The organism is Streptomyces sp. NPDC030222, assembly GCF_055573115.1.
Genome location: NZ_JBVICA010000007.1, coordinates 159,117 through 356,610, shown reverse-complemented (window position 1 = coordinate 356,610; position 197,494 = coordinate 159,117). Strand labels below are relative to the sequence as shown.

172 protein-coding genes, 4 pseudogenes and 1 riboswitch (1 of these 177 running past the window's edge) are annotated in these 197,494 nt (G+C 72.0%); of the genes and pseudogenes, 92 read left to right on the top strand and 84 right to left on the bottom strand.

The genetic code is table 11. The annotated features are described in order from the left end of the window. Positions 1-458: 458 nt before the first annotated feature. Together ACZ4Z5_RS14095 and ACZ4Z5_RS14090 are read right to left on the bottom strand one after the other, a co-directional pair. Positions 459-3,185 (bottom strand): AAA family ATPase, encoded by a 2,727-nt coding sequence (locus tag ACZ4Z5_RS14095; RefSeq protein ID WP_468261471.1) that lies wholly within the window; start codon positions 3,183-3,185, stop codon positions 459-461. A gap of 145 nt (positions 3,186-3,330) precedes the next feature. Further along, a complete protein-coding gene (locus ACZ4Z5_RS14090) occupies positions 3,331-6,318 on the bottom strand; it encodes an AfsR/SARP family transcriptional regulator (protein WP_468261469.1) in 2,988 nt (995 codons plus the stop codon). Positions 6,319-6,638: 320 nt separating this feature from the next. On the opposite strand from ACZ4Z5_RS14090, the gene ACZ4Z5_RS14085 reads away from it, so the two are divergent. From ACZ4Z5_RS14085 to glnII, 3 genes are all read left to right on the top strand, one after another. Then, positions 6,639-9,650: an ATP-binding protein gene (locus tag ACZ4Z5_RS14085; protein ID WP_468261466.1), complete on the top strand. Its 3,012-nt coding sequence runs from the start codon at positions 6,639-6,641 to the stop codon at positions 9,648-9,650. A gap of 862 nt (positions 9,651-10,512) precedes the next feature. After that, positions 10,513-12,108, top strand: a complete 1,596-nt coding sequence (gene glsA / locus ACZ4Z5_RS14080) for a glutaminase A (protein WP_468261463.1) — start codon at positions 10,513-10,515, stop codon at positions 12,106-12,108. A gap of 213 nt (positions 12,109-12,321) precedes the next feature. Continuing rightward, positions 12,322-13,341 carry a glutamine synthetase gene (gene glnII, locus ACZ4Z5_RS14075; protein ID WP_468261461.1) on the top strand — a complete coding sequence of 340 codons (1,020 nt, stop codon included), beginning with the start codon at positions 12,322-12,324 and terminating at the stop codon, positions 13,339-13,341. A 560-nt stretch (positions 13,342-13,901) separates the two neighbouring features. On the opposite strand, the gene ACZ4Z5_RS14070 is transcribed toward glnII, so the two are convergent. Further along, positions 13,902-15,191: an ammonium transporter gene (locus tag ACZ4Z5_RS14070; protein WP_468261458.1), complete on the bottom strand. Its 1,290-nt coding sequence runs from the start codon at positions 15,189-15,191 to the stop codon at positions 13,902-13,904. A gap of 675 nt (positions 15,192-15,866) precedes the next feature. Between ACZ4Z5_RS14070 and ACZ4Z5_RS14065 the strand changes: the two genes are divergently transcribed. The 6 genes from ACZ4Z5_RS14065 to ACZ4Z5_RS14040 are packed head-to-tail and all read left to right on the top strand — an operon-like array spanning position 15,867 to position 24,747. Then, on the top strand, positions 15,867-16,925 hold the full coding sequence (locus tag ACZ4Z5_RS14065) for a 3-oxoacyl-ACP synthase III family protein (protein WP_468261455.1): 1,059 nt from the start codon (positions 15,867-15,869) through the stop codon (positions 16,923-16,925). Positions 16,926-16,927: 2 nt separating this feature from the next. Then, on the top strand, positions 16,928-17,875 hold the full coding sequence (locus ACZ4Z5_RS14060) for a hypothetical protein (protein WP_468261452.1): 948 nt from the start codon (positions 16,928-16,930) through the stop codon (positions 17,873-17,875). Then, positions 17,875-19,857 carry a fatty acid CoA ligase family protein gene (locus tag ACZ4Z5_RS14055; RefSeq protein ID WP_468261449.1) on the top strand — a complete coding sequence of 661 codons (1,983 nt, stop codon included), beginning with the start codon at positions 17,875-17,877 and terminating at the stop codon, positions 19,855-19,857. Before ACZ4Z5_RS14060 ends, ACZ4Z5_RS14055 begins: the two co-directional genes overlap by 1 nt. Then, the gene (locus ACZ4Z5_RS14050) at positions 19,854-20,891 is read left to right on the top strand and encodes an NAD-dependent epimerase/dehydratase family protein (protein ID WP_468261446.1); all 1,038 of its coding nucleotides are present in this window, start codon (positions 19,854-19,856) and stop codon (positions 20,889-20,891) included. The genes ACZ4Z5_RS14055 and ACZ4Z5_RS14050 overlap by 4 nt, the downstream gene beginning before the upstream one ends. Continuing rightward, complete coding sequence (locus ACZ4Z5_RS14045; protein WP_468261443.1) at positions 20,888-24,058, top strand: non-ribosomal peptide synthetase; 3,171 nt, start codon at positions 20,888-20,890, stop codon at positions 24,056-24,058. Before ACZ4Z5_RS14050 ends, ACZ4Z5_RS14045 begins: the two co-directional genes overlap by 4 nt. Continuing rightward, entirely contained in the window at positions 24,055-24,747 is a 693-nt protein-coding gene (locus tag ACZ4Z5_RS14040) for a formyltransferase family protein (protein ID WP_468261440.1), read from the top strand. Before ACZ4Z5_RS14045 ends, ACZ4Z5_RS14040 begins: the two co-directional genes overlap by 4 nt. A gap of 83 nt (positions 24,748-24,830) precedes the next feature. Here the strand turns inward: ACZ4Z5_RS14040 and ACZ4Z5_RS14035 are convergent, their stop codons facing one another. The 3 genes from ACZ4Z5_RS14035 to ACZ4Z5_RS14025 form a co-directional block, all read right to left on the bottom strand. After that, the gene (locus tag ACZ4Z5_RS14035; protein ID WP_468261437.1) at positions 24,831-25,364 is read right to left on the bottom strand and encodes a hypothetical protein; all 534 of its coding nucleotides are present in this window, start codon (positions 25,362-25,364) and stop codon (positions 24,831-24,833) included. A 75-nt stretch (positions 25,365-25,439) separates the two neighbouring features. Next, positions 25,440-25,841 carry a WhiB family transcriptional regulator gene (locus ACZ4Z5_RS14030; RefSeq protein ID WP_468261434.1) on the bottom strand — a complete coding sequence of 134 codons (402 nt, stop codon included), beginning with the start codon at positions 25,839-25,841 and terminating at the stop codon, positions 25,440-25,442. Between the two features lie 235 nt (positions 25,842-26,076). Next, positions 26,077-27,459: an FAD-binding oxidoreductase gene (locus tag ACZ4Z5_RS14025; RefSeq protein ID WP_468261431.1), complete on the bottom strand. Its 1,383-nt coding sequence runs from the start codon at positions 27,457-27,459 to the stop codon at positions 26,077-26,079. A gap of 680 nt (positions 27,460-28,139) precedes the next feature. Between ACZ4Z5_RS14025 and ACZ4Z5_RS14020 the strand changes: the two genes are divergently transcribed. The 4 genes and pseudogenes from ACZ4Z5_RS14020 to ACZ4Z5_RS14005 all read left to right on the top strand — a co-directional run bounded on the left by ACZ4Z5_RS14020 (position 28,140) and on the right by ACZ4Z5_RS14005 (position 31,029). Further along, a complete protein-coding gene (locus ACZ4Z5_RS14020) occupies positions 28,140-28,580 on the top strand; it encodes a hypothetical protein (protein ID WP_468261429.1) in 441 nt (146 codons plus the stop codon). Between the two features lie 160 nt (positions 28,581-28,740). Continuing rightward, a pseudogene (locus ACZ4Z5_RS14015) lies at positions 28,741-29,082 on the top strand (MFS transporter); the annotation flags it as partial. Between the two features lie 550 nt (positions 29,083-29,632). Then, the gene (locus ACZ4Z5_RS14010; RefSeq protein WP_468261426.1) at positions 29,633-30,511 is read left to right on the top strand and encodes a S1 family peptidase; all 879 of its coding nucleotides are present in this window, start codon (positions 29,633-29,635) and stop codon (positions 30,509-30,511) included. A 113-nt stretch (positions 30,512-30,624) separates the two neighbouring features. Beyond that, entirely contained in the window at positions 30,625-31,029 is a 405-nt protein-coding gene (locus ACZ4Z5_RS14005; RefSeq protein WP_468261423.1) for a PPOX class F420-dependent oxidoreductase, read from the top strand. Between the two features lie 111 nt (positions 31,030-31,140). On the opposite strand, the gene ACZ4Z5_RS14000 is transcribed toward ACZ4Z5_RS14005, so the two are convergent. From ACZ4Z5_RS14000 to ACZ4Z5_RS13990, 3 genes are all read right to left on the bottom strand, one after another. Continuing rightward, positions 31,141-31,677: a hypothetical protein gene (locus ACZ4Z5_RS14000; protein WP_468261421.1), complete on the bottom strand. Its 537-nt coding sequence runs from the start codon at positions 31,675-31,677 to the stop codon at positions 31,141-31,143. Positions 31,678-31,824: 147 nt separating this feature from the next. Continuing rightward, positions 31,825-33,081, bottom strand: coding sequence for an MFS transporter (locus tag ACZ4Z5_RS13995; RefSeq protein ID WP_468261418.1), 1,257 nt, complete (start codon positions 33,079-33,081; stop codon positions 31,825-31,827). A 194-nt stretch (positions 33,082-33,275) separates the two neighbouring features. Further along, entirely contained in the window at positions 33,276-33,674 is a 399-nt protein-coding gene (locus tag ACZ4Z5_RS13990; protein ID WP_468261415.1) for a hypothetical protein, read from the bottom strand. 656 nt (positions 33,675-34,330) lie between these two features. Here ACZ4Z5_RS13990 and ACZ4Z5_RS13985 point away from each other — a divergent pair. From ACZ4Z5_RS13985 to ACZ4Z5_RS13955, 7 genes are all read left to right on the top strand, one after another. Beyond that, positions 34,331-36,445 (top strand): DUF4139 domain-containing protein, encoded by a 2,115-nt coding sequence (locus tag ACZ4Z5_RS13985; protein WP_468261413.1) that lies wholly within the window; start codon positions 34,331-34,333, stop codon positions 36,443-36,445. 8 nt (positions 36,446-36,453) lie between these two features. Then, positions 36,454-38,016, top strand: a complete 1,563-nt coding sequence (locus tag ACZ4Z5_RS13980; RefSeq protein WP_468261410.1) for a mucoidy inhibitor MuiA family protein — start codon at positions 36,454-36,456, stop codon at positions 38,014-38,016. 149 nt (positions 38,017-38,165) lie between these two features. Continuing rightward, positions 38,166-39,923 (top strand): protein kinase domain-containing protein, encoded by a 1,758-nt coding sequence (locus ACZ4Z5_RS13975; protein ID WP_468261407.1) that lies wholly within the window; start codon positions 38,166-38,168, stop codon positions 39,921-39,923. Between the two features lie 246 nt (positions 39,924-40,169). After that, on the top strand, positions 40,170-40,583 hold the full coding sequence (locus ACZ4Z5_RS13970; RefSeq protein ID WP_468261404.1) for a cupredoxin domain-containing protein: 414 nt from the start codon (positions 40,170-40,172) through the stop codon (positions 40,581-40,583). 211 nt (positions 40,584-40,794) lie between these two features. After that, a complete protein-coding gene (locus ACZ4Z5_RS13965) occupies positions 40,795-41,505 on the top strand; it encodes a hypothetical protein (protein ID WP_468261401.1) in 711 nt (236 codons plus the stop codon). A 106-nt stretch (positions 41,506-41,611) separates the two neighbouring features. Continuing rightward, on the top strand, positions 41,612-42,133 hold the full coding sequence (locus ACZ4Z5_RS13960) for a toxin-antitoxin system, toxin component (protein WP_468261399.1): 522 nt from the start codon (positions 41,612-41,614) through the stop codon (positions 42,131-42,133). A gap of 5 nt (positions 42,134-42,138) precedes the next feature. Then, entirely contained in the window at positions 42,139-43,347 is a 1,209-nt protein-coding gene (locus tag ACZ4Z5_RS13955; protein ID WP_468261396.1) for a DUF6545 domain-containing protein, read from the top strand. A 40-nt stretch (positions 43,348-43,387) separates the two neighbouring features. Here ACZ4Z5_RS13955 and ACZ4Z5_RS13950 read toward each other — a convergent pair whose 3' ends face one another. Together ACZ4Z5_RS13950 and ACZ4Z5_RS13945 are read right to left on the bottom strand one after the other, a co-directional pair. Further along, entirely contained in the window at positions 43,388-45,217 is a 1,830-nt protein-coding gene (locus ACZ4Z5_RS13950; RefSeq protein ID WP_468261393.1) for a trypsin-like serine protease, read from the bottom strand. Positions 45,218-45,493: 276 nt separating this feature from the next. After that, complete coding sequence (locus ACZ4Z5_RS13945; protein ID WP_468261390.1) at positions 45,494-46,006, bottom strand: hypothetical protein; 513 nt, start codon at positions 46,004-46,006, stop codon at positions 45,494-45,496. A gap of 609 nt (positions 46,007-46,615) precedes the next feature. Between ACZ4Z5_RS13945 and ACZ4Z5_RS13940 the strand changes: the two genes are divergently transcribed. Then, positions 46,616-49,981 carry an ALF repeat-containing protein gene (locus tag ACZ4Z5_RS13940; RefSeq protein WP_468261388.1) on the top strand — a complete coding sequence of 1,122 codons (3,366 nt, stop codon included), beginning with the start codon at positions 46,616-46,618 and terminating at the stop codon, positions 49,979-49,981. Positions 49,982-50,139: 158 nt separating this feature from the next. On the opposite strand, the gene ACZ4Z5_RS13935 is transcribed toward ACZ4Z5_RS13940, so the two are convergent. The 5 genes from ACZ4Z5_RS13935 to ACZ4Z5_RS13915 form a co-directional block, all read right to left on the bottom strand. Then, the gene (locus ACZ4Z5_RS13935) at positions 50,140-50,283 is read right to left on the bottom strand and encodes a hypothetical protein (protein WP_468261385.1); all 144 of its coding nucleotides are present in this window, start codon (positions 50,281-50,283) and stop codon (positions 50,140-50,142) included. A gap of 430 nt (positions 50,284-50,713) precedes the next feature. Further along, positions 50,714-51,193 (bottom strand): NUDIX hydrolase, encoded by a 480-nt coding sequence (locus tag ACZ4Z5_RS13930; protein ID WP_468261382.1) that lies wholly within the window; start codon positions 51,191-51,193, stop codon positions 50,714-50,716. Positions 51,194-51,202: 9 nt separating this feature from the next. Beyond that, positions 51,203-52,822, bottom strand: a complete 1,620-nt coding sequence (lnt, locus tag ACZ4Z5_RS13925) for an apolipoprotein N-acyltransferase (protein WP_468261379.1) — start codon at positions 52,820-52,822, stop codon at positions 51,203-51,205. Between the two features lie 349 nt (positions 52,823-53,171). Next, positions 53,172-53,735: a hypothetical protein gene (locus ACZ4Z5_RS13920; RefSeq protein WP_468261376.1), complete on the bottom strand. Its 564-nt coding sequence runs from the start codon at positions 53,733-53,735 to the stop codon at positions 53,172-53,174. Positions 53,736-53,806: 71 nt separating this feature from the next. Continuing rightward, positions 53,807-54,592, bottom strand: a complete 786-nt coding sequence (locus tag ACZ4Z5_RS13915; protein WP_468261373.1) for a glutamate racemase — start codon at positions 54,590-54,592, stop codon at positions 53,807-53,809. Between the two features lie 66 nt (positions 54,593-54,658). On the opposite strand from ACZ4Z5_RS13915, the gene ACZ4Z5_RS13910 reads away from it, so the two are divergent. Then, on the top strand, positions 54,659-55,846 hold the full coding sequence (locus tag ACZ4Z5_RS13910) for a glycosyltransferase (protein ID WP_468261371.1): 1,188 nt from the start codon (positions 54,659-54,661) through the stop codon (positions 55,844-55,846). Positions 55,847-55,923: 77 nt separating this feature from the next. Here the strand turns inward: ACZ4Z5_RS13910 and ACZ4Z5_RS13905 are convergent, their stop codons facing one another. Further along, positions 55,924-57,210 (bottom strand): TerD family protein, encoded by a 1,287-nt coding sequence (locus tag ACZ4Z5_RS13905; RefSeq protein ID WP_468261517.1) that lies wholly within the window; start codon positions 57,208-57,210, stop codon positions 55,924-55,926. A gap of 242 nt (positions 57,211-57,452) precedes the next feature. On the opposite strand from ACZ4Z5_RS13905, the gene ACZ4Z5_RS13900 reads away from it, so the two are divergent. From ACZ4Z5_RS13900 to ACZ4Z5_RS13890, 3 genes are all read left to right on the top strand, one after another. Further along, positions 57,453-57,902, top strand: coding sequence for a DUF6643 family protein (locus ACZ4Z5_RS13900; RefSeq protein WP_468261368.1), 450 nt, complete (start codon positions 57,453-57,455; stop codon positions 57,900-57,902). Between the two features lie 110 nt (positions 57,903-58,012). Beyond that, entirely contained in the window at positions 58,013-58,846 is an 834-nt protein-coding gene (locus ACZ4Z5_RS13895) for an MOSC domain-containing protein (RefSeq protein WP_468261366.1), read from the top strand. A gap of 382 nt (positions 58,847-59,228) precedes the next feature. After that, complete coding sequence (locus ACZ4Z5_RS13890; protein WP_468261515.1) at positions 59,229-61,697, top strand: right-handed parallel beta-helix repeat-containing protein; 2,469 nt, start codon at positions 59,229-59,231, stop codon at positions 61,695-61,697. Here ACZ4Z5_RS13890 and ACZ4Z5_RS13885 read toward each other — a convergent pair. After that, positions 61,643-64,081, bottom strand: a complete 2,439-nt coding sequence (locus ACZ4Z5_RS13885) for a hypothetical protein (protein WP_468261363.1) — start codon at positions 64,079-64,081, stop codon at positions 61,643-61,645. The two genes, ACZ4Z5_RS13890 and ACZ4Z5_RS13885, sit on opposite strands and share 55 nt — an antisense overlap. Before the next feature lie 254 nt (positions 64,082-64,335). Between ACZ4Z5_RS13885 and ACZ4Z5_RS13880 the strand changes: the two genes are divergently transcribed. Next, on the top strand, positions 64,336-64,854 hold the full coding sequence (locus tag ACZ4Z5_RS13880) for an SRPBCC family protein (protein ID WP_468261360.1): 519 nt from the start codon (positions 64,336-64,338) through the stop codon (positions 64,852-64,854). 404 nt (positions 64,855-65,258) lie between these two features. Here ACZ4Z5_RS13880 and cds1 read toward each other — a convergent pair whose 3' ends face one another. Next, the gene (cds1, locus tag ACZ4Z5_RS13875; protein ID WP_468261358.1) at positions 65,259-66,383 is read right to left on the bottom strand and encodes an L-cysteine desulfhydrase Cds1; all 1,125 of its coding nucleotides are present in this window, start codon (positions 66,381-66,383) and stop codon (positions 65,259-65,261) included. Between the two features lie 261 nt (positions 66,384-66,644). Here cds1 and ACZ4Z5_RS13870 point away from each other — a divergent pair, with 261 nt between their 5' ends. Further along, the gene (locus ACZ4Z5_RS13870) at positions 66,645-66,962 is read left to right on the top strand and encodes a hypothetical protein (RefSeq protein WP_468261356.1); all 318 of its coding nucleotides are present in this window, start codon (positions 66,645-66,647) and stop codon (positions 66,960-66,962) included. 170 nt (positions 66,963-67,132) lie between these two features. Then, the gene (locus ACZ4Z5_RS13865) at positions 67,133-67,654 is read left to right on the top strand and encodes an ATP-binding protein (protein WP_468261354.1); all 522 of its coding nucleotides are present in this window, start codon (positions 67,133-67,135) and stop codon (positions 67,652-67,654) included. Between the two features lie 389 nt (positions 67,655-68,043). Here the strand turns inward: ACZ4Z5_RS13865 and ACZ4Z5_RS13860 are convergent, their stop codons facing one another. Then, a complete protein-coding gene (locus ACZ4Z5_RS13860) occupies positions 68,044-68,274 on the bottom strand; it encodes a DUF6480 family protein (RefSeq protein ID WP_468261351.1) in 231 nt (76 codons plus the stop codon). Between the two features lie 335 nt (positions 68,275-68,609). On the opposite strand from ACZ4Z5_RS13860, the gene ACZ4Z5_RS13855 reads away from it, so the two are divergent. Together ACZ4Z5_RS13855 and ACZ4Z5_RS13850 are read left to right on the top strand one after the other, a co-directional pair. Continuing rightward, positions 68,610-69,050: a hypothetical protein gene (locus tag ACZ4Z5_RS13855; RefSeq protein WP_468261348.1), complete on the top strand. Its 441-nt coding sequence runs from the start codon at positions 68,610-68,612 to the stop codon at positions 69,048-69,050. An 81-nt stretch (positions 69,051-69,131) separates the two neighbouring features. Continuing rightward, on the top strand, positions 69,132-69,833 hold the full coding sequence (locus tag ACZ4Z5_RS13850; protein ID WP_468261346.1) for a DUF6766 family protein: 702 nt from the start codon (positions 69,132-69,134) through the stop codon (positions 69,831-69,833). Between the two features lie 35 nt (positions 69,834-69,868). On the opposite strand, the gene ACZ4Z5_RS13845 is transcribed toward ACZ4Z5_RS13850, so the two are convergent. From ACZ4Z5_RS13845 to ACZ4Z5_RS13835, 3 genes are all read right to left on the bottom strand, one after another. Then, the gene (locus ACZ4Z5_RS13845) at positions 69,869-70,600 is read right to left on the bottom strand and encodes a VOC family protein (RefSeq protein ID WP_468261343.1); all 732 of its coding nucleotides are present in this window, start codon (positions 70,598-70,600) and stop codon (positions 69,869-69,871) included. Between the two features lie 265 nt (positions 70,601-70,865). Then, positions 70,866-71,192 carry a plasmid stabilization protein gene (locus tag ACZ4Z5_RS13840; protein ID WP_468261340.1) on the bottom strand — a complete coding sequence of 109 codons (327 nt, stop codon included), beginning with the start codon at positions 71,190-71,192 and terminating at the stop codon, positions 70,866-70,868. A gap of 282 nt (positions 71,193-71,474) precedes the next feature. Continuing rightward, positions 71,475-71,672, bottom strand: a complete 198-nt coding sequence (locus ACZ4Z5_RS13835) for a hypothetical protein (RefSeq protein ID WP_468261339.1) — start codon at positions 71,670-71,672, stop codon at positions 71,475-71,477. 367 nt (positions 71,673-72,039) lie between these two features. Here ACZ4Z5_RS13835 and nadE point away from each other — a divergent pair, with 367 nt between their 5' ends. Then, positions 72,040-72,870, top strand: coding sequence for an ammonia-dependent NAD(+) synthetase (gene nadE, locus ACZ4Z5_RS13830; RefSeq protein WP_468261337.1), 831 nt, complete (start codon positions 72,040-72,042; stop codon positions 72,868-72,870). A 198-nt stretch (positions 72,871-73,068) separates the two neighbouring features. Next, positions 73,069-75,231 (top strand): SpoIIE family protein phosphatase, encoded by a 2,163-nt coding sequence (locus ACZ4Z5_RS13825; RefSeq protein WP_468261334.1) that lies wholly within the window; start codon positions 73,069-73,071, stop codon positions 75,229-75,231. A 175-nt stretch (positions 75,232-75,406) separates the two neighbouring features. On the opposite strand, the gene ACZ4Z5_RS13820 is transcribed toward ACZ4Z5_RS13825, so the two are convergent. The 7 genes from ACZ4Z5_RS13820 to ACZ4Z5_RS13790 all read right to left on the bottom strand — a co-directional run bounded on the left by ACZ4Z5_RS13820 (position 75,407) and on the right by ACZ4Z5_RS13790 (position 82,230). Beyond that, positions 75,407-76,198, bottom strand: a complete 792-nt coding sequence (locus ACZ4Z5_RS13820) for an ABC transporter permease (RefSeq protein WP_468261332.1) — start codon at positions 76,196-76,198, stop codon at positions 75,407-75,409. Beyond that, complete coding sequence (locus ACZ4Z5_RS13815) at positions 76,195-77,205, bottom strand: ATP-binding cassette domain-containing protein (RefSeq protein ID WP_468261330.1); 1,011 nt, start codon at positions 77,203-77,205, stop codon at positions 76,195-76,197. Before ACZ4Z5_RS13815 ends, ACZ4Z5_RS13820 begins: the two co-directional genes overlap by 4 nt. A gap of 62 nt (positions 77,206-77,267) precedes the next feature. Continuing rightward, positions 77,268-78,110 (bottom strand): DUF4097 family beta strand repeat-containing protein, encoded by an 843-nt coding sequence (locus tag ACZ4Z5_RS13810; RefSeq protein WP_468261327.1) that lies wholly within the window; start codon positions 78,108-78,110, stop codon positions 77,268-77,270. Positions 78,111-78,207: 97 nt separating this feature from the next. Then, entirely contained in the window at positions 78,208-78,726 is a 519-nt protein-coding gene (locus ACZ4Z5_RS13805; protein WP_468261325.1) for a toxin-antitoxin system HicB family antitoxin, read from the bottom strand. A gap of 563 nt (positions 78,727-79,289) precedes the next feature. After that, positions 79,290-80,510, bottom strand: a complete 1,221-nt coding sequence (locus ACZ4Z5_RS13800; RefSeq protein ID WP_468261322.1) for an ROK family protein — start codon at positions 80,508-80,510, stop codon at positions 79,290-79,292. 262 nt (positions 80,511-80,772) lie between these two features. Next, positions 80,773-81,420: a hypothetical protein gene (locus ACZ4Z5_RS13795; protein ID WP_468261320.1), complete on the bottom strand. Its 648-nt coding sequence runs from the start codon at positions 81,418-81,420 to the stop codon at positions 80,773-80,775. 369 nt (positions 81,421-81,789) lie between these two features. After that, positions 81,790-82,230, bottom strand: a complete 441-nt coding sequence (locus tag ACZ4Z5_RS13790) for a hypothetical protein (protein ID WP_468261317.1) — start codon at positions 82,228-82,230, stop codon at positions 81,790-81,792. Positions 82,231-82,739: 509 nt separating this feature from the next. Here ACZ4Z5_RS13790 and ACZ4Z5_RS13785 point away from each other — a divergent pair. The 3 genes from ACZ4Z5_RS13785 (at position 82,740) to ACZ4Z5_RS13775 (ending at position 85,276) form a co-directional block, all read left to right on the top strand. Then, the gene (locus ACZ4Z5_RS13785; RefSeq protein ID WP_468261512.1) at positions 82,740-83,120 is read left to right on the top strand and encodes a GNAT family N-acetyltransferase; all 381 of its coding nucleotides are present in this window, start codon (positions 82,740-82,742) and stop codon (positions 83,118-83,120) included. 69 nt (positions 83,121-83,189) lie between these two features. Continuing rightward, positions 83,190-84,413 (top strand): MFS transporter, encoded by a 1,224-nt coding sequence (locus tag ACZ4Z5_RS13780; protein ID WP_468261315.1) that lies wholly within the window; start codon positions 83,190-83,192, stop codon positions 84,411-84,413. A gap of 122 nt (positions 84,414-84,535) precedes the next feature. Beyond that, positions 84,536-85,276, top strand: coding sequence for a maleylpyruvate isomerase family mycothiol-dependent enzyme (locus ACZ4Z5_RS13775; protein ID WP_468261312.1), 741 nt, complete (start codon positions 84,536-84,538; stop codon positions 85,274-85,276). Positions 85,277-85,319: 43 nt separating this feature from the next. Here ACZ4Z5_RS13775 and ACZ4Z5_RS13770 read toward each other — a convergent pair whose 3' ends face one another. Continuing rightward, entirely contained in the window at positions 85,320-85,724 is a 405-nt protein-coding gene (locus tag ACZ4Z5_RS13770) for a MarR family winged helix-turn-helix transcriptional regulator (RefSeq protein WP_468261309.1), read from the bottom strand. A gap of 351 nt (positions 85,725-86,075) precedes the next feature. Between ACZ4Z5_RS13770 and ACZ4Z5_RS13765 the strand changes: the two genes are divergently transcribed. Continuing rightward, on the top strand, positions 86,076-86,351 hold the full coding sequence (locus ACZ4Z5_RS13765) for a DUF6332 family protein (protein WP_468261307.1): 276 nt from the start codon (positions 86,076-86,078) through the stop codon (positions 86,349-86,351). Here the strand turns inward: ACZ4Z5_RS13765 and ACZ4Z5_RS13760 are convergent. After that, positions 86,312-86,629: pseudogene (locus ACZ4Z5_RS13760) on the bottom strand (response regulator transcription factor); the annotation flags it as partial. The gene ACZ4Z5_RS13765 and the pseudogene ACZ4Z5_RS13760 overlap by 40 nt on opposite strands. A 154-nt stretch (positions 86,630-86,783) precedes the next feature. Between ACZ4Z5_RS13760 and ACZ4Z5_RS13755 the strand changes: the two are divergent. Then, positions 86,784-87,437 (top strand): TOPRIM nucleotidyl transferase/hydrolase domain-containing protein, encoded by a 654-nt coding sequence (locus tag ACZ4Z5_RS13755; protein ID WP_468261304.1) that lies wholly within the window; start codon positions 86,784-86,786, stop codon positions 87,435-87,437. A gap of 397 nt (positions 87,438-87,834) precedes the next feature. On the opposite strand, the gene ACZ4Z5_RS13750 is transcribed toward ACZ4Z5_RS13755, so the two are convergent. Further along, entirely contained in the window at positions 87,835-88,920 is a 1,086-nt protein-coding gene (locus tag ACZ4Z5_RS13750; protein ID WP_468261301.1) for a DUF5937 family protein, read from the bottom strand. Positions 88,921-89,019: 99 nt separating this feature from the next. Between ACZ4Z5_RS13750 and ACZ4Z5_RS13745 the strand changes: the two genes are divergently transcribed. Both ACZ4Z5_RS13745 and ACZ4Z5_RS13740 read left to right on the top strand, forming a co-directional pair. After that, positions 89,020-90,282 carry an MFS transporter gene (locus tag ACZ4Z5_RS13745; protein WP_468261299.1) on the top strand — a complete coding sequence of 421 codons (1,263 nt, stop codon included), beginning with the start codon at positions 89,020-89,022 and terminating at the stop codon, positions 90,280-90,282. Continuing rightward, positions 90,231-90,365: pseudogene (locus ACZ4Z5_RS13740) on the top strand (IS5/IS1182 family transposase); the annotation flags it as partial. The gene ACZ4Z5_RS13745 and the pseudogene ACZ4Z5_RS13740, both read left to right, overlap by 52 nt. A gap of 492 nt (positions 90,366-90,857) precedes the next feature. Here ACZ4Z5_RS13740 and ACZ4Z5_RS13735 read toward each other — a convergent pair. After that, on the bottom strand, positions 90,858-92,087 hold the full coding sequence (locus tag ACZ4Z5_RS13735) for a geranylgeranyl reductase family protein (protein WP_468261296.1): 1,230 nt from the start codon (positions 92,085-92,087) through the stop codon (positions 90,858-90,860). A gap of 164 nt (positions 92,088-92,251) precedes the next feature. Here ACZ4Z5_RS13735 and ACZ4Z5_RS13730 point away from each other — a divergent pair, with 164 nt between their 5' ends. Then, positions 92,252-93,616, top strand: a complete 1,365-nt coding sequence (locus ACZ4Z5_RS13730) for a M20/M25/M40 family metallo-hydrolase (protein ID WP_468261294.1) — start codon at positions 92,252-92,254, stop codon at positions 93,614-93,616. Positions 93,617-93,691: 75 nt separating this feature from the next. Further along, positions 93,692-94,402, top strand: coding sequence for an MBL fold metallo-hydrolase (locus ACZ4Z5_RS13725; protein WP_468261291.1), 711 nt, complete (start codon positions 93,692-93,694; stop codon positions 94,400-94,402). Here the strand turns inward: ACZ4Z5_RS13725 and ACZ4Z5_RS13720 are convergent. Further along, positions 94,361-95,395 (bottom strand): NUDIX hydrolase, encoded by a 1,035-nt coding sequence (locus tag ACZ4Z5_RS13720; RefSeq protein ID WP_468261289.1) that lies wholly within the window; start codon positions 95,393-95,395, stop codon positions 94,361-94,363. The two genes, ACZ4Z5_RS13725 and ACZ4Z5_RS13720, sit on opposite strands and share 42 nt — an antisense overlap. Positions 95,396-96,138: 743 nt before the next feature. Then, a complete protein-coding gene (locus ACZ4Z5_RS13715) occupies positions 96,139-97,134 on the bottom strand; it encodes an ROK family protein (RefSeq protein WP_468261286.1) in 996 nt (331 codons plus the stop codon). Positions 97,135-97,326: 192 nt separating this feature from the next. On the opposite strand from ACZ4Z5_RS13715, the gene ACZ4Z5_RS13710 reads away from it, so the two are divergent. Beyond that, a complete protein-coding gene (locus ACZ4Z5_RS13710; RefSeq protein ID WP_468261509.1) occupies positions 97,327-98,319 on the top strand; it encodes a LacI family DNA-binding transcriptional regulator in 993 nt (330 codons plus the stop codon). A 203-nt stretch (positions 98,320-98,522) separates the two neighbouring features. Here the strand turns inward: ACZ4Z5_RS13710 and ACZ4Z5_RS13705 are convergent, their stop codons facing one another. The 6 genes from ACZ4Z5_RS13705 to ACZ4Z5_RS13680 all read right to left on the bottom strand — a co-directional run bounded on the left by ACZ4Z5_RS13705 (position 98,523) and on the right by ACZ4Z5_RS13680 (position 103,229). Beyond that, a complete protein-coding gene (locus ACZ4Z5_RS13705; RefSeq protein WP_468261283.1) occupies positions 98,523-99,824 on the bottom strand; it encodes a DUF6986 family protein in 1,302 nt (433 codons plus the stop codon). Between the two features lie 151 nt (positions 99,825-99,975). Further along, positions 99,976-100,938 carry an electron transfer flavoprotein subunit alpha/FixB family protein gene (locus ACZ4Z5_RS13700; RefSeq protein ID WP_468261281.1) on the bottom strand — a complete coding sequence of 321 codons (963 nt, stop codon included), beginning with the start codon at positions 100,936-100,938 and terminating at the stop codon, positions 99,976-99,978. Between the two features lie 58 nt (positions 100,939-100,996). Continuing rightward, entirely contained in the window at positions 100,997-101,782 is a 786-nt protein-coding gene (locus tag ACZ4Z5_RS13695; RefSeq protein ID WP_468261278.1) for an electron transfer flavoprotein subunit beta/FixA family protein, read from the bottom strand. 190 nt (positions 101,783-101,972) lie between these two features. Then, a complete protein-coding gene (locus tag ACZ4Z5_RS13690) occupies positions 101,973-102,572 on the bottom strand; it encodes a flavin reductase family protein (RefSeq protein ID WP_468261275.1) in 600 nt (199 codons plus the stop codon). Positions 102,573-102,618: 46 nt separating this feature from the next. Next, positions 102,619-102,765 carry a putative leader peptide gene (locus ACZ4Z5_RS13685; protein ID WP_468261272.1) on the bottom strand — a complete coding sequence of 49 codons (147 nt, stop codon included), beginning with the start codon at positions 102,763-102,765 and terminating at the stop codon, positions 102,619-102,621. After that, a complete protein-coding gene (locus ACZ4Z5_RS13680; protein WP_468261269.1) occupies positions 102,762-103,229 on the bottom strand; it encodes a TlpA family protein disulfide reductase in 468 nt (155 codons plus the stop codon). Before ACZ4Z5_RS13680 ends, ACZ4Z5_RS13685 begins: the two co-directional genes overlap by 4 nt. Positions 103,230-103,429: 200 nt before the next feature. On the opposite strand from ACZ4Z5_RS13680, the gene ACZ4Z5_RS13675 reads away from it, so the two are divergent. Beyond that, positions 103,430-104,152: a lysophospholipid acyltransferase family protein gene (locus ACZ4Z5_RS13675; protein ID WP_468261267.1), complete on the top strand. Its 723-nt coding sequence runs from the start codon at positions 103,430-103,432 to the stop codon at positions 104,150-104,152. 172 nt (positions 104,153-104,324) lie between these two features. Here ACZ4Z5_RS13675 and ACZ4Z5_RS13670 read toward each other — a convergent pair whose 3' ends face one another. The 8 genes from ACZ4Z5_RS13670 to ACZ4Z5_RS13635 all read right to left on the bottom strand — a co-directional run bounded on the left by ACZ4Z5_RS13670 (position 104,325) and on the right by ACZ4Z5_RS13635 (position 112,831). Continuing rightward, complete coding sequence (locus tag ACZ4Z5_RS13670) at positions 104,325-105,395, bottom strand: threonine aldolase family protein (RefSeq protein WP_468261507.1); 1,071 nt, start codon at positions 105,393-105,395, stop codon at positions 104,325-104,327. Then, the gene (locus tag ACZ4Z5_RS13665) at positions 105,392-106,183 is read right to left on the bottom strand and encodes an SDR family NAD(P)-dependent oxidoreductase (RefSeq protein ID WP_468261264.1); all 792 of its coding nucleotides are present in this window, start codon (positions 106,181-106,183) and stop codon (positions 105,392-105,394) included. The genes ACZ4Z5_RS13670 and ACZ4Z5_RS13665 overlap by 4 nt, the downstream gene beginning before the upstream one ends. Then, entirely contained in the window at positions 106,180-108,144 is a 1,965-nt protein-coding gene (locus tag ACZ4Z5_RS13660; protein ID WP_468261261.1) for a recombinase family protein, read from the bottom strand. Before ACZ4Z5_RS13660 ends, ACZ4Z5_RS13665 begins: the two co-directional genes overlap by 4 nt. A gap of 81 nt (positions 108,145-108,225) precedes the next feature. Continuing rightward, positions 108,226-108,876 carry a class I SAM-dependent DNA methyltransferase gene (locus ACZ4Z5_RS13655; RefSeq protein ID WP_468261259.1) on the bottom strand — a complete coding sequence of 217 codons (651 nt, stop codon included), beginning with the start codon at positions 108,874-108,876 and terminating at the stop codon, positions 108,226-108,228. Between the two features lie 73 nt (positions 108,877-108,949). Next, positions 108,950-109,450, bottom strand: a complete 501-nt coding sequence (locus ACZ4Z5_RS13650) for a hypothetical protein (protein ID WP_468261256.1) — start codon at positions 109,448-109,450, stop codon at positions 108,950-108,952. A gap of 139 nt (positions 109,451-109,589) precedes the next feature. Next, positions 109,590-109,832, bottom strand: a complete 243-nt coding sequence (locus ACZ4Z5_RS13645; RefSeq protein WP_468261253.1) for a DUF7848 domain-containing protein — start codon at positions 109,830-109,832, stop codon at positions 109,590-109,592. A 319-nt stretch (positions 109,833-110,151) separates the two neighbouring features. Continuing rightward, positions 110,152-111,330, bottom strand: a complete 1,179-nt coding sequence (locus ACZ4Z5_RS13640; protein ID WP_468261250.1) for a helix-turn-helix transcriptional regulator — start codon at positions 111,328-111,330, stop codon at positions 110,152-110,154. 82 nt (positions 111,331-111,412) lie between these two features. Further along, positions 111,413-112,831, bottom strand: a complete 1,419-nt coding sequence (locus ACZ4Z5_RS13635) for a DUF6421 family protein (protein WP_468261248.1) — start codon at positions 112,829-112,831, stop codon at positions 111,413-111,415. Between the two features lie 404 nt (positions 112,832-113,235). On the opposite strand from ACZ4Z5_RS13635, the gene ACZ4Z5_RS13630 reads away from it, so the two are divergent. Continuing rightward, the gene (locus ACZ4Z5_RS13630; protein WP_468261246.1) at positions 113,236-113,919 is read left to right on the top strand and encodes a glycerophosphodiester phosphodiesterase; all 684 of its coding nucleotides are present in this window, start codon (positions 113,236-113,238) and stop codon (positions 113,917-113,919) included. 191 nt (positions 113,920-114,110) lie between these two features. Here the strand turns inward: ACZ4Z5_RS13630 and ACZ4Z5_RS13625 are convergent, their stop codons facing one another. Further along, a complete protein-coding gene (locus ACZ4Z5_RS13625; protein WP_468261243.1) occupies positions 114,111-114,662 on the bottom strand; it encodes a GNAT family N-acetyltransferase in 552 nt (183 codons plus the stop codon). A gap of 137 nt (positions 114,663-114,799) precedes the next feature. On the opposite strand from ACZ4Z5_RS13625, the gene ACZ4Z5_RS13620 reads away from it, so the two are divergent. Then, complete coding sequence (locus tag ACZ4Z5_RS13620; protein ID WP_468261239.1) at positions 114,800-115,192, top strand: VOC family protein; 393 nt, start codon at positions 114,800-114,802, stop codon at positions 115,190-115,192. Positions 115,193-115,232: 40 nt separating this feature from the next. Here the strand turns inward: ACZ4Z5_RS13620 and ACZ4Z5_RS13615 are convergent, their stop codons facing one another. After that, complete coding sequence (locus tag ACZ4Z5_RS13615; RefSeq protein WP_468261236.1) at positions 115,233-115,841, bottom strand: GNAT family N-acetyltransferase; 609 nt, start codon at positions 115,839-115,841, stop codon at positions 115,233-115,235. After that, a complete protein-coding gene (locus ACZ4Z5_RS13610) occupies positions 115,838-117,883 on the bottom strand; it encodes a penicillin acylase family protein (RefSeq protein WP_468261233.1) in 2,046 nt (681 codons plus the stop codon). Before ACZ4Z5_RS13610 ends, ACZ4Z5_RS13615 begins: the two co-directional genes overlap by 4 nt. Positions 117,884-118,017: 134 nt before the next feature. On the opposite strand from ACZ4Z5_RS13610, the gene ACZ4Z5_RS13605 reads away from it, so the two are divergent. From ACZ4Z5_RS13605 to ACZ4Z5_RS13585, 5 genes are all read left to right on the top strand, one after another. Continuing rightward, positions 118,018-118,743, top strand: coding sequence for a siderophore-interacting protein (locus ACZ4Z5_RS13605; protein ID WP_468261230.1), 726 nt, complete (start codon positions 118,018-118,020; stop codon positions 118,741-118,743). Positions 118,744-118,989: 246 nt separating this feature from the next. Continuing rightward, positions 118,990-119,634: a DUF5134 domain-containing protein gene (locus ACZ4Z5_RS13600; protein ID WP_468261227.1), complete on the top strand. Its 645-nt coding sequence runs from the start codon at positions 118,990-118,992 to the stop codon at positions 119,632-119,634. 234 nt (positions 119,635-119,868) lie between these two features. Next, a complete protein-coding gene (locus ACZ4Z5_RS13595; RefSeq protein ID WP_468261225.1) occupies positions 119,869-120,807 on the top strand; it encodes a M56 family metallopeptidase in 939 nt (312 codons plus the stop codon). Positions 120,808-121,286: 479 nt separating this feature from the next. Next, positions 121,287-122,093 (top strand): phosphatase PAP2 family protein, encoded by an 807-nt coding sequence (locus tag ACZ4Z5_RS13590; RefSeq protein ID WP_468261221.1) that lies wholly within the window; start codon positions 121,287-121,289, stop codon positions 122,091-122,093. A 53-nt stretch (positions 122,094-122,146) separates the two neighbouring features. Further along, complete coding sequence (locus ACZ4Z5_RS13585) at positions 122,147-122,818, top strand: TetR/AcrR family transcriptional regulator (protein ID WP_468261217.1); 672 nt, start codon at positions 122,147-122,149, stop codon at positions 122,816-122,818. Positions 122,819-122,931: 113 nt separating this feature from the next. Here the strand turns inward: ACZ4Z5_RS13585 and ACZ4Z5_RS13580 are convergent, their stop codons facing one another. Then, positions 122,932-124,443, bottom strand: coding sequence for an LVIVD repeat-containing protein (locus tag ACZ4Z5_RS13580; RefSeq protein ID WP_468261215.1), 1,512 nt, complete (start codon positions 124,441-124,443; stop codon positions 122,932-122,934). Between the two features lie 140 nt (positions 124,444-124,583). Here ACZ4Z5_RS13580 and ACZ4Z5_RS13575 point away from each other — a divergent pair, with 140 nt between their 5' ends. Next, a complete protein-coding gene (locus tag ACZ4Z5_RS13575; RefSeq protein WP_468261213.1) occupies positions 124,584-125,309 on the top strand; it encodes a DUF305 domain-containing protein in 726 nt (241 codons plus the stop codon). A gap of 62 nt (positions 125,310-125,371) precedes the next feature. Continuing rightward, positions 125,372-126,724 carry an FAD-dependent oxidoreductase gene (locus tag ACZ4Z5_RS13570; protein WP_468261211.1) on the top strand — a complete coding sequence of 451 codons (1,353 nt, stop codon included), beginning with the start codon at positions 125,372-125,374 and terminating at the stop codon, positions 126,722-126,724. Positions 126,725-127,003: 279 nt separating this feature from the next. Here ACZ4Z5_RS13570 and ACZ4Z5_RS13565 read toward each other — a convergent pair whose 3' ends face one another. After that, complete coding sequence (locus ACZ4Z5_RS13565; protein ID WP_468261208.1) at positions 127,004-127,369, bottom strand: ArsR/SmtB family transcription factor; 366 nt, start codon at positions 127,367-127,369, stop codon at positions 127,004-127,006. A gap of 101 nt (positions 127,370-127,470) precedes the next feature. Further along, positions 127,471-128,550, bottom strand: coding sequence for an NADH:flavin oxidoreductase/NADH oxidase (locus ACZ4Z5_RS13560; RefSeq protein WP_468261205.1), 1,080 nt, complete (start codon positions 128,548-128,550; stop codon positions 127,471-127,473). 154 nt (positions 128,551-128,704) lie between these two features. On the opposite strand from ACZ4Z5_RS13560, the gene ACZ4Z5_RS13555 reads away from it, so the two are divergent. The 5 genes from ACZ4Z5_RS13555 to ACZ4Z5_RS13535 all read left to right on the top strand — a co-directional run bounded on the left by ACZ4Z5_RS13555 (position 128,705) and on the right by ACZ4Z5_RS13535 (position 133,337). Further along, a complete protein-coding gene (locus ACZ4Z5_RS13555) occupies positions 128,705-129,070 on the top strand; it encodes a hypothetical protein (protein ID WP_468261203.1) in 366 nt (121 codons plus the stop codon). A 186-nt stretch (positions 129,071-129,256) separates the two neighbouring features. Continuing rightward, complete coding sequence (locus ACZ4Z5_RS13550; RefSeq protein WP_468261200.1) at positions 129,257-130,342, top strand: WD40/YVTN/BNR-like repeat-containing protein; 1,086 nt, start codon at positions 129,257-129,259, stop codon at positions 130,340-130,342. A 250-nt stretch (positions 130,343-130,592) separates the two neighbouring features. Then, on the top strand, positions 130,593-131,270 hold the full coding sequence (locus ACZ4Z5_RS13545) for a uracil-DNA glycosylase (protein WP_468261197.1): 678 nt from the start codon (positions 130,593-130,595) through the stop codon (positions 131,268-131,270). Then, complete coding sequence (locus ACZ4Z5_RS13540; protein WP_468261195.1) at positions 131,267-132,322, top strand: N-acetylglucosamine kinase; 1,056 nt, start codon at positions 131,267-131,269, stop codon at positions 132,320-132,322. The genes ACZ4Z5_RS13545 and ACZ4Z5_RS13540 overlap by 4 nt, the downstream gene beginning before the upstream one ends. A 94-nt stretch (positions 132,323-132,416) precedes the next feature. After that, the gene (locus ACZ4Z5_RS13535) at positions 132,417-133,337 is read left to right on the top strand and encodes a sirohydrochlorin chelatase (protein WP_468261192.1); all 921 of its coding nucleotides are present in this window, start codon (positions 132,417-132,419) and stop codon (positions 133,335-133,337) included. A gap of 141 nt (positions 133,338-133,478) precedes the next feature. On the opposite strand, the gene ACZ4Z5_RS13530 is transcribed toward ACZ4Z5_RS13535, so the two are convergent. The 3 genes from ACZ4Z5_RS13530 to ACZ4Z5_RS13520 form a co-directional block, all read right to left on the bottom strand. After that, the gene (locus ACZ4Z5_RS13530) at positions 133,479-134,531 is read right to left on the bottom strand and encodes a lactonase family protein (protein WP_468261190.1); all 1,053 of its coding nucleotides are present in this window, start codon (positions 134,529-134,531) and stop codon (positions 133,479-133,481) included. A gap of 148 nt (positions 134,532-134,679) precedes the next feature. Beyond that, complete coding sequence (locus ACZ4Z5_RS13525) at positions 134,680-135,801, bottom strand: nitric oxide synthase oxygenase (RefSeq protein WP_468261504.1); 1,122 nt, start codon at positions 135,799-135,801, stop codon at positions 134,680-134,682. A gap of 332 nt (positions 135,802-136,133) precedes the next feature. Next, on the bottom strand, positions 136,134-137,642 hold the full coding sequence (locus ACZ4Z5_RS13520; RefSeq protein ID WP_468261501.1) for an FUSC family protein: 1,509 nt from the start codon (positions 137,640-137,642) through the stop codon (positions 136,134-136,136). 229 nt (positions 137,643-137,871) lie between these two features. Between ACZ4Z5_RS13520 and ACZ4Z5_RS13515 the strand changes: the two genes are divergently transcribed. Beyond that, complete coding sequence (locus tag ACZ4Z5_RS13515) at positions 137,872-138,381, top strand: Lrp/AsnC family transcriptional regulator (RefSeq protein ID WP_468261187.1); 510 nt, start codon at positions 137,872-137,874, stop codon at positions 138,379-138,381. 233 nt (positions 138,382-138,614) lie between these two features. Here ACZ4Z5_RS13515 and ACZ4Z5_RS13510 read toward each other — a convergent pair whose 3' ends face one another. Continuing rightward, entirely contained in the window at positions 138,615-143,486 is a 4,872-nt protein-coding gene (locus ACZ4Z5_RS13510; RefSeq protein WP_468261184.1) for an RHS repeat-associated core domain-containing protein, read from the bottom strand. A gap of 292 nt (positions 143,487-143,778) precedes the next feature. Further along, positions 143,779-144,297 carry a hypothetical protein gene (locus ACZ4Z5_RS13505; protein ID WP_468261181.1) on the bottom strand — a complete coding sequence of 173 codons (519 nt, stop codon included), beginning with the start codon at positions 144,295-144,297 and terminating at the stop codon, positions 143,779-143,781. A gap of 110 nt (positions 144,298-144,407) precedes the next feature. Here ACZ4Z5_RS13505 and ACZ4Z5_RS13500 point away from each other — a divergent pair, with 110 nt between their 5' ends. Beyond that, positions 144,408-147,200, top strand: a complete 2,793-nt coding sequence (locus tag ACZ4Z5_RS13500) for an ATP-binding protein (protein ID WP_468261178.1) — start codon at positions 144,408-144,410, stop codon at positions 147,198-147,200. 149 nt (positions 147,201-147,349) lie between these two features. On the opposite strand, the gene ACZ4Z5_RS13495 is transcribed toward ACZ4Z5_RS13500, so the two are convergent. Next, a complete protein-coding gene (locus ACZ4Z5_RS13495; RefSeq protein WP_468261176.1) occupies positions 147,350-147,772 on the bottom strand; it encodes a secondary thiamine-phosphate synthase enzyme YjbQ in 423 nt (140 codons plus the stop codon). A 76-nt stretch (positions 147,773-147,848) separates the two neighbouring features. On the opposite strand from ACZ4Z5_RS13495, the gene ACZ4Z5_RS13490 reads away from it, so the two are divergent. Further along, positions 147,849-148,976 (top strand): NAD(P)-binding domain-containing protein, encoded by a 1,128-nt coding sequence (locus ACZ4Z5_RS13490; protein WP_468261173.1) that lies wholly within the window; start codon positions 147,849-147,851, stop codon positions 148,974-148,976. A 211-nt stretch (positions 148,977-149,187) separates the two neighbouring features. Here ACZ4Z5_RS13490 and ACZ4Z5_RS13485 read toward each other — a convergent pair whose 3' ends face one another. Further along, on the bottom strand, positions 149,188-149,781 hold the full coding sequence (locus ACZ4Z5_RS13485; protein WP_468261170.1) for a hypothetical protein: 594 nt from the start codon (positions 149,779-149,781) through the stop codon (positions 149,188-149,190). A gap of 61 nt (positions 149,782-149,842) precedes the next feature. Continuing rightward, a complete protein-coding gene (locus tag ACZ4Z5_RS13480) occupies positions 149,843-151,660 on the bottom strand; it encodes an ABC transporter ATP-binding protein (protein ID WP_468261499.1) in 1,818 nt (605 codons plus the stop codon). Positions 151,661-151,768: 108 nt separating this feature from the next. Here ACZ4Z5_RS13480 and ACZ4Z5_RS13475 point away from each other — a divergent pair, with 108 nt between their 5' ends. The 3 genes and pseudogenes from ACZ4Z5_RS13475 to ACZ4Z5_RS13465 all read left to right on the top strand — a co-directional run bounded on the left by ACZ4Z5_RS13475 (position 151,769) and on the right by ACZ4Z5_RS13465 (position 153,562). Beyond that, entirely contained in the window at positions 151,769-152,209 is a 441-nt protein-coding gene (locus ACZ4Z5_RS13475) for a MarR family winged helix-turn-helix transcriptional regulator (RefSeq protein WP_468261167.1), read from the top strand. 79 nt (positions 152,210-152,288) lie between these two features. After that, a pseudogene (locus ACZ4Z5_RS13470) lies at positions 152,289-152,469 on the top strand (hypothetical protein); the annotation flags it as partial. A gap of 13 nt (positions 152,470-152,482) precedes the next feature. Then, entirely contained in the window at positions 152,483-153,562 is a 1,080-nt protein-coding gene (locus ACZ4Z5_RS13465; RefSeq protein WP_468261165.1) for a hypothetical protein, read from the top strand. 26 nt (positions 153,563-153,588) lie between these two features. On the opposite strand, the gene ACZ4Z5_RS13460 is transcribed toward ACZ4Z5_RS13465, so the two are convergent. Continuing rightward, positions 153,589-154,380, bottom strand: coding sequence for a metal-dependent hydrolase (locus ACZ4Z5_RS13460; protein ID WP_468261162.1), 792 nt, complete (start codon positions 154,378-154,380; stop codon positions 153,589-153,591). Positions 154,381-154,520: 140 nt separating this feature from the next. On the opposite strand from ACZ4Z5_RS13460, the gene ACZ4Z5_RS13455 reads away from it, so the two are divergent. The 4 genes from ACZ4Z5_RS13455 (at position 154,521) to ACZ4Z5_RS13440 (ending at position 158,688) form a co-directional block, all read left to right on the top strand. Next, positions 154,521-157,034, top strand: a complete 2,514-nt coding sequence (locus ACZ4Z5_RS13455) for a DEAD/DEAH box helicase (RefSeq protein WP_468261159.1) — start codon at positions 154,521-154,523, stop codon at positions 157,032-157,034. Between the two features lie 43 nt (positions 157,035-157,077). Continuing rightward, positions 157,078-157,953 (top strand): acyl-CoA thioesterase, encoded by an 876-nt coding sequence (locus ACZ4Z5_RS13450; RefSeq protein WP_468261156.1) that lies wholly within the window; start codon positions 157,078-157,080, stop codon positions 157,951-157,953. Between the two features lie 92 nt (positions 157,954-158,045). Continuing rightward, entirely contained in the window at positions 158,046-158,540 is a 495-nt protein-coding gene (locus ACZ4Z5_RS13445; RefSeq protein ID WP_468261153.1) for a glutathione peroxidase, read from the top strand. 22 nt (positions 158,541-158,562) lie between these two features. Then, on the top strand, positions 158,563-158,688 hold the full coding sequence (locus ACZ4Z5_RS13440) for a hypothetical protein (protein WP_468261150.1): 126 nt from the start codon (positions 158,563-158,565) through the stop codon (positions 158,686-158,688). A gap of 54 nt (positions 158,689-158,742) precedes the next feature. Here the strand turns inward: ACZ4Z5_RS13440 and ACZ4Z5_RS13435 are convergent, their stop codons facing one another. After that, a complete protein-coding gene (locus ACZ4Z5_RS13435) occupies positions 158,743-159,966 on the bottom strand; it encodes an acyl-CoA dehydrogenase family protein (RefSeq protein ID WP_468261148.1) in 1,224 nt (407 codons plus the stop codon). A gap of 188 nt (positions 159,967-160,154) precedes the next feature. Between ACZ4Z5_RS13435 and ACZ4Z5_RS13430 the strand changes: the two genes are divergently transcribed. Further along, entirely contained in the window at positions 160,155-160,802 is a 648-nt protein-coding gene (locus ACZ4Z5_RS13430) for a TetR/AcrR family transcriptional regulator (protein ID WP_468261146.1), read from the top strand. A gap of 88 nt (positions 160,803-160,890) precedes the next feature. Here ACZ4Z5_RS13430 and def read toward each other — a convergent pair whose 3' ends face one another. Further along, positions 160,891-161,439 (bottom strand): peptide deformylase, encoded by a 549-nt coding sequence (def, locus tag ACZ4Z5_RS13425; RefSeq protein ID WP_468261144.1) that lies wholly within the window; start codon positions 161,437-161,439, stop codon positions 160,891-160,893. Positions 161,440-161,553: 114 nt separating this feature from the next. Here def and ACZ4Z5_RS13420 point away from each other — a divergent pair, with 114 nt between their 5' ends. The 5 genes from ACZ4Z5_RS13420 to ACZ4Z5_RS13400 all read left to right on the top strand — a co-directional run bounded on the left by ACZ4Z5_RS13420 (position 161,554) and on the right by ACZ4Z5_RS13400 (position 166,140). After that, on the top strand, positions 161,554-162,792 hold the full coding sequence (locus ACZ4Z5_RS13420) for a MurT ligase domain-containing protein (RefSeq protein WP_468261141.1): 1,239 nt from the start codon (positions 161,554-161,556) through the stop codon (positions 162,790-162,792). A 24-nt stretch (positions 162,793-162,816) separates the two neighbouring features. Further along, positions 162,817-163,545, top strand: coding sequence for a type 1 glutamine amidotransferase (locus tag ACZ4Z5_RS13415; protein ID WP_468261138.1), 729 nt, complete (start codon positions 162,817-162,819; stop codon positions 163,543-163,545). Between the two features lie 299 nt (positions 163,546-163,844). Then, positions 163,845-164,870, top strand: coding sequence for a 6-phosphofructokinase (locus ACZ4Z5_RS13410; RefSeq protein WP_468261136.1), 1,026 nt, complete (start codon positions 163,845-163,847; stop codon positions 164,868-164,870). A 98-nt stretch (positions 164,871-164,968) separates the two neighbouring features. Then, complete coding sequence (locus ACZ4Z5_RS13405) at positions 164,969-165,919, top strand: cytochrome c oxidase assembly protein (RefSeq protein ID WP_468261133.1); 951 nt, start codon at positions 164,969-164,971, stop codon at positions 165,917-165,919. A gap of 62 nt (positions 165,920-165,981) precedes the next feature. Further along, complete coding sequence (locus tag ACZ4Z5_RS13400) at positions 165,982-166,140, top strand: hypothetical protein (protein ID WP_468261130.1); 159 nt, start codon at positions 165,982-165,984, stop codon at positions 166,138-166,140. A 45-nt stretch (positions 166,141-166,185) separates the two neighbouring features. On the opposite strand, the gene ACZ4Z5_RS13395 is transcribed toward ACZ4Z5_RS13400, so the two are convergent. After that, positions 166,186-166,605, bottom strand: a complete 420-nt coding sequence (locus ACZ4Z5_RS13395) for an SSI family serine proteinase inhibitor (protein ID WP_468261127.1) — start codon at positions 166,603-166,605, stop codon at positions 166,186-166,188. A gap of 363 nt (positions 166,606-166,968) precedes the next feature. On the opposite strand from ACZ4Z5_RS13395, the gene ACZ4Z5_RS13390 reads away from it, so the two are divergent. Beyond that, a complete protein-coding gene (locus tag ACZ4Z5_RS13390; protein ID WP_468261124.1) occupies positions 166,969-167,661 on the top strand; it encodes a lysophospholipid acyltransferase family protein in 693 nt (230 codons plus the stop codon). 40 nt (positions 167,662-167,701) lie between these two features. On the opposite strand, the gene ACZ4Z5_RS13385 is transcribed toward ACZ4Z5_RS13390, so the two are convergent. The 8 genes from ACZ4Z5_RS13385 to ACZ4Z5_RS13350 form a co-directional block, all read right to left on the bottom strand. After that, positions 167,702-169,336, bottom strand: a complete 1,635-nt coding sequence (locus tag ACZ4Z5_RS13385; protein ID WP_468261122.1) for an alpha/beta hydrolase — start codon at positions 169,334-169,336, stop codon at positions 167,702-167,704. Between the two features lie 246 nt (positions 169,337-169,582). Further along, positions 169,583-170,347 carry an urease accessory protein UreD gene (locus ACZ4Z5_RS13380; RefSeq protein WP_468261119.1) on the bottom strand — a complete coding sequence of 255 codons (765 nt, stop codon included), beginning with the start codon at positions 170,345-170,347 and terminating at the stop codon, positions 169,583-169,585. Beyond that, positions 170,344-171,033, bottom strand: coding sequence for an urease accessory protein UreG (gene ureG / locus ACZ4Z5_RS13375; protein WP_468261116.1), 690 nt, complete (start codon positions 171,031-171,033; stop codon positions 170,344-170,346). The genes ACZ4Z5_RS13380 and ureG overlap by 4 nt, the downstream gene beginning before the upstream one ends. A gap of 35 nt (positions 171,034-171,068) precedes the next feature. Then, positions 171,069-171,743 (bottom strand): urease accessory protein UreF, encoded by a 675-nt coding sequence (locus tag ACZ4Z5_RS13370; RefSeq protein ID WP_468261113.1) that lies wholly within the window; start codon positions 171,741-171,743, stop codon positions 171,069-171,071. Positions 171,744-171,762: 19 nt separating this feature from the next. Then, entirely contained in the window at positions 171,763-173,484 is a 1,722-nt protein-coding gene (locus tag ACZ4Z5_RS13365; protein WP_468261112.1) for an urease subunit alpha, read from the bottom strand. Beyond that, entirely contained in the window at positions 173,477-173,788 is a 312-nt protein-coding gene (locus ACZ4Z5_RS13360; RefSeq protein ID WP_468261109.1) for an urease subunit beta, read from the bottom strand. The genes ACZ4Z5_RS13365 and ACZ4Z5_RS13360 overlap by 8 nt, the downstream gene beginning before the upstream one ends. Before the next feature lie 13 nt (positions 173,789-173,801). Continuing rightward, positions 173,802-174,104 (bottom strand): urease subunit gamma, encoded by a 303-nt coding sequence (locus tag ACZ4Z5_RS13355; RefSeq protein ID WP_468261106.1) that lies wholly within the window; start codon positions 174,102-174,104, stop codon positions 173,802-173,804. A 256-nt stretch (positions 174,105-174,360) separates the two neighbouring features. Continuing rightward, complete coding sequence (locus ACZ4Z5_RS13350) at positions 174,361-174,654, bottom strand: type II toxin-antitoxin system Phd/YefM family antitoxin (RefSeq protein ID WP_468261104.1); 294 nt, start codon at positions 174,652-174,654, stop codon at positions 174,361-174,363. Between the two features lie 88 nt (positions 174,655-174,742). Here ACZ4Z5_RS13350 and ACZ4Z5_RS13345 point away from each other — a divergent pair, with 88 nt between their 5' ends. From ACZ4Z5_RS13345 to ACZ4Z5_RS13325, 5 genes are all read left to right on the top strand, one after another. Next, positions 174,743-175,378, top strand: a complete 636-nt coding sequence (locus ACZ4Z5_RS13345) for an ATP-dependent Clp protease proteolytic subunit (RefSeq protein ID WP_468261101.1) — start codon at positions 174,743-174,745, stop codon at positions 175,376-175,378. A 5-nt stretch (positions 175,379-175,383) separates the two neighbouring features. Further along, positions 175,384-175,689, top strand: a complete 306-nt coding sequence (locus ACZ4Z5_RS13340) for a hypothetical protein (protein WP_468261098.1) — start codon at positions 175,384-175,386, stop codon at positions 175,687-175,689. Positions 175,690-176,022: 333 nt separating this feature from the next. After that, a riboswitch (cyclic di-AMP (ydaO/yuaA leader) is annotated at positions 176,023-176,185 on the top strand. Between the two features lie 3 nt (positions 176,186-176,188). Beyond that, entirely contained in the window at positions 176,189-176,665 is a 477-nt protein-coding gene (locus ACZ4Z5_RS13335) for a C40 family peptidase (RefSeq protein ID WP_468261096.1), read from the top strand. A 133-nt stretch (positions 176,666-176,798) separates the two neighbouring features. Further along, positions 176,799-177,188, top strand: coding sequence for a VOC family protein (locus ACZ4Z5_RS13330; RefSeq protein WP_468261093.1), 390 nt, complete (start codon positions 176,799-176,801; stop codon positions 177,186-177,188). A gap of 219 nt (positions 177,189-177,407) precedes the next feature. Then, entirely contained in the window at positions 177,408-177,929 is a 522-nt protein-coding gene (locus ACZ4Z5_RS13325; protein ID WP_468261090.1) for a DUF6328 family protein, read from the top strand. Positions 177,930-178,106: 177 nt separating this feature from the next. On the opposite strand, the gene ACZ4Z5_RS13320 is transcribed toward ACZ4Z5_RS13325, so the two are convergent. Together ACZ4Z5_RS13320 and ACZ4Z5_RS13315 are read right to left on the bottom strand one after the other, a co-directional pair. Next, on the bottom strand, positions 178,107-178,538 hold the full coding sequence (locus tag ACZ4Z5_RS13320; RefSeq protein ID WP_468261088.1) for an ATP-binding protein: 432 nt from the start codon (positions 178,536-178,538) through the stop codon (positions 178,107-178,109). Between the two features lie 201 nt (positions 178,539-178,739). After that, complete coding sequence (locus tag ACZ4Z5_RS13315; RefSeq protein ID WP_468261086.1) at positions 178,740-179,882, bottom strand: 8-amino-7-oxononanoate synthase; 1,143 nt, start codon at positions 179,880-179,882, stop codon at positions 178,740-178,742. Between the two features lie 142 nt (positions 179,883-180,024). On the opposite strand from ACZ4Z5_RS13315, the gene bioB reads away from it, so the two are divergent. The 5 genes from bioB to ACZ4Z5_RS13290 all read left to right on the top strand — a co-directional run bounded on the left by bioB (position 180,025) and on the right by ACZ4Z5_RS13290 (position 184,505). After that, positions 180,025-181,296: a biotin synthase BioB gene (gene bioB / locus ACZ4Z5_RS13310; RefSeq protein WP_468261083.1), complete on the top strand. Its 1,272-nt coding sequence runs from the start codon at positions 180,025-180,027 to the stop codon at positions 181,294-181,296. Then, on the top strand, positions 181,289-182,596 hold the full coding sequence (locus ACZ4Z5_RS13305; protein ID WP_468261081.1) for an adenosylmethionine--8-amino-7-oxononanoate transaminase: 1,308 nt from the start codon (positions 181,289-181,291) through the stop codon (positions 182,594-182,596). Before bioB ends, ACZ4Z5_RS13305 begins: the two co-directional genes overlap by 8 nt. Before the next feature lie 20 nt (positions 182,597-182,616). Then, entirely contained in the window at positions 182,617-183,333 is a 717-nt protein-coding gene (bioD, locus tag ACZ4Z5_RS13300; protein WP_468261078.1) for a dethiobiotin synthase, read from the top strand. Between the two features lie 67 nt (positions 183,334-183,400). After that, complete coding sequence (locus tag ACZ4Z5_RS13295; RefSeq protein ID WP_468261076.1) at positions 183,401-183,775, top strand: VOC family protein; 375 nt, start codon at positions 183,401-183,403, stop codon at positions 183,773-183,775. A 64-nt stretch (positions 183,776-183,839) separates the two neighbouring features. Then, positions 183,840-184,505, top strand: coding sequence for a class I SAM-dependent methyltransferase (locus ACZ4Z5_RS13290; RefSeq protein WP_468261074.1), 666 nt, complete (start codon positions 183,840-183,842; stop codon positions 184,503-184,505). A 241-nt stretch (positions 184,506-184,746) separates the two neighbouring features. Here the strand turns inward: ACZ4Z5_RS13290 and ACZ4Z5_RS13285 are convergent, their stop codons facing one another. Beyond that, entirely contained in the window at positions 184,747-185,118 is a 372-nt protein-coding gene (locus tag ACZ4Z5_RS13285; RefSeq protein WP_468261071.1) for a fic family toxin-antitoxin system, toxin component, read from the bottom strand. Beyond that, positions 185,115-185,369, bottom strand: coding sequence for an antitoxin (locus tag ACZ4Z5_RS13280; protein ID WP_468261069.1), 255 nt, complete (start codon positions 185,367-185,369; stop codon positions 185,115-185,117). Before ACZ4Z5_RS13280 ends, ACZ4Z5_RS13285 begins: the two co-directional genes overlap by 4 nt. Before the next feature lie 433 nt (positions 185,370-185,802). Here ACZ4Z5_RS13280 and ACZ4Z5_RS13275 point away from each other — a divergent pair, with 433 nt between their 5' ends. Together ACZ4Z5_RS13275 and ACZ4Z5_RS13270 are read left to right on the top strand one after the other, a co-directional pair. Further along, on the top strand, positions 185,803-187,236 hold the full coding sequence (locus ACZ4Z5_RS13275) for a hemolysin family protein (protein ID WP_468261066.1): 1,434 nt from the start codon (positions 185,803-185,805) through the stop codon (positions 187,234-187,236). After that, on the top strand, positions 187,233-188,252 hold the full coding sequence (locus ACZ4Z5_RS13270) for a hemolysin family protein (RefSeq protein ID WP_468261063.1): 1,020 nt from the start codon (positions 187,233-187,235) through the stop codon (positions 188,250-188,252). The genes ACZ4Z5_RS13275 and ACZ4Z5_RS13270 overlap by 4 nt, the downstream gene beginning before the upstream one ends. Before the next feature lie 58 nt (positions 188,253-188,310). On the opposite strand, the gene ACZ4Z5_RS13265 is transcribed toward ACZ4Z5_RS13270, so the two are convergent. Both ACZ4Z5_RS13265 and ACZ4Z5_RS13260 read right to left on the bottom strand, forming a co-directional pair. After that, positions 188,311-189,054, bottom strand: a complete 744-nt coding sequence (locus tag ACZ4Z5_RS13265) for a serine/threonine-protein kinase (RefSeq protein ID WP_468261060.1) — start codon at positions 189,052-189,054, stop codon at positions 188,311-188,313. 186 nt (positions 189,055-189,240) lie between these two features. Next, the gene (locus ACZ4Z5_RS13260; RefSeq protein WP_468261057.1) at positions 189,241-189,531 is read right to left on the bottom strand and encodes a holin; all 291 of its coding nucleotides are present in this window, start codon (positions 189,529-189,531) and stop codon (positions 189,241-189,243) included. Between the two features lie 300 nt (positions 189,532-189,831). On the opposite strand from ACZ4Z5_RS13260, the gene ACZ4Z5_RS13255 reads away from it, so the two are divergent. From ACZ4Z5_RS13255 to ACZ4Z5_RS13235, 5 genes are all read left to right on the top strand, one after another. Further along, positions 189,832-190,611, top strand: coding sequence for an SGNH/GDSL hydrolase family protein (locus ACZ4Z5_RS13255; RefSeq protein ID WP_468261054.1), 780 nt, complete (start codon positions 189,832-189,834; stop codon positions 190,609-190,611). A gap of 70 nt (positions 190,612-190,681) precedes the next feature. After that, entirely contained in the window at positions 190,682-192,115 is a 1,434-nt protein-coding gene (gene purB, locus ACZ4Z5_RS13250; RefSeq protein WP_468261051.1) for an adenylosuccinate lyase, read from the top strand. After that, a complete protein-coding gene (gene mug, locus ACZ4Z5_RS13245) occupies positions 192,112-192,654 on the top strand; it encodes a G/U mismatch-specific DNA glycosylase (protein ID WP_468261496.1) in 543 nt (180 codons plus the stop codon). The genes purB and mug overlap by 4 nt, the downstream gene beginning before the upstream one ends. Before the next feature lie 293 nt (positions 192,655-192,947). Beyond that, complete coding sequence (locus ACZ4Z5_RS13240; RefSeq protein ID WP_468261048.1) at positions 192,948-193,595, top strand: response regulator transcription factor; 648 nt, start codon at positions 192,948-192,950, stop codon at positions 193,593-193,595. A 151-nt stretch (positions 193,596-193,746) separates the two neighbouring features. Then, a complete protein-coding gene (locus tag ACZ4Z5_RS13235) occupies positions 193,747-194,904 on the top strand; it encodes an ROK family transcriptional regulator (protein WP_468261045.1) in 1,158 nt (385 codons plus the stop codon). Between the two features lie 173 nt (positions 194,905-195,077). On the opposite strand, the gene ACZ4Z5_RS13230 is transcribed toward ACZ4Z5_RS13235, so the two are convergent. Both ACZ4Z5_RS13230 and ACZ4Z5_RS13225 read right to left on the bottom strand, forming a co-directional pair. Next, a complete protein-coding gene (locus tag ACZ4Z5_RS13230; protein ID WP_468261042.1) occupies positions 195,078-195,842 on the bottom strand; it encodes a GntR family transcriptional regulator in 765 nt (254 codons plus the stop codon). 265 nt (positions 195,843-196,107) lie between these two features. Next, positions 196,108-196,992 (bottom strand): RNA polymerase sigma-70 factor, encoded by an 885-nt coding sequence (locus ACZ4Z5_RS13225; protein WP_468261039.1) that lies wholly within the window; start codon positions 196,990-196,992, stop codon positions 196,108-196,110. A gap of 228 nt (positions 196,993-197,220) precedes the next feature. Between ACZ4Z5_RS13225 and ACZ4Z5_RS13220 the strand changes: the two genes are divergently transcribed. Further along, on the top strand, positions 197,221-197,494 hold the beginning of the coding sequence (locus tag ACZ4Z5_RS13220) for an NADPH-dependent F420 reductase (protein WP_468261494.1). Its footprint extends 380 nt past the window's final position; the window shows 274 of its 654 coding nt (coding positions 1-274); the start codon lies at positions 197,221-197,223; its stop codon lies beyond the right edge, outside the window.

The window sequence follows — 197,494 nt, the reverse complement described above, 5'->3', positions numbered from 1 at the left end:
CTCCTGCGCGACGTCGCCGAGAACCGCCAGCTCGGCGACACCACCACCCTCACCGACTCCACCGTCATGGACCTCATCCAGACCAAACTCCCCACGACGACGGACGAGGACTGAGCGGACGCGCAGGACGCACATCCGCACAGCGGCAGCCCGAAGGCAACGGGCTGAACCATGAGCCGGATGCCGGGCAGTGACTCCCCCCACTGCCCGGCATCCCACAGCCCGAACACAACGGGCCCAACCAAGAACCGGATGCCGGGCAGTGACTCCCCCCACTGCCCGGCATCCTCTTTTGTGCGTTCACGGAAGGGCGCCTGACGTACCGAAGGCACCTGTCGTGCGTGGTGTCGTCCGCGGGACCTCGCAACGGCGGTGAACGGTGGCGGCCTGCGCCGGACCTGTCGTCGAGCGCCCGCCGGTCGAGGCAGCCCTCGCCGGTACGGGCGCTCGCGGGCGCGCTACGCGCCCAGCGCCTCGGCCAGGCCGGCGCGGCCGCTGATTCCGAGCTTGTTGTACGCCTTGCTGAGGTGGATCTCCACGGTCCGCAGCCCGACGAACAGCCGTGCCGCGATCTCCTTGTTGGTGAGGCCCTCGGCGGCGAGGTCGGCGACCCGGCGCTCCGATGGGGTCAGCGCCGCCACTCCGTGCGCGACCTTCGCATCCGGCCGGTAGCCGCCTGCCCGCAGCTCCTCCCTGGCGTATTCGGCCACTGCGGCCGCCCCGCACTGTTCTGCGAGGCCCACGGCCTGCCGCAGAGGTTCCTGCGCCGCCGAGGGCCGCCCGGTGCGCCGGATCAGGGCACCGAGGTCGGCGAGCGCCTGCGCGCAGGAGAGCCTGGCGTTCGACGGTTCCAGCAGCCGGACGGCCTCACGGAGATGGGAGACCCCCGCCGGCCCGCCGGTGACCACGCCGAGCGCGCGCAGCGCCACCCCGGTGAACTCCGGTACACCCCATGCCCGGGCCTGGGCGACCTCCTCCTCGGCGAGTGCCCTGGCCTGTTCCTGCTCGCCGAGGGCGGCATGGGCCAGCGCGGCCTCGGACCGCCACGGCAGCACGGCCGGCCCCGCCATCCGGCGGGACGCGGCGCGCTCCCCGGACTGGAGGAAGTCCGCGAGACCTTCTCGGTGGCGGCCCTGGGCGGTGTGCAGCCGGCCCCTGACGAGCGCGGTGATGTCGTTGGCCCAGTGCCGTCCGAGCCGGCCTGTCATCCCGTAGCGGATGAGGAGTTGTTCGGCCTCCTCGGTACGGCCCTGCTTGACCAGTGCGTCGGTCCACAGCGCCACGCAGTGGCTGGTGGCCGGGCCGGCACCGATACCGCTCAGCAACTCGACCGCGGCTTGGGCGTCCGCCTCGCAGCCGGTGACGTTGCCCAGGCGGTAGTTGACGCCGGCGCGGAGGGTGCGGACGTATGCGTGGCTGAACGCGGATCCCCGCGCGCGGACGACCTCCAGATCGGCGTCGACACGGGCGAGGGCGAGATCCGCGCGGCCCGCCGCGGCCAGCGCCAGGACCGGGGCGGTGTAGACGAAGGATTCGTCGTTCTCCGGGCAGACGCCGTCCGTCAGCGCCTGCTCGGCGTACGCGGCGGCCTGTGCGGCGTCGCCCCCGTCCAAGAGCGAACGGAGCGACAGCAGCGCGGCGAGGGGGCGTCCGACGGCCGTGCCGTCGGCCTCGGACAGGTCCATCGCTGTCAGCCGGGGCATCGCCGCGGCCGCCGTGCCGTTGCGGCTGAACTGGGCGTAGACCAGGTCGATCTCCAGGCGCAGGGCGTCCAGCGGGCCGGCCGGGCGGATCCGCTCGGCGACGTGCCGGAGCACGTCGATGCCCTCGGGGTAGCGGTCCAGGGTGAACAGTGCCCCGGCCAGCGAGCGTGCCGCGGCGGCCTGTTCGCCGGGCGCGGTGGCGAGGTCCAGGCTCCGTCGGAGGCTGTGCAGTGCGGTGGGCAGGCTGTGGGTGAGTTCGGCTTCGCCTAGGGCGGCCAGGGTCTGGGCCCGGATCCGCTCGGGGAGGGGTTCGCGCAGTGCGCGCTGCAGGCAGGCGATGGCGGAGGCGCGGTCACCGCGGTCTTCGGCGTCGCCGGCGGCGCGGAGCAGGGCGTCGACCGTCCAGTCCTGGCCGAGCGGTGCGTTCAGCAGGTGGGGGGTGACGGTGTCCCAGTCGACGGCGCGTTCGATGAGGAACCGCGCCGCGCGGGCGTGGAGTTCCTGGCGGCGGCTGGGCAGCACGTCGTGGGCGACGGCTGTGCCGAGGAGCGGGGAGGTGAAGCCGGGACCGCGCTGCTCGTGGGTCATGAGTCCGGTGGCTGCGAGCGCGTGCAGGGCGTCCTCGACGGCGGGCTCGGGCATTCCGGCGACGTGGGCCAGAAGGTCGGGGGACGGGGTATCGGGGCCGGCCAGTACGGCGACCGCCTCGGCGATGGCCGCCGCCGGCCGACCGACGGCGCGCAGCGTGGTGTGGAGGGCGCGGCCCAGTTCGGCGGGCGCGTACCGGTCGAGACCGGCGGCGGTGTCGGCGTCCGGGGCCGCACCATGGGTGCGCAGGGACCGGAGCAGGGCGTGGAGCAGGGCGGGGTTGCCCCCGGTGACGTTGCGGCACGCGGTCACGAAGTCGGGCTCGGGGGTCTTCCCGAGTACCGCTTCGGCCAGTGCGCCGACTTCGGCGTCGCCGAGGGGCGAGAGCCAGACGCGGTGCCGGAAGAGCGGCAGCAGTGCGCCGATCTCGTGGTCGTCGCAGTCCGGGTGGCCGGGCCCCATGGTGGCGAGCACGGTGATACGGAGGCCGTCCAGTCGGCGCAGCAGTCTGCCGAGCCACCGTACGGAGGCCGGGTCGGCCCATTGGAGGTCGTCGACGCCCACGACGATCCGGCGGTCGTCGCCGGCGAGGGCCGCCATGGCGTGGTGCGGGACGCCATAGCCGGTGAGGCATGCGGTCGCGGGCTCGTCGGTCCCGTCGGCGGCGTGCTCGAACAGCTGCTGGACGACCCCGGGTTCGGCAGGTGGGTCGAGGGGGTCGGCGGTGGCGCAGAGCACGAGGTGCCCGGCCGCCGCGGCCCGGTGCAGCACCCTCCGGAGGAGCGCGCTCTTGCCCGCACCGCCGGCCCCCCGGACGAGGACTGCCGTTCCGGGTGCGCGGTGTTCGCTGAGCTCGCCCAGTATCGCGAGTTCTCGTTGTCGTCCATAGAGCACGGCTGTCGCCCTGTCGTCCCCCGCACACTGCACGGCCTTACGGCTTGGTCAGATGTGCTGTTCACTTCACTCTTCGTATATCTGTTCGCGTCAATATGATGCTCCGCGGTCACCCTTGGTTCCCTCGCCGAGGAAGGTGAGACCGTCACCTAGTACCGGAGGGCCGGCTCTCACCGTCCTCGATGCCGCCCTCGGAGACGTGCTCGGTGCCGCCCTCGGAGACGTGCTCGGTGCCGCCCTCGGAGACGTGCTCGGTGCCGTCCTCGGTGACGAGCCCGATGCCTTGCTCGATGCGGTCGAGGAGATCCGTGGCCAGTCGCTGGCCCGTGATGTCGCCGAGCAGGGCGAGCGTCGGGAGCGCTTCGACGGCCGCGGCACGGGCCTCGGCCGGGCGGCCGTCCCCGGACTGGGCGAGGGCGAGTCCCAGCAGCGTGTGGGCCCGCTGGGTGGGCAGGTCATGGGCCGCGCAGAGCGCCAGGGCCCTGGTGTAGTGCTCGACCGCGTCGGCGTGCCGGCCGAGGTCGTGCAGGGCCTGGCCGAGGCTGCGCAGGGCGAGCACGCTGCCGAGGGCGCACTCGGCCGCCTGGCTGAGGGTGAAGGACTCGCGGCAGTACCGCACGGCCCGGCCGGGCTCCTTGCGGGCGAGATGGGTCATGGCCAGCCCCAGCATGCACTGTGCCTCGAAGCCGACCTCCTCCGCTGCCCGGGCGATCGCGGCGGCCTCGGTGAAGTGGGTGACCGCTTCGTCGAGGGATTCCCGGTCCATGGCCGCCGCCGTGCCCCGGACGTAGGCGAGGCGGTGCCGGAAGACCCGGTCGCCGGGCGAGGTCGTCAGGAATCCCTGCCGGGCGAATTCCTGGGCCCGGTCCTGCTGTCCGGCCGCGGCGTAGGCCAGGGCGAGCACCGCGCACGCGTTGACGATCGCGGGGCGGTCGTCGTCCTCCTCCGCCTCGTCGAGCAGCACGTGTCCGAGCGACACCATGGAAGCCCACGCCACGCAGAGGTCGGCGAAGGGCATGAGGAGCACCAGGATGCGCCCGATGGTGCGTGCGTCGTCGGCGCAGACCGGACGCGTCGGGTGGTGGACGATCTGGGCGGCGACGCCCAGGATGCCGGGGAGTTCGGCGATCACCCACTGCTGTGCCTCGGAGCGGTCCGCGAAGCGCGGCCCGCCCGGGAGGCGCGGGTCCAGTGCCTTGGCCAGCCGGCTGTAGGGCCGGTCGGCGCCCAGCGCGGCGCTCATCCCGGCGAGGTGGAAGAGGGCCAGCCGGCTGAGGGCGGCTTTGCGTTCCGACGACGAGTCGGTCTTCAGTGTGCGGTGGCGGGCGTACAGCCGCAGCAGGTCGTGGTAGCGGTAGCGTCCCGGGTCGAAGGACTCCAGGAGGCCTGCGTTGGCCAGCGACTCCATGACGTCCTCCGCGGCGTCCTCCGTGGTGCCCAGGAGGGCCGCCGCGGCTCGCGGCGTGACCTCCGCCGCCTCCGGGATGGCCAGCAGCCGGAAGGCCCTTGCCTCGGTGCTGCTCAGGGAGGTGTAGCCGAGTTCGAAGGCGGCTTCCACCGCGAGGCCGCCCGCCTGGAGTTCCGTGAGTCTGCGCGAGCGGTCGGTGAGCCGGGTGGTCAGCGAGGAGATCGTCCAGCGGGGCCGTGCGGCCAGTCGCGACGCGGCGATGCGCACGGCGAGCGGGAGGAGGCCGCAGGCGTGCACGAGGCTGCGGGCCGCCTCGGGTTCCGTGGGGAGCCGTTCGGCGCCCGCTATCCGCTCCAGCAGGGCGAGTGCCTCCGGCTCGCTGAAGGGCTCGAGTGCGGTGCGACTGGTGACGGGGAGGCAGGCGAGCGGGGTGCGACTGGTGATCAGGGCGGCGCACTCGGCCGTCCCGGGCAGCAGTGGCCGCACCTGCTCGCTGTTGACGGCGTTATCAAGGAGCAGCAGGAGACGCCGGCCGGCCAGCCGGGACCGGTAGAGAGCCGTGCGTTCGACGTGGCCGGCCGGGATGTTCCTCGCAGAGACGCCGAGGGCCAGCAGGAACGACTGCTGGACGGCGTACGGGTCCGCGGGGTCCCTGCTTGCGCCGCGGAGGTCGACGTACAGCTGGCCGTCGGGGAAGTGCTCGCGTGCCGCGTGGGCGGCGTGGACGGCCACGGTGGTCTTGCCGACGCCGCCCATGCCGTGGACGACGCATACGGTCGTGGCCGTCGCGGGCTGTCCCCCGGCCCCGGAGAGGGTGTCGCTCAGGTGGGCGACCGTTTCCTGACGGCCGGTGAAGTCCGGCACGTCCGGGGGGAGCTGGGCCGGGGGTATCCAGACCGGTGCGGGAGCACGGTCCGGCCCGGGGGCCGGGTCCTGGGCGGGCGTCGGCGCGGAGTCGCCGGGCAGCGCCAGGCCCGGATCGGACTGCAGGATGCGCTGGTGCAGACGGGCCAGGTCGGGGCCCGGCTCGATGCCGAGTTCCTCGGACAGGTAGTGGCGTGTCCTGCCGTATCCGGCGAGCGCGTCGGCCTGCCGTCCGCAGCGGTACAGGGCGAGCATCTGCAGTCCGCGCAGCCCCTCGCGCATCGGATGCTCGTCGGCCAGGGCGGACAGTTCGGCAGCCGCCTCGGAGTGCCGCCCCCGTTCCAGCTCCAGGCCCAGCCGCCTCTCGTGCAGGACCAGCCTGGTCTCGGTGAGCCGGTCGCGCTGCCGCTCGGCGTACTCCCCCGGTACGCCGGTGAGCGGTGTGCCGTCCCACAGCGCGAGCGCCTCGCCGAGCAGCCGGACGGCGCGCTCCGGGTCGCCCGCCGTCACGGCATGCTCCGCGTCGGACGCCAGCTGCTCGCAGCGGGTGGCGTCCAGGGCTCCGTCGGCCAGCCGCAGCGCATAGCCGCCGGCCGTCGACACCAGGGCCTCCGGGGCACGCGGATCGGTCTCCAGTACGGTGCGCAGCCGGGAGACGTGGTTGCGCAGCGCCACTGCGGCGCTGGCGGGCGGGTCCCAGCCCCAGATGCCGTCGAGGAGTTCCTGCACCGAGGCCACCTGGCCCCCGCGCAGCGCCAGGGCCGCCAGCACGGCTCGCTGCTGGGCCGGTCCGGTGTCCAGCTCGCGATCGGCGCGCCATGCACGCAGCGGACCCAGCACCGCGATCCTCAGACCATCCACGTTCCCTTACTCCTGTCACTGGTGCTACGGGCCCCTGGCGTCACGCCGTGATGAAACATGCACAAATCGTCACTTACCAGGAAGTTACGGGGTACTGACATCCGACTCGGAGAATTCGATCCACGTGAGTGCGGCTGCCGGTCCGACGTCCGTCGGAAGCCGGCGCTGCACGCACCGTCCGGTACCCCGACGACTGTGGTGCCACCGCCGAGGCGGGTTGTGATCCGCTCATGACACCGCTCCGTTCGGACGCTATCCGAGTGCGGCGGTTCGGCAGGCGGCGGCGCACCGGAGCCAACCGACCGCTCTCACACCGTTGAGTGACCTTGTCCCATATCGCCCCGAAACCCGTCTCCCCCGTCGTACCGGCGCCATTCGACCCCGGTCTTCGCGCCGGCGGGCGCGATGCCGGGCAGGCTACCGCACGCCCCCCACGCCCCCTCCGGGCCGTTCGGAATGCGGACACTATCTATGCTGACCAGCAAAAACACCAGCCTGCCATACCCCTGTTCACCGGCCGGGAACGCGAACTCGGCGCCATCAGGGAGCTGTTCTCCGCGCGCACCTCGCTGAGCACAGCGGTCCTCGTCCAGGGAGAGGCCGGCAGCGGCAAGAGCGCCCTGCTGCGGGCCGCCGTAGAGGAGGTCCGCGAGGAGGGCGACATCGTCGTGTCGGCCTCCGGGGACGTGATGGAGAGCGGCTTCGCCTTCGGTGTGGTGCGCCAGATGTTCGAACACCTCGTCCGAGCCGCGGGCGACGGACCGGACTCACCGCTGTCCGGTCACGCCGCCGGTGCCGCGTCGCTGTTGCTGGAACCGCCCGGGACCCGGCGCGGCGGTGGCGTCGCGGCCCGCGGGGAGGCCGAGGAACTCCTGAACAGCCTCTACTGGCTCGCGGTGAACCTCACCACGAACGGCAGACTGCTCGTCGTCATCGACGACCTGCAGTGGGCCGACGCGGACTCGCTGCGCTGGCTGCACTTCCTGCTGCGGCGCGCGGGCAACCTGCCCCTGGTCGTCCTCGCGTCGCTGGGGCCGGAGCCGGCCACCGAGAGTGCGGAGACGACGGGGGCCGTCCTGCGGCTGTTCCGCCATCAGCTCGTCCTGCAGCCCCTCGAGGACGACGCCGTCGCCGCCGTCGTCGAGGACGCCCTGGGCACGGCCGTGGAGGCGTCCTTCACCACCGCCTGCCGCACGGCGACAGGCGGCAATCTGTTTCTGCTGCACGCCCTGGTGCGGACGCTCCGCGCGTCGGGAGCCGCTCCCGACGCGCGCACCGCGGGCGAACTCACCCGCTACACCCCCACGGGAGTCGGGCGGGCCCTGCACGGCCTGATCAAGAACTCCGGCCCCCACGCGCTCGCCACGGCCCAGGCCCTGGCGGTGCTCGACGGATCCGCCGACATCGTCCTCCTGGCCGGTGTGGCCGGGCTGGCCGAGGGGACCACCCGGGACGCCGTGCACGGACTCGTCCGGGCCGGGCTGATGACCAGCACCGACGACACGGTCGCCTTCTCCTGCCCGCTCGTCGCCGCCGCCTTCACCGAGGAGGTGGTGCCGAGCCGGCGCCACCAACTGCACGCCAGGGCGGCACGCCTGCTGCTCGCGCAGGACGCCCCGCTGGAGGAGGTGGCGGCACACTTCCGGCAGGCCCCCCTGGGAGTGCCCGGTGCGGCCGACGTACTGCACGCGGCCGCGGCGCAGGCCACGCGGCGCTGCCGTCCCGCGGACGCCATCGCGCTGATCCGGCGCGCCCTGCGTGAAGTCCTCAGCGAGGAGTCCCGGGCGACCCTCCTGATCGGCCTCGGCAGGGCGGAGCTCGCGACCAGTGTCCCGGACGCCGTCCGCCATCTGCAGCGGGGACTGGAGCTGTCCCGCGAAACAACGGAGCGGACCTCGGCGGCGCGCGCCCTCTCACGGGCGCTGTTCGCGCTCGACCGGTACCCCGAGGGACTGGCGGTGCTCCGCAGCACCAGCGCGGCCCTCCGGCCGGTCGACGCCGCGAACGCCCTCCGCCTGGAAGTCGACTTCCTGTACGGCAGTGTGAACCTGCCCGCCGCGGCCGCACTCGCGATACCCCGGCTCCAGGAACTCCGGCTCTCCGACGCCGGGGGAGGCCCCGCGGAACGGCCGCTGGCCGCGCTGCTCAGCCTGCGCGCGCTGATGACCGGCGAGGATCCCCACGAGGTGATCTCCCTGGCCCGGCAGGCGCTGAGCCACGGCCTGAACCCGGCCGACGACGAATCCCTGGTGTATCTCGGCGCCATCCTCGCCCTCGGGGCGGCCGGGCAGGCCGAGCTCGCCCTCGCCTACGTCGACGAAGCCGTGAACGAGGCCCGCACACGGGAATCGGCGCTCGCCTACGCGTACGCCGTCGGCACCCGTGCCAGTGTGCGGTGCAGGCTGGGCCAGGTGACGGAGTGCCGGGCCGACGCACAGGCCGCACTGGACGCACTGGGCGAGATCGGCGTCGACAAGTGCAACATGCACAGCGTCGCCGCCCTCGCCACCCTCATGGACGCGCTCACGAAACAAGGTGAGCTCGACGAGGCGGCCGCGCTGCTCGAACAAGGCGGGCTCACCGGCGACTTGAACGGTCACTGGGTCAACGACTACGTCCTCCTGGTACGCGGACGGCTCCGGATGGCCCAGGGCCGGACACGGGAAGCCCTGGCCGACCTCCTGCTGAGCGGCCACCGGACCTGCGCCCGCAGACTCCCCGGAGCGGGTGTGCTGCCCTGGCGCTCGGAGGCGGCCCTGGCACACGCAGCGCTGGGCGAGCGCGATGCCGCCCTGGCGCTCGCCCGGGACGAGCTGGCGCGCGCCCGCGCGTGGGGCGTCCCGGACTTCCAGGGGCTCGCCCTGCGGGCCCTGGGACTGGTGACCGGCGGCGCCGAAGGGTTCACCATGCTGCGCGAGGCCGTGACGGTCCTGGAGAGCACTGCGGCGAAGTACTACCACGCGCAGGCAGCCGCCGACTGCGGTGCCCAGGCACGCGGAGCGGGGGACCTCACGGAGGCACGGATCCACCTCCAGCAGGCCGTCAGTGTCGCGCACCAGATCGGTGCGACGGTGGTGGCGGAGGCGGCCCTGTCCGAACTCCGGGCGCTCGGCGACCGTCCGCGCACCCGTGCCTTCCACGGCGTGGACTCCCTGACGCCCACCGAACGGCGCGTGGCGGACCTGGCCGCGCAGGGCATGACCAACCGGGCCATCGCCCGCCATCTGTTCGTCGGTCTGCGCACGGTGGAGGTGCACCTCACCAACGCGTACCGCAAGCTCGACATCGACGGCCGTCCCGGCCTGGCGGAGGCGCTGGCGCGGACGGACTGACCTCTTCGGCCCCGGACCTTCCGGTGAAGGTCCGCGACGGCCCGGACCGGCGCTGCACCTTGCGCCGGTCCGGGCCGTTCTGCTTGCCGTCGAACGCGGCAGGCGAGTGAATGCCCCCGTCGGGAACCGCTTCCCGTTCGTCTCCCCTGCGCCGGTCGGCGGACGACGAGGCCAGGTCTCCCGGGATTCCACCGGAACCTTGGGGAAGTCGTCGTGAAATCCCCGTGACGTCCCTTTGGAATCCCGTCGGCGCGCCCCGCGAATTCGACCTGCTGTGTCGCCGCGATCACTCTTCGGGACCGGACATCCGACGCCGGGTTCCCCTGGAAGTGCACCTGCCTGGCGAACGGAACAGCACTACCGCCGATTTCCTCCTCCGCCCTGGCACCGCGGCGCAGTACGCGGCCCGGAAACGAGCCGTTCTCGACGCCCGCGGGCCCGGCCGTCCATGCCGCGCCCTTCCTCACAAGGACGAGGCACCCGGCGTCACGAGGGCGAGGCAGGGGGCACCCCGGAGCACCGAAGCGCGAACCGAGGGATGACGACCGGGACACCCAAGGATTTACCGAGATCGGGGTTTCACGGCTTGCATCCGGCCTCCCGGAATTGATGAAGTCGGAACCAGGACAGCGATTTCCCTCGCTTGCCGCGACCTCGACAGGCCGGACAACCACGGCCGGAAGGTCGTCCGGGGAATACGGAACGACCCGTGTCCGTCCTCCCACCGCCGCCGGGACCGACCGCCCGCGGCCACCGCCCGAGGGGGATCAACCAGCGAATGCACACGAAAGCAGGCACCTTCATGACGAAAACGGGGAGCGGGGGCACGGCGAGAAAGGCCGGCCGCCCCTCTGCCGGAATCGTGGGGCGCACCGGAACGGATGCGGCCGACGACCTCGGTGGGGTCCGAGACCTGTTCGACTCGTTCAAGAAGGACGCGGAAGGCCACATTTCCGTCGAGGAGATCGTGTCACGGCTCCGGCAGGCCGGCATCACTCCCGACGACCCGCGCGTCCGCGACGCCTGGGCCGCGATGGGGTGTTCCGCGGCCGACGGCGGGCGACTCGACATCGCACAGTTCGCGAGGTTGTGCGAGCGGAACGGGCGCCTGCTGGCCCGCGCGGTCACCGGGGATCTCGTCATTCCGGACTTCCCCTCCTTCGTCGCCGACATCACCGAGATCTACGGGAAGCTGCTCTCCGAGAAGGGCGGCGCCGTCGCCGACTACATCCCGCAGCTGAAGCGGGTACCGCCGGACCAGTTCGCCATCTCCGTCTGCACGGTGGACGGCCAGCGCTTCTCGATCGGTGACGCCCGGGTGGACTTCTGCGTGCAGTCGGTCTGCAAGCCCGTCAACTACTGCCTCACGCTGAAGGAGCACGGCGCCGACGTCGTCCATCGGCACGTGGGGCGGGAGCCGAGCGGACTCGGGTTCAACGAACTGTCGGTCAACGCGAACTGGCTTCCGCACAACCCGATGATCAACTCGGGTGCCATCATGAGTTGTTCGCTCATCCGGCCGTCCCTGGACATCGCCGACCGCTTCGACTACGTCGCGGAAACGTGGCGGCGGCTTTCCGGCGGCAGCCCCGTCGGGTTCAACAACGCCGTGTACCTGTCGGAGCGGCAGACTGCCGACCGCAACTTCGCGCTCGGCTACTACATGCGCGAGCACGGTGCCTTCCCCGGCGGCACCGATCTCATCGAGACCCTGGAGTTCTACTTCCAGTGCTGCTCGATCGAGCTCGATTCGGCCGCCCTCGCATCGGTGGCCTCCACACTCGCCAACGGCGGCGTCGTGCCGCTCACGGGCGACCGGGTCTTCTCCACCGGATCCGTGCAGAAGTGCCTCTCCCTCATGTCCTCCTGCGGGATGTACGACTATTCCGGAGAGTTCGCCTTCTCCATCGGGCTGCCGGCCAAGAGCGGGGTGTCCGGAGGGCTGATGCTGGTCGTCCCGCAGGTCATGGGGATCGCCATCTGGTCACCGCGCCTGGACGCCCTGGGGAACTCCGTGCGCGGCATCGAGTTCTGCAAGCAACTGGTCGAGAAGTACAACTTCCATGTGTACGACTCCCTCGTCGGAAGCGACTGCGAGAGCAAGCGCGACCCGAGGCTGAAGAAGAACCAGACGGCGATCGAAGGAACGATCCGTCTACTGTGGTCGGCGAGCAAGGGCGACCTCGACGGAGTACGCACCTGTCTGGCGTCCGGAGTCGCCCCGTCGTCCGCCGACTACGACGGGCGCACCGCGCTCCATCTGGCCGCATCCGAGGGACATCTCCCGGTCGTCTCCCATCTGCTGGAGCAGGGCGCCGACGTCGCGGCCGTCGACCGCTGGGGCGGAACGCCACTCTCCGACGCGGAGCACGGCGGCCACAGCACCGTCACCGAGGCGTTGAAGCGGGCGGCCGCCTCCGTCACGACGCCGCCGGGGACCACGAAGCGGACCGCCTGACCTCCGGGCGGGCCCGCCGCACGACCAGCCCTACGACCACGCCATAGGCGCCGCCACCCACCGGGTCACCGACCCGGCCCGCGCCACCGACCAGCCGCGCTCCGGGGAGTCGCCGCACCGAAGAGAACGGGTGCCGACAGCCCCGGGCAGGCCGACAACCACCCCACACCGGGACGGGATCACCCCGCTCCGGCCACGAGAGAAGGAAATGCCATGAGTTACCGCGCCGAGTACATCTGGATCGACGGCACCTCCCCGACCGCCAAGCTCCGCTCCAAGACGAAGATCCTGGCCGACGGCACCGAGCCGAACACCTGGGGCTTCGACGGTTCCAGCACCAACCAGGCCGAGGGCCACGCGTCGGACCGGGTGCTCGAGCCGATGTTCACCTGCCCGGACCCGATCCGCGGTGGCGACAACCTGCTGGTGCTCTGCGAGGTGCTGAACACCGACGGCACGCCCCACGTGTCGAACACCCGGGCCGAACTGGTCCCGGTCGCCGAGCGCTTCGCGGAGCACGCCCCCCTCTTCGGCATCGAGCAGGAGTACACGTTCTTCGACGGCGCCCGCCCGCTGGGCTTCCCCGAGAGCGGCTTCCCCGCCCCTCAGGGCGGCTACTACTGCGGTGTGGGCGCCGACGAGATCTTCGGCCGCGAGATAGTCGAGATGCACCTCGACCGCTGTCTGGCCGCGGGTCTGGCCGTCTCCGGCATCAACGCCGAGGTCATGCCCGGCCAGTGGGAGTTCCAGGTCGGTCCGCTCTCCCCGCTGGACGTGGCCGACCAGCTGTGGGTGGCCCGCTGGCTGCTCTACCGCACCGCCGAGGAGTTCGGTGTCTCCGTCACCCTCGACCCCAAGCCGGTGAAGGGCGACTGGAACGGCGCCGGAGCGCACACCAACTTCTCCACGAAGGCGATGCGCGAGACCTATGTCGCGATCATCACCGCGTGCGAGGCGCTCGGCGAGGGCTCCAAGCCGCTGGACCACGTGAAGAACTACGGCGCCGGCATCGACGACCGCCTGACCGGTCTGCACGAGACCGCCCCCTGGGACGAGTACAGCTACGGCGTCTCCGACCGCGGTGCCTCGGTCCGCATCCCGTGGCAGGTCGAGAAGGACGGCAAGGGCTACATCGAGGACCGCCGCCCGAACGCGAACGTCGACCCGTACGTGGTGACCCGGCTGATCGTCGACACCTGCTGCACCGTGCTGGACAAGGCCGGCCTGATCTGATCCCCCCTTCGCAAGGCCGCCCCGGCAGTGATTGCCGGGGCGGCCTTCCGCGTTCCCGCAGCCGGGCGCCCGGGGCCCTACGAGCCAGGTCCTCGCACGAGAGGGAACGCGGCGGCGCGGAGTCCGCCGCGCGCGTGACCGTCCGGCCCACGACGATGTGCGAGCGCCGGCCGTGAGGGCGGCACACGGTGTCCCGGGGCGGGCGCGCCCGGCCGGGTGATTCCCGGAGCGACGACCACGCTCCGTTGCCCGGTACGCCGCGCGCGGCCCCGACTTCGGGCGGTGAGACGACGGCACCGTGACAGTCGGCCTCATCGGCCGACCGGGCCGGCCCCAGCACCTGCTCATCGATCGAATCCCCTATGCCGGCGTCGGAACGGTCCGGTCCGGTCATCCCGCCGGGCTCTCCATGTCGTCATGGCGACACCGCACCCGCCGCCGTCCGCCTCCCGAAGGGCTGCCGGCGGCACAACGCCGAGGCCCGGTACGGAACATCCGTACCGGGCATCGGGCCGGGCTGCCGCCGGCAGGGGCGCGGCGTCAGGGGCGTCGTAGCGGGCTCAGACGACCAGGTTGCGGTGGCGCTCGGCGGCGGCGTTCCCGTCCATCCCGGCGGCGAGGGCCGCGCCGAGGCCGGCCGCGGAACCGTCCAGCACGGTGAAGTCGTAGGCGGTCTCGGCGTGGAAGGCCTGGTCGACACCGGAGGTCTCGTCGCGCTCGACGGCCCGGAACCCGATGGTCACGTCGACGAGCTTGGCCAGGAGCCACGACACGACGAACGAGAACGCGGTCACGGAGAACGCTCCGATCGCCTGCTTGCCGAGCTGCCCCGGACCGCCGACGCCGTTGACGGCCAGCACGCCCACGAGCAGGGTGCCGACGAGACCGCCGACCAGGTGGACGCCGACGACGTCCAGGGAGTCGTCGTAACCCAGCTTGTACTTCAGGCCGACCGCCCACGAGCAGACCACGCCGGCGACGACACCGATGAGGAGCGCCCCGAACACGCTGACGTGCGCGCCGGAAGGGGTGATGGCCACCAGACCCGCCACCGCGCCCGAGGCGGCACCCGTCGTGGTGAACGCGCCGCGCCGGATCCGCTCGTAGGCCAGCCAGCCGAGCATCGCGGCGCCGGTCGCGATCTGGGTGTTCAGCGCCATGCCGGCGGCCGTGCCGTTGGCCGCGAGCGCGGAGCCGGCGTTGAAACCGAACCAGCCGAACCACAGCAAGCCGGCGCCCAGCATGACCAGCGGCAGGCTGTGGGGGCGCATGGTCTCCTGGCGGAAGCCGATCCGCTTGCCGACCACCAGTACCGCGGCGAGGGCGCCCACACCGGCGTTGATGTGGACCGCCGTTCCGCCGGCGAAGTCGATGACCTGGAGCTTGAACAGCCAGCCGTCCGCCTGCCACACCCAGTGGGCGACGGGGAAGTAGACCAGCGAGACCCAGAGGGCGATGAACAGCGCCCACGCGCTGAACTTGACGCGGTCGGCGAGGGCGCCGCTCATCAGCGCCGGCGTGATGATCGCGAAGGCCAGCTGGAACAGGGCGAAGGCGAAGACGGGGATGCCCTCCTTGCCGCCGGTCAGCGTGTCGGCCGTGATGCCCTGGAGGCCGATGTGGTCGAGATCGCCCAGCAGTCCGCCACCGAGGTCGTCGCCGAAGGCGAGCGAGTACCCGTAGAGCACCCACAGCACGCTGACGATGCCGAGTGAGACGAAGGACATCATGAGCATGTTGAGGGCACTCTTCGCCCGCACCATGCCGCCGTAGAACAAGGCCAGGCCGGGCGTCATCAGCATGACGAGCGCGGCACTGATCAGTACGAACGCGGTATCTGCGCCGTTCACAGCGGGTTCTCCTCGTGGATCCGGCCGCCCCGGGGTGTCCGGGACGGTGATGTGCGCTTTCGGGTGGTGGGTGCGACCCGGGTGGGCACAGGGACTCGCCTCGTGCGCGACCAGCGGGAAGCAGGGGGTCACGGCATGCGGTGGTCACGGCATACGGCGACCGGCCCGGGCCCCTGTGGGGCGCCTGTGCGCCGGCCGACGAAGGGGCCCGATGCACCCATATGACCAATCGCGGACAGGTGCCGACAACCCATGACCCGCGGCCGGGACAAAGCCTTCGGTGGAGCACCCCATAAGCCTTCGGCCGAGTCCGCGGGGGCCGCCCGATGCCGGGCCGGGGCCGTCCGGTGCAGCGACGTGCGTCCGGCGACGGAATACGGGATACGACCGCGGGGCACTCGGGACATCCGGCTCTCGCGGAACTGCGGAATACCGCTCGAATGACGGGGTGGTGATCGTCACATCCCTATGGCACGAGGCCGCTTGAGTAATGCGATAGTCTCTTTCCGTGACGTGCTCGCGTCAGTCGGCACTCCCCTGACCAGGGAGAAGTCGACGACGAAACCATGGGCACACCCACGGTCTGATGCACGGGAATGGTGACGTCGATTCACCTCGCAACGATTTAACAGAACCTTGATTCGCCGGACCCACGCGCGAAAAGTTCTTTCGGAAGTGAGTGTTGTGAACAAAACCCGGTTAGAAGCCATCGGGGCCTATCTCCCCGCGACGGTGATGAGCACCCGGGAACTCCTCGACCGCCTGGAGAAGGCCCCGGAGTTCGACCTCGTGAAGATCACCGGGATGACCGAGCGGCGGGTCGCCGACGACACCGCGCAGCACCCCGAGAACAGCCTGACGATGGCGGTGTCGGCGGCCCGCGACTGCCTGCACCGCTCCCGCTACGCCCCGGACGAGATCGACGTCGTGATCTCCTGCTCCATCAGTCGCACCACGGACGGCCGACGCCTGCAGTTCGAGCCGTCGTTCGCGCACCGCATCGCCGAGGAGCTCGGCGCGCGGCACGCGATCCGCTTCGACGTGTCCAACGCCTGCGCGGGCATGATGACCGGCGTCCACCTGCTGGACCGGATGATCCGCGCCGGGACGGTGCGCAACGGCCTGGTGCTGAGCGGCGAGCACATCACCCCCATCGCCTTCACCGCCGCACGCGAGATGGAGGACAGCCGCGACCCCCAGTTCGCGTCGATGTCCGTGGGCGACTCCGCCGTCGCGGTGGTCGTGGACCGCGCCACCGACGAACGGGACATGATCCATGACATCGAGCTGATGACCTGCTCGGAGTACTCGCACCTCTGTCTCGGCATGCCCAGTGACGACACCGGTGACATGGCCATGTACACCAACAACAAGGAGATGCACGCCGAGGACCGGCTCTCGCTGTGGCCGGCCTTCCACGGCGACCGGCTGGCCGGGCAGGACCGCCGGTTCGCCGACGAGGGCTACGACTTCATCATCCACCACCAGGTGGGCAGCAGGTTCGTGGACTACATGAACGCGGTGGGCGAGAGCAGCTTCGGCACCCCGATGCCGCAGTCGCTCGCGGTCGTCGACCGCCTCGCCAACACCGCTACCACCTCGCACTACCTGGTGCTGCATCAGGCACTCGCGGAAGGCCGGATACCCGAGGGGTCGAAGGTGCTGATGGTGCCGGCGGCCTCGGGTGTGGTGACCGGCTTCCTGTCCGCGACCGTCTCCTCCCTGGAGGTGTGACCATGGCCACCGTCATCACTTCGGCCGCGCTGAGCCCCGCCGACGGTTCCGGCAGCTCCATCGGCCACGCGGCGGCGGCCGGCCGCGCCTGTCTGGAGCAGGCCGGGCTCACCGCCGGGGACGTCGACGTCCTCGTCAACGTCGGGGTCTACCGCGATTCCAACATCGTCGAGCCGTCCGTCGCGGCGCTGATCCAGAAGCGCATCGGCATCAATCTCGACTACCTCCACTCGCCCGACCGGCGGGCCGCCTTCTCCCTCGACCTGATGAACGGGGCCTGCGGGGTGCTCAACGCCGTGCAGGCCGCCGACGCGCTGCTGTCGACCGGCAGTGCCCGCCGGGTGATGGTCGTCTCCGCCGACACCCATCCGTCGATGGACCCGTCCCGTGCCGGCACGGACGCGTTCCCCTACGCGAGCACCGGAGCTGCCCTGCTGCTGGAACACACCGGCGGTACCGGCGGCTTCGGCCGGGTGCACCACCGTTCCCTGCCTGGCGGACACGGTGTCAACGGCTACCTGCCGCTGCACGACGTCGGCTCCGACGGACGGATGAGCATCGTCGTGGACCGTGACGACGACGTCCTGGACCGGATGCTCGACCTCGCCGCCGAATCCGTCCGCGCCGCTCTGACGGCAGAGGACGCCACGGGCGCGGACGGAGGCCCCGTCGCCCTCGACCGCACCCTGCTGATCACCTCGCAGCCCTCCCCCGTGTTCGCCGCGCGCCTCGCCAAGCGCCTGGACCTGGCGTCCGACGCCGCCGTCACCGTCGAAGGCGTCCACGGCGACCCGCACACCTCGGCGCTGGTCCATGGATACCGGCAGGCACTGGACACGGACCGGATCGCCGGACACGACCAGGTGCTCTTCGTCGCGGTGGGCGCCGGACTGACGTCGGCGTCCACGCTCTACCGGCTGACCGGCACCGGCGACGGGACCGGTCGCTGATGTCCGCCCCGTCGCTCCCGACCCGAGACCGGCACGCCTCCCTGGCGGAGCTGCTCGCCGGTCACGCCGCACGCACCCCCGGCAAGACGGCCGTCGTCCATCCCGACGGGCGGCGCACCGAACCGGGGGGCCAGGCGGCCTACACCTCGGTCGGCTACGCCGAACTCGCCTCCAGGGTCGCGGCCTGCGCCGCCGGCCTGGAGGCGCAGGGCATCCGCACCGGCACCCGCACCGCCGTCCTGGTGCCGCCCGGCGGCGACCTGCTGACGCTGGTCTTCGCCATGATGCACGTCGGGGCCGTGCCGGTCGTGGTGGATCCCGGCATGGGCCTGAGCCGCATGCTCGACTGCTTCCGGCGGGTGCGCGTGGAGGCGTTCATCGGCGTCCCGAAGGCCCATGTGCTGCGCCGGCTCCGCCCGCGTGCCTTCGCCGGGGTTCGCAGCTCGGTCACGGTGGGCAGTGAGGACGGCACCGCGCTGCGGGAGCTGATCGCCGTCGGCGAGGGCCGGCCGCCGTCGCCTCCGGCGCGGACCGGCCCTGACAGCCTCGCACTGATCGGCTACACCACCGGGAGCACCGGACCGGCGAAACCGGTGGAGGTCACCGTCGGCATGCTCCGCGGCATGGCGGACGGGGCGGAGGAGGGCCACTTCACGGACGACCTGGAGACCACCCTGGTCACCATGCCCCTCATGGGCGTGTTCGACCTGGCGGCCGGCCGCACCGTGGTCGTGCCGAAGATGGACATGGCCCGGGTCGGCGCCGCCGACCCGGCAGCGCTGACCGACGCCATCCTGCGCTTCCGGGTGAACGCGATGTTCGCGTCCCCGGCGCTGCTGGCCCCGCTCGCGGCCCATCTGGCCGGGACCGGCACCCCGTTGCCCTCGCTGCGCCTGCTCATCTCCGGCGGCGCCCCGGTGAGCCCCGGGCTGATGGGCGAGCTGCGGGCCGTACTGCCCGACGAGGCACGGGTGTACAGCACCTACGGGGCGACCGAGGCCCTGCCGATGGCGTTGCTGGAGAGCCGTGAGGCACTGACCGGGCTCGCCGACGGGCCCGCCGCCGGACTCGGTGTCTGTCTGGGGCACCCCGCGCCCGGTACGGCGGTCCGCACCGTCGCGATCAGCGACGGGCCGGTGCCCCGCTGGACGCCCGGGCTGGCGGTGCCGCCCGGTGAGCCGGGCGAGATCGTGGTGAGCGGCCGGGCGGTCAGCCCCCGCTACTTCCGGACCCCGCAGGCCGACGCCGACCACAAGATCCAGGACGGTGCCACCCGCTGGCACCGCACCGGTGACGTCGGATGGATCGACGAGGCGGGCCGGATCTGGTTCTGCGGACGCAAGAGCCACCGGGTGCGCACGGCCGACGGCGATCTGCACACGGTGCGCTGCGAAGGCGTCTTCAACGCCCATCCGCAGGTGAGGCGCACCGCCCTGGTGGGGGTCGGCCCGTACGGCGAGCAGCGGCCGGTGCTGTGCGTGGAGCTGGCTCCGGGCACCGACCGCAGTCAGTGGCCGCGCATCGAGGGCGAGTTGCGCGACCTCGGCGCCGACCACCCCATGACCAAGCCGATCGTGGACTTCCTGCCGCACCCCGCGTTCCCGGTGGACGTCCGCCACAACGCCAAGATCCGCCGGGAGCTGCTGGCCGGCTGGGCCGAGGACCGGCTCACCGGGAGCCGCCGCCCCACGGCGGCGGCGCTGGCGCTGCGCGCGGTCCCGCTGGCCGGCTGGGCCTATGTGGCGGCGTGGCCGCTGCTCCCCTGGGACCATCCGGCGCTCACCGCCCTGTGGGGGCTCGACGTCTTCCTGAGCGTCGTCGTCCACGCGGCGCAGATCCCCGCCGCGCTGCGCGCGGAGCAGGAACTCGCCACCGGCCGCAGGCCCTGGGCCACCGCCGCTCTCACAATGGTCTTCGGGGCGACGTGGTGGCGGACGGCCCGCAGCGGGAGGAGCGCTGCGAGGAAGGCCGCTACGACATGAAGGTACTGGTGACGGGCGCGTCCGGATTCCTGGGCAGCCATATCGTCGACGCCTGCCTCCGCTCGGGAGACGAGGTCCGGGTGCTGGTGCGCGAAGGCAGCGACCTGAGCCGTCTGCGCACCCTGCCGGGCGTCGAGTTCGCCTACGGCGACCTTCGGGACCCTGGCTCGCTGCGGAAGGCGGCGGACGGGATCGACGCCGTGCACCACAGCGCCGCCCGGGTGACCGACCTCGGCACCCGGGACCAGTTCCGCGAGGAGAACGTCGAAGGCACCCGCCGCCTGATGACCGCGGCCAGGGAGGCCGGGGCCCGGCGGTTCGTCTTCATCAGCAGCCCCAGCGCGCTGATGGGCATCCGCGACGGCGACCGGCTCGGCATCGACGAGAGCGAGCCCTACCCGCGGCGCTTCCTCAATCTGTACTCGGAGACCAAGGCCGCGGCGGAGCGCCTGGTGCTGGCCGCGGACCGGCCGGACTTCACCACGGTGGCGCTGCGTCCGCGCGCCGTGTGGGGTCCGCGCGACCATTCCGGTTTCATGCCGCGCCTGCTCGCGAAGATGATGACCGGCAGCCTGCCGGACCTCTCCGGAGGCAGGCCCGTGTACGCCTCGCTGTGCCATTGCGAGAACGCCGCCGCAGCCAGTGTCCGGGCCTCCCGGGCCGACGGCGTGGGCGGCCGGGCGTACTTCATCGCGGACCCGGAGCCGGTGGAGGTGTGGAGCACCCTGGCCGGCCTGGCCGAGCGGTTCGGCGGAACGCCCCCGACCCGGCGGGTCCGCCTCGGTCCGCTGCGCGCCGCCGCCTTCGTCGCGGACATGGTGTGGACGTTCCCCCCGCTGGCCAGGCGTGCGTCCCCGCCCCTGTCCCGCTACTCGCTGGCGCTGCTGACCCGTTCCACGACGTACGACACCTCGGCGGCGCGACGGGACCTGATCGCGCCGGCGGTGGACCACGAAAGCGGGATGGCCGGGCTGACGGCCTGGATCGAGGAGATCGGCGGAGTCGACGAGTTCATCCGGAAGGTGAAGCCATGACCGTGCAGTACGCAGCCCCCGGTTCCACGGGCGGCGCCTCCGCGTTCCGGCGGCCCGTCTCCCCCACCGAATGGTCTTACCTCGCCGCCGCCCGGCTCGGCGACCTGATGGTGATCCAGCTCGTCGTCGAGGGCTCCGGGGAGATCGACGCCCGTGCGCTGAGCCGTGCCGTGGCGCGGGCCTCGCGGTCCTGCCCCGGCTCCCGGCTCGTGCGCCGCGGCAGGACGTGGCTCGACAGCGGTATGCCCGCCAGGGTCGTGGTGGCGGACTCCGCCTCGTTCGACCGGACCACGCTCACCGGACTGCCGGAGCTCGCCGGTCACCTGGCGGAGTCGGAGGACCGTCCGGGGTGCGAGGTGCTGCTGCTCACCGGTGAACCGGGCACCGTCGTCTTCCGCGCCGCGCACGCCGTCATGGACCTCAAGGGCCTGCAGACGTGGGCCGCCGAGGTGTTCCGCGCCCTGCGGGGCGAGCACCTGCCCGGCGCCGGGGAGGCGCTGACGGACTACCGGCTCCTGGACACGCTCGGCAGAACGGGGCAGCGGCCCCGCCTCGGGCTCGACCAGCGTTCCCCGCTGGGCGGCCGGGCGGGCACGGCCGCCGTGTGGCGCCGGCGGACCGTGCCGGGCCGGCCCGCCGCGGCAACCGCGAGGGTCGCCGCCGCCGTTGCCGGGGCCGTCGGTTCCCCGGCCCGGATCATGGTGCCGGTCGATCTCCGGCGGCATGTCCGCGATGCGGCCGCCACGGCGAACCTCACCCTGCCCGTGTTCCTCGACGTACCATCCGGCCAGGATCCGGACGCCGTCCACCGGCGGCTGCTGAACGCCCTCGCGGACCGGCGGGAACTGGCCGCCGGCACCGAGGCGTCGCTGGCCAGGCTCCCGCTGTCCGCGGCCGCTGCACTCCTGCGCGCCTCGCGGGCCGCGACGCTCGCACGGCACCGCCACCTCGCCTCGGCGATCGTCTCGCACGCCGGCCGGCTCGAGCTCGCGGAGTACAGCACGACCGGATTCACCGCGACGACGGTCTACGCCCTGCCCGTCCACGCCCCCTTGGTCCCCTTCAGCGTCGTGATGCTCGAACTGCCCGGGCACACCGAGCTGGTGGTCTCCGCCCAAGGGTCCGCGGACGTGGGCGAGCGCTGCGACGCACTGCTCGACCGGCTCGCCGGAGCGCTCACGGCGGCACAACCGCACGGCGGCCGACCGGAGATGAAGCCGACCCGTGAGCCGGCCGCCGCCGAGCGACTCCTCGCTCCGGGACCCGAGGGGCTGCCCCCGCTGGACACCACGGTCGTGCAGCTGTTCCGGGCACAGGCCGCCCGGTCCCCGCAGGCTCCGGCCGTGACCGGCGACGCCGCGCACTGGTCGTACGACGAACTGGACCGGCGTTCCGACGCCGTGGCCGCCGGGCTGCTCGCCCGGGGGGTGCGGCGCGGCGAGATCGTCGGGGTGGTCGCCGACCGTTCGGCGTACGGCGTCGCCGCGGTCTGGGGCGTGCTCAAGGCGGGCGCGGCGTTCCTCCCCGTCGACGTCCGCAATCCCGCGCAGCGCGTCGTGGAGCTGCTGCGCGACGCGCAGACCCGGTTCTGCCTGGCGGAGACCGCCCGGGCCGGTCTCGTCCGGGACTCCGACTGCACGACGATCCTCCTGGAGGATGTCGCCACCGCCGACGGCACGCTCGACGCACCGGCGCGGGAAACACTCGTCACCGCGGCTCCCTGTCCGGACGACCTGGCGTACGTCATCTACACCTCGGGGTCCACCGGCCGGCCCAAGGGGGTGCAGGTGGAGCACCGGAGCCTGGTCAACGCGGTCGGCTGGCTGGCACCGGTCATGCGGTGCGACGCCGGGAGCCGTGTGGCGTACTCCTTCTCGCCGGGCTTCGACCTGTCGCTGATGCAGATCTTCCCGCCGCTGCTGCACGGCGGATCGGTCGTGCCGGTCCCCGGCGAGCTCGACCACCTCAAGCTCCGCGACATGTTCTCGGGCCGGCACGCCAACACCCTGTCGCTCACCCCGACCCATCTCGACCTCGCGGCACGGCTCGGGATCCGCCCGGCGGGCATCCGCGCACTGCAACTGGGCGGTGAGAACCTCACGGCGTCCACGGCCCGCCGGGCACGCGAGGCCTTCGGGCCGGACTGTCTGATCGTCAACGCCTACGGTCCCACCGAGGCGACGCTGGCCTGCACGGCCGCCGTCGTCGAGAACGGCATCACGCGCGGCTCGGCGCCGATCGGCGTGCCGGTGCACCGCACCGCGGTGGCCGTGCTGGACGAGCAGCGGCGCGAGGTCCCGGACGGCCGGCTCGGCGAACTGTACGTCACCGGCGTCCAGTTGGCCCGCGGTTACCTGGGCCGCCCCGACCTGACCGCCGAGCGGTTCGTCTTCCTGTCGGACGGCCGCCGCGCCTACCGCACGGGAGACCTGGTGCTCCGGCTGCCCGACGGACAGCTGGAGTACGCGGGGCGCATCGACGACCAGGTGAAGATCCGCGGTCACCGGGTGGAGCCCGCCGAGGTCGAGGCGGCACTGACCGAGCTGCCGGACATCGCCCAGGCGGCCGTGGTCGCCCGCAGCAGGGGCGACGACGTGCTGGCGCTGTGCGCGTTCGTGGTCCTCGCCCAGGGCGTCACCGCCTTCGACGAGGCCGCCGTGCGCGCCGATGCGGCCCGGTCGCTCCCGCCGCACCTGGTGCCCTCGGTGGTCCGTGCCCTGCCGGCCCTGCCGGAGACGTCCAGCGGGAAGACCGACCGGAAGGCCCTGCCCGATCCCTTCCGGGCCACCGTCACGGGGGCGGACGGTCCGGCGGACACGGCGGACCCGCCGGAGGCGCCCGCAGCGGCCGCAGGGGCGGCACCGGACGACGAAGGCGGCGTGGCCGCACCGGTCGACGAGGGCGGCGACGACGCAGTGGCGGCCGTGACCGCCGGGATCTGGTCCCGTGTCCTGCGCTGCGACACCGCGGACCTCGACGCCTCGTCCGACTTCCATGCACTCGGCGGGGACTCGCTCGCGGTTCTGGAGATGCTGTCGGCCCTCGGTGACGAGCTGCTCGGCAGGTCCGCCGAGCAGCAACTGCTCGCCTATCTCGGCCCGTTGAGCAGCGGGCTGACCCTGGGCCGGGTCGTCGAGGCCGTCAGCGCGGTGCGGAGCGAGTCATGATCTTCGTCGGTGAGGGCGCGCTGCTGTGGCGCGCCGTGCAGCACACTCTGGACAGCGGACTGCCGGTGGACCTCGTCTGCGGCCCGGCCTCCACGGGTGCCGGTCCGGCGGCGACGTCCGGGGTCCGCTTCCTCGCCACCACGGACGTCAACGCGGTCGCGGCCGAGCTGACGGCGGCCTGCACGGACGGGCTGGTCTGGTCGGTCAACAACCGGATGATCTTCCGGGCTCCGGTGCTGTCCGCCGGGCTGCGCGTCCTGAACGTCCACCACGGTCCGCTCCCCGCCTATCGCGGGATGCCGGAGGTGGCGCTGGTGTACGCCATGTTGCGGGGCGAACGGGAGTTCGCCGCGACGCTCCACCGCGTCGACGCGGGCATCGACACCGGTCTGCCCCTGGCCGCCGAACCCTATCCGATCGGCGCGGACGAGCCGTACCACATGGTGATGCGCCGGGGACTGCAGGTCTGCCACCGGCTCTTCGAGCGGTGCCTGCCGCACGTGGCGGCCGACCCCGACTGGGCGGGCGATGGCGTCCCGCCGGTCGAACAGGCGGGCACGGGTGGCTACTTCGGCCGTACGGCACTGGGCCGGCTGACCGGGTACCGCGACCACCCGGACTTCGCCCGCGCCACGGACCTCGGGTTCCTGGCCGGCTATCTCCCGGAGCTCGCCGCCGCCCTGGCGTGATTGGCGGCCACACGGTGCTCCCGTCCCCCGCCGTCGGGACCGGCTGCGGGGGGCGGGAGCACCGTCGTGAGCTCGTCGGCGCGTCAGCCGAAGGTGTCCTCGATGGTGAGCAGGTACCGGGAGGACCCCCGCTCGGCGTACCGCATCTCGACCCAGTAGGCGGTGTTGTACTTCGCGTGCTCCAGCTGGCTCACATGGAACACCACGGCGGTACCGTCGATCGTCTTCCGGCCCACGAGCTCACCGGCCGCGGGCTTGGTCACCTGCCAGCCGTTCGCGGCCGCCAGTTTCCGGTAGTGGTCCTCGATCCCCTTCAGCGGCGTCCCGGCGGGGGGCAGGTCGAACCCGCGGAGCGCGCCGCCGTAGTACCTGTTGTCGTCGTTGCCCTCGCAGGGCTGGAAGACCTGCGTCGGCTGGTCGATCGGTGCGGTGCCCGGCGGCGGCCGGGTCAGTACGGGGTCGTCGGCCAGCGACCGGGAGAGCCGGGCCTCGGCATCACTGCACCGATGACCGGAGACGAGGTATTCCGGCACCCGCGCCAGAACCGCCGCCGCCCCCGCGGCCACGACCAGCACCACGAGCGCCACGGTGAGGAGGATCCAGGTCTTCTGCTTCACAACGCCCAGCGTAGGCGGGCTGCTTCACACCGCCGACGGCGGGGGCGGCGGCCCGGGCGGGCCGCCGCCAAGCGCTCACGCGGCGACCGCGTCCCTCCGCTGCGCCACGGGACGGAGACGGCGTTCCGCCGGCCCGCGCTCCCGGCGGACCCCCTCGGCGAGCGTGTCGACCCAGTCCGCGCCCAGCCGGCCGCTGAGCCTCGCGCGCAGCGCGTTGCGCTGACGGGCGGTCGTGGCGGCCCAGATGCCGTTCGGCGTGAGCGCGGGATTGGCCAGCGCCCAGCGCAGGCAGTCCTGCACGACCGGGCAGGTCGAGCACAGCGCACGGGCAGCCTCCAACTGCTCCTGCACCTTCGGGCCGTTCTCGCCGTGGCCGTGGACGAACCGCTCCGGGTCGGTGCTGCACGCGGGCGGGTTCTCCGCGTGAGGGAACGGGATGCGAGGGTCGGCGAGGCGAACGGTGACGGCGAGACCCATGAGTGAACCCCCAGGACAAACGATGAGCAGGATGCCAGGGCCCCGGAGAGCGAGGTGCGTTCCGGTTCCACCTATCCATACGCACGGGAGCGCGTCGCGTTCAATGCGGGTGTGACATCCGACGGAAAGCGGTGCCATCGGTACGTGGAGTGATCACAGGGATCTGCTGCGCAGCGGTGGGGGTTCCGCCGGGCCCGCACACCGGTGGCCGGCCGGATCGCCTCGCCGCCGCGGGTCACTGCGGCGCCGGCGCGATGTTCTGGTTGGCGTGGAAGAGATTGTGCGGGTCGTACGTCCGCTTGATGCCGGCCAGCCGGTCGTAGTGGTCGCGGTACGTCGCCCGGACCCGGTCCTGGCCCTCGCCCGTACCCATGAAGTTCACGTACGAGCCGCCCATGGAGTGCGGGAGCATCTCCTCCCAGTAGTCCACGCACCAGCGCCTGATGGTCTCGGCGTTGGCCGGGTCGGGGTCGACGCCCGCGAAGACACCGGACCAGACGGCGTCCCGGTAGCTCCACGCCGTGTCGTCCGGGCCCACCCTGTGGGCGGCGCAGTCGACCGGGTACAGGTGCATCAGCGACAGTTGGGTGGGGAGGCTCTCGCCGTACTTGAGGTGCACGTCCAGGGCGGCGTCCGGGATCCGGTCGAAGAAGGCCCCGCGCCAGTACCACTGGTACCCGGGCGGGATCAGCTCGTCGAACGAGCCCTGCAACACGGGGTACGGCATCGGCGCCGTGAAGTGGAAGGCCGGCGGCCCCGGTTCCCGTACCGCCGCGAAGACCTCTTCGAAACGGCCGGGGTCGCCGGTGTGGCACCCCACGAGACCGCACATCTTCCGCCCGTGGAGTTCTTCGGGGAACGGCGGGGCGGGCGGGATGACGAAGAGCGTGAAGAAGGCGTAGAAGTCCTCGGGCGCCCTCGGGAGGAACTCGCGGTACCAGGCCAGCACCTCACGGGTGTGTTCGACCGGCCACACGGTGATCGCCACTCCGACGGTGTCCACGGGGTGGAGCCGGTACGTGAAGGAGGTGACGATGCCGAAGTTGCCGCCGCCGCCGCGCAGCGCCCAGAAGAGGTCGGGATGCTCGGTCTCGCTCGCGGTGACGAATCCGCCGTCTGCCAGCACGACGTCGGCAGCGAGCAGATTGTCCATGGTGAGCCCGTACTTGCGGGTGAGGTAGCCGTGTCCGCCGCCGAGGGTCAGGCCGCCGACACCGGTCATGGAGATGATGCCGGCGGGTGTGGCGAGCCCGAAGGCGTGGGCCGCGTGGTCGAGGTCGCCGATCTGGCTGCCGCCTCCGACCTGTGCCGTCCGCGCGGCGGGATCCACCCGCACCCAGCGCATCGGCGACAGGTCGATCGTGACACCGTCGTCCACGAGGCAGAGCCCGGGGCCGCTGTGTCCGCCGCCCCGGACGGCGAGCTCCAGTCCGTTGTCGCGGACGAAGGCGAGCGCGGCCATGACGTCGCCGGCGTCCGCGCAGCGCACGAGGGCGGCGGGCCGCTTGTCGATCATCGCGTTGTAGACCTGTCGGGCCTGGTCGTACTCGGCGTCCTGAGGGCCGATGACGGGCCCTCGCAGCGCGGTCCGCATCGCTTCCAGCGTCGCACCGTCCATGGCGGTCTCCTCCGAGGCAGGCGAGGGGCCCTTGGTCCTCGCCGGCCCTCGGCCCTCTCCCTGGACAGCCCCGATGACCGGCTGGGAGCCCTCCGCCGGGTCTTCACCAGTCGACTCGAAGCCCCGGAAGGTCCCGGCGTCCGCGGCAGCCGCGCGGTCACCACGCGAGGGTCCGGGCCGTGTCCGCACGACGTCCGGGCGGTGTACGGACGTCCGGGGCCGGCGTCGTGGTGCGCGCCGACCGCACAGAGATCCGCGTCGGAGGGGAGCAGGCGCGACCGCCTGCACCACCCGCGATCCGGCCGGGAGCGGACGTCCCGGGGCTGACCCGTCCAGCGTCCCGCCGAACGGGAGGGGACGCAATTCCTGCGGCGGCAGCCGGCGGGCGGGCACGAGGCCGCTCATCCGGACCGTTTGCCCGGGCCATTTGTCCGAGGGACTCGTCCCGGATCCGTCTGCGTGGTCCATCCGGGCGGATCCGGCCCGGCTCCGGCGGTCACCACCCGTACGGGTGGTGCTTCCCGGGGCACGGTCGTAGCGTCGATTCAGGGACAAGCGCTGAACGAAGGGTGCCACCACCACCGATGCGGCTGTCCCCGACGTACGCACCGCGACGCGCGGGCGGGTCGGGGCGGACGGGTGGCAGCCCGGGCCCACCGAGAGGCAGCTGGGGAGCCGATATGCACAGACACACGGTGAGGACGGCTGTCATGCTGTGTGCCGCCACGGCACTGGCGGCAGCAGGAGCACCGGCGACCGTTTCCGCAGCGCCGCCCCCCGACGCACACGTGGTGCTCGTCGACTGCTTCTCGGAATCACAGGTCCGCCCCCGGGACTTCCTCCTGGCGTGCGGCGACGGCAACAACCGCCTCACCACACTCACCTGGTCGTCGTGGGCGGCCGCGTCCGCCGAGGGCAGGGGCGTCGACATGGTGAACGACTGTCAGCCCTACTGCGCCGCGGGCACGTTCCGCTCGTACCCGGTCATGGTGAAGCTCGACCGCCCCGAGCCCTGGGACAGGAACCCCGAGCTCCAGCGGTACACCCGTATGCATCTCGTCTATCCGAACGACCGACCGGCGCATCTGCCGCGTGAAGTGACCTACGAACTCTGGGACTGACACCACGTCCCCCGTCGCCCGACGCGCCGAACGGCAGGATCCGTGCTCCGCCGGCACCCCGGGAAGGCCGAGGGCGCGGTGAGCACGCACCGCGTCCGGCGGCCGGGCTATGCGGCCGCGGCGCTGGTGTTCGCCATCGGCATGGCCGGCACCACCCTGCGTCGTGGGTCTGCTGCTGGTGGCGTCGTCACTGATCGCGGAATCCCCGCCGCTGCTCGTCGTCGGCGCTCTGTGCGGCGGCGCCGGCCAGGGGCTCGCCTTCCGCGGGGCACTCACCCTGGTCAGCGGGGCGGCTCCGCCGCAGCACCGGGGCGGCACCATTTCAGCGTTCTTCGTCGTGGCCTACGCCGGGATCTCGCTGCCGGTGGTCGGTGTCGGCGCCCTGGCCGTCTGGCTGGGGCTGCGCCCGGCCGGACTGATCTTCACGGGCTGCGTGATGCTGGTGGCGGCGGGCGCGGGAGCGTTCGCCGCGCGCAGGCCCCCCGTGGAGGCGGTGACGTGAGCCACGGCCTGCGAACAGCCGGTGGCGGAGGCACCACGGGGGCTTATGCGCAGGTCCGGCGCACGCATACGGCGACCACGTCCCGCAGGTTCCCGGTGCGTTCCATGATCGTGCGCTGGACCGCCGCACCGCTGCCCGACCCCATCAGTGCGGCCAGGGCCTCCTGCGCGAGCCCAGCGACGGCTCCGGCTTCTGGATGATGCGGGATGACGGGGGCGGGTTCCCGCAGGCGCCCCGGGGACACCTGGGGCGCGCGAGCCACACGCACGGGAGGCTTACGTAGTACGCGGCCGAGCGGTGCCGGTTCGGGCCACGGGCCGCACTCGGCCACCGGCAGAGGCGTCCCGGCGGCGTCCGGACGTGGTGTTCCCTCGCGGGTCATGACGGGGTGTCGGCCGTCTCGACGGCTAGTGTGTGCCCGTCTCCGCTCGCCCCGGCGGCCGGCCCGCGGCAGGTGACCGCATCGACGGATCCACTGCTCGCCCGCGCCCCGCCGGGTCTCCCTCCCCCACGTCACGAGGGGCCCTCGAGTCTCTCGGAAGGAGCACAAGTGAGGATCAAGCGCACGACCGGTGCCTGGCTCCTCGCCGCGGCCGCCGGGCTTCTGGCCGCCGTCGGACTCGCCCCCCAGGCGAACGCCCAGCCCTCCCCCACCCCGAACGACGCCTCCGTGCTCACCCGCCTGGACCGTGCCGTCCTGGCCGCCGACGTGGCCGGAACGGCCTGGCACGTCGACCAGAAGACCAAGCGTCTCGTTCTCGTCGCGGACAGCACCGTCCCGGCCGCGAAGCTCGTCCGGATCGTGCTGGCCGCCGGACCCGACGCGGGCGCGCTGAAGATCGAGCGCACCCCCGGCAGGATCCGGGAGCTCATCTCCGGCGGCGACGCCATCTACACCAACAGCTGGCGCTGTTCGCTCGGCTTCAACGTGCGCTACGGAACGGCCTTCTTCTTCCTGACCGCCGGACACTGCACCAACGGCGCCGGCACCTGGTACGCCGACCCGTCGCGGTCCATCGTCCTCGGCCCGACGGCCGGATCCAGCTTCCCGAACAACGACTACGGGATCGTCCGGTACACCAACCCGCTGATCCCCAAGCCGGGAACCGCGGGCAGCCAGGACATCACCACCGCCGCGAACCCGACCCTGGGCCAGTCCGCCTGCCGCCGCGGCTCCACCACGGGCGTCCATTGCGGCACCGTCACCGGCCTCAACGTCACGGTGAACTACGGCGGGGGCAACGTAGTCTTTGGCATGATCCGTACGAACATCTGCGGCGAGCCCGGCGACTCCGGCGGTCCCCTCTACTCGGGCACCACCGCCCTCGGCCTCCTGTCCGGCGGCAGCGGCAACTGCACCACCGGCGGCACGACGTTCCACCAACCCGTCGTGGAGGCGCTCAACGCCTACCGGGTCAGCGTGTACTGAGCCCCTGCGGTCCGGGACAGCAGGCCGGCCCGTACGCCCGGGCGGTGGGCACTCGGCCGGGGCGGGACCGGGTGCCTCTGGATTCGAGCTGACGCACAGAGAAGGGAAGAAACGTGTCCGTCCACCTGCCCGACCGGCTCAAGGAACTCCTCGACTCCCCCACCTTCGTGATCCTGGCGACCATCCAGCCCGACGGCAGCCCTCAGGCCTCACCGGTCTGGGCGAAGCGTGACGGGGACGAGGTGCTCATCTCCACGACCGTCGGACGCCGCAAGGAGCAGAACCTCAGGCGCGACCCCCGGACCACGGTGGTCGTCCAGCCCTCCGACCAGCCCTACGTCTACGCGGAGATCCGGGGCACGGCCACCCTCACCACGGAAGGCGGCCAGGAGCTGATCGACGAGTTGTCGCTGAAGTACACCGGCAAGCAGTACGCCGAGTTCAACCCGGCGGCGGCGGACGACGCCCCTCGTGTGGTGGTGCGCATCGCGCCGCGCAAGGTCGTCGGCTTCATCTGAGCATCACGTCGCCCGGGTGTCCGGTGGCACCCCTCCGCGCGGCCCCACTCGATCGGACGCTGTTGGTCCGATCGGGTGGGGCCGCAAGGGCGTCCGACGGACCGTGCGGCCTCAGGAACGGGCCTGGGCCGCCAGTACGCTAGCTGTCACGGTGAGCTGATCGCGCGTGAGATGCGCGGATGTGGAGTGCGTGACGGTCAGGCCCACATCGCCCGCGCCGTCCACCGGGAGGCGGACGACGGCCGTCGCACCATCGGGGCTGAGGCGGGGCTCGCCGCGCTTCGTCGGAGCCGGGATACCGGGGACGAGGAAGAGGGCGGAACCGTGCGATGCGGCAGTGGTGCGCACATGGATCCGGACGGCGTTGATGCGGTAGGCGCAGTCGAGGACGGGCCCCGCGGCGTGCGGCTCGGCACGTGCGACGGGGGTGTCCACGAACGTGCCCGCCCGGCCGGTCATCCCCGCCTCGCGAGCGGCGACCACGATGTCGTACGGGATGGGGCATCGGTCGGCCGCCGGTCCGGTCTCCGCCGCCATCCGGGTGAGACCGTCAACGCTCAAGGGCTTGGTGTCGCCGCCGTCGGCGCACCCCGCGAGCAGCAGCGCGGCAAGGCCGGCGACGAACGCCGTGGATCTCCTCATGGTCACGCCACCGCATCCTAGGCTCGTGCCCCTCCTGGCGGCCTCCCGATGGATCGTGCACCGCGCCCCTGCCTGCCGGGCCGCGGTCCGCTCACCGTGGCCTTCCGAGGTTCCGCGCTGCGCAACGCCGTTCGGTGCGCCCTTCGGTGTCGCTCATGCCCTGGCCTTGCCGGCCTGCACGGTGCCGGCCCGGAGCACGAACGGCCGGGAGGCGACGGTGACGACCACTGATACCGCGGCCAGCGCAGTCACCGTGATGCCAGGTGTGAAGTGCTGGGCGACGCCGCCGGCGATCGCGGCGCCGATGCCCTGCCAGGTCATCCGGCCGGCGGACTCGACGCCCTGGACCTGCCCGCGGACCGCATCTGGCGTCAGCTCGAGCAGCTGTTCCTGAAGCGGCAGGGACGCGGCGAACCCGGCACCGGCGACGAACACCGAGACCAGCACCACCGGCATGGGCGGGTGGACGGCGAACAGCAGATAGGGCACCGCCAGCAGCAGTCGCAGGGCGAACGCACAGCGGCGACGCCGGTCGGCGGTGAGCAGGCGCCCGACCGTCAGGTCCCCGAGGAGCATGCCCGCGGATCCGGCGGCCAGGAGGGCGCCCGCGTGGTTCGGTGCGTACGGGATGAACAGGGCCTCGCAGCCGACGACCAGGCCGTTGGGGACCCACAGGTTCAGCAGCAGCGCCCGCCGGCCGGGGTGGGAGAACAGCGCGGCGTTCGCCGCCCAGGTCCGACGCAGTCCGGGGCGGCGGGTCGGACGGATCGAGCGTTCCCGGACGGTCGTCGCGACCACGGCCAGTCCGAGTCCGGTCAGGGCCGTCGCGACGATGAAGACCCCTTGAGGGCTCAGGTACCGGAGCAGTGCAGCGCCGGCGGCGTAGCCGAGGACGGCCGTGCCACCCGAGGTGATGTTCATCAGCGACCGTGCCTGGACGTACGCGGAGTCCGGTACGACTTCGGCGAGCAGTCCCATCCGCGTGCCGGTCCCCAGGGACTGGAAGAACCCCAGCACCAGCAGGAGACCGAACCGGACGGGGAGCGGCAGCCCCGGGACCGCCTGTGCCGCGACCCCCGTCAGCGCCATGCACTGGAGCACGACGAGGGTCCTGCGAGGGCGCTTGCCGTCCGCGACCGACATCAGCGTCAACGCGCCGAGCACCGTCGCGAACGTGGCGCCGTACATGCTCACGGCCGTCAGGAACGGCGATCCAGTCTCCTGGTCGACCAGGGTGCCGAGCGCGAAACCGGACAAGGTACTGGCCGCCACCGTGAGGGTGAAGCCTGCGTACAGGCCGACGAACTCACGGTTGCGGAGCAGGGCGAGGTAGCCGTAACCGGTGTTCGACGGTGTTGTGGATGTGGTGGATGTGGCGGGCGTGGCGGGTGAAGGTGCGTCAGAAGGCATGAAAAAGCCTCCGAACGCACACGCTGGTGGCGCCGAAGGCAACGCGGTCATTGTAGCAGGGGTTCGATCCGGGAGTTGCTCTGCTGCGGACGGGTGCGGACACCCTGGTTCGCACCCGCCGGACCGGACCGGATCACCGTCGCTGCCGCCGGCTACGGGCCGCGCTCCGCGGCCTGCGGAACGACCCGCTCCGCTCAGGTGTGCCGCTCGCTGAACCAGTACCGGGATTCCGGCTGGTTCGACCGGACGACGGCCAGCGTCGCGGGCACGAGCCAGATCACGCCGAGCACGGGCACGAACGCGAAGAGAAGCAGGGCGAAGGGCAGTGCCGTCCAGCCGTAGGCGTGGGCCGAGACACGCACGGCGGCCTGACGCGTGGGGAACTTGAGGACCGTGGCAATGCCCCAGGCGGCGACCGCCAGGACGAGCACTCCCGCGAAGACCACGATCCCCGAGTGCGCCTCACCCGGCGTGGTGCAGCACTGGTCCCCGGCCTCGGCATCACCCCACACTGCCGTGGCGACGGCGACGCTGTTGGTCAGCAGGGCGATCCCCAGGACGGCTTGCACGGTGGCCAGGGGCGTCATCAGCACGCGGAGGCTCCTGACCGGCTGGGGCATCCCCGATCCAGGTCGAATCGGCCCGCTGCCGTGCCCACCCCACCCGGACCGGCCGTCCGGGCCGGCCACCCTCGGGTTGCCGGCAGCCCGGGCGCGCTGCCCGTGTCGATCGCCCTCGTCGGTCATGCTCACCGGCCTCCCGCCCCTCCCGCCTAGGCGCATGCTCCGGTGGCCCCTCGGCCGCTGTCCAGACGTATTCCGGCCGACGGTCTTCGGCCGCACCCTGCTGCCCGCCATCCGGTCCTCCTGCCGTCCGCGTCCTGCCGACGCATGGTGACTCGTCGTCCGATTGCGCACGGATCGACGGGCCAGGTGAGGGGGGAGAGTGGTCGTCATGAGGCTGACCGACGTCGGCGGTGGCGAGCTCCGCCACGAGCGGCGTGGGCATGGTCCGACTGCTTGCCGACGAAGCGGAAACCACCGTCCGGCCCCGGGCGACCGGTGTCCCGGGGCTCGGCAGACACGGGGTCGACGCACTCCGCCGTCCGGCAACGGCCGGTCGCCGGCGCCTCGTCGCGGTCACCCGGCCCCACGACGGCCCCGTCAGCGGGACTCCTCACTCGACGCGGACGCGCGGACCACTCGGGCGTAGGCTTCGCTCAGCATGGACACGGCGGGGGGCGGAGCACATGAGGGCTGACACGGTACACAGGTGGGACTCGGCCCTGGATTCGGTCGTGGTGTACGCGCAGGGCGCGGTCTGCCGCCGCCTGGCCCGGGGCAGCGTGCCGCCGGACGGCCGGGTGCGGGTGACGGGGCTGCCCCGCTCCCTGAACCCGGGCTCGCTGCGGGCCCGTGTCCTGGGCGCCCCCGGGGTGCGCGTCACCGAGGCGCGGGTGGAGGTCGAGGCCGAGCCGCTCGGCTCCGGCATCCCCGACGCGTTGCAGCGCGAGGTCGAGCGCCTGCGCGACGAGCACGCCGCGGCACAGGGACGCCGGGACCGGCAGCTGGGCCTGATCGAGGAGGTCAGGGCGCTGCACCCGGTCCCGCCGCCCCGCAGGCGCGACGACCCGCACCGCCGTACGCCGGTCGACGCGTGGCTGGAGCTCGCCGACTTCGTCGAGGAGCGGCTGACGAGACTGCACGCCCGCCTCGTGGAGCTGGAGGAGGCGCTGCTCCGCGTCGAGCACGAGCTCACCGTCGCGACGGACCGGCTCGCCCGCGCCTCCACCGACGCGCCGTCAGCACATGTGGAGACCACGGTCTCCGCGGTCCTGACCCTCGACGGCGCCGGTGACGCGGACGTGGAACTGGAGCTCGAGTACGGGGTGCCGGGCGCCGTCTGGGTGCCGGCCTACCGTCTCACCTACCGTCAGGGCGACGGCGACGGCCGTCTGGTGCTGCGTGCCTCGGTCGCCCAGCGCACCGGCGAGGACTGGACCGGCGTGCGCATCGCCCTGGCCACCGCCGACCTGCGGCGCCGCACCGACCTCCCGAAGCTCCGCTCCATCCGGATCGGACGCCGTCAGCCCGCCCCCGCGCCTTCCGGCTGGCGTGAGCCCCCGGCGGGGCTCTCCGATCTGTTCGCCAGATACGACGCGGCAGGCCCCCGACCTGCAACGGCGGCCGCACCGGTGGCTGTCGCGGCCGGCTCCGTCCCCCCGGTTGCCGGGACCCCCGCCGCTCCCGTCGTGGCCGCGGCCTTCTCCGCACCCCGCCCCGTTCCCCCTCCGCCGCCGGCACCGCAGGGCTTTGGGGGCCCGCCCGCAGCGCTCCCGACGCCCGGCGGCGTCGCAGAAGGCGCCTCCGCGGAGGCCTTGGAGAGAGGGGCACCCGACCGCGCGCCGAGGGCGCGCTCCCGACCGGCCGGCAGGCCCGCTGCCGTCGGCCGGGCCTCCGGGGCCCCGGCTCCCATGGCACCGGCGGCTCCCGGTGGGGCCACGCCGCCTCCGGCACCGGTGGCCGGGCCGCCGCAGCCCAGCGGCGCAGAGCTCGACTACGCCGCGCTCGTCCTGTGCGGAGCCGACGGGAAGGGCGATCGCAGGGGCCGGCTGTTCCCCGACGCCCCCGGCGACCAGGTGGCGGCCAAGTGCCGTCGCCGCGCCGAAGCGGTGGCCGCGCTGCCGCTGCCCGGACACGCCGTTCGGCCCCGCGAGTCGGCGGGTTCCTTCGACCACCGCTTCGATGCCGCCGCCCGCGCCGACATTCCGTCGGACGGCACCTGGCACACCGTCACCGTCGCCGAGATCCCGGTCGGTCTGCGCACCGAGTACCTCTGCGTACCGTCCGTGGAGCAGACCGTGTACACCACCTTGGTGCTCTCCAACGCCAACGACCAGGCTCTGCTGGCCGGGCCGGTCGAGGTCACCGTGGACGACGACTTCCTGCTGACCGCCGCGCTGCCCACGCTGGCCCCGGGCGGGGTCCGCCGGGTGGGGCTCGGGCCGGCCGAGGGCATCCGGGTCACCCGCCGTACGAACCTGCAGGAGTCGACCTCGGGCCTGCGCAACAACATCACCGTGCTCGACCACCGTGTCCACGTGGAGCTGGCCAACCTCCTCGCGAGGCCGGTGACCGTCGAGGTCCGCGAGCGGGTGCCGGTCACCTCCGAACCGGACGTCCGGATCGGGGAACGGGCCGACTGGACGGCACCCGAGGAGGGCGCGGGGCCGGAGCACCATGCCCCGGGCACCCGTGTCTGGCGGGTGGACCTGCCCGCCGGGGGCACCGCCGCCCTGGACGGCGGCTACGAGATCCGTATCCCGGCCGGCAAGGCTCTGGTCGGCGGCAACCGCAGGAGCTGACACAGACCATGACCACGGATCCGAAGCCGATCGCCCTCCCCGTCACCGCCGTCACCTGCCTGGAGGATCGCGCCCACGTCGAGCGCACCGCCGTGCTCGACCTGGAGGCCGGGGTCCAGCGGCTGCGCCTCGGTCCGGTCAGCGCGCTGGCCGTGGACCGCACCCTCCACGCCGAACTGACCGCCGATCACCCGGCGTCCGTGCTCGACCTGAGGATCGTCCGCAGGTGGACGCCTCGCGGGCCACTGCCGTCCGCCGACGACGACTCCGCCCTGCGCCTTCGCGTACACGCCCTCGAGGAGGAGCAGTTCGCCCTGAGGCAGCGACGCGATCGGCTGCGTGTCCGCCTCGACCTGGTCGGCCGCCTCGCCGCCGATCTGCTGCGGGAGATCGGTGAGGGGGCCGGCTCCGGGGAGACGGACGGTCCCCGCTGGGCCCGCGAACTGGACCGGGTGGACGAGGAGCGCGACGCGTACGGCGAACAGCTCCGCACCGTGGAGGCCCGGCTGGCCTCCCTCGCCGTCGAACTCGGGGAGGCCCAGCGGGCCATGGACCTCGCCGAGGCGGAACCGGCCGAGCTGGTCGGCCACATCGAGCTGACCTTGGAGACCGCGGCCGCCGGGCCGGTCGGGCTGCGCCTGACCCACCTCACCCCGTGTGCGCTGTGGCGGCCCGCCTACCGGGCCGTGCTCGAGGGGGACTCGGTGACGCTGGAGACCGACGCGATGGTCTGGCAGCGCACCGGCGAGGACTGGTCGGACGTCAGGCTGACACTGTCGACGGCGCGCTCGACGCTGGCCGGCGAACCCCCGCGGCTGAGCGAGGACCGGCTGACGCTCAAGGACCGGTCCGCCGCGGAGCGTCGCACGGTCGACGTCGAGCTGCGCGAGGAGGAGATCGGGACCCTCGGGCCTGCTCCGGTGCTCGGCCTGCCGGGGGTGGACGACGGCGGCGAGGCACGGGTGCTCCACTCCCCCGCGCCGGTGTCCGTGCCCGGAGACGGCCGCGCCCACCGGGTGCCGCTCTCCGCCTTCACCACGGCCGTGAGGAGCGAGTACGCCTGCTCCCCCGAGCTGTCCCCGCTGGTCACCCAGGTGGTGCGGTTCGACAACCTGTCCGGCCACGCACTGCTCGCCGGTCCCGTGGACCTGGTCCGCGGCAGCGGGTTCAGCGGCCGCGGCACCCTGGACTTCACCGCCCCCGGCGCCCCCGCTGAGCTGGCGTTCGGCAGCTGCGACGACTACCGGGTGGTGCGGCAGGCCGAGGAGTCCCGTGACTCCACCGGTATCACCCACCGGACCGTGGTCACCCGCACGGTCCGGCTGCACCTGTCCCGGTTCTCCGCTCCCGGGGAACACGACGAACGGGTGGTCGTCCTCCGGGAGCGGATCCCGGTCTCCGAGGTCTCGGCCGTGGCGGTACGCGTGCACCAGGACGCCTGTTCCCCGGCTCCCGACGTGGTCGATGCGGAAGGCATCGCCTGCTGGAACGTCACCCTCCCACCGGGCGGCCGCCGCACGGTCACCCTGGTCTACGAGCTGTCGGCGAGCGCCAAGGTCGCCGGGCTCTGAAGTCCGAATCCCCGCATCGGCCGACGGCAACCGACGGGCTCGGCATCCGGTGCCGCCGGGTTGGGCCGCCGCACTCACCCTGCGCGCCTGCCTCTACCCTTGAGGCCGGCGGTTGATGGATCACGAACAGCGGTGGAACGGAGCGTGCGGTGACGGCGGGGGCAGCGAATGGCGGAGAGCTGGCAGGCAAGGTGCTCGGGGGACGCTACCGGGTGACCTCCGTCATCGGGCGCGGCGGCATGGGAGTGGTCGCCCGGGCCGTGGACGAACTGCTGAACCGAGAGGTCGCCGTCAAGGTCCTGCGGGCCTTCTCCGACGCCTCCGCAGCCGAACTGGCCGATCTGCGGACCCGGATGCAGCGGGAGGCGCAGGCCGCCGCCCGTATCCGGCACGGCGGCGTGGTCACCATCCACGACGTGACCGAGGAACAGGGTCTGCCGGTCATCGTCATGGAACTCGTCGACGGGCCCTCGCTCGACGACGTGCTGATGGAGCGCGGCACTCTGGAGCCGCACGAGGCCGCGGCGATCGGCGCCAAGCTGATGGACGCGCTCGACGCCGCGCACCGGGCCGGCGTACTGCATCGGGACGTCAAGCCCGCGAACGTGCTGATGGAGCACAGCGGCAGGGTCGTTCTGACCGATTTCGGCATCGCCACCATGGAAGCCTCCGGCGACGACGCCATGGCCAAGCTGACCCGCTCCGGTGACATCATCGGCTCCGTCGACTACCTGCCACCGGAGCGCGCGCAGGGCAGGGAGCCCGGTCCCGCGTCGGACATCTGGTCGCTGGGCATGACGCTGTACGCAGCCGTGGAGGGCACCTCGCCGTTCCGCCGCAATTCCGCATGGTCCACGTTGTCGGCCATCGTCACCGAACCCCTGCCGGAGCCCCGCCGGGCCGGACCACTCGCACCGGTGCTCCAGGCACTGATGGCGAAGGAACCGGAGAACCGGCCCACCGCAGACGAGGCGCGCGGCATGCTGGAGCGCGTCGCCTCGGGCGGGACGGTGCGCCTCGCGTCCGCCGTCCCGGCGCCCGCTGCGACGCCCGCTCCTGCTCCCATCCCCAATCCCACGGTGGTTCCGGGGGCCGCGGCCGCAGCCGGACCGGCCCCCGGATTCGGCCCCGCGCTGTTCCCCCAGGCCGCCCCGCAGCCTCAGCCTCCGCACGCCGACCACCCGCAGCCCGGCGCGCCGGTCGCGGGCCACTCCGGATTCCCCGCCGGAGTCCCCGCCGCCGAGACGAGCCCCACGACAGCCCGTCGCGCACGGGGAAGCAGCAACCGCACCGCCATCGCTGCGGCGGCCGCTGTCGCACTCATCGCCGTAGGCGGAGGCATCACCTACGCCCTGACCTCCCAGCAGCGCGGCACGACCACGGACGGCGCGCTGGCGACACCGCCCGGCGTCAGCTCCTCGGTGGACAGCGGGCCGCCGACCGGGGCCGGGACCCCGACGTCCACCGGTTCTCCCGGTGCGTCGTCGAAGCCGTCGGCCTCGGAGGAGCCGGACGGTCGCGAGGACGAGGAGCCGGGCCCCACGAAGAAGCCCGTCGTCGAAGGCGACAAGCCGGCCGAGAGCCCGTCGGCCTCTGCGGAGACCAAGTCCAGCCCGACGGTGAAGGAGCCCACCCCGGTGTCGACGGCCTGCACCGGTTGGGCCCACGAGAACCGCAGCGACGGCTACGGCTACCTGGCTGCGAACTCCCACCTCTACACCGGGCCGTACGCGGAATGCCAGTACGTGACCGTGGTCAAGACGGGTGTGAAGCTCTACTACCACTGCTACATCACCAACGCCTACGGCAACAAGTGGATCTACGCCCGTATCGAGGGGACGAAAACCGAAGGCTGGGCCTCCGGCACCAAACTCACCAAGGAGAGCGGCACCCTGCCCCGCTGCTAGCACCTGTGTGGTCCCGTCCTTCCTTACTGGTGTCCGTGGGCGGGTCGTGCGGGCAACGGGGGCCGGACGGCACGAGCGACGTGCCGGGCCTCGGGGTCGAGTGATGTTCCGCCGCACCGCCGGCCCGGAGCCGATACGGCGGATGGCGGTACTGCCGTGGCGGGCGCCACCCTGGTCGGCAACCCTGAGTGCGCGGCCGGTCACCAGCCGCGCCCGGCAAGCAGTCCAGTCGAAAGGCCGCCCCACATGTCCTTCACATCTCCGCGGCGGGGGCTGACCGCCCTGGTGGGCGCAGCCTGCTGGCTGCTCGCCCTGACCAGCTGTTCGAACGGCGGCGACGGAAACGCCTACGGCACAGCGCCCGCCACCACCAGCGCAGCGCCCACCGCGGCCAGTGCCGTAGCCGGTGCGGCGCGCATCGTGATCGAGAACTTCACCTTCAGCCCGGCCGATCTCGAGGTGCGCCCCGGGGCGAAGGTCACCGTCGTCAACCGGGACTCGGCCCCGCACACCGTGACCGCCACCGGGGACAAGGCGTTCGACACCGGCACCATCGGGGCCGACGCGACGGCCACCTTCACCGCGCCGTCCACACCCGGCAGTTACTCCTACCTGTGCACCATCCACCCGAACATGAAAGGCACCCTCACCGTGACCTGACACCATCACCAGGGCCCCGCACCCACGCGCGAAGTCCCCTGACCGCATCGGCTTCGTGGCCTCGGCCGGCGTGACGACCGGCGGCCCCAAGCCCGGAGCCCGCCGCGATCGGGGGATCGGTGATGACGCATCAACGGTGGTTGCTAGCCTTGCAAGGCCTCGTCCGAAGACCGCGGGAGTTCTTGTGAGTGATGGGCCTGCTCAGGATCTGATGGGCACGGTGCGTCGGATCGACTCGCTGTTGGACCGCATGGGATTGAACCGCGACGACGTGCTGCGGGTGGAGGGGGAAGGCGGGCTCTCGTACGCCTCCGGGGTGCCCGTGGAAGAGGTGCGGGAATTCCTGCGCGGTGAGCGGTCCGCCGAACCCGGGCGGGAGGGGGACGTGATCGAGGCTCGCCACCGGCGCGTGGTCGAGCGGATCCTGTTCCTGCGCGCGACGAGGCTGCGCGCGGCCGCGGACGGCAGCAGGCGGCCCTACTCCCTGGCGGAGATCGCGGCCGGTGCGGGAACGAGCGCGCAGTGGCTCGACAAGATGATCAAGACCGGTCGCGCTCCGAACCTCGACCACGCCGCCGGGATCGCGGCATTCTTCGGGGAGAAGATCGAGTTCCTGGTCGCCGAACCGGCAGAGGCACTGGACCACGTCCTCCAGCAGATCCACAAGGACCTGCTGGAGCGGACCGTGGAGCGCCAGGACCAGGACCTGCGGCGCCTGCGGAGCGCAGGTCCGGTGAGCGAGGTGGACCCCTCACTCGGCGTCGTCGCGTACGCCGCCCGGGCCCTGGCCGACGTACCGGACGACACCGCCAAGCCGCTGATCGCCCTTATCGAGTCCGTCGCGCGGCGTTCCCGTGAGGAGCGGGCCCGAGAGGCCCGGGCCGCTCTCGAGGGAGCGGTGGTGCACAATGACCTCGATTGATCCTGGTGGCCCGGAGACCACGGCTCACCAGCGGTAACGCGCAAGGAACTGATGCATGGGGGGCTGTGCATCCGGCACGAGGGACGGGTGGCACGGGGTGGGGGTCGTGCGCGAGATGAAGCGGTATCGCGACGAGTTGTTCATGGGGCTGCAGCAGCCGGTTCCCGAGCAGGCTGTGGAACTGTTGAAGGCGATCTGCGCGTGTGCGGCCCGGAGCAACGGTCGTGAAGTGCGCTTGATGCTGGAGGAGTTCCCGCCGGGCTCGGTGACGGGCCTGTGGCTGGACATGGGCGACTACGACCTGATCGTCCTCGAGGCGAACACCTCTCCGCTGCACCAGGTCGTGATCCTCGGGCATGAGCTGTGGCACCTCAGGGAAGGCCATTGCGGTCATGGCGGCGCGGCCGGTGCGATGGCCGCGGCCCGCATGCCGGGAGACCGATGGAGACCTGGCGACGCGGTCGCCTACGTCGCCGCCCGTACGGAGCCGGACCTCGAAGAGGAGCGGCGTGCGGAGAGGTTCGGCCGGATGCTCGCCGATCGCGTCCGGCCCTGCATGGACCACAGGCGTAGCACGACACCTTTCGTCGGAGTGGCCGGCCGCATCTGGGCGTCGCTCAGAGGATGACAGAGGTGAACCTTTACATCCCTGCCGCCGCGCTCGGCCTCGTGCTGGTCGTCAAGTTTCCCTCGTTCATGAGGCGCTGGCGCAGTCCGGTGGTCCGCAGCGTCAACGCTGTGATCTTCCTGCAGGCCGCGGCGTTCTTCTTCTCGGCGCCTCCCACGATCACGGTCGTCAACGAGATGACCGGCGTCACCAACTTCTCGATGGTGCTGGTCTACTGCATCCTCTCCGTCTACGCGTGTGCCTGCCGGGTCCTCCTGGAGAACTGGCGTGAGGACGTGGAGGTCCGCTCCCACACCCGCCGCCGGGTCCGGCGTTGGATCCGGGGCCACGCTGTCGTGACCATCCTGCTCATCGGCTGTTTCCTATGGGGTGAGGCGCCGGTCGAGCGGCAGCGGGACTTCGAGACCTACTACGCCAACACCCCTTTCATACGCGAGATGGTGCTGCTCTGCCTGTCCGCCGTCACCGCCGCCTCCGCCGCGGCGGCCGCCGCTTGCTGGAGATGGGCGTGCGACATCCGCAGGGAGTGCCCCGAGCGGAGGACACCGGCCGGAGGTCTGCTGCGCACCGGGCTCACCGTTCTGGCCTTCGGCTTCCTGATCAACGTCACCTACGGTACGGCCAAGCTTGCCGCGGTCGTGGCCGTCTGGACCGGCCGGGACTGGGGTTGGCTCCACCGGATGGCCACGACCTTCGCCTGCCTCGGCACCCTCCTCGTCGCCGCCGGCTTCCTCATCCCCGTCGTCGGCTCCTGGCTCGCCGCACAGGTCTTCGGGCCCCTGCGGACTCTGCGTGCCCTGGGCCCCCTGCAGCGGACCCTGTGTCGCGCCGGCGGTCCTCGCCGTGACCCGATACGGCTCCCCACTCCCTGGAACGCCGGTCCCGGCAGGCGCGTCATGGACCGGATGATCGACATCCATGACCGGATGCTGGAACTCGGGGCGTACTGTTCGGACGAAGTGCGCGCACAGGCCTACGCCGAGGCCCGCCGGGGCGGCAGGACGGAGGCCGAGAGCGTCGCCATCGGGCTGGCCGCCATGTTCACGGCCGCGGCGGACGCCCGCGCCGACGGCATGCCGACGGACAACGAGCAAGGAATGGTGGCGATTCGGGCGCTGCGAGCGGCCGAGGCGGACCAGTACCGGGACCTGCTCGTCGGCATCTCCCGGGCCCTTGGCCCGGTCGCCGTCCTGTCGCCTTCGGCCAAGGAGTGAGGGGGCGGCCTGTCGGTCAGGCCGCCCCCTCATCGTGAGGTCAGGGGCGGGCCCACTTGGTGTTGGCACCGCCGTTGCATCCCCACAGGCCCAGCGTGGAACCGTTGGCCGTGGCCTGGCCCCACACGTTCATGCACTGGCCGGGATTGAGCGCGGCGGTGATGGTGGCGTCGTCGTTGACGTTCCACTTCTGCTCGGCACTGCCGTCACACGGCTGGACCGACACGGCCGCACCCTGGTTCGCACCCTTGGCGGCTGTCAGGCACTTGTCGCCGCCCACGCGCAGCTCCTTGGCCGCGGTGGCCTCCCACTGCTGGTTGGGGCCGCCCCAGCAGTCCCAGATCATCGCGGTCGTGTCGCCGTTCCAGTCCAGGCAGCGCTTGGACTGCTCGCCCTGGAAGGTGGAGCTGGCCCAGCGGATGCCGCCGTCGCTCGCGTGGACGACGAGGGCCTTGCCGTTGAGAACGGCGTATGCGCCCGCGCCGTTCCAGCTCGTGGTCGCCCAGAGGTTTCCGCCCTTGCCCTGGCCTCCGTCCTTGGAGTAGAGGACGAGGTTGCCGTCGTCCTGCATGTGCAGGTACGACCGCCAGTTCCAGGTGTACTTGCCCCACAGCTCACGGCCGGAGGCGGCCTCGCGGACCAGGACGTTGCCCTGGATGTCCATCATCAGCACGGTCTGGCCGTTGGTGAGCCACTGACCGGGCATGAGCTTGGCTCCGGAGGCGAGCTTGTCCTCGCGGGAGGCGGTGTCGCTCTCCCACAGGCTCCTGAACGTCCCGTGGCTGCCGTTCGAGACGGAGGAGGCCACGACCAGGTTGCCGTCGTTCTTCAGCGCAAGGTGGGCACCGGGGTTGCCGAACGTCTTGGACGCCCACAGCGCGCTGGACGGGTCGGACTCCCCGCCGCCCTTCTTGTAGACGACGAAGTTGCCGTCCTTCTGCATGACGGCGAACGCCCCGGGATTGCCGCCGGTGCCGGAGACCCACAGAGCGCCGCCCTGGTTCTCGGCGCCGGTGCGGTGGTACATGACCAGGTCACCGTTCGACTGCATGATCAGCTTCACGTTCGCCGACGAGATCGTCTCACCGGACCGCAGCGTGTCCCCGGCCTTGAGGACGACCGGGCGCTCCTTGACGGAATCGACCCACGAGGCGAGGTCGTCGGTGCGCGCGGCGATGGCACCGGTACGGGTCTCGGTGGTCGGAGTGCCGAGGCAACCACCCTGCCAGGAACGGCTGTTGACACCGACCAGCTTGCCGGCTTCGTCGAGCACCGGGCCGCCGGTGTCGCCCTTGCACAGGACGTCGGTACCGTTGGCGGAGTCGAGGGCCAGGTCGCCGCCGGAGGCGCTCTTGACGGTGAAGGCGGCGCTGTGGAGCTTGTCCGGGACCCACACGGTCTTGGTGCGGCCGAAGCCGGCGGCCGACACACGGTTGCCGGCGGCGGGGGCCGTCGTGGCGAGCTTCACCGGCGCGATGTCCTTCGCCGGGAGGTTCAGGCGGGCAAGGACCAGGTCCCGGTCCGTGCGCGGCGCCAGCTCGACGATGTTGCGGACCGTGCCGCCGGTCAGGGTGGCGGTGGTCTTGCGCGCGGGCTTGCCCGCGGCCACCGCTTCACCGGGCCGCTCGGCGAAACAGCTGGCGGCGGTGGCCAGCCAGAATTCGTCCACGAGCGTCGCGGTGCAGGCCCGGTTTTCGGGCCACTCGCCTATCGACAGCTGAACGGTGTGCGTGAGCTTGTCGGCCGCGACGGGAGTGCCGACGGCGGCCTGGGCGGTGCCGTTGAGTCCCGCGAGGGCGAGGGGGGCTGAGAGGAGAGCCGCACCGAGGGCGGCCCGCACGGGTGACTGTGCGAAGTGCAAACGCTTCATTTCACTTCCTGGAAGCAGGGCTTGGGCTGAACGGCACTGCTCGGTGTCCTTGCCGACGCAGCGGTCGTGTGCTGCGGTCGGCGCGGCCGTTCCCGGCCGCAAGAGCGTCTCTTGACGTGGGGGACACGGAGGCTGGCCTGCGTGGTGGTGTTCGAGGCGGGCGGGGGGACGCCGGGAGGGGCGCCCGCGGGCACGGCCGGCTCGGCGGCGGACGCCCTGACCGGTGTGTGGCCGGTCGGCGGGCTGCGGTTGGGGCCGGCTGATGGGCGTCCGCGCCTACTTGGTGGTGCGGATCTCCATGAGCATGTAGTCACGACCCTGCTCGTCGGCGCTCTCGCCGACCGGGGTCCACGTGTTCTTGTTGATGTCGAACGACTTCTCCTCGGTGCCGACGGTCATGTCGACCTGGGCCGAGTAGTTGTTGCCCTTGACGACGAAGACGCTCGGGATCTCCAGAGCCAGGTAGCCCCGGGTTCCGGTGACCTTGAAGCAGATCTTCTCCTTCTCGCGCGACCAGACCTCGAGCAGGTCGGTGGCGCCGGCGCAATCGGCGAGGACGATGTGGCCGTCGCCGCGCTTGAGGACGATGTTCTGCGCGGCGAGGATCTTCTCGGCGTCGGGATAGCCGAAGTCCTCGACGGCGAAGCCCGGGCCCTCCTCGGCGACGGCCTTCATCGCGACGGTGTCCGTAGCGGTCGGTCCCGCGGTGCCGGCGATCGCCAGCCACGCCATGGCGCCCGCTGCCGTGGCCGTGGCCACCGCGCGGACGAGCCTCTTGAGTGCCTTCATCTCTGTCCCAGTCGTCGGTTCCGGTCACAGCCCGGAAGAGGTGTCGCGTACGGATGCGAAGGCTGATGTCCAGTCGACAAGAGATGCGTCAAAGACGGACCGCTCTTGGTGGAAGCCCCCAACTCCTTTCGGGATCCTAGCCGAACAACCGGCGCGGAAATCAAGTCCAGAGAAATGAACATGACGGCTCATCAGTTCATTTTCCTCCACCGAAGGAAGCTCAAGGGCCATGCGCTCCCCAGGTGCCTCTCGGGCTGTCTCGGCGTTCGTGGAGGTGTCGGCATCCACCCGCGGATGGTGACGTGCCCCACATGGACTCAGAGATACAAGGCGATCAAATGAGGCGATTTGCTCAGATACATCCGCTCCATGCTGCGCGTTTGAGCCAACGGATGACCTGTTCCCGCCTCTTGGAATCAACGGGAATTGATCGACAATCAACTAGCGTCTGGTCAAGGTCGCGTGGGTCGCATAAGGTCATGCTGCGCGCCTCTCGGACCCCGCCGGCTCTGCCATGGTCCGACGAAATGAACGCGACTCACACCTTGCTGCCCTGGGCCCGCCACACTCTTTTTGCGGCGTGCCATGCGCCGATAGCGAAGGACCGTTTTGGACACCATTTACTGGAGTAGGCGGCGCGTACTCGGCGCCATAGCGGCCACCACCGCCGTCGTCACCACTTCCAGCCTCGTTCTCAACCCCACGGCGGCCTGGGCCGAGGCATCGCCTCCGGACGCCGACCCGCTCCGACTGCCGGACACCGACCGTGCCAAGGTCGTCAAGGCATGGGTGCTGGGCGGGAAGGCCGTTCGTGCCGCCGCCGCTGCCGCGCTGACCGGTTCCGACGCCGACGTGCAGAACTTCCTGGCCGTCAAACTCGCGTCGGAAACCGCGGTGGACAACCGTGACGCCCTCATGACCAGCCTCGCGACGGCCGGCAAGGGGACCCGCCGCGAGGCCGCCGCCGCGCTCAGCGGCGGCGACTCGGCCATCTCCGCGTTCCTCGCGGGCGGCTTCAGGACCGCCCTTGTGGAGGACCTGCGGGTGGCCACCTCCACGGTGATGGCCACCAGTGGCAAGGCCGTGAACAAGGCGGGCAACGCCGCCCTCAACGACGGCTCCCAGGCCGCGCTGGAGAAGTTCCTCACCATGGTCCAGTTCACGGCCCGGCTGGAGGACATGCGCGTCGAGGCGTCCAAGCTGCTGATGCTGGCGGGCCCGGAGGTGCAGAAGTACGCCAACAGGGCCCTGTCAGGCGGGGAAGCCGAGGTCGAGTGGTTCCTCGAGACCGGCCAGCACATCGCCCGGGCCCGCGATCAGGAGCGGGCCAGGATCGAGGAACTCGTCTCCGTCGCCAACCGCGAGGGCAAGACGGCCGCAGCGAAGACGAAAGAGGCCGAAGAGGCCTCCGCCCGGGCCGTGGAAGCAGCGGCCAGGGCCAAGCAGGCCGCGGAAGTCGCGGAGGCCGAGGCCCGCAAGGCGGAGAACGACGTCGTGAAGGCCGGCCAGGCGGCCCGCAAGGCAGCCGAGGCCGCGAAGGGCGCGTCCGACGCGTCACGGATGGCCACCAACGCAGCGAATGCCGCCATTCAGGCTTCCCGTCGCGCCGCGAACGCCGCCATGGCCGCGAGCCAGGCGGCAGCGTGTGCAGGCACCGCCGCCACCAGGGCGTTCAATGCGGCCATCCAGGCCTCCAAGGACTCCGCCTCCGCCGGCGAGGCCAAGACGGCTGCCGTTGAAGCCCGGAACGCCGCCGCCATGGCGCGGGCCACGGCGGACCAGGCCGAGCGCGCCGCCAACGCTGCGGAACAGGCCGCCGCCTCAGGTTTCCGTGCCGCCGCATCGGCGCGGGAGTCCGCCGCCACGGCGGAAGCGGCCTGGAGGACCGCGGATGCGGCAGCCGGCCGGGCTGGGGCAGAGGCCGCAAAGGCCAAGCGCGAGGCTCAGATCGCCACCGCGAACGCCCGGATCGCCACCAACGCCGCCGGCACGGCGCAGGCTCTCGCCAGTGCGGCCGCGACCGCGGCGCGTACCGCCCGGAACGCCGCCTACAGTGCGGCCGCCCACGCGGAGAAGGCCGCGGAGGCCGCGGAATGGGCCGTCACGTACGCCGGTCAGGCCGTGGACCACGCGAACAAGTCCACCGAGTTCGCCAACGAGGCCACCAAGGCCGCCGACAAGGCCACGGAAGCGGTCGTCCAGGCGATCGCGGTGGAGAAGAGCGCGCGCGAGGCCGAGCAGCAGCGGCTGGACTACGAAACGCAGCGGGCGGTCGCGGAAATGCGACTGTTCTCCCAGGCCGAAGCCCGTGAGAGGGCCGAGACCGAGGCGAAGCGCACCCAGGCGGAGCAGACCTCCCAGGCGACGAAGGACCTCATCGCGAAGGCCGAATCGGCCCTGCGGGCCGGGAACTTGGGAGAGGCCGCCGACGCGGGCCGCAAGGCGGCCCTCGCCGTCATGGACTCCCACGGCATCTGGTCCCGCGAGGCGGCTCAGTTCGCCCTGGCCGGTGCCGACGCCGACGTCCACGCCTGGGTGGACAGCGACCGGCAGATCGCACTCCGCCAGGACGACCGGGAGAGCACCGTCCATCTCGCCAGGATCTCCCCATCGAAGATCGCCTTCGCCGCAGCCACGGCGCTGGAGAGTGCCGATCCCGACGCTGCTGCAACGTTCCTGCGCACCGGTGCCATCAAGGCGGCGGCCATGGACAACCGCGTCGTGGTCGCCCGCCTGCTGGCCGAGAAGCCCGGCCGCGCGGTGGCCAAGGCAGCCAATGCGGCGCTGGACGCCGGAACGGCGGAGGCGCTGCACGAGTTCCTCTTCGTCACGTTCGAGAAGGCGCAGCGGGAGGACGACGCGGTGGCCACCGCGGCTCTCCTCCAGACCGCGGGTCCCTACACCAAGGCCCATGCCCAGGCGGCGCTCGAGGGCCCGTCATGGGTGCGCCGGAAGTTCATCGCCTCCGCCCAGTACGAGACCGCGCAGCTCGATCACGACGCCGCCAGCCACATCGCGGCCATGCAGGGTGCCATCGCCGCAGCCGCGAAGATCGCCGACAAGGCGCAGGAGGATGCCGCCCGCGCCCAGGAGGCCGCGGCCAAGGCCCGCAACGCCGCCGCGGAAGCGGTGGAGTGGGCAGGGAAGGCGCAGCAGGCGGCCTCTCGCGCCGCCGCCTCTGCCAAGCAGGCGGACACCTACGCGGACCAGGCCGAAGAGTCCGCCCGCAACGCCCAGGCCTCGGCCGCCAGGGCCAAGCAGGCGGCGGCCACCGCACGCCTCGCCGCGCGCTCGGCCAACTACTCCGCCAACCAGGCGGTGAAGTCCGCCCGCAGTGCGGTCGCCTCCGCCGGCCGCGCGAAGGAGTCGGCGGTCGCCGCCCGCGCCTCCGCGATCCAGGCGGGCAGGAGCGCGGCGGATGCGGCCGGCGCGGCCGGCGCGGCTCGCCTGGAGGCGGCGCAGAAGAGGGAGTGGGAGCACAGGGAGGCGGCCAGGCTGGCCGCAGAGCAGATGGCGGCGGCCGAGGCGGCCAAGACGAACCCGGCCGAGGCCCCCGAGCACGACTCCGTCAAGTGGGGTGTACCCATGTCGGACTGGCGGCAGTGGGCCCACGACACGCATGAACTGGCCTTCTACACCGGCGTGGGCAGCGTCGCGGCCGGTGTCGCCGGTGTGGCCGCGGGCCTCACCGTCGCCGGTATCCCCCTCGCCCTGGAACTTGCGGGAGTGGCGCTCTTCCTGAGCGGCGCCACCGTCGCCCTCGACATCGTGAGCGCGTTCTGCAACGGGATGGGCTACGGATGGACGAGCAAGGAGTTCAGGAGTTCCGCCGGGGTCGCGGCGCTCAGCATCATCACCTTCGGGAAGGCGAGTTTGATCGCCAAGGCCCCGGGCGTCCCCCACATCGCCAAAGAGCTCACGAGTGCCGCATATGACGGCTTCGGAGCGATCGTCAACCGGCTGACCGCACACTGACGCGGTGGCGCACTGGAACACAACGAGGGCCGGTGTCCGGGAGGACACCGGCCCTCACAGCGTGAGTGACGGATCGCGTTCCCGGCGGCGGGGGCTCCGGCACCGCTGATCGCGACGGCGCTGCTCGCGGACCATGGCACGTCGACGCCGATCGCGCTCTACGTGATCGCCGCGGCGCTGCTGACAGTGGTGGCGGTCGCCTGCGCACGGGAGACCCGGAGCGGGGATCCGGCGGACGTGTGCGCTTCGGACACGGGATCGGCTGCGACGGCGGCGCCGTCCCGGGCGGGTGACGCGCGCATCGCGTGACACCTCGTGGCAGGTAGGGAGCCTCCGGATGGTCGTGGCCGGCCGTGCCCGTGCTAGCGGCGCCTGACCGCTCGTGCTGGTTGTACATGGTCACAGGGATACCTGCCGCCCGGGTGGCCGCGCCAGGCCTGTGGACAACCCGTGACCGGGTTCGCGGCGAGCCCGGCGTCGGTTGTCCACAGGGGACCCGGATGCCGGGTCGAGGCTGAGGACGGGGCTGTACTTCAGTGGGCCGTCCAGCCGCCGTCCATCGTGAGCGAGGTGCCTGCCGCTCCGGTGACCGGGGCGGTGCGGCCCTCCGGACCCGCCCTCCGTGGAGGGGCGCGCGGCTGGGAGGAGTGCGGGACCAGATGTGACGGGGACGGCCATGCTCGGCCCCTTGGCGGGGCCCTTTGATCAACCGATGTGCTCAGGACCCATAGTTCATCGCTGGGGCACAGATGCGAACCATGTGGGTTCGTCGAGGAGCGCCTGCTTGATACGGAAGGCGGAGAACTCGTGCAGCCGCGGAAGGGCGTCCACGGGGAACCAGTCGACGTCGAGCGACTCGTCGTCGTTGACCCGTGCCTCGCCGCCGACGGCACGGCAGCGCAGTGTGATGTCCATGTACTGGCAGAGGTCCCCGTTGGGATAGGCGACCGGGTCCATCGCCTGGACGAGGACGACGCGCTCGGCGACGCACAGTACGGCGGTCTCCTCGTACACCTCGCGGACGGCGGCCTCCGCGGGCTGCTCGCCAGGTTCCGGGATGCCGCCGATCGCCGACCATCTGCCGTTGTCCGCGCGACGGCCGAGCAGGACCCGGCCGTCGTCGTCGAAGACGATGGCCGTGACCCCGGGCAGCCAGAGCAGTTGCCGTCCGGCGGTCGACCGGAGATCACGGATGAAGTCGGGAATGGCCATGTGCCGACCCTAGGCTCCGGAGGGACCGCTCCGCCGGGAACGGACCGCGCGGGCCGATGCCCAGCCGAGTCCGGCCATCGCCACGACGGCAAGCAACGCCTCGGGCAGGGTGCCGAGGCGGGTCGCCGGGGTCAGCGAAGACCGCAGCGGCACCTCGGCAACCAGGGCGTCGGGCGTGAACATCTTCGTCTGCCGGGTCACCGTGCCGTCCGGCCGGATGACGGCGCTGACACCGCTGGTGACGGGCACCAGGACGGCACGGCTGTGCTCGACGGCGCGTACCCGGGACATGGCCAGCTGCTGGTAGGTCATCTCGGTGCGGCCGAACGTGGCGTTGTTGCTCGGCACGGCGATGACCTGGCCGCCTGCCGTCACGGTGTCCCGGACCGCGGGGTCGAAGGCCGCCTCGTAGCAGGTGACGAGGCCGACCTTGGTACCGGCGAGGTCGAAGACGCCGACCTTCGTACCGGGTCCGAAATCGCGGCGCACGCGGTCGACGTCGGAGCTGAAGATCCGGGCGACGGACCGCATCGGGATGTACTCGCCGAACGGCTGGACGCGCCGCTTGTCGTACGTCTCGGAGGGGCCGCTCTCGGGGAGCCACTCTATGAGGGTGTTGCGCAGGGGCCCCGTCTCCGGCTCCAGGACGGAGCCGACCACGGTGGGCGCCCCGATCGCCGAGACAGCCCGGTCGATCACCTGGCGGGCGTCGTCGTTGCGGAAGGGGTCGAGGTCGGAGGAGTTCTCCGGCCACACGACGAAGTCAGGCCGGGGTGCCTTGCCTGCTTTGACGTCGTCCGCGAGTTGAGTGGTGCGCCGCGCGTGGTTGTCGAGGACCGCGCGCCGCTGGGCGTTGAAGTCGAAACCGGCCCGCGGCACGTTCCCCTGGATCACGGCGGCGGTGGCGGTGCCGTCCTCGGCCGCGGCGGAGACGAGCGGCCGGGCCGCCACGGCAGCGCCGACGGGGACCAGGACGGTCAGCACGGCCGCGGCGGCCGCGCCGCGCGCCCAGGCCTGGGTGCGCCGGCGGGCACGCACCTGACGCACGGCTTCGAAGAGGCCGAAGCCGCACAGGACCACGGCGAAGCCCAGGACGGGTGTGCCGCCGACGGCCGTGAGCGGCAGGAACGCACCGTCCGCCTGCCCGAACGCGATCTTGCCCCAGGGGAAGCCACCGAAGGGCATCCGGGCGCGCACACCTTCGGCCACGATCCATGTGGCCGCGCCCCATACGGGCCAGGCGGGCAGCCGGGACACCGCGGCGATGCCGAGGCCCGCGCCCGCGACGAACAGCGCCTCGATCCCGGCGAGCGCCAGCCATGGAACCGGACCGACCTCCTCGCCGGTCCACACGAGCAGCGGGAGCAGGAAGCCGAGTCCGGCCAGGAAACCGAGTCCGAAGCCGGCACGGAGCCGGCGCTCGTGGAGCGTCCAGCCGAGCAGTGCGAAACCGAGCAGCGCCAGCCACCACAGGGGGCGCGGCGGGAAGCTGAGGTACAGGAGAACGCCCGACAGAACCGCCGCGGCGGGCCGCACGAGCCGCTGCGGCAGCCGGCCCCGCGGGGAGAGTGGGGTCGTGGTCGGCGCGGCGACTCGGCTCGCCCGATCGGTCTGCGTGGTGGCGCTCACGTGCGGAGTCTACGGCGACACGCTGTGGGGCGGGCACTCCGTCCGTCGTCGGGCGGGCAGACCATCCATGGCGGAACAAGCGCTCTGCCCGCCGTCGCGCAGGCACACCGCCCGTGGCGGAACAAGCGCTCCGCCCCTCGTCGCGCGGGCACTCCGTCCGTGACGGAACAAGCGCCCTGCCCGCCGTCGCGCGGGCACTCCATCTGCCCGAAAGCGAGTTCTCCGTCCGCCGTCGCGCGGGCACTCCATCTGCCCGGGGGCGAGTTCCCCGTCCGCCGTGGGACGAGTGCTTCGTCCATCGTGGGCCAGCCGCTCGCGCACCCGGGCCCGTCCCCCGACGGCCACCGGGTCAGACCTTCGCGGCGTCGTTCCCCGGCGTCAGCCCTCGGATGCGATCGCGGACGATGCGGACCGCCGATTCCGCGTCGTCCACCGTGACCGTGAAGACCCGGCCGTCACCGAGTCTGAGCACCATGCCCTCGCCGCGACGGACGACCACGGCCGTGCCCTTCTCCGGGCGCCAGCGGTAGCCCCAGCCGCCCCACTGGCGCGGGGTGACCTTGGGTGCGAATTCGGCGCCGACCACGTGGGAGAGCGGGATGCGCCGGCGCGGCAGGCCGATGTGGCCGCAGCGCACTTCCACGGCGTCGCCGTCGACCCGCACGGCGACGTGGACGAAGGCGAGCGTGCCGAAGAGCACCAGGAGTCCCGCGGCCATGCAGCCGATCACGGCCATGAGGAGCGGAACGATGCCGGACGTCCAGGACGAGTCCACCGCCAGCACGACACCGAGCGCCAGGCACGCGACGCCGATGGCGGCGAGCAGCCACTGGGCACGGTTCGTGGCACGACCCGTCCAGACCTCCGGAATGTGGTCCGCCGGGCGATTCGGGTCCTCGGTGTGGTCCCTCATGCCGTGCAGGTTACCCGCGTCCCGCGAGGTCAGCCGTGGCCCGGGACTGCGCTTTCAGCAGATGCGGGGCCTCACCGCGCAGGGCTGGCAACGGGAAGGAGGCGTCCTTCCGCGTAGCGGAGGGCTGCGGCCGGAAGAGTGGACGTGCGCCCGCTGAGCAGCACGGTGAGCCGGTCGGCAGGCGTGGCGTCGGGGGCGGGTACGGCGCCGATGCGGCGGAGGGCCTGGGCGGCGACGGCGTCGGCGGAGCCGTGCAGGACCAGCCGCGGGCGGCCGGGCTGCTGGACGGCGGCGCGGATCCGTTCGGCGACGAGTTCGTAATGGGTGCAGCCGAGGACGACGGAGGCGACGTCGGGTGGGGTGAGTGCGGCCGCGGCGGCGACGGTCCGCTCGATGGCGTCCTCGTCGGCGTTCTGAACGGCGTCGGCGAGGCCCGGGCAGGGCACCTCGGTGACGGTGACTCCGTCGGCGAAGTCGCGGATGAGTCCGCGCTGGTACGGGCTGCCGGTGGTGGCGGGGGTGGCCCAGATGGCGACCGGTCCGCCGCCCGCGGCGGCCGGTTTGATGGCCGGGACGGTGCCGATCACGGGTATGCCGGGTTCCAGTTCCGCGCGCAGGGCGGGGAGCGCGTGCACGGACGCGGTGTTGCAGGCCACGATGACGGCGTCCGGCCGATGGGCGGCAGCGGCCCGTGCCACGGCCAGGGCCTTCGCGGTGATGCCCTCGGGAGTGTGGGGGCCCCAGGGCATGCCGTCCGGGTCGGACGAGAGGACGAGATCCGCGTCGGGCCGCAGCCGGCGTACCGCGGCGGCCGCCGCCAGCAGTCCGATTCCCGAGTCCATGAGCGCGATCTTCACCCGGTCACCCTAGCCGACGGTGTCACCGCCCTTGCGCTCCGCCCGTCATGGGGCACACTGCGGCGAATGAGCGCCATTGCGTGGATCGCGACGGGATCGGCGGCAGTGTGGCTGTGGTTGCTGCTGGGGCAGGGGTTCTTCTGGCGCACGGACCAGCGGCTTCCTCCGCGTACCGAGCCGAAGTGCCCGGAGGACTGGCCGTCCGTCGCGGTGATCGTTCCGGCGCGGGACGAGGCGGACGTACTGCCCGTCGGGCTGTCGTCGCTGCTGGCCCAGGACTATCCGGGCCCGGCGGAGATCATTCTGGTGGACGACGGGAGCCGGGACGGCACGGACCGGCTGGCCAGGGCGCTCGCCGCGGAGTGGCCGGGGCTGCCGCTGACGGTGACGGCGCCCGGTGATCCGCCGCCGGGGTGGACGGGGAAGCTGTGGGCGCTGCGCCGCGGGATCACCCTGGCGCGGGAGCGTGACCCGGAACCGGAGTACCTGCTGCTGACGGACGCCGACATCGCGCACGAGCCGGACAGCCTCCGGGAGCTGGTGGCGGCCGCCCGTTCCAACGGTCTGGACCTGGTCTCGCAGATGGCGCGCCTGCGGGTGGTGACGGTGTGGGAGCGGCTGGTGGTGCCCGCGTTCGTGTATTTCTTCGCGCAGCTGTACCCGTTCCGCCGGGTGAACCGGGCCGGGGCGCGCACGGCCGCCGCGGCGGGCGGCTGCGTACTGCTGCGTACCGAGACGGCGGTGCGGGCGGGGGTGCCGGACTCGGTCCGGGGGGCGGTGATCGACGACGTGTCGATGGCGCGGGCGGTGCGCGAGGCCGGCGGCCGGCTGTGGCTGGGGCTGGCCGAGCGGGTGGACAGCGTCCGGCCGTATCCGCGGCTCGGGGATCTGTGGCGCATGGTGTCGCGATCCGCGTACGCGCAGTTGCGGCACAGTCCGCTGCTGCTGACGGCCACGGTCACGGGGCTCGCGCTGGTGTATCTGGCGCCGCCGGTTGCCGCGGTGGTGGGCCTGCTGGGGGACGATCCGGTGGCGGGGTGGCTGGGGGCGGGGGCCTGGCTGGTGATGGCCGGGACGTTCCTCCCGATGCTCCGCTACTACCGGCAGCCGCCGTGGCCGGCGGTGGCGCTGCCGTTCACGGCGCTGCTCTATCTGCTGATGACGGTCGACTCCGCGGTACAGCACTACCGGGGCCGGGGAGCGGCGTGGAAGGGGCGGACGTACACGGCGCCGGGAGCCGCGCCCGAGCGGTGAGCCCGGGCGCGGCTCGCGAAGGACGAGGCCAGCGGCGGTCGGCGTCCGGTCCGGTGGGTGAGCCCGCCGACCGGTGATCACTTACGGCCGGGCGTCCAGTTCATCCCCCATCCGTAGGCGCGGTCGACGGTGCGCTGAGGGCTGACCCCGCGGTCGGGTACGAGGTACTGCGCCTCGCGCTGGACGACGAGGTCGCCGTCCTGCCGGGTGATGAGGGCGAGTGCGCACACCGTGGAGGGGACGGTGCATTCGTCGAGGAAGAACTCGACGGGGGCGCCGTACTGCGGGGTGAGGGTGACGGTGGCGTGGAGGTCGGCGAAGCTCCGCGCGCCCTCGTAGATGGTGACAAAGACGAGGACGCGGCGGAAGGCGCCCTTGTGGTCGAGGTTGATGGTGAGGTTCTCGCCGGTGGCGACGGCGCCGGTACGGTCGTCCCCGTCGAGGTGGATGTAGGGGGGATGGTGCAGCGCCCCGAAGGCGTTGCCGAGCGCCTGTACGACTCCCTTGCTGCCGTCGGTCAGTTCGTAGAGGGCGCACAGGTCGAGGTCGAGGTCGGCGTGTTCGGCGACGGCGCGGCCCCGTTTGCTGCCCCACCCGGTGAACTGCTTGCGGACCTGCCAGTTCAGGTTGACGCGCATGACACCGGAGGTGCCGCCCTGCTTGGCGAGGGAGACGCGGGGGGCCTCCTTGGTGAGCGTGACCTTGCTGAGCCGTACGGGGGCGGCGGCGGGGGTGGCGGCCGGGGCGGGTGCCGAGGGCGTCCGGGCGGGCCGGGCCGGAGCCGGGAGCACGGGTGGAGCCGCCGGAGGCGTGACGGGAGCGACCGGAGCGGGCGCCGTCCGCTGCGGTTCGTCCACGGTGATACCGAAGTCCGTTGCGAGCCCTTCGAGTCCGCTGCTGTAGCCCTGACCGACCGCCCGGAACTTCCACGCACCCTGACGGCGGTAGAGCTCGCCGAGGATGAATGCGGTCTCGACTGTCGCGTCGCTACTGTCGAAACGGGCGATTTCTGCACTGTTCATGGCATTCGTCACACGTACGTACAAGCCCGGCACCCGGCCGAAGTTGCCGCCGTCCGCGGACGCGGCCAGCACCAGCCGCTCGATGCCCGGCTCCACGCGCGCGAGGTCGACGGACAGGCTGTCCGTCGTGACCCCCGCGACGACCCGTTTCCCCTCGTGGCGCACCGCGCCGGAGGCGTGCACCGGCTGGTTGTAGAAGACGAAGTCGGCGTCGGAACGGACCTTTCCCGACGCCAGGAGGAGTGCGGACGCGTCGACGTCGGGAACTCCCGGACCGGAGCTCCATCCCATTTCGACGCGTACGGCTTCCGCCGGTACCGGAACATTGGCTCCTTTAGACATGGACATGCTCGCCCCCATCGCACTCGACCACCGGTCTTTTCCCTGGACCGATGCCATTGTTCGGGCCGGGGGCACCGGCCGGTAACCCCCCGCACGCTCGGCCTTTACACGATTCACACGCGCCCGGGCGACCGTTTTTCCCACGTTCGCTCGCATTGGGGAACCACGGTCACTCACAGCACGCGAAACAACCCTCTTATCGGTCTCCCCAACCAGCACATCGTGGGCTTAACTTATGTGCCATGACCTCCCCCCGCTCCACCTACGGCGGCGGTTACTACTCCGCGCCGTCCTTCCCGGACACCCCTATCTACGACTCCCTCGTCGCAGAGCGGGGCACGCCTCAGATCGCCCCGATCCGAGTGCCGTCGGTCTACGAGACCCCCAGCAGCCACCTGCCCGCCCTGCCGGCCGCGCTGCCCGCCCTCCCCTCCGCTCCCTCCCCCGCCCCGGCGTACGGCTATCCCCAGCCGATGCCCATGCCGCAGCCCGTTCCGCTGCAGCAGGCTCCCGCGCCGTACATACCGCAGCAGCCCCCCGGCCCGCGCGGCTACCCGGGTGCGTACCCGCAGCAGCGTCCGATGGCCGCCACCGGGTACGAGGCCATGCGCCCCGCGGCCCCGCGCCCCGTGCCGGCGCAGGCCATGTACAACGATCCGTACAACCGGCCCTACCAGGGCACGGGGTACTGACCCGGACGACGGGACACCGGCCGGAGCACGGGCACGACCCGGTGGCAAAGGGCTGCCCCGGAGGGCGGAGTGCGGGCGAGGACGCTTCGGGCGTCCGGCAGGATGGGCACATGCCGAATCCAGCTGATGCGATCGTCCACGCCCTGCACGTCCATCCGGTCAAGTCGATGGCGGGAACTGCTCCCGACGAGGCGGTCGTCGAGCCCTGGGGGCTCGCCGGGGACCGTCGCTGGATGCTCGTCGACGAGCAGGACAAGGCCGTCACCCAACGCGGCCACGCACGACTGGCGTTGGTGTCGGCACTTCCCCTGCCCGGCGGCGGCGTCCTGCTGTCCGCGCCCGGACGGGAGCCGCTGACCGTCACCGTTCCCGAACCGGTGGGCACCATTGGGGTGGAGATCTTCCGCGACAAGGTGGACGTGGTGCCCGCCGGCCCGGAGGCTCATGCGTGGCTGAGCGCATACCTCGGCGCTGACGTGAGACTCGTCCACCTCGACGAACCGGCCGTGCGCCGCCCCGTGGACCCCGCGTACGCCGAGCCCGGGGAAACCGTCAGCCTCGCCGACGGCTATCCGCTGCTCATGACCTCCCTCGCCTCGCTCGACGCCCTCAACTCCCTCATCGCGCAGGGCGACCATCCGCACGAGGGCCCGCTCCCGATGAACCGTTTCCGGCCGAACGTCGTCCTGGACGGGACCACGCCCTGGGCGGAGGACGGGTGGAGCCGTGTCGCCATCGGCGAGGTCGGCTTCAGGGTCGCCAAGAAGTGCGGCCGATGCGTCATCACCACCACCGACCAGCACACCGCCGAGCGCGGCAGGGAACCGCTGCGCGCCCTCGCCCGGCACCGCCGGTTCGGCGACGTGTTGGCCTTCGGCGTGCTCCTGGTGCCCGAGACGACCGGTGTCGTACGGGTCGGGGATCCCGTGCGCGTGCTGTCCTGATCCGCTCGTCAACCGCCCCTTTCCCACCAGGCGTACGGGACGGCCGGTCGTACGGCGGCTGGTGCAGGGGCGGTACGTCCCGCTGGACCGGGCGTGGTCATGCACCGGCTCCGGCCGGTCACCGCGGGTGCCGGTGGCCGACCGGTCAACCCGGATGCCTCGCGCGCGCTACGGTGGGGCGCACACGGCACCGGATCCGCCTCGCCGCGACCGCCGGGTCCGCCCGGTCCTGCATGCGGTCCTGCCGGAGCGTGCGAACCGGGCCCGGAGAGCGGTTCGGACGGAGGTCAGGCCGGCGCGGAGCACCGGCAGGACTCCCGCCCGGACGGTGGACGGAGCCGTGACGCACAGCAGCGGCACAGGTGGGGGGCAGATCAGCGTCATGGCTCAGGGCACGGTCCAGGTGACGTACACCGGAACTTCGAGGTGGCGGCGCCGCACGGGTGAGTACGGCTCGCTCACCGCTGCTCTGGCGGTCGCGGGGGACGGCGACGTCCTCACCGTGGCACCCGGCACGTACCGGGAGAACGTGGTGCTGCGGCACGCCGTGACGCTGCGCGGCTCGGACACCGGGTCGGGAGCGGTGCGCATCGCGCCCGCCGACGGGGTGCCGCTCACCGTGTGCGCGGCGGCCGTGGTGCAGGACCTGCACGTGGAGGGTCAGGACACGACGGCACCGGCACTGCTGGTCGAGGACGGCACCGCCGAACTGACGGACCTGCGGGTGGTCACCCGCTCCGCCGTCGGCATCGAGGTGCGCGGGAAGGCCCGGCCCACCGTGCGCCGTTGCACGGTCGACAATCCCGCGGGCATCGGCATCGCCGTGCTCGACGGCGGCGGCGGGGTCTTCGAGGAGTGCGAGGTGATCTCCGCCGGACAGTCGGGCATCTCGGTGCGCGGCGGAGCCCGTCCGCGGCTGGAACGGTCGAAGGTCCACCACGCCTCCGGGGCCGGACTGACCGTCACCGGCGAGGGCAGCGGCCTGGAGGCCTTCGGCTGCGAGGTGTACGAGGTGAAGGGCACCGGCGTGCAGATCGCCTCGCGGGCCGCCGCGCACCTCACGGACTGCGCGGTGCACCGCACGACCTCGGACGGCGTCACCCTCGACACGGACGCGGTGCTCACCCTCGCCGACTGCGACATCCACGACGTCCCCGAGAACGCGATCGACCTCCGTTCGCGTGCGGTGCTCACCCTCACGCGCTCCACGGTGCGCCGCTTCGGCCGCAACGGACTGTCCGTGTGGGACCCCGGCACAAGGGTCGACGCCAACCAGTGCGAGATCCACGACAGTACGGGCGACTATCCGGCGGTGTGGGTCAGTGACGGGGCCGCGGCGGTGCTGGACGCCTGCCGGGTGCACGACGTACCGGACGCGCTGTTCGTACTGGACCGCGGTTCCCGTGCCGATGTCGTCGACAGCGATCTGACGCAGGTGCGGAACACCGCGGTGTCGGTCAGCGACGGTGCGACGGCACAGCTCGACGACTGCCGCATCCGGGAGGCCTCGACGGGCGCCTGGTTCCGTGACCACGGCAGCGGCGGCGTCCTCGCCGGGTGCACCGTGGACGCGGTCCAGACGGGCGTCATCGTGACCAAGGGCGCCGATCCGCGGGTGGAGCGGTGCACCGTGACCGGGCCGGGCGAGGCCGGGTTCTACGTGTCGGCCGGCGGGCGGGGCACCTTCCACGACTGCCGGGTCAGCGGCAGCGACGGCTACGGCTTCCACGTCATCGACGGCTGCCGGACCACGCTCACCCGCTGCCGGACGGAGCGTTGCGCGCGCGGCGGCTACGAGTTCGCCGACGGCGGCGCCTCCGGACTCGGCGAGGGCAGCGGGTCGGGCCCGGTCGTCGAGGACTGCACCAGCGACGAGTCCGGGACGCGTGCCGGCACCGTGCGGGAGCCGGTGCCGACGGCGGTAGTGACCGCAACGCAGTCGCCGGTCCCCCGGACCGCCGTCCCGGCACAGCCCGGACCGTCCACGCCCGCAGCGTCCACGCCCGGCCCGGCCGTGCGGACGTCGAAGGCCGTTCTGGGCGAACTCGACGCGCTCGTGGGCCTGGACAGCGTCAAGCGGGAGGTGCGGGCGCTCACCGACATGATCGAGGTGGGCCGGCGCCGCCAGGAGGCCGGGCTGAAGGCGGCCTCGGTACGCCGGCACCTGGTCTTCACCGGATCGCCCGGCACGGGCAAGACGACCGTGGCCCGCCTCTACGGGGAGATCCTCGCCTCGCTCGGGGTGCTGGAGCGCGGTCACCTCGTGGAGGTGTCCCGGGTGGACCTGGTCGGGGAGCACATCGGCTCCACGGCGATCCGTACGCAGGAGGCCTTCGACCGGGCGCGCGGCGGGGTGCTGTTCATCGACGAGGCGTACGCCCTGTCACCCGAGGACTCCGGCCGGGACTTCGGCCGGGAGGCGATCGACACCCTGGTGAAGCTGATGGAGGACCACCGGGAGGCCGTGGTGGTGATCGTCGCCGGGTACACCGCGGAGATGGAGCGCTTCCTCACCGTCAACCCCGGTGTGGCCTCGCGCTTCTCACGCACCATCACCTTCGGTGACTACAGTCCGGTCGAACTGCTGCGGATCGTCGGTCAGCAGGCGGACGAGCACGAGTACCGGCTGGCCGACGGAACCGCGGAGGCGCTGCTCAAATACTTCACCGAGCTGCCGAAGGGGCCGGCGTTCGGCAACGGCCGGACGGCCCGGCAGACCTTCGAGTCGATGGTGGAGCGGCACGCCGGACGGGTGGCCCAGCTCGACGAGGTCAGCACGGACGATCTGACGCTGCTCTACCCGGAGGACCTGCCCGAGCTGCCGGAGTCGCCGGTACCCGCGATGCCCTGAGCCGCGTCCTGCCCGTCGACGCCCGGGCCCGCGCCGTCCCGGTCGGCTACCGGGCCTGCGGCGTACCGCGACGTCGTGCCTTCCCGCTGTCCCGGGAGCGTCGGAGCCAGCCGGTCGAGGAGCGCCGCCCGCTCCTCCTCGAAGACGGGGTCGGCCTGGTAGTCGGAGTGCCCGAGAAGCGCCGCGGGCAGCGGATGGTCCTCCGTACGGCCGTAGGCCAGCGGATCCTTGAGCGGGCCGCGGTCCACCGCAGGCCCCGTCCCGCAGTCACCGACCCGTACGGGTCCGCCGATGGGGTCGGTGGACCGCCACAGATTGCGCCAGCAGTCCATCTGGCGGTGCAGCGCAGCGAGCGGCACCGGTCCGAAGAAGGCGGGGAACCAGCGCCCGTAGAGGCGTTCCAGTGGTGAACCGTACGTCAGGAGCGCGATCCTGCCGCGGGTGTCCGGGGGGAGCTGCCAGACGGACGCGGCGGCCAGCACACTGCCCTGGGAATGTCCCGAGATGACGAGCCGTCCGCCGGTCCGGTCGGTCCAGGTGTGCATCCGCCATGTGAGGTCGGGCACGGCGCGCTCGGCGTAGCAGGGCGGGGCGAACGGGTGGGCGGCACGCGGCCAGAACGTGCCGACGTCCCACAGGATGCCGATGGTGCGGCGCGCCGAGGCGTCGTGGTATGCCCGGCGCCCCCAGGTCACGAAGAGGACGAAGCCGAGGCCGGTGAACCAGGACCCGAGGGCCTGCACCACATCGGCGGCGAAGGCCACGAATGCCGGTGCGTGTTCCGTCGCCCGTCCCGGCACCTCGCCCGTGGCCCAGGCACCTGCGAGCGCTGCCGCGCCGAACAGCAGGGTAGTGCCGGAGACGACGCCCAGCACGAAGGGGGCGCGGTCGGTGAGCGCGGCGAGGGCCCGGGTGACGGCGATACGGCGGGTCCGGGCGCTGTCGGGCTGCTCGCCCGGGTAGTCGGCGAGGACGCCGGAGGCCAGCGTCCGGGCGGTTCGCCAGGTGCTCAGCACGAGGTGGGCGACGACCGGCAGCAGCACCACCAGCATCGCGGGGATCACGGAGGCCTGCCAGCTGAGCAGGACGGGAGGTCCGGGGATGGGTCCGCCCATGCCCGGTGTGGCGGGACCGTCGAGCCAGTCGGCGACGCGCTGCGCGAGTCCGCCGGTCATCACCCCGCCCAGCGCGCAGGCGAGCATGGCGACGGCGGGCCCGCCGAGTCCGCACAGCGCGGTCCGGCCGGCCGGTGCGCGCCGTTGCAGGGCCAGCGCGACGGCGGCGAGGCCGACGACGAGGAGGCCCTGGCCCAGGGTGATGATCCCGAACGTCCGGTCGCCCGGCAGGGTGCCGGACGAGGTCCAGCCCGGCCGTTCCCAGGAGGCGTAGACGGCGGCGACCAGAAGCAGGGCGAGCGCCGAGCCGGGCAGCACTGAGGCGACCGCGCCGTCGAGCCGCACGTCGAGCCGTGACTCGCTGCGCCCCCTGCGGCAGACGACGAACACGACGACGAGGGCCAGCGCCGTGATCGCGCCTTCCAGGAGACGACCGGACAGGTCCAGCGGGAGGTTGCCGGCATGCCGGTCGTGGCGCGCGGCGGCTCCGGCGAGGGCCGCGGCGACGGTCAGCAGGGAAGCGGCGGTGTGCGCGGCACGCAGCCGGGCCACGAGTCGCCGCCCGTACCAGAACCCCGGCCGGCCCAGTGCGGGCCGCTCGTCGGTCTCCGCGGCGTTCGCGATATGACGGGCCGTCGGCGGCTCCTGGGACTCGTAGGCGCTCCAGGTGCGGTTCGACAGGTACCAGAGAAGGGCGGTGAGGGTGGCGGGGACCACGGCGGCGAGGGCCAGGCGCCGTCCGGGGCTGCTCCACCAGCCGTGGCCGCCCGGGGACATGAAGGAGAGCCAGGACGTATGCCGGGTGCATTCGGGCGAGCCCGCGCACTGCCAGGCGGCCAGGTCCAGGGCGACCTCGCAGGCGGCCGCGGTGAGCAGCACGGTGAGGCTGAGCGCGACTAGCCGGACCAGCACGCCGTAGAGGCGGACCGCACGGCGGGCGCCGGTCGCGGGCGGGCGCATCCAGTGGGCGAGGTTGACGACCATGAAGGGCAGGAGCAGCAGCCACAGTGCGCGGGCGCCGTTGCCGGAGGTGAGGTTGGACCAGCAGTACGCCTCCTGGACCGGCCCCCGGGCGAGGCGTTCGGGCCGGTGCTCGGCGTCGACGTCGTCGGTGCGACGGTACAGGGCAGCGGTGTCGTCGCCGCTGACCCGTAAGGTGCGCGGGTCGCCGAGCATGCCCTGCGGGCTTGCTCCGCCGACACCGTGGACGAGGAGTTCGAGTGCCGCCCGCCCGTCGTCCGGGGCTGCGGCCGATGCGGCAGCGGACACGTGTGCGCTCGCTCTCTGCCGGTGGAATGGGGGCGATCGCGGTGTTCACCTGGAATCTCCCCGGTCCGAGGAGGCGCCAATCGACACGACACGCCCCGCTGTGTGGCGAATCGGGGCATCTCGGGGGCGCAGGGCGGTGCTTGGCGTCCGGCAGGCTCGCGCCTCCGTCCCGCAGACATCCCGTATCCCTGCGGTTATGGTGTGCGGGCCCTGTCCGCCGCGGCCGTTGCGCCCGTCACCGGAGGTGTGTCCCCATGGCCCGCCGACTCCGCCCTGTCGGTCTCGACTTCGTCCGGTCCGCTCCCCTGCGCCTGGTGTTCGAGGGCGAGGTGTCCGCCGCGCCGGACGTGGTATACCGGGCGCTTGCCGACGAAGTCCCTTCGTGGCCCCGGTGGTTCACCGCGGTGGCGCTGGCTCGCCCGTACGACGACGGCACGGGCCGCGAGGTACGCCTCAGGGGCGGTGTGCGCTTCCTCGAGACGATCATGGCGAGGGAGCCGTCGGAGCGGTACGCCTACCGCGCCGACGAGACGAACGTGCCCGGTGCGCACGCACTGCTGGAGGAGTGGCGGCTCACACCGTCCGGCTCCGGTACGCACGTCCGCTGGACGTTCGCCGCGTCCGGTGCCGCCCCGTTCGAGTTCGCGATGCGGCTCGGCCGCCCGAGCATGGGGCTCGCCTTCCGTGACGCGCTGCGGAGGCTGGACCGGCGGCTCACGGGGCACGCGCACCCGTCCGGCGCGGGTGACGAGCGGAACGGGAGGCACGGCTGAGGCCCGCGCCTAGTTCGGCCCGCGCGGTGTCCGCTCCAACGTGGTCTCCCCGGAGCCGACGCGTACCGAGCTGTTCGACGCGCCGGGCGGCTTCGCCGAACAACTCGGCGAACGCTTCGGGCTGCCCGCCGAAGAGGCCGTGCAGCACTTCATCCGTGAGGTGAGGCGACTGCCCAGCGGCCGTATCGCACCCCGAAGACGTGGCACGGGGTCGTCGCCCACCTCCTCCCCCGCTCGCGGGGCAGGTCACCGGAGCCGAGTGGAGCGTCGACGCCGGCGCCCTGCGGCAGATCCGACGCGGAAGGCGTGGCGTATGCGCGGGCGGACATCAGTGGCGAGCGGGGCCGACTACGGGCAGCGGCGAGCAGGGCCTGCGACGAGCGGCGCGGCGTCGCGCGGCGCGGTCAGCCCGGCCAGACACCTGTCGCGAGGAACTGTTCGATCGCGTCGGCGTAAGGGGCGATGTCGAGGCCCTGCTCCGCGAGCCAGTCGTCGGAGTAGTACTTGTCGAGGTACCGGTCCCCGGGGTCGCAGATCAGGGTGACGACGCTGCCCTTGCGTCCCTGCGCGACCATTTCGGCGACGATCTTCAGCGCGCTCCACAGGCCGGTGCCGGTGGAGCCGCCCGCCTTGCGGCCGATGGCCTCCTCGAGGGCGCGGACGGCGGCGACGCTGGCCGCGTCGGGTACCTTCATCATGCGGTCTATGGCACCGGGCACGAAACTCGGTTCCATCCGGGGCCGCCCGATGCCCTCGATACGGGAGCCGCAGTCGCTGCTCGCATCGGGATCGTTGTTGGTCCAGCCGTCGAAGAAACAGGAGTTCTCGGGGTCGGGCACACAGATCCGGGTGTCGTACTGCATGTAATGGACGTAGCGCGCGATGGTCGCCGACGTGCCGCCGGTGCCGGCGGTGGCGACGATCCAGGCGGGCTCGGGGTAGCGCTCCAGCCGCAGTTGCTGGTAGATCGACTCGGCGATGTTGTTGTTGCCGCGCCAGTCGGTCGCCCGCTCGGCATAGGTGAACTGGTCCATGTAGTGGCCGCCCGTCTGCACGGCGAGGGCCGCGGACTCCTCGTACATCAGCCGCGAGTCGTCGACGAAGTGACATCGGCCACCGTGGAATTCGATGAGCCGGCACTTCTCGGGGCTGGTGGTACGGGGCATCACGGCGATGAACGGCACACCGATGAGCTTCGCGAAGTACGCCTCGGACACCGCGGTCGAACCGCTGGACGCCTCGATGACGGGTTTCCCGGGCCGGATCCAGCCGTTGCAGAGTCCGTAGAGGAAGAGCGAACGGGCCAGCCGGTGCTTGAGGCTGCCGGTGGGGTGGGTGGACTCGTCCTTGAGGTAGAGGTCGATGCCCCATTCCTCGGGCAGCGGGAAGCGCAGCAGATGGGTGTCGGCGGACCGGTTGGCGTCGGCCTGGACCTTGCGCACGGCTTCCTTGAGCCAGGCGCGGTACTCGGGGTCGCTGCGGTCGACGTCAGCGGTCGTCATCGGCCGGGTCTGCTCGCTCGTACTCATCCGCGCCACTCCTTCTGTCACCCTCCGCCGTCGGTCGGCCCGTGCTGCAGACCGAAGTGCCGACGACTGGTTCCTCACCTCCACCATAAGCCCCTCACCTGCACAAATGTTCGCTTGGGGATTCCATAGCAGAGCCTTGTGGGACAGGTGTGGCGACCGTGAGCGGACCGTATCGGACCGGTCCTTCGCGCGCACTGGTGCCGACGGCGATGCTTGTGCAGACTGCCCACCAAGCACCGGAGAGAAGGGGCCGAAATCGCCATGGCGGAACAGGAATTCAGCGCGAAGGGCGTACGCATCGACCGTTGGACCCGCTCGCTCACCAAAGCCGGCCAGGTCCGCATCAAGGACGGCAGACTGGCCCTGCTCACCAGCGGCGGGAAGGAGATCGACAGCGCGCCCGTCGACTCGGTCAGTGCCGGCAAGCGGTGGTACGCGAAGGACGACAGCACCGTGGCGAACGTCAACGGCACGCGGTACCGGCTCACCATGGGCCGCGACCGCACCTCGCGCGGCGCGGAGACGGCCAGCCGGTTCCTCGACACGGTGCGCAAGGCGCGGCGATCGAACGGATCGTGACGCGGCGGGCGCGAGTTGCGGACCCGTATCCCCTGGGCCACGCTGTTCTCACATCACTGAGGGTTCACCGGCGGTGACGCTGAGATCCGGTCGCCGCCCCCAAACAGCAGAGAGCCACTGCTGGATCCGATCCTTCGTCTTCTTCCGGACCTACTTCGGGGAGTCGCATCGTGATCAGCCAGCCAAGCGGGCACTGCACGGTGGAGCTCCAGGCCCTGCCGTCGCGGATCGGCCAAGTCCGCAGAATCGTGTCGGCGCAGTTGCGCTACTGGCACCTCGATCCTCTGATCGACCAGGCCACACTGGGCGTGACGGAGTTGCTCAGCAACGTCCATCAACACGCCCAGCCCGACAAGGTGTGCACGGTGGAGCTCGAACTGCTCCTGGACCGGCTCACGGTGTCGGTGCAGGACCACGACCCACGGCTGCCGGCCCCACCGGACGCCGACGGAGATCCCCTGTCCACATCCGGACGGGGACTCGCACTCATCGCCGGGATCAGCGAGAGCTGGGGCATCAGGCCGCACGACGACGGCAAGACCGTGTGGTTCGCCCTCCACACCCCTGCGCTCGCCGTGTCGCGCCCCAAGCCGCCCGTGCACGCGTCCACCGACGTGGCCTTCGCCGAGATCGAAGCCGAAGCCCCGGCGGGCGCGACGGGCCGGGCCGCACGGTCCGCGGTGGTCGGCTGACCGGTCCCTGACCGGTCAACTGACCCGACACGCGGTGTCACGTCCGCCCCGGACCACCAGCCACAGGTACGTCTCCCAGGGCTGCCGATCACACGTCCGTCCCCAGGACCGCGGCGCCGCATGCGGTCCCCGGGGCGACCGGCGGCACGTCCGATTCCTCGCACCGCGGGGCCGGACGTGCCGGAACAGCGGCCGGCCCGCCCCGCACCCGGCACCCGGCACCCGGCACCCGGCACCCGGCACCCGGCACCCGGCACCCGGCACCCGAACGGCGTAACCGCCGGACGGTGCCTCAATCCCAGTGGGCTACGACATCCTCCTGACACGGACGGTGTCCGGGCGGCCGGTTGGGGCAGGGCCCTTCCGGGCGGCGGCGCCGTCGGACCTCTCTAAGCGACCAACACCACGATCATCGCGATCAGTCCGATGACGAACAGCGCGACCACGCAGAGGATCAACACCAGGGGCGCGGGTCCCCACGCCTTGCGCAACTCGGGCCTCTCCGGCTGTGAGATGCCTTCCGTAGTACTGCCTTCCGCCGGAGGCGTCTCGATGGGCGGCGCCCGGCGGGTGGTGTCGCTGCGGGGACCGTGTCGGTCGCCGGCATTGGGTGTCGCCATGGCACACGCACCTCTCTTCGCTGTCGGCAGTGCACAGTCGTCCTGGTGCGTAGGCACTGCCGGGGCGGCTCCTGCGGAGGCGCCTGCTGTGCGGCTTCCCGCCCCGCGGCCGGGAAAACCGGGCCGACGACGGCGGCACGCCCCACGCTGGGCCAGGCGAGCGGTATCGGGATCGCCCGGGTGGAACCGGCGTCGTCCCGTCACACGGTCATGGCATATCTGGAAGTGCCCTCACGGGCACAGAACTGCCGCGGCCGACCGGGATCAGGAGATGCAATGGACGGGATCGTGTTGCTCCGCGAGGACCCACTCGCCGTCGTCGGCGCGGCCACGCGGTGACAAGCGGACCGTTCCGCTCGGGCGCGTTCCGTGCCCGGCGCGCCCTCTGGGCGTCCAGTTCGCTTGCCGTGATCCTCACCATGCCGGGTTGCGGCGCCTCCTCCGCACGGCAGGAGGGCGCCACCACCGCTGCGCGGTCCTTCGAGCAGGCCCTGGCGGCCGGTGACTACTCACGGGCATGCGCCTTCCTCGCCCCGCACAGCCGGGAGCAGCTGGAGGAAGACGAGAGGATGGGATGCGCGTCGGCGCTGGCCGGGCAGGTCCTGCCGTCGGGAGGTGCCGTGCTGGCGGCCGAGGTGCACGGACGGGAGGCCCTGGTGCAGGTGCGGAGCGACACCCTGTTCCTGTCGCAGTTCGACAGCGGCTGGAAGGTCGTGGCTGCGGGCTGCACCCCGCAGCCGGATGAACCGTACAAGTGCCTCCTTAAGGGGGCCTGACGTGCGGGCTCTGTTCGTCACCGTCCTCGCGGTCGTCGTCGGCGGTCTGGGCTACTTCATCGCGATCGGGTTGATGCACCGGTGAGCGTGCGGGGCGAGGGCGGCCGACCGGGCGGTTTCTGGCGGGACAACAGTCTCACCCTGGCCTTCGGAGGCGGTTTCCTGCTGGTACTGGCCGGTCAGGCGTTCGCCGGCCTGGCCGAGTTCAACGAGCAGCTCACCGTCGAGGGACTCCAGCGGATCGGTCTCGGCGACTATCTGATGTCCTCGGACTTCGCGGTCGACATCACCGAGAACTGGCAGTCCGAGTTCCTGCAGTTCTTCCTCTACATCTTCGGTACCGTCTGGCTGCTGCAACGCGGCTCCCCGGAGTCCAAGGAGCTCCACAAGGCGGGCCCCGAGAGCGATCACGACCAGCGCATGGGCGACCACGCGCGGCCGGACTCACCCCGCTGGGCCGGCACAAAGGACTGGCGGCAGACGATGTACTCCCGCTCGCTGGGCATCGTCATGGGCGGGTTGTTCGTGCTGTCCTGGCTGGCCCAGTCGATCACGGGGGCGGCGGCCTACAACGGTCAGCGGCTGCGTCAGCTGGAGGAGCCCGTCAGCTGGGGGGCGTACCTGGTCTCGCCGGACTTCTGGGACCGGTCCCTGCAGAACTGGCAGTCCGAGCTGCTGGCCGTGGCCGCCATGGTGATCCTCTCCGTGTACCTCCGCCAGCGGGGTTCACCCGAGTCCAAGCCGGTCGGCGCCGCGCACACCGCGACCGGCGTCGAGGGATGACGTGCGGCGGCCCGCCGTGCGTCATCCCCTGCCGGTCATGGCGCGTGCGGGGCGGTGACGGTGAAGAGCCCGCCGTCCGGGTCCCGCAGTGCGACCCAGGTGTCCGTGTCGGACGCCTGGGCCGGAGCGACGGCCCTGCCACCGAGTCCGGTGGCGGTCCGGACGGCGACGTCGACATCCGGGACGTAGAAGTACACGTGCCAGCGGGGACGGATCTGAGGATCCGGGGCCGCCTCCACGGCGCCGCCGGTGATCCGTGCGACGGCCTCACCCTGATGGCGCAGCACCACTCGGTCGTCCTCATAGGTCACCTGGCAGCAATGAGCCTGTTCACAGGCCCAGCCGAGGACCTCGGCGTAGAAGATCGCCGCGTCGAAGGCGTCCCGGGTCCGCAACTCCAGCCAGGCCGGTGCCTTCCCCTGCCCCACGGTCCAGTCCGGGATGACCTCGCCTTCCCAGATACCGAAGACCGCGCCGTCGCGGTCCGCGGCGAGCGCCGCCCGGCCGGTGCCGAAACTCAGCGGACCCACCGCGATCGTGGCACTGCGCTCCCGGATGCGGGCCGAGGCCAGATCGGCCTCTTCCACGGCGAAATACGGTGTCCACGCGACCGGCACGGACAGGCTGCCGGCCAGCGCGCCGATCCCGGCAACCGGAGCGCCGTCGGAGAACGCGACCGAGAATTCCTTTCCGAGCCGCGTGGGCCGGAAGTCCCAGCCCAGCACCGCCGCGTAGAAGTCCTCCGCGGCACGCAGATCACGGGCCATGAGGCTGACCCAGCATGGAGCACCCAACACCATATGACTTGAGGTCGACACGACTGTCACCCATCGCCGCGTACCGGAACCCTTCCACCGTACGCACGGCCTCGCCGTCCGGCTCTCCAGCTCTCCGGCTCTCCGGCTCTCGGGCTCTCCGGCTCTCCGGCTCTCGGGCTCTCGGGCTCTCCGGCTCTCCGGCTCTCCGGACCAGGGTGCGGGCGCCCGAACTCCGCGTCCGGCCGATCGGCGGGTGACCCGGCCGCGCTCGGACTCAGCGTCCCAGGGCCCGGCGCAACTCCTGCTTGTTCATCGAGGAACGCCCCTCGATGTTCTTCTTCTTGGCCTCTTCGTACAGCTGGTCCTTGGTCGGCCCCTGCGATCCCCGGTGGGAACGCTCACCGCCCCGTTGGGAGGCGGACTTGGGGTCCTGGGTGGAGGTCTTGCTCGCGGTCTTGGACTCGCCGGACCGTGCGCGCTCCTTGTTGACGGTGCGCGCGGCGATTTCCTTGGCGCGCTCGGTGGAGGCGCCTCGCTTCTCGGCGCCTTCCTTGATGTGCTCGTACTGGCGCTCCCGCTTGGGGCTGGATCCTGCAGGCATGACGTGCTCCTTCGCCTAGGGCAGCAGCGGAGTCGGATTCCCATCGGAATTCCTCGGTCTCGAGGGCGGTTTCCCCCAGTGCGGGAGTCCAACCGCCGGTACGTGCATTCCGCCGCGGACACCCGTCCAGTCTCGGTGCCGGGCGCGGGGTCGGCACGCCGGGGACGGCATCCGTGGGCGATCACGGGCATCCGTCTCCTCGACGGACGGCTCGGTGCGGGACGCCGGCCCCCCACATCGGAAGCGAAGGCACGCCTCCGCCCCTCGGCTCGTGCCGCAGGGTCATGTCTCCTCCTCCGGCCGGATGGCCGCCTTCAGGTCCCGATGGGCCTGCCCGGGCCGGCCCTCGCTCGCTTCGAGCATCGCGGCAGCGATCGCGTCCGGCTTGCGCTGGATCGCGCGCTCGGCCCTGAGCTCCGAGTTCTTCGGCAGAGCGAGCAACAGCAGGGTCACCGAGGTCGTGCACGTCCCGGCGAACACCTGCCACCCAAGATCGAGCCTGGCGACATGAACGGCACCGTCCCGACCAGGGCAAGGCAGATCCCGGAGAGCAGCCGTGAACTGGTGAAATGTGAAGCACCCTCGGCCAGTTGTTCGAACCTGCCCCGCTCGTCTCCACCACGGTCCGCCGGCTGCCGGATAGCCATCGCCCCATCTCACCTTCCTCGCCGCACGACGTCCCCGACGACCCGGGTCGACGACCAGTCCGTCGTACACCCTTGCCGTGCCCGGCAGCACGCGGCGCGGCCGGGCAGGGAACGGGCGGCTCCAGGGCCGGACCTTGATCCGTGCGCCCCCTGGGTAGGGTGGGGCGGCAGCACACGGTGAACAGGAACAAGGAGCAGACGTGAGCGAACCGGCGTCCATCGCCCTGCAGCAGGAGATCGCCCGGGAACTCGAGGTCGCCGAGGCCTTCGAGGCCGAGCGGGAGATCGAGCGTCGGGTGGCCTTCCTCGCCGGACAGCTGACGTCCACCGGTCTGCGCTCGCTCGTGCTCGGCATCAGCGGCGGAGTCGACTCCACCACCACCGGCCGGCTGTGCCAGCTCGCCGTCGAGCGGGCCCGAGCCGCCGGACACGAGGCGCAGTTCCACGCGATGCGGCTGCCCTACGGCATCCAGGCCGACGAGAAGGACGCCCAGCTCGCGCTCTCCTTCATCCGGGCCGATCACGTCCTGACCGTGGACATCAAGCCCGCGAGCGACGCGGCGCTCGAAGCGTCGCTCGCGGCGGGTGTGCGTTTCCGCGACGCCCACCACCAGGACTTCGTGCACGGCAACATCAAGGCCCGGCAGCGCATGATCGCCCAGTACGCGGTGGCCGGTGCGCACGACGGCCTGGTCGTCGGCACCGACCACGCCGCCGAGGCGGTCTCCGGCTTCTTCACCAAGTTCGGCGACGGCGCCGCCGACGTGGTCCCGCTGACCGGTCTGAACAAGCGCCGGGTGCGCGCCGTCGCGGACGCGCTGGGCGCGCCCGCAGAGCTGGTGTGGAAGACCCCGACGGCCGATCTGGAGACGCTCGACCCGGGCAAGGCCGACGAGGACGCGCTCGGGGTCACCTACGACGACATCGACGACTTCCTGGAGGGCAAGCCGGTGGACGAGCGGGCCTTCGGGAAGATCGTCGGCCGCTACCGCCTCACGGACCACAAGCGCCGGCTGCCCATCGCCCCCTGAAAACCGCCCAGCGCCCGGCCGGAGGGAGCGTCCCGGACGTGACGGCCGCCATCGGCCGCCATCCGGCAGCACTCGGCAGGCCTGTGCCCGCCCTCGCCGGTCGCCGTCCTTGGGATGCCGCCCCGTCGCCGTACCCGGATCCCACCCCGACGCTCCGGTTCCGCGCCGGGGCGGGACGCTGGGCGTAGTGTCCGATTTGTGCAGTCAGGGAGCGAGGGGCAGTGGAGCGGTGCGGTACCGCTCGACGAGGCACTGCGGGCGACGGTGCAGCGGACCGGCGCCTCGGCAGGCGCCGTGTACGTGCTGTCGCCGGGCGACGAGACGTTGTACGCGGTGGTGGTGTGCGGTGTCCCCCTGCACACGGCGGCACCGTGGCTGCGCGTGCCGGTGCGCGGCGTGAACCCGGTGGCGAACGCGGTCCGGGAGGAACGTCTGGTGTGGGTGGGAAGCCTGGACGAGTTGGCCCGCACCTTCCCGCGCTCCGCGGCGGGACTGCCCTACCGGTTCGCGCTGGCGGCCGCTCCCCTCGAGGGCAGCCGCAGCGTCCTGGGGGCTCTGCTGCTGGTGTGGCCGGCCAGCCATCCGACGTCCCTGACCGGACGCGAGCGCGGACAGATCACCGCCGGCGCACGGCGCATCGCACGGGTCCTGGACGACGCCGACCGCCCGCCGCCCATCCCGGATCAGCCGCGCATCGTCTCCGTGGGCCGCGGCGCCCGGCCCCGGCAGCCCGGTCTCGCGGCGGCCGACCTGGTCGAGCGCCTGCCCCTCGGCACGATGGCGCTCGACCTGGAGGGCCGCATCACCTTCGTCAACGGTGCCGCGGCCGAACTGCTCGGCCGGAGCGCCGGCCGTCTGCTGGGGGCCCTGCCGTGGCAGGCGCTGCCGTGGCTGGACACTCCGGTCGTGGAGGACCACTACCGCACTGCGGTCATCAGCCGGGAGCCGGTCGCCTTCACCGCCCTGCGCCCGCCGGACCGCTGGCTGGACTTCCGGGTCTATCCGGACGACAGCGGCATCAGCGCCCTCATCACTCCGGCCGGCTCCCCGCAAGGCCGGCAGGGCTCCGCCGGTTCGCCGAACGCGGTGCCAGAACTCGAATCTCCGCCGTCCGGGCAGTCGTCCACCGCGGGGACGGGCCGCATCCACCAGCTGATGCACCTGGCCGCCGCGCTCACCGAGACCGCCGGCGTACAGGACGTGATCGAGGCGGTCGCCGATCAGGTCCTGCCCGCCTTCGGCGCCCAGGGGCTGATCATGTCGGCCGCCGACGCGGACCGCCTCAAGATCATCGGCTATCGCGGCTACGACCCGAAGGTCATCGAGACCCTCGACGGCCTGCCCCTCCACACCGACCTCGCCCTGATCGGCCGGGTCATGACCAGCGGCACCGCGGCCTTCTTCGCCGACGCCGCGGAGCTGGCCCGGGCATATCCCGAAGCACCGGGGCCGGCCCTCGGCGGCAAGCAGGCATGGGCCTTCCTGCCCTTGATCGTCTCCGGGCGGATCGTCGGCTGCTGCGTCCTCTCGTACGACGAGCCCCACCCCTTCACCGCCGCCGAGCGCGCCGCCATGACCTCCCTGGGCGCCCTGATCACCCAGGCCCTGGACCGTGCCCGCCTCTACGACGCCAAACACGACCTCGCGCACGGACTCCAGAAGGCGCTCCTCCCCCACTCGTTGCCCACCATCGCCGGGCTGGACGTCGCAGTCCGTTACCTGCCCGCCTCCCACGGCATGGACATCGGCGGTGACTTCTACGACCTCATCCGTCTCAGCGACACCACCGCCGCCGCCGTCATCGGGGACGTCCAGGGCCACAACGTGACCGCGGCCGCCCTCATGGGCCAGGTCCGTACCGCCGTCCACGCCCACGCGACCGCCGGGGCACCCCCCGACGAGGTCCTCGCCCGCACCAACCGCGTGCTGGCCGACCTCAGGGCGGACCTGTTCGTCTCCTGCCTCTACGCCCACATCGACCTGGCCCGGCAGCAGATCCACCTGGCCAGCGCCGGACACCCGCCCCCACTCCTTCGCGACACGGGTCCCACGCCCCGTGCGCGTGTCCTGGACGTCGAACCGGGCCCCCTGCTCGGCATCGGCGTCGAGGCCCCCTGCCCGGTCACCTCACTCCCGCTGCCCACCGGCACGGTCCTCGCCCTGTACACCGACGGCCTGGTGGAGAGCCCCGGCACGGACATCACCGAGACCACCGCCGCCCTCGCCGACCGTCTCGCACCCGTCGGTGACCAGCCGCTGGACCGGCTCATCGACAGCCTCATCGAAGCCGCCCTGCCGACGGGGCGGCACACGGACGACATCGCCCTGCTCCTGATGCGGACCCGGCCGACATCTCCGTGATCGTCGGGTACGGCGACCTGCTGCGCGATCGGGCTCGACAAGACCGACGCCGGCCCCGGCCCCCTGGCCGGAGCCTGTGGAGCTGCCCGCCGATGCCGACGGGCGGCGTACGCCGACGCGGTGTCGGAGTACGCCGCCCTCGGGCGGGACCGCCTGCGGGAGGCCGTCCGCGGGGTCATTTCGGGTCGCGGTCGAACACCGCCTTCGACCACCGGTAGCCGAGCGCCGCCAGGCCCAGGCACCAGACGATGGCGATCCACCAGTTGTGGCCGATCTCGGTGCCGAGCAGCAGTCCTCGCAGCGTCTCGATGGCCGGGGTGAACGGCTGGTACTCGGCGATCGGCTGGAACCAGCCCGGCATCGCGTCGACCGGCACGAAGGCGCTGGAGAGGAGCGGCAGGACCATCAGCGGCAGTGCGTTGTTGCTGGCCGCCTCGGCGTTCGGGCTGGACAGGCCCATCCCGACCGCGATCCAGGTGAGAGCCAGGGCGACGAGCGCCAGCAGCCCGACCGACAGGATCCACTCCAGGGCGGTGGCATCCGTGGCCCGGAACCCGATGGCCACCGCTACAGCCCCGACGAGGACCACGCTCATCACGCACTGCAGCACGCTGCCGACGACGTGCCCGATGAGCACCGACCCGCGGTGGATCGCCATCGTACGGAAGCGGGCGATGATGCCCTCGTTCATGTCCGTGGCGACGGACACCGCGCTGCCGATCGTGGTGCCGCCGATGGTCAGCATCAGGATGCCCGGGACGAGATACGCGAGGTACTCGGACCGGTCCGCCCCGCCGTCCCCGATGCCGGCGCTCATCACATCGCCGAAGATGTAGACGAAGAGCAGCAGCAGCATGACCGGCGTGAGCAGCAGATTCAGCGTCAGGGACGGGTAGCGCCGCGCGTGCAGAAGGTTGCGGCGCAGCATCGTGGACGAGTCGCGCACGGCGAGGGGGAGGGAGCTCATCGGACAGCCTCCTTGGGCTGGTCGGGCCGGCTCGGCATGGTGGAGGCGGTCAGGGCGAAGAACACGTCGTCGAGGTCGGGTGTGTGCACGGTCAGCTCGTCCGCCTCGATGCCGGCGGAGTCCAGCCGGTCGAGGATGGAGCGCAGCTCGCGCTGGCTGCCGTCGCTGGGGATGTGCAGCGCCAGCGCCTCGTCGTCGCGGGCGACCTCGCGTAGGGCGATGGCGGCGCCCTGGTACGCGGACGGATCGGAGAAGCGGAGCCGGACGTGCCCACCGGGGATCAGCCGCTTCAGCTCCTCGGCGGTGCCCTCGGCGGCGATCCTGCCGTCGTTGAGCACCGCGATACGGTCGGCGAGCTCGTCGGCCTCCTCCAGGTACTGGGTGGTGAGGAAGACGGTGACGCCGTCGGAGACGAGCTCGCGGATGATCTGCCACATGTTGTGGCGGGAGCGCGGGTCGAGGCCGGTGGTCGGCTCGTCGAGGAAGATGATCCGCGGGTTGCCGACGAGGGTCATGGCGATGTCGAGGCGGCGTTTCATTCCGCCGGAGTAGCTCTGGGCGGGTTTCTTGGCGGCGTCGACGAGGTCGAACCGCTCCAGCAGCTCGGCGGTGACCCGCCGCCCCTCGCGCTTGGACAGGTGGTGCAGGTCCGCCATGAGGAGCATGTTCTCCTCGCCGGTGATCAGCCCGTCGACGGCGGAGAACTGCCCGGTGACGCCGATCGCGGCGCGCACGGCCTGCGGGTCGGAGGCGAGGTCGTGGCCCGCGACCCGGGCTTGCCCGCCGTCGGCGGTGACGAGCGTGGACAGGATCTTCACGGTGGTGGTCTTGCCGGCGCCGTTGGGTCCGAGCAGCGCGAACACGGACCCGGCCGGGATGTGCAGATCGATGCCGTCGAGCACGGTCTTGTCGCCGTACGACTTGCGCAGACCGACAGTGGTGACGGCGGCGGGCGACTGCGGGCCACCGTCCGCTCGCCTGGGCGTGGGCATGACAGATGAAGGCATGGACTGCTTCCGATCGAAGGGTGAAGTGAATGGGGTGAGGGGCGAGTCGGCAGGACCGGTGCTCAGGCCCGGGCGCGGCGGATGTCGATGTTGCCGTGCCGGGTGCGGGCGCGGACCTGCACGGTGTCCTCGGTCTTCTCGGGGGTCTCGGACGCGGTGAGCGTGTTGCGCACCTGGCCGGAGACGGAGCTGACGTCGAGCCAGGCGGCCGTGCCCTCGCGGACGCCGACCTCGATGGCACCGTAGGAGGTCTCCAACTGGATGGTGCCGCGGGCCACTTCGCCGACGCGCAGGGTGCCGTGGGCGGTGGTGGCGGTGACCGAGTCCTCGGCGCGCCGGATCTCGATGTCGCCATTGGCGCCGCTCACCCGCAGCTCGCCGGTCGCGGCGCCGACGGTCGTGGTGCCGTGCGAGTTCTTCAGGACGGCGGGGCCGTCGACGAGCCCGACGCGCAGACTGCCGGAGCTGGTGGTGACCTCGGCCATGCCCTCGACCCGGTCCACGGTGATCGAGCCGTGCGACGCGGTCAGCTTCAGCGAGCCGGTCGAGTCGAGCCGGACGTCGCCGGACGAGGTCTTCACGCGGACCTCGCCGAGCCGGCCCTCGCCGAGCACCTGGGCCCAGGCGCCGGTCATGTCGACGCTCGACCCCGTGGGCAGTTCGACCGTCACGTCGACCGTTCCGGTGCGGCCGAACAGATTGGTTTTGGGCGTCCTGACGGTCAGTGCGCCGCTCGCGTACGTGACCTCGGTCTCGCCGGCCGTCCGCACGTCCAGGTCCTTCTTCGGGTCGCGGGGCAGCACCTCGACGACGGCGTCCGGGCGGTCGCCCGCGGTGAACTGGATGGAACCGGCCTCCACGTGCGCGGTGACCGAGATCGGCTGCGGAGTGTCGAAAGAAGGCATGGTTGTCCCGTCCTCTTGGGTCTTCAGGACGTCCCCGCTGGTGGGACGTGGTGTAGGTGAAAGTGGTGTGTGTGAACTGGTGCAGGTGGGGGCGCGGCTAGCGCACCCAGCCCGTGAAGCTCTGCCCGATGGTCCGGGCCCTCTCCGTCGTACGCGGCCGGGTGCTGCCGTCGACCGCGGCCGACACGGCCCGGACCATCCACGCGTTGACCGACAGGCCCTCGCGACTCGCGGCCTCTTCGGCGCGGGCCTTGAGGTGGGCCGGCAGACGCAGGTTGACGCGGGCGGTGCCGCCCTCGTCGCCTTCGGCCGGGGCCGGGGTCTGGAACGGTTCGGCGGGTGCGGCCGGCTCCACGGGGGCGCCGCCGTCGATGGGCGGCGGCGTCACCACGAAGTCGGGGTCGAGCCCGCGCAGTCGTACGTCGACCGAGCCCGGGGCGAGTTCGCGGGTGATCTCGTCCATGGCGACGGAGAGCACGTTGAGCATGGCCAGCCGGGCTGCCGACTCCAGGGGAGCGGTGAGCCTCTCGGCCAGCTCGCGGGCATCTTCCCCGCCGGCTTCGGCGGCCACCGCGAGGTCACGGCGGAGGGTGTCGACATACGGCGTGAGGTCCATGACGTCATCATGGCACCAGAATGGCGCCATACGCAAGCCCGGGCGGCACCACATGGGGGCAGGGGCGAGAAAAAGCGCCCTGAACTGCAGAAACACGCAGCGGACAACCTGAGCCATGGTGGAGCCATGCGCACTCACGCATCCTCGGGGGCAGGGAATGGCACCACGTGGCATGCATGTGGCGTCACTTGGCGCCGCCGGGCGCCATCCAGCGCCATGTGACGCCAAGCGCTGTCGCGTGTGCCCACCGGATCGTCGGCCCGGACGCCGCACCACGACCTCAGCAGCGGCCCTCTCCGGGCGCGAGCCCGACCAGCCGACCTGTCCGAGGGATGGTGGGCAGCGTCTGCCGGCACTGCCGGCGCGCAACCCCGATGGTGTCGCACCGATGCCGTCCGATGCCTGACTCGCGCACCCGGGTCCGGAATCGGCTGCGGCCCCGACGGGCCAAGGGCCTGCCGTACCTCGACGAAGGGCATGCGCTCTCCGGCTCATCCGTCGGCACGACCGGGAGAAGGGCGTGGAGCGACCGTGGCCCGCGTGCCGGGCCGGTCCCCGGCGCGTCACCCGCCCGCGAGCGCGCCCTGCGGATCGTCGAGGACGGGCTGCCAGGCGAGCTCGGCGGCGCCGACCAGACTGTTGTAGTCCAGGGAGCAGGCCAGGATCGGCACCCCGCCGCTACGGCCCCACAGGCTGCGGTCGGCGACGACCGCGCGCAGCCGGCCGGGGTCGGCCTCCAGCAGTGCGCGGTGCAGGCCGCCGAGGATGATCCGGTCCGGGTTGAGAATGTTGACGAGCCCGGCGAGGCCGAGGCCGAGCCGGTCGATCAGCTCCTCGGCGGCGGCCCGCACGGACGGGTCCGCGTACTCCTCGCGGAGCAGATCGAGGGACTGCTGCAACAGCGACACCTCGGGGCCGGGCGCGCGTCGGGCCGCGGTGAGGAACGCCAGCGGATCCGCCTCGACGTCGAGGCAGCCACGGCTGCCGCAGTGGCAGGGTCGGCCCTCCGGGCTGACGGTGAGGTGCCCGACCTCCAGGGCGAGCCCCGAACTGCCGGTGTGCAGACGCCCGTCGAGGACTAGCGCGCCGCCGACACCGCGGTGCCCGGTGGCCACGCACAGCAGGTGCTGGGCGCCGCGCCCGGCCCCGTGGCGATGTTCGGCGAGCGCCGCGAGGTTGACGTCGTTCCCGGTGAAGGCCGGTCCGGTGATGCCCGCGGCCCGCACCCGCTCGGTGAAGATGTCCCGCACCGGGGCGCCTGCCGGCCAGGCCAGATGGAGCGGGTTGAGTGCGGTCCCCTCGGGTTCCGCGACCGCGGACGGCACCGCCAGCCCGGCCCCCACGCAGTACCGTCCGCTGTCCCCCAGCAGGGCCGCCCCCGCGTCGACGACGGCACCCAGCACCTGCGCGGGGTCCTCGGAGACGGTGATGCAGCCCGGGGACGTCGCCACGATGCGCCCGCCGAGCCCGACGAGCGCAGCCCGGAACCCGTCCGCGTGCACCTGTGCGGCGAGGACGACGGGGCCGTTGTCGTTGACGGCGAGCCGGTGCGACGGCCGTCCCTGCGAACCGGCCGCGGCGCCCGGCCGGGAGTCGACCCGGATGAGGCCCAGCGCCTCCAACTCGGCGGCGACGGCCCCCGCGGTGGCACGGGTGACCCCGAGCTCCGCGGTGAGCACGGCCCGGGTCGGCGCCCGGCCCGTGTGGACCAGCTCCAGAGCGGGCCCGAGCACGCTGCGCCCCCGCTCGAGCTTCGTCCGCATCGTCGTCGCCTTGCCGTCCATGGGAGCGAGTGTCCCATGATCCAGGCCGGTCGTCGGCGCCGAGGTCCGGGCGCCGCCGGATGCGGCGGTCCCAGCCGTACGGGACGGAACCCGCCGTACTCGTCGCGTACCACCGCCGCTGGAGCGGCCGGCGGCCCGTGCCCGGTCGGGAGGCCCGTGCCGCTCGGAAGGACGGGTGGCTGAGCCGTGGCCCGGCCACCCAGGCCCCGTGACGGTGCGGTCACCGCGGTGGAACGCGGGACCGCACCGCTCCGAGCGAGCGTCAGCGCACGACGGGCCGGATCAAGCCGGTCGGGATGACGACCGGACGGTCGATCGCCTTGAAGCGGTACTCCATGCTCACGTCGTCGATGAGGAACGGCATACGGTTCGACGACTCCTCGATCGCCATGAAGCTGATGTTCACCTTCTGCGGGGCCGAGCGGTAGAAGGCCTCGGGAAGCGTGACCGTCACCTTCTCGTAGGAGCCGCTGGTCCCGCCCTTGTTCATACGGTCGTGAAGCTCGAAGGGGGTGCCGTCCTCCGCGGTGGCCTCCACGATCAGCTGACGGAAGCCGGAGCTCGCCGCGTCGGCGCGTACGACATCGCTGCGCAGCCAGAAGGACAGCACCGGAACCCGGTACGCCGGGATCGTGACCTGCTGTGAGATGCGGCTGATGCCGGTCAGGCCCTGACCGCCCAGCTCCGCCTTCCCGGTGCCCGAGTGGGCGGGCCATGCGGAGGAGCTGTTGATGACGTGGCCCGCGAAGGGCGTCAGCTTCTCGTGCCAGGACGCGCTGCCGCTCTCGAAGCCGGCGTTCAAGATCTCGGACGTGCCTGCGCTGGCGTTCGGGGCGGCCACGAACGCGCCCGTGGCGGCGATGGCGGTGACGGCGGCGAGAATGCTCGCTCTCCGCGCTCTCTTTCTCATGGGTCTCCTGGCTGTTTCCCGGTTTTCGGACGGGGTCGTGCCGCAACAGCCGGGCGGCCCGCCCCGTGAACCCCTTGACGGCATGTCATGAGGGTGACGCGGCGGGCCTGGGCCCATGGAGAACGGAGGTCAGCCGTCTCGACCGCGGCGCACACTGTAGCGCCCTGGTACGACAGCCCCGTTCGGCCGCCTCCCGCATGGCACACGGACTGGCTCGGGGTTCCCGCCGGGACGACAGGCGCCGCGCGACGACCGTCGGTCGAGGTGACAGGCAACGCGCGACGGCTTGTTGCGCGACGTGCGTGCCGGGTGACGAGCGTGCCTGGCGACGAGCGTGCCTGGCGACGAGCTGCGGGTCGGCGGGTTGCGTCAGCCGAACACTTCCGCAGCCCCGTCGCCGGCCGGCCGCAACTCGACTCGGGTTATGGCCCCTTGCTGCGCCAGCAGGACGTCGGGGTGGTCGTCCTCGTAGAAGCGGATATGACCGACCGGCCCGATGCTCACCGTTCTTGCGGCGAGCCACACCAGCAGCCCCCGGAGGTCGTCGAGCATCTCGGTGTGCACCTCCTGACGTGCGGTCAACGACCAGCCATGGGCGCCGCGCGCCAGCTCGCCGACCAGAACACCTCCGATCCGCCATGCCGCGCCCCGCTCCGACAGCAGCGGGTACGGCCCACAGTCGGCGTCGCCGCCGGCCCCCTCCTCGGCGGCCTCGTCCTGCCCCAGATGCCAGTGGAGCAAGCGGAGTTCGTCCTCGTCGAGCGTGTCCGGAAGGTCCAGTGCGAGCAGCAGTTCGAAGAGATCACTCATGGAGGGAGGCTAACGATCCGCGGACCGCCACCCGGACCGGCGTTCCCGTCCTCCCGGTCGTGGCCGGAAGTCGGCGTAATGCGCCGAGCGCCGGGATCCCGGAGGGTGCACACGCAGTCGTGTTGTACCGGGCGGGGCGGCGGAGCGGTGACACCATCAGCCGCGAGTGCTCCATCCGGACGGGCGGAGCCCGGTCCTCCCGCAGCCGGCGTCGCTGCCGTGTGCTCCGGCAGGCCCGCGGCCGCGTGGTTCCGCCCGATGTCGCGTCGCTTCCCATGGAGGTCACTTGTCCCGTCTCAGAACCCGTCTCCCCGCGTGCGCGGCTCGGCTCCGTGCGACCGCCGTGTCCGGAGCGGCCTCAGCCCTCGGTTCCCTGATCCTGTGCGGCGTCGCGGCCCACGCGGAGTCCCCGCGCCCCGGGCCGCGCCCTTCGCACGGTGTGATCCACGCCCGTTACCGGGTCTACTCGCAGTCGCCGTCACCCTGGAGTCCCCCCTGGGCCCGCACGCCTGGCCGGAGCGCGAACGCGCACGGATCGTGCGCATGCAGTACGAGGCGCGGGAACGGGACTGGGCGGAGCGGTATCCCCCGGGCCCGCAGGATGTCATCGAGTCGACGGCGCACCGGCCGGCCGGATCCGGCTCTCGCGGCCTGCGGCGGACGGGACCCGTCGGGTCGTCGATCCGGCGGTCGCCCCGGAGTGCCGGAGACGCGGCCTGGCCACGCGCGCTGTGAACCGCCGCGAGGGCGCGCTGTCCCTGAACGTCTCCCGGACCAACCTGCCGGCCCAACGGCTCTACGCCGGCCTCGGGTTCACCCATCGGGACGGCGACGAACCGGACCTGTTCCTGCACCGGGCGCCGGACCAGGACCGCGCTCCGTCCCGGTGAGGCCCCTGCCGCGGGCGTGGGCCGCCGCCGGGTTTGTGACCACGCCCCATCGCCCCCTATCCTGACTTTGTGCCGCTACTAAACAAACCCAGGACCACCGCACCGGCGGGCCCCGGCGGAGACCCCGCCGAACGCCCCCTGGCCCGTCTGCGCCTCTCCCTCACCGTGTTCTTCGCCCTTGACGGGTTCCTCTTCGCCGGCTGGGTCGTCCGCATCCCCGCCATCAAGCAGCAGACCGGAGCCTCCGCCGGTGACCTGGGGCTGGCGCTGCTCGGTGTGTCGGCCGGCGCCGTCGTCACGATGGTGCTGACGGGGCGGCTGTGCCGGCGGTTCGGAAGCCCGCCGGTGACGGTGGCCTGCGCGGCGCTGCTCTCGCTGAGCCTCGCCCTGCCTCCGCTGACCCGGTCGGCCGGCGCACTGGGCGCCGTACTGCTGCTCTTCGGCGTCGCCTACGGCGGCATCAACGTGGCGATGAACAGCGCCGCGGTGGACCTCGTGGCGGCGCTCCGACGGCCCGTCATGCCGGGCTTCCACGCGGCGTACAGCCTGGGCGGGATGCTCGGCGCGGGCGTCGGTGCGCTGGTCGCGGGGAGCCTGTCCCCCGCAGCCCATCTGCTGGGGCTGACCGTCACCGGGCTGCTGGTCACCGCCGTCGCCGGTCCTGCGCTGCTGCGGGGGCCGGCCCCGGCGGCGGCCGGAGCAAGCCGGCCGCAGCCGGACGGACCCCGGCGGCTGGACCGGGAACGACGCCGACTGGTGCTGCTGTTCGGCGTGATCGCGCTCTGCACGGCGTACGGCGAAGGCGCGATGGCGGACTGGGGCACGCTGCACCTGGAACAGGATCTCGGCGCCCGGCCGGGTGTTGCGGCGATCGGCTACTCCCTCTTCGCCCTGTTCATGACCGCGGGCCGGCTCTCCGGCACGGCCGTGCTGGAACGGCTCGGCCAGACCCGCTCCTTGGTCGCGGGCGGCACGCTGGCCGCGGCGGGCATGCTCCTCGGGGCGCTCGCACCGACCGTGTGGCTCGTGCTGCTCGGGTTCGCGGTGACCGGCCTGGGGCTGGCGAACATCTTCCCGGTGGCGGTCGGCCGGGCAGGGGCCCTTGCCGGGCCCGGCGGAGTGGCGGCCGCGTCGACCCTCGGCTACGGAGGCATGCTGCTCGGGCCTCCCGCCATCGGATTCGTGGCCGACTGGGCGTCCTTGCCGGTCGCATTGACGACGGTCGCCGGCCTGGCGGCGGCGGGCGCGCTCCTCGCGTACACGACCCGCAACGCCACCGCCGAGGAGTCCTGAGAGTCTCGTCGGCGCCCGGCGCGGGTACGGCGCCGAAACCCGGTACCGACTGCGGACGTTCCCAGTGCGCTGCCCTGAGGGGCCCCTGCCGGGAACGAGACCGCTCCGGCAGAATCGGCCGCATGGATACCTCTGAGCTGATCAAGGCCGTCGACCACGAGGGCGGGCTGCTGGCCGAGGCGGCCGACCGGGCGGGCACGGCGGCGGAGGTGCCCACGTGCCCCGGTTGGCAGGTGCGCGACCTGCTGCGGCACACCGGCGTGGTCCACCGCTGGGCGACGGCCTACGTCACGGAGGGGCACACGGCGTACCACCCCGCCCCCGAAGAGCCCGGTCTGGACGGCCCCGAGCTGCTCGACTGGTTCCGCAAGGGCCACGGTCTGCTGGTCGACGCGCTGCGCGGCGCGCCGGAGGACCTGACGTGCTGGCTGTTCCTTCCCGCGCCCTCCCCCTTGGCCTTCTGGGCTCGGCGGCAGGCGCACGAGACGGCGGTGCACCGGATGGACGCCGAGTCCGCGCTCGGCACACCGTTCCCGTCGGTGGCGACGGACTTCGCCGTGGACGGGATCGACGAACTGCTGTGCGCCTTCCATGCGCGCGACAGGAGCCGCGTACGGTCGGACGTGCCGCAGGTGATGCGCGTCCGGGCCGTCGACACCGACGCCGTCTGGACGATGCGCATCTCCCAGGACGCACCGCTCACGACCCGGGACGCCGAGGGACCCGCCGACATCGAGGTGTCGGGATCCGCAGGACACCTCTACGCGGCGCTGTGGAACCGCCTTCCGCTTACGGCCCTCACGGTCACCGGTGACGCCTCGGTCGCCGAGCTCTGGCGTACGGCGTCGGGGATCACCTGGTAGGCGCCGGGGGCGGCAGCCCGGCCGTGATCCGCCGGGCGGCGGCCTAGCGGGACGCGCGCTCGGTCAGCATCCGGTCGAGCACCGCGCGCTGGAGCGGCTGCACCTCGGCATGCCGGGCGCGGCCGGCGGGAGTGATGCAGACCCGTACACCCCGCCGGTCCTCGGCGCACATACCGCGGACGACCAGGCCTTCCTTCTCCAGGCGGGCGATGAGCCGGGAGAGGGCGCTCTGGCTCAGATGCACCCGTCCGGCGAGTTCCTGTACGCGGTACGAACCACCGTCGTCCTCCGGCGCACCCTCGGCGAGGACGTCCAGGACCTCGAAGTCGCTGGCACCCATCCCGTACGGATGCAGTTCACGGTCGAGTTCGCACATCGTGCGGGCATGCACGGCGAGGATGTCCCGCCACTGCTCGACGAGCAGCTGCTCGTTCCGGTTCACGCCCATGGCGGCACCGTAGCAGAATCCGCGCAGTTTGTTGCATCGACATTAAATGCATCTGCATTCAATGCGCGTGCATGCGCTCATGGCGTTCCCTGCATGCCCTCTCCGTTCACCCCGCCCTCGCCCCGGCCGCCGCTCCGGCCGCCGGACCGGTACCGTTCACCGGCTCGGAGGGGAGGCCTGTGGTCGAGTCCGGCATCCGGCGGTTCTGCGGGAGGGCAACTTCCCCGTACATCTGCTCCGGGCCCCTGCGCCGCCCCGCAGTCCGGACGTCAGCAGCAGGGTCACGGCAGCGCCGCGGGCCGCAGCGGAGTTCCTTGCCCGCCGGCCTTCCGCGCTGCGACAATCGGCGCCATGGGGGAAAGGAGCCAGGCGGAGCGGGACGCCATCACCGTCGAGATCGGATACGCGCTGGCCAGCGCGGGGTTCGCCGCGGCCGTCGTGTTCGGCGGCATCGCATCGCCGGCGTTGTTCCTCGACCTCCCGAGAGGCTTGGAGCGCGGGCTGCTGCCCGCCGCCGCCGGAATCGCCGCCGTGCTGTTCGTCTGGCGGGTGGTCCACGTGCTGTGGCGGTTCCGGCAGCGCGGTGCTCAGCCCGGCCAGCCGGGGCGTACAAGTCCCGACTCGTAGGCCGGCACGACCAGTTGGGCCCGGTCGCGGGCTCCCGGTTTCACCATGGTGCGGCTGACGTGGGTCTCGGCGCTCAGGGGACTCACCACGAGGCGTCGGGCGATCCCCTCGTTGGACAGGCCGATGCCGACGAGTGCCATCACCTCCCGTTCCCGCTCCGTGAGGCGGGACAGTGTCTCGGAGACCGCTGGTTCCCTGGAGCGCGCGGCGAACTCCGCGATCGGCCTTCGGGTCGCCCAGGGCGACGGCAGCGCGTCGCCCGCGACCACCGCCCGTACAAAATCCCTGTCTCGTGTGAACCGTCTTTCGTCTACCGTCGGGTTGGTGCGGCTGGGGTGTTCCCTCGCGCGGCTCTTGGTGCGGCCAGGCCAGGAGGTCCCGCGCAGGAAGCGCGGGCCGTTGAGGGGGAACGGCGTCGGGAAGTGAGGTCTCGTGGACGAGTCGGGGCGGTTCCGCCTGTCGCTGACCGCGTGGGCGGCCGGTGGAGCGGGGGCGGCTGCGGCCGCCGCGGTGGCGCGGGAGCTGGCCGGCGGCGTGCGGACGGTCGTGCTCGTCGAGGGGCGCAGTGATCAGGTCGCGCTCGAAGCGCTGGCCACGTGTTCCGGCCGCGACCTCGGTGCGGAGGGCGTCGCGGTGGTATCGCTCGGAGGGGCGACGAACATCGGGCGTTTCCTGGACGTGTGCGGTCCTCCGGGGCTCGGCCTCCCACTGGCCGGTCTCTGCGATATCGGCGAGGAACGGCATTTCCGGCGTCACCTGGAGCGGGTCGGGCTCGGTTCCGGTCTGACACACGCCGGACTGGAGACACTCGGGTTCCACGTGTGCGTCGCCGACCTGGAGGACGAACTGATCCGCTCCCTCGGGCCCGAGGGAGTCCAGCAGGTGATCGAGGCCCAGGGCGAGATGCGCCCCTTCCGCACTTTCCAGGGCCAGCCGGCACAGCGGGAACGGCCTGTGGAGCACCAACTGCGGCGCTTCATGGGCACGCACAGCGGCCGCAAGGCGCTCTATGCACAGGCGCTGGTCGCACGCCTGGAACCCGACAGCGCTCCCCGTCCGCTCGAGCGCCTCCTCGCCCAGGTCTGACGCGGCTGGTAGCCGTGCCGGCGTGCGGACCGGGTCAGCGGATCGGACGACCGGCGTCGCGGCGGCACGGCGGCGACCGCGACCGCCTCTCCCCTGGCGCGCCGACGTGTGCGACGGGTTCGCCGCCGGCTTCCAGCTCCCCCATGTGCCGGGCGGTCTGCGTCCGCTTCGCGACGAGGACGCGAAGCGGCGAGGAGTCACCAGCCCCGGCCTGACCTGCCGGAGAGGACGCCCCGCCGTACGGCTTACGGCCACGAGGAGCATCGGCGGTGCAGCCGGTGCTCTGCCCGGCTGCCCGAGGGCGGCGGGCGGTCGCGCGGACACTGCTACGCCGACCTGCCGCACCGCACGACGCGGCGAAGGCGGCGGTCGCCCGCGTTCTGGTGGACCGAAGCCCTCAGCGCAGTACGGCAGCGAGCAGGTCGGCGCCCAGCGCCGCCAGATCAGGCAGGTTGAGGGTGTAACGGACGTAGCGACCGCGCCGCCGGGCCGTGAGCAGTCCCGCGCGCCGCAGGACGGCGAGATGGCGGGACACTTCCGGGGGTGAGAGTTCCCAGGCGTGGGCCAGCTCACCGGTGGTGTGCGGACCGCGGGCCAGGGTGCGCAGCAGCCGAAGCCGTACCGGATGTGCGAGCGCCTCCAGCCGCAGTGTGACCGTTTCCAGCGGTACCGGCTCTGATGGACTCGGCTCGGCCACGGGGTACTGCACCACCGGCTGCCACCCGGGTGCGTGGACCACCGCCAGGTGCGGGCTGCCGAAGACACTGGGGATGAAGGTGACCCCGGTGCCGTTGGCGGCGGTCGCCTTGTCCTGCAGCTTGTCCACGATGATGCAGTCGCCGTCCGGTGCCAGCGTGACTGCGCCGGAGACCGATGCGAGTGCCGCCCCGATGCCCTGGCGCTGCAGCAGGTCGTTCTTCAGGCGCAGGTCGCCGGCGAGCTGCACGGCGACGCCCGTCCAGGCGGAGTCGAAGAAGGCCTCGGCGCACTGTTCGAGGGTGTGGCGCACCCGCGCCCGCACGGCGGCCGGGTCCGCGAGCAGCCGTTCCGCGAAGGCCTCTTGCTGCGCGCCGCGGGCCTGGGCCACGTCCAGGGCCCGCTCGCGCGCAGTCGCGTCGGTGAGCGGCGAACGTGCGGCGAAGTGGACCCGGCTGCTGCCGCACGTGGTGATGAGCGCGGCGGTCACATACGTCTCGTCGTCGATCCGGTCCACGTCGTCCAACTCCTCGGCGAGGGTCGGCCGAGGCCGGGCGGGGAGCAGGAAGTCGGCTTGTGAGGAACGCCAGAGGAACTCCGCCTCCCGCAGCCGCTCGGCCAGCTCCGGCCGCAGCCCTGCCCAGACGTCGCCGGCCCAGTCGGCGCGCTGCGGATGATGCCCGGGTTCGGCCAGCACGTGCAGCATCGCGGTCAGCTCGGCCAGCGGGGAGGCGGCGAACCGCAGTCGGTCGGACGGCAGTCCGCTGATGTCGATCCTCAACGTCACCCCTTCAGCATCACCGACCGTCTGCCCGACGACGGCATCGGTTGACGCTATCCGTCAACCGACGTGGGCGGCCCGGCGGCCGATCGCACCGTTGACGCCATGGCAACCACCACCAAGATCCGGCCCCGCGCCCTCGTCCGTGCCTCCGGAGGCCCCCGCTATGCCGTCGCCCTGGCCGTGGACGCGCTCGGCACGGGCCTGCTGCGGCCCTTTCTGCTGCTCTACGGGGTGACGGTGCTTGGGCTGTCCGCGCCGGTCACCGGCATCGCCATGACGGTCGGCGTCGTCATGGGTCTGGTGTGCATGCCCGCGGTGGGCCGATGGCTGGACCGAGGCGCACGCAGCACGGTCGTGGCAGCGGCGATGCTGGTGCGGGTGTTCGGCGTGGCGCTGCTGCTGACCACCCCGGCGGGGCACGCCTGGCTGTTCGCGACGGCGGCGCTCTTCCTCGGCATCGGCAACCAGGCCTGGCCGGCCGCGCACGCAGCTCTCGTGGCCACGGTCGCCCACGGCCGGGAACGCGACGCCGCTCTTGCGACAGGCCGCGCCCTGCGCAACGCCGGCCTGGGCGCGGGCGCGCTCCTCGCCACCGTATGCCTGGCGGGCGGCACCACCGCATTGCAGGCGCTGGCTGCCGTCACCGGGCTCGCCTATCTGGTTGCGGCCGCCTTGGCGTGGTCGGTCCGCCTCCGCGCGCATCCGGCCGCCGCCCCGGCCGAGGGCGGGGACGACGGGCCCGCACCTCGGATGCGTGCGCTGCTGGGCGCCAACGTGGTCTACGTCTTCTGTCTCAACGTCCCCGAAATCGCGCTGCCTCTGGTCCTGGTGACACAGTTGCACGCATCCCCGGTGTGGTCGGCAGCCATCTTCGTGGCCAACACGGTGCTGGTGGTCACCCTGCAGGTTCCGGTCACCGTCCTGATGTCCCGCTTCTCCCGGCGGACCGTGCTGGCTCTGGCCGGCGTGGTACTCGCCGTGTCCTACCTCGGCTTCCTTGCGGCCACCTCACTGGGACACGGCTGGGGTGCCCCGGCCGTCGCCGCGGTGTCCGTGGTCTGCACGATCGGCGAGATCATCTATGCCGGCAGCGCCACCGCGCTCGTCACCGCCCTCGCCCCGGCCCATGTCCTGGGACGCACTCTCGCCCGCTTCGAGCTCTCCACGGGCTTCGGCCTGGCCGTCTCCCCGGCGGTCATCACCGCTCTCGCACCCCACGGCCCGGCCGCCCTCTGGGGCAGCCTCACCGCTGCGACGCTCCTCTCCGCCTCCGCCGTCGCCACCGAGAAGGATCGAGAAGGGCGGGTCGAAGGAGAGGACGAAGCCCTGTCGACCGGGGCAGAGCCGGCAGTGAACATCACTTGATCACCGACGCCACCGGTATCCCTATCGCCGTCACCACGACCGGCGGCCATCGCAACGACGTCACCCGACTCGTCCTGCTGCTCCGAACGGCAGGGAATCGTGGGCGGGTTTGCCGTGGAACCGCGCAGGCTCCAGGGCCGGAACACGGGATGCTCCGGCCCCGGGGTCGGCGATGGCCAGACCTCGGTGAGTGTGAAGGTGAACTGGTGGCGGCCGTCCCGCGAGTAGTCCATGTTCTCGGGAAGGTTCGAGGCGTCGGCGACGTCGATCGACTTGGTGTCGCCGCCGGACGCGCGGCGCGCCGCCCTGGAGGACCGTCTCACGCCGCCCGGCGACCGAACCACGCAGGCTGTGCCGGCCTCCGTAGGCGGGCTGATCCTGTCAGGTCCGCGCGTCGGCCTCCGTGGCCGTCGTGCGGCGCACCGGAGAACGCGCGGGCTTCGTCGTACGTCCCGCCGTTCCGGACGCCGGATCGGACGCCGGACGCCACGCAACACCGCGCGCCCGGCCGGACCCGACCGGTGCGCGGCGCGCCGCGCACCCGGCCGCGTTCCCCGCGCCGCCCGCCCCCGCTCCTACCGTTCGTCCAGCGCGGTCAGCGCCCGCCGCGCCAGCGGGCTGCTGCGGACCATCTCGGCGAGGGACGTGGAGCCCCGTGTGATGCCGGCGAACACGTTCCACGCGGGCCGGAAGCCCGTCATGACGGCGTGCAGCAGCCCCGGCCTTCGCTCGAAGGCCTTGAGCATGCGCCTGCCCACGCCCATCTCCACGCCGAGACCCGCCTTGATCGCGAAGGCGTAGTTGAGGGCCTGCCGCCGCGCGTCCACCGCGTCGTGCGCCTCAGCGATGCGTACCGCCCACTCCCCCGCGAGGCGGCCCGAGCGCAGCGCGAACGAGATGCCCTCCCGGGTCCAGGGCTCCAGCAGTCCTGCGGCGTCACCGCAGACCAGCACGCGCCCGCGGGACAGGGGGGAGTCGTCACTGCGGCAACGCGTCAGATGCCCGGAGGAGATGGACGGCTCGAATCCGGCGAGACCGAGCCGGGCGATGAAGTCCTCCAAGTAGCGCTTGGTCGCGGCGCCCTCGCCGCGCGCGGAGATCACACCCACCGTGAGGGTGTCGCCCTTGGGGAACACCCAGCCGTAACTCCCCGGCATCGGTCCCCAGTCGATCAGGACCCGGCCGGCCCAGTCCTCCGCGACGGTCGGCGGCACCGGGATCTCCGCCTCCAGGCCGAGGTCGACCTGGTCGAGCTTCACACCGACGTGCGCGCCTATCCGGCTCGCGCTGCCGTCCGCCCCGACGACGGCCCGGGCCAGGACGGTCTCGCCGCCGGCCAGCACCACGGCGACCGTGCGGCGGTCGGGCACCGCGGGCCCGTGCTGCTCGACCCGTGACACCGTCGCACCGGTGCGCAGCTCGGCACCGGCCTTCTGGGCGTGCTCGACCAGTGCCGCGTCGAACTCGGGCCGGTTGATCAGCCCGAAGAGCATGCGGCGGGAACGCCGGGTCCTGGCGAGCCGGCCGCCCAGGGAGAACGTGACGGCGTGCACCCGGTCGAGGAGCGGCAGCTCGAAACCGGGTGGCAGGGCGTCCCGCGAGGGGCCGATGATCCCTCCGCCGCACGTCTTGTATCGGGGCAGTTCGGCCCTCTCCAGAAGGAGCACCCGCCGGCCGGCCACCGCTGCCGCATAGGCCGCGGAGGCGCCCGCCGGTCCTGCTCCCACGACGACGACATCCCACACCGGCATGTCGTGCCCGGTCGCGGCGGCCTCGGTTCCGGCGTCTGCGTTCTCGCTGCTCACGATGTGCTTCTGCTCCTGATCCCGACGAGTTACTCGTGGTTGCCCTCGGCATCCTACGGCGCTGAGCGATCTTCCCCACTGTGGGAGGATCGTTCATGCGTACGCGATACGTACAGGTAATCGCACGCACACATGACAACGCCGCACTCACGAGGAGCGTGCCCATGACCGCGAGCCCGATCGCCGCAACCGTCGCCGCCCTGATGCCCCGTGCCAGGACGGAGCTGGCGGAGCTGGTGGCCTTCCGGTCGGTGGCGGATCCGGCGCAGTTCCCGAAGAGCGAGTGCGAGGCCGCGGCGAACTGGGTGGCGGACGCCCTGCGCGCCGAGGGCTTCCAGGAGGTGGTCCTGCTCGACACCCCGGACGGCACCCAGTCCGTCTACGGCTTCCTGCCCGGTCCCGAGGGCGCGCCGACGGTGCTGTTGTACGCCCACTACGACGTGCAGCCGCCGCTGGACGAGGCCGCGTGGGTCTCCCCTCCTTTCGAGCTGACCGAGCGGGACGGCCGCTGGTACGGGCGTGGCGCCGCCGACTGCAAGGGCGGCCTGATCATGCATCTGCTGGCGCTGCGGGCGCTCAGGGCCAACGGCGGTCTTCCGGTGGGCATCAAGCTGATCGCGGAGGGTTCGGAGGAGCAGGGCACCGGCGGCCTGGAACGCTATGCCGAGGCTCACCCCGAGCTGCTGGCGGCCGACACGATCGTCATCGGGGACACCGGCAACTTCCGCGTGGGGCTGCCGACGGTCACGTCGACGCTGCGCGGCATGACGATGGTGCGCGTACAGATCGACACCCTGGACGGCAATCTGCACTCCGGGCAGTTCGGGGGTGCCGCGCCCGACGCGCTCGCCGCGCTGATCCGTCTCCTGGACTCGCTGCGCGCCGAGGACGGTTCGACGACGGTCGACGGGCTGCCGGCGGATGCGGCGTGGGACGGGGTCGACTACCCGGAGGACGACTTCCGCAAGGATGCCAAGGTGCTCGACGGGGTCCGGCTGATCGGCGGCGGTTCGGTCGCGGACCGCATCTGGGCCCGGCCGGCGGTGACCGTCATCGGCATCGACTGCCCGCCGGTCGTCGGAGCCACGCCGTCGCTCCAGGCGAGCGCGCGGGCCCAGATCAGTCTGCGGGTGCCCCCCGGTCAGGACGCGGCCGAGGCGACCAAGCTGCTGATCGCGCACCTGGAGGCGCACACACCGTGGGGCGCCCGGCTCACGGTCGAGCAGGTGGGCCAGGGACAGCCGTTCCGGGCTGACGTCACCAGCCCCGCGTACACGGCGATGGCGGACGCCATGAGGGTCGCGTACCCGGGTGAGGAGATGCAGACCTCGGGCATGGGCGGGTCGATCCCGCTGTGCAACACGCTCGCCTCGCTGTACCCGGAGGCGGAGATCCTGCTGATGGGTCTGAGCGAGCCGGAGGCGCAGATCCACGCGGTGAACGAGAGCGTGTCGCCCGGGGAGTTGGAGCGGATGTCGGTCGCCGAGGCGCTGTTCCTGCTCAACTACGCAGCTTCGAAGGGGAACTGACGCTCCGCCGAGAGCGAAGACCGCTGAGAGCGTAGATCCGTACGGCGGGAGAGGCGCCCGCCGTACGGTCGGCGTATGGATCTCGTAGAAGTGCTTCCGCGGCTGCACATGTTCCGCTTCCCGGTCGGCCAGGCGTATCTGTGGCGTGACGGGGACGAGCTCACGCTCGTCGACGCGGGGAACGTCCATGCCGCGCCCCGGATCGAGGACGCGATCCGGGGACTCGGACTGCGGCCGGACGGCATCCGCCGCATCGTTCTCACCCATGGCCACCGCGACCACGTCGGAGCGGCCCAGGAGCTCGCGGACCGGTACGGCGCCGAGGTGGTGGCGCATCCGCTGGACGCCCCGGTGATCCGCGGCGAGCGTCCGGTGCCCGAACCCGTGCTGCTCGACTGGGAGGTCCCCCTGTACGAGCACGGCCTGACGGTCCCTCCCGCGCCGCCCACCCGGGTGGACCGTGAGGTGGTGGACGGCGAGGTGCTGGACTTCGGCGGCGGGGCGGTCGTCGTGCACGCGCCCGGTCATACGGACGGCTCGATCGCGGTCCATCTGCCGGAGCACGGGGTGCTGTTCACCGGCGACACCGTCGCGGGCGTCGGTGGGGTGATGCCGGGCGTGTTCAACGTCGACCGGGGGCAGGTACTGGCGTCGTTCCGCAGGTTCGCCGCGCTGGAGCCGTCGGTGGTGTGCTTCGGCCACGGGGACCCGCTGACCGCGGACGCGGCGGCGGTGCTCCGCGCGTCAGCCGACCGGGACGCCGGCCTCCAGGTTGAGCACGGCTGAGCGCTCACGGGCCCGCAGGGCCCAGCGCAGCCGCTCGTAGCGCACGGGAGGCAGCATCCCGGCGGCCTCCTCCTCGGTGGCGAAGCACCAACCGCGCAGTTCGGCGCCGGGAAGGCGCACTCCGCCGGCTTCCGCGCCGGAGAGCCGCCCGCCGTCGAACAGCAGGCGCAACCCCCCGAATGCGGGCGGCCTGGGGGGTTCCCAGTCCACGACGAGCAGTCGCGGCACCCGCCCGAGCCGGATACCGAGCTCCTCGGCCACCTCCCGGATCCCCGCGCGTGCAGGAGCCTCGCCCGGTTCCACCACGCCCCCGGGGAACTCCCAGCCGGGCTTGTACGTCGGGTCGACGAGCAGCACGCGGTCCTGTGCGTCGAAGAGCAGCACACCCGCGGCCACGGTCTCCCTCGTGGGTTCCGGGGTCTGGACGATCCCGCAGGCTCCCGCCTCCCCGCTGTGGACCGCTTCGGCGATGACCCGGGCCGTCTCGCCCGGCGTGAGGGCGCTGTTGTCGACGGTGTAGGCATCGGCGGCCAGCCAGGGCAGGGCCGCCCGGTAGGCCTCGGTGCTTTCCTGTGACCCGTGCGGCGCCCGTTCCCCGGTCTCCGGGGCGTCCGGTGCCCCCAGGGTGGCGCCACGTCGCCGCAGGATCGTTTCATCGGAGGTGAGCAGGACATGGTGGACGGGGATCCGGCGGGCGGCGAGCCCGCCGAAGATCTCGTCGCGGTGTTCCTGGCGCAGCAGCGTCATGGGCACCACGAGTACGCCGCCCAGATCGGCGAGCATCGCCGCCGCGGTGTCCACCACCAGCCGCCGCCATATGGGCAGATCCCGGTGGTCACCGACCTCGTCGAGCCGCTTCTGCGGCAGCAGCCGGCGCAACGCTCCGCCGATCACCTCGGGGTCGTAGCACGTACTGTTCGGGATCAGGTCGATCAGCTCACGCGCGACGGTCGTCTTCCCCGCGCTGAACGCACCGTTGATCCAGACGATCACGGGTCCCCCTCTTCCGTAGCCCTCAGTGGCTTGCCCGCAACACCCTGCCACGAAAACCAATCGGGTTCCCCGGGACGCCCCCGCCGCAGTGCAGTACGCACGGCGCTGCGCAGGCCCACCAGCCGGATTGGCGGTCCGTAGCAATGCCATGGCAGACTGTCATGTGCACGCCCGGCACCCAGGCGATGTCGAGCACCCTCCTCGGTGGGGTCGCGAGACCTCACCGACCGGCGTCCGGAGGGACGTGCCACGAGGGCTGTCCGCTCCTGCCGTCCAGCACCAGGGCACGAAGGCGATCGGCTCACATCCCTGAACGACACCGGTGATCACCAAGCCAATCAGAGACGCTGCGACCGGAGCGAGCAGGGGCTGATACGGGGCTGCGGGGACACACACCGATCGTGTGCACGCCGAGCGGGCGTCAACTGTGTTTTCGCTGCCCAGCGGAGTCCGGCCGGTCGCTGGAGGCCGGGCCCGGGGGGCGTCAACTTGAGTCGCCGGCCGTCGTCCAGAAGCATGGCTCCGAACCACCAGCCGGTCCGGCCCCCAAGTTGCCCTGGACATCCCCCCGTTCACGCAGGTCCCGGGCCTGGCCGTGGGATTTGGCATCAACCGTCTCGACCGCCCTGCATCCCCGGCATTACGCGGGTCTGTCGGCACCGCCCTCACGGGTGCGGCGGATACGGGACGGCGAGCCGAAGAGGCCGGGCGTCGGACGGCCGTCCGACGGCACGGCCGTCAGGCTACCGGCGCCTCTCACGGCCGCCCGAGGACACGATCTCCCGCCCTGCACCGCCGGCAGCGGCGCGCCCCGCGGCGAGCGCAGCAGCGGCGGCGCCGACCAGGCCCGCGTCGGTGCCCATGCGGGCAGGGGCCACCTGGACGTCCCGGGCGAACGACAGCGTGGCGTAGTCGCGCAGGGAACGGCGCAGGGGCGCGAAGAGGACCTCACCCGCGCCGGCCACGCCCCCGCCGATCACGGCAATCTCGATCTCCACCAGGGAGGCGGTGGCCGCGACCCCGGCGGCCAGCGCCTGTGCGGCGCGTTCGAAGGAGGCCACGGCGACGGGATCGCCGGCGTGGGCCGCCGCGGCGACGGCGGCGGCCGAGGTGTCGGCGTCCGGTCCCGGTATCCAGCCGTTCGCGAGGGCCCGGCGGGCGATGTTGGGGCCGCTGGCGATCCGCTCCACACAGCCGCGGGAACCACAGGGGCACCGGTCCCCGTCCAGCTCCACACAGACATGGCCGATGTGACCGGCGTTGCCGGTGGGGCCGGGGTGGACGCGTCCGCCGAGGACCAGTCCGCCGCCCACCCCGGTCGAGACCACCATGCACAGCGCGTTGTCCCGGCCCCTGGCCGCACCGAGCCAGTGCTCGGCGGCCGTCATCGCGACGGCGTCGCCGACCAGTTCCACCGGCAGCCGCCCGCCGGTGGCCGCCAGGACCCGGCTGACGAGCGGAAACCCGCGCCAGCCCGGAATGTTCACCGGGCTGACCGTGCCCTCGGACGCATCCACCGGACCCGCGCTCCCGATCCCGACGGCCGAGACGCCCGCCCACAGCGGAGACCGCGTCAGCTCGCCGAGGACGGCGTCCAGCGCCCGTGCGACCGTCTCCCCGTCCTCGCCTGCCGGGGTCGGCCGCTGCGCCCGGACGAGGATCCGGCCGGTGTCGTCGACCAGGGCTCCGCCGATCTTGGTGCCGCCGATGTCGAGCGCCGCGACGAGGTCGGTGTGCATCTGTTCGGGATCTCCAGGTGAGCTGGTTGCGGACGTTTCCGATCACCAGTCTCCACTGCCCTGACAACGTTGTCCAGGGCCTATGCTCAAAGGCACAGAGTCGCACACACGACCCGACGACGAACAGGACAGCGCACTGTGGCCTCGCCTACCGCCCGACGCCCCGAGACCCGTTACGGCAACCGGCCGACGATGAAGGACGTCGCCGCCCGCGCCGGGGTGGGCCTCAAGACGGTGTCCCGGGTGGTGAACGGCGAGCCGGGCGTCACCCCGGACACCGAACGGCGCGTGCAGGAGGCGATCGAGGCCCTGGGCTTCCGCCGCAACGACAGCGCCCGCGTGCTGCGCAAGGGCCGGACCGCCAGCGTGGGCCTCGTCCTGGAGGATCTCGCGGACCCCTTCTACGGACCGCTCAGCCGTGCCGTCGAGGAGACGGCCCGCGCCCACGGGGCCCTGCTGATCAACGGTTCCAGCGCGGAGGACCCGGAACGCGAGCAGGAGTTGGCCCTCGCCCTGTGCGCACGACGCGTGGACGGACTGATCGTGATCCCCGCGGGCCGCGACCACCGCTACCTGGAGCAGGAGATCGCGGCGGGCGTGGCCGTGGTGTTCGTCGACCGCCCCGCCGGGATGATCGACGCCGATGTGGTGGTCTCGGACAGCTTCGGCGGCGCCCGGGAGGGCGTGGCCCATCTGATCGCCCACGGGCACCGCAGGATCGGCTTCATCGGCGACCACCCCCGCATTCACACCGCCACCGAGCGGTTGCGCGGCTACCGTGCCGCGATGGCCGATGCGGGGCTGCCCGTCGATCCCTCCTGGGTGTCGCTGGGTTCGACCGGTCCCGAGCGGGTCCGGGGGGTCGCCGAGGAGATGCTGGAGGGGCCCGACCCCGTCACCGCGATCTTCGCCGGCAACAACCGGGTGTCGGTCACCGTGATCCGGGTCCTGGCCGGGCGCGAACGGCCGGTCGCACTGGTCGGCTTCGACGACATCGAACTCGCCGATCTGCTGCAGCCGGGGCTCACGGTCGTCGCGCAGGACGCGGCGGCGCTGGGCCGCACGGCGGCGGAACGGCTGTTCCGCCGTCTCGACGGGGCGTCCGACGCACCGTCACGGACCGTACTGCCGACGGTGCTTGTCCCCCGGGGGTCGGGCGAGATCCCTCCGCCCTCGAACCGGTAGCCGTCGTCGGCCCGGACCGGCACGGTCGCCGTCGTCGTGCGGCTCTCCCGACATGATCGAGGAAGTCGCCGGATCCGCTCCATGGCCGCTTCGGCCATGTCCCGGCCGGAGTGAGCAGCCGGGCATGGAGGCTCCGCCGGGCCCGCTCCGGTGCCGCGTGGACCGACGCGGCCCGTGGCGAAGTACGACGGCCCCGCGATGAACTACCGCGGCCCCGCGGTCAGCGTCCCGGAGCGGCGCGGGATCGCGAAGGCGTCGAGTTCGGCGCGGGTGAGGCCGGTCAGCCGGGTGACCTCGTCGTCGTCGACGGCGCCGCAGTCGAGGCCGCGGACGAGGTATCCGCCGAGGGCCTTCGCGGTGGCCGGTTCGTCCATGACGTCCCCCTCGACCTTGGCGACATAGGCCCTGAGACGGGCGGCTGCCTGTTCCAGGCCTTCGCGGTAGAAGGCGAACACGGCGGCGTAGCGGGTCGGGAGGTGCCCGGGGTGCATGTCCCAGCCCTGGTGGTAGGCGCGGGCGAGGGCTCGCCGGGTGAGACCGTAGTGGAGCCTCCAGGCCTCGTGGACGTGTTCGGTGGTGCCGACGGGCAGGACGTTCGTGGAGCCGTCGGAGACGCGGACGCCGGTGCCCGCGGCGGCGACCTGCATGACCGCCTTGGCGTGGTCGGCGGCGGGGTGGTCGCTTGCCTGGTAGGCGGCGCTGACGCCGACGCAGGCGCTGTAGTCGAACGTGCCGTAGTGGAGGCCGGTGGCGCGGCCCCCGGCTGCGCCGATCATGCGGGCGACGGTGGCGGTGCCGTCGGCGGCCAGGATGGCCTGGCTGGTCTCGATCTGGATCTCGAAGCCGATGCGGCCGGGGGGCAGGCCGTGGGCCTCCTCGAAGGCTTCCAGGAGCCTCACCACGGCGGTGACCTGCTCGGTGTAGGTGACCTTGGGGAGGGTCAGCACGAGGCCGTCGGGGAGGCCGCCGTGCGCCATGAGGCCGGTGAGGAAGACGTCGAGGGTGCGGATACCGCGGTCACGTACGGCGGCCTCCATGCACTTCACGCGGATGCCCATGTACGGTGCGGCCGTGCCGTCGGCGTACGCCTCGGCGACGAGACGGGCGGCGCGGGCGGCGGCCTGGTCTTCCTCGGCATCGGGTCGCGGTCCGTAGCCGTCCTCGAAGTCGATCCGGAGGTCCTCGACCGGTTCGCGCTCCAGCTTGGCGCGTACGCGGCTGTGGACGGGCTCGGCGAGCTCGTCTGGGAGCCCGAGCACGGAGGCGAGTGCGCGGGCGTCCGGGGCGTGTTCGTCGAGCGCGGCGAGGGCACGGTCGCCCCACGAGCGGATGGTTCCGGCGTCGAAGGCGTCGGCGGGGACGTAGACGGTGTGCACCGGCTGGCGGGTGCCGGGGTCGCCCGGGTAGCGGCGGGCGAGTTCTGCGTCCACGGGTGCGAGGGAGGCGCTGATGCCCTCGCTGACCGCGCCCGCGAGGCTCGTTGCGACGTTCTCCTGCTGAACCATGGCCATTACCCTCCAGCTTTCCGCGTCACGGAATCAGGAATCCGCATGGCGAAGCTATCCGGGGCACCTGATCTGCGTCAATGGTCGCCCGAATGGCGACGGGGCCGCGCGGTGTGTCACCACGCGGCCCCGTGCCCGTTACGAGCGGAGGTCAGCCCTTGCGGGCCTTGACCTCCTCCGTCAGCTGCGGGACGACGTCGAAGAGGTCGCCGACGACGCCGTAGTCGACCAGCTCGAAGATCGGGGCCTCGGCGTCCTTGTTGATGGCCACGATGGTCTTCGAGGTCTGCATACCGGCCCGGTGCTGGATCGCGCCGGAGATGCCAGAGGCGATGTACAGCTGCGGGGAGACCGACTTGCCGGTCTGACCGACCTGGTTGGAGTGCGGGTACCAGCCGGCGTCGACGGCGGCGCGCGAGGCGCCGACGGCGGCACCGAGGGAGTCGGCCAGCGCCTCGATGATCACGAAGTTCTCGGCGCTGTTGACGCCGCGGCCACCGGAGACCACGATCGCGGCCTCGGTCAGCTCGGGGCGGCCGGTCGACTCGCGCGGAGTGCGGGAGACGATCTTGGTGCCGGTGGCCTTCTCACCGAACGTGACCGACAGGGCCTCGACCGCGCCGGCGGCCGGAGCGGCCTCGACCGGAGCCGAGTTCGGCTTCACGGTGATGACCGGAGTGCCCTTGGACACACGGGACTTGGTGGTGAAGGAGGCGGCGAACACCGACTGGGTCGCGACCGGACCCTCGTCGCCGGCCTCGAGGTCGACGGCGTCGGTGATGATGCCGGAACCGATGCGGACCGCGAGGCGGGCCGCGATCTCCTTGCCCTCCGCGGAGGACGGGACCAGCACGGCGGCAGGCGAGACGGCGTCGTAGGCGGCCTGCAGCGCGTCCACCTTCGGGACGACCAGGTACTCGGCGAACTCGGGCGCGTCGGCGGTCAGGACCTTCACCGCGCCGTGCTCGGCGAGCGTGGCGGCGGTGGCCTCGGCACCGGAGCCGAGGGCGACGGCGACGGGCTCACCGATGCGGCGGGCCAGCGTCAGCAGCTCGAGGGTGGGCTTGCGGACGGAGCCGTCCACGTGGTCGACGTAGACGAGGACTTCAGCCATGGGGTTGTTCTCCTGCGAATGCGAAGTTTCTGGGGGCTGTTGCGGGGACGGCCGAAGCTCAGATGAACTTCTGGCTCGCGAGGAACTCCGCGAGCTGCTTGCCGCCCTCGCCCTCGTCCTTGACGATGGTGCCGGCGGAACGGGCGGGACGCTCGGCCGCGGAGTCGACCGCGGTCCAGGCACCCTCCAGGCCGACCTCCTCCGCCTCGATGTCGAGGTCGGAGAGGTCCAGGGACTCCACCGGCTTCTTCTTGGCGGCCATGATGCCCTTGAAGGACGGGTAGCGGGCCTCGCCGGACTGGTCGGTCACGGACACGACGGCCGGCAGGGAGGCCTCCAGCTGCTCGCTGGCGGTGTCGCCGTCGCGGCGGCCCTTGACGGTGCCGTCCTCGACCGAGACCTCGGAGAGCAGGGTGACCTGCGGGACGCCCAGGCGCTCGGCCAGGATCGCGGGGAGCACGCCCATGGTGCCGTCGGTGGAGGCCATACCGCAGACGACCAGGTCGTAGCCGGTCTTCTCGATGGCCTTGGCGAGCACGAGCGAGGTGCCCATGACGTCGGTGCCGTGGAGGTCGTCGTCCTCGACGTGGACGGCCTTGTCGGCGCCCATGGAGAGCGCCTTGCGCAGCGCGTCCTTGGCGTCCTCGGGGCCCACGGTCAGCACGGTGATCTCGGCGTCGTCCGCCTCATCGGCGATCTGCAGCGCCTGCTCGACCGCGTACTCGTCGAGCTCCGAGAGCAGACCGTCCACGTCGTCGCGGTCGACGGTCAGGTCCTCGGCGAAGTGCCGGTCGCCGGTGGCGTCGGGCACGTACTTCACACAGACAACGATCCTCAAGCTCACGCCGGCTCTCCTACTGCATCGTCATAACTGAGCTGCCTTCTTGCAGGCAGCATAGGCGCCTGAAGGGGCGATTCCCGATCGGGGCGGCCGCCGCTCCGAACGAAATATTACTCGCCAGTACACCCAGGTGTTCCCCCCTGAGCAAGCGCTTTGAACTGTGACCTTCGCAACGCTGTGTAATCGGGAACTCTCAGTCCCTCAGAGCGTTGAAGCGGCCCTGGTGGTACAGCAGCGGCCGGCCAGCGCCTGCGGGATCACCGGCGACGGCCTCGGCGATCACGATGCGGTGGTCCCCGGCGGGCACCCGGCCGACGACCCGGCACACCAGCCAGGACAGTACGCCGTCCAGCAGGGGGACGCCCTCGGGACCGGGGCGCCAGCGCGTGGGCGGGGCGAACCGTTCGGCGCCGCTGCGCGCGAAGGTGGCGGCCAGCTCGCCCTGATGCTCGCCGAGTATGTGGACACCGACGTGCCCGGCCGTCGACACGGCAGGCCAGGTCGACGAAGCGGTCCCGATACCGAAGGAGACCAGCGGCGGCTCGGCGGCGACCGACGTGAGCGAGGTCGCGGTGAATCCGAAGGGACGCCCCTCGGCCGATGCGGTGATCACGGCAACGCCCGCTGCGTGCTGCCGGAAGACGGAGCGCAGGAGTTCGGGCGAGGCCGGTTCGAACGAGGCCGGTTCGAACGAGGCCGGTTCGAACGAGGCCGGTTCGAACGAGGCCGGTTCGGACGAAGTCGGTTCGGGCGACGCGAGCAGGGCGATGTCGAGGTCAGAGGTTGCCGTCATGGAGTTGTCCTTCTGGGTGGGCGGCGTGCAGGTCCGGGGCGGCGGCTCAGCCGCCGGGACAGCACGCGCTCGCAGTGCGGGCGAGGTCGACGTGGCGGCGCCCGAAGAGAAGGAGAATTGACGGCACGCGGACAGCCTGGCGATCGGTGCCGAGTGCAGTCAAGCCGCTTCCGGGATATGGGAGCAGCGTCATACGGCGCGTCTCACGGCCACCCGGACGGCCGCCCCCAGTGCAGCGATGACATCGGCCCGGCGCGGTTGGCCCGAGGCCCGGCGCACGATGCGCCCGGACTCGTCGAGCACCAGCACCGTGGGGGTCCTGGCGATGTCCAGTTCACGTACGAGACCGAGGTGCGCCTCGGCGTCGATCTCGATGTGCGCCACGCCGTCCACCATGTCCGCCACCTCCGCGAGGGTGCGCCGCGTTGCCCGGCAAGGCTGGCAGAAAGCGCTCGAGAACTGGACGAGCGTGGCCCGTTCCCCGAGCTCGCCGCCCAGCTCGGCCACGCCGAGCCTCCTGCCGCCGTCGCTTCCCGGCACCGTCACCCTCCTTGTCCGTTCCCCGGTGAACCGTACGCCGCCCGCCCGAGCGCCCGCTCGGGCGCTCCACAGGGCCACGCCGTCCCGCGTCGGCAGCGTCCGAGGACCGGTCGGCATTCCCGACCGGCCGCTGCTCCGCTGCTCCGAGTGACAGTACGCTTGCGGTGACGTGACGAGGATCTCCCGCCGAGGGGCGCCCAGGACTGGCTACTTCAGCCGCTGTCAGGCACGATCAGGCCGACGCCGAAAACCTACGGCCGCGTAACTTCCGCCGGGAGACCTTCCCCGGGACAAGCAGAGAAGGGCTTCCCCCTCACATGGCAGAGCTCGTCTATCGGCCGGTCATCGGCGCCGCGCTCGGGATGTTCAAGGCGCTCGACCTCAAGATCGACGTCGGCGGTTCGGAGAATGTCCCGCGCACCGGCGGCGCGGTCCTCGTGAGCAACCACATCAGCTACCTGGACTTCATCTTCTCCGGCCTCGGAGCTCTGCCGCAGAAGCGGCTCGTGCGGTTCATGGCCAAGGAGTCGGTCTTCCGGCACCGGGTCTCGGGACCGCTGATGCGTGCGATGAAGCACATCCCGGTCGACCGTTCGCAGGGCGAGGCCGCCTATGCGCACGCCCTCGAGTCGTTGCGTTCCGGGGAGATCGTGGGCGTCTTCCCCGAGGCGACGATCTCGCAGTCGTTCACCCTGAAGGGCTTCAAGTCCGGTGCTGCGCGCCTCGCCCAGGAGGCCGGGGTCCCGCTGATACCGATGGCGCTGTGGGGCACCCAGCGGCTGTGGACCAAGGGCCGGCCGCGCAATCTGGGGCGCAACCACATTCCGGTGACCATCCGGGTCGGCGAGCCCATGGAGGCCCCCAAGGACCAGTACGCGGGTGCCATCACCCGGCGGCTGCGCGAGCGCGTCCAGGAGCTGCTGGAGGCGGCGCAGCGGGCCTATCCGGTGCGCCCCAAGGATGCCGACGACACCTGGTGGATCCCCGCCCACCTCGGGGGCACCGCTCCGACGCCGGATGCGGTGCGCGAGGCGGGCTGAAACGTCACTGCGGCGGTCGCCACCGCGGCCGCCGCGAGCCCGGCTCATCACGGCCGCGACAGCAGGAGAAAGGGCCGGGCCGAGGTCGTACGACCTCGGCCCGGCCCTTTTTCCGTGCGTCAGGAGGGCACCCCTGGCCAGGGGTGTCCGGTGGATCAGGGGCGGACACCCCCTAACGGCCCATCTCTTCCTTCAGCGCGGTGAGGAAGCCGTCGACGTCCTCCTCCGTGGTGTCGAAGGAGCACATCCAGCGCACGACGCCCTCGGCCTCGTTCCAGAAGTAGAAGCGGTAACGCTTCTGCAGGCGTTCGCTCACGTCGTGCGGGAGCTTGGCGAACACCGCGTTGGCCTGGACGGGGTAGAGGATCTCCACACCGTCGACCTGGCGCACGCCGTCCGCCAGCCGCCGGGCCATGGAGTTGGCGTGCCGGGCGTTGCGCAGCCAGAGGTCGCGCGCGAGCAGGGCCTCGAACTGTACGGAGAAGAAACGCATCTTGGAGGCGAGCTGCATGGACAGCTTGCGCAGGTGCTTCATCCTCCGGACGGCGTCGGGGTTGAGGACGACGACCGCCTCGCCCGCCATCATGCCGTTCTTGGTGCCGCCGTAGCTGATCACGTCGACGCCCACCGCGTTGGTGAACGCGCGCATCGGCACGTCCAGGGACGCGGCGGCGTTGGCTATCCGGGCGCCGTCGAGGTGCACCTTCATGCCGCGCTCGTGCGCGTGCTCGCAGATGGCCCGGATCTCGTCGGGGGTGTAGACCGTGCCCAGCTCGGTGTTCTGGGTGATCGACACCACCTGCGGCATGGCCCGGTGCTCGTCCTCCCAGCCCCATGCCTGCCGGTCGATCAGCTCGGGGGTGAGCTTGCCGTCGGGCGTGGGGACGGTGAGGAGTTTCAGGCCGCCCATCCGCTCGGGTGCGCCGCCCTCGTCCACGTTGATGTGGGCGCTCTCGGCGCAGATCACCGCGCCCCAGCGGTCGGTGAGCGCCTGGAGCGCGACGACGTTGGCGCCGGTTCCGTTGAAGACCGGGAAGGTCTCCGCGTGCAGGCCGAAGTGGCTGTGCATGACGCGCTGCAGATGGTCGGTGTACTCGTCGTCGCCGTAGGCGACCTGGTGGCCGCCGTTGGCGAGGGCGATCGCCGCGAGAACCTCCGGATGGATTCCGGCGTAGTTGTCACTGGCGAAGCCGCGGACCGCGGGGTCGTGGTGTCGACGCGCGTCGGTCTTGGTGGGGATCACGGCTTGGGGGTCAGCCACAGACGGTTTCCGTTCACTTCCTCGGCGGGACGGTCCCAGACGCCGACGATGGCCTCGGCCAGTTCCTTGACGTCCGTGAAACCCGCGAACTTCGCGTTGGGGCGCTCCGCGCGCATGGCGTCGTGCACCAGTGCCTTGATCACCAGGATGCCGGCAGCGGCGTTCGGGCCCGCGTCGCCCCCCGCCTTGCGGAAGGAGTCCCCGAGAGCGAGGGTCCACGCCTCCGCGGCGGCCTTGGCGGCGCCGTACGCGGCGTTGCCCGCGTTGGGCTTGGTCGCGCCGGCTGCGCTGACCAGCACGAAGCGGCCCCGGTCGCTGCGCAGCAGTCCGTCGTGGAAAGCGAGCGAAGTGTGCTGGACCGTGCGGATCAGCAGCTTCTCCAGCAGGTTCCAGTCGGCGAGGTCCGTGTCGGTGAAGGACGCGCTGCCGCGCCAGCCCCCCACGAGGTGGACGAGGCCGTCGATCCGGCCGAAGTCCTTCTCGATGTGCTCGGCCCAGGCGCGGGTCGCGTCCAGGTCCAGCAGGTCGACGGTGTCACCGGTGACGGTGGCGCCCCCGTGGGCGTACCGTGCGGCGTCGACCGCCTCGGCCAGACGCGCGGCGTCCGCGTCCGCCGCGACGACCGTGGCGCCCGCCTCGGCCAGTCGCAGCAGGGTGGCCCGTCCGGCCGGGCCGGCCGCGCCGGCCACCGCCACGACGGCACCGCTCAGCGGCCCCCCGCCGTTGCCGTTCTCGTTCATCGTCTCCGCCCCTTCCGCGCGAGCACTCATGCAGCGGCCTGCTCGGCGGCGGCCGCGGTGATTCCCTTGGTGGAAGTAGTTCGCTCGCCCGCTTCAGTTTTCACTACATCCTCCGTGGAATCTTCGATCGCACCGTAAATCCTCATGGGAGGCAGAGTGTAACCAGTAGGAGCTTCAGTTCCATCGTATGGGCCCATCATCTCCAGAGCCTTGGCGTACATCCCCTCGGCGAACCAGCGGCGACCGAGGCGGTAGAAGAAGCCCCAGCCCTTCCCGCCCATGCGCTCGTCGCGGTCGTAGTCGTGCCACCCCTTGATCTCGCGCAGCTTCTCCAGCAGCATCTCGAAGCACGCCCGGTCCTCGGGCTTGGGCTTGCGCCCTCCTGCCAGGATGCCTTCGACTCGCGCCCACTGCTCGTCGGAGACGGCGAGCGGGATCGTGATCTCGTTCTTGCGGTGCCACTCCAGCATCGGGTCCTTGGTCCCGCCCTTCTGGCCGGACGTGCTGTCGCCGACGATCTCGACCCGCACACGAAGGAGCTCCAGGAGGCGCTTCTTGTCGACCTGCTCAAGATCGTGGACGTTGGTGCCGATCCGGTCGATCAGCGCGCGCATACTCTCGGCCCGCTCCTCCTTGTGCTCGGCCTCCTCCAGCCACTCGGCGATCCGATCCTGCTCCTCGCGGAGCTCCTTCTCCTTGGTGGCGATCTCTTCCTTCAGCTCGGCGAGCAGCTTCAGGTCCTCCTCGTCGTCCTCGTCGAGAGAGGCGACCAACATGGCGATCTTCTTGCGCCGGGTGTTGCGGAGCTTGTTCAGCTTGTCGTCGATCTCCTGCATGCGGGTCCGGTAGGACTCTGCGCGCTCGGGGATGGCGCCCAGCCACTCGTCGACCAACCCCTTGATCGACTCTGGGTCGGCCAGCTTCTTGGCGACCTCGTCCCACACCACCTTCTCGGTCTCCACGCCGGGAATCTGCTTGCAGGCGTGCCCCTCGTCGACTGAAGCCGAGTTCGAGCACCGGTAGACCATGTCGCCGTACTCGTGGCGGGCCGAGCCGTACCGGCTGTGTCCGCACTGGCTGATCAGGTGGCCGGAGAGCAGGTGGTTGCTGTAGGAGGTCCGGGGGGTGCCCTTCATGTCCTCCAGGACGGCTTCCAGGGCCTTGCGCCGACTCTCGTCCTCGAACAGAGGGGGCAGTTCCAGGCGGTAGGCGGTGGTGATCTCCTCGCCGTCTTCGTTCACGCCCGAGAAGGTGAAGTCCACGTATCCACGGATGGCCAGGCGCATGCGGAGGATCAGGTTGTTGCCCTCCCACAGCTTGCCGGTGCGCGTGCGGTACTCCAGCTCGTTCAACTCGTCGGCGCACACGCCTCGGGACATCTTGCGGTCGATCGCCAGCTCGGCGAACTTCTCGACGACTTCGAGCTCGGCCGGGTTGACGACGGGCTCGCCTTCCTCGTCGAGCATGTAGCCGTAGGGCGGGGTGCCGCTGGCCCAGCCTCCCCCGGAGATCTTCTTCATCCGGCCGCCCATCGTGCGCTCCAGGATCAGCGCGTGCTCGACCTCGGCCATGTACGCCAGGAGGGAGAGCTGAATCCCGAACATCTGGTCGTCGGAGTCGATGCGGCCGTCGGCAGTGGCGACGCGGACGCCGTGGTCGGTCACGTCGTAGACCCAGCGGTGGATGTTGCGCATGGTGCGGCCGATGCGGTCCAGCTTGGCGAAGACAACGACGTCGATCAGGCCGGCCTCGATGTCCGACGTCAGGCGGTCGAGGTCGTCGCGGTGTGCAAGTTTGCCGGACACTCCCCCGTCGCAGTAGACGTCCACGATGGTGTACAGCGTGTTCTTGAGCTGGTAGTCGACCCATGCGCGGCATAGCTCGTCCTGCACGTCGAGGCCGTAGCCGTCGAGCTGCTTCGACGTGGAAACGCGCAGGTAGATGGCGACCCGCAGAGTCTTGTGCGTGCGCGGCCGGGTCGTGGTTCGCATGGTCCCCCCTCGGACTCAGACATCAGAACGCGCGAAGCCCCCCGGTCGGCTGGCAGGGGGCTCTCTTCGTCGTCTCGGGGGTCAGCCCGTCCGCGCCGTCACGATGAGCGTGCCGATGTGCCCCTCCTTCGGGGCCTCCAATACGTTCGCCGAAGCACTGGCGAATCCCGCCCCGGTCAGCAGGCGCTCCCACACCGCAGGCCGGTAGCTGTAGCGGTAGGTGAACATCGCCTTCCCCGCGAAGCCGCCCTTGTACATACCCTGCGGGCCGTAGGCGCCGGGGATGGCCGGCGGCTGGGAGAACACGAACACGCCGCCAGGGTTGAGGCGTTGACGGACGAGCGGGAAGAGGCGACCAGGGTCGGCGAACCAAACCGCGCCGAAGATCGAGTAGATCGCGTCGTAGGTGTCCTCGCGCGACGCGAGGTGTTCCAGGATGTCGCCCTGGTGGAAGGTCACGCCGCCCCACTTCTGCCGGGTCTTCTCGACCATGACCGGCGACAGGTCGACCCCCTCCACCTTGACGCCACGGCTGGCCAAGTACGCCAGGGCTCGACCAGTACCGCAGCCGATCTCCAGCGCGGTCGAGGGGTCGCCCAGAAGCTCGGGGCCGGGCCCGTGTCCGGCGTACTGCGTCCAGCAGAACGTCGGCTCAGCGTCGTCCTTGAACGCAGACGCGGCGTAGGCGTCCCACATCTCGGTCTCGGCGGCGAGGTCGTGAGGTACAGGCATGGAGTCCTCTGTCGGTGGTACGGACGGCGGTGCCCCCCACCCTCGAAGCGAGGGCAGGGGCACCGTATCGGGATCAGTGGCTGTCGGGGACCTTGTTGTCGCACGGCGAGCACTCGGCCCCGTCGATCGCCCACAGCTCCTCGTCGACGTCCCAGCCGTCCGAGCGGAGGAAGTCCGCCGTGCACAGGCACAGGCCGTCGCCGCGACGCTGGATGAAGGGAGCGTGGTGCCGGTACGCGCCGCCGTTGTAGACGTCGCACATCGCGAAGTAGACCGGCGTGTCGAGGATGAGCTGATGGACGCCGATGTCGACGAGCTTGCCGACGCCGAGGTGTACGTCCTTGTGCTCCATGGTCGCTACCGTGTACGCGACGGCCTGGCCGAGGATTCGCTCGGCCATGTCGCGGACCATCGTGTTGTCGCGCAGGAGCAGCGCGACTTCGCGGTCCCAGATGGACGTTCCGCCATCGAGGATGTTCACGGTCAGGTGCTGGAGGTGGGGCTGGACGGCGTTGAGCAGTTCCTTCGGGTCGCGGGTGGACGTGCCCACGGGCGGTTCGAGGGTGAGCGTCATCTCTTCCTCTTCTCGTCGCTTTCCGATCCGTGCTTCCACTCACCGCCCCGCCAGCCGGCCTTCCTGTGTCACGGCTGGCGAGGCGGGGCACAGGGCCCCACCCATCCACGACGGGGGGCATTGATGGACGGGGCTGGTCTCAGGAGTTGTGCATGAACGTGCGCCACGGCCGCGTGATGATCTCGCGGTAGCTGTGGTGCGACGGGTTCCGTCCGGAGTGCTCCAGCGCCCACGTCTGGGGCGGCTCCCAGTCCCCTTCGGCGCCCGAGGCATCGCCGCACACGTCGCACCTCATCTGGTGGGTGACGGGCGCGGCATCCGGTTCACGGTCGGGCGTGAGCGTCCATGTCTTGTGTGCGACGACCGTGTGCGGGCCGCTCATGGCCTCGCCTTCGTCGCCTCGTTGCGCGCCGCCAGGTGCAGGCTCAGCCTCTCGCGCGGGGTGAGGGGACGCACCTCCAGCGCATCCCACTCCTTGCCTCCGCTGACAGCGCGCATCTGCACACGGTCTCCGCCGTGGTGCCCCATGACGACGCCGGGCACATCCCTGCCCAAGTCCCACATGACTTCGCCGGGCTCGCAGTCCCTCGGCGGCACGCTCTGGTCTCTCTCCGTCGTGGCCATGCATCGACGCTACGACCAGGAACTACGCTCCGTCGATGGCACTTTGACGGAGAGCCAGATGGAAGTGCCACAAGGTGTCACTTCGGCAGACCAACCGCGTCTGCCAGTTGGCGCATCTCAGGCGTGAGCGTCCTCCGCTTGCTCACCACTCGGCCGAGGATGTCTCGGGCGTACCGCTGGTTCGGCAGCCACTGCGGGGAGCCCGCCTGGATCTTCTGAAGCACCTCGACAGCCTCCCCGTACTGCCTCGTACGCGCGTGAGCGTCCGCGACGTCGAGCAGGTGACGGTTCCGGTTGTTCGAGGTCGGCTTCAGCACGTCCACAGGGATGCGCTGAGCCAGGGAGAGCACCTTGTCCGGCTGGCTGACCACCGAGGCGTTCTCCGTGCGCTTCAGAGCCACGGTGACGGGCCCGAAGGTGCGCAGGAAGTCGTCGTCGGGGGCGTACTCACGTCCGATGGCTACTGCGGCAGACTGAGCCAGTCGCAGGGCATCCTCAGCCTCGCCGGCCCGGCTGTCTCGCACGGCTGCGGCCGACACGCGAAGCAGGAGCCATCCCCAGGCACTCAGCTCGGCCGGAGTGGCGCGGGACATGCGTGGTTCGGTGTCGTCGGCCCACCTGACGGCCAGCTCACGCGCCTCTGCGAGCCTCCCTTTACGGAGGAGGAGCCAGCACTGGGTGTTGACGGTCGCGGCCCCCTGGAGGCGGTCTGAGGCGTCGTCGAGGGCCCTGTCGAGGGCCATGTCGGCGGCGTCGAACTGCCTCGTCTGGGTCAGGAGCCACCCGGTGAGCTGGAGGAGCCTTACCCGCATCGCCCGGCCTCTCGGGTCGATCGCGGCGAGCACGTCGGCGTCGCGCAGGAGTGGAGGAAGGGCTGCTCCGAGCTCGAAGAAGCGGTCCTTCGCGAAGAGCGGCATCGCCGCGTCCAGCGCGTCTCGTACACCGTTGATGGTGGGTGCCTCGTCGATCCCGGCGAGGTCCGCAGGGGCTGCGAGAGCCCTGTGTACGGGCGCCCAGCGGTCGACGGTCGCCCGGTCGGCCGACTCCTCCGAATGGGTGGTGATGAGACTGGTGGTGGACACCTTCAGCGTGGCGGCCAGCAGGCGGGCCGTCTCCAGGCGTGTGTCACTGCGCTCCCCTTGCTCCAGCTTGCGGATCAGCGAGAGGGAGACTCCCGAACTGTCGGCCAGCTCGCGCTGACTCATGCCCCGGCGCTTACGAACTTCCCGGAGGCGTTCCCCGATCGTGGCACTCATGGTTCGAGAGTACGGCTTGCGGCAGTTGGGCGTCAGCGTACGCAAGAAGGCCCCCGCCTTGCGGCGAGGGCCGACCGCCCGATCAGGAGGCTTTGGTGCTGCCGATCTCGAACTCGATACCTGAAGCGTTCCCGCGAATTCCCTTGGTGGAGGCGATCACGCTCTTGAGCTTCTTCGCAAGTGCCTCGAAGAACATGCTGAGCGGAAACTCGTCGTCCAGCACGTCGTCGACGAGCTTACGCGGCGGCTGGGTGAGGTCCAGGGCCTCCGGGCCCTTGGCCCAGACGGAGCCGGGGTGCGGGGAGAGGTAGGTGGAGACCAGCTCGTACGCGGCGAACCAGTGGACCAGCTTCGGGCGGTCGATGCCGTCGCGGTACAGCTTCTCGATCTCGGCACAGAGCTGGTTGGTGACCTGGGGGGCGCGCTCCCAGTCGATCCTCAGCTTGTTGTCCGTCCAGCGCACCACGTCGTGCTTGTGGAGGTACGCGAAGAGCAGCTGGCCGCCGAGTCCGTCGTAGTTGCGGACGCGGTCACCGGAGACCGGGAAGCGGAACATGCGGTCGAAGAGCACCGCGTACTGCACGTCGCGGCCGTGCCGGTTGCCCTCGCCCTCGAGCTTCACGGCCTCCTTGAAGGCGGTGAGGTCGCAGCGCAGCTCCTCCAGGCCGTACATCCAGAACGGCTGGCGCTGCTTGATCATGAACGGGTCGAAGGGCAGGTCGCCGTGGCTGTGGGTGCGGTCGTGGACCATGTCCCAGAGCACGAAGGCCTGCTCGCAGCGCTTCTGGTCGTGGACCATGGCGGCGATGTCCTCGGGCAGCTCGAGGCCGAGGATGTCGACGGCGGCGTCGGTGACGCGGCGGAAGCGGGCGGCCTCGCGGTCGCAGAAGATACCGCCCCAGGTGAAGCGCTCCGGCGCCTCGCGCACGGCGATGGTCTCCGGGAAGAGCACCGCGGAGTGGGTGTCGTAGCCGGAGGTGAAGTCCTCGAAGGTGATACCGAGGAACAGCGGGTTGTCGTAGCGGGTGCGCTCCAGCTCGGCCAGCCAGTCCGGCCACACCATCCGCAGCACGACCGCCTCGAGGTTGCGGTTCGGGTTGCCGTTCTGGGTGTACATCGGGAAGACGACCAGGTGCTGGAGACCGTCCTCGCGCCCGGAGGCGGGCTGGAAGGCCATCAGCGAGTCCAGGAAGTCAGGCACGCCGAAGCCCTCGGCCGCCCACTTGCGCAGGTCGGCGACGAGCGCCCGGTGGTACTCGGCGGCGTGGGGAAGCAGCGGGGAGAGCTCCTCGACGGCACCGATCACATGGGCGAGCACGCCCTCGACCGCGGCCCGGGACGGCGCACCTTCAGCGTCGAAGTCGATCGAACCGTCCTTCGACTGCCATGGCCGGATCTCCTCCACGGCATTCTTGAGCACGGGCCAGGCGGGGTGGCCGACCACCCGAAGGTCGGCAGGTATGCCCTCAGTGGCCACGTCCTGCACAAGAATTTCCGTCATGTCACTTCCTCCACGGGAGAACCTCGCGTGGCACCACGGTAACCGCCGCCGGATCTCTTCCTCAAGAGGACCACGGGAAAATATTCGGTGACACCCCATGAACACCGATGTTCTTCCTGTGGAGGGCGGGAACGACGACTCCTTCTGGCCAACTTCGGCACCCCTGGACGCGAGCCGCGCCGTGGCGCGTCAAGCAGCGGGGGGCGCGCCCACGGCCGGGTGAACCTCCCCCTCGTCCGCACCCGCCGCCCATCCCACCCCGCACGGGACGCCGAGCGGACGACTCCGCTCCTCCCGCACGCGCCGGGGTCCATTGCGAGGGATGGCCACTAGGCTGCGGGGTTACCGCGCGACACGGGACAGTCACGCGCCGGAGCCGCCGTCGAGACGGAAGCGGGTGAACCTTGAACTTCCTCACCATCGGTCATCGCGGAGTCATGGGTGTCGAACCGGAGAACACCCTCCGTTCCTTCCGCCGTGCGCAGCAGGCGGGCATGGACGTCATCGAGCTGGATCTGCATCTGAGCAAGGACGGCGCCCTCGTCGTCATGCACGACGCGGACGTGGGCCGTACGACCGACGGCAGCGGTCCGGTCGCCGACATGACACTCGCGGAGCTCCGCGGGCTGGACGCCGGCGAGGGCGAGCGGGTGCCGGTCTTCGAGGAGGTCCTGGACGCGGTGTCGGTGCCGCTCCAGGCCGAGATCAAGGACGTGGCCGCGGCGCACGCGCTGGCGGAGGTGATGCTGCGGCGCGATCTGGTGGGCCGGGTCGAGGTCTCGTCGTTCCACGACACGGCGGTCGCCGAAGTCGCCGCATCGGTGCCCGGGGTGCGCACCGTTCTGATCGCGAGCGCCTGGGGCGACGACGTGGTGGACCGTGCCCGTGCCGTCGGCGCGGGCACGCTGGCGCTGGACATCCGCAGGCTGACCCTCGAGGTGGTGGAGCAGGCGCACGCCGCGGGCTTGAAGGTGACCGGCTGGGTGGTGAACTCCCTGGACGAGCTGCGGCTCGCCCGGGCCCTGGAGCTGGACGGCATCGCCACCGACCTGCCGGAGATCCGCAGGACGGGCCGCTTCACCGCGTGATCCGGCCGCGGCCGAGGGCGCGGACAGCGATGCCGCAGCCGACGGCTCGGGCGGCGGCCGCGCCGCGCCGGCACGCCCGGCCTGTGACCCCGCGGAGGCCGGCGGCGTCGGTTCCGCCGAAGCCGCGCCTGCGGCTTCGCCCGCTGCATCGCGGTCCTCGGTGCCGTCGGGCCCGGCCGAGCCGTCCCGGCTCAGCCGAGCGTCTTGACCAGGAGCTCGAACCGGAGGTCGGGGCGCTGCGGGATGCCGAACCGCTCGTCGCCGTACGGGAACGGCGTCATCCGTCCCGTGCGGCGGTATCCGCGGCGCTCGTACCAGGCGATCAGTTCATCGCGCACCGAGATCACGGTCATGTGCATCTCACGAACGTCCCAGTCGGCGCGCACCAGACGCTCGGCCTCCGTCATGACCACCTTGCCGAGGCCGGCGCCCTGGAGCCGGGGGCTGACGGCGAACATCCCGAAGTAGGCGGCCTCGCCGCGGTGTTCGAGCTGGCAGCAGGCGACTATCTCGCCGTCCTGTTCCACCGTCAGCAGACGGCTGCCGGGCTTGGCCATGACCTCGCGGACACCGTCCGGATCCGTGCGCTGCCCTTCGAGGATGTCCGCCTCGGTCGTCCATCCCACGCGGCTCGCGTCACCGCGGTAGGCGGACTCCACGAGCGCCACCAGCGCCTCGACGTCAGCCTCCACGGCGTCCCGGAATACAGGTCCTTCGATGGCCGGACGCGCGGCGGTGTCCATGGGGCTGCCCCTCTCCCTGTGGTGCTGATCCATGTGGTGCTGAGACATATGGTGCTCAACCATGTGGTGCCGGCTGATCGGTGTGTGCGGGCCGATTCCGACTGCCCGAGCCTAACCCCGGCACTAGGGTCCGCCTCATGGTGCACGTACTGAGCAGCAGGACCCTCCTCCGCCCCACGGACCCCGAGCGCTCGCGGGCCTTCTACGGGGAGGCTCTGGGCCTCCCCGTCTACCGCGAGTTCGGCACCGGCCCCGAGCGCGGCACGGTCTACTTCCTCGGTGGCGGCTTCCTGGAGGTGTCCGGCCGCTCCGACTCCCCGCCCGCTCCCGGCGTCCAGCTGTGGCTCCAGGTCGACGACGTCTCCGCAGCGCACGAGGAACTGCGGAAGCGCGGGGTCCCCGTGCTGAGGGCTCCGCTCAAGGAGCCGTGGGGGCTGATCGAGATGTGGCTCGAGGACCCGGACGGCGTGCGGATCGCCGTGGTGGAGGTCCCCGCCGATCATCCGCTGCGCTACCGACCGGGACTGTAGGCGCCGGACGGGACCGCTCCGGCGCCGCGCGGACAGTGGATCAGGCCGCCTCGAAAGCCTCCTTGGTGAGGAACGCGAGCCGGGCGCGCTTCTCCGGGATGAACACCTCGGGGAGGTCGATCTCCGGGAGGACGACCTCCGGCCCGAGGACGAAGCCGGTCCGCACGAGACGCTTGATGACCTTCTCGTTGCGGACGTCCGGCTCCACGACGACCCGTCGGTTCCCGGGCGCCGACAGCACGAAGGCCAGCACCCCGGCCATGAACCCGCCGGTGAATCCGCGCTCCGCTGCCGCCGCGGCGGGCGCGACGAACAGATGGCCGCCGATGTCACCCGGCTCCGGGTCGTAACACTCGCTGACCCGGTCGGCCTCCGGCTCGTACGTCTGGAAGAGCCCGACGGGCTCACCGTTCCGAAGGACGAGGAAGGCGTGATGGGTGGTCAGCGAGTCGAGGTGTGCGTAGACGTCCCTGACATGCTCCAGGGTGGCGTCCGTCATGCCCCAGAACCGGGCGCGCTCCTGGGTCACCCAGCCGTGGACGAGGGCGGCGTCGGCCTCCGGGTCGAGACGCAGGATGCGGACGGTTCCGAAGCCGTCGACGATCCGCTCGTCGAGGGCCGGGCGGTCCATCGGGGTCCGGGAGGTCATGCCTGCTCCTTGGTGAGGTCGTTCCAGTCGGTGGTCACGGGTGCGAGGTCGCCGGCCAGCCAGAGCGGGAGCTGGTCGCGGTGGTGCGGGTCGCCGGGCACGCCGGAGGCACCGAACGGCACGATCCATCTGCTGTCGTCACGGCGCGCGAGGTCCCATACGTAGCGCGCAGCGGGCCCGCGGGCGCTGCGGTCGGTGAAGCCCGGCACGCTCGACGTGGACAGCACGCAGTCGTGGTCACCCGGCAGGCCCGGCCAGACGTCGTCCGCCTCGGGCAGTGCCTGCCAGGGTGCGAGACGGTGGAGCTCGCCCCACGCCGGGTGGTCGGGACCGGCCGCGGCCGCCTCCTCCAGCGCCGTCCGTACGACGGCGGCACGGTCGATCTCCGGCAGCAGCGAGGTGGTCAGCAGGTGTTCCAGGGCGAACGCGACACGCGGGCCCAGCGCGAGCCACGGCTGGAAGACCGGCGGATACGCGGGGGGCTCGGCCAGGACCGCGAGGGCGGGATGGGCTGCGAGCCCGCGGACCACGGCGCCCCGCACGGCCGCGTAGGCTGCCGCTTCGGTGCTGCCGCAGTCCATGCGGAGGTCCCAGCCCAGCAGCCGGTCCCGGAGCGCGGCGGCGTCCGGGCCGAGGTCCTCCAGCCCGCCCAGGAGGTCCAGGAGGGGGATCGCGGAGGCGAGACGGGTGTCCGTGTGGACGCCGGCCATGTCGTCGGCGCGCCATGCCGTCGAGCCCTCCAGCAGGTGCCGGATGCGCTCGGCGCGGTGCGGGGCGGCGAACTCGACGCCGAGCGGGGTGGCGAGACCCCGTGCGTTGGCCATGACCGCGATGCCGTCCACGTCCTCGCGCGGCATCGGCTCGTACGCCTCCGTCCACTGGTGCTCGGGCTCCCAGGCGGGGACGACCCGGAGCTTGTTGGTGCGGTGCCGGACCGGGACGCGTCCGGCCACCCGGTGCAGCAGTCCGCCGCGGGTGTCGGCGGCCTGCACGACGTTGACGGGCTCCACCCACCGGTCGAAGGCCCGGTCCACGTCCTCGACGGTGGTCGCCGCGAGCAGTGCGGGCAGCGCGGCGAAGCCGAGGTCGCCGGTCACGCGCGGGACGTGGCGGAGGCTGATGGCGACGTCGTCGTCGGGGCCGCCGATGACGACGGGGCCGCGTTCGGTCTCGATGACCTCGACCTCGACGGGGCCGCTCCCGGCGACGTCGACGGTTTCGACGCGGACCGTCGCCGGGCGCCAGCCGTCGGGGCCGAGGGCCTCGACGGTCTCCCCGGTACGGCGCAGCCGTTCACGGTAGAGGTCCTGGTAGTCGGCCATGGCGTTGGTGATGGCCCACGCGACGGTGCCGGTGTGCCCGAAGTGGGCGATGCCGGGGACTCCGGGGACGGCGAGTCCGACGACGTCGAACTCCGGGCAGGCCAGACGTATTTGCTGGTAGACGCCCGGGGCCTCGATGAACCGGTGCGGGTCGCCGGCGATGAGCGGTGCGCCGGTGGCGGTGCGGCCGGCGGTCACCAGCCAGCCGTTGCTGCCCGAGGTGCCGGGTCCGTCCGTGGAGAACAGGCAGGTCAGCTCGTCGCCGAGCCTACGGGCGACCTCCTCGCGCCAGAGCTTGGCCGGGAAGCCGGCGAACAGGATGTGGGTGGAGAGCCAGACGCCGAGCGGGGTCCAGGGCTGCCACTCCCCCGGGGTGAGCCCGGTGGCGGCGAACTCGGGCGCCCGGTCCGCCCCTTCGGCGAGTCCGGCATTGACCCCGTCCACATATGCGGTGATCCAGGCGGCGGTTCCGGCGTCGAGGGCGGCGAAGCAACGGCGAGCGGTGTCGTCCAGCAGGGAGCGACGGGCGAATCGGTCCCACTCGACCGAGTCGGGGCCCAGGAAGGCGGCGGTGGTGCCCTGGGAGCGGTGGCGCTCGACCTCGATCTGCCAGGCCCGGTCCACGGCGGCGTTGCGCCCCTGGGCGAAGGCGAGTTCCAGCGCATCACCGGCGCGCAGATGCGGGATCCCCCAGGCGTCCCGATAGACCTCGATGCTCACGATGCTCCCGAATTGAATTAGGTTAGGCTGACCTAACCTATGCGATCAACTGGCCGGACGCAATCGCCATGGCCGGGCGAACCGGATCGACCCGGGCCGTGAGGGCGTCCCGGGCCCGAGGGAGAGGAGACACCATGGGGCATGGCTGGGAGGGCGTGGTCCTCAAGCTGATGCGGGGCAAGGACTTCGTGTTCACGGTGACCGGAGCCGAACAGGTCACGGAGTACTTCCGCCGCGTGCATCTCACGGACGGCGGCATGCTCGCGGCGGCGGGCGTGCACCCCACGATGTGGGTGCGCCTGTGGTTCGACAACGGCGGCAAGCCGCACCAGCGGGCCTACACGCTGGTGGACCCCGACCCCGAAGCCGGGACGTTCAGCCTGGAGTTCGCACTCCACGACGGCGTCGCGAGCGACTGGGCACGCGGGGCGCGGCCGGGCGACACCGTCGAGGCGACCCTCCAGGGCACCGGATTCGACGCGCCCGAGCCCCGGCCCTCGCGGCTGTTCGTGATCGGCGACCCCGCCTCGCTCCCGGCCATCAACTCGCTGCTGGACGCCGTTCCGGGGCTTCCCGTCACGATCTGGTTCGAGACCTCGCACACGTCGGACGACGACCTTCCCGTACGCCTCGACTCCCGGCACCACGAACTCCGGCGCGTCCCGCGCGAGGACGCGGGCGCCCGTCTCGTCCAGGAGGTCAGGTCCCAGCTCCCCGGGCTGGTGGACGATCCGGCGGGTGCGTACGTGTGGATCGCCTGCGACACGGCGACGACGCGCAATCTCACGTCGTTCGTACGCAGGGAGCTCGCGTTCCCCAAGGACCGTGTCACCGCCCTGGGATACTGGCGCGCGGCCTGACACCAGGGCCCGACGCGACTTGTCGGACGGGAGCAGGGGAGCGCGCCGCGCCGCGAGCGTCGGGGTGCCCGGGGCCGAGCCGTGCCGGGGCGGGACCGCCTGCCGGGCGCGGGGTACGGGCCGCGCGCCGCTGCGCGCTCCCCTCGTGTGCCGGTGCGCTCGCGTGTCCTCCGCCGTGTGCGGGAATCGACTTCTCGATGTGCCGACCGGCCCGAAGGGTCGACCGGCCCGACGGGGAGGTGCACCGTGCACGGACCGGCACTGTCCGGCTGGCTGCTCGTGGCGCTCTGCGCGGTGACCGGTACGTACTGCCTGCTCCGGATGCGCGGTGCCCCGCGCGGTCCGCGGGCCACGGCGGGAGGCGAGGCACTGATGGGGTTCGGCATGGCCGGTATGGCCGTGCCCGCCACTGCCCTCGCTCCCCCGCCCTGGGTGTGGGCGCTGTACGCCCTGGTGTTCGGAGGCGCGGCGCTGCACTCCCTGTGGGCGCTCCGCTCCTGGAACGTGCACCATCTGCACCATCTCGTCGGCTCCCTGGCGATGGTCTACATGGCGCTGGCGATGCTGCCGGCGAGCCCGGGCGCCGCAGAGCACACCGGCCATGCGTCCGGGGGCGCCGCCCCCGCGGCCGCCGCCGGAGGCGTTCCCCTGCTCACCGGGCTGCTGCTGGCCTACTACGCGGGGTACGTGCTGCGCACCGGATCGACCCTCGTCCCGGCGACGTCCGGCGCCGGGACCGCGGGCGCCGCGGGCCCCCTCCATGCCACGGACGCCGTCCTGACGACCCCGTCCCGGGCCGGGGACACCCTCCCGGCCGGACGCGGCGGGCTGGTGCCCGCGTGCCGGGTGACCATGGGGCTGGGGATGCTGGCGATGCTGCTCACCCTCTGAGGCAGGCCGGTGCGAGGCGGCCGTGTCGACGGTGGGGCCGGTGTGAGGCGATCGTGTCGGCAGTGGGGCCGGTGCGAGGCGGCCGCATCGACAGTGGGGACTATATGCAGTGGCCGCATCGACGGTCGGGCCGATATGAGGCGGCCGCGTCGGCGGTGGGCGCGTGCCGTGGCGTGCGTCACAGGGCCCGCAAGCCCATACCCGTGGGTAGGGCCCCGCTCATAGGCTGGCGCCATGATGGTCTCCCTCGCGCTGTTTCTGCTGGGCGTCGTGGCTGCCGTCATCGCCCCGCGCCTGCTCGCCCGGACCGAATGGCCGGAGCGCGAGCCGGTGGTGGCGCTGTGGGTCTGGCAGTGCGTGGTCGTCGCGGTGCTCCTCTCCTTCGCGCTGTCGATGGTGCTCAGCGCTGCCGCATCCTGGCAGGCCGTGCGGGGCCATGTGTTCGCCCCGGCCCCGCGCGCGGTCGTCGAGGCGTACGCCCTCGGACCGTACGGGCCCTGGTCGGCCGTGATGGCGGTGGCGCTGGCCTGCGGCGGGGCGTGGACGGCTGCGATGCTGACCCGCGAGATACACGCCGCGCGTCGGCGCCGGGCACGACGCCGCGCCGACCTGCTCCAGCGCGTACCGCTGTTGCCGGGTGAGGAGCCGTCTCCCGGGAAGGACCCCCTGGTCGTCCTGGAGAGCGACCGGCCCGACGCCTGGTGGCTGGCCGGCCCGCCGCACCAACTGGTCATCACCACGGCCGCGTTGCGTCGCCTGAAAGGCCGTCAATTGGACGCCGTGGTGGCGCACGAGCAGGGGCACGCGCGGGCCCGGCACGACTGGTTGCTGCATTGTTCCGCCGCGCTGGCGAACGGCTTTCCGCAGATCCCGGTGTTCGCCGCGTTCCGCGACGAGATGCACCGCCTGGTCGAGCTCGCCGCCGACGACGCGGCCTCCCGGCGGTTCGGACGGCTGACGACGGCGCTGGCTCTGGTGGAACTCAATGAACACCGGGGGGTGTTCGGCCCGTGCCCGACCGACGGCGAGGTCCCGCGGCGTGTGCGACGGCTCCTGACCGGCGAGCCCCGTCTCCCGGCCGGTCACCGGCTGCGTCTGACGGCTGCCGCCGCGCTGGTCCCGGTGGTGCCGTTGGTGGTGGCCTTCGTACCAGGACTGCGCGCGCTCGGGTAGTGGGGCCGGGGAAGGTGGCTGCGCCCGGGCCCGGAGCGGGGGACCGGCGGGGTCGGGAGGCCCACCGGCAGCAGGCCACCAGCCGCGCAGGACCACCGGTCGCACTGGACCACCGGGCGCACCGGACCACCGGACGGGCCCCACTGTCCGGACGGGACACCGTGTCGAAAGAGGCTCCGGTATGACGGCGTGCCGCACCGGTCGCCGCACCCAGCGTGCCTCCCTCGGCCCTGCCGGGGGGTGCCTCGGCCCTCCTGGGGACACTCCGGCCGGCCCGCCCCGCCACGGGCGCCCACGCACCGCACACGGTGCGGTCCCCGGGCTCCGGGCCGCTGCACCGGACGATTCCGCGACCCCTCCAGGCGTGGGCGGGCGGCTCCGGGCTCTGCCGCCCATCGGGTGGTACCGGTGCTCGTCCCGGGTGAGCCCGGGCCCGTGGCGGGATGGCTGTGGTGTACGGGATGGGCGAGGATCGGTGCATGGCCTCCCCTCAGTCACTGCTGACACCACGTGCCCCGGGAGCCCCCCAGGTACGCGTCCCCCTGCTCGTAGGATCCTGGTGCGCGGCGGCGGCGCTGGCGCTGACGCTGCTCGTGGCCTCGGAGTGGGGGCCGCTGATGCTGCTCGACGCGCGCATCGCGGTCGGTCTGCACCGGTGGGCGGTGGACGACCCCGCGGTGACACAGGCCAACAGGATCCTGACGGACTGGGTGTGGGACCCCTGGACGATGCGCGCCGTCGCCGCCGCGGCCGTCGTCTGGCTGCTCGTACGGGGTGCACGGGTGCTCGCGCTCGTGATCGCGGCGACGAGTGCCGTCGGCGGCCTCCTCCAGCAGGGGCTGAAGTGGCTCGTGGACCGGCAGCGGCCGGTGTGGCCGGACCCCGTGGACTCGGCGCACTACGCCGCCTTCCCGTCGGGGCACGCCATGACGGTCGTGGTCACCGGCGGACTGCTCCTCTGGCTGCTGTCCCTGCACCGGCCGCACCGGCCGGGACCCGTGCTGTGGCAGGCGTCCGTCGCGGTCGCGGCGGTCTCGGCCGTCGGAGTCGGGTTCACCCGGGTGTTCCTGGGGGTGCACTGGTTCTCGGATGTGCTGGGCGGCTGGCTGCTGGGAGTCGCGGTGATCGCCGCCGCCGTGATGTGCACGCGGACGGCCCTGATCCCCTCCGGGGACGGGCTGCTGCGGAGCGGGCGGGCAGGGCTGCCGCCGGTCTCGGGCGATCCCCCGCGTCGCCCGAGACAGACAGCAAACCCGCAGGCCAGAACCGAGCGGGGTGCCCGTTGAACGGGCCGCCCCGAGTATATTGGCTCTGAGCCAGTCAACGCAGGAGTTACAGGATGTCGCCGCGCAGCGCCTCGGTCAATGAAGAATTGCGACGGCGTTCCCGCGAGCGACTGCTCCAGGCGACGGTGGAGCTGGTCGGGGAGCGCGGGTACGAGGCCACGACCCTGGGTGACATCGCCGACCGTGCCGGCTCGGCACGCGGCCTGGTCTCGTACTACTTCCCGGGCAAGCGCCACATGCTCCAGTCGGCCGTACACCGACTCATGCACCTGACTCTGGAGGCGGCGCTGGAGCGCGAGCCGCACACCGAGGACGGCCGGGAGCGGCTGGCCCGGGCCATCGACGCGATCCTCGGGCTCACCCGTGACCATCCGGTGCTGATGAGAACGCACATGGCCGGAATCCTCCAGGCGGAGGGTTTCGTGCAGTGTCCCGAGCAGCAGCGCCTCGCCACACTGCTGCGCGACACTGTGGAGCGCTACGGCGCGCAGAACGTGAACTCCGACTATCCGGTGCTGCGGGCGCTGCTCATGGGCGCGGTGTTCGCGGCGCTGCTGCCGGGTGCGCCGATGCCGCTGCCGCTGCTGCGGCGGGAGCTGTTCCAGCGGTACGGGCTGGACTGGGAGCTCGGTGTTCCGCCGGGCGAGGAGCCGCCCGGCGGAACGGTTCGTCAGGACGTCGACGACGTCACGGATCCGACGCCACGGCCGACTCGGCCGTCCTAGTCGGCTCGGCCGGGCCAATCGGCTCGGCCGTCCCAGTCGACCAGGCTGTCCCAGTCGGCTCAGCGGTCCTCACCGACTCAGCCGTCACAGTTGCCGCAGCTGCCGCGGGGGACTCAGTCGTCCCAGTCCCACCAGTCGTCAGCGAAGTAGTCCGGCTGCGTCTGCACGTTGAGCTCGTGCAGTCTCACCCGTTTCGCCGGGTCGGTGCGCCGGTCGTCGAGCCTCAGCACGTCGAGGCCCTTGGCGATGTCGTTCGAGTAGATGTGGCCGTTGTAGTAGTAGGCCGACCACGAGCCGGCGGTGGTGACGCGGTCGGTGCTGATCGGGCCGCGCTCGAAGTAGCCGATCTCCCTGGGCCTGGCCGAGTCCGTGAAGTCCCAGACGGAGATGCCGCCCTGGTACCAGGCCTGCACCATGATGTCGCGGCCCCTGACCGGGATCAGCGAACCGTTGTGGGCCACGCAGACCTCGGTGTCGGCCTGATGACGGTCGATCTTGAAGTAGCTGCGGAAGACCAGCTTGCGCTTGTCGCCCTTCCCGACGATGTCGTAGATGCCGTCGGCGCCACGGTTCGGACCGGTGGCCTCGTTGCAGGTGGCGGCTCCGCCGCCGCCGAGCTCATCGGTGAACACGACCTTGTTCGCCCGCTGGTTGAAGGTGGCCGAGTGCCAGAAGGCGAAGTTGACGTTGTCCTGGACCCGGTCGATGACCTTGGGCTGCTCGGGATCCTCGATCGAGAACAGGATGCCGTCGCCCATACAGGCACCGGCCGCGAGGTCCCGTGACGGCAGCACGGTGATGTCGTGGCAGCCGGTGGTCTTGGAGACGCCCGGGTTGGCGGGCGCGCCGGGGTTGCCGCCGTCCGGGAATAGCACGGGGAAGTTCACCACGCGGGCCAGCTCGGGGGCCTTCCGGGGCACCTTGACGACGGAGATCCCGTCGTGCGGCGGCCGGCAGTCGGGGAAGGTCTCGCTGGGCGAGTACGACGAGACGTAGATGTACACATTGCGGCGCTCGGGCACCAGCGTGTGCGTGTGCGAGCCGCACGCCGTCTCGACGGCGGCGACGTACTTCGGGTTGGCCTTGTCGCTGATGTCGAAGATCTTCATCCCCTCCCACGACGACTTCTCCGTCGCGGGCTGCGGGACGCTGTTGCAGGAGTCGTCGCTCCGCGAGGAGTCGGTGGAGAGGAAGAGCAGGTCGCCGGAGACGGAGATGTCGTTCTGCCCTCCGGGGCAGAGCACTTGGGCGACCGTCCGGGGCTTCTGGGGGTTCCTGATGTCGAAGATCCGGAAGCCGTCGTAGTTGCCCGCGTAGGCGTAGGAACCCTGGAACGCCAGGTCGGTGTTGGTCCCCGCGAGGACGTCCTTGGGGATGTTGGCGAGATGTTCGATGTTGTCGCTGTGGACGATCTCGTCGGGTGCCGGGACCTCGCCGCTCTCGACGGCGGCACGGGCCCGTTCGGCCTGCTCCTCGGACGCCGCGGTACCTGTGGCCGGCGCGTCCCCCGGGTCCGGGGTCGCCGCCGCCGGTCCGGCGGTGAACAGCGTGGCGATGAGCCCCACCGTCGCCGCCGCCACACCGAGTCGTCTGTGTCGTCCTGCGGTGCTGTGCAACGTGGTCACTGTGTCCTCCCATGTTGCCGTTCGGTACAGGAACGGTTCACGCAACACGGAAGTATCGTCGCTGCATGTACATATCAAAAGATGGCAACTGTCCTGTCGTACACCGCACTTCCGGCTCCCCGTGATTCCAGGAGGTCATCATGACGACCCGTCGTCAGACCGTCCGCGCCAGGACGTTCACCGCTGCGCTCGTGACGGCCGCGTCCGTCCTGGCCCTGAGCTCGTGCGACGCGGAGGCCGGCGGCACCGGGAGAACGGAGGCGGCCGCGGACTCGGGCGTCAAGGTGGTAGCGCCCGGCAGGCCGGGCGAGCCGGCGAAGACCCTCTCGGCGGCCGAGGCAGCGAAGGCCCGCCCGGAGGACACACCCAACGAGGCGGACTTCACCTATGCGCGGACGATGATCGAGCATCACGCCCAGGCCCTGGTGATGACGGCGCTCGCCCCGCAGCAGGCCGGTTCACGGCAGGTGCGCCGCCTCGCCGCACGTATCGCGGCCGCGCAGAAACCGGAGATCGCCGCCATGCAGGGGTGGCTCTCCGGGCACGGAGCCGGGAAGGACCACGGCGGGCACGGCGACCACGGACAAGGCTCCGGCCAGAAGCAAGGCCACGGCGACCGCGACGGCCACGGGGCCGCCGCCATGCCGGGCATGGCCACCGCGGAACAGCTCACGGCCCTCCGGGCGGCCAAGGGAAAGGCCTTCGACGCGCTGTTCCTGGAGCTGATGATCGCGCACCACGACGGCGCGGTCACGATGGCCGTCGAAGTCCTCGGTCAGGGCAGGAACAGCCAGATCGAGGAGATGGCGACCGACGTGATCGCCCAGCAGACCTCGGAAATCAACCGTATGCGCTCCATGTCCTGACCCTCGCCGGGCCATGAGATCCGGTGCAATGCTGGAGTCAACCGCGGGAAAGGAGCACCACCGTGCTTCGCGTCGCTGTCGTCGGTTCGGGCCCGAGCGGTGTCTACACCGCCCAGTCACTGGTCCAGCAGAACGTGGTGCCGGACGTGCGGGTCCATGTGCTGGACCGGCTGCCCTGCCCGTACGGTCTGGTGCGCTACGGCGTGGCCCCCGACCACGAGAAGATCAAGTCGCTCCAGAAGAACCTGCGGACGGTATTGGAGGACGAACGGATCTGCTTCGTCGGCAACGTCCAGGTCGGGCCGGGCGGGGTGAGCCCCGCGCAGCTCGGCGAGCTCTACCACGCCGTGGTCTACTGCGTCGGCGCCGCGACCGACCGCAGGCTCGGCATCCCCGGCGAGGACCTGCCGGGCAGCTGCTCGGCCACCGACTTCGTCGCCTGGTACAGCGCCCATCCGGACGCCGTCGGCCACGGTTTCGCGTTCGGCGCCGGCTCGGCCGTGGTCATCGGCGCCGGGAACGTGGCCGTGGACGTGGCCCGCATCCTGGCCCGCGGGGCCGACGAGCTGCGGCCCACCGACGTCCCGCAGGCGGCGCTCGGGGCCCTCGCCGGCAGCCACGTCCGCGCGGTGCACATGGTCGCCAGACGGGGCCCGTCGCAGGGCAGGTTCACCACGAAGGAGCTGCGCGAACTGGGTTCACTGCCCGGAGCGCGGGTCCGGGTCGACCCCGAGGAGCTGGCGCTCGACCCCGCCTTCGCGGATCCGGCGGCGCTGCCGGCGGTGAACCGGCGCAATGTCGAGGTACTGCGCGGCTGGGCGGGCGCGGAACCGCCCGGGGGCGAGCGGGTCATCCGGCTGCGGTTCTACCTGCGGCCCGCGGAGATCCTCGAACGGGACGGCCGGGTGGCCGGGGTGCGGTTCGAGCGCACCGCTCCCGACGGCACCGGAGGAGTGCGCGGCACCGGGACGTACGAGGACATCGAGGCGCAGTGGGTGCTCCGCGCGGTCGGCTACCGGGGAGTGCCCATGGAAGGGCTGCCCTTCGACGCGGCCCGGGGCACCGTGCCGCACTCGGCGGGCCGTGTGCTCAGGGACGGCTCCCCGTCGCCCGGGGAGTACGTCGCGGGCTGGATCAAGCGGGGGCCGACCGGGGTGATCGGCACCAACCGGCCCTGCGCCAAGGAGACCGCCGCCTCGCTGCTGGAAGACGCGCCCGCGCTGCTGCGCCGCACCGCGGCGAGCGATCCGGTGGCGGCGCTGCGAGCGCTGGGACTGCGGCCGGTGGAGTGGCCGGGCTGGCTGGCGATCGAGGAGGCGGAGACCGCCCTGGGGCGGTCGCTGGGGCGTGGATCGGTGAAGATCCCGGACTGGGAGGGACTGCTGTGTGCGGCGCGGGGCGGCGGACCGTCCTGAGGACCCCTCCCGCGCGAGACGGCCCGAAGCGTCTCTTCCGGGGAACGGCACGCCACACGCAGCCCGCGCTTCCGAGGAACCAGGCCGGGTGGCGCCACGCTGGGCGAAGGGGCGCTGGAGGGATGGCCGCCGTGACACGGAACGTTCAGATGACCCCACCACTGCCCCGCTCCAAAGGCCCCTCCCTGCCCCGCACCGGCTGCCCTTCCGCTGCCCCGTACCGTCGGCCGGCCGGTCCTCCGGGCAGCCGCCCGCTCGGACCTGCCTGCAGTGTCGCGGTCAGCCGTTTCCGTGCGCGGCCGTCCGGAGCCGGTCGGCCTGCTCGTCGGCGGCGGCCAGCAGCGTGTCGAGCAGACCGGGGAAGAGCACTTCCAGATCGCCGCGGCGCAGTCCGTTCATCTTGGCGGTGCCGCGGTAGACCTGCTGGATCACACCGCTCTCCCGCAGGACCCGGAAGTGGTGCGTGGTCGTCGACTTGGTGACGGGCAGGTCGAAGTGCGAGCAGGACAGCTCCTCCTCGGTCCCCGCCAGCTCCTGGACGATCCGCAGCCGCATCGGGTCGGACAAGGCGTGCAGCACTTCCTCGAGCCGTATCTCCGCGCGTGTCGGGTGGGCGAGCTCGCGGCTGTTCGTCGCGGTGGTCACGGCGACTTCCCCCTGTCCGGTGCGATGGTCCGAGATCCGAATGGTACGAGAACCGTCGTACTTGGACCTCCATCGTACCGCGGCGTAACCCGGCAACCGGCTCAGACGGCGCGGTGGTACTGCTCGGGAACCCTGCCCTCCGCGGCCAGTTCCCTGGCCGCACGGTTGGCCCAGTAGGGGTCGCGCAGCAGTTCGCGGCCGAGGAGCACCGCGTCGGCCTCGCCGTTGGCGAGGATCTTCTCCGCCTGCTCGGGCTCGGTGATCAGGCCGACCGCGGCGACGGGCAGACCGGTCCGGCTCCTGACCCGGGAGGCGAACGGGACCTGGTACCCGGGACCGGCGGGGATACGGACGTGTGGGGCGTTGCCGCCGCTGGAGACGTCCACCAGGTCCACGCCGTGGTCCTCGAGGAGCGCGGCGAGCCGCACGGTGTCGTCGGCGGTCCAGCCGCCCTCGTCCAGCCAGTCCGTGGCGGAGACGCGGAAGAAGAGGGGGAGTTCCTCGGGCCAGACGGCGCGGACCGCGTCCACCACCTCGACCGCGAGCCGGGTGCGGTTCTCGAAGGAGCCGCCGTAGGCGTCGGTACGGCGGTTGGAGTGCGGGGAGAGGAACTCGCCGATCAGATAGCCGTGCGCACCGTGGATCTCGACGACCTCGAAGCCGGCGTCCCGCGCCCTGCCCGCCGCCCGTGCGAACTGGCCCACCACTTCATGGATCTGCTTGACCGTCAGCTCCTGCGGCACCGGGTATCCCTCGTCGAAGGGGAGCGGGCTGGGGGCGACCGGCTGCCATCCGTCCGCGTCGGGGCCGACGGGGGCACCACCCTTCCAGGGCCGGTCGGTGGAGGCCTTGCGGCCCGCATGGGCGAGCTGGATGCCGGGGACCGTGCCGCGCTCCTTGAGGAACCCGGTGATCCGGCGGAACGCCTCGGTCTGGTTGTCGCTCCAGATGCCGAGGTCGGCCGGCGAGATCCGCCCTTCCGGGGAGACTGCGGTGGCCTCGACGAGGATCAGCCCGGTCCCGCCGGCGGCGCGGGCCGCGTAGTGGGCGAAGTGCCAGTCATGGGCGACACCGGCCAGGGGTCCGGAGGTCTCCGCGCTGTACTGACACATGGGCGCCATCCAGATCCGGTTGGGGATGGTCAGGGACCTCAGGGCGAGGGGCTCGAAGAGGGCACTCATGAAGGACTCCGTTCCGGAGGTGTGAAGCCGCGTTCGCTTGGTACGACACCCATCGTAGTACGAGAATCATCGAATTACGAGGATCCTCGTACAAGGAGGTGTGCGGCCCATGGCAAGCCGGGGGTCCGTCAGCGGCGTGATCTAGCCTGCGGCCATGGTGACCTTGATGATCTACGCAGGCCAGGGCACGGTTCCCGCCGAGGGCGAGACCTTCCTCGGCCCGCCCACCGTCTTCCGCCTCCTCGACGTCGACGCCGAGGACTACGACACGGCGTCGGAACGCGCCGAGGGCGAGGACGCGGACGCCGATGGCAAGGTGCTGGGCGCGCTCGGCGGCGAGCCGTCCTGGCTCCAGTACGACGAGACGCCTCCCTGCCCGTCGTGCGGCACCCGCATGGCGTTCACGGCGCAGCTCGAACAGGGCCACGACCCGCTGACCGCCGCCAACTACGGGGGCGGTTGCGCGTATGTGTTCCGCTGCGGCGACTGCCGTGATGCCGCGTTCCTCTGGCAGTGCTGAGGGTCCGGGGGCCGAGCCGGGCGCCGGCATGAGGGGTAGCCGGCAACGGCGCACCCCGGCCCCTTCCCCGCCGTGCCGCACACACACGCGGTCCGACCTGGGGAAAGGCCGTTCCGAGGGCCACTGTCGGCGGTGGGGTGCAGACTGGCCCCAGTCCGAGACAACGGCGTCCTGGAGGTGTCGGCCATGTCCGACGTACTACTCACCGTGGGCACCCGCAAGGGACTCTTCATCGGCCACCGGCGCGCCGGTGTGTGGGACTTCGCGGGGCCGCACTTCAACGCGGAGGCGATCTACTCCGTCGCCATCGACACCCGCGGGTCCCGTCCCCGGGTGCTCGTCGGCGGGGTGGACTCGCACTGGGGCCCCTCGGTGGTCCACTCCGACGACTTCGGCGCGACATGGAACGAGCCGAGGCAACCCGCGGTGAAATTCCCGCAGTTCACGGGGGTGTCACTGGAGCGGGTGTGGCAGCTGCATCCGGCCGGCCCCGAGGCCCCCGACGTGGTGTACGCGGGGACCGAGCCGGCCGCGTTGTTCCGGTCGGAGGACCGCGGCGAGACATTCACCCTGGTGCGGCCGCTGTGGGAGCACCCGACCCGCTCGCAGTGGATGCCGGGCGGCGGCGGTGAGGGCCTGCACACCGTCGTGACCGATCCGCGGGACGCCGGGGCGGTGACCGTCGCCGTCTCGACGGCCGGGGTGTTCCGGACCCTGGACGGCGGGGAGAGCTGGGCGCCGTCGAACAGGGGCGTGTCGGCGGTGTTCCTGCCCGACACCCAGCCGGAGTTCGGCCAGTGCGTGCACAAGATCGCCCAGGACGCGGTTGATCCGAGCCGGCTCTACCTCCAGAACCACTGGGGCGTCTACCGCAGCGACGACTCGGGCGCCGGCTGGGTGGACATCGGTTCGGGCCTGCCCTCCGACTTCGGGTTCGCCGCGGCCGCACACCCGCGCCGCGGCGACACCGCTTACGTCTTCCCCATCCAGGCGGACGCGGACCGGGTTCCGGCGGAGCACCGCTGCCGCGTCTTCCGGACGGAGGACGCCGGCGCGACCTGGCACCCGCTGTCCGAGGGCCTGCCGGACGACGAGCACTACGGGACGGTCCTGCGCGACGCCCTGTGCACGGACGACGCCGATCCGGCCGGGGTGTACTTCGGCAACCGCAACGGCGAGCTGTACGCGAGCCCCGACGACGGGGACACGTGGCAGCTGCTCGCCTCGCACCTTCCGGACGTGCTCTGCGTGCGGGCCGCGGTGACCGGCTGACCTGCCGGGAGGGACGGCGGCGTCGGCCGGTGCACCGCAGTGGCGGCCCGGTTCGGCGTTGTCGGCCGGTGCCCGTGGTGGCGGCCCGGTTCGCCGGTATCGGCCCGGTCCGCTGGTACCGGCCGGGTCCGCGGTGTCGGCCCCCGTCCGCCGTGTCGGCCGCCCCGTGGGTCTCCGCCGGGGACCGCACGGACACCGGGTCCGCCGAAGCAGGCGGAGAGGTGCCGTTACGGCACTAGAGTGATCTCCCGTGGCTGCACGACCGTTGAAGGACATTGTCGAGCCGGGCTGGGCGAACGCCCTGGAGCCCGTGGCCGGAAAGATCGCCGCGATGGGCGACTTCCTCCGGGGAGAGATCGCCGCAGGGCGCACGTACCTGCCGGCGGGGGCGCACGTACTGCGTGCGTTCCAGCAGCCGTTCGACGAGGTGCGGGTCCTCGTCGTCGGTCAGGACCCCTACCCGACGCCTGGCCATGCGGTCGGGCTGAGCTTCTCGGTGGCCCCCGACGTACGGCCGCTGCCCGGGAGCCTGGAGAACATCTACCGCGAGCTGAACAGCGACCTGGGGCTCCCCCGCCCGTCCAACGGCGATCTGACGCCATGGACCCGGCAGGGAGTCCTGCTGCTGAACAGGGCGCTCACCACTGCTCCCCGCAAGCCCGCCGCCCACCGCGGCAAGGGGTGGGAGGAGGTCACCGAGCAGGCCATCAGGGCGCTCGTCGCCCGGGGCACGCCGCTGGTGTCGGTCCTGTGGGGCCGTGACGCCCGCAACCTGCGTCCGTTGCTCGGGAACCTCCCGGCGATCGAGTCCGCGCACCCGTCCCCGATGTCCGCGGACCGCGGGTTCTTCGGCTCGCGGCCGTTCAGCCGGACGAACGACCTGCTCGTGGGGATGGGAGCCCAACCGGTGGACTGGCGCCTGCCATGACCCGGGGCCCCGTGCGCTGGGTGCTGGGCGTCGACTCGGGCGGGTCCGGGCTGCGCATCGCCCTGGCGGACGCGGACGCATACACGTACGCCGGCGGAGAACCGGGGCCTGCGCCGGAAGCCGCCCCGGCCAGGCCTGCGGCCGCCCGCACCCTGGAGTTCCGGGAGCCGGTACGGACCGGGGCTGCCGGAATCGACGCAGCGCACCTCCTCGAACGGCTCCTGCCGGCAGCACGCACGCTCCTCGCCCGGGCCGGCGGGGACTCACTGGCAGCCGTCACCGTCGGTGCGGCGGGCATGGCCTCCCTGGGCGACGATCTCCGGGCCGTACTGCCCGGCGCAATGGGATCCGCCCTGGGCGTGCGGACCGTCGCGCTGGCCGCCGACGCCGTCACCGCGTACGCCGGCGCGCTCGGGAACCGCCCGGGTGTCGTCGTCGCGGGCGGTACGGGGCTGATCGCCCTCGGCACGGACCTGCGGTCCTGGCGGCGCGCGGACGGCTGGGGCCATCTGCTCGGCGACTGCGGCGGAGGCGCCTGGATCGGCCGTGCCGGCCTGGAGGCGGGCCTGCGCGCCCACGACGGCCGACGCGGAGGTTCCACGCCGCTGCTCGCCCGGCTGGAGGCCGTGTTCGGCCCGGCGGCCGGTCTGCCGGCCCTGCTGTACCCGCGCACCGACCGGCCCGCGGTACTCGCCTCGTTCGCACCCGAGGTCGTCCGGTGCTCGGCGGACGACCCGGTCGCCGCGGGCATCCTGCGTCGCGCCGCGGAACACATCGTGGAAACCGCGGCGGCGGTTCTCCCCGCCACGGCCGGCGAGGAGCGGCTGTCCTGCGAAGTCGCGTTCACCGGCGGCCTGTTCGCCTTCGGCGATGTCCTCACCGTGCCTGTGCGCGAGGAGCTCGCAGCCCAACTGCCCTGCGCCCGGCTGGTGTCCGCGGCAGGGGATCCCCTCCAGGGCGCACTGCGCATCGCGTCCGCACTCGTGACGGACCGCCTGCGTCTTCCCCGCGATCGTCACATGCTGCACGTCCTGGCGGAACCGGGTGGTTGATCCGAAGAGATCCCAAGAATAAATCGGCACATACAGTGCGGGACCACCCCCTCCCCGAACAGCCGCGCAGACAAAACCAGTAGCATGCGGCGCCATGAGCTCCCCCACTGGGCCCACCGGCCTGCCAGTACGAATGCCGCGACCCCGCCCGTCCGGTCGGCACCGCCGCCCGGAACCCGTGGTGGCGCCCGAGAACGCCGCCGCGCTGGTCCTCGCCGTCCCCGGCGACCCGACCCCGGCGAGCCGCAGCCTGGCCGAAGAGGTCATCAGCATCGCCCGCTCGGAGCTGCCCGGCCTGGACGCCCGGATCGGCTACGTGGACAGCACGGGCGCCGAGTACCCGACGCTGGACGCAGTCCTCTCCCTCGTCGCCACCGAGCGCACCGCGCGCCTGGAGCAGGCCAAGGCCGCCGGCCGTGAGGTTTCCCACGCCGACGGTCCGGTGGCCGTCGTCGTGCCCCTGCTCGCCGGCCCCGACAGCGCGACCGTGCGCCGGATACGCCAGGCGATCAACGACAGCCGCACCGCCGCCGAGCTGACCGACGTACTCGGCCCGCACCCGCTGCTGGCGGAGGCGCTGCACGTCCGCCTCTCCGAGGCGGGACTCGCCCGCGCCGACCGCGCGCGGCTGTTCACCGTGGCCACCGCGGCCGACGGCATCGTCCTGGCGACCGTCGGCGGCGAGGAGGCCGTGCAGGCCGCCGGGATCACCGGCATGCTGCTGGCAGCCCGCCTCGCGGTGCCGGTCATGGCCGCCGCCCTCGACCAGGAGGGCTCCGTCGCGGCGATCGCCGAGCAGCTGCGCGGCTCCGGTTCGACGCAGCTCGCCATGGCGCCGTACCTGATCGGACCCGAGGCCGTCGACGGCCTCGTGGAGAACGCGGCCAAGGAAGCCGGCTGCGAGACCGCCGAGGCGCTCGGCGCGTACCCCGCGATCGGCAAGCTGGTGCTGTCGCAGTACGCCTCGGCGATCGGCGTCGCGCCGCAGCAGGCGCCGGGCATGCCGATCCACTGACGCCGGATCCCGCTGTCGGCGCAGTGATGCGCGAGAAGGCCCGCACCGCCCGGTGCGGGCCTCTCGCATGACGCGGTCCGGCCTCCTCCGGTTCGGACACCGGGCGGGGCCCCTGGAGGCGGAAGCTGCCGACGCGGGCGGTCAGACGAAGACCACGCAGGAGGCGGCGGGCGCAGGCAGCGAGCCGGCGCGGTGCGGCACACCGGTCTCCGGATCGAGGTCGAACCAGGTGACGTCGCCGGACCGCTCGTGCGCCGCGTACAGGCGGCGGCCCTCCGGGTCGAGGGTCAGATGGCGGGGCCAGTGACCGCCGCAGGGCACGGAGGCGACCAGGCGGGGGTGCTCCGGACCCTCGTCCAGGGACAGCACGGCGATGGTGTCGCTGCCCCGGACGGCCGCCCAGAGGAACCTGCCGTCGGGTGCGGCGACCGGCGAGGACGGGTAGCAGTCCGTGACCGTCCCCTCCGGGACCACGGGCACGGTGCCGACGGGTACCGGGGTGCCGGTGGCGGCGGCCCAGCGACACACCGTGATGGTCGGCTCCAGCTCGTTCAGGACGTACAGATGGCTGCCCGCCGGGTGGAAGACCAGGTGCCGGGGGCCGCTGCCCGATGGGAGGGGAATCTCCCGGCAGGCCCGTGGCGGGGCACCGGGCGCTCCGAGATCGCTGATCCACAGGGAATCGGTACCGAGGTCGACGGCGAGCAGTCGACGGCCGTCGGGGTCGGGCAGCACCTGGTGGGCGTGGGGTGCGGACTGACGCTCGGCACGCGGTCCGCTGCCGGTGTGACGGAACTGTGCGACGACGGCTCCCGGACGGCCGTCGCCGAGGACGGACAGCACGCTGACGCTTCCGGAGCCGTAGTTGGCGGTCATCAGCTGCCCCGCGGCCACGGTGACGTGCGTCGGCCCGTCCGCGTCCACCGGTACGGGGGTGCCGAGCATGCGCGGCAGGGGGGCGGTGATGTCGAAGGCCGCGGCGGTGCCCTCGGTGGTCTCGCCGACGGCGTAGAGGACGCGGCCGTCCGCCGCCACAGCGAGGAACGACGGATTGGGGGGCGCGTCGGTGGACCCGAGGGGCGCGAGCGCGCCGGTCGCCGGGTCCACGGCGCAGACGATGATGCCCGCGCCCCCCGTGTCGGTGAACGAGCCGATGAAGGCCCGGCCCGGCGTGTCGTGTCCCGTGTCCGCCACCGCGTCTCCTTCCCTCGCCGTCCGCACCCCGACGTGACGGCGCGTACGGACGGCACCCTCACAAGAAAGGTATAGACCAAGCTGCGGGGCCGGGCGCAGGCGGGCGTGGCGACCGCACCCGACCCGTGACAGCGGGGCGCACGGCCGGCTACGTGCCGGGCTTCGCATCCCCCCGTGAGCGGGCGAGCGCCTCCGGGTGGTGGACGAACCACGGCCGCCGCTCGGTCGGGTCGTAGGTGCGGTGGAAGACGGATGTGGCCGAGCCGGAGATGGGCGGCACGATCCACGACCAGTCCGCGCCCGTGGCGCGCCCGCTGCGCTCCTCGCGCTCCACATGGGCGAGGAACCGCCGCGACTCGGTGTGGTGGTCGGTGACGGTCACTCCCGCGCGGTCGTACGAGTGGAGGACGGCGCGGTTGAGTTCCACGAGCGCGCGGTCCTTCCACAGGCTCCGGTCGGTGGACGTGTCGAGGCCCATGCGCTCGGCGATGCGCGGCAGCAGGTCGTAGCGGTCGGTGTCGCCGAAGTTCCGGGCGCCGATCTCGGTGCCCATGTACCAGCCGTTGAAGGGGGCGGCGGGATAGGAGACGCCGCCGATCTCCAGGCACATGTTGGACAGCACGGGGACGGCGTGCCAGCGCAGCCCCCAGTCCTCCCACCAGGCGTCCTCCGGGTGCCGGATGGGGACCTCCAGTACGGAGTCCGGAGGCAGCTCGAACCAGGCCGGCTCCCCGTCGCCGCCCTGCACGACGAGCGGGAGCACGTCGAAGGGCGTGCCCGGACCGCCGGGCCAGCCCATGCCGAGGAGTAACGCCGTCAGGCCCGCGTTGCGCGGGTCCCCGAGCACCGGCTCGTCCTCGGCCTTCGGCGGGTATCCGGCGTAGCGCACCAGCTGCTCGTTCCAGATCCGGGGGCCGGGGCTGCCGGGAGCGTCCGGCGCGAAGACCGTGATCAGCGGACGGATACGGCCGCCGTTGGTGGCCCGCCGCAGATGCGTGACGGCCTCTCGGACCACACCGTCCGCGTCCCGTACGTCCCGGCAGTCGTGCACGGTCAGCGAACGCCAGTACAGGCGGCCTATGCAACGGTTGCTGTTGCGCCAGGCGAGCCGTGCGCCGTGCACCAGCTCGGCCTCCGTGTGCCGGTACGTACCGGTGTCCCGGATCTCGGCGTGCACCTCGGCGAGCCGCCGCGAGGGATCCACGCCCGGGCGCTCCTCCCGGTGGTGGAGCAGGACGAACTCCTCGGCCTCCCGGTGCACTGCCTCCAGGCGGTCAGAGCCCTCGGGTCTCGACGAGGTGCCGGTGCGGGCCGGGGGCGCGGCGGGGTGGCCCACCGGGCAGCGGGGCTGTGCACCGCTGCCCACGGCCCGTCCGTGTTCCTCGGTCGGCGGCGGCTCGGACCTCGGAGCGGGGAATCGATTCCCCTCGGCAGTCGCCCGGCGTCGGAACATCCGCATCTGCGCACCCCCACGTGCCCCAGTGGCTCCGTCCATTGACGGATGGCCCTACCCCGTCGCAGGCCTGATCCACCCTGTAGGTGCCGGATGCACGTGCCTCACACACGCGCCACACTGCCATGCGGCCAGGCCGGGGCGTACGGTCAGGCGGGAACGAGCGGGGAGCGCGGAGAGGTGTGGAGCGGCGCGGCGAGGTCCGTGAGCGCCCGCTCCAGACCGTGGAGGTGTGTGAGCGCGGCCTCGGCGCCGGGGTGGCGGTCCGGCACCCGGTCGACGGGCACGGGTCCCGAGGCGTCCCGCTTCGCGGCGCCGCGCGACACCAGTGCCTCCACGGCCGCCTCGACGCGCCAGCAGGCCGCGGCGAGCCGGGCGTCGTGCGAGGCGTCCGGGTCGGCCGCGACCGCGGCCAGACCCGTCACCTCGCGGGCGCAGTCGTCGAGCAGCGCGAGGACCTGGCGGGCGCGCGCCTTGCGGGCCCGCAGCGGGCTCAGCGGATGCACGAGCGGGGCGACGGACATGCGCACCCGTCCGAGGAGCAGCTGCAGCTCCGCGACGCGCGGCGCCGGGTCGGCGGTCTCGTCGCCGGCGAGCCTGCGGGCGGCCTCCGCGGCACAGCCCCGTACGCAGTGCAGGGCGCGTCCGATCCACGCATTGGTGGCCGCGTCCGTGGTGACGGGCAGCACGAGGGCGACGCCGACCACGGCGCCGAAGGCACCGACCGCGGTCTCCTCGAAGCGGAGGAGCAGCAGTCCGGGGTGCAGGACCCCGAGGAGCCCGTACAGCAGGCCGGCCATGATGGTGACGAAGAAGATCATCCAGCTGTAGGACGGCGCCGCGGTGTAGAAGATGCCGAAGACGCACACGGCGACGAGGACGGCGGTCGGTCCGGGGGCGCCGTCCAGCGGCACGGCGATCAGCAGCCCCGCGACGATGCCCGTGACGGTGCCGACCACCCGGCGGAAGCCGCGGACCAGGGTCTCGCCGCGGGACGAGGTGTTGACGAAGATCCACCAGGCGGTGCCCACGGCCCAGTACCAGCGTTCCTGGGAGAGCACCTGGCCCGCCGCGAGGGCCACCCCGCAGGCGACGGTGGCCTGGAAGGCCTGGCGCGTGGTGGGCCGCGTCAGGCGGCGGCCGGTGAGCGGCGCCGGCCCGGCGGGCGCCGGGGTGCGCCGCTCGATGCACCACAGTCCGAAGCGCACCGAGGCCGTGACGAGCAGGGCGATGGACACCGCCCCGTACAGCTCCGGCAGCTGCGCCGGTACGGCCTGCAGGAACTGCGTGATGAAGAACATCATGAACGCGAAGATGCCGAGCGCCTGTCCGCGCGGGCCCCAGCGCCTGGCGTACACACCGCAGAACACGACGGCCAGCCACACGCCGTCGCGGACGAGGGGCATGTCGTGCAGCGTCGTGGCGAGGGCCAGGACCGGGAACCCTGCCGCGGGGAGCAGGGCAGTGGTGCGGACCTGGGCCCTGACCGTGGCGTCGGTGACGGTGAAGAGGGCGAGGAGCGCGGCGAGGCCTCCGGTGACGGAGGCCACGAGGGACATGCCGGCTGCCTCGGCGACGGCCACCGAGAGGCCGGTGCCGAGAACGGCGCGCAACGAGGTGCGCAGTCGGACACGCCCCGGGTCCGGGGCCACAAACATCCTCTTCACGACGGTCGGAACGCCTCCTGTCGAACGCAGATCGGCTGCTGCGGACATGGGAAAGGCGCCGCGGGTCCGGACCGGCCTCGTCGCCGTCCGGCGCTGCGCAGCGCCATCTACGAAGAAAGGAAAGCACCTGACCGGACAGTGGCTCAAGCCGGTGCCGATGGACTGTGCCGTTGGTACAGTCGAAGGATGAGAACGGCGGCCGGGAGGAGGCCAACGGGCCATGACGGTTGATGCGCTCGACGCCCGGATCCTGCGATTGCTCCTGGAACAGCCCCGCACCAGCGTGCGCGAGTACGCGCGCATTCTCGGCATCGCGCGGGGCACCCTCCAGGCCCGGCTGGACCGGCTGGAGCGGGACGGTGTGATCACCGGCACCGGGCCCCGGCTCTCTCCGGCCGCGCTGGGCCATCCGGTGCTGGCGTTCGTACACATCGAGGTCACCCAGGGCCACCTCGACGAGGTCGGTGACGCTCTGGCGGCGCTGCCGGAGATCATCGAGGCGTTCTCGATCACCGGCGGCGGCGATCTGCTGACGAGGGTGGCCGCCCGGGACAACGAGCATCTGGAGGACGTCATCCAGCGCCTCATCCAGGTGCCGGGCGTGGTGCGGACCCGTACGGAGGTGGCCCTGCGCGAGCGGGTGCCGCACCGGCTGCTGCCACTCGTGGAGGCAATCGGCGAAGCGGCGGCCGCGTCGGCCGGAGGCCCCCGGCCGCGCGGCGGTTTCTAGTACTGCAATGGTGTTCGCCGTGACGGTTGGGCAGTTTCCGGCGGGCCCACCCGGCCTTGGGGGGCGACCCCCGCCGTCGTACGCCTGGCCGCTGGGAAGGCGCTCACCGTCCGCATGGCGTCCGACGCCTTCCTCGGCTCGCTCGGCAACGCACGGTCCGGAACCGCCGGACCGGGCCGGGCGAGGGCGCTGTCGGCGGTTGCGGGCGTCGGGCGGACACGGGGAGGCGGACTTCATCGGGCCGCGATACGGAACGCGTAGCTGCCGGTCCGGTCGTCGTCGTGCCAGACGACGACGAGGTAGTTCCGGCCGGGCTCCATCCTGAGCAGATCGGTGTCCCAGCACAGCCGGGACGGACTGTAGGCCCGTGGTCCGGGGCCGTCGTCGACCGCAGCGACGGCGATGCCGGCGCAGGGCGTGCCGTCGGCGAGGCGAATGGTCACGGGATGGTAGGAGGTGATCGCGTACAGGTCGACGCGGCCCGGTGTCTCCAGCGAACCCGTGACGGTGTCACCGACGGCGGCCTGGAGGCGGCGTTCCTTGGCCGTGACGACACGGAAGGAGTAGTCGCCGGTCCAGCCACCGGGGGCGGACACATCGAGGCGGTAGTGGGCGCCTTTCCTGACGCGGAACTGGTTGGTGCTGGTGACGGTGAATCCGGGCGCGTCGTTCGCGGGTGGGCCGACGAGCTCGGTCCTGAGGTGGTTGTTGCCGCCGGTGATGTCCTGGAGCCGGAAGACGGTGGCGTCACCGAGGTCGAGTTCGTGGCTGGTCTTCTGCCCGGGGGTGCGGATCGTGCCGGTGGCGGTCTGTCCGTCGCGCAGCGGTCCGCCGGCGGTGGCGTCCGGGTCGGGGGGCGCCGTGCCGCCCGAGAAGGGTCCGGTTGTCGTGGGGATTCCCTTGGAGGACGCGGCCGTCGATGCCGCGTAGCCGATGTCTCCGGTGAGAGCGACGTCGTAGACGCAGTCGCCCGTCTGCGCAGCGGTCAGCTCCAGCCGCTTGCACACGGCTTCGGCCGCGGCACGTGTGGAGGAGGATGTCGCAGGCTGATCGCGGTCGGGGAAGGACCGGTCGGTGAAGGTGTCGGTGGATTCGCCCGGCGCGTAGGTGAAGAGCGAGGTGGCCTGGGTGATGCGCCAGCTGTCGGCGTAGGAGTGGTAGAGGGTGTCGTGGTCGTCGAGCTGGTCCAGGGTGAAGGAGGTGCCCCCGCGGGCCACGACCTTTCCGCTTGCCTGCCCGGTCCACGGGCCGAGGAGGCCCTGGAGATGTCCCTTGCGAGCATCCGGCAGCACGGTCAGCACGTCGAGGCCGGCCGGGTTGACGCGTACTCCTGCCCCGGTGCCGTCGGGCAGCCACAGCACGGCGCTCCGGGTGCCGAGTTCGAGGTGTGCGCCGTGGGGCAGGCGTCCCGCGGCCGTGGACGGTCTGCCGTTGACCGTCAGACCGATGCCGCCCTCGGTGCGGCGGAACTCAACGCGGTCGCCCGCGACACGTACCGCGACCGCGGTGTTGACGGTGACCCGCCGGGTGGTGCGGTCCGGCGGCTGCTGGCGGACCTGGATCCGGAAGTCGTCGGTGTCGGAGGCCAGTGCCACGAACTCGCCGGCGGCCTGCAGGGAGTAGGCGGTGCCGTCCGCCGTGGTGAGGTGGGGATCGCCGGTCGTGGACGGTCCCTTTCCGGCCGGGAATCCGGGGTCGCTGCCGTTCGGCTGGTTGCAGGTGCCGCCTTGCTCGCAGATGTTCCGCGGATTTCCGGGTACATCGGGGGCCTCTCCCGGCTGGGCGGGCGCGTCGCACAGGCCGGCGTCCATGCCGCCACAGCCGGCCTGGCGGTTCGCGTCGCCCACCATCCGCAAAGTGGTGTCCTCTTCGGCGTCGTCAGCGCACCCCCAGAACGACGCGCAGGTGCTGGTTCCTCCACCGCCGATGTTGAATCCCGCGGCCGGCCCGAGGCCGATGTGGAAGCCGTCGGTGCCGTTGGCCTTGTCGAATCCGAGGGAGATCGGCCCGAGGCCGATCTCGCCGCTGATACCGGGGCCGTCCAGGTCGCTGAGCTTGGGTGCGCCCGGTTCGGTCTTGTTGACGCAGCCGATCTGAAGACCGGTGCCCACCATGGCGCCCGCGCCGCCGGTGTTGTTGACCCAGGTGCCGATGCTGCTCCAGCCCACGATGGCGATGCCGCCGCTCATGCTGCCGCCGGCGCCGATGAAATCGGTCACTCCGTAGCCGAAAGTAATGTATTCGCACATCAGGCCGTTGGTGTCGGTGCTGTTGACCGGGTCGCCCGTGACGTACGCGTACAGGTTCGGGTTCCCTCCCGCGACCCCCAGCGGGTCAGGGGCCGTCCAGCGCCGGGAGCGCGGCGCGTAGTCGCGCGCGCCGAAGCGCACCAGGCTGGTGTCCGGGTCCGCGATGCCGCCCGCGAAGCCGATGCTCTGGAAGCCGGGGGCGGCCTGCTCTCGCACGCTGCCCCAAGGGTCGCGGGAGACCGCGTCCGCGGTGCGGCCGTCCGTGGCGTCGAGTACCAGCAGGGGGCTGCCGGTGGCGTCGAGGAGTTCGAGGTAGTCGGTGCCGTCCTTGCGTACGTAGGCCGGCGAGTCTCCGTCGGCGCGCACGTACTGCGCGGTGACCTGCCCTTCGGGGCCGACCTCGGCGGCCGGGTGGAGCGGGTCGAGATACACGAACCCGGTGACCGGACGGCCGCCGGCCTTGCGGGCGACGCGGCGTCCCAGCGCGTCGTTGACGTACGCGACGGCCGGGCCGCCGGGCTTGCGCACACTGCGCAGGACACCGCGTTCGTCGTAGGAGTAGCGCGTCGTGCCGCTGCCCGACCGCGTCGACGCCAGGCGCCCGGCGCCGTCGTAGGTGTAGCGCACGCCGTCACGCTCGACCAGCGCGTTGCGCGCGTCGTACCGGGACACCGACCGCGAGCCGTCAGAACCCGTCGCGGTGAGGAGATTGCCCGCCCGGTCGTAGATGTACGTTGTCGTGACGCCCGCGCGGGAGACCGACGCGATGCGCCCCGCCGGGTCGTAGCCGTACTCCGTCCTGGCGTCGGCGCGGCCCGCCCGGACAACGGTTTCGGCCACGACCCGTCCGAGGCCGTCCCGTTCCCACCGCACGGCGGCGACGACGGTGCCGTCGCGGGTCACGGTCTGGGCGGTCGGCTCGCCGAACCGGTCGTACGTCCAGCGCCGTTCGAGGGAGCCGAGGCGCTCGGCGGTCACCCGGCCGGTCGCGGCATCGCGGTCGAGGGTGAGCGTCCCCGCCCGCACCAGGCGTCCCGACGTGTCGTAGGCGTACTCGACCGGCGGCCGCGTGCCCACGGTCTCTCGCACCACGCGCCCCTGGGCGTCGACCGTCTGGCTCGCGGTGACGTCGAAGGGGCCGGTGGTGTGCGTGGTCGCGGTCCCTCGTCCGTCGTACCGCCGGCTGAGCTTGGTGCCGGGGCTGACGGCGCTCGCCGGGCGGCCCGCGGCGTCGTAGCCTATGCGGTGCCCTGCGGCGATCCGGGTGACCCGCCCGGACCGGTCGCGGGCGAGGGTCAGCGAACTGCCGTCCCACGCCGCGGTGGTCCCGCGCCCGTCCGCGTCATAGGTGTACGTCGTCGTCCGCACCTGCTCGGTGCCGTCCGCCGTGCTTGCCGCGATGCTGCGGCCCCGGTCGTCGCGGACGATCGTGCTGTGATTCCCCAGGCCGTCCGCGAACCCGGTGAGCCGCCCCGCCGGATCGGTCTCCAGGGTGACCGCGGCCGGGCCGGGACCGGCCACCGATGCCAGAGCCCCGTCGGCGGTGTAGGTACGGACCTGCACCCTGCCGACCGGATCGGTCACCTGCACCTGGCCAGAGCCGTACGCATACCGCCAGGTCCGCGTGCCGGGACCGGAGCCGACCGTGACGGACTCCAGCCGCCCCCGCGGGCTGTACGCGTACCGCACCGCCACCCCGCCGACCGAACGCCGGATCACCCGCCCCGCCGCGTCGAACGCAGCCTCCACGGTGCCCCCGCCGGGGTCCTTGACCGTGGCCACCCGCCGTGCGGGGTCGTAGACGTACTCCCAGGTGGCGCCCCCGACGGTGACCGTCTCGCGGCGGGGCTGCGGGAGGGACGGGTCCGCCACCGAGCCGCCGGTGCGGGTCCGCACGGCCGCCACGCCCCGCGGGCCGTCGCTCGACACCACCACCGGCGCGGTCGTGCCCCAGCGGGGGTCGGCCGCCACCTTGAGGACGGTCCTCTCACCGGTCGGCCCGGTGAACGTGCGACGGTCGCCGTCCATCCGCAGCGACGTCGCCCGCCCTGCCGCGTCCGTGTGGATGTACGTGGACCGGCCGCCCTTCGTCTCGACGGCGTCGCGCACCTGCGCCCCGGACGGCGAGGTGGTCGTCACCGTGACCTTGCCGGGCCCGGTCTCGCGGGAGAACCGCGTCGTGGCGTCCGTCCCCCGGGCGCGGGCGGTCACCCTGCCCTGCGGGTCGTACGCGTACCGCGTGGTGACCCCGGCCGGATCGGACCATGAGGTGAGCAGACCGCTGGGGGTCGTGGCGAACCGGGCCACGGCTCCGCTGGGGTAGCGCACCGCGGCCAGCCTGCCGTCGACGGTACCGAGTCCGGTCCGCGCACCACCCGGTGCGTCGAGCCGCACCGCCGTCCCCGCCCGATCACGGCGTACGGTCAGCAGCGGACCGGACGGGGCGGCCACACCGTCGAGCCCGTGCGGGCCCCACAGGAACCGCAGGACCCGGGCGCCGGTCAGCGCGTCGTGAACCGCCACGGCGCGGCCGTCCGCGGAGAAGACGTCGACCGTGCCGCCGTCCCTCGACGCGACCGCGTACACGGCCCCGCCCATGTTCACCCTGAGCGGCTCGACAGCGCGGTACCCCCCGTCCGTCGTCGCCAGCACCCCGGCCCTCGGGTCGAGCGCGGCCAGGCCGTCCAGCGACCAGCCGCCCAGCCCGACCGGCCGCGTGGACGGCGCGGCGTCCTCCGTACGCCCGGGCACCCGGTCCGATGCGTAGACCAGCCGCAAGGCGGTGCCGGGAATCGCCAGCGCAACCCGGACGACCTGCCGTTCGCACGGCATCAAGCCCAAGTCGTCGCAAGCCATCGGGCCCGCCCCCCACTCGGGCCCGGAGTCTCTTGTGCACGCGACGGCTCCGCTCAGCACCAGCAGCACCAAGCACACGACGGCCGCCACCGGCCCGCGTACACGACCCGCAGACAACGGACACAGCACCGCTCGACGAACCACGACACTCCTCCCTCCCCTGGCAGCGCGAACGGACCACATCCGCGCGCCCTTGCTCCGGTGTCCCCCGGGAACCCGGCTCGGACCGGCAACCGGTATGGGCAGGGGCGGAGTCCGGCGGTGCCGGCCCACCCCGCCGTCCTTCCTCGCCTCAGTACTTCTCCCGGGTCACCTGGACCGTGACGCTCGCCTCCAGCCCGGATTCCAGGCCGTGGGCGGTGTAGGTGTGGGGGCCGACGCTCGGGTTGTGGCCGCGGATGAACGTGAACCGGCCGGTCCCGTCGGCCTGGAGGTCGGGGCGGTGGACGGGGTCGCTGTCGAAATACAGCCGGATCTTCTCCCCCGGTTTGAAGTTGAGGCCCTGGATGGTGCAGTTCTCGTACCTGGCGAAGGTCCCGCAGCTGGTGAGCACGGCCTTCTCGTGCGGGAACCACGGCTTCGTCGGGGGTGGCGGGTCGGTCACGGGAGTCGTGGGACTTGGACTCTTGGGACCAGGACTCTTGGGACCGGGGCTCTTCGGACCGGGGCTCTTCGGACCGGGATTCCGGGGGCCGACCGGCTTCGGGTCGGGGCTTCCCGGGACCGGGTCCTCCTCGACCTCGATCCGGCAGCCGGCCACGGCCAGGACGGCGGCCGCGACGGCAGCGGCGGCGAAGTGTGCGCGTGTCATGGTCGCCACGGTCGTCCCCGTAGAGCGCCCGGGGCATCCGTACTGCCACTGAACCGCGGTACGGATCCGGACCCGTCCCCCGCGGTGCGTCCCTGCGGGATACTGCCGACGTGGGGAGCGAATTCGTCGGTCGGACGGCCGAGTTGGCGGTCCTGGCCCAGCGGTTCGAGGCCGCGGGGCGGGGCACCGGATCCGTGGTGCTGCTCGCGGGGCCGGCGGGCGTCGGCAAGAGCACACTCGCGGCCGAGGCGCTGCGTCGCCATGCAGGTCCCGCGGGTTTCGCCGTCGTACGGGGCCACTGCCCCAGGGGCGCAGTGGCGCCGCCGCTGTGGCCCTGGCAGCGCGCGCTGCGCCTCGCGGGAGCGGCCCCCGGGGTACCCGGGCAGCGGACCGCCGGGGCGGTGGGGGCCGGGGCGGCAGTGGAGGCGCGGCCGTGGAGCGCGACGGTACCGGCCGACGCGGCGGCGGTACGGTTCCTGGAGCTGGCCCGGATGAGTGAGGCAATGGCCGCCGTTGCCGCCGAACGCCCCTTGGGCATCCTGCTGGAGGACCTGCACTGGGCCGACGCCGCCAGCCTCGACCTGCTGCGGCAGCTCACCGGCGAGGTCGACGGGTCCGCGCTGCTCGTCCTCGGCACCTTCCGGGAACCGGTGCCCGAGGAGACCGCCGGAGCCCTCGCGGACCTCGGCCGGTACGGGGCCACCACCCTGCGCCTGGCTCCCTTCACGCCGGAGGAGGTCGCGCGGTGCGTCGGCAAGGCGGACGCGGCGGAATCGTACCGGCGGACGGGCGGGTTGCCCCTGCTCGTCACCGCGCTGCGCACGCACGCCGGCAACCTCGGAACCGTCGTCAGCGGCCTGCTGGCCGGGCTCACTGCCGAGCAGTGCGACGTCGTACGGGCTGCTGCCGTGCTCGGCGAGGAGCTGGACGCCGATCGGCTCGCTGCGGTCCTGCCGGAACCGGGCGGGGCCGCCGTCGCGCAGGCGCTGGAGGCGGCCTGGCACGCCGGGGTCCTCTCCGCAGCGCGGACGCTCGCAGCCGGGCGCACCTACCGGTTCACCCACGACCTGGTCCGCGACGAGGTGCTCGGCCGGACCACCCCCGCGACCGCCCGTGCGCTGCACCGGGCCGCCGCCCAAGCACTGGAGCGGGCCGAGGGCCCCGCCGAGGCGGCCCGGATCGCGGCGCACTGGCGACAGTCCGGCACCGAGCCCGACCACCGGGCCGCCGCCGCGCACTGGTCGCAGATCGCCGCGGACCTGGCCCGGGAACGGCACGCCCACGCGGATGCCGCCCGGCATCTGGCGGACGCCGCCGCCGTACTCGACGCGTCGGACGCGCGGTGCGCCCCGGCGCTGATCGAACTGGCCCGCGCCGAGTACCTCGCCGGGCGCTACGAGGCCAGTCTGCGTCGCTGCGACGAGGCATCGGCCGCGGCGGTCGCGAGCGGCCGGCCGGCCCTTCTCGCCGAGGTGGCCCTGGTGCTCCAGGGCGTCACCTTCCCGCACGCGTCGGAGGCCATCACCCGGCAGTGCCGGGCGGCCCTGTCCGTGGAAGGCGTGCCGGACGCGGTCCGGGCCCGGCTGCTCGCCCAGCTCGCCACCGCCTCGGCCGAACTCGACTCCCCCGCGGAGGCGGCCGAGCAGGCCCGCGCCGCCCTCGAACTGGCCGGGGCCACCGGTGACCTGCGGGCCGAACTCGACTCCGCCCGGGCGGTGCAGATGACCCTGGCGCACCCAGACGACACCGCCGAACGCCTGCGCCTGGGCGAGCTGACCGTGTCGCGCGCCGAGCAGCTCGGCGATCCGCTCGCGTCCGTACTGGGACACCAGTGGCGTGTCCAGGCCGGATACCTGCTGGGCCGGCTGGACCTGGTGGACGACGCGGTCCGCGGCATCGAGGCGGTGGTGGCCCGTTCCCCGCTGCCGCTGACCCGTTGGCACCTGCTGCGCGTGAACGCGGCCCGGGCCGCACAGGAAGGACGGTTCGCCCACGCCCGCCGCTGCAACGAGGAGGCGGCCGGGCTGGCCCTGGCCAGCGGGGACCGTTCCGCGATCGCCCTGGGCCACGCCCTGTGCCAGCAACTGGCCCAGGCGCGAGGTGACGCCCAGGAACTGCCCCGCGAGATGTGGCACGACCTCGACCGGGCCCCGCGGCATCCCCTGCTGCTGTCCATGCGGGCCCGGGCGTTGTTCCTCGCCGGGCGGCTGAACGAGGCGCGGGACGTCTACGGGCAGCTGCGTCCACTGCTGCCGGTGCCGATGACGAATCCGCCGTGGCCGGCGATACTGCTGAACCTCGTCGACGTGATCGGTCTGGCCCACGACGCGGAGGCTGCGCGCCTGGTGTACGACCAGCTCGCGCTGTTCCGGCCGTATCCGGGTGCGCTCGGCACGCCCACGGCGTACTTCTCGGGTACGGTCAGCCGCGACCTCGGCCGTCTCGCGCTGACCGCCGGCCGTCCGGCGCAGGCCGAGGAGCTGTTGCGCGAGGCGCTGGTCCGCAACCAGGCCCTGGGCGCACGGCCGTTCGTGGCGCTGACCTGTCTGGACCTCGCGGCACTCCGTCGCGACGGCGGTGCCCTTAAAGAAGCGGCCGCTCTCGCCCGGACGGCGCTGGACATCGCCGGCGAGCTCGATATGCCAGGCCCCCGCGCTGCTGCGAAACGCCTCGTCGACGAGATCGCCGCCCGTCGGCACGGCACCGACCCGCTCACCCCGCGCGAACGCCAGATCGCCGGGCTCGTGGCCCGGGCCCGTACGAACCGTCAGATCGCCGACGAGCTCGTCATCTCCGAACGCACGGTGGAAAGCCACGTCCGCAGTGTCCTGGCCAAATTCGGCTGCGCCAACCGCACCGAACTGGCGGCAGGCTGGGCTGACGACCGGCAGGGATGGCTCTAGTACTGCAACACACGGGCGTCCGCCGCGGAAGCACCGTCCTGGCCGCCGCCGTCCGCGGGCCGGAACGTTGATCATCGCGGAGGGCGGGCCGGGACCAGAGCCTCGGGCCCAGGCCGGGAAGGCACGCTCCCGGCGCAGAGCCCAGGTGCTCAGCCGAGGAAGGTCAGGCGCACCTCGCGCTCGGGATTGTCCCGATTGGTGTCGACCAGGCAGACCGACTGCCAGGTACCGAGCTGGAGCCTGCCGTCGACGACCGGCAGCGTGGCGTGCGGTGGAACGAGCGCCGGGAGGACGTGGTCCCTGCCGTGCCCGGGGCTGCCGTGGCGGTGCTGCCAGCGATCGTCGGCGGGCAGCAGGGTGTGGAGCGCGGCGAGCAGGTCGTGGTCGCTGCCCGCGCCGGTCTCGATGACCGCGATCCCCGCGGTGGCGTGCGGCACGAAGACATTGAGCAGCCCGTCCCTGCCGCGGGCCGCCTCGTCGAGGAAGCGCCGGCAGTCGTGGGTCAGATCGGCGACCTGCTCGGCCGATCCTGTGGTGATCCTCAGGACCTGGGTGGCGAAGGCGTTGGACATGACCCCATCCTCCCGCGCCGGCCCCTCCGGAGAGGGGCGGGAACATTCCACTACCACCCGGCTGTTTGGTAGAACTGTGAACGATTTCGGGGTACGAGACGTGGACGTCGTCGTCATCGGCGCCGGACAGGCGGGGCTGTCGGGTGCGCACCATCTACGGCGCGCCGGGCTGGTGCCGGACCGCGACTTCGTGGTGCTGGACCACTCCCCCGAGCCCGGCGGTGCATGGCAGTTCCGCTGGCCGTCGCTCGTCTTCGGCAAGGTCCACGGCATGCACGCGTTGCCCGGGATGGAACTGGAAGGCGCCGATCCGCGCAGGCCGTCGTCCGAGGTGGTCGGCCGGTACTTCGCCGCGTACGAAGAGGCCTTCGACCTGCGGGTGCACCGGCCCGTCGACGTACGGGCGGTACGCGAGGGCGAGTACGGCCGGCTGCTCGTCGAAACGTCGGAGGGCGACTACTCCACCCGGGCGCTGATCAATGCTACGGGCACCTGGGACCGTCCGTTCCGGCCCCGGTACCCCGGCCAGGAGACGTTCCGCGGCCGGCAGCTGCACACCGCGGACTATCCCGGGCCCGCGGAGTTCGCCGGGCTCAGGGTGGTCGTGGTGGGCGGTGGTACGTCCGCCGTACAGCATCTGATGGAGATCGCCGAGGTCGCCTCGGCGACGACATGGGTGACCCGGCGTCCGCCGGTCTTCCGCGAGGGACCCTTCGGTGAGGAGCAGGGTCGTGCCGCGGTCGCCCTCGTGGAGGAGCGCGTGCGGAGCGGACTGCCTCCCCGCAGCGTGGTGTCGGTGACCGGACTGGCGATGACCGATGCGGTGCGACGGGCCCGGGAACAGGGGGTGCTCGAGCGGCTTCCGATATTCGACCGGATCACTCCGACCGGATTGGCCTGGGACGACGGCCGGTCGGTCGACGCGGACGTGATCCTCTGGGCGACCGGTTTCCGGCCCGCCATCGACCATCTGGCGCCGCTGCGCCTGCGCGAGCCGGGCGGCGGCATCCGGATGGAGGGCACCCGGGCGGTCCGTGACGAGCGCGTCCACCTGGTCGGCTACGGCCCGTCGGCGAGCACGATCGGCGCCAACCGGGCGGGGCGTGCGGCGGTCCGCGAGATCACCCGCCTCCTGGAGCGGGGGAACGCACGGAACGACGACGAGCAGGGCAGGGCGCGCGTCGAAGCCCCCGTGCCGGTCTGACCACGGCCCACGGCGCGCGAGGTCCGGGCGGTTGCGGCCCCGGACGACCCTGCCCGGACGCCCAGGGCCGGCTCACAAACCGCTGTTCGTGCATGAGAGACCGGACCGAGCCCGGACGGCGAGGCCAGGCGGCCGGGGCAGCACGCGGGTCCGGGCTACGGCAGGGCGTGGGTCCGGGCTGCGGCTCACGGCCCGGGACCGGGCCGCGGCGTCAGGGCGCGAACGGCGGCAGCGCCGCGAACTCCGGGTTGCTCCGGACCTGTTCGGCGAGCCCTGCCAGGACCTGGCGGACCCGGGTGAGCGGATGATCCGGGAACCGTGCGTCCCACTGGGCGTGATCAGCCGCATGGAACGGCAGACCGCCTTGCACATCGGGTGCGTACGGGTGGGGTCGGAAGTACTGGTCGGGCCCGACCTCCGCAAGCACCATGTCCTCCCGCATGCCGGTCATCCCGCGCTCCGGTGCCTGAATCTTGACCACGACACTGCAGTTCTGGCGCGGAACGGTGTAACTGCCGAGGAAGACCTGGCCGCTGGGCTGTCCGGGCAGCGGAAGCTTCACTATCTGCCTCAGCGCCGGCAACTGGCCCAGAGTCTTCACCGATGCCTCGATCAGACCTCCGCCGGCCCGCGCGGTGTGATGGGTCAGCGCCGTGCGCAGCGCGGGACCGTCGTCGAGCGAGGCCGGGAGGTCAGGCGGGAGCGCGAAGAAGTGCAGCGACAGTGCGTCGCCCTGGTCGTTCACCCAGACGTCGGTGTCGACCGGCCGGAAGCCGGGCAGTCCCACCCCGAGAAGAGTTTGCATGGGCGTTGATCATGCCGTACGCGCGTGCGATACGGAACCACCGCGTCCGGCGAACCGGCCGTCAGGTGACGGGAGTCGGGACCAGCCGGGCGTCACGGCGGACCAGCGCGGCGTACCGGCCGTCCAGGGCGAGGAGTTCCTCATGGGTGCCGCGCTCGGCGACGCTGCCGGCGTCGAGGACGACGATCTCGTCCGCGTCCCTCACGGTGGACAGTCGGTGGGCGATGGTGATGGTGGTACGGCCCGCGGAGAGCGCATCGATGGCCTGCTGGACGGCGTGCTCGGTACGGGTGTCCAGGGCGCTGGTCGCCTCGTCGAGGATCAGCACCGGCGGGTCCCTGAGGATGGTCCGGGCGATGGCCAGCCGCTGTTTCTCTCCTCCGGAGAAGCGATAGCCGCGTTCGCCGACCAGGGTGTCGTAGCCGTCGGGCAGGCCCGCGATGTGATCGTGGATCTGCGCGGCGCGCGCGGCCGCCTCCAGCTCCTCGTCGGTGGCGTCGGGCTTGGCGAAGCGCAGGTTGTCCGCGACGGACGCGTGGAAGAGATAGGTCTCCTGCGACACGACGCCCACCGCGCCGGCCAGTGTGCCGAAGTCCAGGTCCCGCACATCGACGCCGTCGAGGGTGACCCGGCCGCCGGTCACGTCGTAGAGCCGGGGCACGAGGTAGCTCAGCGTGGACTTGCCGGATCCGGTGGGCCCGACGATCGCGAGGCTGCCGCCTGACGGCACCGTGACGTCGATGCCCTCGAGGACGGTGCCGGCCTTCTCGTCGTAGGCGAAGTCGACGTTCTCGAAGCGGACCTCGCCTTGTACGCGCTCCAGCCGGACGGGCCGCTCGGGCTCGGTGATGTCCACGGGCAGATCGAGGTACTCGAAGATCCGCTGGAAGAGGGCGAGGGAGGTCTGGATCTGCACCCCTGTGGACAGCAGGCTGACCGTGGGCCGGAACAGGCCCTGCTGGAGCGAGACGAAGGCGACGAGCGTGCCGAGGGAGACGGCCGGCCCGCCTGCCTGGAGCGCGAGTCCGGCGGCCCAGTAGAGGAGCGCGGGCAGCGCGGCCATGACGATGCCGATGGTGGACATCCGCCAGCGGCCCGCCATGCTCGACCGGACTTCGAGCCCCACCAGCTTCTCGGATTCCTCGGAGAAGGCCTTGGTGAGGGAGTCGGCACGGCCCATCGTGCGACCGAGCAGGATGCCGCTGACGGACAGCGATTCCGTGACCGTGGCCGCCATCGCCGCCATCTGTTTCTGCCGCTCGCTCGTGATGGTCTTGCGCTCCCGGCCGACGCGTCGGCTGATCCACACGAACAGCGGGAGCAACAGCAGCGAGACCAGCGTCAGCCGCCAGTCCAGGGCCAGCATCGCGACCACGGAGGCGACGACCGCGGTGAAGTTGGAGACCAGCGAGGTCGCCGTGGAGGTGACCGTCGCCTGCATGCCGCCGATGTCGTTGGCGATACGGGACTGGACCTCCCCCGTGCGGGTCCGGGTGAAGAAGGCCAGCGGCATGCGCTGCAACTGCGCGTACACACCGGTGCGGAGGTCGTGCATGACGCGCTGGCCGACCCTGGTGGACACGAAGGTCTGGAGCACGCCGAAAACGCTGGTGACGACGGCCGTGAGGATCATGCCGAGCGCCAGCAGGCTGAGCAGCCCGGTACGGCCCTGCGGGATGGCGGTGTCGAGGATCTCGCGCAGCATGAAAGGGGACGCCACGGAGACCAGCGACGAGGCACAGACCAGCAGGCCGACCAGAGCCAGGCGACCGCGGTAGGGCCGGAACAGCCGGAGGATGCGGCGGAGCTGGACGGGCTGTTCCCTGAGCTGTTTCACGTCGCGTGGCGAGGGCGTCCAGGTCGGACCGTCCTGGTGCATGGCAGGGTGCATGGCTCCTTCGGCGGGCGTGTGACGACGAGGACATCACGGAGCATAGCTCACTGTTACCTATATTCACAATGAGCATGGTCCTGATAATGTGCGGCCATGAGCACCCCCGACGCCGACGGCCTGCTGGCCGAGCAGCTGCTGCGGCTGACCCGCAGACTCCATCGCGTGCAGCGCCGCCAGTTGGAACCGATCGGCATCACCCCGGCACAGGCCCGGCTGCTCCGCGTCGTCGCGCACTACGACTCCCCGCCCCGTATGGCGGATCTGGCGGAGCGCCTTGAGGTCGTGCCGCGGGCCGTCACCACTCTGGTCGACGGCCTGGAGGCGAGCGGCCGGGTGCGACGGGCGCACGATCCGGACAATCGCAGGATCACGCGCATCGAGCTGACGGAGGAGGGTCGCAGCACGCTCCGCTCGCTGCGGGAGGCCCGCCGGGCGGCAGTGGAGGACATCCTCGCGCCGCTGGACGAGACGCAGCGCGAGGTGCTGGGCGGACTGCTGTCCGCACTGGTCGACGGCCCGGCGCGCGGCTGCTGACGACTCCGGGGGCCGCCCGTCGGCTGCGCAGGCACAGACGCCTGTATGGACGCATGGCGCACGGGCCTGCACGTAGGCGGCGATCGCGCACCGGCTGCACACGGCACACGAAGCGGACGTCATCGCGATGGTCGAGGTCGGGCGGGGTGAGCGAACCGGGCGGTCACACCGAGCCGGTGACGGTCGGCGGGGCCTACGCGGCGCTGTGGCGGCCATGGCACGGGCAGTCCTCGGCGGACGGCCACGACCGGAACTCATGACAGGATCACGGACATGACCGACAGGGGGGCACGGCGCATCGCCGTGAAGCACATCGGTACGGTCACTGCGCCCTTGGGGTGGCTCACTGCCATGGGCGGGGAACGGCTCCTCTTCCACAGTCGAGGCACGCTGGAGGTGCACCGCCGTGACGTCTTCCTCGCCGAGGGCGCCGGGTCTCCCCTGGTGAGGAAGAAGCTCCCGCCCGTGACCGACGGGGCGGCGACACCGGACGGCGGTTTCGTCCTCGGCGGGGAGTTCCGCGTGTGGTGCGAGGGACCGGACGGCTCCGTCCGCTGGGAGCTCCGGGACGGCATATGGCCGGACGGCGTACGCGGCGACCGGGTCCGGGGATGGCCGTCGGTCAGTCCGGACGGATCCCTGGCAGCCGTGGTGGTGTCGACGGTCGTCACCGACCCCGAGCGGCCGGCGGTACGGGTCCACGAAGGTCCGCCGGCCCTCCGGTACGGGCACGACTTCCTGCTGCTCCTGGACGCCGTATCGGGCGAGGTGCTCGGCCGGGAGCCGCTGGACGTCCCCAGCCTGCTCAGCGCGCAGCACGTGTGGCACCCGGACGGGTCTCTGCTCGCCGCGTCCTGCTGGGACTTCTGGGACGGCTGGTCCACCCGCTGGATGGAAGCGGGCCGCGGGGGGCTGCGGATGCTCGGCGGCCCGATACCGCACGAGGCCGTGGGATTCGATCCGGGATCGGCACGGCTGTTCTCGATCCAGTACGCCGACGGCTTCGGCCCCGGCGGGACCGACGAACTCGCCTGCTACGACGCGCACACCTCCGAGCGCCTCGCGATGCACGACTTCGGGGGTCTGCTCGAGGACTGGGGTGACTCCTGCCGGACGGATGTGCACCTGCTGGACGCCGAGCGGCTCGTCCTCGGTGTGAGTCCCCGTGACGGCATGGAGGACCGGGGCGGCGAGCACTGGCTGTGCGATGCGGACACGCTGCGTCCGCTCGGCCGCCTGGACTATCCGGTGCTCCCGGCCGCCGGTGCCGCCGTGACTCCGCTCGGGGACGGCACCTGGATCACCCGGCGGTCCGGGTCCGGCAGGCGGATGGACCGCTGGGCCCTCGCCTGAGGGACGTGGCCCTGGCCGGAGGGGCGTCAGATGAAGTTCAGGGCCGCCGCCCCGCCCACCCCGCCGAGCAGCATGAACACCGGCATCAGCACCTTCAGTTCCACCCAGCTGCCGGCCCGGAAGCGCATCGCCTTCGGCGGGCCCAGCGGGTACCAGCGCTTCCGGGCGATGGGGATCGGCCACAGGATCGGGCAGCCGGAGACGGTGAGCGCGTCGCCGACGCAGTGGACGAGTGCGCCCAGCACGATCGGCAGGCCGAGCCACATGTACTCCTGACCGTCGCCGGTGAACAGCCAGTCGGCGCCGCCGCCCGGCTTGTCCAGCACTCCGGCGAGGATCCATGCGCTGGTCGCGCCGAGGAGCCAGACCAGGACGTCGCTGGAGACCCGGGCGGCCCGCCACAGCAGCCCTTCGACGGCGAGCACCAGATGGACGAAGAGGATCCCGAGGACCGCCCAGCGTCCGCCGGTCACCGCCAGGGCCGAGGCGCCGGCTCCGGTCAGCACGGCCCACACCCATGTGTGGGTGAGCGTGCGGTGGCCACCTGAGCGGCGTGGGTCGGTGGTGGTCCTGGTGGCCTTGTAGACGGCGTAGGACAGCTTGTCGATGATCTCGCACAGCCACCGGGAGACCGGCCCGAAGGCGCGCGAGATGGTCGCCGCCTTGTGGTCGAGGTCGGGGGCGAGGGCGGCGCCCGCGCATATCAGGGCCCCGACGACGAGGACGGGCCAGGGCATGGGATGCCCGGCCGCGGCCGTCGCCGCGCCGACCCCCAGCCAGGCCGCCGCCCCGGAGAGTGAGTGCGCCGGTCCCATCATGGTCGTTCCCGCCCCATCGCTCGCGATGCTGTTGTGTGGAGGACCGGTTGACCGCCGGTCGACGGCACAGCGTATCGGCCGTGATCTTCGCTGCACCCTCCGGTTCCCCCATTGGACGGGAAGGCAGGCAAGATGGGGGCGTGACCCTTATCGATCAGCTGCCGCAGGACGCCGACCCCGATGCCCTTTTCGAGGCTTTCTCCTCATGGGCCTCCGACCGGGGCATCAGCCTCTACCCGGCTCAGGAGGAGGCGCTGATCGAGGTGGTCTCCGGGGCGAACGTGATCCTCTCCACACCGACCGGATCGGGAAAGAGCCTGGTCGCGGCGGGGGCTCACTTCGCCGCGCTGGCCCGTGACGAGGTGACGTTCTACACCGCTCCGATCAAGGCGCTGGTGTCGGAGAAGTTCTTCGACCTGTGCAAGCTGTTCGGCACGGAGAACGTCGGCATGCTCACCGGCGACGCGTCGGTGAACGCGGACGCGCCCGTGATCTGCTGCACCGCCGAGGTGCTGGCGTCGATCGCGCTGCGGGACGGCAAGGACGCGGACATCGGCCAGGTCGTGATGGACGAGTTCCACTTCTACGCCGAGCCGGACCGGGGCTGGGCCTGGCAGATCCCGCTGCTGGAACTGCCCCAGGCGCAGTTCGTGCTGATGTCGGCGACCCTCGGCGACGTCTCGATGTTCGAGAAGGACCTGACCCGGCGCACCGGCCGGGAAACCGCGGTGGTCCGCTCGGCGACCCGTCCCGTCCCGCTGTCGTACGAGTACGTGACGACGCCGATCACGGAGACGCTGACGGAGCTGCTGTCGACCAAGCAGGCGCCCGTCTACATCGTGCACTTCACCCAGGCGCAGGCGGTGGAGCGCGCACAGTCGCTGATGAGCATCAACATGTGCACGCGTGAGGAGAAGGACCGTATCGCCGAGCTGATCGGCAACTTCCGCTTCACCACCAAGTTCGGCCGGAACCTGTCCCGCTATGTGCGGCACGGTATCGGCGTCCATCACGCGGGCATGCTGCCCAAGTACCGCCGGCTCGTCGAGAAGCTGGCGCAGGCGGGTCTGCTGAAGGTGATCTGCGGGACCGACACGCTCGGCGTGGGGGTCAACGTGCCGATCCGGACGGTGCTGTTCACGGCGCTGACGAAGTACGACGGGAACCGTGTACGGGTGCTGCGCTCCCGCGAGTTCCACCAGATCGCGGGCCGCGCCGGGCGCGCCGGCTTCGACACGGCGGGGTTCGTGGTGGCCCAGGCACCCGAGCACGTCATCGAGAACGAGCGGGCCCTGGCGAAGGCCGGGGACGACCCGAAGAAGAAGCGGAAGGTGGTCCGCAAGAAGGCCCCGGAGGGCTTCGTCAACTGGTCGCAGAACTCCTTCGAGAAGCTCATCGCGTCCGATCCCGAGCCGCTGACCTCCCGATTCAAGGTCACGCACGCCATGCTGCTGTCGGTGATCGCCCGCCCAGGCAACGCCTTCGAGGCGATGCGCAAGCTCCTGGAGGACAACCACGAGCCGCGCAGGGCGCAGCTGCGGCACATCCGCCGGGCCATCGCGATCTACCGCTCGCTGCTGGACGGCGGCATCGTGGAGCGCCTCGACACCCCCGACGCGCAGGGCCGGATCGTCCGCCTCACGGTGGACTTCCAGCAGGACTTCGCGTTGAACCAGGCGCTGTCCACGTTCGCGCTGGCCGCCTTCGACCTCCTGGACCCCGAATCGCCGTCCTACGCGCTGGACATGGTGTCGGTCGTGGAATCGACGCTCGACGATCCGCGGCAGATCCTGGCGGCGCAGCAGAACAAGGCGCGCGCCGAGGCGGTCGCGGCGATGAAGGCCGACGGCGTGGAGTACGAGGAGCGGATGGAACGGCTCCAGGACGTCTCGTACCCGAGGCCGCTGGAGGAGCTCCTGGTCCACGCGTACCAGACGTACCGCAAGAGCCACCCGTGGGTCGGCGACCATCCGGTGTCGCCGAAGTCGGTGATCCGGGACATGTACGAACGGGCCCTGTCCTTCACCGAGTTCACCTCGTTCTACGAACTGGCCCGCACCGAGGGCATTGTGCTGCGCTATCTGGCGAGCGCGTACAAGGCCCTGGACCACGCCGTCCCCGACGACCTGAAGTCGGAGGACCTCCAGGACCTGATCGCGTGGCTGGGCGAGATGGTGCGCCAGGTCGACTCCAGCCTCCTCGACGAGTGGGAGCAGCTCGCCAACCCGGAGGAGGAGACGGCCGAGGAGGCCCAGGAGAAGGCCGACCAGGTCAAGCCGGTCACGGCCAATGCCCGTGCCTTCCGGGTGCTGGTGCGCAACGCGATGTTCCGGCGCGTGGAGCTGGCCGCGCTGGACCAGATCGAGGAACTGGGCGGGATGGACGCCGAGTCCGGCTGGGACGCGGACGCCTGGGGCGAGGCGATGGACGCGTACTGGGAGGAGTACGAGGACCTGGGAACCGGCCCTGACGCGCGCGGTCCGAAGCTGCTCTCCATCGAGGAGGACCCCGCGCACGGTCTGTGGCGCGTCCGGCAGACGTTCGCCGACCCGAACGGCGACCATGACTGGGGCATCAGTGCCGAGGTCGACCTCGCGGCGTCCGACGAGGAGGGGCGGGCCGTGGTGCGGGTCACCGACGTCGGTCAGCTGTGAGCCCCTGACACGGGCAGGCCGTGGCCATCCGAGGAGGCAGCGCATGACGACGAACCCCGCAGAACGCCTGGTCGATCTGCTCGATCTGGAGCAGATCGAGGTCAATATCTTCCGGGGCCTGAGTCCCCAGGAGTCCCTGCAGCGGGTCTTCGGCGGCCAGGTGGCCGGTCAGGCCCTGGTGGCGGCGGGGCGCACCACCGACGGGGAGCGGCCGGTGCACTCGCTGCACGCCTACTTCCTGCGGCCGGGCATTCCGGGCATGCCGATCGTCTACCAGGTGGAGCGGGTCCGTGACGGGCGGTCGTTCACCACGCGGCGGGTGACGGCGGTGCAGCGCGGCCGCACGATCTTCAATCTGACCGCGTCCTTCCACCAGCCGGAGGAGGCCGGGTTCGAGCACCAGCTGCCGCCGCGGCTGGACTTCCCGGACCCCGAGTCGCTGCCGCCGGTCGTGGACGAGATCCGCCAGCACCTGGGGGCGCTGCCCGAGGCGCTGGAGCGCATGGCGCGCCGCCAGCCGTTCGACATCCGGTACGTGGACCGGCTGCGCTGGACGCCGGACGAGGTGCGGGGCGCCGATCCGCGCAGCGCGGTGTGGATGCGCGCGGTGGGCCCGCTGGGCGACGACCCGCTGGTGCACACCTGTGCGCTGACCTACGCGTCGGACATGACCCTGCTGGACGCGGTGCGCATCCCGATCGAGCCGTTGTGGGGCCCTCGTGGCTTCGACATGGCGTCGCTGGACCACGCGATGTGGTTCCACCGGCCGTTCCGCACGGACGAGTGGTTCCTGTACGACCAGGAGTCGCCGATCGCGACGGGCGGCCGTGGGCTGGCCCGCGGCCGGATCTACGACCGTGCGGGCCGGCTGCTGGTCTCGGTGGTCCAGGAGGGGCTGTTCCGCAAGCTGGGCGGCTGACCGCGTTTGCCAGACTGGACCCGCGCACCGGGGTGGGGAGTCCTCACCGGGGAGAGCGGTGCCGTGCTTTCGTTTGCCGAGAAGGAGACCCGATGAGTCTGTACGACATCCCGCTGCGCACGCTGACCGGCGAGCCCACGTCCCTCGCCGACCACAAGGGCAAGGCGGTGCTCGTGGTGAACGTCGCCTCCCAGTGCGGACTGACGCCGCAGTACGCGGGGCTGGAGCGGCTGCAGAAGAGCTACGGGGAGCTTGGCTTCACGGTGCTGGGAGTGCCGTGCAACCAGTTCCTCGGGCAGGAGCCGGGCACTGGTGAGGAGATCGCCGCCTTCTGCTCGGCGACGTACGGCGTGACGTTCCCGCTGCTGGAGAAGACCGAGGTCAACGGGGAGGGCCGGCACCCGCTGTACGCGGAGCTCACGAAGGTCGCGGACGCCGAGGGCGAGGCCGGCGACATCCAGTGGAACTTCGAGAAGTTTTTGATCGACGAGGAGGGTGAGGTCGTGGGCCGCTTCCGCCCGCGCACCGAGCCGGAGGCCGACGAGATCGTCACTGCGATCGAGGCCCACCTGCCCCGGCACGTCTGACCTGCGCGTTCGCTGTCGACCTTTGGTCGGGAACTTCGAGAAGTTCCTGCTGTCCGCGCAGGGCGAGGTGGTCGCCCGCTTCCGGCCTCGTACGGTGCCGGAGGCCGCCGAGGTGGTCGCCGTGATCGAGGCGCAGCTCTCCGCCTGACGTACACGGCCGTGCCCGCCCCCCGTTGCCGGGGGCGGCACGTGCCGGACGGGGTCAGCGGATGGGGACGCCCGCGAGGGTGCGGGCGATCACCAGGCGCTGGATCTCGCTGGTGCCCTCGAAGATCGTGTAGATCGCGCTGTCGCGGTGCATGCGCTCCACCGGGTACTCGCGGGTGAAGCCGTTGCCGCCGAGGATCTGGACGGCCTGTGCGGTGACCGTCTTGGCGGTCTCGCTGGCGAAGAGCTTGGACATCGAGCCCTCGGCCGCCGTGAAGGGCTTGCCGGTGGTGGCCATCCACGAGGCGCGCCACACCAGCAGCCGGGCGGCGTCGATCCGGGTGCGCATGTCGGCGAGCTGGAAGGCGACGCCCTGGTTGTCGATGATCGGGCGGCCGAACTGGCTGCGGGTCCGCGCGTAGTCGAGGGCGTACTCGTAGGCGGCGCGGGCGGTGCCGACGGCCATGGCGCCGACGGCGGGGCGGGAGGCCTCGAAGGTGGCCATGGCGGCGTTCTTGACCCTCTCGCCGCTGCCGGCCCTCTCCCGGGCCCTGGCGAGCCGCTCGTCGAGCTTGTCCTTGCCCCCGAGCAGGCAGTGTCCGGGGACACGGACGTCCTCCAGGACCACCTCGGCGGTGTGCGAGGCACGGATGCCGTGCTTCTTGAACTTCTGCCCCTGGGACAGCCCGGGGGTGTTCGGCGGCACGATGAACGAGGCGTGGCCCTTGGGGCCCAGCTCCGGGTCGACGACCGCGACGACGACGTGGACGTTGGCGATGCCGCCGTTGGTGGCCCAGGTCTTGGTGCCGTTGAGGACCCATTCGTCCTTGGCCTCGTCGTGGACGGCGCGGGTGCGCATCGCGGCGACGTCGGAGCCGGCGTCCGGCTCGGACGAGCAGAAGGCGGCGACCTTCACGTCGGACGCGTCGCCGTACATCTGCGGGATCCAGGTGCCGATCTGTTCCTCGGTGCCGTTGGCGAGGACGCCGACGGCGGCCAGGCCGGTGCCGACGATGGACAGGGCGATGCCGGCGTCGCCCCAGAAGAGTTCCTCCATGGCGACCGGGATGCCGAGGCCGGTCGGGTCGAAGAACTGCTGCGCGTAGAAGTCCAGCGAGTAGATGCCCACCTTGGCGGCCTCCTGGATGACGGGCCAGGGGGTCTCCTCGCGCTCGTCCCATTCGGCGGCGGCCGGGCGGATCACGTCCGCGGCGAATCCGTGGAGCCAGTCGCGGACCTGCTTCTGGTCGTCGTTGAGTTCGAACCCGAACTCCGCCATGTCCCCTCCTGCGTCGTACCTTCCGCGCACATGACAGCAATCCCCCACCTGCGCGTTACCTGCGGTAACCGCAGTCTGTTACCGGCTGGTACGGCGTGTCAACCAGCCTGGACCGATCAGCGCGCACCAGGGCACGGGTGTTACTTTGCGCAGTCATCACGGAAAATGCACAGGGCGGGGAGAACGCAATGGACACCACCACGCAGACCGGACAGCAGCGGTCGGCTGCCGAGCGCCGGCGTCGGGAGCTGCTGGAGGCAGCGGACCGGGTGGTTCTCCGTGACGGCCCCAAGGCCTCCATGAACGCGATCGCCGCCGAGGCCGGCATCACCAAGCCGATCCTCTACCGTCACTTCGGCGACAAGAGCGGCCTCTACCGGGCCCTGGCCAAGCGGCACACCGACGCGCTGCTCATGGCACTGAAGACGGCGCTGGACGCCCCCGCGGAGCGCCGGGAACGCGTCGAGGCGACGTTGGACACCTACCTCGCGGCGATCGAAGCCCGGCCGCAGGTCTACCGCTTCCTGATGCACCCCGCCGAGGACTCCCAGCAGGCCGAGCAGGGTTTCGAGGTCGGTCTGCACTCGGCCCCCCTGCTGCGCCGGCTCGGCGAGGAACTCGGCAAGGTCATCGTCGACCGCGTCGACCTCGGTCCGGGCGGCGAGGAACTCGCCCGCGTCTGGGGCCACGGCATCGTCGGCATGATGCACGCGGCCGGCGACTGGTGGCTCGGTGAGCGCCCGTGCTCCCGCGCCCAGTTGGTGCGCAGCCTCGCCGACCTGCTGTGGGGACGGCTGGCCGCGGTGGCCGACCGGGCCGGCAGCCCCGGCTTCTGACACCGCGGCGGCGGGGCGGGCCGTTCACGTCGGAACGTCGGGCCCGTTCTCATCGCCACGTCACGTCCGGCCCGTTCGCGCCGGTACGTCAGGAGCTCGGCCGGTACCAGGAGGCCCTGCGCACCGCGCGCAGGGCCCTGGCCCGGCGCCACCCGGTGACCCGGTCCAGGTAGACGGTGCCGTCGAGGTGGTCGCACTCGTGCTGGAGGCAGCGCGCGAAGAATCCGGTCCCCTCGACCCGGACCGGCTCCCCGGTGACGGTGACGCCCTCCACGACCGCGCGGTCGAAGCGCTCGGTCCCCGCCTCGACGCCGGGCAGGGACAGGCAGCCCTCGGGACCGCGCACCGTGATGCCGTCGGCCTCGACGAGCCGCGGATTGACGACGTGGCCGAGGTGCCGCACGTCCTCGTCGTCCGGGCAGTCGTACACGAACACCCGCTGTGCGACACCGACCTGGTTCGCCGCGAGGCCGACGCCCTCGGCCGCGTACATCGTCGCGAACATGTCCTCGACCAGCCGGGCCAGCGACGGCCCGAAGTCGGTGACGGGCTCGCACGGCGCGTGCAGCACCGGATCGCGGAGGAGCGTCATGGCTCGCACCCGTCCGGAACTGCCGGGAATGACACGGTGTCGCATGGCCGCAAGGGTACGTTCCGGCAGGCCCGGCCCGCTCCGGGAGGTGCCGCCGTTCGGGCCTTCGACCTGATCTGGATAGGCTGAGCACGACCGAGGCAAGGAGGATCAAGGACGATGGCAGGCAACGCGGAGCCGCTTTCGCCGCGAGCGAAACTGGCCGTGACGGCCGGCAAGGCCGCTGCGGCGGTGTCGCGCGCCGCCGGACGAGGCAGCGGATCGGTGATCGGCGGCCGGGTGGCGCTCAAGCTCGACCCCGATCTGCTGGGGCGGCTCGCCCAGCATCTGGACGTCGTCCTGGTGTCGGCGACGAACGGCAAGACGACGACGACCCGGCTGATCGCCGAGGCTCTGCGGGCCGCAGGCCCCGTGGTGTCGAACGCGCTCGGCGCGAACATGCCCGCCGGCATCACGTCGGCGCTGGCCGGCGGCTCGGACGCCAAGTACGCCGTGATCGAGGTCGACGAGAAGTACCTGGCGGGGGTGGCCCGCGACACCACGCCCAAGGCGATCGCGCTGCTGAACCTGTCGCGCGACCAGCTCGACCGCGCCGCGGAGACCCGCATGCTGGCCGAGAAGTGGCGCGAGGGCCTGACCGGCACCAAGGCCGTCGTCATCGCCAACGCCGACGACCCGCTCGTGGTGTGGGCCGCCTCCTCGTCGCCCACCGTGGTGTGGGTGGCCGCGGGCCAGGAGTGGAAGGACGACGCCTGGTCCTGCCCCGCCTGCGGCGGTGTGATGCAGCGCCCGGGCGACGACTGGTTCTGCGGCGAGTGCGGCTTCCGCCGCCCCGCCCCCAGCTGGGTGCTCAGCGGCGACCACGTCCTGGACCCGCACGGCTCGGCCTGGCCGATCCACCTCCAGCTGCCCGGCCGCGCCAACAAGGCGAACGCTGCCACGTCCGCCGCGGTCGCCGCGGTCTTCGGGGTGCCGCCGCAGGTGGCGCTGGAGCGCATGTACCAGGTCCAGGCGGTGGCCGGCCGGTACGACGTGGTGTCGTACCAGGGCCGCGACCTGCGTCTGCTGCTCGCGAAGAACCCGGCCGGCTGGCTGGAGACCTTCTCCCTCATCGACGGCCCGCCGGCCCCGGTGATCCTCTCCGTGAACGCACGGGGCGCCGACGGCACGGACACCTCCTGGCTGTGGGACGTGGACTACGGCCGGCTCGTCGGCCACCCGGTCTTCGTGCTGGGCGACCGCAAGCTCGACCTGGCGGTCCGGCTGGAGGTCGCGGGCGTGCAGTTCCAGGTGTGCCAGTCCCTCGACGAGGCCGTGCAGCTCTGCCCGCCCGGCAGGATCGAGACGATCGCCAACTACACGGCGTTCCAGGACCTGCGCCGGATCGTCGGCAACTGACCCATGAGGACAAGGGACAACAGAGTGAGCGAGAGCAGCCTTCGTCTGGTGTGGGTCTACCCGGACCTGCTCAGCACCTACGGCGACCAGGGCAACGCGCTGGTCGTGGAGCGCCGGGCCCGGCAGCGCGGCCTGGACGTCACCCGCGTCGACGTGCGCAGCGACCAGCCGGTGCCGACCTCCGGTGACATCTATCTCATCGGCGGAGGCGAGGACCGGCCGCAGCGGCTGGCCGCCGAGCGGCTGCGCCGCGACGGCGGTCTGAGCCGGGCGGCCTCCAACGGCGCGATCATCTTCTCGGTGTGCGCCGGCTACCAGATCCTCGGCCACGAGTTCATCAACGACCTCGGCGAGCGCGAGCCCGGTCTGGGCCTGATCGACGTGGTCTCCACCCGTGGCGAGGGCGAGCGGTGCGTCGGCGACGTCCTGGCGGACATCGACGAGCGTTTCGGCCTGCCCCCGCTGACCGGTTTCGAGAACCACCAGGGCGTCACCCACCTCGGCCCGACGGCCCGCCCGTTCGCGCGGGTCCGGATCGGCCGGGGCAACGGCACCGGCGACGGCACCGAGGGCGCGTACAACGACACCGTGTTCGGCACGTACATGCACGGTCCCGTGATGGCGCGCAATCCGCAGATCGCGGACCTGCTGCTGAAGCTGGCCCTCGACGTGAACGCGCTGCCGCCGCTGGACGACCACTGGTACGAGGCGCTGCGCGCGGAGCGCATCGCGGCGGCGACCCAGCCCGCGTGACGCCCCGGCGGTCCGCCGGCTGAGACTCGGATCGGATGGCCGGGGACTCGGGGCGTACTGCCATAGAGCCGGACCGTGCCGCCACGGAGCCGGACACCGCGACCGGGGAGCCGGTGTGTGTGCGGCCAGGCGGAAGTCGGACCGGTATGGCCGGCTGGAAGTCGGACCGTACAAAAATCCGATGTCCACTGTGTGGACGTCCGGTTCGTTCCCCGTCACCCTGCGCCGGTAGGGTGGCGGGGATTCCACCGGACGACGGGGTCCGGTCGTCGGCCCACGTTGCAAAGGTTTCCCGGGCAATGCGAATTGGTGTGCTCACCTCCGGCGGCGACTGCCCCGGCCTCAACGCCGTCATCCGCTCCGTCGTCCACCGTGCCGTCGTCGACCACGGCGACGAGGTCATCGGCTTCCACGACGGCTGGAAGGGCCTCCTGGAGTGCGACTACCGCAAGCTCGATCTCGACGCGGTGGCCGGCATCCTGACCCGCGGCGGCACGATCCTCGGCTCCTCGCGGGTACAGCCCGCCCACCTGGTCGACGGTGTCGAGCGGGCCAAGGGCCATGTGGCCGACCTCGGCCTCGACGCGATCATCCCGATCGGCGGCGAGGGCACGCTGAAGGCCGCGAACCTGCTGTCCGAGGCCGGACTGCCGATCGTGGGCGTGCCCAAGACGATCGACAACGACATCGCGTCGACCGACGTCACCTTCGGTTTCGACACGGCCGTCGGCGTGGCCACCGACGCGCTCGACCGGCTCAAGACCACCGCGGAGTCGCACCAGCGGGTGCTGATCGTCGAGGTCATGGGCCGGCACACCGGCTGGATCGCCCTGCACTCGGGCATGGCGGCCGGCGCCCACGCCATCGTGGTGCCCGAGCGCCCCTTCGACATCGAGGAACTGACCCGGCGGGTCGGCGAGCGTTTCGAGGCCGGCAAGCGCTTTGCGATCGTCGTGGTCGCCGAGGGCGCCAAGCCCCGTGAGGGCAGCATGGAGTTCGACGAGGGCGGCAAGGACATGTACGGCCACGAGCGTTTCGCCGGCGTGGCCCGCCAGCTCTCCGTGGAGCTCGAGGAGCGGCTGGGCAAGGAGGCCCGCCCGGTGATCCTCGGCCATGTGCAGCGCGGCGGCACCCCCACGGCGTACGACAGGGTCCTGGCCACGCGTTTCGGCTGGCACGCCGTGGAGGCCGCGCACCGCGGCGAGTTCGGCATGCTCACCGCCCTGCGCGGCACGGACATCGTCATGGTCCCGCTCTCCGAGGCCGTCGCCACGCTCAAGACGGTGCCCGCCGAGCGGTACGCCGAGGCCGAGTGCGTGCTGTGACACCCGCCCGCCCGTGAAGGAACCGCCCCCGGTCGCAGCCGCGACCGGGGGCGGTTCTAGTCTGGTCCGGACAACCGGTACGAATCAGGAGTGAGCGGATGGACCACAGCGGGCACGGCATGACGGCGGATCTGCCGCCGTTCACGCTGGGACGGGGCCTGGAGTGGTCCGGGGACCCTTTCTTCCTGATCGGAAGCCTTCTGGGGCTCGCGCTCTACGCCTGGGGCGTGGTCCGGCTGAGGCGTCGCGGTGATGCGTGGCCGGTGAACCGCACGGTGTTCTTCACCGTCGGTGTGCTGAGCGTGGTGCTGGTGATGTGCACCAAGCTCAACGACTACGGCATGGTCATGTTTAGCGTGCACATGGTGCAGCACATGGTGATCAGCATGCTGTCGCCGATCCTGCTGCTGCTCGGCGCGCCGGTGACCCTGGCTCTGCGGGCCCTGCCGGTGGCCGGCCGGGGTCGCAAGGGTCCGCGCGAGCTGCTGCTGGCCCTGCTGCACAGCCGCTACATGCGGGTGATCACCCATCCCGCGTTCACGATCCCGATGTTCATCGCGAGTCTCTACGGCCTCTACTTCACGGCGCTGTTCGACTTCCTGATGGAGACGCGGCCCGGCCACATCGCCATGATGGTGCACTTCCTCGCCGTGGGAGTGGTGTTCTTCTGGCCGATCATGGGCGTGGATCCGGGTCCGCGCCGTCCCGGCTACGTGATGCGGATGCTGGAGCTGTTCGCGGGCATGCCGTTCCACGCGTTCTTCGGCATCGCGCTGATGATGGCGAGTGCCCCGATGGTGGGGCCGTACATGGATCCGCCGGCCTCGCTGGGCATCGACGCGCTGTCCGACCAGCAGGCGGCGGGCGGCATCGCCTGGGCGTTCAGCGAGATCCCGTCCGTGCTGGTGCTGATCGCGCTGGTGTTCCAGTGGTATCAGTCCGAGCAGCGGCAGGCGCGGCGCAAGGACCGCGCCGCCGACCGCGACGGGGACAAGGAGCTGGAGGCGTACAACGCCTACCTCGCCTCGCTGCACGCACGCGGCCGGTAGCGCGGGGGCACCCTCCCGGGGGACGATGGTGGCCACGGCCGCGTCCTTGAGGAGGGTGCGCTATGCCCGGATCGGTGAAGACCATGGGCGGGGTGACCGTCGGTGCGCTGGTGCTGGTCACGGCGTACACGGTGGCACTGGGCAGCAACGGCTGGCTGTGGTTCGGCTGGGTGGTGCTCGGCCTGATCACCGTGGGGATGATCGTCTCGCAGAAGGCCTGACGCGCCGGGACGGTCCCAAGGATCCCTTCGCGACGGTCGGAGCGGTCAGAACCGGAAGACGGGCCCGTTCTGCGACTCCATCACGCAGGCGTTGGGGAAGGACTTGCTCCAGACGACGGGGCTGCCCAGCCACGTCCCACTCGCCGAGACCGTGACCGGATCGAACTCCTTCGTGCACACCCGTGAGTCGCCCGACAGCGACTCGAAGTCGCCCTGGACCCCGGAGAGGGCTTCGCAGGCCGCTACCGCGTCGGGGTGCGGGGAGTCGGCGTCCGGCGGGCAGTTGAGGACGAGCCCCCGGATCCAGGTGTTCCCCGACCCGGAAATGGTGAGGAAGAAGGCACTCCGCGGCGCCTCGTCCCCCGGCTCATGCGCGGCCTCGGCAGGGGCAGCGGCAAGCGCGAGCAGGGTGGCGGCGGTGAGTGCGGTGGCCCGGGCGGCGAGTGCGGTGGCCCGTGAACACATGATGACCTCCTGGGTGGCGACGGAAGCCCCCCGGCACAGGCGACAGCCGCCCGGCACCGGCCGCGAGGAGGCGCGCCGCACGAGTCCTCCTCACGGGCGTGACGGATTGCTCCGGACGGCCGCTCCCCCGGCTTCCGGGCCCGGCTGGGCCCCTGTCTTCGCGTCGGCCGAACCCTTGGCTTGCGCGTCGGCCGCTCCCCCATGCCGCCCGTCGTGCGCGATCGCACCCCGAGGCCGTCACGGTGCGCGCAGCAGTGGTTACAACCGGCGACACATGCCCCTAAACTGGCGCACCTCGATCTCGCCTGCGAAGCCGAAGAGCACATCCCCGGAACCGTCCGTGACGAGTTGGGAGCCAGCCCTGTGTTCTATTACGTGCTCAAGTACGTCGTTCTCGGGCCGTTGCTGCGTCTGCTGTTCCGGCCCCGGATCGAAGGACTGGAGCACGTCCCGGCGGAGGGCGCCGCGATCGTCGCCGGCAACCACCTCTCGTTCTCCGACCACTTCCTGATGCCGGCGATCCTGAAGCGCCGCATCACGTTCCTCGCCAAGGCGGAGTACTTCACCGGGCCGGGGCTGAAGGGCAGGCTGATCGCGTCGTTCTTCCGGAGCGCCGGTCAGATCCCGGTCGACCGGTCCGGCAAGGACGCGGGACAGGCCGCGATCCGGGAGGGCCTGGGGGTGTTGCGGAAGGGCGAATTGCTCGGCATCTACCCCGAGGGAACCCGCTCGCACGACGGCCGGCTGTACAAGGGCAAGGTGGGCGTGGCGGTCATGGCGCTGCGTGCAGGGGTCCCGGTCGTCCCGTGCGCGATGGTCGGGACGTTCGAGATCCAGCCGCCCGGCCGGGTCGTACCGCGGATCAAGCGGGTCACGATCCGCTTCGGTGAGCCGCTGGACTTCTCGCGCTTCGCCGGGATGGAGAACCAGAAGGCGGTGCTGCGGGCCGTCACCGACGAGATCATGTACGCGGTCCTCGGACTGTCGGGTCAGGAGTACGTCGACCGGTACGCCGCCGATGTGAAGGCCGGGCAGACGCAGGGGCGGCGGGGCTGAGCCCCGCCGCCCCGGAGACGATCCGCCGGGTGCCGGTCCGTTACGGAACGGCCGGCAGGTCGGCCTTGGCCACGGCGGGCGCCTTGGCGGCGGCCGCGGGGGCCTTCGGAGCCGCGTGCGGCGCGCAGGTCACGTCCTTGCCGTCCACCTTGCCGGTGAGCAGGTAGGTGTCGACCCGCTCGTTGATGCAGGCGTTGGCGATGCTCGTGACGCCGTGCGAACCGGCGCCCTTCTCGGTGATCAGGCGCGAGCCCTTGAACCGCTTGTGGAGCTCGACGGCGCCGTCGTACGGAGTGGCGGCGTCACGCGTCGCCTGGACGATCAGCACGGCGGGGAGACCCTTGCCGGTGCGCACCTCGACCGGGGTGTGCTGCTTGGACGACCAGGTGGCGCACGGCAGGTTCATCCAGGCGTTGGCCCAGGTCATGAACGGGTGCTTCTTGTGCAGCCGGGTGTTGTCGCGGTCCCATGTCTTCCAGCTGGTGGGCCACTTGGCGTCGGCGCACTCGACGGCCGTGTAGACGGCGTTGCCGTTCTCCGCGGAGATGTTGCCCGCGGTGTCCGACAGGTCGGGGGCCGCCGCGTCGACGAGCGCCTGGGTGTCACCGGCGACGTACTTGCTCCAGGTCTGGGCGACCGGCACCCAGGCGGAGTCGTAGTACGGCGCGCTCTGGAAGAAGCTGACGAGCTCGGCCGGTCCGACGACACCGCCGAGGGGGCGCTTCTTGGCGGTGGCCCGCAGCTTCACCCACTGCTGCTCGACCTTCGCGGGGGTGTTGCCGATGTGGAAGACGGCGTCGTTCTTGGCGACCCACGCCTTCCAGTCGTTCCAGCGCATCTGGAAGGCGACGTCCTGGTCCAGGTTGGCCTGGTACCAGATCTTCTTCTTGGAGGGGTTCACCACACTGTCGACGACCATGCGGCGGACGTGCGAGGGGAAGAGTGTCCCGTAGACCGCACCCAGGTAGGTGCCGTAGGAGACGCCGAGGAAGTTCAGCTTCTTCTCACCGAGCGCGGCGCGGATCACGTCGAGGTCGCGCGCGGTGTTGGGGGTGGTCATGTGCGGCAGCATCCAGCCGCTGCGCTTGGCGCAGCCGTCCGCGTACTGGGCGGCGAGCTTGCGCTGGGCGCGCTTGTCGGCCTCGCTGTCCGGGACCGGGTCGAGCTTGGGCGCCTTGACGAACTCCTGCGGGTCGATGCAGGAGATGGGCGTGGAGTGGCCCACGCCGCGCGGGTCGAAGCCGACGAAGTCGTACGCCTTGGCGGCGTTGGCCCACAGCGGGTTCTTGGTCGTGACCCGGCGCGGGAAGCGCATTCCGGAGCCGCCGGGGCCGCCGGGGTTGTAGACGAGGGCGCCCTGGCGCTCCTTCTTGGTGCCGGTGTTCCCGATCCGGTCCACGGCGATCTTGATCTGCTTGCCGTTCGGACGGGCGTAGTCGAGCGGCACGGTGACCCAGCCGCACTGGATCGGCTTCTCTATGCCCCAGTCGGCGGGGCAGTCCTGCCAGCCGATGCCGGCCTTGGCCGCGCGCTCGGCGGCGAGGCGGACACCGCGGTCCTCCGCGCTGCCGAGGCGGCGCGCGTCGGCGCTGGCGGACGGGGCGGCTATCGCGCCCGCGATGAGTGTTCCCGCGATCAGAGTGCCGGCCGAGCCGAGCACTGCTGTGCGTCTCAAGTGGTACCTCCCCCTGCTGCGCGCCGCAGTGTGCGCGGCGCGATACGTCGTGGTCTGTCGCTGATCCTTTCGTTTCCGGTACTCAACAGGCCAGATCGCACAGGGGTTTCTTTACCGAACCCATAACCGGACAGCGGTTTCCGCTCAGCGGAGTACCGCTCAGCGCGCTGAAGCAGCACTTCCGGATCCCGGTTGTGGTGGCGTTCGCCGTCCCGGTGTGCCGTCGGAGGTCTCGACGGCCCGGGGTCAGCAGGGCGTCAGTTCGTCAAGTGCCGTGTCCAGGACGGCTCGTAGACCGCGTCCGTCCGGGGCGAGGGCGGTGACCAGGGCTGCCGGTCCGGCGAGCGGGGTGAGGGCCGCCGTGTCGCCGAGGATGCGGACGGCGGGCGGCTTCTCGGTGAAAGCGGTGTCGACGACCAGGAGTTGGCCTGCGGCCCGGTGACCGGCCAGCACGGCCGGGCCGTCCCATCCGCCGGGTGCGCCCGGCCCGTAGGCCAGTTCCTGGTCGAGCAGCGGACGGCCGGCGAGACGGACGGTGAGCCTGCTGATGAGGGTGCCCGGCGGCTCGCCGTGCCGGCCGAGGATCTGCTCCTCGCGCAGCACCAGCCGTGCGCCGGCGTCGAGTTCGACGCGGGTGTGCATGCGCAGGTCGCTGCCGTGCGCGGAGATCAGCGGTTCGGGCAGCCAGTGGAGTGCGCCGTCCGCGCCGATGGTGAGACGGACGTCGTAGGCGGCCGGGTCGCCCGTCCGTCCCGGGAGTGCGATCGTCGCTGCCGCGGATGCGATGTGCAGACGGGCGCCCGGACCCACGTCCGCCTCCACCGTCAGCCGGTCCCCGCCGAGGGGCGCGCTCATCGCCCCGACGAGGGTGACACGTGCTTCCGGGCCGTGCGAGCGCGTCCGGCGCGGGGCGAGCGGAGCCCGGCCGTCGAGGACCGGCAGGCTGGTTCCGCCGCGCCCGTCGGCCCTGGCGACGATCCGGGCGGTGGCGCGGACGCCGGACGGCGTCATACGGCGGCGGTCCATCCGGCGAGCCGTGCGCGCACCCATTCGGCGACCGGCCGTACGCCGTCCGCGGCACGCAGCGAGGTGAACACCACCGGGAGATCGCCGCGTTGCTCGGCGGCGTCACGGGCCATGCGGTCGAGGTCCGAGCCGACGTACGGGGCGAGGTCGGTCTTGTTGACGACGAGGAGGTCGGCGGTGGTGACACCGGGGCCGCCCTTGCGCGGGATGTCGTCCCCGCCGGCGACGTCGATCACGAAGATCTGTGCGTCGACGAGGCCTTTGGAGAAGGTGGCGGTGAGGTTGTCGCCCCCGGACTCGACGAGGATCAGGTCGAGCGGCCCGACGGCGTCCTCCAGGTCCTCGACGGCTTCCAGGTTGGCGGAGATGTCGTCGCGGATGGCGGTGTGCGGGCAGGCGCCGGTCTCGACGGCCTGGATGCGCTCGGGCGGCAGGACGGCGTTGCGCAGCAGGAACTCGGCGTCCTCACGGGTGTAGATGTCGTTGGTGACGACGGCGATGGACATTTCGTCGCGCAGGGCCCGGCACAGGGCGGCGACGGTCGCGGTCTTGCCGGAGCCGACGGGCCCGCCGAGGCCGATGCGCAGGGCGCGCCGGGTGCCGTCGGGGCGGACGGGCTCCGCGCTGTGGGTGTGCCGCTGCGGATAGATCGTGGGGTGGTCGAGGTGCATGGTGCGGCTCCGGTGGGGTCGAGGGGGGGGGCGGTTCAGGAGGCGAACAGACGCACGGGCCATACGGCATGGGCCTCGGCCCCGATGTCCAGGAGGGGCGAGGAGGCTGCCGGCAGTGCGTCGGTGCCCTCCTGCAGGGCGAGCTGTGCGGAGTGCGCGGCCCGTCGGGCGATGCCGTCGAGGTCGGGGGCGAGCCGGGCGAGCACGGCGGTGGCCTCGAAGGGGTCGAGGCCGAGCAGCCGGACGGCGGCGCTCGCCGGCCCGCCGACCGTTTCGTAGGCCGCGCAGTGGGCGGCGTCCTCGGGACCGAGTCCGGCGGAGCGGGCGGTCACGCCGAGGACGACGGGCTGGTGCGCGCCGCGCGGCCGGGCTTCGGCCAGCGCGTCGAGTCCCGGTCCCGGCCAGGTGGCGCGAGCTGCCCGCATCAGCTGCCGGCCGAGCTTGCGGGCCGTGGTGCGCAGGGCGGGCGAGGGCGTACGGGCGTCGGCGGCCTCGTCGAGGGCGAGGGGATCCATGCCGAGCGCGGCCGCGGCAGCGAGGGCGGCCGTGGTCAGTCCGGTGGTGTGCAGGCGGCCGCGGCAGAACGCCGCCAGGTCGGAGGCGTCCCGGAGCCGGCCGGCCCGGACGGCCGCCTCCGCCCCGCCGGAGTGGGCGTGTCCGCCGGCGGGGAAGCGGCCGTCGGCCAGGACGAGCAGTGCCGCGCGGCTCATCGTGGTGTCCGTTCGGCCATTAGAAGAGGAAGTAGCGCTGGGCCATGGGCAGTTCGGCGGCAGGGGCCGGCTCGACCGGTTCGCCGTCGATCGAGACCGTGAAGGTGTCGGGGTCGACCTCGACGCGCGGCAGGGCGTCGTTCTCCCGCATGTCGGCCTTGGTGACGCCGCGGGTGCCGCGGATCGGCACGAACCGCTTGCCGAGCCCGAGGTGCTCGGCGAGTCCGTCCTCGATCGCCTGGGCGGTGGCGAAGTTGACGGAGTTAGTGGCGGGCGCGCGGCCGATGGCGCCGAACATGGGGCGCGGCAGTACGGGCTGTGGAGTGGGGATGGAGGCGTTGGCGTCGCCCATCTGCGCGTAGGCGATCTGTCCGCCCTTGATGACCAGGGCCGGTTTGACGCCGAAGAACGCGGGGTCCCAGAGGACGAGGTCGGCGAGCTTGCCGGTCTCGACGGATCCGATCTCGTGGTCCATGCCCTGGGCGACGGCGGGATTGATCGTGTACTTGGCGACGTAGCGGCGGGCCCGCAGGTTGTCAGCGCGCCCGTCCCCCGGCAGCGTGCCCCTGCGCTTCTTCATCACGTGCGCGGTCTGCCAGGTCCGGGTGATCACTTCACCGATGCGGCCCATCGCCTGGGAGTCGGAGGAGATGATCGAGATGGCGCCCAGGTCGTGGAGTACGTCCTCGGCCGCGATGGTGGAGGGACGGATCCGGGACTCCGCGAAGGCCAGGTCTTCGGGGACGGCGGGGTTGAGGTGGTGGCAGACCATCAGCATGTCGAGGTGTTCCTCGATGGTGTTGACGGTGTGGGGGCGCGTCGGGTTGGTGGAACTGGGCAGCACGTACGGCTCGGAGACCACCGTGATGATGTCCGGGGCGTGGCCGCCGCCCGCGCCTTCCGTGTGGTACGCGTGGACGGTGCGGCCCTTGACCGCGGCCAGGGTGTCGCCGACGAATCCGGCCTCGTTGAGGGTGTCGGTGTGGACGGCGAGCTGGGCGCCGGTCTCCTCGCACACGGTCAGGCAGGCGTCGATGGCGGCCGGGGTGGCGCCCCAGTCCTCATGGATCTTGAAACCTACGGCGCCGCCGCGCAGTTGGGAGAACAGCGCCTCCCGGGACACGGTGTTCCCCTTGCCCAGCAGACCGATGTTGACGGGATAGTGCTCCAACGCCTCGAACATCCGGGCGAGGTGCCATTGACCCGGGGTGATGGTGGTGGCCTTGGTGCCTTCGGCCGGGCCGGTGCCGCCGCCGACGAGGGTGGTGATCCCCGACGTCAGCGCCTGGTCGACGACGGTCGGTGAGATGAAGTGGACATGGGCGTCGACGGCACCGGCGGTCACGATCCTGCCGTTGCCCGCGATGATCTCTGTTTCGGGCCCGATGACCAGGTCGGGGTGGACGCCGTCCATGGTGTCGGGGTTGCCCGCCTTGCCGATGCCGGTGATGCGCCCGTCGCGGATGCCTATGTCGGCCTTGACGACGCCCCAGTGATCAACGATCACCGCGCCGGTGACGACGGTGTCGGGTGCCCCCTGGGCCCGTGTCGTACGGGCCTGTCCCATGGACTCGCGGATCACCTTTCCGCCGCCGAACACCGCCTCGTCGCCCGCGAGTCCGGGCCCGCCGCAGCGGTCCTCCTCGATCTCGACGAGCAGATCGGTGTCCGCGAGCCGGATGCGGTCGCCCGTGGTCGGCCCGAACAGGTCGGCGTAGACGGGGCGGGACAGCTCAGGCATCGAGGGAACCTCCGGTCTCTCCGCGCAGGCCCGGCACGACCCGCAGGCCGGCGAGCGGGACGAGCTCCACGTCGACGGGGATGCCGGGCTCGAAGCGCACGGCCGTGCCGGCGGCGATGTTCAGCCGCTGCCCGTGAGCCGCCGGACGGTCGAACTCCAGGCCGGGATTGACCTCGGCGAAGTGGTAGTGGGAACCGACCTGGACGGGCCGGTCCGCCGCATTGAGCACGGTGAGCCGGGTGACGGGACGTCCTTCGTTGAGGAGGACGGGCGTCTCGGCGTACAGGAACTCTCCGGGGATCATCCGCACGCCCCCGTCAGGCGATCGGGTCGTGGACGGTGACGAGTTTGGTGCCGTCGGGGAAGGTGGCCTCGACCTGGACGTCGTGGATCATCTCGGGAATGCCCTCCATGACCTCGTCGCGGGTGAGCACCTTGCGTCCGGAGGCCATGAGTTCGGCGACCGTCCTGCCGTCGCGGGCGCCTTCCAGGACGTGCGCGGTGATGAGCGCCACGGCCTCGGGATGGTTCAGCAGCACTCCACGGGCCCGCCGTCGCTCCGCCACGTCCGCGGCCACATGGACGAGCAGCCGTTCCTGCTCGTGCGGGGTCAGTTGCACGCGTCCCACCTCACAGTCGTCGCACCGGCCGGACCGGACCGGCCCGACGGCGGCGCGCATCCAGGGTTGCGCACGCTAGTCGCGCGGCGTTTCCTAGCGATTACCGTGGGTTTCGTGCTGGTTAACGAGACCGTTCGCCCACCGACATCACCACGCAGGCCGGCCCGGGCCTGGACGATCAGCCGCGGGAACGCGGCCGGTCCGCCGTCCGGATCGCCGAGTGATCCCGCACCTATGGGCCGCGCGGCCCGTCCGCTCAGCCGTCGGCGCCGGGAGTGCGGTGCTCCGCGGCGATCCCGAACCGGCGCCGTTCGCCCGCAGCGGACGTCGGGCCGCTGCGGACGGAGGAGACCGAGCTGATCACCTGCTCGTCCGGCTCGACCGCCGCGTTCGGACCGCCTTCGAGTCGTTGCAGGTCATCGGCGGACACCAGGGCGACGAGCGGCTTCCCGTGGCGGGTCACGACCACCCGTTCGCCGCCGTATACGACGCGGTTGATGAGCTCGGCGAGCTCTGCGCGGGCTTGCGTCACCGGAATCTCGTAGGCCATGCTGCCCATTCTAACCTTCTGTACGTCCTGTACATTTTTTACAGAGGTCGCTGCCGCTGCCACAGCGCGCAAGAGGAGAGGCTGGCCAATGAACCGTCCCGCCGCCCGCTACGTCCTGCCGGAGTTCACGGAGCGCACCGCGAACGGAGTCCGCACCCTCGACCCGTATTCGAAGCTGCTCCAGGAGAGGATCGTCGTGATCGGCACCGTCATCGACGACGCCGTCGCCAACGACGTGATGGCCCAGTTCATGCATCTGGAGCACGCCGCAGCGGACCGGGACATCTCGCTCTACATCAACGCGCCGGGCGGTTCGGTCACGGCGATGACGGCGATCCACGACACGATGCAGTTCGTCACCTGCGACGTGGAGACGGTCTGCCTGGGCCAGTGCGGCTCGGTGGCGGCAGTGCTGCTCGCAGCCGGCACGCCCGGCAAGCGCTTCGCGCTGCCCAGTACCCGGGTGGTGCTCCAGCAGCCCTCTCTCGAGGAGCCGTTGCACGGCACCCCGTCCGATCTGGAGGTCCATGCCGCGGAGTTGCTGCGCGGGCGGGCGACCGTCGCCCGACTGCTGGGGCGCCACACGGGGCGCAGCCCGGACCTGGTCACCGAAGTCCTCGACCGCACAACGGTGTTCGAGGCTGAGGCCGCCCGCGCCTACGGATTGATCGACGCGGTCATGACGAGCCGGAAGCCCGCGTCGGGCCCGCTCGGCGGACGGTGAGGCAGGTGGTGCCCGAGCTCCCTCGCCTGCCCGCCCTGACCCGCGCCGAGGGCGATGTCATCGACCGGTATCTCGAAGTGGTGGACCTGCTGGGCCGGATCAACCCCGCCCGCGGGACGGACACCTACCATGCGCTCCGGGCGGCGCAGGCGCTCGTCGGCCGTTCGGCGGCGCTGCGGGACGCGCTCGCCCTGATGCATGAGCGCGGCGAGTCACATCTGTATACCGTCACATTGGCACAAGCCCTGCGGGTGTTGGACGGGGAGCGGAGAGCGGCACGGCTCACCGTGCCGCCCTCTTCGGCGAGTTGAATCGCGCCGTGGACTCGGGGTTCGCTCAGATGCACCAGCCTGATTCCTCCGAACGAGTGATTGCATAGCTTCTGATTCTGTGCCAGTCGACTTGCGCGGCCTGGGCGATCGGGAAGCGGAACACTTGGCTCCAGTGCTGGTACAGCCATGGTCACACCCTCTGCGAGATGTCCCGAATCGCCCCTGTCCACTCGAACGGATCAGTCGTGAGGAGCCTCACAAACCGCCGTTTCGACTCGGAAATCCGGCAAGTGATGAGTCAAGATCCCTGGGACGACAAGCCCCCGCCACCGCGGCGGGGCGGTCCGGGCGGACGCCGAGTCCTGCCGCCGTCCCGGATTCAGGTCGACTCGATTGCATCGGCAGGAGTGGAGGACCCAAGCACGACGGGACGGGAAGTACGCCGTCCCTTGGGGTGAAGCCGCGCCAGCGGCCGGGCATCTTCGCCTGCCCGAACCCGACAGGTCATCCTTCACAGGCGGCTGACGAAGGGTTGCGCATGTCTGCGCAGATCAACATTCCGTTCCTGCTGTCCCGAGCCGGTGCCGCTTCCGCTCTGACACTCGCCGCCGTGGGCGCCACCATCGTGGCACCCGGAGGGGCGACCGAGGCCCACGCCGTGACGGCCCATGCGACGAAGGCGCTCCAGGTCGCCGCGTCGAAGAAGGGTTCCCCTTACAAGTACGGCGCCGCGGGACCGAACCGGTTCGACTGCTCGGGCCTGACGCTCTACTCGTACAAGAAGGCGGGCAAGTCCCTGCCGCGCACCGCCCAGGCGCAGTACAACAGGACGCGGCATATCTCGGCGTCCAGCCGACAGCGCGGTGACCTCGTCTTCTTCCACTCCGGCGGGCACGTCTACCACGTGGGGATATACGCCGGTAACGGCAGGATCTGGCACTCTCCCAAGACCGGCTCCCATGTGAAGCTGGAGAAGATCTGGTCCTCCAAGGTCCTCTACGGACGCGTACGCTAGCCCGACGCGCAGGCGGGGACGGTACGTTGGCGGTTGCCCGAGCCGTCCCCGCGGTCCGTTGCGGAACGTCCGCCCTGTTCGCCCAGCGGCCGTGACGATCCGTCACCGACGACCGCGTTCCCCGAGGAGTCCCGTGTCAGGCCTCAACCCCGTACGCCACATCACGTTCGACGCACGCGATCCGTACCGGGTCGCCGAGTTCTGGGCGGCCCTCACCGGCTATCCGCTGGTGGACTCGGAGCCCGAGGACGACGAGGTCCTGCTCGAATCGGACCGGCCGGAGGCGCCCGGACTGCTGTTCATCCGCGTGCCCGACGACAAGACGGTCAAGAACCGCGTCCACCTCGACATCCAGCCGCCCACCGGCACCCGGGACGCGGAAGTGACCCGGCTCGGCGCGCTCGGCGCGCGGATCGTCGACGACCGGCGCACCGACGACGGCCTGGGCTGGGTCGTCATGGCCGATCCCGAGGGCAACGAGTTCTGCGTCGAGCGCAGCGCGGCGGAGCGCGGCCTGGTCTGAGGTCCGGTCCTCGACGTCCGAGGTCCGGTCCGCGGCGCGGCGGGACTCGGCCCGGCCCGCACCACGGGGCACGTGGCCCCGCCCGCACCACGTGAACACGGCCCGGTCCGCACCACGAAACATGGCCCGGGACGCGCCGCGGACCCCTCGCGCCGCATCCGGTGGAATCATCGGCGCCAGGCACCCATCTCTGCATCACTGCGGGGTACCCGTCACCGTATGGCTGACGACGAACCCCGCGGAAGCCGGCACGAAACCCGCCTCGAACGCGCCGACCGCAACTTCAACGAGCTGCTGCAGGAACTGCGCGTCACGCAGATGGGTGTGCAGATCCTCTTCGCCTTCCTGCTGACGCTCGCGTTCACCCAGCGCTTCCCCTCCCTCGACAGCTACCAGGTCACCACCTATGTGGTCACCCTGCTGCTGGCAGTCGTGGCCACGGCGCTGCTCACGGCGCCCGCCGCGGTGCACCGCATGCTGTTCCAGCAGGGCGCCAAACCACAGATCGTGGTGGTCTCGTCGCAACTCGCACGTTTCGGGATGGCGGTCCTCGCACTCGCCCTCGCGGGTTCGGTCCTGCTCGTCGTGGACGTCACGCTCGGCCGGACCTGGGGGATCGTATGCGGGCTGTGCACCGTCCTGCTGTTCGTAGCGCTGTGGGGCGTGCTGCCGAGGCTGATCGGGCGGGGGCTCATCACAGCATCGCGGGACCGGCCACCAGGGTCGGCCCCAGAGCGGTGAGCGCCGCCCCGCCGACACGTTCCACCGCCCATGCCGCGCGTGGCCCTGCCCAGCCGGTCACCGAGCGGGGTGGCTGGCAGCGCCACCACCGTGAACCATGCGACGGCGAGCGCGACGACGGCCGGAGCCCGGTCCGAGAGGACCAGATCGGGGCCGGGCCGAGCGGACCAGACCCGTTCAGGGCCGGACGACGAGCGGCCAGGGCAGGGAGATGCGGACGGTCTTCCCGCCGTCCGCCGTGGGAGTGACCCACAGCCGGCCGCCGGACTCCGCCGTCAGCCAGCGGATGATGACCATTCCCCGGCCGTTGTCCTGCTGGACCGCCGCGGGAAGCCGTCGGGGCAGTCGGGGGTGGCTGTCGGTCACCCCGATGCAGAGGAGTTCGTCGCGTTCCAGCCGTACGTCGACGGTGAAGGTCGGGGACTGTCCGAAGGTGTGCTGGACCGCGTTGGTGGCGAGTTCGGAGACGATCACCCGGACGGAGTCGGCGGTCTCGGCGTCGTCGGGCAGGCCCCACCGGGTGAGGAGTTCGCTCACGAATCTTCGGGCGGTGGGGACCGAGGCCGGGTCGCTCGGCAGGGTGACGGATGCTTCCTGGTGGTCTGCCATGGCGACGCTGTCCCTTTCCCACCGGGCCGCCCGGATCGCTCGCGGCCTCGGATTGCGCTTCGCGCCAGAGTGCCATTCGAGGTGTGGCCCGCGGGCGGATCCACCAAGATAGGTGCACATCTGTCGCTCGATGCAGTGAACTATGCGACGAGAGACCGTATGTGGGGTGTGGCGCCCTATCCGTCCGGTGGCGACCGCCGGTCAGACCGCGGGGGCCGTCCGCAGGATCGTGTCGACCGCGGTGTCGATCTGCTGCTCCGTGAGATCGGCTCGAGCGGTGAGCCGGAGACGGGAGATGCCGTCCGGCACCGACGGCGGCCGGAAGCATCCGACCGCGAGGCCCCCCTCCCGGCAGTCCGCGGCCCAGCGCACCGCGGCCTCCGGCGAAGGTGCCCGGACCGATACCACGGCGGCGTCGGGGCACGCCGCGACGAGTCCCTCCGCGGTCAGCCGCTCGTACAGTCCGGTGGCCACCGCACGGGCCCGCGCGGCAAGTCCGGGTTCGTGTTGCAGCAGACGGAGGGCTCCGAGTGCAGCCCCGGCGGCAGCGGGAGCGAGGCCGGTGTCGAAGATGAACGTGCGGGCCGTGTTGACGAGGTGCTCGATGACGCGGGCCGGTCCGAGCACCGCCCCGCCCTGGCTGCCCAGGGACTTGGACAGAGTGAGGGTGGCGACGACACCGTGGCATCCGGCCAGGCCCGCGCCGTTCAGGGCGCCCCGGCCTCCCTCGCCCAGCACCCCGAGCCCGTGCGCGTCGTCCACGACCAGGGCGGCGCCGTGGGCCGTACACGCCTCGGCGAGCGACTCCAGCGGGGCCCGGTCGCCGTCCACGGAGAACACCGAGTCGGTGACCACGAGGGCCCGGCCGTCGTGGGCGTCCAGCGTCTTGCGCACCGCCTCCGGATCGGCGTGCGGAACGACCGCGGTCTCGGCCCGCGCCAGCCGGCAGCCGTCGACGATCGATGCGTGGTTGCCGGTGTCGGAGACGATCAGGGACCCCTGGTCGCCGAGCGCGGTCAGCGCAGCCAGGTTCGCGGCGTAGCCGGACGAGAGGACGAGCGCCGCCTCGAAGCCGCAGAACGCGGCGAGCTCCCGTTCGAGTTCGGCATGGAGTTCGGTCGTTCCGGTGACCAGCCGCGACCCGGTCGAGCCGCCTCCCCAGCGCAGCGCGGCGTCGGCCGCCGACCGGGTGACCTCGGGCCGCCGCGTCAGACCCAGGTAGTCGTTGCTTGCGAGGTCGAGCAGCGGGGACTCCGCGGGGCGCGGCCGGAGCGTACGAACGAGACCGGCGCGTTCGCGCCGCCGTGCCTGGTCGTCGATCCAGTCGAACGGGGTACGCGGCATGTTCGGGTCCCTTTTGTAGGCTGCGCACAGACCCTAACGGTGACCGCTCGCGAACACGGTGTGGCGATACACACACCCCAATAGCCCCATGTTGTGCGATCACTCCTTGGCCGAGGGCGGTGCGGTAGGCGAGGATCGCGCCATGGACCTGCTGAACACGCTGGTGGAGAAGGGGTTGGGGCGCGAGCTGCCGACCCGTGAAGAGGCACTCGCCGTCCTGGCGACTTCCGACGACGACGTACTCGATGTGGTGGCCGCGGCCGGCAAGGTGCGGCGCCACTGGTTCGGGCGACGGGTCAAGCTCAACTATCTCGTCAACCTCAAGTCCGGCCTGTGCCCGGAGGACTGTTCGTACTGCTCCCAGCGGCTGGGGTCCAAGGCGGAGATCCTCAAGTACACCTGGCTGAAGCCGGACGAGGCGTCCGCGGCCGCCGCCGCGGGTGTGGCCGGCGGCGCCAAGCGGGTGTGCCTGGTGGCCAGCGGCCGTGGGCCGACGGACCGCGACGTGGACCGCGTGTCGAAGACGATCGAGGCCATCAAGGAGCAGAACGAGGGCGTCGAGGTGTGCGCCTGCCTCGGGCTCCTCTCGGAGGGCCAGGCGGACCGGCTGCGGGAGGCGGGCGCCGACGCGTACAACCACAACCTCAACACGTCCGAAGGGACGTACGGGGACATCACGACGACGCACACCTACGCCGACCGGGTGGACACCGTCCAGCAGGCGCAGGCCGCCGGACTGTCCGCGTGCTCGGGTCTGATCGCCGGTATGGGCGAGTCGGACGAGGACCTGGTCGACGTGGTCTTCTCGCTGCGCGAACTGGACCCCGACTCGGTGCCGGTGAACTTCCTGATCCCGTTCGAGGGCACGCCGCTCGGCAAGGAGTGGAACCTGACTCCGCAGCGCTGCCTGCGGATCCTGGCGATGGTGCGGTTCGTGTGCCCGGACGTCGAGGTGCGGATCGCCGGTGGCCGCGAGGTGCACCTGCGGTCGATGCAGCCGCTGGCGCTGCACCTGGCCAACTCCATCTTCCTCGGTGACTACCTCACCAGCGAGGGTCAGGCAGGCAAGGCCGACCTGGACATGATCGCGGACGCCGGTTTCGAGGTCGAGGGCGCGGGCACCACGACGCTCCCGGAGCACCGGGCGGACGTCCTCGCGGCGGCCGGCGCGGGCTGCGGCTCGCACGGCGGAGGCGGTTGCGGGCCCTGCGGTGACGGTCACTCGGCGGAGTCCGGGTGTGGGGCGTCGCCGGAAGCCGCACAGGACGAAGCCCGGCCCGTGGAGGCGGCACAGGACGAAGCCCGGCCCGTGGAGGCGGCACAGGGCGCCCAGGCGCCTGCCGGGGACGTCCGTTCGGAACTGGTCTCCGTCCGCCGCCGAGGTGCCGGTACCGACCTGCCGCCCAATGCCTGAGCCGTCCCTCACCCCCGGCGAGCTGCTCGCACTGGACCGGGAACACGTCTGGCACCCATACGGCCCCATGCCCGGCCGGCAGCAGCCGCTGGTCGTGGCGTCCGCGTCCGGGGTACGGCTGCGGCTCGCCGAACCGGCCCACGGGCAGCGGGAGCTGGTCGACGGCATGTCGTCCTGGTGGTCGGCGATCCACGGGTACAACCACCCCGCCCTGAACGAGGCGGCCCGCAGCCAGCTGGACCGGATGAGTCATGTGATGTTCGGCGGGCTCACCCATGAGCCCGCCGTGCGGCTCGCCGCCACACTCGTCGAGATCACGCCCGAGCCGCTGCGGCACGTCTTCCTCTGCGACTCCGGGTCGGTGTCGGTCGAGGTCGCCGTGAAGATGTGCCTGCAGTACTGGCGGTCCGTCGGACGGCCCGCCAAACGGCGGATGCTGACGTGGCGCGGCGGGTACCACGGGGACACCTGGCAGCCGATGGCGGTGTGCGACCCCGAGGGCGGGATGCACCAGCTGTGGTCGGGGGTGCTCCCGGAGCAGGTCTTCGCGGACGCGCCGCCCGGCGGCTTCGACGCCGCCCCGCACGATGCGTACTCCCGCCATCTGCGGGAGCTGATCGCGCGGCACGCCCAAGAGCTGGCGGCGGTGATCGTCGAGCCGGTGGTCCAGGGCGCGGGCGGGATGAGGTTCCACTCCCCCGCGTATCTGCGGGTCCTGCGCGAGGCCTGCGACGAGCACGACGTGCTCCTCGTGTTCGACGAGATCGCCACCGGGTTCGGCCGTACGGGTGCGCTGTTCGCGGCGGAGCACGCGGGCGTGTCCCCCGATGTGATGTGCCTCGGCAAGGCGTTGACGGGCGGCTACCTCACGATGGCCGCGACGCTGTGCACCGCACGGGTGGCGGACGGGATCTCGCAGGGCGAGGTGCCGGTGCTCGCCCACGGGCCGACGTTCATGGCCAATCCCCTGGCGGCGTCGATCGCCTCCGCGTCCATCGGGCTGCTGCTGTCGCAGGACTGGCAGCGCGAGGTGAAGCGGCTGGAGGCGGGGCTGCTCGACAGCCTCGCGGAGGCCGCGGACCTGCCCGGGGTGCGCGAGGTGCGGGTGCTCGGCGGCATCGGCGTGGTCCAGCTGGACCACGAGGTGGACATGGCCGCGGCGACGGCGGCGGCTGTGCGCGAGGGAGTGTGGCTGCGCCCGTTCCGGGACCTCGTGTACACCATGCCTCCGTACGTCACGGGTGACGAGGACCTGGCCCGGATCGGCCGTGCGGTGTGCGCGGCGGCCGCGGCCGGCTGAACGGCGAGGAAGGAACACTCATGACGGTGCTCGTGGTCAGCGGTACGGGCACGGAGATCGGCAAGACGGTCGTGACGGCGGCGGTGGCCGCCGTCGCCGCCGCACAGGGCCGGACCGTAGCGGTGCTGAAGCCCGCCCAGACCGGCGTCGGCCCCGGTGAGCCGGGGGACGCGGAGGAAGCCGCGCGGCTGGCCGGCGACGGAGTGACCGGGTTCGAACTGGCCCGGTTCCCGGAACCATTGGCCCCCGCGAAATCGGCCCGGCGGGCCGGACTCACCGCGGTGGGGCCGGAGGAGGCCGCGGAGGCCGCCGCGAAACTGGCCGCCGAGTACGACCTGGTGCTGGTGGAGGGCGCGGGCGGACTGCTCGTCCGTTACGACGACGACGGCGGGACGCTCGCCGATGTGGCGCGTCTGCTGGGCGCACCCGTCCTGGTGGTCACCACGCCCGGACTGGGCACGCTCAACTCGACGGCCCTCACCACGGAGGCGCTGAAGGTCAGGGGTCTGGAGTGCGCGGGCCTGATGGTGGGCAGTTGGCCCGCGGAGCCGGACCTGGCGTCCCGGTGCAACCTGGAGGACCTTCCGCTGGTGTCGGACGCCCCGCTGGTCGGTGCGGTGCCGGAGGGAGCAGGGGGGCTCACGCCCGCCGACTTCCGGGCGCGTGCGGCGGACTGGCTCGCTCCGGTCCTCGGTGGCCGCTGGGACGCGGAGACGTTCGCGCGGGGCGAGGGATGACCGGCGCGTCACAAGCCGCCGCGTCACAAGCGGTCCGTCGGGACCAGGCCTCGTGAACGGGAGCCACATGACGCGGATGCAGGCCGCGCCGCTGCCCCCACGGGCCCGGATGCGGCAGATCGTCGTCGACTGCGAGGACCCGGAGCGACTGGTCCGCTTCTGGGCGGCCCTGCTGGGCGGTGACCCGGTGATCCGGGATCCGGCCTGGGCGTACGTCGATCCGCCGCAGTCCGCCCGGCTCGCCTTCCAGCAGGTGCCCGAGGCGAGGACCGTGAAGAACCGTCTGCATCCGGACCTCTTGGTGGCCGACGTCGAGGAGGCGCGGGACGCCGCGGTGCGGCTCGGCGCGACAGCGGTGGGCGGGCCGGTCACGGATGCCCAGGGCACCTACCAGGTGATGCGCGACCCGGAGGGCAACGAGTTCTGTTTCGTCGACGGGTGAGACGGCGCCGCGCCGGGGGGAGAATCCCGTTGTCGGACCTTCCCCGGCGTGAGGAGGACGTGCCGTGCCGAATCAGCGGGACGTCGTGCACCATCCGTTGTTCGCCCGCTTCTACGCCTGTGTGAGTGTGGCGGCGGATCTCAGAGGCGGAGTCGCCGCCCATCGGGACGAGCTGCTGAGCGGGCTGTCCGGCCGGGTCGTCGAGATCGGGGCGGGCAACGGGCTGAACTTCGCGCACTACCCCGCGACGGTGTCCGAGGTCGTGGCGATCGAACCGGAGCGCTCACTGCGCCGGATGGCCGTGGAGGCCGCGATGCGGTCGGACGTCCCGGTGGACGTGGTGCCGGGGGTGGCGGAGGCCCTGCCGGTGAAGAGCGAGGCGTTCGACGCGGCGGTCGCGTCTCTGGTGTTGTGCACGGTACGGGACGTGCCGAGGGTGCTCTCGGAACTGGCCCGCGTGCTGCGGCCGGGCGGTGAACTGCGGTTCTTCGAGCACGTGGTGGCGCAGGGCCGGGGCCCGGCGGCGGTGCAGCGGTCACTGGACCGCACGGTGTGGCCGAGGCTGTTCGGCGGATGCCACACCGCCCGGGACACGCTCGGCGCGATCGAGGCAGCCGGCTTCGAGGTCCTGAGCCACCGGCGGCTCAGGGTCCCGGACGTCGGCCTCCCGCTGCCGACGTCGCCGTGTGTTCTGGGGGTCGCCCGCCGGCCCACCGCGGGTGCCGGATGACCGGGTGGGTGCCGGGCGGACACAACGAGGGTCCAGGGCAGCCGGTACTGCCGTGGGCCGGCTGCCGCAGCGGATCGACCTGAAGAGAGCCGACCGGGTGCAGCCGCCCTCTGTCGGGTCCGGCGCGGTCCCGGGCGACCGGGCGGACACCGCCGTACGCCGACTTTGCGCCGGGACGCTCGCGTGACCCCGCGCCGGGGCCCACATGGTCGGCCCGCCGGCCGACTGGTCGCACCGCCGGTCAGTCGCTCCAGCGACGCAGCTCGGTGGCGATGCGCCGTATGTCGGCCCTGCCGTCCTTGACGAGCCGGGCCAGATCGCGGACTCGTGCGGGGGTGGCGACGACGTTCAGACCGGAGGCGACCAGATAGCCGTACGCCACTGCGGAGGCGAACATGGCGTTGGAGTGCTCCAGCGCGGGGACGTGCAGCAGGAGCTGCAGGAGGGCCGCCGCGCGGGCGTGCGGATCGCCGTAGACGGGGATGTCGAAGATCTCGGCCTGGTGCCGGCTGACGGCGGCGACGAGTGCGCCCCAGTCGGTGACCTGCGGGTCGCCGGGCATCTTCTCCTCGGCGACCATGAGGAGCCAGGCGAGGTCGACCGTGACGTTCAACGGTCCTCACTGCCCCGTGCGCGGGCGCCGCGCGTGCCGGAGTCCTCTTCGCCTTCCTCCGCGAACACGTTCTCGTACTGCTTCATGAAGTCGGCCGCCGCCTCCACGAAGGTACGCCCGACCTCGCCGGCGTCCTGCCGGACGAGTTCCTCGATGTAGCGGTTCACGCTCATGCCGCGCTGCAGTGCGCGCTGCCGCGCGGTCTCGGCGGTCGATTCGTCCACCCGGACGTTCAGCTGAGTCTTGGCCACCCCATCAAGCTAGCGCGGAATCGCTAGCATCGGCAAGTGCTGCGGCGGTCCAACCCGTTGCCGGCGGAGACTCCTTCCCGGAGCGGCAGATCCGCATGCGTGGATGGCCTGGCCAGGCAGGCGCAACCGGTCGACGATGCGCGGGCAGGTCCAGCGCACCGTCCAACGCCCGCGCGATCGGGCACGCCACGGTCGCCGACGACATGGCCGGCCGGCGCGACGTGGGCGTGCCGGCCCAGCCGGGAGGCCTCGGCGTCACGGAACCTTCGGATCCGACCGCGGCGCCTTTGCCGTCCCTTTACCATGGACATGCGCATTCACCCTCGACGGAAGAGTGCGAGCGTCCCATGGCGAGACCTGCGAGGAAGACGTACAGCCGGCGTTGTCGCGCGGTCCACCCCGCCCTGGCCGATCATGGGACTGAGGTGAACCGATGACCGAGGTGCTTCTGCTCGCGGTGGCCGTACTGCTCTCGCTGGCCTGTGGAGCCTTCGTCGCAGCGGAGTTCTCCCTGACCACGATCGAGCGCAGCGATCTCGAGCAGGCCGTCGAGCGCGGCGACCGAGGCGCCGCGAGCGCCCTGAAGGCCGTGCGCAGCCTCACCTTCCAGCTCTCCGGGGCACAGCTCGGCATCACCGTCACCAGCCTCGTGATCGGCATGCTCGCCGAACCGTCGATCGCGGCGCTGCTCGCCGGCCCGCTCCAGGCGATGGGGCTCCCGGCGTCGGCCGCCTCGTCCCTGGCACTGGTGCTCGGGACCGCGCTTTCGACCGTGTTCCTGATGGTCGTGGGCGAGCTGGTCCCGAAGAACTGGGCGATCTCCTCGCCGCTGGCGGTGGCGCGCGTGGTGGCGACCCCCCAGAGGGTGTTCTCGGCCGTGTTCCGACCGTTCATCAGCCATCTCAACAACACCGCCAACCGCACGGTCCGCCGGCTCGGTCTGGAACCCGCCGAGGAACTCGCCTCGGCGCGCAGCCCGCAGGAACTGGTGGCGCTCGCCCGGCACTCCGCGCGGGAGGGCGCGCTGGAGGCCGACACCGCCGAACTGTTCGTCCGTACCCTCCGGCTGTCGGAACTCACCGCGGAGAACGTGATGACGCCCCGCGTCCAGGTCACGGCGCTCGACGTCCAGACGACGGCGGAGGACGTCGCCAACGCCACCCGGGCGACCGGTCTCTCCCGCTTCCCCGTCTACCGCGGCGGTCTCGACTCGGTCGTGGGGGTCGCCCACATCAAGGACGTCCTGGCGGTGCCGGCCGGACGCAGACCGCGGTACCCCGTCTCCGCGCTCCTCCGCGAGCCCCTCTTCGTGCCGGAGACGCTCGCCGTGGACCGACTGCTCGACGAGCTGTCCGGCAAGCGCACGATGGCCGTGGTGATCGACGAGTACGGCGGCACGGCCGGGGTGGTGACCCTGGAGGACATCGTCGAGGAGGTCGTGGGCGAGGTCCGCGACGAGCACGATCCGCACGAGACGCCGGACCTGGCCCCGGCCGGGGAGGACGCCGACGGACGCACGCTCTACTCGGCGGACGGCGCGGCCAGGACCGACCAACTGGAGACGATCGGGCTGCGGGTGCCCGACGGCCCGTACGAGACGCTCGCCGGACTCGTCGCCACCCGGCTGGGACGCATCCCGGAGATCGGCGACACCGTCGAGCTGGACGGCTGGCTGCTGGACGTGGTGGACGCGTCGGGGCGGCGTGCCGCGCGGGTGGTGCTGCACGTGCCGCGGCCGGTGCCCGGAGAGGAAGCGAAGCCGGCCCGCGGACGGTCCGGTGCCCGGGAACGCTCCGAGGACCGTGCCCGCGGGCACCGGGGGCGTGGCCGGAGACGTGAGAGGCGCCGCGGGGAGGACACCCGATGACCGCGGTCCAGATCCTGATCGGTGTGCTGACGCTCGTCGTGAACGCGTTCTTCGTCGGCGCCGAGTTCGCGCTGATCTCGGTGCGCCGGGCGCAGATCGAGCCGCTCGCGGAGGGCGGCGACCGGCGGGCCCGCAGCGTGGTGTGGGGCCTGGAGCACGTGTCGGCGCTGATGGCGGCCGCACAGCTCGGCATCACACTGTGCACGCTGGTCCTCGGCGTGGTCGCCGAGCCGGCCATCGCCCGTCTCCTGGAGCCGCTGTTCCACGCGGCGGGGGCGCCGGCCGGCGTGACCCACGCGGTCTCCTTCGTGATCGCCCTGGCCCTCGCCACCTACCTCCACATGCTGTTCGGCGAAATGGTGCCGAAGAACGTGGCGCTCGCCGAACCGGCGCGGACCGCACTGCTGCTGGGGCCACCGCTGGTGACCCTGACGCGGGCGCTGCGCCCGGTGATCTTCGCGATCAACGCGTTCGCCAACGGGCTGCTGAAGCTGCTGCGCGTGGAGGCCAGGGGTGAGGTGTCCGCGACCTTCTCCGACGACGAACTCGCCCGGCTGGTCACCGACGCCGGTGACGCGGGCCTGCTCGACGACCGGTCCGCCGAGCGGCTGCACGACGCGCTGGAGCTGGGCCGGCGGCCGGTACGGGACGTCGTGGTGCCCGTGTCGCGGGTGGTGCACGCCTGGGCCGGGACCACCCCCGAGGAGCTGGAGCAGCTGGCCGCGAGGTCCGGCCTCTCCCGCTTCCCCGTGGTCGAGAAGGACGGCCGCATCCTCGGCTACCTCCATGTGAAGGACGCCCTCGACGCCATGCCGCGGGACGAGCCGTTCCCGGTGTCGTGCATGCGCCCGATCGCCCGGGTGCGGGCCGCGACGCCGATGGACGACGTCCTGACGGCGATGCGCCGCAGCCGGACGCACCTGGCAGCCGTACTGGACGACGACAACCGCCTCTCCGGTCTGGTCACCATGGAGGACGTCCTGCGGGAACTCGTGGGGCGGCCGGAGTCCCCGTAGGATCCGTCACCCCGTTCCGGAGAAGACCGATGATCGGGCGTGGCCGGCCCCCTGCCGGTCAGGATGGCCGGGCGCCGCGACCAGGGGGCGGAGCGGGCCCGGCACCGCCGACAGGTCCGGATCGTCGTGACACCGCCCGGTACATCAGCCCCATGTGGCTGCCCTCGCCGAAGGCCCGCCCGCCGGCGGCGTGCACCAGCACCGCGCCCAACGCGAAGACGTCGCACGCGGGCCCGATGACACCGCCCCCGATCTGCTCCGGGACAAGGAACCCCGGCGTACCGACGACCGTGCTGGTGTTCGTCAGCCGGGTCTCGTCCAGGGCCCGCGCGATACCGAAGTCGAGGACGCGCGGTCCGTCGTCCGACATGATGATGCTGGACGGCTTCAGGTCGCGGTGCACCAGGTCGCAGCTGTGGACGGCGAGCAGCGCCTCGGCCAGCGCCGCCCCCGGCTCGCGCAGTGCTGCCTCGTCCATCGGCCCGGCCTCGGCGATCACCATGTCCAGGGGCCTGCCCGGTACAAAGGCCGTGACCATCCACGGCGGATCACCGTCCGGGTCGGCGTCGACGACCTGTGCCGTATGGAACCCGCCGACACGCCGCGCCGCCTCGACCTCGCTGCGGAACCGCGAACGGAAACCGGGGTCGGCCGCGAGTTCCGGCCGCGCCGTCTTGACCGCGACCAGGCGCCCGCCCTGGGAACGGCCCTGGTAGACCTTCCCCATGCCTCCCTCGCCGAGCCTGCCCGTCAGCCTGTAGCCGGCGACGTATGCGGGATCGTCCGGACCGAGCGCCTGCATGACCACGTTGCCGTTTCAACCCACCTGCATTCCGGGCGAGTCGACCCCGAGCATCAAACTGTAGGCACATGGACCAGGTGCGGGAAGGCCGGTCCTCCGTCGCCGGTCGACGATGCGGTGCCGGACGCTTTGTCCACCGAGCCTGCATCCCCGGTGGTCGTCGAGTCCCGGGCGGTGGCTCAGTCCCTAGCCCGCCTCCCGGCATGCCTCTGCCGTCGGGGCCGCGGCCGTGCGGGGCGTGCGGGCGGTGGTGGTCTCGGTGGTCTCGGTCAGGCCGGGCCCCGGTCTGCCCAGGCCGGAGGAGCCGATGGCCATCAGGACGGCGATGAGTGTGGCCAGACCGGCGGTGGCGAGGGCGGCCCGCCAGTCGACGTCGAACAGATCGGTGGCGCCGGCCATGAGCACCGCGGCGAGCGACTGAGCGAACGTACGGATGGCCCGCTCCGTGGTGGCCTTCCAGAAGGCGGCGGTGAACACTGCTCACTCACTCTCTCGTGACGGGTCTCGTACCTCTGCGCATGCCGGCTGTTCGTGAGACGGGGCTCTTGGGGCCTGCCCCGCGGCCGGCGCTCGACCGGGGCGCGAAACGTCTCGTCGCGACGCCGCGAGGCGACCCGGACCGGGAGTGCGAACCTGTCGTCACAGGAGTCACTCGCGGCCGGCGGGTGCGCCGATGCCTCGGTGAGGCCGTGCGGCATTGCCTCGCTCACGGTGGTGGTCCCCTCCCCCGTCACCCCTGAGATCGACTGGACTCTACCGCGATAGCATCGCTCCGCCATGAAAACGCATGCTTCCTACACCAGTTTCGTCGCGGTCGGCGACTCCTTCACCGAGGGGATGTCCGACCTGCTGCCCGACGGCTCGTACCGGGGCTGGGCGGATCTGCTGGCGGCGCGGCTCGCGGAACGCTCGCCGGGCTTCCGGTACGCCAACCTCGCCGTACGCGGGAAGCTCATCGGGCAGATCGTGGACGAGCAGGTGGGCCGGGCCGTCGGGATGGGCGCCGACGTGGTGACCCTGGTGGGCGGGCTGAACGACGTGCTGCGTCCCAAGTGCGACATGCCGGGCGTGCTGGGCCGTCTGGAGGAGGCGGTGGAACGCCTCTCCCCCGCCTGCGGACAGCTGGTGCTGATGCGGAGCCCCGGCCGGCAGGGTCCGGTGATGGAACGATTCCGGCCACGCATGGAGGAGCTGTTCGCGCGGATCGACGTCCTCGCCGGAAGGCATGGGGCGCTCGTCGTCGACCTGTTCTCGGCATCGGCGCTGAGCGACCGGCGGATGTGGGACGTGGACCGGCTCCATCTGACGCCCGAGGGGCACCGGCGGGTGGCCGAGGCGGTGTGGCAGACCCTGGGGCTGGAGCCGCAGGAGGACTGGCGGACCCCGCTTCCCACCGCGCTGCGGGCCGGCTGGGCGGCCCGGCGGGCCGCGGACGCGCGCTTCGCCCGGCAGCACCTGATCCCGTGGATCGGGCGTCGGCTGACCGGCCGCTCGTCGGGGGACGGGCTGCCGCCGAAACGGCCCGAGCTGCTGCCGTACGAGGCACCGTCCGCCTGATGGCCTCGTAGCAACGCACAACCGGGACCGGGGCGCTGGCCTGCACGAACCGCCAGTAGAATGTCGTCACGTGACTGCAAAGCCTCGCATCCCGAACGTCCTGGCCGGCCGCTACGCCTCCGCGGAGCTCGCCGTCCTCTGGTCTCCCGAGCAGAAGGTGAAGCTGGAGCGTCAGCTCTGGCTGGCCGTGCTCCGTGCGCAGAAGGACCTCGGGATCGAGGTGCCGGACGCGGCGCTCGACGACTACGAGCGGGTCCTCGACCGGGTCGACCTGGCCTCGATCGCCGAACGCGAGAAGGTCACGCGTCACGACGTGAAGGCGCGCATCGAGGAGTTCAACGCCCTCGCCGGTCACGAGCACGTCCACAAGGGCATGACCTCGCGCGATCTCACCGAGAACGTCGAGCAGCTGCAGATCCGGCTCTCACTGGAACTGATGCGGGACCGCACGGTCGCCGTCCTCGCGCGCCTGGGCAAGCTCGCCGGGGAGTACGCGGAGCTGGTCATGGCCGGGCGCTCGCACAACGTCGCCGCGCAGGCCACCACGCTCGGGAAGCGCTTCGCGACCGCTGCCGACGAGCTGCTGGTCGCCTACGCGCGCCTTGAGGAACTGCTGGGCCGCTACCCGCTCCGCGGCATCAAGGGCCCGGTCGGTACCGCCCAGGACATGCTGGACCTGCTCGGCGGTGACGCCGCGAAGCTGGCCGAGCTGGAGCAGCGCATCGCCGGTCACCTCGGCTTCGCGCACGCCTTCACCTCCGTGGGCCAGGTCTATCCGCGGTCCCTCGACTACGACGTGGCCACCGTGCTGGTGCAGCTCGCCGCAGCGCCCTCCTCGCTGGCCAAGACGATCCGGCTGATGGCCGGCCACGAGCTCGTCACCGAGGGCTTCAAGCCCGGCCAGGTCGGCTCGTCGGCGATGCCGCACAAGATGAACACCCGTTCCTGCGAGCGGGTCAACGGCCTCATGGTGATCCTGCGCGGGTACGCGTCGATGACCGGCGAGCTGGCGGGCGACCAGTGGAACGAGGGCGACGTGTCCTGCTCGGTGGTGCGCCGGGTCGCACTGCCTGACGCGTTCTTCGCGTTCGACGGCCTGCTGGAGACCTTCCTCACGGTCCTCGACGAGTTCGGGGCGTTCCCCGCGGTCGTCGCCCGTGAGCTGGACCGTTACCTGCCGTTCCTCGCCACGACCAAGGTGCTCATGGGGGCGGTCAGGGCCGGGGTCGGCCGGGAGGTCGCGCACGAGGCCATCAAGGAGAACGCGGTCGCCTGTGCCCTGGCCATGCGGGAGCAGGGTGCCGAGCGAAACGAGCTCCTCGACCGGCTCGCCGCCGACGAGCGCCTCCCGCTGGACCGCGCCCGGCTGGACGCACTGATGGCCGACAAGCTGTCGTTCACCGGCGCCGCGGCCGACCAGGTCGCCCAACTGGTCTCCCGCATCGAGGAGATCGTCAAGGAACGCCCGGAGGCCGCCGCCTACACCCCGGGGTCGATCCTCTGACACCCGCCGAGCTGGAGGCCGCCCGTGACCGTCTCGTGCCGGACGTGGTCGCGGACGGCCTCTCAGTGCTCTTCTGCGGTATCAACCCGGGGCTGATGTCGGCCGCCACGGGCCATCATTTCGCCCGCCCCGGCAATCGCTTCTGGCCGGTGCTGCACCTGTCGGGTTTCACCCCGCGTCGGCTCCGGCCGTCGGAGCAGGACGAGTTGCTGTCGTACGGCCTCGGCATCACCAATGTGGTGGCCCGGGCCACCGCGCGCGCCGACGAGCTGTCGGCCGAGGAGTACCGCGAGGGCGGACGCATCCTCACCGCGAAGGTCGCCGAGCTGCGCCCCCGCTGGCTCGCCGTCGTCGGCGTGACCGCGTACCGCACGGCCTTCGGTGAGCGCTCGGCCCGGATCGGGCCGCAGCAGCGGGTGTTCGGCGCGACCCGGGTGTGGGTGCTGCCCAATCCCAGCGGTCTCAACGCCCACTGGACGGCGGCGGCGCTGGCCGAGGAGTTCGCCCGGCTGCGCGTCACGGCGGATCGGTCCCATTGATCACCGCCACGAGCTGGAAGGGCGGCTCGTGGCCTCCCCGGGACACTCCGACCGCTGTCCACCGTCCGCCGTGGTCATGCCGTCGGCAAACCTTCCGGCACCGACGCCTGGGGTGGCCTTCGGTCATCCCTGCGCCGCGGGCGACCGGCCGACGGGCTGTGCGGCACCTGCACGAGCCTGGTTCCGCCGACCGGCCGCGCTGCTCGGCGGGAAGACGTCCACGGCCCGTCCGGGAGCCGCATCTGCATCCGGAGGGTGCGTGTGGGACCGCCTCGAACCCACAGGCCGAGCAGATGATCACCGTGCTTCTCGTCGACGACGAACCCCTGGTGCGCGCGGGGCTGCGCGCCGTCCTGGAGGCCCAGGAAGACATCGAGGTCGTCGGCGAGGCCGCCGACGGCGCCGCGGTGATTCCGCTGGTCCGTCGACTGCGCCCGGACGTGGTGGCGATGGACGTGCGGATGCCTCTCCTGGACGGGATCGCGGCGACCGGGGCAGTGCTGCGGACCGTGCCGGATCCACCGAAGATCCTGGTGGTGACGACGTTCGAGAACGACGAGTACGTGTACGAGGCGCTACCCGCGAGGGCCGACGGTTTCCTCCTGAAGCGGTCCAGGCCCGCCGAGATCGTGCACGCGGTCCGGCCGGTCGCCGAGGGCACGTCACTGCTCTTCCCGGCCGCGGTCCGCTCACTGGCCGCCGAGTACGGCAACCGGAAGGCCCGGCAGGACCTGGACCGGGCGGGGCTCACCGACCGGGAGACGGGTGTCCTGCGGCTGATGGCCCGGGGACTGTCGAACGCGGAGATCGCCGCCGAGCTGATGGTCGGCACCGAGACGGTGAAGACGCACGTCAGCGCGGTTCTGGCCAAGCTCGGCGCCCGGGACCGCACCCAGGCGGTCATCGCCGCGTACGAGTCGGGTCTCGTCACCCCGGGCTGAGTCTTCGGTCGCCCCGAGCCGAGCCTTCGCGGGGCCGGGTCCGCATCGCCGTCCGGCCTGAGTGATGTTCCTGGCCCCGGTGCCGCTCGCACAGGCGTCCGGCCGCCGAGTACGATCCGGCAGACACGCGTACGAGCCGGGAGGACACACGTTGGGGCGGCTGACCGGCGGGGACCCCTCTCTGCTGCGGCGGATCAACTCCGCGGTGGTGCTGCACGCGCTGCGCGGTGCGGGTTCGCCCACGCTGACCGATCTGACCAGGGTGACGGGCCTGTCGCGGCCGACCGTCGAGGGCGTGGTCGACGGACTGATGCAGTCGGGCCTGGTGGTCGAGGCTCCGCCGGAGGAGGGCGAGACCAGGCGCCAGGGCCGGCCCGCCCGCAGGTTCCGCTTCCGTGCCGAGGCGGGCCATCTGCTGGGCGTCGAGATCGGAGTGCGCCGGATCGCGGTGCTGATCTCCGGCCTGGACGGACGCATCATCGGCGCAGGCACGAGGGACGTCTCGGAGACGTCGTCGGCGGATGAGCGGCTGGAGAAGGTGCGGGCGGCAGTGGCGGACGTGCTGCGGCGTACCGGGGTACCGCGTGGGTCGCTGCGCGCGGTGGGGGTCGGCAGCCCGGGCATCGTCGAGGCGGACGGCACGGTCCGGCTCTGCACCGCGTTGCCGGGCTGGACGGGACTGGCGCTGGGCGAGCGGCTGCGCCGGTCGTTCCGCTGCCCGGTGCTCGTGGAGAACGACGCGAACGCGGCGGCGGTGGCGGAGCACTGGAAGGGCGCGGGCACCGATTCCGACGACATCGTGTTCGTGCTCGCGGGCCTGAGCCCCGGTGCCGGTTCGCTGATCGGCGGGCGGCTGCACCGTGGGTACGGTGGCGCGGCCGGGGAGATCGGGGCGCTGCATCTGCTGGGCCGCGAGGTCACGCCCGAGACGCTGCTGTCGACCACGGACGAGCCCCTGCACCCGCTGGACGAGCAGGCGGTGGCGCGGGTCTTCGCGCTGGCCCGGGAGGGCGACGAGCGGGCCCGCGCGGCGGTCGGCCGGTTCATCCAGCGGCTGGTGCACGATGTGGCCGCCCTGGTGCTGGCGCTCGATCCGGAGCTGGTGGTCGTGGGCGGCTGGGCCGCGGGCCTCGACGGCGTACTGGACCCGCTGCGGGACGAGTTGGCCCGCTACTGCCTGCGGCCGCCCCGAGTGGCGTTGTCGCTGCTCGGTGAGGCGGCGGTAGCCACGGGTGCGCTCCGGCTGGCGCTGGACCATGTGGAGGAGGAGCTGTTCGCCGTCGAACGGACGGTGACGGCCCGGCGCTGACCGGGATGCCGCCGGCCGTGGGAACGTCCACGGCACGGCCGCGCGGCGCGCCGGACGGTCGCCGGGCGGCCTCACCGGGGGAAGGACCCGGGTGCTCGGCGCGGCGTCGTATTCCGGCGGGACGGTCAACGGCGGGCGGGGCAACGGCAGGCGGGCAGCGGCCGGGCCCTCGGTCAGGAGGCGCGGCGCTCCGGAGCGCCGGAGCTGATCTCGATGCCCCCGGAGTCGCCGAAGGTGAGCCGACAGGTGTCGGCCCGGTAGGTGGCGACGGAGAGGGCGGCGGTCGCACCGTTCGCGGCGTAGCGGGTGGTGACCACGAGGACGGGAGCGCCGGGCAGCCGGTCGAGTTCCTTGGCGTCGTCGGCGCGGGCGGACCCCAGCTCCACCGCACGGTCCTGGCCGTCGAGGGTGAGCCGCTGGAGGGAGCGCAGCAGGGCGCGGACCCGGGTCGGGCCGGAGGGGGTGTCGATGGCGGGGAGGTCGGGCACGGAGGCGGAAGGGACGTAGAGCAGTTCGGCGGCGAAGGGGCGGCCGTGGCTCAGTCGCAGCCGGCGCACGACGTGCACGCTCTCGCCCCTCTCGGTGCCCAGGTGCCGGGCGACGTCGGAGGGGGGTGCGGCGGTGGTGCAGTCGACGGGCTGCCAGTCGTCACCCGGTGCGCCGGGCCACTCCTGGTCGGAGGTGCCGACGTCCACGCCGAACCGCGGCGGTGCGACGGTGGTGCCGACGCCCCGGCGGCGCTGGAGTCTGCCTTCCAGCTCCAGTTGTTCGAGAGCCTGACGCAGGGTGGCGCGGGCGACTCCGAAGCGCGCGGCGAGTTCACGCTCGTTGGGCAGCACCTCACCCACGGAGAACTCGGAGTCGAGTGCTTCGCTGAGGACGGTCCTGAGATGCCAGTACTTCGGCTCCGGCGCCGATTCGAGCTGCGTGGTCCCCACCCTGTCCTCCGCAATCCGCCGTGTCCCCGCGGTGTTTCTGCGCCCTTGTTTATTAAAGGTTCCTGCACTAACCCTGTGACGATAGGACGGGCCGAAGAGTTGGTCAAGACCAATCATGGGGCCGGGACGGGGCATGACGGACACCTCGGACAGGCGTTCACACGACGTTCCAGCAACCGTCCGCGGCGTGGCACCGAGCCGGCGGCCGCCGGGTTCAGGGGTGCAAGTCCCGCGGTCACACGGTCGCGAGCGCGGGGCGGAGGGACTACCGCTCGCCGACCGCACCCAGCTTGTCGGGGTTGCGCACGAGGTACAGGTACTGGATGCGGCCGTCGACGACGTCGAGCTGGACGACGGTGTCCGGCCGGCCCTCGGACAGGACGAGCACGGCCGGTCCGCCGTTGATCTCGACGAGGCGGTACTCGGCGCCGGGAACCGGGATCTGCGCCACGGCGACGACGAAGCGGCCCACCTTGTCGGCCGTTTCGATGACCCGCAAGGGCGCCTTGGCCTTGCCTCCGCTGTCCCCGACCAGCCGGACGTCGGGGGCGAGGAGCTCCAGCAGCGCCTGGAGGTCGCCGCCGGACGAGGCGGCGAGGAACCGCTCCGTCAGGTCGCGCCGCTCCGCCGGGTCGACGTCGAAGCGAGGTCTGCGCTCCTCCACATGGCGCCGTGCGCGGCCGGCGAGTTGCCGGACCGCCCCCTCCGAGCGTTCCAGCACGCCCGCGATCTCGGCATAGGAGTAGCCGAAGGCCTCGCGCAGCACGAACACGGCCCGTTCCAGCGGGGACAGCGACTCGAGGACGACGAGCACGGCGAGGGACACCGAGTCGGCGAGCATGGCCTGTTCAGCGGTGTCGGGGACGGACTCGCCGAAATCGGTGGCGAGCGGCTCCGGGAGCCAGGGGCCGACATAGGCCTCCCGCCGGGACTGCACCTGCCGCAGCCGGTCGAGGGACAACCGCGTGGTGATGCGCACGAGATAGGCACGTGGCTCGCGCACATCGGTGCGTTCCTCGGCCGTCCAGCGCAGCCACGCCTCCTGGACGACGTCCTCGGCGTCGGCCGCCCTCCCGAGCATGCGGTAGGCGACGCCGAACAGGACGCCGCGGTGCTCTTCGAAGACTTCGGTGAGGGTGTCGGTCGCCACGGTTCCCATCCCACCCGAAGCACCCGTCACTGTCCAGGCGGCTCCGACCGCACGGCCGGGGCCGCCCCACGGACGGTCCGGGCCGGCAATGCTGACGACCCGCCCATCCCCGCCGCGAGCCGGCCGTGCAGCCCACCTTTCCGAACCCCGCGAGTCGGCGATACGGCCCTCCTACCCGAACCCCTTTGACACACAGTGAGGGATGGTTACTCTGTGTACATGAATGGTGTGCGCTACGGAGTGCTGGGGACAGGGCAGGTCGGCCGGACGCTCGGCCGCCGACTGGTCGGACTGGGCCACGAGGTGATGCTCGGGTCCCGGGAGAAGGACAACCACACGGCCCGGGAATGGGCCCGGGAGACGGGGGACGGGGCGAGCCACGGGACGTTCGCCGAGGCCGCCGCCTTCGGCGGTGCCGTGATCGTCGCCGTGGGCGGCCGGGTGGCGCTCGCCGCGCTGGAGTCGGCGGGCGCCGGCAACCTGGCGGGGAAGCTGCTGATCG

Coding starts and splice junctions, on each gene's coding strand:
- glnII (WP_468261461.1), top strand. CDS start 12,322: ATGAGTTACCGCGCCGAGTACATCTGGATCGACGGCACCTCCCCGACC.
- ACZ4Z5_RS14060 (WP_468261452.1), top strand. CDS start 16,928: ATGGCCACCGTCATCACTTCGGCCGCGCTGAGCCCCGCCGACGGTTCC.
- ACZ4Z5_RS14055 (WP_468261449.1), top strand. CDS start 17,875: ATGTCCGCCCCGTCGCTCCCGACCCGAGACCGGCACGCCTCCCTGGCG.
- ACZ4Z5_RS14050 (WP_468261446.1), top strand. CDS start 19,854: ATGAAGGTACTGGTGACGGGCGCGTCCGGATTCCTGGGCAGCCATATC.
- ACZ4Z5_RS14045 (WP_468261443.1), top strand. CDS start 20,888: ATGACCGTGCAGTACGCAGCCCCCGGTTCCACGGGCGGCGCCTCCGCG.
- ACZ4Z5_RS14040 (WP_468261440.1), top strand. CDS start 24,055: ATGATCTTCGTCGGTGAGGGCGCGCTGCTGTGGCGCGCCGTGCAGCAC.
- ACZ4Z5_RS14030 (WP_468261434.1), bottom strand. CDS start 25,841: ATGGGTCTCGCCGTCACCGTTCGCCTCGCCGACCCTCGCATCCCGTTC.
- ACZ4Z5_RS14025 (WP_468261431.1), bottom strand. CDS start 27,459: ATGGACGGTGCGACGCTGGAAGCGATGCGGACCGCGCTGCGAGGGCCC.
- ACZ4Z5_RS14020 (WP_468261429.1), top strand. CDS start 28,140: ATGCACAGACACACGGTGAGGACGGCTGTCATGCTGTGTGCCGCCACG.
- ACZ4Z5_RS13995 (WP_468261418.1), bottom strand. CDS start 33,081: ATGCCTTCTGACGCACCTTCACCCGCCACGCCCGCCACATCCACCACA.
- ACZ4Z5_RS13985 (WP_468261413.1), top strand. CDS start 34,331: ATGAGGGCTGACACGGTACACAGGTGGGACTCGGCCCTGGATTCGGTC.
- ACZ4Z5_RS13980 (WP_468261410.1), top strand. CDS start 36,454: ATGACCACGGATCCGAAGCCGATCGCCCTCCCCGTCACCGCCGTCACC.
- ACZ4Z5_RS13970 (WP_468261404.1), top strand. CDS start 40,170: ATGTCCTTCACATCTCCGCGGCGGGGGCTGACCGCCCTGGTGGGCGCA.
- ACZ4Z5_RS13965 (WP_468261401.1), top strand. CDS start 40,795: ATGGGCACGGTGCGTCGGATCGACTCGCTGTTGGACCGCATGGGATTG.
- ACZ4Z5_RS13950 (WP_468261393.1), bottom strand. CDS start 45,217: ATGAAGCGTTTGCACTTCGCACAGTCACCCGTGCGGGCCGCCCTCGGT.
- ACZ4Z5_RS13945 (WP_468261390.1), bottom strand. CDS start 46,006: ATGAAGGCACTCAAGAGGCTCGTCCGCGCGGTGGCCACGGCCACGGCA.
- ACZ4Z5_RS13935 (WP_468261385.1), bottom strand. CDS start 50,283: ATGCGCGCGTCACCCGCCCGGGACGGCGCCGCCGTCGCAGCCGATCCC.
- ACZ4Z5_RS13930 (WP_468261382.1), bottom strand. CDS start 51,193: ATGGCCATTCCCGACTTCATCCGTGATCTCCGGTCGACCGCCGGACGG.
- ACZ4Z5_RS13920 (WP_468261376.1), bottom strand. CDS start 53,735: ATGAGGGACCACACCGAGGACCCGAATCGCCCGGCGGACCACATTCCG.
- ACZ4Z5_RS13910 (WP_468261371.1), top strand. CDS start 54,659: ATGAGCGCCATTGCGTGGATCGCGACGGGATCGGCGGCAGTGTGGCTG.
- ACZ4Z5_RS13905 (WP_468261517.1), bottom strand. CDS start 57,210: ATGTCTAAAGGAGCCAATGTTCCGGTACCGGCGGAAGCCGTACGCGTC.
- ACZ4Z5_RS13900 (WP_468261368.1), top strand. CDS start 57,453: ATGACCTCCCCCCGCTCCACCTACGGCGGCGGTTACTACTCCGCGCCG.
- ACZ4Z5_RS13895 (WP_468261366.1), top strand. CDS start 58,013: ATGCCGAATCCAGCTGATGCGATCGTCCACGCCCTGCACGTCCATCCG.
- ACZ4Z5_RS13890 (WP_468261515.1), top strand. CDS start 59,229: ATGGCTCAGGGCACGGTCCAGGTGACGTACACCGGAACTTCGAGGTGG.
- ACZ4Z5_RS13880 (WP_468261360.1), top strand. CDS start 64,336: ATGGCCCGCCGACTCCGCCCTGTCGGTCTCGACTTCGTCCGGTCCGCT.
- cds1 (WP_468261358.1), bottom strand. CDS start 66,383: ATGAGTACGAGCGAGCAGACCCGGCCGATGACGACCGCTGACGTCGAC.
- ACZ4Z5_RS13870 (WP_468261356.1), top strand. CDS start 66,645: ATGGCGGAACAGGAATTCAGCGCGAAGGGCGTACGCATCGACCGTTGG.
- ACZ4Z5_RS13860 (WP_468261351.1), bottom strand. CDS start 68,274: ATGGCGACACCCAATGCCGGCGACCGACACGGTCCCCGCAGCGACACC.
- ACZ4Z5_RS13845 (WP_468261343.1), bottom strand. CDS start 70,600: ATGGCCCGTGATCTGCGTGCCGCGGAGGACTTCTACGCGGCGGTGCTG.
- ACZ4Z5_RS13840 (WP_468261340.1), bottom strand. CDS start 71,192: ATGCCTGCAGGATCCAGCCCCAAGCGGGAGCGCCAGTACGAGCACATC.
- ACZ4Z5_RS13820 (WP_468261332.1), bottom strand. CDS start 76,198: ATGAGCTCCCTCCCCCTCGCCGTGCGCGACTCGTCCACGATGCTGCGC.
- ACZ4Z5_RS13815 (WP_468261330.1), bottom strand. CDS start 77,205: ATGCCTTCATCTGTCATGCCCACGCCCAGGCGAGCGGACGGTGGCCCG.
- ACZ4Z5_RS13810 (WP_468261327.1), bottom strand. CDS start 78,110: ATGCCTTCTTTCGACACTCCGCAGCCGATCTCGGTCACCGCGCACGTG.
- ACZ4Z5_RS13805 (WP_468261325.1), bottom strand. CDS start 78,726: ATGGACCTCACGCCGTATGTCGACACCCTCCGCCGTGACCTCGCGGTG.
- ACZ4Z5_RS13800 (WP_468261322.1), bottom strand. CDS start 80,510: ATGGACGGCAAGGCGACGACGATGCGGACGAAGCTCGAGCGGGGGCGC.
- ACZ4Z5_RS13795 (WP_468261320.1), bottom strand. CDS start 81,420: ATGAGAAAGAGAGCGCGGAGAGCGAGCATTCTCGCCGCCGTCACCGCC.
- ACZ4Z5_RS13790 (WP_468261317.1), bottom strand. CDS start 82,230: ATGAGTGATCTCTTCGAACTGCTGCTCGCACTGGACCTTCCGGACACG.
- ACZ4Z5_RS13775 (WP_468261312.1), top strand. CDS start 84,536: ATGGATACCTCTGAGCTGATCAAGGCCGTCGACCACGAGGGCGGGCTG.
- ACZ4Z5_RS13770 (WP_468261309.1), bottom strand. CDS start 85,724: ATGGGCGTGAACCGGAACGAGCAGCTGCTCGTCGAGCAGTGGCGGGAC.
- ACZ4Z5_RS13765 (WP_468261307.1), top strand. CDS start 86,076: ATGGGGGAAAGGAGCCAGGCGGAGCGGGACGCCATCACCGTCGAGATC.
- ACZ4Z5_RS13745 (WP_468261299.1), top strand. CDS start 89,020: ATGGCAACCACCACCAAGATCCGGCCCCGCGCCCTCGTCCGTGCCTCC.
- ACZ4Z5_RS13730 (WP_468261294.1), top strand. CDS start 92,252: ATGACCGCGAGCCCGATCGCCGCAACCGTCGCCGCCCTGATGCCCCGT.
- ACZ4Z5_RS13725 (WP_468261291.1), top strand. CDS start 93,692: ATGGATCTCGTAGAAGTGCTTCCGCGGCTGCACATGTTCCGCTTCCCG.
- ACZ4Z5_RS13715 (WP_468261286.1), bottom strand. CDS start 97,134: ATGCACACCGACCTCGTCGCGGCGCTCGACATCGGCGGCACCAAGATC.
- ACZ4Z5_RS13710 (WP_468261509.1), top strand. CDS start 97,327: ATGAAGGACGTCGCCGCCCGCGCCGGGGTGGGCCTCAAGACGGTGTCC.
- ACZ4Z5_RS13705 (WP_468261283.1), bottom strand. CDS start 99,824: ATGGTTCAGCAGGAGAACGTCGCAACGAGCCTCGCGGGCGCGGTCAGC.
- ACZ4Z5_RS13700 (WP_468261281.1), bottom strand. CDS start 100,938: ATGGCTGAAGTCCTCGTCTACGTCGACCACGTGGACGGCTCCGTCCGC.
- ACZ4Z5_RS13690 (WP_468261275.1), bottom strand. CDS start 102,572: ATGACGGCAACCTCTGACCTCGACATCGCCCTGCTCGCGTCGCCCGAA.
- ACZ4Z5_RS13685 (WP_468261272.1), bottom strand. CDS start 102,765: ATGACGCTGCTCCCATATCCCGGAAGCGGCTTGACTGCACTCGGCACC.
- ACZ4Z5_RS13680 (WP_468261269.1), bottom strand. CDS start 103,229: ATGCCGACCGGTCCTCGGACGCTGCCGACGCGGGACGGCGTGGCCCTG.
- ACZ4Z5_RS13675 (WP_468261267.1), top strand. CDS start 103,430: ATGGCAGAGCTCGTCTATCGGCCGGTCATCGGCGCCGCGCTCGGGATG.
- ACZ4Z5_RS13665 (WP_468261264.1), bottom strand. CDS start 106,183: ATGAGTGCTCGCGCGGAAGGGGCGGAGACGATGAACGAGAACGGCAAC.
- ACZ4Z5_RS13660 (WP_468261261.1), bottom strand. CDS start 108,144: ATGCGAACCACGACCCGGCCGCGCACGCACAAGACTCTGCGGGTCGCC.
- ACZ4Z5_RS13655 (WP_468261259.1), bottom strand. CDS start 108,876: ATGCCTGTACCTCACGACCTCGCCGCCGAGACCGAGATGTGGGACGCC.
- ACZ4Z5_RS13650 (WP_468261256.1), bottom strand. CDS start 109,450: ATGACGCTCACCCTCGAACCGCCCGTGGGCACGTCCACCCGCGACCCG.
- ACZ4Z5_RS13645 (WP_468261253.1), bottom strand. CDS start 109,832: ATGAGCGGCCCGCACACGGTCGTCGCACACAAGACATGGACGCTCACG.
- ACZ4Z5_RS13640 (WP_468261250.1), bottom strand. CDS start 111,330: ATGAGTGCCACGATCGGGGAACGCCTCCGGGAAGTTCGTAAGCGCCGG.
- ACZ4Z5_RS13635 (WP_468261248.1), bottom strand. CDS start 112,831: ATGACGGAAATTCTTGTGCAGGACGTGGCCACTGAGGGCATACCTGCC.
- ACZ4Z5_RS13625 (WP_468261243.1), bottom strand. CDS start 114,662: ATGGACACCGCCGCGCGTCCGGCCATCGAAGGACCTGTATTCCGGGAC.
- ACZ4Z5_RS13620 (WP_468261239.1), top strand. CDS start 114,800: ATGGTGCACGTACTGAGCAGCAGGACCCTCCTCCGCCCCACGGACCCC.
- ACZ4Z5_RS13615 (WP_468261236.1), bottom strand. CDS start 115,841: ATGACCTCCCGGACCCCGATGGACCGCCCGGCCCTCGACGAGCGGATC.
- ACZ4Z5_RS13605 (WP_468261230.1), top strand. CDS start 118,018: ATGGGGCATGGCTGGGAGGGCGTGGTCCTCAAGCTGATGCGGGGCAAG.
- ACZ4Z5_RS13595 (WP_468261225.1), top strand. CDS start 119,869: ATGATGGTCTCCCTCGCGCTGTTTCTGCTGGGCGTCGTGGCTGCCGTC.
- ACZ4Z5_RS13590 (WP_468261221.1), top strand. CDS start 121,287: ATGGCCTCCCCTCAGTCACTGCTGACACCACGTGCCCCGGGAGCCCCC.
- ACZ4Z5_RS13585 (WP_468261217.1), top strand. CDS start 122,147: ATGTCGCCGCGCAGCGCCTCGGTCAATGAAGAATTGCGACGGCGTTCC.
- ACZ4Z5_RS13575 (WP_468261213.1), top strand. CDS start 124,584: ATGACGACCCGTCGTCAGACCGTCCGCGCCAGGACGTTCACCGCTGCG.
- ACZ4Z5_RS13560 (WP_468261205.1), bottom strand. CDS start 128,550: ATGAGTGCCCTCTTCGAGCCCCTCGCCCTGAGGTCCCTGACCATCCCC.
- ACZ4Z5_RS13555 (WP_468261203.1), top strand. CDS start 128,705: ATGGTGACCTTGATGATCTACGCAGGCCAGGGCACGGTTCCCGCCGAG.
- ACZ4Z5_RS13550 (WP_468261200.1), top strand. CDS start 129,257: ATGTCCGACGTACTACTCACCGTGGGCACCCGCAAGGGACTCTTCATC.
- ACZ4Z5_RS13540 (WP_468261195.1), top strand. CDS start 131,267: ATGACCCGGGGCCCCGTGCGCTGGGTGCTGGGCGTCGACTCGGGCGGG.
- ACZ4Z5_RS13535 (WP_468261192.1), top strand. CDS start 132,417: ATGAGCTCCCCCACTGGGCCCACCGGCCTGCCAGTACGAATGCCGCGA.
- ACZ4Z5_RS13520 (WP_468261501.1), bottom strand. CDS start 137,642: ATGTTTGTGGCCCCGGACCCGGGGCGTGTCCGACTGCGCACCTCGTTG.
- ACZ4Z5_RS13515 (WP_468261187.1), top strand. CDS start 137,872: ATGACGGTTGATGCGCTCGACGCCCGGATCCTGCGATTGCTCCTGGAA.
- ACZ4Z5_RS13510 (WP_468261184.1), bottom strand. CDS start 143,486: ATGGCTTGCGACGACTTGGGCTTGATGCCGTGCGAACGGCAGGTCGTC.
- ACZ4Z5_RS13505 (WP_468261181.1), bottom strand. CDS start 144,297: ATGACACGCGCACACTTCGCCGCCGCTGCCGTCGCGGCCGCCGTCCTG.
- ACZ4Z5_RS13495 (WP_468261176.1), bottom strand. CDS start 147,772: ATGTCCAACGCCTTCGCCACCCAGGTCCTGAGGATCACCACAGGATCG.
- ACZ4Z5_RS13485 (WP_468261170.1), bottom strand. CDS start 149,781: ATGCAAACTCTTCTCGGGGTGGGACTGCCCGGCTTCCGGCCGGTCGAC.
- ACZ4Z5_RS13480 (WP_468261499.1), bottom strand. CDS start 151,660: ATGCACCAGGACGGTCCGACCTGGACGCCCTCGCCACGCGACGTGAAA.
- ACZ4Z5_RS13475 (WP_468261167.1), top strand. CDS start 151,769: ATGAGCACCCCCGACGCCGACGGCCTGCTGGCCGAGCAGCTGCTGCGG.
- ACZ4Z5_RS13465 (WP_468261165.1), top strand. CDS start 152,483: ATGACCGACAGGGGGGCACGGCGCATCGCCGTGAAGCACATCGGTACG.
- ACZ4Z5_RS13460 (WP_468261162.1), bottom strand. CDS start 154,380: ATGATGGGACCGGCGCACTCACTCTCCGGGGCGGCGGCCTGGCTGGGG.
- ACZ4Z5_RS13450 (WP_468261156.1), top strand. CDS start 157,078: ATGACGACGAACCCCGCAGAACGCCTGGTCGATCTGCTCGATCTGGAG.
- ACZ4Z5_RS13445 (WP_468261153.1), top strand. CDS start 158,046: ATGAGTCTGTACGACATCCCGCTGCGCACGCTGACCGGCGAGCCCACG.
- ACZ4Z5_RS13435 (WP_468261148.1), bottom strand. CDS start 159,966: ATGGCGGAGTTCGGGTTCGAACTCAACGACGACCAGAAGCAGGTCCGC.
- ACZ4Z5_RS13430 (WP_468261146.1), top strand. CDS start 160,155: ATGGACACCACCACGCAGACCGGACAGCAGCGGTCGGCTGCCGAGCGC.
- def (WP_468261144.1), bottom strand. CDS start 161,439: ATGCGACACCGTGTCATTCCCGGCAGTTCCGGACGGGTGCGAGCCATG.
- ACZ4Z5_RS13420 (WP_468261141.1), top strand. CDS start 161,554: ATGGCAGGCAACGCGGAGCCGCTTTCGCCGCGAGCGAAACTGGCCGTG.
- ACZ4Z5_RS13410 (WP_468261136.1), top strand. CDS start 163,845: ATGCGAATTGGTGTGCTCACCTCCGGCGGCGACTGCCCCGGCCTCAAC.
- ACZ4Z5_RS13405 (WP_468261133.1), top strand. CDS start 164,969: ATGGACCACAGCGGGCACGGCATGACGGCGGATCTGCCGCCGTTCACG.
- ACZ4Z5_RS13400 (WP_468261130.1), top strand. CDS start 165,982: ATGCCCGGATCGGTGAAGACCATGGGCGGGGTGACCGTCGGTGCGCTG.
- ACZ4Z5_RS13395 (WP_468261127.1), bottom strand. CDS start 166,605: ATGTGTTCACGGGCCACCGCACTCGCCGCCCGGGCCACCGCACTCACC.
- ACZ4Z5_RS13380 (WP_468261119.1), bottom strand. CDS start 170,347: ATGACGCCGTCCGGCGTCCGCGCCACCGCCCGGATCGTCGCCAGGGCC.
- ureG (WP_468261116.1), bottom strand. CDS start 171,033: ATGCACCTCGACCACCCCACGATCTATCCGCAGCGGCACACCCACAGC.
- ACZ4Z5_RS13370 (WP_468261113.1), bottom strand. CDS start 171,743: ATGAGCCGCGCGGCACTGCTCGTCCTGGCCGACGGCCGCTTCCCCGCC.
- ACZ4Z5_RS13365 (WP_468261112.1), bottom strand. CDS start 173,484: ATGCCTGAGCTGTCCCGCCCCGTCTACGCCGACCTGTTCGGGCCGACC.
- ACZ4Z5_RS13360 (WP_468261109.1), bottom strand. CDS start 173,788: ATGATCCCCGGAGAGTTCCTGTACGCCGAGACGCCCGTCCTCCTCAAC.
- ACZ4Z5_RS13350 (WP_468261104.1), bottom strand. CDS start 174,654: ATGGCCTACGAGATTCCGGTGACGCAAGCCCGCGCAGAGCTCGCCGAG.
- ACZ4Z5_RS13345 (WP_468261101.1), top strand. CDS start 174,743: ATGAACCGTCCCGCCGCCCGCTACGTCCTGCCGGAGTTCACGGAGCGC.
- ACZ4Z5_RS13335 (WP_468261096.1), top strand. CDS start 176,189: ATGTCTGCGCAGATCAACATTCCGTTCCTGCTGTCCCGAGCCGGTGCC.
- ACZ4Z5_RS13325 (WP_468261090.1), top strand. CDS start 177,408: ATGGCTGACGACGAACCCCGCGGAAGCCGGCACGAAACCCGCCTCGAA.
- ACZ4Z5_RS13320 (WP_468261088.1), bottom strand. CDS start 178,538: ATGGCAGACCACCAGGAAGCATCCGTCACCCTGCCGAGCGACCCGGCC.
- ACZ4Z5_RS13315 (WP_468261086.1), bottom strand. CDS start 179,882: ATGCCGCGTACCCCGTTCGACTGGATCGACGACCAGGCACGGCGGCGC.
- bioB (WP_468261083.1), top strand. CDS start 180,025: ATGGACCTGCTGAACACGCTGGTGGAGAAGGGGTTGGGGCGCGAGCTG.
- ACZ4Z5_RS13305 (WP_468261081.1), top strand. CDS start 181,289: ATGCCTGAGCCGTCCCTCACCCCCGGCGAGCTGCTCGCACTGGACCGG.
- bioD (WP_468261078.1), top strand. CDS start 182,617: ATGACGGTGCTCGTGGTCAGCGGTACGGGCACGGAGATCGGCAAGACG.
- ACZ4Z5_RS13295 (WP_468261076.1), top strand. CDS start 183,401: ATGACGCGGATGCAGGCCGCGCCGCTGCCCCCACGGGCCCGGATGCGG.
- ACZ4Z5_RS13275 (WP_468261066.1), top strand. CDS start 185,803: ATGACCGAGGTGCTTCTGCTCGCGGTGGCCGTACTGCTCTCGCTGGCC.
- ACZ4Z5_RS13270 (WP_468261063.1), top strand. CDS start 187,233: ATGACCGCGGTCCAGATCCTGATCGGTGTGCTGACGCTCGTCGTGAAC.
- ACZ4Z5_RS13265 (WP_468261060.1), bottom strand. CDS start 189,054: ATGCAGGCGCTCGGTCCGGACGATCCCGCATACGTCGCCGGCTACAGG.
- ACZ4Z5_RS13255 (WP_468261054.1), top strand. CDS start 189,832: ATGAAAACGCATGCTTCCTACACCAGTTTCGTCGCGGTCGGCGACTCC.
- ACZ4Z5_RS13240 (WP_468261048.1), top strand. CDS start 192,948: ATGATCACCGTGCTTCTCGTCGACGACGAACCCCTGGTGCGCGCGGGG.